This is a genomic window from Pectobacterium parvum, assembly GCF_020971565.1.
In the GTDB taxonomy this organism is placed as follows: domain Bacteria; phylum Pseudomonadota; class Gammaproteobacteria; order Enterobacterales; family Enterobacteriaceae; genus Pectobacterium; species Pectobacterium polare.
Window position 1 is genome coordinate 1,211,103 of the sequence record NZ_CP087392.1, and the last position, 230,686, is coordinate 1,441,788.

At 51.5% G+C, this 230,686-nt stretch carries 194 protein-coding genes, 9 tRNA genes, 3 rRNA genes, 6 pseudogenes and 1 riboswitch (2 of these 213 only partly in view); of the genes and pseudogenes, 120 read left to right on the forward strand and 92 right to left on the reverse strand.

What is annotated here, in order from left to right; translation table 11 throughout:
- The 10 genes and pseudogenes from LOZ86_RS05400 to LOZ86_RS05440 form a co-directional block, all read left to right on the forward strand.
- Window positions 1-60 carry the 3' end of a LysR family transcriptional regulator gene (locus LOZ86_RS05400; RefSeq protein WP_039484941.1) on the forward strand. 840 nt of this gene lie to the left of the window's left edge, so the window shows 60 of its 900 coding nt (coding positions 841-900); the start codon falls outside the window, past its left edge; its stop codon occupies window positions 58-60.
- A 291-nt stretch (window positions 61-351) separates the two neighbouring features.
- Complete coding sequence (manD, locus tag LOZ86_RS05405; protein ID WP_039283781.1) at window positions 352-1,566, forward strand: D-mannonate dehydratase ManD; 1,215 nt, start codon at window positions 352-354, stop codon at window positions 1,564-1,566.
- A 44-nt stretch (window positions 1,567-1,610) separates the two neighbouring features.
- On the forward strand, window positions 1,611-2,630 hold the full coding sequence (locus LOZ86_RS05410; RefSeq protein ID WP_039484939.1) for a Zn-dependent oxidoreductase: 1,020 nt from the start codon (window positions 1,611-1,613) through the stop codon (window positions 2,628-2,630).
- Window positions 2,631-2,895: 265 nt separating this feature from the next.
- On the forward strand, window positions 2,896-4,266 hold the full coding sequence (locus LOZ86_RS05415; protein WP_039484935.1) for an MFS transporter: 1,371 nt from the start codon (window positions 2,896-2,898) through the stop codon (window positions 4,264-4,266).
- A 104-nt stretch (window positions 4,267-4,370) separates the two neighbouring features.
- The gene (locus LOZ86_RS05420; RefSeq protein ID WP_161546847.1) at window positions 4,371-5,837 is read left to right on the forward strand and encodes a mannitol dehydrogenase family protein; all 1,467 of its coding nucleotides are present in this window, start codon (window positions 4,371-4,373) and stop codon (window positions 5,835-5,837) included.
- A 197-nt stretch (window positions 5,838-6,034) separates the two neighbouring features.
- A complete protein-coding gene (locus LOZ86_RS05425; RefSeq protein WP_014914316.1) occupies window positions 6,035-6,721 on the forward strand; it encodes a GntR family transcriptional regulator in 687 nt (228 codons plus the stop codon).
- Between the two features lie 258 nt (window positions 6,722-6,979).
- A complete protein-coding gene (locus LOZ86_RS05430; protein WP_039484929.1) occupies window positions 6,980-7,831 on the forward strand; it encodes a hypothetical protein in 852 nt (283 codons plus the stop codon).
- A gap of 60 nt (window positions 7,832-7,891) precedes the next feature.
- Complete coding sequence (locus LOZ86_RS21485; RefSeq protein WP_072037839.1) at window positions 7,892-8,215, forward strand: IS1-like element transposase; 324 nt, start codon at window positions 7,892-7,894, stop codon at window positions 8,213-8,215.
- Window positions 8,216-8,258: 43 nt separating this feature from the next.
- Window positions 8,259-8,513: pseudogene (locus tag LOZ86_RS21490) on the forward strand (IS1 family transposase).
- 691 nt (window positions 8,514-9,204) lie between these two features.
- The gene (locus tag LOZ86_RS05440) at window positions 9,205-9,474 is read left to right on the forward strand and encodes a hypothetical protein (protein WP_039484926.1); all 270 of its coding nucleotides are present in this window, start codon (window positions 9,205-9,207) and stop codon (window positions 9,472-9,474) included.
- 197 nt (window positions 9,475-9,671) lie between these two features.
- Here the strand turns inward: LOZ86_RS05440 and LOZ86_RS05445 are convergent, their stop codons facing one another.
- The 6 genes from LOZ86_RS05445 to LOZ86_RS05470 form a co-directional block, all read right to left on the reverse strand.
- On the reverse strand, window positions 9,672-10,976 hold the full coding sequence (locus LOZ86_RS05445; RefSeq protein WP_039513170.1) for a phospholipase D-like domain-containing protein: 1,305 nt from the start codon (window positions 10,974-10,976) through the stop codon (window positions 9,672-9,674).
- Complete coding sequence (locus tag LOZ86_RS05450; protein ID WP_039472087.1) at window positions 10,969-11,652, reverse strand: MotA/TolQ/ExbB proton channel family protein; 684 nt, start codon at window positions 11,650-11,652, stop codon at window positions 10,969-10,971. The genes LOZ86_RS05445 and LOZ86_RS05450 overlap by 8 nt, the downstream gene beginning before the upstream one ends.
- Before the next feature lie 85 nt (window positions 11,653-11,737).
- Window positions 11,738-13,978, reverse strand: a complete 2,241-nt coding sequence (locus tag LOZ86_RS05455) for a TonB-dependent receptor family protein (protein WP_039513167.1) — start codon at window positions 13,976-13,978, stop codon at window positions 11,738-11,740.
- An 89-nt stretch (window positions 13,979-14,067) separates the two neighbouring features.
- On the reverse strand, window positions 14,068-14,808 hold the full coding sequence (locus tag LOZ86_RS05460) for an energy transducer TonB (protein WP_230242947.1): 741 nt from the start codon (window positions 14,806-14,808) through the stop codon (window positions 14,068-14,070).
- 1 nt (window position 14,809) lies between these two features.
- On the reverse strand, window positions 14,810-15,214 hold the full coding sequence (locus LOZ86_RS05465) for an ExbD/TolR family protein (protein WP_039513164.1): 405 nt from the start codon (window positions 15,212-15,214) through the stop codon (window positions 14,810-14,812).
- A 309-nt stretch (window positions 15,215-15,523) separates the two neighbouring features.
- Window positions 15,524-16,717, reverse strand: a complete 1,194-nt coding sequence (locus LOZ86_RS05470; RefSeq protein WP_039507691.1) for a multidrug efflux MFS transporter — start codon at window positions 16,715-16,717, stop codon at window positions 15,524-15,526.
- A 421-nt stretch (window positions 16,718-17,138) separates the two neighbouring features.
- Here LOZ86_RS05470 and azuC point away from each other — a divergent pair, with 421 nt between their 5' ends.
- On the forward strand, window positions 17,139-17,195 hold the full coding sequence (gene azuC / locus LOZ86_RS21495; RefSeq protein ID WP_125176151.1) for a stress response protein AzuC: 57 nt from the start codon (window positions 17,139-17,141) through the stop codon (window positions 17,193-17,195).
- A gap of 123 nt (window positions 17,196-17,318) precedes the next feature.
- On the opposite strand, the gene LOZ86_RS05475 is transcribed toward azuC, so the two are convergent.
- The 3 genes from LOZ86_RS05475 to LOZ86_RS05485 form a co-directional block, all read right to left on the reverse strand.
- A complete protein-coding gene (locus LOZ86_RS05475; protein WP_230242948.1) occupies window positions 17,319-19,184 on the reverse strand; it encodes an Svx/AvrXca family virulence/avirulence protein in 1,866 nt (621 codons plus the stop codon).
- A 305-nt stretch (window positions 19,185-19,489) separates the two neighbouring features.
- Window positions 19,490-20,806, reverse strand: coding sequence for a purine-cytosine permease family protein (locus LOZ86_RS05480; RefSeq protein WP_039513161.1), 1,317 nt, complete (start codon window positions 20,804-20,806; stop codon window positions 19,490-19,492).
- A gap of 14 nt (window positions 20,807-20,820) precedes the next feature.
- Complete coding sequence (locus LOZ86_RS05485; protein WP_039513159.1) at window positions 20,821-21,510, reverse strand: helix-turn-helix transcriptional regulator; 690 nt, start codon at window positions 21,508-21,510, stop codon at window positions 20,821-20,823.
- A gap of 539 nt (window positions 21,511-22,049) precedes the next feature.
- Between LOZ86_RS05485 and LOZ86_RS05490 the strand changes: the two genes are divergently transcribed.
- From LOZ86_RS05490 to LOZ86_RS05510, 5 genes are all read left to right on the forward strand, one after another.
- Window positions 22,050-22,943, forward strand: coding sequence for a LysR family transcriptional regulator (locus LOZ86_RS05490; RefSeq protein WP_039513156.1), 894 nt, complete (start codon window positions 22,050-22,052; stop codon window positions 22,941-22,943).
- 88 nt (window positions 22,944-23,031) lie between these two features.
- The gene (locus LOZ86_RS05495) at window positions 23,032-24,192 is read left to right on the forward strand and encodes a pyridoxal phosphate-dependent aminotransferase (RefSeq protein WP_039513153.1); all 1,161 of its coding nucleotides are present in this window, start codon (window positions 23,032-23,034) and stop codon (window positions 24,190-24,192) included.
- Entirely contained in the window at window positions 24,189-25,115 is a 927-nt protein-coding gene (locus LOZ86_RS05500; RefSeq protein WP_039513151.1) for an AEC family transporter, read from the forward strand. The genes LOZ86_RS05495 and LOZ86_RS05500 overlap by 4 nt, the downstream gene beginning before the upstream one ends.
- A 208-nt stretch (window positions 25,116-25,323) precedes the next feature.
- Complete coding sequence (gene fhuE, locus LOZ86_RS05505) at window positions 25,324-27,567, forward strand: ferric-rhodotorulic acid/ferric-coprogen receptor FhuE (protein ID WP_230242949.1); 2,244 nt, start codon at window positions 25,324-25,326, stop codon at window positions 27,565-27,567.
- A 156-nt stretch (window positions 27,568-27,723) separates the two neighbouring features.
- Entirely contained in the window at window positions 27,724-28,473 is a 750-nt protein-coding gene (locus LOZ86_RS05510) for an AAA family ATPase (RefSeq protein ID WP_039484895.1), read from the forward strand.
- Between the two features lie 49 nt (window positions 28,474-28,522).
- Here the strand turns inward: LOZ86_RS05510 and LOZ86_RS05515 are convergent, their stop codons facing one another.
- Window positions 28,523-29,506, reverse strand: a complete 984-nt coding sequence (locus LOZ86_RS05515; protein WP_039484893.1) for an MBL fold metallo-hydrolase — start codon at window positions 29,504-29,506, stop codon at window positions 28,523-28,525.
- 203 nt (window positions 29,507-29,709) lie between these two features.
- Here LOZ86_RS05515 and queE point away from each other — a divergent pair, with 203 nt between their 5' ends.
- Entirely contained in the window at window positions 29,710-30,381 is a 672-nt protein-coding gene (gene queE, locus LOZ86_RS05520; protein WP_039484891.1) for a 7-carboxy-7-deazaguanine synthase QueE, read from the forward strand.
- An 84-nt stretch (window positions 30,382-30,465) separates the two neighbouring features.
- Here the strand turns inward: queE and queD are convergent, their stop codons facing one another.
- Together queD and LOZ86_RS05530 are read right to left on the reverse strand one after the other, a co-directional pair.
- Complete coding sequence (gene queD, locus LOZ86_RS05525; protein WP_010309068.1) at window positions 30,466-30,828, reverse strand: 6-carboxytetrahydropterin synthase QueD; 363 nt, start codon at window positions 30,826-30,828, stop codon at window positions 30,466-30,468.
- Window positions 30,829-30,910: 82 nt separating this feature from the next.
- Complete coding sequence (locus LOZ86_RS05530; RefSeq protein ID WP_230242950.1) at window positions 30,911-32,245, reverse strand: glycoside hydrolase family 28 protein; 1,335 nt, start codon at window positions 32,243-32,245, stop codon at window positions 30,911-30,913.
- Window positions 32,246-32,830: 585 nt separating this feature from the next.
- On the opposite strand from LOZ86_RS05530, the gene LOZ86_RS05535 reads away from it, so the two are divergent.
- A complete protein-coding gene (locus tag LOZ86_RS05535) occupies window positions 32,831-34,123 on the forward strand; it encodes an ABC transporter substrate-binding protein (protein WP_039484885.1) in 1,293 nt (430 codons plus the stop codon).
- A 48-nt stretch (window positions 34,124-34,171) separates the two neighbouring features.
- Here the strand turns inward: LOZ86_RS05535 and LOZ86_RS05540 are convergent, their stop codons facing one another.
- Entirely contained in the window at window positions 34,172-35,851 is a 1,680-nt protein-coding gene (locus tag LOZ86_RS05540; protein WP_039484881.1) for a hypothetical protein, read from the reverse strand.
- Window positions 35,852-36,003: 152 nt separating this feature from the next.
- Entirely contained in the window at window positions 36,004-36,744 is a 741-nt protein-coding gene (locus LOZ86_RS05545) for an EAL domain-containing protein (RefSeq protein ID WP_039484879.1), read from the reverse strand.
- 542 nt (window positions 36,745-37,286) lie between these two features.
- Here LOZ86_RS05545 and LOZ86_RS05550 point away from each other — a divergent pair.
- The 10 genes from LOZ86_RS05550 to LOZ86_RS05595 all read left to right on the forward strand — a co-directional run bounded on the left by LOZ86_RS05550 (window position 37,287) and on the right by LOZ86_RS05595 (window position 51,140).
- On the forward strand, window positions 37,287-39,011 hold the full coding sequence (locus LOZ86_RS05550; RefSeq protein WP_039484877.1) for a PilZ domain-containing protein: 1,725 nt from the start codon (window positions 37,287-37,289) through the stop codon (window positions 39,009-39,011).
- Window positions 39,012-39,300: 289 nt separating this feature from the next.
- Complete coding sequence (gene cysJ / locus LOZ86_RS05555; RefSeq protein ID WP_230242951.1) at window positions 39,301-41,130, forward strand: NADPH-dependent assimilatory sulfite reductase flavoprotein subunit; 1,830 nt, start codon at window positions 39,301-39,303, stop codon at window positions 41,128-41,130.
- Window positions 41,130-42,863, forward strand: a complete 1,734-nt coding sequence (gene cysI / locus LOZ86_RS05560) for an assimilatory sulfite reductase (NADPH) hemoprotein subunit (protein WP_230242956.1) — start codon at window positions 41,130-41,132, stop codon at window positions 42,861-42,863. Before cysJ ends, cysI begins: the two co-directional genes overlap by 1 nt.
- Before the next feature lie 12 nt (window positions 42,864-42,875).
- A complete protein-coding gene (locus tag LOZ86_RS05565) occupies window positions 42,876-43,610 on the forward strand; it encodes a phosphoadenylyl-sulfate reductase (protein WP_039513146.1) in 735 nt (244 codons plus the stop codon).
- Window positions 43,611-43,798: 188 nt separating this feature from the next.
- Window positions 43,799-46,021, forward strand: coding sequence for a KAP family P-loop NTPase fold protein (locus LOZ86_RS05570; RefSeq protein ID WP_039484866.1), 2,223 nt, complete (start codon window positions 43,799-43,801; stop codon window positions 46,019-46,021).
- Between the two features lie 246 nt (window positions 46,022-46,267).
- Window positions 46,268-47,710 (forward strand): siroheme synthase CysG, encoded by a 1,443-nt coding sequence (gene cysG, locus LOZ86_RS05575; protein ID WP_039484864.1) that lies wholly within the window; start codon window positions 46,268-46,270, stop codon window positions 47,708-47,710.
- A 9-nt stretch (window positions 47,711-47,719) separates the two neighbouring features.
- On the forward strand, window positions 47,720-48,628 hold the full coding sequence (gene cysD / locus LOZ86_RS05580; protein WP_039484862.1) for a sulfate adenylyltransferase subunit CysD: 909 nt from the start codon (window positions 47,720-47,722) through the stop codon (window positions 48,626-48,628).
- A 74-nt stretch (window positions 48,629-48,702) separates the two neighbouring features.
- Window positions 48,703-50,130: a sulfate adenylyltransferase subunit CysN gene (gene cysN / locus LOZ86_RS05585; RefSeq protein ID WP_039485096.1), complete on the forward strand. Its 1,428-nt coding sequence runs from the start codon at window positions 48,703-48,705 to the stop codon at window positions 50,128-50,130.
- On the forward strand, window positions 50,069-50,749 hold the full coding sequence (gene cysC, locus LOZ86_RS05590) for an adenylyl-sulfate kinase (protein ID WP_181892586.1): 681 nt from the start codon (window positions 50,069-50,071) through the stop codon (window positions 50,747-50,749). Before cysN ends, cysC begins: the two co-directional genes overlap by 62 nt.
- Before the next feature lie 55 nt (window positions 50,750-50,804).
- Entirely contained in the window at window positions 50,805-51,140 is a 336-nt protein-coding gene (locus LOZ86_RS05595) for a DUF3561 family protein (RefSeq protein WP_029368162.1), read from the forward strand.
- A 60-nt stretch (window positions 51,141-51,200) separates the two neighbouring features.
- On the opposite strand, the gene LOZ86_RS05600 is transcribed toward LOZ86_RS05595, so the two are convergent.
- From LOZ86_RS05600 to LOZ86_RS05610, 3 genes are all read right to left on the reverse strand, one after another.
- Window positions 51,201-51,923 carry an amino acid ABC transporter ATP-binding protein gene (locus tag LOZ86_RS05600; RefSeq protein ID WP_039513144.1) on the reverse strand — a complete coding sequence of 241 codons (723 nt, stop codon included), beginning with the start codon at window positions 51,921-51,923 and terminating at the stop codon, window positions 51,201-51,203.
- Window positions 51,910-52,674: an amino acid ABC transporter permease gene (locus LOZ86_RS05605; protein ID WP_039484855.1), complete on the reverse strand. Its 765-nt coding sequence runs from the start codon at window positions 52,672-52,674 to the stop codon at window positions 51,910-51,912. The genes LOZ86_RS05600 and LOZ86_RS05605 overlap by 14 nt, the downstream gene beginning before the upstream one ends.
- 132 nt (window positions 52,675-52,806) lie before the next feature.
- Window positions 52,807-53,577 (reverse strand): basic amino acid ABC transporter substrate-binding protein, encoded by a 771-nt coding sequence (locus tag LOZ86_RS05610; protein WP_039484853.1) that lies wholly within the window; start codon window positions 53,575-53,577, stop codon window positions 52,807-52,809.
- Between the two features lie 331 nt (window positions 53,578-53,908).
- Between LOZ86_RS05610 and ftsB the strand changes: the two genes are divergently transcribed.
- From ftsB to rpoS, 7 genes are all read left to right on the forward strand, one after another.
- Window positions 53,909-54,244, forward strand: a complete 336-nt coding sequence (gene ftsB / locus LOZ86_RS05615; RefSeq protein WP_039484850.1) for a cell division protein FtsB — start codon at window positions 53,909-53,911, stop codon at window positions 54,242-54,244.
- Window positions 54,245-54,247: 3 nt separating this feature from the next.
- Window positions 54,248-54,961, forward strand: a complete 714-nt coding sequence (ispD, locus tag LOZ86_RS05620; RefSeq protein ID WP_039513141.1) for a 2-C-methyl-D-erythritol 4-phosphate cytidylyltransferase — start codon at window positions 54,248-54,250, stop codon at window positions 54,959-54,961.
- Window positions 54,962-55,014: 53 nt separating this feature from the next.
- On the forward strand, window positions 55,015-55,512 hold the full coding sequence (gene ispF, locus LOZ86_RS05625; protein WP_005973491.1) for a 2-C-methyl-D-erythritol 2,4-cyclodiphosphate synthase: 498 nt from the start codon (window positions 55,015-55,017) through the stop codon (window positions 55,510-55,512).
- 118 nt (window positions 55,513-55,630) lie between these two features.
- On the forward strand, window positions 55,631-56,677 hold the full coding sequence (gene truD, locus LOZ86_RS05630) for a tRNA pseudouridine(13) synthase TruD (protein ID WP_039484844.1): 1,047 nt from the start codon (window positions 55,631-55,633) through the stop codon (window positions 56,675-56,677).
- A gap of 140 nt (window positions 56,678-56,817) precedes the next feature.
- Entirely contained in the window at window positions 56,818-57,444 is a 627-nt protein-coding gene (locus LOZ86_RS05635; RefSeq protein WP_230242958.1) for a protein-L-isoaspartate(D-aspartate) O-methyltransferase, read from the forward strand.
- A gap of 481 nt (window positions 57,445-57,925) precedes the next feature.
- Window positions 57,926-58,948 carry a murein hydrolase activator NlpD gene (gene nlpD / locus LOZ86_RS05640; protein WP_039484839.1) on the forward strand — a complete coding sequence of 341 codons (1,023 nt, stop codon included), beginning with the start codon at window positions 57,926-57,928 and terminating at the stop codon, window positions 58,946-58,948.
- 53 nt (window positions 58,949-59,001) lie between these two features.
- Window positions 59,002-59,994: an RNA polymerase sigma factor RpoS gene (gene rpoS / locus LOZ86_RS05645; RefSeq protein WP_039484837.1), complete on the forward strand. Its 993-nt coding sequence runs from the start codon at window positions 59,002-59,004 to the stop codon at window positions 59,992-59,994.
- A 119-nt stretch (window positions 59,995-60,113) separates the two neighbouring features.
- Here rpoS and proS read toward each other — a convergent pair whose 3' ends face one another.
- From proS to metN, 6 genes are all read right to left on the reverse strand, one after another.
- Complete coding sequence (gene proS / locus LOZ86_RS05650; RefSeq protein ID WP_039484835.1) at window positions 60,114-61,832, reverse strand: proline--tRNA ligase; 1,719 nt, start codon at window positions 61,830-61,832, stop codon at window positions 60,114-60,116.
- Window positions 61,833-61,977: 145 nt separating this feature from the next.
- Entirely contained in the window at window positions 61,978-62,694 is a 717-nt protein-coding gene (gene tsaA / locus LOZ86_RS05655) for a tRNA (N6-threonylcarbamoyladenosine(37)-N6)-methyltransferase TrmO (RefSeq protein WP_039484833.1), read from the reverse strand.
- Window positions 62,691-63,101 (reverse strand): Rcs stress response system protein RcsF, encoded by a 411-nt coding sequence (gene rcsF, locus LOZ86_RS05660; protein ID WP_039484830.1) that lies wholly within the window; start codon window positions 63,099-63,101, stop codon window positions 62,691-62,693. The genes tsaA and rcsF overlap by 4 nt, the downstream gene beginning before the upstream one ends.
- A gap of 118 nt (window positions 63,102-63,219) precedes the next feature.
- Window positions 63,220-64,035: a MetQ/NlpA family lipoprotein gene (locus LOZ86_RS05665; protein ID WP_039484827.1), complete on the reverse strand. Its 816-nt coding sequence runs from the start codon at window positions 64,033-64,035 to the stop codon at window positions 63,220-63,222.
- A 64-nt stretch (window positions 64,036-64,099) separates the two neighbouring features.
- A complete protein-coding gene (locus LOZ86_RS05670) occupies window positions 64,100-64,753 on the reverse strand; it encodes a methionine ABC transporter permease MetI (RefSeq protein ID WP_230242959.1) in 654 nt (217 codons plus the stop codon).
- Window positions 64,746-65,777, reverse strand: a complete 1,032-nt coding sequence (gene metN / locus LOZ86_RS05675) for a methionine ABC transporter ATP-binding protein MetN (RefSeq protein ID WP_039484822.1) — start codon at window positions 65,775-65,777, stop codon at window positions 64,746-64,748. Before metN ends, LOZ86_RS05670 begins: the two co-directional genes overlap by 8 nt.
- A gap of 180 nt (window positions 65,778-65,957) precedes the next feature.
- Here metN and gmhB point away from each other — a divergent pair, with 180 nt between their 5' ends.
- The 7 genes from gmhB (at window position 65,958) to LOZ86_RS05710 (ending at window position 73,259) form a co-directional block, all read left to right on the forward strand.
- On the forward strand, window positions 65,958-66,521 hold the full coding sequence (gene gmhB / locus LOZ86_RS05680) for a D-glycero-beta-D-manno-heptose 1,7-bisphosphate 7-phosphatase (protein WP_039484819.1): 564 nt from the start codon (window positions 65,958-65,960) through the stop codon (window positions 66,519-66,521).
- Window positions 66,522-66,905: 384 nt separating this feature from the next.
- Window positions 66,906-68,447, forward strand: a 16S ribosomal RNA gene (locus tag LOZ86_RS05685).
- A gap of 141 nt (window positions 68,448-68,588) precedes the next feature.
- Window positions 68,589-68,664 (forward strand) — tRNA-Glu (locus LOZ86_RS05690).
- A gap of 232 nt (window positions 68,665-68,896) precedes the next feature.
- Window positions 68,897-71,806 (forward strand): 23S ribosomal RNA (locus LOZ86_RS05695).
- 124 nt (window positions 71,807-71,930) lie between these two features.
- Window positions 71,931-72,046, forward strand: a 5S ribosomal RNA gene (rrf, locus tag LOZ86_RS05700).
- Together the 16S, 23S and 5S rRNA genes with 2 tRNA genes alongside form the textbook arrangement of a ribosomal RNA operon.
- A gap of 52 nt (window positions 72,047-72,098) precedes the next feature.
- Window positions 72,099-72,175, forward strand: a tRNA-Asp gene (locus LOZ86_RS05705).
- Between the two features lie 295 nt (window positions 72,176-72,470).
- Window positions 72,471-73,259: an endonuclease/exonuclease/phosphatase family protein gene (locus LOZ86_RS05710; protein WP_039486509.1), complete on the forward strand. Its 789-nt coding sequence runs from the start codon at window positions 72,471-72,473 to the stop codon at window positions 73,257-73,259.
- Window positions 73,260-73,327: 68 nt separating this feature from the next.
- Here the strand turns inward: LOZ86_RS05710 and mltD are convergent, their stop codons facing one another.
- Together mltD and gloB are read right to left on the reverse strand one after the other, a co-directional pair.
- On the reverse strand, window positions 73,328-74,701 hold the full coding sequence (gene mltD, locus LOZ86_RS05715; protein ID WP_230242960.1) for a murein transglycosylase D: 1,374 nt from the start codon (window positions 74,699-74,701) through the stop codon (window positions 73,328-73,330).
- 70 nt (window positions 74,702-74,771) lie between these two features.
- Entirely contained in the window at window positions 74,772-75,527 is a 756-nt protein-coding gene (gene gloB / locus LOZ86_RS05720) for a hydroxyacylglutathione hydrolase (RefSeq protein WP_039486513.1), read from the reverse strand.
- Window positions 75,528-75,570: 43 nt separating this feature from the next.
- Here gloB and LOZ86_RS05725 point away from each other — a divergent pair, with 43 nt between their 5' ends.
- Window positions 75,571-76,281, forward strand: a complete 711-nt coding sequence (locus tag LOZ86_RS05725; protein ID WP_039486516.1) for a class I SAM-dependent methyltransferase — start codon at window positions 75,571-75,573, stop codon at window positions 76,279-76,281.
- 19 nt (window positions 76,282-76,300) lie between these two features.
- Here LOZ86_RS05725 and rnhA read toward each other — a convergent pair.
- A pseudogene (gene rnhA / locus LOZ86_RS05730) lies at window positions 76,301-76,868 on the reverse strand (ribonuclease HI).
- Between rnhA and dnaQ the strand changes: the two are divergent.
- On the forward strand, window positions 76,822-77,559 hold the full coding sequence (gene dnaQ, locus LOZ86_RS05735) for a DNA polymerase III subunit epsilon (protein ID WP_039486522.1): 738 nt from the start codon (window positions 76,822-76,824) through the stop codon (window positions 77,557-77,559). The pseudogene rnhA and the gene dnaQ overlap by 47 nt on opposite strands.
- A 172-nt stretch (window positions 77,560-77,731) precedes the next feature.
- Window positions 77,732-77,808, forward strand: a tRNA-Asp gene (locus tag LOZ86_RS05740).
- A 132-nt stretch (window positions 77,809-77,940) separates the two neighbouring features.
- On the opposite strand, the gene nrdF is transcribed toward LOZ86_RS05740, so the two are convergent.
- The 7 genes from nrdF to LOZ86_RS05775 all read right to left on the reverse strand — a co-directional run bounded on the left by nrdF (window position 77,941) and on the right by LOZ86_RS05775 (window position 84,575).
- Complete coding sequence (gene nrdF / locus LOZ86_RS05745) at window positions 77,941-78,903, reverse strand: class 1b ribonucleoside-diphosphate reductase subunit beta (RefSeq protein ID WP_039486524.1); 963 nt, start codon at window positions 78,901-78,903, stop codon at window positions 77,941-77,943.
- 24 nt (window positions 78,904-78,927) lie between these two features.
- Complete coding sequence (nrdE, locus tag LOZ86_RS05750) at window positions 78,928-81,009, reverse strand: class 1b ribonucleoside-diphosphate reductase subunit alpha (RefSeq protein ID WP_230243150.1); 2,082 nt, start codon at window positions 81,007-81,009, stop codon at window positions 78,928-78,930.
- Window positions 81,010-81,071: 62 nt separating this feature from the next.
- Entirely contained in the window at window positions 81,072-81,479 is a 408-nt protein-coding gene (gene nrdI, locus LOZ86_RS05755) for a class Ib ribonucleoside-diphosphate reductase assembly flavoprotein NrdI (RefSeq protein WP_039486529.1), read from the reverse strand.
- A gap of 9 nt (window positions 81,480-81,488) precedes the next feature.
- On the reverse strand, window positions 81,489-81,728 hold the full coding sequence (gene nrdH, locus LOZ86_RS05760; RefSeq protein ID WP_014916295.1) for a glutaredoxin-like protein NrdH: 240 nt from the start codon (window positions 81,726-81,728) through the stop codon (window positions 81,489-81,491).
- A gap of 690 nt (window positions 81,729-82,418) precedes the next feature.
- Window positions 82,419-83,213, reverse strand: coding sequence for an adenosylmethionine decarboxylase (gene speD, locus LOZ86_RS05765; protein ID WP_039486532.1), 795 nt, complete (start codon window positions 83,211-83,213; stop codon window positions 82,419-82,421).
- Between the two features lie 45 nt (window positions 83,214-83,258).
- The gene (gene speE, locus LOZ86_RS05770; protein WP_039486534.1) at window positions 83,259-84,122 is read right to left on the reverse strand and encodes a polyamine aminopropyltransferase; all 864 of its coding nucleotides are present in this window, start codon (window positions 84,120-84,122) and stop codon (window positions 83,259-83,261) included.
- Between the two features lie 105 nt (window positions 84,123-84,227).
- Window positions 84,228-84,575, reverse strand: coding sequence for a YacC family pilotin-like protein (locus tag LOZ86_RS05775; RefSeq protein ID WP_011094845.1), 348 nt, complete (start codon window positions 84,573-84,575; stop codon window positions 84,228-84,230).
- 419 nt (window positions 84,576-84,994) lie between these two features.
- Between LOZ86_RS05775 and LOZ86_RS05780 the strand changes: the two genes are divergently transcribed.
- Both LOZ86_RS05780 and LOZ86_RS05785 read left to right on the forward strand, forming a co-directional pair.
- On the forward strand, window positions 84,995-86,617 hold the full coding sequence (locus LOZ86_RS05780) for an ABC transporter permease (RefSeq protein ID WP_039486539.1): 1,623 nt from the start codon (window positions 84,995-84,997) through the stop codon (window positions 86,615-86,617).
- Window positions 86,618-86,621: 4 nt separating this feature from the next.
- Complete coding sequence (locus LOZ86_RS05785) at window positions 86,622-87,707, forward strand: ABC transporter ATP-binding protein (RefSeq protein WP_039486543.1); 1,086 nt, start codon at window positions 86,622-86,624, stop codon at window positions 87,705-87,707.
- On the opposite strand, the gene LOZ86_RS05790 is transcribed toward LOZ86_RS05785, so the two are convergent.
- Window positions 87,708-88,139: a GNAT family N-acetyltransferase gene (locus tag LOZ86_RS05790; protein WP_039486546.1), complete on the reverse strand. Its 432-nt coding sequence runs from the start codon at window positions 88,137-88,139 to the stop codon at window positions 87,708-87,710.
- 152 nt (window positions 88,140-88,291) lie between these two features.
- Between LOZ86_RS05790 and hpt the strand changes: the two genes are divergently transcribed.
- Window positions 88,292-88,825 (forward strand): hypoxanthine phosphoribosyltransferase, encoded by a 534-nt coding sequence (gene hpt, locus LOZ86_RS05795; RefSeq protein WP_011094841.1) that lies wholly within the window; start codon window positions 88,292-88,294, stop codon window positions 88,823-88,825.
- A gap of 59 nt (window positions 88,826-88,884) precedes the next feature.
- Here the strand turns inward: hpt and can are convergent, their stop codons facing one another.
- Window positions 88,885-89,526, reverse strand: coding sequence for a carbonate dehydratase (can, locus tag LOZ86_RS05800; protein ID WP_039486548.1), 642 nt, complete (start codon window positions 89,524-89,526; stop codon window positions 88,885-88,887).
- 137 nt (window positions 89,527-89,663) lie between these two features.
- Between can and LOZ86_RS05805 the strand changes: the two genes are divergently transcribed.
- A complete protein-coding gene (locus LOZ86_RS05805; RefSeq protein ID WP_039486551.1) occupies window positions 89,664-90,602 on the forward strand; it encodes an ABC transporter ATP-binding protein in 939 nt (312 codons plus the stop codon).
- On the forward strand, window positions 90,599-91,369 hold the full coding sequence (locus tag LOZ86_RS05810) for an ABC transporter permease (protein ID WP_039486554.1): 771 nt from the start codon (window positions 90,599-90,601) through the stop codon (window positions 91,367-91,369). Before LOZ86_RS05805 ends, LOZ86_RS05810 begins: the two co-directional genes overlap by 4 nt.
- 60 nt (window positions 91,370-91,429) lie before the next feature.
- Here LOZ86_RS05810 and panD read toward each other — a convergent pair whose 3' ends face one another.
- The 9 genes from panD to thpR all read right to left on the reverse strand — a co-directional run bounded on the left by panD (window position 91,430) and on the right by thpR (window position 98,776).
- Window positions 91,430-91,810, reverse strand: a complete 381-nt coding sequence (panD, locus tag LOZ86_RS05815) for an aspartate 1-decarboxylase (protein ID WP_039486661.1) — start codon at window positions 91,808-91,810, stop codon at window positions 91,430-91,432.
- 17 nt (window positions 91,811-91,827) lie between these two features.
- Window positions 91,828-92,682, reverse strand: coding sequence for a pantoate--beta-alanine ligase (panC, locus tag LOZ86_RS05820; RefSeq protein ID WP_039486556.1), 855 nt, complete (start codon window positions 92,680-92,682; stop codon window positions 91,828-91,830).
- 45 nt (window positions 92,683-92,727) lie between these two features.
- The gene (gene panB, locus LOZ86_RS05825; protein WP_039486560.1) at window positions 92,728-93,525 is read right to left on the reverse strand and encodes a 3-methyl-2-oxobutanoate hydroxymethyltransferase; all 798 of its coding nucleotides are present in this window, start codon (window positions 93,523-93,525) and stop codon (window positions 92,728-92,730) included.
- A gap of 106 nt (window positions 93,526-93,631) precedes the next feature.
- Window positions 93,632-94,162 carry a 2-amino-4-hydroxy-6-hydroxymethyldihydropteridine diphosphokinase gene (folK, locus tag LOZ86_RS05830; RefSeq protein ID WP_039486562.1) on the reverse strand — a complete coding sequence of 177 codons (531 nt, stop codon included), beginning with the start codon at window positions 94,160-94,162 and terminating at the stop codon, window positions 93,632-93,634.
- A complete protein-coding gene (gene pcnB, locus LOZ86_RS05835; RefSeq protein WP_230243151.1) occupies window positions 94,159-95,571 on the reverse strand; it encodes a polynucleotide adenylyltransferase PcnB in 1,413 nt (470 codons plus the stop codon). Before pcnB ends, folK begins: the two co-directional genes overlap by 4 nt.
- Window positions 95,572-95,710: 139 nt before the next feature.
- The gene (gene gluQRS / locus LOZ86_RS05840) at window positions 95,711-96,643 is read right to left on the reverse strand and encodes a tRNA glutamyl-Q(34) synthetase GluQRS (protein WP_039486568.1); all 933 of its coding nucleotides are present in this window, start codon (window positions 96,641-96,643) and stop codon (window positions 95,711-95,713) included.
- A 127-nt stretch (window positions 96,644-96,770) separates the two neighbouring features.
- Window positions 96,771-97,226 carry an RNA polymerase-binding protein DksA gene (gene dksA, locus LOZ86_RS05845; protein ID WP_005969032.1) on the reverse strand — a complete coding sequence of 152 codons (456 nt, stop codon included), beginning with the start codon at window positions 97,224-97,226 and terminating at the stop codon, window positions 96,771-96,773.
- A gap of 302 nt (window positions 97,227-97,528) precedes the next feature.
- On the reverse strand, window positions 97,529-98,233 hold the full coding sequence (sfsA, locus tag LOZ86_RS05850; RefSeq protein ID WP_039486571.1) for a DNA/RNA nuclease SfsA: 705 nt from the start codon (window positions 98,231-98,233) through the stop codon (window positions 97,529-97,531).
- A gap of 12 nt (window positions 98,234-98,245) precedes the next feature.
- Window positions 98,246-98,776 (reverse strand): RNA 2',3'-cyclic phosphodiesterase, encoded by a 531-nt coding sequence (gene thpR, locus LOZ86_RS05855; protein ID WP_039514119.1) that lies wholly within the window; start codon window positions 98,774-98,776, stop codon window positions 98,246-98,248.
- Between the two features lie 92 nt (window positions 98,777-98,868).
- Between thpR and hrpB the strand changes: the two genes are divergently transcribed.
- From hrpB to fhuB, 5 genes are all read left to right on the forward strand, one after another.
- A complete protein-coding gene (gene hrpB / locus LOZ86_RS05860) occupies window positions 98,869-101,313 on the forward strand; it encodes an ATP-dependent helicase HrpB (protein WP_161546583.1) in 2,445 nt (814 codons plus the stop codon).
- Window positions 101,314-101,415: 102 nt separating this feature from the next.
- Complete coding sequence (mrcB, locus tag LOZ86_RS05865; RefSeq protein WP_039486577.1) at window positions 101,416-103,896, forward strand: bifunctional glycosyl transferase/transpeptidase; 2,481 nt, start codon at window positions 101,416-101,418, stop codon at window positions 103,894-103,896.
- 592 nt (window positions 103,897-104,488) lie between these two features.
- On the forward strand, window positions 104,489-105,286 hold the full coding sequence (gene fhuC / locus LOZ86_RS05870; protein WP_039486665.1) for a Fe3+-hydroxamate ABC transporter ATP-binding protein FhuC: 798 nt from the start codon (window positions 104,489-104,491) through the stop codon (window positions 105,284-105,286).
- Window positions 105,287-105,302: 16 nt separating this feature from the next.
- The gene (fhuD, locus tag LOZ86_RS05875) at window positions 105,303-106,229 is read left to right on the forward strand and encodes a Fe(3+)-hydroxamate ABC transporter substrate-binding protein FhuD (protein ID WP_039486579.1); all 927 of its coding nucleotides are present in this window, start codon (window positions 105,303-105,305) and stop codon (window positions 106,227-106,229) included.
- Window positions 106,222-108,252 carry a Fe(3+)-hydroxamate ABC transporter permease FhuB gene (fhuB, locus tag LOZ86_RS05880; RefSeq protein WP_052012088.1) on the forward strand — a complete coding sequence of 677 codons (2,031 nt, stop codon included), beginning with the start codon at window positions 106,222-106,224 and terminating at the stop codon, window positions 108,250-108,252. Before fhuD ends, fhuB begins: the two co-directional genes overlap by 8 nt.
- 42 nt (window positions 108,253-108,294) lie before the next feature.
- On the opposite strand, the gene LOZ86_RS05885 is transcribed toward fhuB, so the two are convergent.
- Window positions 108,295-108,885 (reverse strand): LysE family translocator, encoded by a 591-nt coding sequence (locus tag LOZ86_RS05885; protein WP_039486580.1) that lies wholly within the window; start codon window positions 108,883-108,885, stop codon window positions 108,295-108,297.
- Between the two features lie 135 nt (window positions 108,886-109,020).
- Between LOZ86_RS05885 and LOZ86_RS05890 the strand changes: the two genes are divergently transcribed.
- A complete protein-coding gene (locus tag LOZ86_RS05890) occupies window positions 109,021-110,481 on the forward strand; it encodes an aminotransferase-like domain-containing protein (RefSeq protein ID WP_039486582.1) in 1,461 nt (486 codons plus the stop codon).
- Window positions 110,482-110,527: 46 nt separating this feature from the next.
- On the opposite strand, the gene hemL is transcribed toward LOZ86_RS05890, so the two are convergent.
- Complete coding sequence (gene hemL, locus LOZ86_RS05895) at window positions 110,528-111,808, reverse strand: glutamate-1-semialdehyde 2,1-aminomutase (RefSeq protein WP_039486584.1); 1,281 nt, start codon at window positions 111,806-111,808, stop codon at window positions 110,528-110,530.
- A 267-nt stretch (window positions 111,809-112,075) separates the two neighbouring features.
- Here hemL and erpA point away from each other — a divergent pair, with 267 nt between their 5' ends.
- Window positions 112,076-112,423, forward strand: a complete 348-nt coding sequence (gene erpA / locus LOZ86_RS05900; protein WP_005969047.1) for an iron-sulfur cluster insertion protein ErpA — start codon at window positions 112,076-112,078, stop codon at window positions 112,421-112,423.
- Window positions 112,424-112,810: 387 nt separating this feature from the next.
- Here the strand turns inward: erpA and LOZ86_RS05905 are convergent, their stop codons facing one another.
- From LOZ86_RS05905 to mtnN, 3 genes are all read right to left on the reverse strand, one after another.
- Window positions 112,811-113,089 carry a hypothetical protein gene (locus LOZ86_RS05905; protein WP_039486586.1) on the reverse strand — a complete coding sequence of 93 codons (279 nt, stop codon included), beginning with the start codon at window positions 113,087-113,089 and terminating at the stop codon, window positions 112,811-112,813.
- A gap of 232 nt (window positions 113,090-113,321) precedes the next feature.
- A complete protein-coding gene (gene btuF / locus LOZ86_RS05910; RefSeq protein ID WP_039486588.1) occupies window positions 113,322-114,152 on the reverse strand; it encodes a vitamin B12 ABC transporter substrate-binding protein BtuF in 831 nt (276 codons plus the stop codon).
- Between the two features lie 2 nt (window positions 114,153-114,154).
- Window positions 114,155-114,853 carry a 5'-methylthioadenosine/S-adenosylhomocysteine nucleosidase gene (gene mtnN, locus LOZ86_RS05915; protein ID WP_039486590.1) on the reverse strand — a complete coding sequence of 233 codons (699 nt, stop codon included), beginning with the start codon at window positions 114,851-114,853 and terminating at the stop codon, window positions 114,155-114,157.
- Window positions 114,854-115,099: 246 nt separating this feature from the next.
- On the opposite strand from mtnN, the gene dgt reads away from it, so the two are divergent.
- From dgt to LOZ86_RS05950, 7 genes are all read left to right on the forward strand, one after another.
- The gene (dgt, locus tag LOZ86_RS05920) at window positions 115,100-116,611 is read left to right on the forward strand and encodes a dGTPase (protein WP_230242962.1); all 1,512 of its coding nucleotides are present in this window, start codon (window positions 115,100-115,102) and stop codon (window positions 116,609-116,611) included.
- A gap of 189 nt (window positions 116,612-116,800) precedes the next feature.
- Complete coding sequence (gene degP, locus LOZ86_RS05925; protein WP_039486594.1) at window positions 116,801-118,249, forward strand: serine endoprotease DegP; 1,449 nt, start codon at window positions 116,801-116,803, stop codon at window positions 118,247-118,249.
- Between the two features lie 232 nt (window positions 118,250-118,481).
- Window positions 118,482-119,639, forward strand: coding sequence for a CdaR family transcriptional regulator (locus tag LOZ86_RS05930; RefSeq protein WP_010280713.1), 1,158 nt, complete (start codon window positions 118,482-118,484; stop codon window positions 119,637-119,639).
- A gap of 396 nt (window positions 119,640-120,035) precedes the next feature.
- Window positions 120,036-121,040, forward strand: a complete 1,005-nt coding sequence (locus tag LOZ86_RS05935) for a sulfate ABC transporter substrate-binding protein (protein ID WP_370828898.1) — start codon at window positions 120,036-120,038, stop codon at window positions 121,038-121,040.
- Window positions 121,041-121,193: 153 nt separating this feature from the next.
- Window positions 121,194-122,006: a sulfate ABC transporter permease subunit CysT gene (gene cysT, locus LOZ86_RS05940; RefSeq protein WP_039486599.1), complete on the forward strand. Its 813-nt coding sequence runs from the start codon at window positions 121,194-121,196 to the stop codon at window positions 122,004-122,006.
- 12 nt (window positions 122,007-122,018) lie between these two features.
- Window positions 122,019-122,900, forward strand: a complete 882-nt coding sequence (gene cysW, locus LOZ86_RS05945; RefSeq protein WP_039486602.1) for a sulfate ABC transporter permease subunit CysW — start codon at window positions 122,019-122,021, stop codon at window positions 122,898-122,900.
- Window positions 122,890-123,882, forward strand: a complete 993-nt coding sequence (locus tag LOZ86_RS05950; protein ID WP_010299494.1) for a sulfate/molybdate ABC transporter ATP-binding protein — start codon at window positions 122,890-122,892, stop codon at window positions 123,880-123,882. Before cysW ends, LOZ86_RS05950 begins: the two co-directional genes overlap by 11 nt.
- A gap of 80 nt (window positions 123,883-123,962) precedes the next feature.
- Here the strand turns inward: LOZ86_RS05950 and LOZ86_RS05955 are convergent, their stop codons facing one another.
- The 3 genes from LOZ86_RS05955 to LOZ86_RS05965 all read right to left on the reverse strand — a co-directional run bounded on the left by LOZ86_RS05955 (window position 123,963) and on the right by LOZ86_RS05965 (window position 126,461).
- On the reverse strand, window positions 123,963-124,397 hold the full coding sequence (locus LOZ86_RS05955) for a DoxX family protein (RefSeq protein WP_039486604.1): 435 nt from the start codon (window positions 124,395-124,397) through the stop codon (window positions 123,963-123,965).
- A gap of 348 nt (window positions 124,398-124,745) precedes the next feature.
- Complete coding sequence (locus LOZ86_RS05960; protein WP_039514117.1) at window positions 124,746-125,327, reverse strand: TetR/AcrR family transcriptional regulator; 582 nt, start codon at window positions 125,325-125,327, stop codon at window positions 124,746-124,748.
- A gap of 84 nt (window positions 125,328-125,411) precedes the next feature.
- A complete protein-coding gene (locus tag LOZ86_RS05965; protein ID WP_039514116.1) occupies window positions 125,412-126,461 on the reverse strand; it encodes an aldo/keto reductase in 1,050 nt (349 codons plus the stop codon).
- Between the two features lie 186 nt (window positions 126,462-126,647).
- On the opposite strand from LOZ86_RS05965, the gene LOZ86_RS05970 reads away from it, so the two are divergent.
- The gene (locus LOZ86_RS05970; protein ID WP_230242964.1) at window positions 126,648-127,754 is read left to right on the forward strand and encodes an NADH:flavin oxidoreductase; all 1,107 of its coding nucleotides are present in this window, start codon (window positions 126,648-126,650) and stop codon (window positions 127,752-127,754) included.
- Window positions 127,755-127,905: 151 nt separating this feature from the next.
- On the opposite strand, the gene LOZ86_RS05975 is transcribed toward LOZ86_RS05970, so the two are convergent.
- The 4 genes from LOZ86_RS05975 to LOZ86_RS05990 all read right to left on the reverse strand — a co-directional run bounded on the left by LOZ86_RS05975 (window position 127,906) and on the right by LOZ86_RS05990 (window position 128,330).
- Window positions 127,906-127,981, reverse strand: a tRNA-Lys gene (locus LOZ86_RS05975).
- 7 nt (window positions 127,982-127,988) lie between these two features.
- Window positions 127,989-128,064, reverse strand: a tRNA-Val gene (locus LOZ86_RS05980).
- A gap of 55 nt (window positions 128,065-128,119) precedes the next feature.
- Window positions 128,120-128,195: transfer RNA gene (locus LOZ86_RS05985), tRNA-Val, on the reverse strand.
- A 59-nt stretch (window positions 128,196-128,254) separates the two neighbouring features.
- A tRNA-Val gene (locus tag LOZ86_RS05990) sits at window positions 128,255-128,330 on the reverse strand.
- Window positions 128,331-128,621: 291 nt separating this feature from the next.
- Between LOZ86_RS05990 and gltX the strand changes: the two genes are divergently transcribed.
- Window positions 128,622-130,037 (forward strand): glutamate--tRNA ligase, encoded by a 1,416-nt coding sequence (gene gltX, locus LOZ86_RS05995; protein ID WP_039514193.1) that lies wholly within the window; start codon window positions 128,622-128,624, stop codon window positions 130,035-130,037.
- A gap of 73 nt (window positions 130,038-130,110) precedes the next feature.
- Here gltX and LOZ86_RS06000 read toward each other — a convergent pair whose 3' ends face one another.
- Entirely contained in the window at window positions 130,111-130,980 is an 870-nt protein-coding gene (locus tag LOZ86_RS06000; protein WP_225969838.1) for an alpha/beta hydrolase, read from the reverse strand.
- A gap of 265 nt (window positions 130,981-131,245) precedes the next feature.
- Between LOZ86_RS06000 and LOZ86_RS06005 the strand changes: the two genes are divergently transcribed.
- A tRNA-Ala gene (locus LOZ86_RS06005) sits at window positions 131,246-131,321 on the forward strand.
- Between the two features lie 47 nt (window positions 131,322-131,368).
- Window positions 131,369-131,444, forward strand: a tRNA-Ala gene (locus tag LOZ86_RS06010).
- A gap of 190 nt (window positions 131,445-131,634) precedes the next feature.
- On the opposite strand, the gene ung is transcribed toward LOZ86_RS06010, so the two are convergent.
- Entirely contained in the window at window positions 131,635-132,321 is a 687-nt protein-coding gene (ung, locus tag LOZ86_RS06015) for a uracil-DNA glycosylase (protein ID WP_039486620.1), read from the reverse strand.
- Between the two features lie 425 nt (window positions 132,322-132,746).
- Between ung and grcA the strand changes: the two genes are divergently transcribed.
- Window positions 132,747-133,130: an autonomous glycyl radical cofactor GrcA gene (grcA, locus tag LOZ86_RS06020; protein WP_005973551.1), complete on the forward strand. Its 384-nt coding sequence runs from the start codon at window positions 132,747-132,749 to the stop codon at window positions 133,128-133,130.
- A gap of 84 nt (window positions 133,131-133,214) precedes the next feature.
- Here the strand turns inward: grcA and srmB are convergent.
- A pseudogene (srmB, locus tag LOZ86_RS06025) lies at window positions 133,215-134,540 on the reverse strand (ATP-dependent RNA helicase SrmB).
- 134 nt (window positions 134,541-134,674) lie between these two features.
- Between srmB and trmN the strand changes: the two are divergent.
- Window positions 134,675-135,421 carry a tRNA(1)(Val) (adenine(37)-N(6))-methyltransferase TrmN gene (gene trmN, locus LOZ86_RS06030; protein ID WP_039486625.1) on the forward strand — a complete coding sequence of 249 codons (747 nt, stop codon included), beginning with the start codon at window positions 134,675-134,677 and terminating at the stop codon, window positions 135,419-135,421.
- A gap of 56 nt (window positions 135,422-135,477) precedes the next feature.
- Here the strand turns inward: trmN and nadB are convergent, their stop codons facing one another.
- Window positions 135,478-137,079: an L-aspartate oxidase gene (nadB, locus tag LOZ86_RS06035; RefSeq protein ID WP_230242965.1), complete on the reverse strand. Its 1,602-nt coding sequence runs from the start codon at window positions 137,077-137,079 to the stop codon at window positions 135,478-135,480.
- 386 nt (window positions 137,080-137,465) lie between these two features.
- On the opposite strand from nadB, the gene rpoE reads away from it, so the two are divergent.
- From rpoE to rseC, 4 genes are read left to right on the forward strand one after another with little or no spacing between them, the layout of a single operon-like run.
- Window positions 137,466-138,041, forward strand: coding sequence for an RNA polymerase sigma factor RpoE (gene rpoE, locus LOZ86_RS06040; protein ID WP_005973561.1), 576 nt, complete (start codon window positions 137,466-137,468; stop codon window positions 138,039-138,041).
- Window positions 138,042-138,100: 59 nt separating this feature from the next.
- Window positions 138,101-138,748 (forward strand): anti-sigma-E factor RseA, encoded by a 648-nt coding sequence (rseA, locus tag LOZ86_RS06045; RefSeq protein WP_039486631.1) that lies wholly within the window; start codon window positions 138,101-138,103, stop codon window positions 138,746-138,748.
- Window positions 138,748-139,710, forward strand: a complete 963-nt coding sequence (rseB, locus tag LOZ86_RS06050; protein ID WP_039486634.1) for a sigma-E factor regulatory protein RseB — start codon at window positions 138,748-138,750, stop codon at window positions 139,708-139,710. Before rseA ends, rseB begins: the two co-directional genes overlap by 1 nt.
- Window positions 139,707-140,159, forward strand: a complete 453-nt coding sequence (gene rseC / locus LOZ86_RS06055; RefSeq protein ID WP_039486637.1) for a SoxR-reducing system protein RseC — start codon at window positions 139,707-139,709, stop codon at window positions 140,157-140,159. The genes rseB and rseC overlap by 4 nt, the downstream gene beginning before the upstream one ends.
- 92 nt (window positions 140,160-140,251) lie before the next feature.
- On the opposite strand, the gene LOZ86_RS06060 is transcribed toward rseC, so the two are convergent.
- A complete protein-coding gene (locus LOZ86_RS06060; RefSeq protein WP_039486638.1) occupies window positions 140,252-140,464 on the reverse strand; it encodes a hypothetical protein in 213 nt (70 codons plus the stop codon).
- Between LOZ86_RS06060 and lepA the strand changes: the two genes are divergently transcribed.
- From lepA to acpS, 7 genes are all read left to right on the forward strand, one after another.
- Window positions 140,456-142,255 carry a translation elongation factor 4 gene (lepA, locus tag LOZ86_RS06065; RefSeq protein ID WP_039486639.1) on the forward strand — a complete coding sequence of 600 codons (1,800 nt, stop codon included), beginning with the start codon at window positions 140,456-140,458 and terminating at the stop codon, window positions 142,253-142,255. The genes LOZ86_RS06060 and lepA overlap by 9 nt on opposite strands.
- A gap of 16 nt (window positions 142,256-142,271) precedes the next feature.
- Window positions 142,272-143,237: a signal peptidase I gene (gene lepB, locus LOZ86_RS06070; protein WP_230242966.1), complete on the forward strand. Its 966-nt coding sequence runs from the start codon at window positions 142,272-142,274 to the stop codon at window positions 143,235-143,237.
- A 300-nt stretch (window positions 143,238-143,537) separates the two neighbouring features.
- Window positions 143,538-144,218: a ribonuclease III gene (rnc, locus tag LOZ86_RS06075; protein WP_039486643.1), complete on the forward strand. Its 681-nt coding sequence runs from the start codon at window positions 143,538-143,540 to the stop codon at window positions 144,216-144,218.
- Window positions 144,215-145,120 carry a GTPase Era gene (gene era, locus LOZ86_RS06080; protein ID WP_012822898.1) on the forward strand — a complete coding sequence of 302 codons (906 nt, stop codon included), beginning with the start codon at window positions 144,215-144,217 and terminating at the stop codon, window positions 145,118-145,120. Before rnc ends, era begins: the two co-directional genes overlap by 4 nt.
- An 11-nt stretch (window positions 145,121-145,131) precedes the next feature.
- Entirely contained in the window at window positions 145,132-145,869 is a 738-nt protein-coding gene (recO, locus tag LOZ86_RS06085) for a DNA repair protein RecO (protein ID WP_039486645.1), read from the forward strand.
- A gap of 80 nt (window positions 145,870-145,949) precedes the next feature.
- Entirely contained in the window at window positions 145,950-146,681 is a 732-nt protein-coding gene (pdxJ, locus tag LOZ86_RS06090) for a pyridoxine 5'-phosphate synthase (RefSeq protein ID WP_039486647.1), read from the forward strand.
- Window positions 146,681-147,061, forward strand: coding sequence for a holo-ACP synthase (gene acpS, locus LOZ86_RS06095; RefSeq protein ID WP_039486649.1), 381 nt, complete (start codon window positions 146,681-146,683; stop codon window positions 147,059-147,061). The genes pdxJ and acpS overlap by 1 nt, the downstream gene beginning before the upstream one ends.
- Window positions 147,062-147,079: 18 nt before the next feature.
- On the opposite strand, the gene LOZ86_RS06100 is transcribed toward acpS, so the two are convergent.
- Entirely contained in the window at window positions 147,080-147,340 is a 261-nt protein-coding gene (locus tag LOZ86_RS06100; RefSeq protein WP_072012422.1) for a YfhL family 4Fe-4S dicluster ferredoxin, read from the reverse strand.
- 469 nt (window positions 147,341-147,809) lie between these two features.
- Between LOZ86_RS06100 and pdeH the strand changes: the two genes are divergently transcribed.
- Complete coding sequence (pdeH, locus tag LOZ86_RS06105; RefSeq protein ID WP_146754376.1) at window positions 147,810-148,601, forward strand: cyclic-guanylate-specific phosphodiesterase; 792 nt, start codon at window positions 147,810-147,812, stop codon at window positions 148,599-148,601.
- A 785-nt stretch (window positions 148,602-149,386) separates the two neighbouring features.
- The gene (locus tag LOZ86_RS06110; RefSeq protein WP_039486653.1) at window positions 149,387-150,901 is read left to right on the forward strand and encodes a sensor domain-containing protein; all 1,515 of its coding nucleotides are present in this window, start codon (window positions 149,387-149,389) and stop codon (window positions 150,899-150,901) included.
- Window positions 150,902-150,942: 41 nt separating this feature from the next.
- Here the strand turns inward: LOZ86_RS06110 and LOZ86_RS06115 are convergent, their stop codons facing one another.
- The 3 genes from LOZ86_RS06115 to LOZ86_RS06125 all read right to left on the reverse strand — a co-directional run bounded on the left by LOZ86_RS06115 (window position 150,943) and on the right by LOZ86_RS06125 (window position 156,043).
- Complete coding sequence (locus LOZ86_RS06115) at window positions 150,943-152,304, reverse strand: HlyD family type I secretion periplasmic adaptor subunit (protein ID WP_039514188.1); 1,362 nt, start codon at window positions 152,302-152,304, stop codon at window positions 150,943-150,945.
- Complete coding sequence (locus tag LOZ86_RS06120; protein WP_039486655.1) at window positions 152,291-154,612, reverse strand: type I secretion system permease/ATPase; 2,322 nt, start codon at window positions 154,610-154,612, stop codon at window positions 152,291-152,293. The genes LOZ86_RS06115 and LOZ86_RS06120 overlap by 14 nt, the downstream gene beginning before the upstream one ends.
- A gap of 78 nt (window positions 154,613-154,690) precedes the next feature.
- Window positions 154,691-156,043 (reverse strand): TolC family outer membrane protein, encoded by a 1,353-nt coding sequence (locus tag LOZ86_RS06125; protein WP_039514186.1) that lies wholly within the window; start codon window positions 156,041-156,043, stop codon window positions 154,691-154,693.
- A gap of 390 nt (window positions 156,044-156,433) precedes the next feature.
- Here LOZ86_RS06125 and LOZ86_RS06130 point away from each other — a divergent pair, with 390 nt between their 5' ends.
- Together LOZ86_RS06130 and LOZ86_RS06135 are read left to right on the forward strand one after the other, a co-directional pair.
- The gene (locus tag LOZ86_RS06130) at window positions 156,434-166,045 is read left to right on the forward strand and encodes an Ig-like domain-containing protein (RefSeq protein WP_230243152.1); all 9,612 of its coding nucleotides are present in this window, start codon (window positions 156,434-156,436) and stop codon (window positions 166,043-166,045) included.
- A gap of 59 nt (window positions 166,046-166,104) precedes the next feature.
- Window positions 166,105-166,449, forward strand: a complete 345-nt coding sequence (locus LOZ86_RS06135; protein WP_014916239.1) for a hypothetical protein — start codon at window positions 166,105-166,107, stop codon at window positions 166,447-166,449.
- 185 nt (window positions 166,450-166,634) lie between these two features.
- Here the strand turns inward: LOZ86_RS06135 and lapD are convergent, their stop codons facing one another.
- On the reverse strand, window positions 166,635-168,587 hold the full coding sequence (lapD, locus tag LOZ86_RS06140) for a cyclic di-GMP receptor LapD (RefSeq protein WP_039487579.1): 1,953 nt from the start codon (window positions 168,585-168,587) through the stop codon (window positions 166,635-166,637).
- A gap of 9 nt (window positions 168,588-168,596) precedes the next feature.
- Complete coding sequence (lapG, locus tag LOZ86_RS06145; protein WP_039487577.1) at window positions 168,597-169,286, reverse strand: cysteine protease LapG; 690 nt, start codon at window positions 169,284-169,286, stop codon at window positions 168,597-168,599.
- Between the two features lie 154 nt (window positions 169,287-169,440).
- Between lapG and murQ the strand changes: the two genes are divergently transcribed.
- The 3 genes from murQ (at window position 169,441) to tadA (ending at window position 171,637) form a co-directional block, all read left to right on the forward strand.
- On the forward strand, window positions 169,441-170,367 hold the full coding sequence (murQ, locus tag LOZ86_RS06150; RefSeq protein ID WP_230242967.1) for an N-acetylmuramic acid 6-phosphate etherase: 927 nt from the start codon (window positions 169,441-169,443) through the stop codon (window positions 170,365-170,367).
- A 31-nt stretch (window positions 170,368-170,398) separates the two neighbouring features.
- Complete coding sequence (yfhb, locus tag LOZ86_RS06155; RefSeq protein ID WP_039280576.1) at window positions 170,399-171,037, forward strand: phosphatidylglycerophosphatase C; 639 nt, start codon at window positions 170,399-170,401, stop codon at window positions 171,035-171,037.
- Between the two features lie 114 nt (window positions 171,038-171,151).
- On the forward strand, window positions 171,152-171,637 hold the full coding sequence (tadA, locus tag LOZ86_RS06160) for a tRNA adenosine(34) deaminase TadA (RefSeq protein WP_039487582.1): 486 nt from the start codon (window positions 171,152-171,154) through the stop codon (window positions 171,635-171,637).
- Window positions 171,638-171,677: 40 nt separating this feature from the next.
- Here the strand turns inward: tadA and mltF are convergent, their stop codons facing one another.
- Window positions 171,678-173,186, reverse strand: a complete 1,509-nt coding sequence (mltF, locus tag LOZ86_RS06165) for a membrane-bound lytic murein transglycosylase MltF (RefSeq protein ID WP_039514180.1) — start codon at window positions 173,184-173,186, stop codon at window positions 171,678-171,680.
- Window positions 173,187-173,402: 216 nt separating this feature from the next.
- On the opposite strand from mltF, the gene purL reads away from it, so the two are divergent.
- The 5 genes from purL (at window position 173,403) to glnB (ending at window position 182,081) form a co-directional block, all read left to right on the forward strand.
- Window positions 173,403-177,290, forward strand: a complete 3,888-nt coding sequence (gene purL / locus LOZ86_RS06170) for a phosphoribosylformylglycinamidine synthase (protein WP_039487571.1) — start codon at window positions 173,403-173,405, stop codon at window positions 177,288-177,290.
- 704 nt (window positions 177,291-177,994) lie between these two features.
- A complete protein-coding gene (locus tag LOZ86_RS06175; RefSeq protein ID WP_039487569.1) occupies window positions 177,995-179,431 on the forward strand; it encodes a sensor histidine kinase in 1,437 nt (478 codons plus the stop codon).
- Window positions 179,432-179,449: 18 nt separating this feature from the next.
- Complete coding sequence (gene qseG / locus LOZ86_RS06180) at window positions 179,450-180,301, forward strand: two-component system QseEF-associated lipoprotein QseG (RefSeq protein WP_039487561.1); 852 nt, start codon at window positions 179,450-179,452, stop codon at window positions 180,299-180,301.
- On the forward strand, window positions 180,298-181,635 hold the full coding sequence (gene glrR, locus LOZ86_RS06185) for a two-component system response regulator GlrR (RefSeq protein ID WP_039487560.1): 1,338 nt from the start codon (window positions 180,298-180,300) through the stop codon (window positions 181,633-181,635). The genes qseG and glrR overlap by 4 nt, the downstream gene beginning before the upstream one ends.
- A 107-nt stretch (window positions 181,636-181,742) precedes the next feature.
- The gene (gene glnB, locus LOZ86_RS06190; protein ID WP_005970202.1) at window positions 181,743-182,081 is read left to right on the forward strand and encodes a nitrogen regulatory protein P-II; all 339 of its coding nucleotides are present in this window, start codon (window positions 181,743-181,745) and stop codon (window positions 182,079-182,081) included.
- Between the two features lie 77 nt (window positions 182,082-182,158).
- Here glnB and pemA read toward each other — a convergent pair whose 3' ends face one another.
- From pemA to hmpA, 3 genes are all read right to left on the reverse strand, one after another.
- On the reverse strand, window positions 182,159-183,265 hold the full coding sequence (pemA, locus tag LOZ86_RS06195; protein ID WP_039487559.1) for a pectinesterase PemA: 1,107 nt from the start codon (window positions 183,263-183,265) through the stop codon (window positions 182,159-182,161).
- A gap of 86 nt (window positions 183,266-183,351) precedes the next feature.
- Window positions 183,352-185,010: a pectin acetylesterase PaeY gene (gene paeY / locus LOZ86_RS06200; protein ID WP_039487558.1), complete on the reverse strand. Its 1,659-nt coding sequence runs from the start codon at window positions 185,008-185,010 to the stop codon at window positions 183,352-183,354.
- A gap of 358 nt (window positions 185,011-185,368) precedes the next feature.
- A complete protein-coding gene (gene hmpA, locus LOZ86_RS06205) occupies window positions 185,369-186,559 on the reverse strand; it encodes an NO-inducible flavohemoprotein (RefSeq protein ID WP_039487556.1) in 1,191 nt (396 codons plus the stop codon).
- A 360-nt stretch (window positions 186,560-186,919) separates the two neighbouring features.
- On the opposite strand from hmpA, the gene glyA reads away from it, so the two are divergent.
- From glyA to LOZ86_RS06245, 8 genes and pseudogenes are all read left to right on the forward strand, one after another.
- On the forward strand, window positions 186,920-188,173 hold the full coding sequence (gene glyA, locus LOZ86_RS06210; RefSeq protein WP_014916229.1) for a serine hydroxymethyltransferase: 1,254 nt from the start codon (window positions 186,920-186,922) through the stop codon (window positions 188,171-188,173).
- Window positions 188,174-188,486: 313 nt separating this feature from the next.
- Window positions 188,487-189,647, forward strand: coding sequence for a 3-phenylpropionate MFS transporter (locus tag LOZ86_RS06215; protein ID WP_039487555.1), 1,161 nt, complete (start codon window positions 188,487-188,489; stop codon window positions 189,645-189,647).
- A gap of 43 nt (window positions 189,648-189,690) precedes the next feature.
- A complete protein-coding gene (locus LOZ86_RS06220) occupies window positions 189,691-190,350 on the forward strand; it encodes a DUF1007 family protein (protein WP_039487553.1) in 660 nt (219 codons plus the stop codon).
- Complete coding sequence (locus tag LOZ86_RS06225; protein ID WP_039487552.1) at window positions 190,341-191,444, forward strand: nickel/cobalt transporter; 1,104 nt, start codon at window positions 190,341-190,343, stop codon at window positions 191,442-191,444. Before LOZ86_RS06220 ends, LOZ86_RS06225 begins: the two co-directional genes overlap by 10 nt.
- 118 nt (window positions 191,445-191,562) lie before the next feature.
- Entirely contained in the window at window positions 191,563-192,690 is a 1,128-nt protein-coding gene (locus LOZ86_RS06230; RefSeq protein ID WP_039487551.1) for an ABC transporter substrate-binding protein, read from the forward strand.
- A gap of 565 nt (window positions 192,691-193,255) precedes the next feature.
- Window positions 193,256-193,636 (forward strand): transposase domain-containing protein, encoded by a 381-nt coding sequence (locus LOZ86_RS06235; RefSeq protein WP_230242968.1) that lies wholly within the window; start codon window positions 193,256-193,258, stop codon window positions 193,634-193,636.
- 11 nt (window positions 193,637-193,647) lie between these two features.
- A pseudogene (locus LOZ86_RS06240) lies at window positions 193,648-194,583 on the forward strand (IS4 family transposase).
- Window positions 194,584-194,682: 99 nt separating this feature from the next.
- Window positions 194,683-196,344, forward strand: coding sequence for a methyl-accepting chemotaxis protein (locus LOZ86_RS06245; RefSeq protein WP_230242969.1), 1,662 nt, complete (start codon window positions 194,683-194,685; stop codon window positions 196,342-196,344).
- A 322-nt stretch (window positions 196,345-196,666) separates the two neighbouring features.
- Here the strand turns inward: LOZ86_RS06245 and speG are convergent, their stop codons facing one another.
- Window positions 196,667-197,242 carry a spermidine N1-acetyltransferase gene (speG, locus tag LOZ86_RS06250; protein WP_039487547.1) on the reverse strand — a complete coding sequence of 192 codons (576 nt, stop codon included), beginning with the start codon at window positions 197,240-197,242 and terminating at the stop codon, window positions 196,667-196,669.
- Between the two features lie 331 nt (window positions 197,243-197,573).
- On the opposite strand from speG, the pseudogene LOZ86_RS06255 reads away from it, so the two are divergent.
- Window positions 197,574-198,782, forward strand: a pseudogene (locus LOZ86_RS06255) (IS256 family transposase).
- Window positions 198,783-198,815: 33 nt separating this feature from the next.
- Here the strand turns inward: LOZ86_RS06255 and LOZ86_RS06260 are convergent.
- The 3 genes and pseudogenes from LOZ86_RS06260 to purM form a co-directional block, all read right to left on the reverse strand.
- A pseudogene (locus LOZ86_RS06260) lies at window positions 198,816-200,074 on the reverse strand (IS4 family transposase).
- A 130-nt stretch (window positions 200,075-200,204) separates the two neighbouring features.
- Window positions 200,205-200,843 (reverse strand): phosphoribosylglycinamide formyltransferase, encoded by a 639-nt coding sequence (gene purN, locus LOZ86_RS06265; RefSeq protein ID WP_039482905.1) that lies wholly within the window; start codon window positions 200,841-200,843, stop codon window positions 200,205-200,207.
- On the reverse strand, window positions 200,843-201,880 hold the full coding sequence (purM, locus tag LOZ86_RS06270; protein WP_230242970.1) for a phosphoribosylformylglycinamidine cyclo-ligase: 1,038 nt from the start codon (window positions 201,878-201,880) through the stop codon (window positions 200,843-200,845). Before purM ends, purN begins: the two co-directional genes overlap by 1 nt.
- 320 nt (window positions 201,881-202,200) lie before the next feature.
- Between purM and upp the strand changes: the two genes are divergently transcribed.
- The 3 genes from upp (at window position 202,201) to hda (ending at window position 205,141) form a co-directional block, all read left to right on the forward strand.
- Entirely contained in the window at window positions 202,201-202,827 is a 627-nt protein-coding gene (gene upp / locus LOZ86_RS06275; protein ID WP_010307474.1) for a uracil phosphoribosyltransferase, read from the forward strand.
- A 216-nt stretch (window positions 202,828-203,043) separates the two neighbouring features.
- The gene (gene uraA / locus LOZ86_RS06280) at window positions 203,044-204,333 is read left to right on the forward strand and encodes a uracil permease (protein WP_111779021.1); all 1,290 of its coding nucleotides are present in this window, start codon (window positions 203,044-203,046) and stop codon (window positions 204,331-204,333) included.
- A gap of 100 nt (window positions 204,334-204,433) precedes the next feature.
- Window positions 204,434-205,141 (forward strand): DnaA inactivator Hda, encoded by a 708-nt coding sequence (gene hda, locus LOZ86_RS06285; protein ID WP_039482933.1) that lies wholly within the window; start codon window positions 204,434-204,436, stop codon window positions 205,139-205,141.
- Between the two features lie 50 nt (window positions 205,142-205,191).
- Here the strand turns inward: hda and arsC are convergent, their stop codons facing one another.
- A complete protein-coding gene (gene arsC, locus LOZ86_RS06290) occupies window positions 205,192-205,569 on the reverse strand; it encodes an arsenate reductase (glutaredoxin) (protein ID WP_039512393.1) in 378 nt (125 codons plus the stop codon).
- Between the two features lie 14 nt (window positions 205,570-205,583).
- Window positions 205,584-207,047, reverse strand: coding sequence for a beta-barrel assembly-enhancing protease (gene bepA / locus LOZ86_RS06295; RefSeq protein WP_039482895.1), 1,464 nt, complete (start codon window positions 207,045-207,047; stop codon window positions 205,584-205,586).
- Between the two features lie 62 nt (window positions 207,048-207,109).
- Between bepA and LOZ86_RS21335 the strand changes: the two genes are divergently transcribed.
- Complete coding sequence (locus LOZ86_RS21335) at window positions 207,110-207,235, forward strand: hypothetical protein (protein ID WP_262273734.1); 126 nt, start codon at window positions 207,110-207,112, stop codon at window positions 207,233-207,235.
- Here LOZ86_RS21335 and bcp read toward each other — a convergent pair.
- Both bcp and LOZ86_RS06305 read right to left on the reverse strand, forming a co-directional pair.
- Window positions 207,217-207,684 (reverse strand): thioredoxin-dependent thiol peroxidase, encoded by a 468-nt coding sequence (gene bcp / locus LOZ86_RS06300; protein ID WP_039356343.1) that lies wholly within the window; start codon window positions 207,682-207,684, stop codon window positions 207,217-207,219. The two genes, LOZ86_RS21335 and bcp, sit on opposite strands and share 19 nt — an antisense overlap.
- A 75-nt stretch (window positions 207,685-207,759) precedes the next feature.
- Window positions 207,760-208,311, reverse strand: a complete 552-nt coding sequence (locus LOZ86_RS06305; RefSeq protein ID WP_181892561.1) for a glycine cleavage system transcriptional repressor — start codon at window positions 208,309-208,311, stop codon at window positions 207,760-207,762.
- A 230-nt stretch (window positions 208,312-208,541) separates the two neighbouring features.
- Here LOZ86_RS06305 and LOZ86_RS06310 point away from each other — a divergent pair, with 230 nt between their 5' ends.
- The 7 genes from LOZ86_RS06310 (at window position 208,542) to LOZ86_RS06340 (ending at window position 215,534) form a co-directional block, all read left to right on the forward strand.
- Complete coding sequence (locus LOZ86_RS06310; RefSeq protein WP_039482891.1) at window positions 208,542-209,354, forward strand: AraC family transcriptional regulator; 813 nt, start codon at window positions 208,542-208,544, stop codon at window positions 209,352-209,354.
- Between the two features lie 76 nt (window positions 209,355-209,430).
- Window positions 209,431-209,793 carry a cupin domain-containing protein gene (locus tag LOZ86_RS06315; RefSeq protein ID WP_039482888.1) on the forward strand — a complete coding sequence of 121 codons (363 nt, stop codon included), beginning with the start codon at window positions 209,431-209,433 and terminating at the stop codon, window positions 209,791-209,793.
- Between the two features lie 214 nt (window positions 209,794-210,007).
- Entirely contained in the window at window positions 210,008-210,886 is an 879-nt protein-coding gene (gene dapA, locus LOZ86_RS06320; protein WP_039482886.1) for a 4-hydroxy-tetrahydrodipicolinate synthase, read from the forward strand.
- Window positions 210,887-210,902: 16 nt separating this feature from the next.
- Window positions 210,903-211,940 carry an outer membrane protein assembly factor BamC gene (gene bamC / locus LOZ86_RS06325; protein ID WP_039482884.1) on the forward strand — a complete coding sequence of 346 codons (1,038 nt, stop codon included), beginning with the start codon at window positions 210,903-210,905 and terminating at the stop codon, window positions 211,938-211,940.
- A 143-nt stretch (window positions 211,941-212,083) separates the two neighbouring features.
- The gene (gene purC / locus LOZ86_RS06330) at window positions 212,084-212,797 is read left to right on the forward strand and encodes a phosphoribosylaminoimidazolesuccinocarboxamide synthase (RefSeq protein WP_010301568.1); all 714 of its coding nucleotides are present in this window, start codon (window positions 212,084-212,086) and stop codon (window positions 212,795-212,797) included.
- Between the two features lie 218 nt (window positions 212,798-213,015).
- Window positions 213,016-213,468, forward strand: coding sequence for a DUF441 domain-containing protein (locus LOZ86_RS06335; RefSeq protein WP_039482881.1), 453 nt, complete (start codon window positions 213,016-213,018; stop codon window positions 213,466-213,468).
- Window positions 213,469-213,485: 17 nt separating this feature from the next.
- A complete protein-coding gene (locus LOZ86_RS06340) occupies window positions 213,486-215,534 on the forward strand; it encodes a tRNA(Met) cytidine acetyltransferase TmcA (RefSeq protein ID WP_052012040.1) in 2,049 nt (682 codons plus the stop codon).
- Between the two features lie 27 nt (window positions 215,535-215,561).
- On the opposite strand, the gene LOZ86_RS06345 is transcribed toward LOZ86_RS06340, so the two are convergent.
- Together LOZ86_RS06345 and LOZ86_RS06350 are read right to left on the reverse strand one after the other, a co-directional pair.
- On the reverse strand, window positions 215,562-215,849 hold the full coding sequence (locus LOZ86_RS06345; RefSeq protein WP_039482878.1) for a hypothetical protein: 288 nt from the start codon (window positions 215,847-215,849) through the stop codon (window positions 215,562-215,564).
- Window position 215,850: 1 nt separating this feature from the next.
- Window positions 215,851-216,282, reverse strand: a complete 432-nt coding sequence (locus tag LOZ86_RS06350; protein ID WP_039482876.1) for a hypothetical protein — start codon at window positions 216,280-216,282, stop codon at window positions 215,851-215,853.
- 1,448 nt (window positions 216,283-217,730) lie between these two features.
- On the opposite strand from LOZ86_RS06350, the gene LOZ86_RS06355 reads away from it, so the two are divergent.
- Window positions 217,731-218,342, forward strand: a complete 612-nt coding sequence (locus tag LOZ86_RS06355; protein WP_039482874.1) for a response regulator transcription factor — start codon at window positions 217,731-217,733, stop codon at window positions 218,340-218,342.
- Between the two features lie 735 nt (window positions 218,343-219,077).
- Here LOZ86_RS06355 and LOZ86_RS06360 read toward each other — a convergent pair.
- Window positions 219,078-219,347 (reverse strand): hypothetical protein, encoded by a 270-nt coding sequence (locus tag LOZ86_RS06360; RefSeq protein ID WP_230242971.1) that lies wholly within the window; start codon window positions 219,345-219,347, stop codon window positions 219,078-219,080.
- A 140-nt stretch (window positions 219,348-219,487) separates the two neighbouring features.
- Between LOZ86_RS06360 and LOZ86_RS06365 the strand changes: the two genes are divergently transcribed.
- The 3 genes from LOZ86_RS06365 to LOZ86_RS06375 all read left to right on the forward strand — a co-directional run bounded on the left by LOZ86_RS06365 (window position 219,488) and on the right by LOZ86_RS06375 (window position 222,537).
- Window positions 219,488-219,715, forward strand: a complete 228-nt coding sequence (locus LOZ86_RS06365; protein WP_039482870.1) for a DUF1272 domain-containing protein — start codon at window positions 219,488-219,490, stop codon at window positions 219,713-219,715.
- A gap of 165 nt (window positions 219,716-219,880) precedes the next feature.
- Window positions 219,881-220,498 (forward strand): esterase, encoded by a 618-nt coding sequence (gene ypfH, locus LOZ86_RS06370; RefSeq protein ID WP_039482868.1) that lies wholly within the window; start codon window positions 219,881-219,883, stop codon window positions 220,496-220,498.
- Between the two features lie 368 nt (window positions 220,499-220,866).
- Window positions 220,867-222,537, forward strand: a complete 1,671-nt coding sequence (locus tag LOZ86_RS06375) for a methyl-accepting chemotaxis protein (RefSeq protein WP_161546578.1) — start codon at window positions 220,867-220,869, stop codon at window positions 222,535-222,537.
- Between the two features lie 107 nt (window positions 222,538-222,644).
- Here the strand turns inward: LOZ86_RS06375 and LOZ86_RS06380 are convergent, their stop codons facing one another.
- Genes LOZ86_RS06380 through LOZ86_RS06395 form a run of 4 tightly spaced genes read right to left on the reverse strand, consistent with a single transcriptional unit; the run spans window position 222,645 to window position 225,019 of the window.
- Window positions 222,645-222,839: a YpfN family protein gene (locus tag LOZ86_RS06380; RefSeq protein WP_039482863.1), complete on the reverse strand. Its 195-nt coding sequence runs from the start codon at window positions 222,837-222,839 to the stop codon at window positions 222,645-222,647.
- Window positions 222,840-222,841: 2 nt separating this feature from the next.
- On the reverse strand, window positions 222,842-223,516 hold the full coding sequence (locus LOZ86_RS06385; protein ID WP_039482862.1) for a M15 family metallopeptidase: 675 nt from the start codon (window positions 223,514-223,516) through the stop codon (window positions 222,842-222,844).
- A complete protein-coding gene (gene dapE, locus LOZ86_RS06390) occupies window positions 223,513-224,640 on the reverse strand; it encodes a succinyl-diaminopimelate desuccinylase (protein ID WP_039482860.1) in 1,128 nt (375 codons plus the stop codon). Before dapE ends, LOZ86_RS06385 begins: the two co-directional genes overlap by 4 nt.
- 1 nt (window position 224,641) lies before the next feature.
- Window positions 224,642-225,019, reverse strand: coding sequence for an ArsC family reductase (locus tag LOZ86_RS06395; RefSeq protein WP_039482858.1), 378 nt, complete (start codon window positions 225,017-225,019; stop codon window positions 224,642-224,644).
- A 233-nt stretch (window positions 225,020-225,252) separates the two neighbouring features.
- On the opposite strand from LOZ86_RS06395, the gene ypfM reads away from it, so the two are divergent.
- Window positions 225,253-225,312 (forward strand): protein YpfM, encoded by a 60-nt coding sequence (gene ypfM / locus LOZ86_RS21500; RefSeq protein ID WP_137739554.1) that lies wholly within the window; start codon window positions 225,253-225,255, stop codon window positions 225,310-225,312.
- Between the two features lie 164 nt (window positions 225,313-225,476).
- Here the strand turns inward: ypfM and LOZ86_RS06400 are convergent, their stop codons facing one another.
- The gene (locus LOZ86_RS06400) at window positions 225,477-226,187 is read right to left on the reverse strand and encodes an aspartate/glutamate racemase family protein (RefSeq protein ID WP_039482856.1); all 711 of its coding nucleotides are present in this window, start codon (window positions 226,185-226,187) and stop codon (window positions 225,477-225,479) included.
- A gap of 217 nt (window positions 226,188-226,404) precedes the next feature.
- Here LOZ86_RS06400 and cspE point away from each other — a divergent pair, with 217 nt between their 5' ends.
- Window positions 226,405-226,614 (forward strand): transcription antiterminator/RNA stability regulator CspE, encoded by a 210-nt coding sequence (gene cspE, locus LOZ86_RS06405; RefSeq protein ID WP_005976270.1) that lies wholly within the window; start codon window positions 226,405-226,407, stop codon window positions 226,612-226,614.
- A gap of 98 nt (window positions 226,615-226,712) precedes the next feature.
- On the opposite strand, the gene crcB is transcribed toward cspE, so the two are convergent.
- Entirely contained in the window at window positions 226,713-227,096 is a 384-nt protein-coding gene (gene crcB, locus LOZ86_RS06410; RefSeq protein WP_039482854.1) for a fluoride efflux transporter CrcB, read from the reverse strand.
- Window positions 227,097-227,181: 85 nt separating this feature from the next.
- Window positions 227,182-227,286: riboswitch (Fluoride riboswitch) on the reverse strand.
- A gap of 262 nt (window positions 227,287-227,548) precedes the next feature.
- Here crcB and tatA point away from each other — a divergent pair.
- Window positions 227,549-227,746, forward strand: coding sequence for a Sec-independent protein translocase subunit TatA (gene tatA / locus LOZ86_RS06415; RefSeq protein ID WP_039482851.1), 198 nt, complete (start codon window positions 227,549-227,551; stop codon window positions 227,744-227,746).
- A gap of 82 nt (window positions 227,747-227,828) precedes the next feature.
- On the opposite strand, the gene lipA is transcribed toward tatA, so the two are convergent.
- From lipA to dacA, 4 genes are all read right to left on the reverse strand, one after another.
- Window positions 227,829-228,794, reverse strand: coding sequence for a lipoyl synthase (gene lipA, locus LOZ86_RS06420; RefSeq protein WP_039482849.1), 966 nt, complete (start codon window positions 228,792-228,794; stop codon window positions 227,829-227,831).
- A 227-nt stretch (window positions 228,795-229,021) separates the two neighbouring features.
- Window positions 229,022-229,705, reverse strand: coding sequence for a lipoyl(octanoyl) transferase LipB (gene lipB, locus LOZ86_RS06425; RefSeq protein WP_181892562.1), 684 nt, complete (start codon window positions 229,703-229,705; stop codon window positions 229,022-229,024).
- A 147-nt stretch (window positions 229,706-229,852) separates the two neighbouring features.
- Window positions 229,853-230,116, reverse strand: coding sequence for a DUF493 family protein YbeD (ybeD, locus tag LOZ86_RS06430; protein ID WP_005976281.1), 264 nt, complete (start codon window positions 230,114-230,116; stop codon window positions 229,853-229,855).
- Between the two features lie 134 nt (window positions 230,117-230,250).
- On the reverse strand, window positions 230,251-230,686 hold the 3' portion of the coding sequence (gene dacA, locus LOZ86_RS06435; protein ID WP_039482846.1) for a D-alanyl-D-alanine carboxypeptidase DacA. Its footprint extends 776 nt past the window's final position; the window shows 436 of its 1,212 coding nt (coding positions 777-1,212); the start codon falls outside the window, past its right edge — the gene reads right to left on this strand; its stop codon occupies window positions 230,251-230,253.

The window sequence follows — 230,686 nt, forward strand, 5'->3', positions numbered from 1 at the left end:
ATTCCCATGGTGCGGCTGTTTCTGGATTTCCTGCAAGACTACAGCGATTCCGTCCGGTAGGGCATTTCCCTTGTTTGGAAGGTGCGGATATCCAGCGCGTGTACCGTAACGGAGAACGTGCTCCGTGTGCGTCCAATCCCTGATGCATTGACCGGACAAGCTGCCGTCTGCCTTTTATCTCCCTACGTTTTATCCCCTCAACACACCTCGGTTTCTCTTCCTGACCTTCATGGGTTTTAGATAAATGTTGCAAATGTGAATAAATGTGAGGTGATTCAAATTATCTCGATTAATATACTTGTATGGTAGTCAGCATAAACGAATGGCTACATGCACAGAAGGATAAGTAACGTGAAGATTGTCAGCGCTGAAGTGTTTGTCACCTGTCCGGGGCGAAACTTTGTCACCCTGAAAATTACGACAGATAGCGGATTAACCGGCCTCGGCGATGCGACGCTCAACGGGCGTGAGCTGCCGGTCGCTTCTTACCTCAAAGATCATGTGTGTCCGCAGCTGATTGGCCGCGATGCGCACCAGATCGAAGATATTTGGCAGTATTTCTACAAAGGCGCGTACTGGCGTCGTGGCCCGGTGACGATGTCTGCCATTTCGGCAGTCGACACCGCGCTGTGGGACATCAAGGCCAAAGCCGCCAACATGCCGCTCTACCAACTGCTGGGCGGCGCATCGCGCACGGGCGTGATGGTGTATTGCCACACCACGGGTCACTCGATTGATGAAGTGCTGGATGATTACGCCAAGCATCGCGATGAGGGCTTCAAGGCGATTCGCGTACAGTGCGGCGTGCCGGGTATGAAAACCACCTACGGCATGGCGAAAGGCAAAGGGCTGGCGTATGAGCCAGCAACGAAAGGTAACTTGCCAGAAGAGCAACTGTGGTCGACGGAAAAATACCTCGATTTCACGCCTAAGCTGTTTGAAGCGGTGCGCGATAAGTTTGGCTTCAACGAGCACATGCTGCACGACATGCACCACCGCCTGACGCCGATTGAAGCGGCGCGCTTTGGTAAAAGTATTGAAGACTATCGTCTGTTCTGGATGGAAGACCCAACGCCTGCGGAAAATCAGGAGTGCTTCCGTTTAATCCGTCAGCACACGGTTACGCCGATTGCGGTGGGTGAAGTCTTTAACAGCATCTGGGATTGCAAACAGCTGATCGAAGAACAGCTCATCGACTACATCCGCACCACGATTACCCACGCGGGCGGGATTACTGGCATGCGCCGCATCGCCGACTTTGCCTCGCTCTATCAGGTGCGCACTGGTTCACACGGGCCGTCGGACTTGTCGCCTATATGCATGGCGGCGGCGCTGCACTTTGACCTCTGGGTACCAAACTTCGGCGTACAGGAATACATGGGTTACTCGGAGCAAATGCTGGAAGTATTCCCGCATAACTGGACATTCGATAACGGCTACATGCACCCAGGCGAAAAACCGGGGTTAGGCATCGAGTTTGATGAAAAGCTGGCGGCCAAATACCCCTATGACCCTGCTTATCTCCCGGTTGCCCGTCTGGAAGACGGCACATTGTGGAATTGGTAAGGGTGGAACGGGTAAGTGCGGAATAGGTAATCAGAGGCCAAAATATGAAAAGCATTGTGATACAGCAGCCGAATGCGCTGGTGATTGAAGAACGTCCTATTCCGCAGCCAGCGGCAGGTGAAGTTCGGGTGAAGGTCAAGCTGGCCGGTATCTGTGGCTCAGATAGCCACATCTACCGCGGGCATAACCCTTTTGCCAAATACCCGCGTGTGATCGGGCATGAATTCTTCGGCGTGATTGAGGCGGTGGGTGAGGGCGTGGAGGCATCCCGTCTGGGCGAACGCGTCTCGGTCGACCCGGTAGTGAGCTGCGGCCACTGCTACCCTTGCTCAATCGGCAAGCCGAACGTCTGTACCTCGCTGGTGGTGCTGGGTGTGCATCGTGACGGCGGGTTCAGCGAGTACGCTGCCGTACCGGCGAAGAACGCGCACATCATCCCAGATGAGATCCCTGATGAGTTCGCCGTGATGGTCGAGCCCTTCACGATTTCCGCCAACGTGACCGCACAGGTGAAGCCGACGGAGCAGGATGTCGCCCTGATTTATGGTGCGGGCCCGATGGGATTGACCTCGGTTCAGGTACTGAAAGGCGTGTTCAACGTGAAGGAAGTCATCGTCGTCGATCGCATTCCTGAACGTCTGGATATGGCATTACGTAGCGGAGCGGACAGGGTTATCAACAACGCCTCGCTGTCATTAAAAGACGAGCTGGACGCGCTGAATATCAAGCCTACGCTGATTGTTGATGCCGCCTGCCATCCGTCTATTTTGCAGGAAGCGATTACGATTGCTTCTCCTGCGGCACGCATCGCCATCATGGGCTTTTCCAGTGAACCTTGTCAGGTCAGCCAACAGGGAATCACCAGCAAAGAGATCTCCATTTTCTCATCGCGCTTGAATGCCAACAAATTCCCTATCGTGATTGAGTGGCTAAAAGCGAAACGTATCGATCCAGCCAAACTGATTACCCATCGGTTTGATTATCAGCAGGTGGTACAGGCGATTGAGGTCTTTGAAAAAGATCAAAAACGCTGCTGTAAAGTCCTGCTGACGTTTAATGATTGAAGTAAGTGATTCGGGTGAGTGAACGTAGCTAACGTACATGAAACTTGAAGTATGACGAGTATAAATATTTTCATTAGCAATAGGGGATATATAAAAGGAAAAACTATATCGACTACATAATAATATAATGATTCCTTTGAAGTAATTATTTCTCTCTTAATCACTCCAGCCCATCAATAACAGGCTGGAGTGGATTGCGACACCATGATGAACGGTAATTTTACTTACTGTGCTCTACCATAATTACAAATCGTCGAGAGTATATATGAATACGCAAATCGCATCTGGACAAGATAAGCCTGTAAGAAGTACCTCTGATTTAGTCAAGGCGGCGGTGTCCGGCTGGCTGGGCACCGCATTAGAATTCATGGATTTCCAACTGTATTCGCTCGGTGCGGCATTGGTCTTCCATGAAATATTCTTCCCTGAACAATCGGCGGCAATGGCGCTGATTCTGGCAATGGGAACTTACGGTGCAGGCTATGTCGCACGTATCGTCGGTGCCTTTATTTTCGGCCGTATGGGGGACTCCATCGGCAGAAAGCGCGTGCTCTTTATCACCATTACCATGATGGGGATCTGTACCACGTTAATTGGCGTGCTACCAACCTACGCACAGATTGGTATTTTCGCGCCCATCTTGCTGGTGACCTTGCGTATTGTGCAGGGGTTAGGTGCGGGCGCCGAGATTTCCGGTGCTGGTACCATGCTGGCTGAATACGCGCCGAAAGGGAAACGCGGGATTATTTCCTCACTGGTTGCAATGGGCACCAACTGTGGCACGCTCAGTGCTACGGCTATCTGGGCCGTCATGTTTTTTGCCCTCTCAAGAGAAGAATTACTGGCGTGGGGCTGGCGTGTACCGTTCCTGGCCAGCGTAGTCGTGATGATCTTCGCGATCTGGCTGCGTATGAACCTGAAAGAAAGCCCGGTTTTTGAAAAAGTCAGTAATGATGTCTCTGGTACTGAAGAGCCGTCACCTGCTCTGGTAGTTGAGCAAAGCGAGCAAAAATCAGTACTGTCCATGTTCAAAAGCAAGGCGTTTTGGCTGGCAACAGGATTACGCTTTGGACAGGCGGGAAATTCAGGGTTAATTCAGACCTTCCTCGCGGGATATTTAGTCCAAACGCTCTTGTTCAATAAATCTATTCCGACCGATGCATTGATGATCAGCTCCATTATTGGTTTTATCACGATTCCATTATTAGGATGGCTCTCGGATAAAATTGGTCGCCGCGTACCGTATATTATTCTGAATATCTCGGCGATATTGTTAGCCTACCCAATGCTCTCTCTTATCGTTGATAAAGAGAATAGCGTTAACGTAATTGTCGTCAGCATTATCATTATTCATAACTTCGCGGTACTGGGATTATTTGCGCTGGAAAATATCACGATGGCGGAAATATTCGGTGGACGTAGCCGCTTTACGCAAATGGCGATTGCCAAAGAAACTGGTGGCCTGGTTGCCGTTGGTTTTGGTCCGGTGTTAGCGGGTATTTTCTGCAACATGACCGGTTCCTGGTGGCCGATTGTCGTAATGATGATTGTTTATTCTGTGATCGGTTTATTTGCGGCTATCTGTATGCCAGAAGTGAAAGACCGTGACTTGGATGAATTAGACGACGCGGTATAACGTTCAGATTGTCATTGTGCGAGTTGCAGATGAGTTGACCTGTCTGCAACTCGAATTATTTAGGGCGTAGACGTATTTTTTTGAATCACCTATCAGGGATAACGATGAGTATCAGTGAATTTTCTACTCTTAAACCGCAGGTTGTGGTGCCGCGTTACGACCGACGCCTGCTAAAAACACGTATTGCGCATATTGGCTTTGGTGCATTCCACCGGGCGCATCAGGCGGTCTGTGCCGATAAGCTGGCGGCGGAGCACGGTAGCGACTGGGGCTATTGCGAAATTAACCTGATCGGCGGCGAGCAGCAGATTGAAGCCATTCGCCAGCAGGATTTGCTGTGGTCGGTTTCCGAAATGGCGGACAGCGGCTGGAATAGCCGGGTCATCGGCGTAGCAACCAGCGCGCTGCACGCGGAAGTCGAAGGCATCGACGCGGTGCTGGAAGCGCTAAGCGCGCCGGATATCTCCATCGTGTCGATTACCGTCACGGAGAAAGGCTATTGCCACCATCCGGCGACGGGGCAGTTAAATAGTGAACATCCGCTGATTTGCCACGATCTGGGGTTACCCGCAGAACCACGCTCCCTGCCCGGTGTGATTCTGGCTGCCATCAAACGCAGACGGGAACGCCAGCTACCGGCATTCAGCGTGATGTCCTGCGACAATATGCCAGAAAACGGGCACGTCACGCGCAACGTGATCGTGCAACTGGCCGAGCGGCAGGATATCGAACTGGCGCGCTGGATTGAACAGCACGTCACCTTTCCGTCCACGATGGTGGACAGGATTGTTCCGGCTATCACCGAGGAAACGCTGGAGACGATTCAGGGACTGCTGGGCGTAGTCGATCCCGCGGGGATCGCCTGTGAACCGTTCTTTCAATGGGTGGTTGAAGATAACTTCGTCAACGGCCGTCCCGCGTGGGAAAAAGCCGGCGCGGAGCTGGTACAAGATGTCCTGCCGTTTGAGGAAATGAAGCTGCGTATGCTGAACGGCAGCCACTCGTTTCTGGCGTATCTGGGCTATCTGGCTGGCTATCAGCATATCAGCGAGTGCATGCAGGACAGCGACCTGGTCGCGGCGGCACATCATCTGATGCTGTGTGAACAGGCTCCGACGTTGCGTACACAGGGTGTCGATCTCGCGGCCTATGCGGATGCACTGCTGGATCGCTATCGCAACCGTGCGTTAAAACACCGCACCTGGCAGATTGCGATGGACGGTTCGCAAAAACTGCCACAGCGGATGCTGGACTCGATCCGCTGGCATCTGGCACGCGGCAGCCGTTTTGATGCGCTGGCGCTCGGCGTGGCAGGATGGATGCGCTATGTGGGTGGCGTGGATGAGCAAGGAAAACCGATTGAAATTAGCGATCCGCTGAAAGATCTGATCGCTGAAACGGTGCAACGCAGCCCAGAAGGTGAAAGCCGAGTCGCGGCGCTGCTGGCGCTGACGGCGATTTTTGGTGAGGACTTGCCGAAGAACCCTGTCTTTGTCGATGCGGTGACGCAGCATTATCTGACGTTGCTAGCGAAGGGCGTGAAGGAAACATTGCAGGATACCAACTGGTAAGACGAAAGCGCGACGGCGGCGGCCGTCGCGTAACTGCATTCGATAGCTGTGAATCATAAAGCAGCACAGGATGAGGCGAGTGTCGACGATGCCTTGCCCTGTGTCCCCGAACTCACCACGACAGGCGTTGTAACACTGACACTCACCGCGCTAAGCGTGTATCATAAGCGGTAAATTTCTCGGGTAAGCACAGCGGCATGGACACCTCTTTTCAGATCAACAACAACGAACCAGTCAACCAGCAAATTTATCGCGTACTGCGCAAAGACATTGTGGAATGCAATATTCCGCCGGGTAAACTGTTGTCTGAAAAAGAAATTTCTGTGCGTTTTGACGTTTCCCGCCAGCCGGTCAGAGAGGCTTTTATCAAGCTGGCAGAGGCCGGACTGGTGCAGATCATGCCGCAGCGCGGCACGTTTGTGATGAAGATCTCCGAGCAGCGCGTAGCGGATGCTCGCTTTATCCGTCAGGCTCTGGAATGCGCCATTGCGCGCCGAGCGGCAGAAATGGTGACGGAAGAACAACTGCTGACGCTGGAGCACAATTTACGCCGTCAGGAACTGGCCGCGCAGAATGATCAGGTACGCGAGTTTCTCAGCCTTGACGACAGCTTCCACCAGCTTCTGACGCAGATTGCCAACTGTCCGCTGGCGTGGGAAACCATCGAATCGATTAAAGCGACGATGGACCGCGTACGTTTTCTCAGCCTGAGCCAGGTTTCACCACCGCCCAGCCTGATTCAACAGCACTACCTGATTTTTAGCGCCCTGAAAGCGCGCGATCCTGATGCTGCCGAAAAAGCGATTCGTGAGCATTTGCAGGAAATGATCTATTCGATCACGCCGATTGCGCAACAGAATAGCGACTGGTTCGAGCACGCCTGAGTAGCTATCGCGTTGAATAATCTGGTGGGAAGCACTCGCTGAAGTCCATTTTCCTCAGCGAATGGATGAGGCTGCCCTATTTTCTGGCTGCTATCACAGCATGGTGTTTACGTGCCCATGCTGTGATGGTTTGCTCACTCAGCTCGCCCTCGCAGAGTAAGTTAAAATAGAGATATATAAATTATGGATGTTTTTTGAAAGAATGCATCACATTTTTATGTGACTATCGAACGCCTATTATTAAATAGGATATTAAAAATGTTAAATGAAGTATCAAATAGTAAAACCAATGCACCGATATCATTGTGTCAAGATAGTCAATTAGTATCAACAGAAGGGGGGCGGATTGTTAATAAACTAGATTATATCAGTAATCTACCTATTGAAATAAAAGAAAAAATCGCATTCAAACTTAATGTTACGGATTATAATAATTTACGTAATTCATCTGAGTTGATGAAGACGAGTTTGAAGTCTATTGGTTTTATTTGTAATAAATTAAATGGGAAAGAATGTATTGGAGATCTAAGAGATCTGTATTCGTCAATTTTCCGTAAACAAATAGATGAACTCATTAAAAATGATATGTCAGATGATTTATCACTAGCTATACAAGGACTTGAAATGTCTGAAGGTGTTTATCCTTTTGAATTAAAAACACAATGCTATAAAAATAATAAGAAGTATGGTGATTTATTAATGCGTTTCAAAATGAAGGTATCCGGTAATAATTGCAATAATAAACCAGGAATGCGTCTTCTTCGTAAGGATTCAGGAGAGGTAGGCGTGGAGTTACTATCACTGGAATTTAAGACTTTTGATATTAATAAGGATATTCTAGATGTTATATTTAAATCGTTTGACACCATGTTCAAAGAAATTAGCACCAGTGATCGACTTTTTGTTGCAGCTAGCGCTTATACCTTAATGAAAGGACTAATTGATAAAACTCAAGAAATGAAAGGACTAATTGATAAAACTCCAAATAACATTGAGATAGCCGATGTTTCTGCGTGTAAGTCGAAATATCCAGAATTAATTGTAATGGGGAGAATTACTGTTGATTACTTCGCTGAATCAGTCAGTGCATTAAGAACCACTTCCAAATGAAGGTCATGTATTCAATTCGTTGATGCCCCTGTAAAATGAGCGATTTCAGGTGTGGAATTGATGGCTCAGGTTGACGTGAAATGTCCTTTTTGTGAATGTACCGACGCAGTTAAAAAGCATGGTATGGGTAATGCTGGATACCAGCGCTCTCGTTATCAGTCATGCTGCCGTACTTTCCAGCTCGACTATGCGTATTGCGCCTGCCAGCACGGCATGAAAGAACAAATTGTTGATCTTGCTATGAACAATGCCTGCATTCGTGATACTGATAGGGCGTTACATATCAGCATTAATGCTGTTGTGCGCACCTTAAAAAACTCGCGCGCGATGTGTAACCACACTTTCGCTGGACAATCTCTAGATTTAGCTTATCTGCGAAGTTGATGAAATGTGATCATTTGTTTGCAACAAAAAGCAGCAACGCTGGTTGTGGTATGCGTGGGAACCTAGCCTCAAACGAATTATTTCCCATGCTTTTGGGGGGGCGGAACAAAAAGACGTTGCACCAAACTACTAGGTTTGCTTTCAGGCTTCAGCGTAGCTTTCTGGTGTACAGATAACTGAAATGTTGCCGGATAAAAAATACATAACTGGTAAGCTTTACACGCAGCAGATTGAGCGCGAAAATCTGAATCTTCGCAATCGGTTAAAACGACTGAATCGCAAAACTCTTGGGTACTAAAAATCAGTGGAAATACATGACAACATAATCGGTACATTCATCGAGCGTGAACATTATCTACAATAACCTTATATACACATTGAATACATGACCATTTTTTGAAAGAGTGTATTATATTTTTATGTAACTATTGGATATCTATTTATTAAATAGGAAAAATAAATGTTACATAACATATCAAATAGCAAAAATAATACACCAATATGATTTAATCAAGGTAGCCAACCAACATCAGTAGAAGGGCAGTCGGGTTTTGCTAATAAACTATTTCATATCAGTAACTTACCTGTAGAAATAAAAGAAAAAATTGCATTCGAACTTAATACTACAGATTATAATAATTTTCGTAATTCATCTGAAACGATGAGGACAGATTTGAAATCTATTTAATTTATATGTGATAAACTAGTAGAAAATAATTTTTCTGGAAAAATAATGGAAAGATATTTCCCAATGTTTAAACATGTAAAGGGATTTCTTTATAAGGATATATCGGATAGTTTATCAAAAGCTATACAACATCTTAAAACGTGTGAATATACACCTTTTTGTAATTTCATTGAGGTAGGAACGAAATACTACGAATATGATAGTGTTTCTGACAATGTGTTAATGCGTTGCAGAGATGAAATCTGCAGAAACATGTATGATAAAAAGCCATTAACATCGATGAGTTATGGGGGGGGACAACATGACAGCACTGGGTATTTATAATCCTCATCTTGATAAAGATACATTGGATATTATCTTTAAATCGTTTGATACCATATTCAAAGAAACTCGTACTAATGATCGACTTCTTTTAGCGTCTACTGCTTATATTCTTATGAACTATTTAATTGTTAAGACCCCAAATGACATTAAGGTAAGCGATATTGCTGCGTGTACATCAAAATATCCAGAGTTAATTGAAACTGGGATTGTGGTTGTTAATTTTTGGCGCCAGAATTCAGTGAATTAATAACCACTCCAAAAAGGAGTGTTCATTAATAAATAGTGATCACTCCTGAGGGCTAAAATGGTAGACATTAGTTAGTGTATAAGCGATGAACTCAGGGAGAAAATGGTTCCTCTAAATCACCGCAGAAATCCGGCAACCAGCAGTGCTAACAACGTGTGCTTCATGCTATTCCCCATCACATGTCATTCTGGTGGTGGCTACGGTGCGTTGACCGTGCCGCCTGTCGTGGACGAAGTGATACCACCCGGATCGGGCCGCGGGTAATCATAATCAATGCGCAGAGGATGCGCGTACTCGCTGTTCCACAGTTGTGTATAGAGCATGTCTACTCGCTGCGCCATCGCTGGGTTCTGAATCACCATCTCCAGATTGCGCGAGTTATCCAGATAGCCGCCGCTCCAGTTGCTGGTGCCGATCCAGGCTTTCTTGCCGTCGATGGTCATGATCTTACTGTGGATCACGCGGGCAAAAGGAATGAAGCTGCTGCTGGCTTGGGGGATCGACACCGTTTTTATCTGGATATTGGGCAGCATTGCCAGACTTTTCAGGTAGGCGATGTTCGGCATTTTGGTGCTCCATTCGGACACCATCAGCTCGATTTGTACGCCGCGTGCGGCGGCGGTGCGAATCGCGTTATCAATAACCGCGTAGTACGGGCGTGTTTTATCCGGACCGTAGGAGAGTGGGACGTAATCCATCACCTGAATGCGAACCTGCTGTTGGGCTTCGGCCAGCAAACGAGGGAGTTCTTCTTCGGAATCTATCACGCCAGCGGGATTGAACGCTTTGGGGCTGGCAACCAGATAGTTGCCCGAACGATCAGCGGGTTGCGTTGCTGCGGGCAGCGGCGCAACGGTTTCGCCGTGTGTCAGTCGCGCTTGTGCCTGCCAGTCTTGTTCGAAAATAGCGCTAATTTGATTAACCACGCGAGGATCGTCGATTAATAACCCCGTTTCGTGAATGTGCTCCAGCGCCCGCCAGTCAAGGTTTTGGCTGCCCATGTAGGCCTGCTTGCCATCAACCAGCAGGTATTTGGCATGCACAATACCGCCGCTCAGGCGTTCAAAGGGAATCACGCGCAGCTCCAGATTCGGAATCGTTTTGAGCTGTTCCAGCGTGTCCTGCGTGGAAATCTTTAGCCCTTTTTCTTCAAGCAGCAGGCGGATTCGTACGCCGCGTTCTCCGGCTGCACGCAGATGTTGTAAGACGTTATCGAAGCGTGTTCCAGCCTGATTAGCGACATAGAATTGGCCCAGTTCAATGGTGTGCTGTGCTTTATCAAACAGCGATATCCACACCGCGTCGCTGGGGCGTAAATCGGGGGCGGTCAGCGTGGTTTCCACCGGGGCGTCATACACTAATTCATAGCCGGGAATACTATAGCCGCTAGTGTCGGCATGAGCTGACGCACTCACAATAAACAATACGCCTCCTGTCAGTAGTGTGTTGATGCAATGCTTCCAGCGCTGCCCCGGATGGATGAAACCACAACGATTAAGCATAGCGCTTCTCCGCTATCGCTTTGTCTGTCATGGCATTGTCCGTAACGGCACTGTGCGTCACAGCAGAGCCCGCTTTCTGTTGACGAGTATGCGGCATTCCGGCGCGAATCAGCAGGACTTTCAGCATTTCGCTGATGTGTTCCATTCGGCTTTGCAGGAAATTATTCCCCAGCAGGCAAACCAGCGCGATGGCGATGCCCAGCCCGGTGGCGTACAGCGCGGTTCCCATGCCGGCGGAAACCTGACTTGGGTCGGAGATTCCCGCAGCGGACAGGGCTTTGAAGGTTTCGATGATCCCCATGATGGTGCCTAGCAGCCCCAGTAACGGTGCTGCGGTGACGACGGTTTCCAGAACCCACAATCCGCGCGACAGCTGCGGCTTACTTTGCAGATACTGTGCGTCGATCAGGTCGTTAAGCGCATCGCGGTTTTCTGCCTGATGCGACTGTGCCAGAACTGGCGTGACGACGGCGATAGGCAGGCTGGGGCGCTGAGTCAGTGCGTCCGGCAGATCGTGAATATGGCGAATATCTGCCGTCAGGGCGCGTTCCAGACGTTTGGCCTGCCGATGCGTATAGGAAAAATAGAGACTGCGTTCGATGATGATCATCAGGGCGATCACCAGTGAGGCGTACATGACGTAGAAAATAATCTCGTGCAGCATATCGGCGTTCATGGCCTGATCCTTTTGTTGCCTTGTTAAGCATTGTTTGTGATGAGCGCCAGCACGGGAAACCGCGCTGGCGTATTACGTTATTGGATTAGAACGTGGCTTCCAGTGAGGCGCTGAAGGTGCGTTCTTCCCCGACGTTGTAAAACGGTGTGCCAGCCGATACGCCGTTATACGATCGTGAGTTGAAGCTCACTGAGCGCGCGGAGTCGAGATACTCTTTGTCGAACAGGTTGTTGACGCCAAAGCGTAAGGTGGCGCTTTTCACGATCTTCTTATCCACTGGCAGATAGACACCGGCGCTGAGATCGAAAACGGTACGTCCGCCGATCTTCTCGTCATTGGTCATGTCACCGTAGAACGATCCGACGTAGCGGCTATTCACACCGGCGTAGTAGAGGCCGTCGTCATAGCCCAGCCCGAGGTTGAGCATATTTTTCGGCGCGTTGGCGACCTGCTTGCCCGTGGTGGGGAGCTGGCTGCCGCCGGTGGCGAGATTGTTTTTCTGTGTGGTATCGGTATAGGTATAAGCCGCGAAGTAGTTGAAGTTATGAGGCAGTTTGCCGCTCCACTCCAGTTCCAGCCCTTTGTTTTCCACTTTCCCAGCGTTGATCATTTCGTAATCGCCGGCGGCGTTACGGCTGGAGATCTGGCGATCGGTAAAGCGGATAAAGAACAGCGAGGCGCTCAGCAGCATGTTCTCATCCTGGAAGCGCCAGCCGAGTTCCTGATTCCAGCTCAGCTCAGGCTTGGTATTGATGGAATCGCCAACGTTATACAAGACGTAGTTGGGCGGGGTACGCATGTTGCGCGTGATGTTATAGAACACCTGATTTTCGGTATTGATGCGGTAAGCCGCGTTAAAGCTAGGCAGGAACTCGTGGTATTTCTTGTTCTTTTTCTCTGCGACGTTATACAAGCTGCCGAGGTTAGTCCCGTCACGCTCTACGTGCTGATAGGCCAGACCGCCGGTGAACGTCCATTCTGGGGAGAAGAACCAGGTGTCCTGAATCCAGATTTTATGTGCTGGCGTGACGGTAAACTGGTTACGGCCTTGAACCACGTTCCCGTTCGCGTCGGTGACCTGATTCGCATCACCGGGTTTTCCGGAGATGTTAACCGGAGTGCCGTCGCTCTTAATCGGAATGAACGGCTGCGTTTGACGCTGGCGGGCACGCTCGAACCAGTAGCCGATATCCAGACTATGCTCGTCGCTAATATCCCATTTCAGCTTGGTGGTGATACCCGGTCGCCAGGTTTCCGTCCACGACGGGCGATAATAAGTGTTGGAGGTCAGGTTGCTGAGATCGTAGTTGCCTGCACGGTCCGACGTTGCGGATAACACGCTGGCGCTTCCGCTGCCAAAACTGCCACCGTTCGTCGAGAAATAGTAGGGCTGTAACGTCAGCGCCAGATTATCGCGCAGCTGCAACTTCTGGGTGAACGTGACATTCAGCGTTTCAAAGTTATTGCGGTTGAGTTTGTAGTATTGGGAAATCTGTCCACGGCTGTTGTAAAGCGGGGTCGTGGCGTAATCCATCTTACGCCCGTTTTGCTCGAACTGTTGTTTGCTCAGCGTCGAATAGTTGATGGTATCTTGCTGATTGTATTTCACAATCAGGCTGCTGCTGTGGCCATTTTCATGTTCATACAGGCCGTTCCACTCGACTTTATCGGCGCGGGAATAGCCTGCACCGCGCCATTTGTCGGAATCGGTATACGAATAAGAAAGCCAACTGCTGAAGCCGTTGTGTTTGCCGGTTTCCAGACGTGCAAAGGTCTTGCTGAGGTTGTTGCTGCCGAACGTCTGCTTAACGAAGCCGCCAAATTCTTTCGCCGGACGGTGGGAAACCAGCCCGATGTTGCCGCCGCTGGCACCGATGTGCGGGCCATCCATTTCTGATGAACCTTGGGTAACGAAGATCTGCTCCAGGTTTTCCGGGTCGCCCATGCCGTTCGGATACACGGCGTAGTCGCCGGAATCATTGACGGGAATGCCGTCTGATGACAGGCCGACCTGATCCGCACTCATGCCGCGCATGGTATAGCTGACGCCGCTTAAGCCGCTGGAATCGTTACTGCTGACGTTCAGGCCCGCAGTGTATTTTAGTTTATCAATGGCGTTGCCTGCGGCGGGCATCTTATCCAGCGCGTCTTTTGTCACGGTCGAGCGCGATTTGGCGCTGTCTTCCTGAACCATTAATCCTGCGCCGAGCGGTTGTCCCTGTACGTTGATCGTGCCGACATCTGTCGCTTCCTCCGCCAGCGCGGAGCCTGCCAGTAATGCGCCGACGACGGACAAACATACCCCAGAAAATTTGAACGGTTTCATTTAATATCCTAGTTTTATCATTAGGTTATCTGCCAACATGCTGTTGACGTTATTTTTGCTGATTCACTCTCTTGCTCAGGTGCGAAACGCTACTGCGCCTGATAATCGAACGTGGCTAAAAAGCGTTTTGTGCTTTGTCCTGCAAAGGCATCGGCGGGGAAGGCCCGAACCTGTTTGATGCTCTGTAAGCTGGCTTGCGCTGCTCGGTTAAGCAGCATGCTGCGTGCTTTGTTGCTGATGCCTGAATCGATAACTCGTCCTGTGCGATCGACTTCCAGCCAGACTTCAACGCGACCTTCGGGACGCTCAAGCGATGCCTGTCGCCCGGTCGGGTAGCGTTTGGTTTGTTCAAGCTGCGCGCGCAGCGCCTGCGCATAGCTGTTTTCCAGCGTGGCGACATTCACCGACGGTGCGGAAGGGGCTGCCGGTGTTGGGCGCTTGGCCGGGGCTTCCGGGCGTGGCGTAGTCGGCTTGGCGGGTGTGGGCGTCGGTTTAGGTTTGGTTTCCGCCTTGGGCTTAACCTCGGGTTTAGGCTTCGGCTTCACTTCCGGCTTAGGGGGAGTAACCGGCGGTGCTTCTATAATCGGATCGGGTTCATTAACCGGAATCGGCTCCGGTTCAGGTTGTGGCACAGGTTCCGGTTCTGGCTCAGAGAGCGGTTCGGGCTGGGGAATCGGCTCCGGTTCAGCCAGCGTGATCGCCATGACCGTTTCGTCGTAGTGCTGCTGAACTTTCAGCGGCGGCTGTTGGCTGGCGAAGAACAGGCAGGTGGCAAACACCGGCAGCGGCAACCAACTGATGGCGTGGCGTGAGCGATAGAGCTGATACATGTCACAATTTCCGGGTAGCGATAGAAATGGACGAGAACCCACCCTGACGCAGGGTATCCATGACGGCTACCAGACGCTCAACCTCGACGCTTTTATCGCTGTTGATAATGATGGTGGTTTGCTGGTCTTGCTGCTGCTGTTGCAGCGTCGTCACGAGATCGCTCAGTGCCATCGGCTGTCCGTCCAGCTCAAGATGATCCTGTGCGCCAAGCGTGATGATCGCTTTTTTCTGCGGCTTAAGTTGTTGTGCGCTGGCTGCGGCGGGGAGCTGCGTTTTCAGACCTAGCGCGGGAATGACGTTCATGCTGATCAGTACAAAGAAGACCAGTAGGAACATCATCACATCGATCATGGGAACCAAATCGATGTGGGCTTTTTGCTTCTTTGGTTCGTTCCAGTTTCTCATTACTCACTTCCCTACAGGCGCGAATGTCTGCATTTCTGAACAGGGCAATTCGCGTGGCGCCGAAACAAAGCAGCCAATATAGGTAGGGTTTGTTTAATTTTTTTTACATTTATGTGATTAATTTTTCATTTGGATACGCATTGGTGGTAATTTTTTGTCAAAAAATAAGTTTTTTTGATGTTTTTACATCATTTATAACAAAGGGGGGAATACCCTGAGAAAGGGGAGGGCACATGTGGTGGGCGCTAACTGAGAAAAATGAATGGCCAGTTGAATCACTGGCCGGAGAATTGTCTTTTAGCTGGAGCGTTATCCTTTTCCGCGCGGTTTTCTGAAGGCGAAAAAGAGTTGGATTGTGTTGCACAGCACCAGACAGGCGGTGATGACGAATACCCAGCGGAAGCCCATCAGGGCGGAGACGCCGGAACCCACCAGCGGCCCGAGGACATTGCCCAGATACATGAATGACTGGTTATAGCCGAAGATACGGCCCGTCACCTGCTGACTGCTGTATTTGACCAGCAGTGCCTGCACGGTTGGCATCAGTGCGCCATCGGCAAAGCCCAGCAGAAAGCGCAGTATGCCGAGCTGTGTAGGGCTTTGTACCATCGCCATGACCAGGAACAGCAGTACGCTGATCGCCAGTGCGGCGATCAGGACGCGATGTGCGCCGATTCGGTCACCTAAACGGCCAAGTCGCGGTGCGGATAACAGGGCGGACACGCCGGGAATGGCCGCAATCACGCCGCTTATAAAGGCAATGTTGTCCGTGCCGGGAGCCAGATCGCGGATGAACAGCGTCAGGATCGGGCTGATGGAGCCGTTCGCCATCTGGATCATCATCGTCGTAATGAACAGGCAGATGATGAGCGCCGGATACGGCAGCGAAGCGAAGACGGCTTTTCCGCTGAGTCGATTCTCTTTGGTGACCTTAACCACGCTCTCTTTGATCGCGAAAAGCGTGATCAGGAAGCTGATAAACAACAGGCCACCGGTGATGAAAAAGACGATGCGTAGCCCGATATAGTCGGCCATAAAGCCGCCGAATAAGGGGCCGAGAATAACGCCAGCAATCTGCCCGGTCGATAGCATACCTAGTGCCCAGCCGCTTTTTTCACGCGGAACCTGTGAGGCAATCAGCGCCATCGCGTTGGGAATGTACCCGGAGGTCAGCCCCATGAGTGACCGCAGGATGAACAGTTGCCATACGTTGGTCGCCAGCCCCTGCAATGACATCACGATCGCCATGCCGAGTGCTGCGCGCAGCAGCATGAGCTTTCGCCCTTTACGATCGGCGAGGCTTCCCCACAGTGGTGCAACGGCGGCTGAGATGAGAAAAGACGAACTGAAGATCAAACCGGACCACAGACTCAGCGACTCGTGCGAGTGAACGCCAAGCTGCTCAATGTACAGCGGCAAGAAGGGTAATATCTGGCTCATGGCCAGCCCGGTGAAAAAACATCCCAGCCAGGCAGAGAAGAGGTTAAGTTTCCAGGTTTCCATGGGGGTAGGAATGGGCCTTCATCAGCGAATAACCAATGGCGAAACCGTGGTGACTGCGCGTGAAAAAGTGTGCTAGCCGACAGTGCATGGCGCTCAATTAATAACGGACAGTGACTAAAATTTCGTCTTTCATCATGAGCATAGCATAGCCAGCGGCGTATTGGTCACTGATGGTAATGATTCGCAACAAAAGAAAATCAGCGTGGGTATAGGGTGGATTGGGGGAGAGGGGCGGCGAATTTTATTGTGTGACTTACGTCACAAAAAATGTGCTTTTGCTCAACAAGAGTGTACAATTCATCACCATAAAGCGGGGCACCGCCATTAAGACAAGTCATCGCTAAAAAGTCATTCCATCGCTTAGTTAAACAATAAGTTAAGTAAAACCAAGGTGAAAAAAGTGCGTAACTTCTTTAAAAAAATGCTGGCGGCTTACCTGAATACCTATAAAGACGTGCCGCCCGGCGCACTGTTCTAAAAGTCTGTGCTATGCATCGTATGAAACAGGCCGCCAATAGGGCGGCCTGTTTATTTATGGAGCCGACTTATTTTGAGAATCAACATAACGTGGTTCTGAGTCGGTTCCCTTTCTGTCGTGATATTACTTCGTGCTATAGACCGGAACGGCCGTCACTTCTGGCACGGCATCGGTCAGGTAAGCACCGGCTTCGCTGCTTCTGACTTCATTCTCATCAATAAAGCCATAGAACACGCCCTGCGACGCGGAAGCGCCGCGAATTTCCGCATCTCCACGCATTTGCGCATTGCCTGACAGCACAATACCGCGCTCAAACGCACCCGGCCCCATGAAGACCGTATGCAGTCGCGCGTTATCGCGTACCACGGTATTACCCTGTAGCACCGTCAGGCCGCCGACAACGGCGCGACCTTCCACCGTTCCGCTCAGAATCGTTGCACGATCTTCAATTCTGGCGTTATCTCTCACCGTCCCGCCGATGACGCGAGCATAAGGCCCGACGTACGCGGTAGGGGCAACATTGGCTGAGTTGGATACCCAGCCGCCGCCGTTTGCGTGACGAGAACCGTTAGCGGTTGGATTCGGCGCACCAGGCTGGCTGCCTTCCGGCCAGACGCCAGTGAAATCAGCCATCCACGGGTAGCGGTAAAGGGAGTAGTAAGCTTGATCCCACTTGATCTTCTGCATTTGCGACGGTGTGCCCATGACCACCATGTAAATGCCGCGATCGTCTTGACGAATAGTGAAGTTTTTCACTGTGGCGGATGCGCCGCGCTGCAATTCACTGTAGCGAGAAACGCCGTCTGCACCGACAGCGACAATACCCCAGCGCCAGTCAGAATTCGGCTGTGGCATGGTTGCCGGATCGTTTTTCAGCCCAGGTAAGCGGGTAATGGCCGATTTACTCTGCACCATGCCACGGAATTTAACGGTGATTTTCGTCGCACCGCTTTCTGGGATAAGTTTGACGATGTTGTAGCCTAACTGCTGCGGAGCCTGATCGAACGGCACGGAGAAGCGGCGAAGGCTGGCGCTGGCACCGACAACGGGCTCAAGCGCAGTGGTTCTCAGCAAGCGGTCAGCGTTATTCTGGTTGGGTTGGACCGCACCATAGCTGCCGTAGGTTGAGCGGTAAAAACGGCCACGGTCGAAACCGTCTGGATCGACGTAATCCCAGTTGACGTTGTGCATCGCCCAGTCGCCGAAGACATCGTTGAATTCAGACTGGCTCCAGCCCATGTTGGTGCGCAGAATAGACAGCGGATCGGCGGTAGACTGACCGCTTTCGCCCCATTTCGGCGCTTTTGCCCACATATCGTTGATGGCACCATAGCCAAAGCGGTTTTTCAGGTATTCCATAAACTGCCAGTTGCAGTAGCGGTTACGTGTTGAACCCAGATAAATATGCGAGTAGTTGACCTGCATTTCCGAGCAGTGTGCCGACGTACCGCGGAATTCATCCATCTGGTGCGTCATCCAGTTCGCGTGGGATTCCCAAATCCAGCCAACGTAGTTATCGCCCGAACTCTGGAAGCCGCCGGTTTGCCCTTGCAGCGCATGGGTAAATTCGTGCGCCAGCCCCCAGTTATCCTTGAGTGACGCAGGGCCGATCCACATTCCCATGCTGCCACCACCTGCAATACCCCCGCTGAGCCCAAAGGTAGGATCGATGTGAATATTGGCTTTATATTTCACGGTCTGTTTGCAATAAGGCTCGGGGAACTGAATTTGTTTAATAAACTTATCCCAAATTTGTTCCAGTTTCTGCCCTGCGGCAACCGCATCATTGCGGTTAACGTCGTTATTATTCCAGCGGAAGGCAAAGTGCTCAGTCTGGTATTTCACGGAAGGCATATCGGTGATGGAATTATCCACCTGCCAGTTGCCCGCGACACAAGCCTCAGCGGCGTTTGCCGTATTGACCATCAATGCGCCGCTTAAAACGAGTAGACAGTTTAGTGGCGTGAGAAGTGTTTTTATTGTTGGCATAAATCCTTTTCCTAGCATGAATATTGCTAATCAGCCTTATTATTTCACGAGGGTGAATCCTCGTAGATAGATAAGACCCATCCCAAGGCCATCATGGCCTATATCCGTCATACTTCAAGTTACCTGTACGTTGGCTTTACTCGCTCACCTCAGTCACTTACTGATGTAAGTTCCCGAGGATTCACTGCGTCGCCGCCTGCATGTAACTCGAATTATTTAGGATCTATTTTGCTTAAGTAAAAAATACCGGCCTCTGTAAGAAGAGGCCGATTGGATTATAGATTAATTTTATCTTGTTACCTATTTCATTTTAATTTTTGGTTATGTTCTAGTTTCCTAAAATAAGCATGGTTATTGATGTAATGCTGTATTATCAAATAAAGCAGGCTGGCGGCCAGTAACGAATTAAATGCCGGCACGCCCCACTCAAAGGCTAATCCGACGATGGCACCGACAGTGCTGGCAATAATAGCCGGCCAGCCAATCAGCGGCGTTTGTGCGCTGTCGGGTAATTGGCCTTCGGCACGGCTGGTTTCGAGCAATGTCTTGTGGGTGCGCAAAATATAATAATCAACCAGCATCACCCCGATAATCGGTGGGAACAGCACGCCTAATAGTGTCAGGAAATCAATAAAGCGGTCCAGAATACCCGCTACCGAAAGCAGTGTGCCGATGAGTCCAATGACCAGTGTGATTGAGACATAGCGTAGTTTCTTCCCCGTGACGCCTTCTATCGCATTGGCGATTCCCAAAGAGGAGGAATAAAGATTGATATCGTTCACCCTCAGTGTTGAAAATATCACGGCAATCAGCCCGATGCCGCCCGCCGCCTGAGACATGATCGTCACAACGTCTGCGGTATTGAGCGCACGGGCAATAATGATGGCGAGACCATTCACCATAAATTCCCCGACGATAATCGACAGCATCGTCATCCAGAAAACGTGTTTTCCTTTTTGGGAATAGCGCGTCATATCGGGCGTAATCAAACTGGCGACAATACAGCCGCCTACGACCATCGTCGCGCCAGCGCTAATGGAAATGGCTTCCCCGTTAGGTGCGGAGGCGATCAGTTCAGCAATATTGTGGCCGGAGAGCGTCATGATCGAGATATAGCCGACGACGATGACAAACATCGGCACAGCGATTTTGGCCGTAAAGCGTAATGCCCTGAAACCAAAGGCAACCAGCAGCGTCAACGCAATGCCGGACAGCGCAGCAGACCAGCCAAAACCGAGCTTATCCGCCATCGCAAAGTTCAGCGCTTTGGCGAATACGGCGTTCTGGACGCCGAACCAGCCGATGAGGCTAACGGCGATCACCAGCCCAATCAGGACGGAACCAATACGGCCAAAGCCGCACCAGCGTGCAAGCAGGCTGCCCGACATGCCTTCTTTCATTCCCGCATAGCCCAGCCCCACGGTCACCACGCCAAAAATGGCGCTGCCAATGAAGATGGCGAGAAATGCCTGGCCCAGCGTCATTGAATGGCCGAGCACCGCACCTAACATAAACTGGTCTAGCGCGGTTAACATGCCGATGTGCACTAATGCCACATTTAAAAAAGGCAGCCGGACACTCAGCGGAACGCGGCTGACCGGGTAGTCATCTATTTTTTCCATATGGATATATGCGCTTATATAAACTGAATGCCTTTCGTGATGAGTGAGTGGGGAATATAACCATCCACGCCAAGATTCCGACAAAATGCTTCGAACTGAGGTAGAGAGTGCGTGTCGGTTTTTTGGTACATGTTATAGACTCTGTTTTCTATTGTTTTCGGCGAGACATTCATTTTTCGGGCAATTTCTTTATTTGAAAAGCGCTGCAATAGCAGAAATATAATGTCGAGCTCTGCCGGTGTAAAAACATCGGTAGCGATTTCCGTTTGTAATACGGTGGGTTTTTGCTGATTGATATAGATCAAGGGAGAGCGAGAATCTAACTGTCTGGCACTCCACATGGTTCCAATACAGATCTTGTTTCTATCAAAAATAGGAATCTTTTCGCTAACACAAGGTGTGAGTGTTTTTTTGCCATACCAGTAATGTGTTTCGATCACCGTCACTCGTTTCTCACTATTCTCCGTCAGTCTATCGTGCTCTTTTAAATCATCGGAGAGTTCTGCCCAACTGGCAGGGAATTCATCATCAAAGCGACCTTCGATATCAAATCTCTCTGGTGTGCTGGTATAAAAATAGGCCGCCTTGTTCATGTAAATATGCCGCGATGATAAATCTTTAATACCCCATGGCTCGCTTAAACACTCCATCATAGTAATCAAATTATGAATGTAGTCAGTCGTGTTTTCCGCTGCTGGTGACATACAGCCCTCCTTGAGGGGTATTAATTAAATGAATGTTTATATTATTCTTGGTTAATATTTTATTGATCATAATTACCTTGCTAATTTATTGAGTTGCAAAATATTCGCTTGTCATTATTGTTTTTTTCAGGCAAGGGTGTTTTTCACCTTTTATGGTTTTCTATTCTTGTGCTATAATTTTACGCCACGACGTTTTACGATAATTATATGTCGATAGCGTCACAAAATTAAGCAAATATTCGCCGCACCAGGGAAATAATACCGAATCCTGTAAGGGATGGTATTTGGTCTTACATCAAAAAATAAAAAATACATTATTTACACGTTACTCACTGACTCTTCAGCGTTTTTATATCGTTAATTCCTCTGTGTCCCCGTCAAGGCGCAGAGCCTCGCCCGGTTTATGTCAGCGAAACGTATCACTGTTTCGCTGGCGTATCTCTCCCGTTCATCTCCTCCGCCTATGTATGTTGCAACCTCTGCAAAAAGGCGACATTGTTACTGCTTACCCTGTTTGCCTCTGTCGGAGAGCCGCTCGGATGTCGTTAAAAGCCTTACGCACATTGGTCGCGATTGCTCAGTATGGATCGTTTGCCCGCGCGGCTGAAGCCGTATGCCTGACGCAATCTGCCGTCAGTCTACATGTCCGCAGCCTGGAAGAAGACTTCAAGGTGTCGCTTTTCGATCGCTCACGTCGCATCCCAGTACTCACCGAAGCCGGACATCGTGCGGTGGAGCAGGCGCGGGATATCCTTGCGCAGTATGACGGCATTGCCGCCGAGTTAGGCGAGGGTGGGGAACTGGCCGGACGCCTGCGAATTGGCGCGATCCAGACCGCGCTGGCTGGCGTTTTACCCGCCGCGCTGGCCGCATTGCGTCGCGCTCATCCACGCCTGCGTGTTCTGGTGAATTCGGGGATGTCGGCGGAGCTGGCAATTCGTATTGATGCTGGCGAACTGGACGCCGCGGTGACCACCGAGCCGGTAAAACCCTACCCAACTGGTCTGGTGAGCACGCCGCTGTATCAGGAAGGATTCTGGATCGTTGCCCCACCGGCGCTGGCGTCTCTGGATGCCAGACAGCTCCTGCAAGATCGTCCTTTTATTCGTTTCGATCGTCGTGCCTGGGCTGGGCGAACTATCGATCGCGAGCTGCGCCGCCAGCGTCTGCGGGTACAAACCGATATGGAGCTGGACAGTCAGGACGCGATTATTCAGATGGTCGCCAGTGGGCTTGGCGTAGCGGTGATTCCATTGTCCGAGCGGGAGAAGAACCGTTTGGATAATCTGGTCTGTATCCCCTTCGGTGAGCCTCAGCAGCAGCGTCGTGTTGTGCTGCTGGAGCGCGAAGACCGCCCGGCAACGCGACTTGCTGCGGCGCTGGCGGAAGCGATTCGAACACAGTCTAGTGACGATGTCATCCATGAGAAATAATTGAGTTAACGTCGATTTAATCTCGTTTTTTTCTCATCAGAAGTCCCGCTATGGTAGTGCCTGTTTCGTCACTTTCAGGTACTAACTCATGGTGTCCACTTCGCAGTCTATTTCCCCTCCACTATCACCGATTTTGCAAATGGCTCGGCGAGCCGCAGCGCGACGAGCCGAAGGGCATGATGTTATCAATCTGACATTAGGTGAGCCTGATTTCAGCGCGCCTGAGCATGTGATTAGTGCGGCGCACGAGGCACTCGCACAGCCGTTGACCTACTCACCGGCGAATGGTCTACCGCGCTTGCGTCAGGCGATTCGGACGCGGTTGCAACAGGATCGTGGGCTAACGTATGGCGATGATCAGATTGCCGTTGGGTGTGGTGCAAAGCAGATTATCTTCAATGCGTTCCTCGCCACGCTACGGCCAGGGGATGAGGTCATCATTCCTGCACCCTATTGGGCAAGCTACCCCGACATGGTGCGGATGTTTGGTGGCGTGCCGATTATCCTGCCAACGGAAACGCGGAACGGGTTTCGGCTGGAACCGTCATCCCTTGCGGCAGCGCTGAGTGATCGTACACGCTGGCTGGTACTTAATGCGCCGGGAAATCCGTCGGGTGCCACCTATGAGCCAGCGACGTTGCTGGCCTTCGCGGAAATTCTTCGTCAGCATCCTCTGGTGCGTGTGCTCTCGGACGATATCTATGCGCACATCCGCTTTGGTTCGGAGCCTTATGCCACGCTGGCGGCGGTGGCAGAGGATATGAGAGAGCGTACGCTAGTAGTTGATGGCGTTTCCAAAGCGTATGCCATGACGGGTTGGCGCGTGGGGTGGGGCTGCGGTTCGGCGGAACTGGTTCGGGCGATTACATCGATACAATCGCAGAACTGTACGCAGACCAGCACGCTCAGCCAATTGGCGGCTATCGCTGCGTTGGAAGGGCCGCAGGATGGGCTGGCAGAACGAGCGGTAATCTATCGGCAGCGGCGCGACGCGGCGTTGACGGAGTTACGCCGTAGCCCACGTGTCGACGTGATGACGCCCGATGGGGCGTTTTACCTGTTGCCGAAAATTCACGGTGTGCGTGACGATAATGCGCTGGCATTGCGTCTGCTTGATGCGGGCGTCGCGACGGTTCCGGGAAGCGCATTTGGTGTTCCGGGTCACCTGCGTGTGTCTTTCGCTACCGATTTGGCGGTTTTGGTCGAAGGGTGCAGACGGATTGTCACCGCGCTGGAGGCAAGCGAATGATCGTCTCGCTCCTGCTGGCGCTGTTGCCTATCGCGCTACTGATCGTGTTGGGATCGTGGTTACGTCAGCGCGCTTTTCTGACGGCGGCATTTTGGCCACAGGCTGAAAGGCTGGGTTATTACCTTCTGCTTCCCGCACTATTTCTGCATGGGCTGGCGACAGCGCGTCTGGATGGCGTGCCGGTAGCGGCGATGATCCTGACGCTGGTGTGCTCGACGCTGGCTGTCGCTGTCGGACTAGTCGCAGTACGCCGCTTCTTTCCCGTTGATGATGCGGCGTTTACCTCGATATTTCAGGGCGGCGTCCGTTTTAATAACTACGTTGGCGTGTCTGCCGCTGCCGTGCTATTTGGTGCACACGGTGTGGCGCTTGCTGCCGTCGCGAACGCGGCGATTGTGCCGACGGTCAATATTCTCTGTGTCTTGATTTTCGCCCGCTACGGCAATACCGGGACGCCGTCATTCAAGAATATCGTGCGGCTGCTGGCGCTAAACCCGCTGGTGGTGGCCTGTGCCATCGGTATTACTTTGCAGATTACCGGGTTAGGGTTGCCGCCGGGGATTGAACCAGTAATGAAATCATTGGGACAGGCGTCGCTGCCGCTCGGGCTGCTGTGCGTGGGCGCGGCGCTGGATTTCTCTGCCGCGCGTAGCTGGCTGCGCCCTGTAGTGATTGCATCATGCGCGAAATTTATTGCGATGCCGCTGGTGACGATCGTCGCCTGCCACCTCTTTGGTTTGTCTGGCCCAGCGGCGATTGCCGCACTGCTGTTTCAGGCGCTGCCGACGGCATCGTCGTCTTACATTATGGCTCGTCAGCTGGGTGGCGATGCGCCATTGATGGCGGGCATCATTGCGGTTCAGACACTGGTGGCGGGCATTGCGCTGCCGATTGCCGTCCTTGGGCTGAGTGGACTGTTATAAATTCCTCGAATGTTCTTTTTGTAACAATGCCTTGTTAACAATATGGTGATTTGTTCTTTTCTATCTATTTGTATTTTAAATGAATTAATCCTTGCGTTGAAATGACAATAATAATGCGTATAGTTATCATTTACTTTTCTGTGCAAATGTTGACAAGAAACGCCTCAGCATCTCGCCAAAATCACCATCAGTTAACCGAGGATATACCATGTCTTTTAGAGTTACTCGCGCCGAAAAAACGCGCGTTTGTGATTCTTCGCTGGCCGGAGTAAAACCATTCGGAGTCTCTCTTCTCGCCCTGTTGATCTCAGCCTCTTTCCTACCTGCTCAGGCCGCTGCCGAAGAAAACCCGGCTTCAGGTGATACGCTCGTCGTTAGCGCTAATGCCAATGCCAGCGCGGAAGCCAGCGATCCGCAGGATTACAGCGTGAAAGTGACTAACGCCGGAACGAAGATGACGCTGACACCGCGTGATATCCCACAGTCGGTGAGCGTCATCAGCCAGCAGCGTATCGAAGATCAGGGCTTGCAGACGATTGGTGAGGTGATGGCGAACACGACGGGTGTGTCTTCTAAAATTATCGACTCCGAACGTGTGACGTATTTCGCGCGTGGCTTCCGCATCACTAACTACCTGTTCGACGATATTCCAACGGTGGTGAATGAAATTTGGGATTTTGGTGATTCAGGCTCAGACACGGCGATTTACGATCGTATTGAGGTGGTGCGTGGGGCGACTGGGTTAATGACCGGAACGGGCAACCCTTCTGCCGCGGTAAACATGGTGCGTAAGCATGCGGACAGCCGCGAGTTCAAAGGCTCGGTATCCGGCAGCTACGGGTCGTGGGATAAACAGCGGATGGTGACCGATCTGTCCGCGCCGCTGACGGAGTCCGGTAATGTGCGTGGGCGCGTCATTGCGGGCTATCAGGATAACGACACCTGGCTCGACCGTTACCACAGCCGCAAAAAATTCGTCTACGGCGTGATTGATGCCGATGTGACCGATTCGACGACGCTCTCCCTCGGTTATGATTATCAGGAAGCCAATACCGATAGCCCAACGTGGGGCGGATTGCCGACGTGGTTCACTGACGGCAGCCGTACGCATTTCGGACGTAGTTTTAACTCCGCACCGAACTGGAGCTACTCCGATAAAACATCGAGAAAAGTCTTTGCCGATCTGACTCAACGTTTTGATAACGGCTGGCAGGTGCGTATGAACGGGACGCATGGTGAAACCAACTTCGATTCCAAACTGATGTATGCCAATGGTTTCCCAGATAAAGATACCGGAATATTGGTTGATCCGTTCGGCGGTAATGTCGGTGCTTACGGTGGATGGAATAAAGGCACTCGTAAAGTTGATGCGATTGACACTTACGCCTCAGGCCCGTTCGAGCTACTGGGACGCCAGCATGAGTTGGTGATAGGTGGCAGCTACAGTCGACAACGCAGTCAGTTCTATAATACGCAAGCCACGATCAGCCCGACAGATATGGGCAATTACTACAATTGGAATGGCAACATTGCCGATCCTACATGGGGATCTTGGGTTAATGGGACTTTTGTGGGGGGAGTTTGGGCGGATTATGAACACTCAACCACGCGCCAAAAATCGCTCTATACCTCAGCCCGTTTCTCTCTGGCTGATCCGCTGCACCTGATTACTGGTGCGCGTTATACCGACTGGAGCATCATTGGTTCGACGGGGGATACCAGCAATAATCGCGTCACGCCTTATGTGGGTCTGGTGTATGACATCGACGATACCTGGTCGGCGTACGCCAGCTATACCGATATCTTCCAACCGCAAACGTATAAAGATAGTAATAAAAAATATCTGTCTCCAACGACGGGTAAAAACTACGAAACGGGTGTTAAAGGAGACTGGTATAACAGTCGCCTGACAGCATCGGTATCCGTTTTCCGCATTGAGCAGGATAACGTAGGGCAATCAACGGGAATCGCGATTCCTGGCGGTGGCGGAGAATTTGCCTATCGTTCAGTTGATGGTGTCGTCAGCAAAGGGATCGAATTTGAAGTGAACGGCGCCGTGACGGATAACTGGCAAATGACGTTTGGTGGTTCGCGCTATGTCGTTGACGATCAAGATGGTCAATCGGTTAACCCAGAGCAGCCGCGCACGTCGTTCAAGCTGTTTACCCGCTACCAGTTGCCAACGCTGCCGGAGTTAACCGTTGGCGGCGGCGTGAACTGGCAAAATGGTATCTGGCAGGAAGGCTCCGGACCGCAGAACACCACGCTGCGCGCCGAGCAGGGCAGCTATGCGTTGGTTAACCTGTTTGGCCGCTATCAGGTGACCAAACAGCTGGCGGTACAGGCGAATGTCAATAATCTATTCGATAAAGAGTACAGCGACTATCTTGCGCCTTATGCCGTGTATGGCGCGCCGCGCAGCGTCTCGATGACCGTCAACTATGCGTTCTAATCCAGCACGCTGATATTGATGTGAGTGGCTGATCCGACAATGTGAGGCAACACTGTCGGGAATCAGCATAGCGCCCGTATCTCAGCGATACGGGCGTTTTTTCTTTTACCGCTATGCTAGGATATTTTTTCTCATTACCCGTCAGGAAGACTGAGAATGATCTCAACGCAATACGTCAGCCGAATCGCGCTAGCACATGAAAAGGTGAACTCATTTGAGGTTTATCCGTTTTCTATTCCGTCGATTTGCTCGTTGGATAAGCTGGATCTGCACCCGAAAGTCACTTTTTTTATCGGTGAAAACGGATCAGGAAAATCCACTCTGCTAGAAGCCATTGCTGTTTCGATGGGGTTCAACCCGGAAGGCGGCACCCGTAATTTCAACTTCGGTACCCGTATCTCGCATTCCAGACTGTCGCATTTCCTGCGGGTGGCTAAAGGGATTAAGAAACCTAAAAACGGCTTCTTCTTACGCGCTGAGAGCTTTTTCAATGTCGCGACGGAAATTGAGCGGCTGGATAGCGAACCCAGTTTTGGTCCGCCCGTGATTAACTCCTACGGCGGTCATTCGCTGCATGAACAATCCCACGGCGAATCCTTCATGGCGCTACTGCTCAATCGGTTTGGTAAAGAGGGGATTTACCTGCTCGACGAACCGGAAGCTGCACTGTCACCCAGCAAACAGCTGGCTGCGCTTGCCCGGATGCACGATCTTATCCGGGAAGGATCGCAGTTTGTTATCGCAACCCACTCTCCGATCCTGATGGCGTATCCCGATGCCACTATCTTTCAGTTCGGTGAAGACGGAATACAGCAGGTTGCGTATGAGGAAACGGAGCACTACCAGATTACGCGCGCTTTCCTGAACAACCCTGAGCGCATGCTGCGCGAGCTGATGGCGGAATAGGGACTAAGGAGTGGGGGCGGCCCCCACTCCTTGAGTGACGGTAAGGAGATTATTGCGACAACCCTGCCACACTGTAATTCACCGGAAGCCAGCGATAACCATTGGTGGTGCCGTTGCGTTCCAGACGCGTACCGACGTGGCCGATGCCGGGGAAGGGCAGGTGAGCGCCTGCAACCCAATAACCCTGGCTGGCGGCGTCGGACAGCACTTTATTACGGGATTCCGTCGCCTGATCCATATTTGAGTCAAAGCTGATGGTGGTGGCTGGTAAACTCATTTGCACGGCTTCCGCATGAATGATGTCTCCCCACGCCAGCAGTTTTTTACCTTCGCTCTCGATCAGAAAAGATGTGTGTCCCGGCGTATGTCCCGGACTCGGAATCGCGGTGATGCCGGGTAACAATGCGGCTTGCTGAGCTGGGAACGTTTTCAGCTTGTTCTCTTTGCGAATAGCATCAAAGGTACTTTGCACGCGCTGGAACGCGGATTTTCTGTTCTCTGGTGCGTTCTTCAGATTATCCGGGCTGAGCCAGAAGTCGGTTTCTGGCTGGCTGACATACACGGTGGCATTCGGGTAGCTGAGTTTCTTGTCCTGCACCAGACCGCCAAAATGGTCACCGTGCAGGTGAGTCATCAATACGGTATCGACCTGTTCCGGTTTGTAGCCCGCCGCAATCAGATTCGGCAGCACTTTTCCGACCGTAGGGTTGCTCTGTTTACCGTTGCCCGTATCTATCAGAATCAGGTGTTTCCCGGTATTGACCAGATAGGCGTTGATAGAGGTTTCCACCTGCGGCGTCAGTGACTTCTCTGCCAGCAGTTCGGTGATTTTTTCCGGCGGGGTGCGTTGTAATAGCTTATCCATCGGCATGGTATTGGTGCCGTCAGACAGCGCGGTAATTTCAAACTGGCCCAGCACCATGCGGTAATAACCCGGCTGAGTTTTAATCTGAGCGATATCCTGCGCCTGAACAAATGCAGGCACAAAGGCGCTCGAGATGAGTAATAGGGCGAGAGGTTTCAATAACTTCATTGATTCTTATCCTTGTTAATAATGAAACATATGAAAGCAGGTGAAGTTGTAACAACAGATTGATTATTGACGCACGGGCCAAATTACTCAACTGTCCTGACGTTGACGTGTTCCCGCCAGATTTGCCACGGCGTTTCCGCCATCCTGCAACGCGAATGATTTAGGGTATAATGCATTTTTAAGTGAGAGAGACAGTGAAAACCATGCAGTACCCGATTAATGAAATGTTCCAGACGTTACAGGGCGAAGGCTATTTTACCGGTGTGCCGGCGGTGTTTGTGCGCCTGCAAGGCTGCCCGGTCGGCTGTAGCTGGTGCGATACCAAACATACCTGGGACAAGCTGGCAGAGCGGGAAACCTCATTGGATCAGGTGCTGGTAAAAACGGAAGAAAGCGATGCCTGGGGAGCGGCGAGCGCGGACGACATTCTGGCGCGGATGGCGCAGCAAGGCTACACGGCACGCCACATTGTGATCACCGGCGGTGAACCCTGTATCCACGATTTGGCACCGCTAACGCTACAGCTGGAAAAGCAGTGCTTCAGCTGCCAGATCGAAACCAGCGGCACTCATGAGGTGCGCTGTTCGCCAAAAACCTGGGTGACGGTATCGCCGAAGGTGAATATGCGTGGCGGTATGAAAGTGCTCGATCAGGCATTGCAACGAGCGGATGAAATAAAACATCCGGTGGCGCGTGAGCGTGACATTGAAGCGTTGGATGCATTACTGGCGCGGCTTGATGATGATAAGCCGCGTATTGTGGCGCTACAGCCGATCAGCCAGAAAGACGATGCGACCAAACTGTGTATCGAGACCTGCATTGCCCGCAACTGGCGGCTGTCTATGCAGACCCATAAATACCTGAATATCGCCTGATATTCATTTACTGATAATAGCGACTGAACGTCGCGGCGTGAGAGAGGGATGCTCACGCCAGACTACAGCACCCCCACTTCTTTATTACTCGCCTTTATAGACGCAGCCGGCGGTGCAGGTTTCTTTCACCATCACGGCGCTGAGCAGCGGTAATGTTGGCTTCAACTGGTGCCAGATCCAGTGCGCCAGCACTTCGCTGGTTGGGTTTTCCAGACCGGGGATCTCATTCAGATAGTGATGATCCAACCGTTCCCACGTAGGTTTGAACGCGGCTTTCAGCTCAGAGAAATCCATCACCCAGCCGGTATACGGATCCACTTCACCGGTAATTTCCAGTCTCACCATGAAAGAGTGCCCATGCAGCCGTCCGCATTTGTGGCCGTCTGGTACGTGGGGCAGATGATGCGCGGCTTCAAACTGAAAATCTTTAAATAGTGTAGTGACCATAGCGATGTTCCCGGTTTCGTTCTGAAAAAGGAGCTCTCAGAACATAGTATGCAAAAAACCGTCGCATACTACCCGAAAGTGCTTATTCTTCCAACTGCACGATCTCCGCATGATGCCAGCCGGAGGGCAACGGATCGGGACGGCGGATCGTCATGTGGCGGGTGGTCAGGTTCAGGACGCCACGGGCAAAGAGCGCGGGCATGCCGCCAGGGTAGTGCTCAACGCCGAATGCGCGTCCCGTTGTGGGATCGACCCGATACGCATTGTCCAACCCCAGACCCGTCGGACGTTCTGGATTACAGGGCGGACGCACATCGTACATGCCCTGTTCCGGTGAGTCGCTCTGCCGCTGTTCGAGATGCACGGCATGGAAATGAATATCCCGAATGTAGCCTGCGGGCGTGCTGTGCAGGTTAATCGCTCCCTCGCTGACACCGGCGATCTGAGAAAACTGTACCGCTTCGATCCGGCCCGGCTCGATGGCGGGATCGCGATAGCGTACGGAGATAAAGATCGGATCGGCCTTGCCCCAGTGGCACGGATGCGCGGCGACGCACTGGAATGTGATGTTGCTAAATTGCAGGCGTCGGAATGCGCCGCCATCGCGTGAGATCAGGCCGATCGCACGGTTGGTATCGTAAATGGCGCAGTTGCTGACGGAAATGTCTTCGATGTCGGCAAAGGTTTCGGTGCCGATCTTCAGGGCGCAGCTCTTGGATCGCAGCAGGCAATTGCTGATGACGACCTGCTGCACCTTACGTTGCAGATGGGGCGGCTTATTAGTGGTTTTGATGCACAGCGCATCGTCGGCGGCGCTCAGCGAGCAGTTGCTGATTTGCACCTGCTGGCAGCTGTCGAGATCCAGCGCGTCGGTATTTGCCATGCTCAGATCGTTATCAATCGTCAGACGTTCGACGATGATGTGGCGACAGCTGACCAGATGCACAGTCCACATCGGGGCATGTTCAATCGTAAAGTCACACAGACGGACGCGTTCGCAATCCTCAAAGACCACAATACGCGGGCGATGTTGTGCAGGCAGGCGATAGCCTTGATCGTCGGGTTCCGCAGAGAAATAGGCGTCGGCATTTCCCATGATCTTACCCTGACCGCAGATCGTGATATTGCGCTGTTGATAGGCATAAAGAAATGCCCGGTGCGACAGTTCGGCCATGCTGATCGTCGTGGCCTGCGCAAACTGTTCATAGTCACCGCTGACGATTAACTCAGCCCCTGCCTCCAATTGCAGACAAAAATTGGAAGGCAGCAGTAATCCCCCTAGCAGATAGCGCCCCGGTTCCACCGTCAGGGTGCCGCCGCCCTGTGCCGCAATCCGATCGATAGCCTGCTGAAAGAGGGCAGTATCCGGCGTGATGCCGTCGGCGGCGGGGGAGTATGACTGAATAGAGTGCTTCATCGCTGTATCCTATCTGATCGAGCCTGCTCCGATTGCAGCACGTTTGCTGGCCTTTGGCTGTGGCTGTCGTAGTGAAATCTGCGTAGGTTGGAGCGGGCTTCACAGCGCACGGCGCGCGGCGTCAGAGAATGTGAAAGGCATAACGAAGAGGGCGATGCGGCGCGTTATGCCGTGTGTGTTTCATCACACTTTTACGCCGTTTTTTCTCTTTTGCCGCGCACATGGCGTGGTTTTGTTGTTTTTGTGTTTCTTATTTGTGAATTAAATCTCTTTTTGGTGTGGTGCGTCAGTTAATGATGTGAGGCACCTCCCTGCCGCGTCACATAGGGCTCACACCGCGTGGTTGAAACGCCCACTAACGCGGTGCGGTCATCAGCATTTCTTCCGTCAGCCCCGCAAATCACACGTTTTCCGGCCGTGATGACTAGCGCGATAAAAAGGGTTCTGCCTATCTTGTCAGGGTCAGGGAGAGGTTGATTCCCAAGACAATAGGCGGTTGTGTACCCGACCTGCTTTCTCATCCATACGCCACACCAGTACGCCAGACACACGCACAAACACAATAATAATGTCGTTGGGGGAAAAATGAGATTACCTGGACTGATTGTCATCGCCTTCTCTGCGCTCTGTTCGTTCGCGCAGGCCGCTGAACCTGTGGAATTACGCCTCTCCTGGTGGGGAGGAAACAGCCGCCATCAAGCGACCTTGACGGCGCTGGAAGCGTTTCAGAAAAAGTATCCGAACATCAGCGTGAGACCAGAATATACCGGTTGGGACGGGCACCTATCCCGCCTGACAACGCAGATTGCCAGCGGTGAAGAACCGGATGTGCTTCAGGTAAACTGGAACTGGCTGCCGATTTTTTCCAAGACGGGCACCGGATTTTATGACCTGAATAAGCTGACCGATACGCTGAAATTACAGGATTTCCCCGAAGATGCGTTGAAACCCGCGACCATCGACGGCAAGGTGAACGCAATTTCCACCTCGCTGAATGCGCTGGTGATGTACTACAACACGGAAACCTGGAAGAAGGCCGGGCTGCCGTATCCTACCACCTGGGATGAGCTGTTCCAGGCGGGCAAGGTGTTTAAAGAGAAACTGGGTGATAATTATTTCCCTATCGCCTCGCCTGCGCAGGACAGCGGCGAAGGTGTGCTGGAGTTGATCAACTATTACATGACGCAGAAATACCAGATCGGCATGATCGATGAAAAGAACAAGCGCTTTAACTACAGCGAGGCGCAGTGGATCGAGGCGTTTCGCTTCTATAAACGTTTGATCGACGAACATGTGATGCCGTCTTCGAAGTATTACAACGCGTTTGGTAAAGTCGGCATGTATGAAACACGCCCCTGGATTAACGGGGAATACGGTGGGGCACACCTGTGGATTTCGGTCGTGAAGAAGTACGCCGATCCGCTGGCAGCACCGGGTAAGCTCGAATTAGGGCCTTACATCATGACGCCGGGATCGGATAACTCCGGGCAGTTCTTCAAACCGTCGATGTTGTTTGCCATCAGTAAGAATACCAAGCACCCAAAAGAAGCGGCGCTGTTGCTGAATTATCTGATGAACGATCCTGAAGGTGCGCTGCTGATGGGCATCGAGCGCGGCATTCCGCTCAGCCGTATCGCCAGACAAACGCTGGAGGAAAAGCAGAAGCTGGATACCAACGATCTGTCGGTTGCCGGGCTCTCGATGGCGCTAGAAAAACCAATGAAAACGCCCGTGTCCTCGTATCTTGAAGATCCGCAGCTGGCCAGCCTGATCCTGCAAACCATTGAACAGCTCGACTATGGCAAGAAGAGCGTGGAAGAATCGGCAAAAAACTTCAGCAGTTCAGGTGAGCGCATTCTGAAACGGGTGATTCGCTAGATCGTTACTGATTAAGATCGTTATTGATTAAGGTAGGGTGCCGGTGCGTTACGTGAGTTCAGCCAACTGCTGTTGCAGGCTATCGGCTAACGCGCGTGGACGCCCGGCATCAAACATCACATGCAGGCTCACCGGATAATCCCGGTGTTGCAGGCAGAAATCCTCCATCTCATGCCCAATCCCGTACAGCGCCTGAATATTGGTTTTGGCGATTTCCCGCAGCGTCCAGTTGTTCTCCACCTGTTTGCAGTAGTGCAGCGTAAAGAAGGCTTTCTGCGCGTGAACAAAGGCGCGGCAATACAGCGTCAGACCGCGCCATTCCTGCTGCCAGCGCACGCTAAGCGCTTCCGGCATCGTGTGTTCGCGGGAGAATTGCAGTGCGGCCTGCTGGCACTGTTCCGCCAACTGCCAGGCGGCATCTTTCTCTTTCGCAATGTGATAGAGATTCTGCGAAGCCAGCTCCGCATGCTGCGGATCGAACGTAATATCCTGACCGGAACCCGGCAGCCAGTGGTTACGGTTGAGCTGGCCGTACAGGCTCCAGATCGCCTGGCCAAAGCTGGTCGGCAGCAGGCTGTGACGATGGAAAACGTGGTGACGCGCATACAGCGACAGAGAAATGGCCTGATGAGCCTGATCCAGCAAGGCGAGCATCGCATGCAGCACGGTATCGTCCGGCTGCCATTGGTAGCGAGTCATTAGCCACTCGGCAAACAGCGTGCTTTCGTTTGCCGCTGCGGTCTGGTTAGTCAGCAGTCGGGAACAGGCAAACAGCGTGAATTCGCTCAGCGTGCCGATCACGCTGTGATTATCGACCCCTTCCCAACTGATGCGGCACAGGGCGCTGACTATTGCGGGATTTTTCTCCCGGCACCACAGCAGTCTCCCTTGAACTTCGGTGTAGCGCAGGAAGGGGAGATTGCCCCAGCCGACCTCTTCGCCAGCCAGATCCAGCTCAACCCAGACTTCACGCCCGCTGATATCCAGCAGCGCGGGGTTATTGGGGAACTCAGGCCAGAAGCGTTCCGGCGTGACTTTGATGGCGACAGAGACGGATTCCGGCAGCGTGCGAATGGCGTTCAGGACATTACCGATATCCTGATGGCTGGCGGGAAACGCACGCAATACCAGATGGCGCTGGTGATAGTGCATCACGCGTGCGACGGCGGAGAATAAGCGGTGATAGATTTGCTCGCTGTCGGCGTTGGTCGGCCAGTGCGTGGTAACGGGAACGACGCCGTTGATCGCATCGCCGGAAGGGGCGGAAAAGCGCAGCAGGCTATCGCTGTTGGAGATCGCCAGCAGCAGGCCGCTCAGACGCGGAATTTGCTGCATCAGCAGTTCGACTTTGGCGGCAAGGTAGTCGCACCAAAAATCGGTATCCATACGGAGGCTATGTGTGTCGTCCAGCAATTCCGGGTGATGAAGCAGTAGATCTGTGGGAAACGACAGCTCTTTACATTGCAGATACAGCGCCAGCCCCTGTTCACGGCAGTGCGCCGCGACCTGATTCAGATAAACACAGCGTGAACGCTGCTGGCTGCTGATGCGATCGTCAAAACGTGCGTTATTGTAGGCTTCCGGCGTCACCAGTTTGTCCAGCAAATCCGCTGCGCCCAGCACCAGCGTAGTAAAGCCGTGCTCACGGGCGTAATCGACGACCGAGATGACCTGCTGCCAGTGCCAAATATCCTGCGTATTGAGTTCCAGCGCGCGTCGTTGCCACATCGTTTTTCTCCCGTTGCCACTGGCGTGAGTATCGCATTGATGTGTTATCGCAGAGGATAAATTCCTGAGGCAAACGCCAGAAATGTGAGCCTGTTCGCTAATCGCGATCGTCTAAGGTGTTGTTGGCGAGGCAGAAAAATCGAAGATGCCAGCTAAAAGCCTTCCAGCAGCCTTAATTGGCTGAATGTGAGTGGGCGATAGAAGATATACCCTTGAATCCCAATAGGGTGATATTTATTTAACCGGTTTAAATCGGTCGCCTTCTCAACGCCTTCACAGATAATGTTTACGCCAAGAGGAATGAGTTTGTTCAATAAGACCTTTAGTTTTTGTGATTTTATCTCTTCTTTCCCGATGCCATCGATAATAGAGCGATCGATTTTTATGGTATCGAAGTCAAACAAGCTCAGGCTGTCTATTTGTAGATTTCCTGCGCCGAAGTCATCTAATGAAATCATAAAGCCATATTTCTTGGCCTGATTTAAAAACGGTATCCCATCTATTAGCTGCTGCCGAGTCGTTTTTTCACTGATCTCTATTTCTATATTCTGTGGGTTAACCTCATGCATGAGGCATTTTTGGTATAACGTTTCCAGATAGGCGGAATTATTAAAAAGTAAATGTGACAGGTTGAATGATATTGTCATGCTACTTTTGTTTTTTATTACCTGACAGACCACATCAAAAATAAAATCTGTCACTTTATCGATGGCTTTACACTCCTCAATTTTATCGATGGTCTGCTGAGTCGATATTAAAACGCCTTCTGAGTTATAAAACCTGGCGAGGGCTTCATAGCGGAATATTTTATTTTGAGGGAGATGGATAATAGGCTGAAACTCTGCTGTCAGCCTAAGAATTTTTCCATCGATATTCAATGTTGTTGTATTCATTTTACTGATTACTCACCCTCTCCATAGAAATAGGAATTCCATAGCGTTACTCGGCTGGATTCTACACAATAATTTGGAATATTTGGAAATTGTTTTAAATGATCAATTATTCATGTTTGATAGCTTTTGACTATTAACTAAAAAATAATGATCGTTTAAATCTATGTTGATATTGGTGTTTTATTCTATTAATTATTATTTAATTGATTTTTAATTCCATTGTTTTTTGTTTAATTGGTTTTTATTTTGTTTTTGTTTGAATTTTAATCGATTTGATGGGTGTGTGCGAGCGTTGTGACTTCATAGCATCCTTGTTAGGATGATAAACGATGTGAAGATCGTCGTTTCGTAATGGCACTGGGTGAAGAAAAACGCATAAATTAAATCTGGGAGAGGTTTTACTCAGTAATAATAGGTGTTTTTCTACCGTGTTAATTTTTGTGTAAAAATTTAATTTCGTGTAAATATTCGTTTCTATTAAAAGAGAAATCCTTTTTGGATTTTGGGGTATATCACTGTCGCGTTAATAGGTAGATCTTATCGTGGAACACTTTTCTCCTCCTCCCGCTAAAGTGATTAGCGCATTACTGCAACATCCCTATGTGATGTCTATCTATGCCAAGGATATGCTATATGCATTAAAGGCAGACGTTGCGGAATTGAATCCGGATAAAAACCGTATCGTGTTAGATGTGGAATACTCTGGCTCGGATATCGACAGATATCTTGCTGATGGTGGTTTGAATTTTGATCTGGAGGCGCTCAAAGGCACGGATAACATCGAACGAGAAACCTACAGTCTGTGTAATATTTCTACCCAATTATTCAAGACGGACAGTATGTTTTATCGTCTGGAGTGTTGCTTGCCAGAATCTGTTTTTGTCACTGAAAACAGGGGCGCGATTCGTATTCCCTTTATTCTTGGCATGCAGGCTCGTGCTCGCATTGAAGTTTATCTACACACGCTGAATGTGCCCGGAACGCTGCGTAATTTATCGACCGGTGGATGTCTGGTCGAAATCGATCTGGTTGAGAGTATTGCGATTGAAGTGGGTCAAGACATCCCTGGCATTACGCTTGAATTCCCTAACGGAGAAAGCTTTTATGCCGAGGGGAAAATTCGCCATATACGTCCCTTTGGGAATAATGGCTATGCGGCCGTTGGTATCCAATTTATCAATTTGTCCTCATCCCAGTCTGAGGCCTTGCTTCACTACACAAACGAGTCGGAAAGAGAGGCTGCATACCGAACCGGCATGACTGGCAGCATGGTGTATTCGTCTCCGTTGTTCATTCCGGGCACTAAGGAGAAAAATCTGTTGCTGCGAGAAAGCCAGGAGCGGGAGAAACGTACCCGTCAGACGCCGATGGAACGCGGCGTCATGGAGGTTGCCCACCGGCTTCAGATTGGGCTGATGTACATCAAAACGCGCAATCAACTGCCCGTTGAGATCTTTTATGACTGTGTCGATACCTTGCTGTATATGGTCAAAAAAGATCGAAAGGCTTTTCTGTATGCGCTGTCGTTCCTACGCGATGAGGCTGATTGGGTCAGGCATGCGGTGCAGGTTGCTGGCAGATTGGCCGACATGCTGTTAATTGCCGATCCACACGATCCCCATGTGCGTGAGGCGGTGTTAGGCGCATTACTCCACACGATGGGCAAGCCGCTGCTGGTTAACGCCCGTCTGCCGTCGCTCAAGGTCAATATGAATCCGGCGCAGAAAGCGATCCTGAGCGGTCATGTGGCGGAGCTGTGCGCGAAGTTACGTGAACTAGGCTGGGTGATGACCCCCACCTGTCGTGATGTGATTGAGAATGCTAACGAGCGTTTGGACGGCAGCGGCTATCCGCAAGGCAAACGCGCCGATCAATTATCGCCGTTAGTCCGATTGGTCTCTGTGATTAAGGCGATTAATAAGCTCAGGCATGCGCGTAATGGTGTTTCTCCCCGCACGCCATTGGCTGCCTATCGCAACATCTATGAGGCTAACGCGGCCTATGATAAGGCCGTGCTGGTCAAATACGTGCAGATTTATGGCCTCTACCCCATCGGCAGTCTGGCGAAATATTCGGGAGGCTTCCTCGGGTGGGTGATGGATATTGATAAAAAGGGTAAGCCTATCATGGTGCATCTCATCAAAAACCTGCGCTTTCCGGATACCAATATCAGCAGTGTCGTTTCTAATGGCGACTTGCAGCAGGTCGGTCAGCTCGAAAATATCGTTCATCCTGACGATTTCGGCATGAAGGTCCTGAAAATTTAGCGAGTATCGTCTACATAGAGGGCTGCACGGCAGCCCTTCTTCCTCACGACATCCTACCGACATTTCTCCCGCAATAGCCATGAAGCGCACGTGCTATCAGGCATAACACTTTAAGCAATAAGGACTATCAGAAAAACCATTTAGTCATTTTGGTTATTTAATATTTCCATCATTTCTTTAATTGTTAAGATGCAGATCGTTACCCTTATCCTCCACCCATCTTTTTATTGCCTATTTTTGTATTAGCGTCGTTGGCTAGCAGCACAGGCACAAGGAAACAGAAATCACAATGACTACTCCGGTTTCCCCCACTTCATTGCTTCCGCTGAGTGTGGAGCAATTAACGCGTTTACAGGCGGCAACCGGTGATTTCTCATCGACGCAGCTGGCCTGGCTATCCGGCTATTTCTGGGGTTTAGTTCAGCAGCCAGGGAATGTGCAGCCGGGGGCGATCGCCGCCACGGCAACGACAGCATCCGCAGTCACGGTGCCAGTACAAACGATTACGCTGATTTCCGCCTCACAAACCGGCAATGCACGTCGGGTGGCGGAACAGCTGCGTGACGATCTGCTGGCAGCTAAGCTGTCCGTCAATCTGGTCAATGCGGGTGATTACAAATTCAAGCAAATCGGGCAGGAAAAACTGCTGCTGATCGTGGCCTCGACGCAGGGGGAAGGGGAGCCGCCGGAAGAAGCCGTCGCGCTGCACAAGTTCCTGCTGTCCAAAAAAGCCCCAGAGATGAAAGACACCGCGTTTGCTGTGTTTGGTTTGGGTGATACCTCTTACGAATTCTTCAGCAAGGCGGGTAAGGATTTCGATAGCCGTCTGGCTGAGCTAGGCGCTGAACGCCTGCTGGATCGCGTGGATGCCGATGTCGATTATCAGGGGCTTGCTGAACAATGGCGACGCCAATTAGTTGATATTTTGCAGGCGCGGGTGCCGGTTCAGGGAACGGCGGTAGCACAGATTGCCGCTCAGGGCGCACTGGATGAAATTACCAGCAGCCCGTACAGCAAATCCTCACCGCTGCATGCCACGTTTGCCGTCAATCAGAAAGTGACCGGGCGTAACTCCGAAAAGGATGTTCGCCATATCGAGATCGATCTGGGCGATTCTGGTTTGCGCTACCAGCCGGGAGATGCGCTGGGCGTGTGGTTCGATAACGATCCCGCGCTGGTGCAGGAATTGCTGGAACTGCTGTGGCTGAAAGGCGATGAGTCCATCAGCGTTGACGGCAAGACGCTGCCATTATCGCAGGCGTTGAAAAGCCACTTCGAGCTGACGCAGAACACGGCACCGATTGTCGAGAAGTATGCGGCACTGTCGCGTAATGAAACGCTGCTATCGCTGCTGGCCGATAAGCCTGCGCTTCAACAGTTTGCACAGCGCACACCGCTGGTCGATATGGTGCGACAAGCGCCGACTGAACTGACGGCGGAGCAACTGCTGGGTCTGCTGCGTCCGCTGACGCCGCGTCTTTACTCTATTGCCTCCTCACAGGCGGAAGTCGAAAGCGAAGTGCACATCACCGTTGGCGTGGTGCGCTACGAATACGAAGGCCGCGAGCGCGCTGGTGGCGCTTCCAGCTATCTGGCCGACAGACTGAGTGAAGACGATGAAATCCGCGTCTTCATCGAACACAACGATAACTTCCGTCTGCCTGCGAATTCCGACGCGCCGGTCATCATGATTGGGCCGGGCACAGGAATTGCGCCATTCCGCGCGTTTATGCAGCAGCGTGATGCCGATGGGGCTGAAGGGAAAAACTGGCTGTTCTTCGGTAACCCGCACTTTACGGAAGATTTTCTGTATCAGGTTGAATGGCAGCGCTACGTCAAAGATGGCCTGCTGACCAACATCGATCTGGCCTGGTCACGCGATCAGGCGCATAAAGTTTACGTGCAGGACAAACTGCGGGAAAAAGGCGTGGAAGTCTGGCGCTGGATTCAGGACGGTGCACACTTGTACGTGTGTGGTGATGCCAACCGTATGGCAAAAGACGTCGAGCGAGCACTGCTGGATGTGATAGTTGAGCATGGCGGCATGGACAGTGAACAGGCCGATGAGTTTTTAAGCGATCTGCGCCTTGAGCGCCGTTATCAGCGAGATGTGTACTAATGAGTGAAAAATACGTTTTCAGTGAAAAACACCCCGGCCCCTTAGTGGTAGAAGGGAAACTCGCTGATGCCGAGCGCATGAAGACAGAAAGTAACTTTCTGCGCGGCACGATTGCTGAAGACCTGAACGATGGTCTGACCGGTGGCTTTAAGGGCGATAACTTTCTGCTGATCCGTTTCCACGGTATGTATCAGCAGGATGACCGCGATATTCGCGCCGAACGTGCCGAGCAGAAGCTGGAGCCGCGCCATGCGATGCTGCTGCGCTGCCGTCTGCCTGGTGGCGTGATGACGCCAGAACAGTGGTTGCGGATCGACAAATTTGCGACTGAAAATACGATCTACGGCAGCATTCGTATCACGAACCGCCAGACATTCCAGTATCACGGTATTCTCAAATCGAACGTGAAACCGGTACACCAGATGCTGAATAGCATCGGGCTGGATGCGCTGGCGACGGCGAATGATATGAACCGCAACGTGCTGTGTACGTCTAACCCGATCGAATCCGAATTGCATCAGCAGGCGTATGAGTGGGCGAAAAAGATTTCTGAGCATCTGCTGCCGCGCACGCGGGCCTATGCTGAGATCTGGATGGATCAGGAAAAAGTGGCAACGACGGATGAAGAGCCGATTTTAGGTTCAACGTATCTGCCGCGTAAATTCAAAACCACGGTCGTGATCCCGCCGCAGAATGATATCGATCTGCATGCGAACGATCTCAACTTCGTTGCGATTGCCGATAACGGCCGTCTGGTGGGCTTCAACGTGCTGGTGGGCGGTGGGCTTTCTATTGCGCACGGCGATAAAGAAACCTATCCGCGTACCGCCAGTGAATTGGGCTACATTTCCATTGAGCATACGCTGGCCATCGCGGAAGCGGTGGTGACCACGCAGCGCGATTGGGGTAACCGGACCAACCGTAAAAACGCGAAAACCAAATACACGCTGGAGCGTGTGGGTGTAGACAACTTCAAGCAGGAAGTGGAAGCGCGTGCCGGTGTGAAATTTGAAGCGGTGCGCCCTTATGAATTCACCGGACGTGGCGATCGCATCGGCTGGGTGAAAGGTATCGACAATAAATGGCATCTGACGCTGTTTATCGAAAACGGTCGTGTTCTGGATTATCCAGGCCGTCCGCTGAAAACCGGTCTGGCGGAAATCGCCAAGATCCACAAAGGGGATTTCCGGTTAACGGCGAACCAGAATTTGATCATCGCGGGCGTTCCTGCGCGTAGCAAAGCGAAGATTAATGCGCTGGCACGTGAGCACGGCCTGATTGATGACGGCGTCAGCGAGCAGCGTAAGAATTCGATGGCCTGTGTGTCATTCCCGACCTGTCCACTGGCAATGGCGGAAGCCGAGCGTTTCCTGCCGGAGTTCGTCACGAAAGTGGAAGGCATCATGCAGCAGCACGGCGTGGGCGATGAACATATCGTTCTGCGTGTGACGGGCTGTCCGAACGGCTGCGGCCGTGCGATGCTGGCAGAAATCGGCCTAGTGGGTAAAGCGATGGGGCGTTATAACGTGCACCTTGGCGGGAATCGCGAGGGGACGCGCATTCCCCGTATGTATCGCGAAAATATTAATGAAACCGAGATCCTCGCGGAAATCGATCGGCTTATCGGGCTGTGGGCGCAAGATCGCCAGCCGAATGAAGGCTTCGGTGATTTCGTGATTCGTACCAACATCATTAAACCGGTGCTGGATCCCGCTCGCGATTTTTATGACTGACAGGAGAGCCTGATGGCCGAATTTAATCTTGAGGCGCTCAACGCGTTACCGAAAGCGGAACAGACAGCTGAGTTGGCTACGGTGAACAGTCAGCTTGAATCGCTGTCTGCGCAGGAAAGAGTGAGCTGGGCGCTGGAGAATCTGCCGGGCGACTATGTGTTGTCGTCCAGCTTCGGCATTCAGGCGGCGGTCTCGCTGCATCTGGTGACGCAACAGCGGCCGGATATTCCGGTTATCCTCACGGATACGGGCTATCTGTTTCCTGAAACCTATCAGTTTATTGATGCGCTGACAGAGCAATTAACGCTGAATCTGCAAGTGTATCGCGCAACAGCGTCTCCGGCTTGGCAAGAGGCGCGCTACGGCAAGCTGTGGGAGCAGGGCGTGGAAGGCATTGAGCGCTACAACCTGCTGAATAAAGTCGAGCCGATGAATCGGGCGCTGAGCGAGTTAAAGGCGAAAACATGGTTTGCTGGCCTGCGTCGTGAGCAGTCCGGCAGCCGGGGCGAATTACCGGTGCTGGCGATTCAGCGCGGCGTCTTCAAATTCTTGCCGATTATCGACTGGGATAACCGAACGGTGTACCAGTACCTGAAAGAAAATGGCCTGAGCTACCACCCGCTGTGGGAGCAGGGCTATCTGTCCGTTGGCGATACGCACACCACCCGCAAATGGGAACCGGGCATGAGCGAAGAGGAAACCCGTTTCTTCGGCCTGAAACGCGAATGCGGACTGCACGAAGGGTAATTAATCAATTACCACCCGATCCTATTATTGGTGTAAAAAGGCTCATGCATTTCATGAGCTTTTTTATGCAATTTAATCAGGCATCTTGCATTACCTATCTTGCTGTATCGGAAAATTATAACACTGATTGGTTTGTCGCTTGCCAGCATACAATTGAAGGCTCTGGCTTACTTTACTAGGAACTGTGGATGAGTATGAATTCTGGCATAAACTCTGCCGCCATTAGTAGTGAAGACGATGATCGTTACGGTTTCGCCGCTGTGGCGAAGAGTCTGGCCCAGAGTATTACTGCTTTGGATAAGAATGTTAGCACTGTAATCGGTATCGAAGGGAAGTGGGGAACGGGCAAAACAAGTATGTTGAATTTACTGCTGAAGCAAATTCAAGCATGTACGAAAGACGGAACGCATGTGCTGCATATTGCCCCTTGGCTCAACGCTCCAGAACAAAGCCCCATAAGATCTCTGCTCTTGCCTGTGGCCGCTATTGTGGCAGAAGAGGATGAGCGAAGACAGCCACGAAATAGGAAATGGTTTCATTGCTCTAAAAAGAAAAAACAGTCAGAAAAGGCACTTAATATTCTTAATTACCTGCAACAGACGTCTGGAAGACTGGCCTCTATTGTTGATTTTGCAGGGAAATTTATTCCCAGTTTAGGTATCGTCGCGCAAGGAATGGAAACCTTTTCAGAATTAGATCTCTCAGTTCAAAGAAAAACTACTGCAACTCTTAGAGCTGAAATAGAGGAAAATATAAATAAGCTAGGCCTCAATTTTATTGTAATTATCGATGATCTAGATCGATTAGAGCCAGCACAGGCAGTTGAAGTGATTCGCCTAGTCAAGTCAGTGGCAGATTTCTCTTGTTTTCACTACGTGCTTTGTTATGACCGTCAGGTTCTTTCACATGCAGTAGAACAAGGGTTAGGAGTAATCGATGGTAATCAGTATCTACAGAAAATTGTGCAGATTTCATTTAGCCTTCCTAGGCCGGAGGCATTTGATCTTCGGAGAGAATTTGAATCTGAAGCACTTGCTTTATATAAATCTGTTAATGATGCATATCCAGACAAGGATACGCTCACTGATTTGAGCAGACTGATCGGCAGCTATGGAGCTGGCCTAACCACGCCTCGTGAAGTTTGTACCGTTATTAATGCACTGAAATTCTGCTACTCTGGACTGCGTGATTATGTCTATTTTCCAGACCTGTGTTTTCTTCAACTTATTCGAATAACCAATATTGGCCTTTATGACTGGATAGAGAATTATCTGACTAAACTCTCATTAGTTGTATCAGGAGAAGGCGGTATTAGACAAGAAGAAATTGATATGATGAATAAGCAATTGCAAGATCACATTATAAATTTCTCTGTGGTATCAGTTAGGCAATATTCTTTTATCAGTGAGTGGGTTGCAGGAATAAAATTCGATAACAAGAAAAATGGTTTCATTTTTTTTGAGAAATCAAGTGAGCGTGATTATTACGTGATTAGGAGAAATAAACGACTTGGGAGTGACACTCACTGGCGATATTATTTTTCTTTCTCCGCTCCACAAAATATTCTTCAGAAATATTTTATGGATGAGTTATTAGTAATGGCTTCTGAACCAAAGTTATACCCAGAACTGTCTCAAAAGCTTTTGAGTGGTATAAATAGTAAGAGCTTGTCTTCACGTACTTGGTTTGAACACATCCTTAGTCGATTTACTCCTTCACTTATCTCATCATTGACTTATGAACAATGTGAAGGATTTGTGTTGTTTTTTGTAGATGAGGGTGAGGATATTGTTAAACGTTATAAGGAACGTAATAGTTGGTTTTTAGAACAGAGTCTTGATATTGAGCTGGTGGTTGATGGTTTGATGATGCATATGATGAGTGTAAGACGTGATGCTGGTTTAGTTTCTATTAAAAATTTTTTTGTAACAGGAAAATCATTGTATTGGATTGTTCGCTATCTAGATCATCTATTGTGTATGAACAGCTTTTTTGATGTGCAAATAGATAAAAAAAATGCATGTGTTTTTTCTAATGAAGAGCTTCACGAGATTTGTGAGGTTATGGCTACTCGATTAAATTCTGATGAGGTAAAAAATAATCTATTGGACTGCAATAATTTTCTAGATTATCTGCAGGTGTGGATGAAAATTACATCACCAGAAACAGTCAGTACATGGATAAATAATATATTTATCACCGATGAGGGATTTGTAAATTTAATCTTAAATCTTGAATGTAGGGAGATGAGAGAGGGTAGGGGATATTTTAAAATTGATATTCAATCCATGAGCCAGTTCCTAGTCGAGGAGGACAGTATTATGAACAGGCTGGATGAAATTGAGTCTAAAGGACTCTATCCTCAAAAAATTAAGGAGATCCGAGAGGAAATCAGTAATAACCGATATTAAAATGTGTACTTTTCTTTCTATGTGGGTAATCGACAGCTGGCTTATGTGGCCAGCTTCGGTTTAGCAAATTCGGATCTCCAAATGAAGAACATAGAATGTACAAGGGTGGCTAACCCCCACCTAATATCAGTTGTAAACGTGGTGTTATTCCATTACGGAACTTGTCATTCCAATTCGGCATTTCATAAGTGTTCTGTCCGCACCGTATAGTCGCATTATCTACTTTTTTGCTTAGTTAAGGCGACTGTGAACTATCTCCCTTTATTTGCCGATCTTCGTCAGCGCTCGGTACTGGTTGTTGGCGGCGGCGAGGTTGCTACGCGCAAAATCGATCTGCTGCAACGCGCGGGTGCGGAGGTGAAAATTGTCGCGCAGGCGCTGGCGGAACCGCTGGCGGCGCAGCATCAGGCCGGGCAGGTTGAATGGCTGGCGCACTCTTTTACACCGGAACTGTTATCCGGCGTGTTTCTGGTGATTGCCGCTACGGATGACGCCGAGCTGAATGCCGCGGTATTTGAGGCGGCGAATCAGCGTCATTTGCTGGTGAACGTGGTGGACGATCAGCCAAAGTGCTCGTTTATTTTCCCCTCGATTGTCGATCGCTCTCCGCTGGTGGTAGCTATTTCCTCGGGTGGACAGGCTCCGGTGCTGGCGCGTCTGTTGCGTGAAAAGCTGGAATCATTACTGCCTGCCAGTTTGGGCACGATGGCGGACATCGCCGGAAGCTGGCGCGACAGAATTAAAACCCGACTGCATTCGATGCCGGCACGTCGTCGCTTTTGGGAGCGGCTGTTTGTCGGACGCTTTGCATCTCTGGTGTCTGCTGGGCAACTGGCACAGGCCGAAGACGAACTGCAACAGCAGCTGGCGCTTCAGCAAGAGGAACAGCAGCAGCCAGCGGCCGCACGCGGTGAAGTTGCACTGGTTGGCGCAGGCCCCGGCGATGCCGGACTGCTGACGCTGCGCGGATTGCAGGTGATGCAGCAGGCGGATGTGGTGTTGTATGACCATCTGGTCAGTGCTGACGTGCTGGATCTGGTGCGCCGCGATGCCGAACGCATCTGCGTGGGGAAACGCGCCAGCGCGCATTCGTTGCCGCAGGATGAGATTAATCAACTATTGGTGAAGCTGGCGCAGGAAGGGAAGCGGGTCGTGCGCCTGAAAGGCGGCGATCCCTTCATTTTCGGCCGCGGCGGTGAAGAGCTGCAAGCGGTGGCGCAGGCGGGTATCACATTTCAGGTCGTGCCCGGCGTGACGGCTGCGGCGGGCGTCACGGCGTATGCGGGGATCCCGTTAACGCACCGTGACTACGCGCAGAGCGTACTTTTTATTACCGGACACTGTCGCCCGGATGGCGACGAGTTGGACTGGTCAACGCTGGCGCGTGGCCGCCAGACGCTGGCGATTTATATGGGAACGATGAAGGCCGCCGAGATTTCGCAGCAGCTGATCGCGCATGGCCGCTCATCGCAGACGCCCGTTGCCGTGATCAGTCGCGGCACCCGACACGATCAGCAGGTACAAATCGGTACGCTGCAAGAGTTAGAACATTTGGCACGGCAAGCGCCGACACCGGCGCTGCTGGTAATTGGCGAGGTGGTGGATCTGCACCATCAGATTGCCTGGTTTGGTCAGACAACGCCGACGGTGCCGCAAGACAGCCGCCCAGCGGTAGTAAACTTGGCTTAAGGAAAGGGTATGGACGAGAAACGACTCACGCATTTACGGCAGCTTGAAGCCGAAAGCATTCACATCATCCGCGAAGTGGCGGCCGAGTTCAGTAACCCGGTGATGATGTATTCCATCGGCAAAGACTCTTCGGTGATGCTGCATCTGGCGCGCAAGGCGTTCTATCCGGGATCGCTGCCTTTCCCGCTGCTGCACGTTGATACCGGCTGGAAATTTCGTGAAATGTACGAATTCCGTGACAAGACGGCAAAGGCCTACGGCTGTGAACTGCTGGTGCACCGCAACCCGCAGGGTGAAGCGCTGGGGATTAACCCCTTTGTGCACGGCAGCGCCAAGCACACCGACATCATGAAAACGGAAGGGCTGAAGCAGGCGCTGGATAAATACGGTTTTGATGCCGCGTTTGGCGGGGCGCGCCGCGATGAAGAGAAATCGCGTGCTAAAGAGCGTATTTACTCCTTCCGCGACCGTTTCCACCGCTGGGATCCGAAGAACCAACGCCCAGAGCTGTGGCATAACTACAACGGCCAGATTAACAAAGGCGAGAGCATCCGCGTTTTCCCGCTCTCCAACTGGACCGAGCTGGATATCTGGCAATACATCTATCTGGAAAACATCGATATTGTTCCGCTGTATCTGGCCGCGCCGCGTCCAGTGGTGGAGCGTGACGGTATGCTGCTGATGGTGGATGACGATCGCATCGATCTGCAACCCGGTGAAGTGATCGAACAACGTATGGTGCGCTTCCGCACGCTGGGCTGCTGGCCGCTGACAGGCGCGGTGGCATCGCATGCGCAGACGCTGCCGGAAATCATCGAAGAGATGCTGGTTTCCACCACCAGTGAGCGTCAGGGAAGGGTAATTGACCGCGATCAGGCCGGTTCAATGGAGCTGAAAAAGCGTCAAGGGTATTTCTGAGGAATCGTCGAATGAGCCAAATTTCGTTAAAAGACACAGCGGCAGACAATGCGGCTGAGAAAGATGCAGTCGTTATCAACAATGCGATTGCACAACAGATCGCCGAGCAGGGCGGTGTGGAAGCGTATTTACACGCGCAGCAGGATAAAACGCTGCTGCGTTTCCTGACCTGCGGTAGCGTCGACGACGGAAAAAGTACGCTGATTGGCCGGTTGCTGCACGATACGCGCCAAATTTATGAAGATCAGCTCAGTACGCTGCACAATGACAGCAAGCGTATTGGAACGCAGGGCGAAAAGCTGGATCTAGCACTGTTGGTCGATGGGCTTCAGGCCGAGCGTGAACAGGGCATCACGATTGACGTGGCCTACCGCTATTTTTCCACGGAAAAACGCAAATTCATCATCGCCGATACGCCAGGACACGAGCAGTACACCCGCAACATGGCGACCGGCGCATCAACCTGCGAGCTGGCGATCCTGCTGATTGACGCTCGCAAAGGCGTATTGGATCAAACCCGTCGTCACAGCTTTATTGCGACCCTGCTGGGGATTCGCGATCTGGTGGTGGCGGTGAACAAAATGGACTTAGTGGATTATCAGCAAACGGTGTTTGAGCAGTTTAAGCAGGATTATCTGGATTTTGCTCAGCAGCTGCCTGCCGACCTGAATATCACCTTTGTACCGATTTCCGCGCTGGATGGCGACAATGTCGCAACGCCAAGTACGACGATGGGCTGGTATACCGGGCCGATGCTGCTGGACGTGCTGGAAACGGTCAATGTGGCACAGCGTACGCTGGAACAGCCGATGCGCTTCCCAGTGCAGTATGTGAACCGCCCGAATCTGGATTTCCGTGGCTACGCAGGAACGCTGGCATCTGGCATCATCCGCGTTGGGCAACGGGTTAAAGTGCTGCCGTCTGGCGTAGAATCCACCATCAGCCGTATTGTGACCTTTGATGGAGATTTACCGCAGGCGCAGGCAGGTGAAGCGATTACGTTGGTACTGGCGGATGAGGTAGATATTAGCCGCGGTGACCTGCTGGTCGACAGCAGCGAATCGCTGAAAGCAGTACAGCATGCGCTGGTGGATGTCGTTTGGATGGCGGAGCAGCCGCTGGTGCCGGGACAAAGCTACGACATCAAGATTGGCGGTAAGAAAACGCGCGCTCGGGTCGAGAATATTCAGTATCAGGTCGAGATCAATACGCTGACGCAGCGCGTAGCGGAGAACCTGCCGCTGAATGGTATCGGTTCGGTTGAATTGGTTTTTGATGAGCCGCTGGTGCTGGACAACTATCAGCACAATGCGGTGACGGGCGGGATGATCTTTATCGACCGTCTGAGCAACGTCACGGTCGGTGCTGGGCTAGTGCGGGAGCCTATCGAACAGGTGTATCAGGAACCGGGTGCGCACAGCGCGTTTGAGCTGGAACTGAATGCGCTGGTACGTCGCCACTTCCCACATTGGGGTGCGCGCGATCTGCTGGGAGGCAAATAACGTGTCTTTACGCGATGAACCGACTGACGATAACGTCGTCTGGCATGCGCACGATGTCACCCGAGAGTCGCGCGAGAAGTTGCATGGTCATCAGGGCGTCGTTATCTGGTTTACCGGGTTGTCTGGATCCGGTAAATCCACGCTGGCGGGGGCGCTGGAACAGGCGCTACATCAACGTAGCGTCAGCACCTACCTGCTGGATGGCGACAACGTGCGGCACGGGTTGTGCCGCGATTTAGGCTTCACCGACGACGATCGGCGCGAAAATATCCGTCGCGTGGGTGAAGTCGCCAAACTGATGGTGGACGCGGGTCTGGTGGTTCTGACTGCGTTTATCTCGCCGCACCGCGCCGAGCGTAAAATGGTGCAGGATTTACTGGGAGAAGGGCAGTTCATCGAAGTCTTCGTGGATACGCCGTTAGCAACCTGTGAAGCACGCGATCCTAAGGGGTTGTATAAAAAAGCCCGTGCGGGAGAGCTGCGTAATTTCACCGGGATCGACTCGGCATATGAAGCGCCGGAAGCGCCGGATAGTCATCTGGATGGCGAACAATTAGTAACACATTTGACAGACCAATTGTTAGATCTGCTGGGCAAGCGAGCTATTATCAAGCTCTGATATCCCGCTTTTTTCACCGCGCCAGTGGGTGATAAGGGGACGAATGGGAAAGATTATGCAAAATGCCACGCAGTTAACGATTAGCAAGACTCGGCCAGCGCAACAAGAAGAGGATGACGGCGTTTCCTACCTGTTTATGGGGGCGGTAACGGGGTTCTCTTTTTATTGGTTGGCCTTCACTATCCCTTTTTTGGTATACGGCTCCAATACCACGTTTTTCTTCATGCTCTACACCTGGCCGTTTTTTCTGGCGCTGATGCCGTTTTCAGTACTGGTTGGCGTCGGGTTTAGCTTTTTGCTGAGAGGCTATCTTTTTTATACGCTTTTTGCGACAGGGCTGACGGTGGTCTGCCTGTTCTGGTTGGTATTTTCTTTTCTGACGGGGTGGTAAAAGAAAAAGGCTGCCAGCGCGGAAGACGCTGACAGCCTGCGGTTTACCGTTTTAACGTATTTACAGTATTTTGCTCAGGAAAGCCTGCGTGCGCGGGTTACTCGGATGTGTAAAGATCGCCTCTGGCGTCCCCTCTTCCTGAATAATTCCCTGATCGATAAAGATCACTCTATCGGCCACTTCTCGGGCAAATGCCATTTCATGGGTCACTATGACCATCGTCATGCCTTCGTTCGCCAGCGTTTTCATGACAGCCAACACTTCACCAACTAGCTCCGGGTCCAGCGCGGATGTCGGTTCATCAAACAGCATGATCGCCGGTTCCATCGCTAACGCGCGGGCAATCGCGACACGCTGCTGCTGTCCACCGGATAGGCTGTTCGGCCAGGCATCGATTTTATCCAGCAGGCCGACCTTGCTGAGCAACGCTTTAGCCCGCTCAACGGCCTGCGCGCGGGATAATTTTTTCACATCCATCGGTGCCATAATTATGTTTTCCAACACCGTCATGTGCGGAAACAGATTAAAGCGCTGGAACACCATCCCCACGCTTTCGCGCACGCGATTGATATTGGTTTTCTGATCGTGAATGGCAAAACCGTTGACCGTAATCTCGCCTGCCGATAGCGTCTCCAGTGCGTTGATGCAGCGCAGAAAGGTACTCTTTCCTGAACCGGATGGGCCAATCAGGCAGAGCACTTCCTGAGGCGCGATGTCACAGGAAATACCGCGCAGGACATGCGTATCACCAAACTGTTTTTGCAGGTTTTTAACGTGAATCACTTTTGCCAAACCTCGTTTCCATGTGCCGCACCAGCAGCGAAAGCAGGAAAGTAATAACCCAATAAACGATAGAGATCGCCAAGTAGGGTTCCCAGTACGTGGCGTAAGCCCCTGACACCGTACGAGCGGCATAGGCGAGATCCGCCAATCCGATTGCTGAAGCCAACGATGAATCCTTCACAATCGCGATGGCGTTGTTGCCCAGTGGTGGCAGCATGCGGCGAAAAGCCTGCGGCAGAATGACTTTCCGCATGGTGCGGCCATAGCTCATTCCCAGAGAGCGCGACGCTTCCATCTGGCCGCGATCGATCGACTGAATGCCGGCGCGGAATATCTCGGAGACATAGGCACCTGCATTCAGCGTAATTGCCACGATGCAAGAGAGGAACGCGCCGTAATCTGAGCGCAGCGTACGGGCAAGATCGGCCGACATAATATTGCTGGTCACCAGTAGCCCGTCACGCGGATTGATGAACAGCGGCACTAGCGCGAAGTGCACCACCATGATTTGTACAAACAGCGGCGTGCCGCGGAAGGCGCTGATGTAGATGCGCACCGGCCATTGAACACCGTAGTACAGGATATATTTCCACGGCCCGTGCGGTGCCTGCGCTAAGCGGCCTAATCCGAGCGTTAATCCCCAGCAGGTGCCAAGAATGACACAAATAATGGTGCATTTGATGGTCATCCAGGTGCCTTCCATAAACAGCGGGGCATATTCCTGAATGATCTCCCAACGAAATCCCGTCAAGATCGTTTCCTTTTTTGAATAGGCTAACGTAATGATGATTCTAAATTAAACCGGACAGGCTAGCTGTCCGGTTGATGCGACCTCTCGCTGAGGCGATGGAGACCTGGAGAGGTGCGCAGTGTGTTGCAGGCGTTATTCTGCGGGTAAGGTCGGAACGTTGTTATCAAACCAGGTTTGATAGATCTTGGCGTAGGTGCCATCAGCAACGATTTTTTTCAGCCCAGAGTTAATCTTCTCACGCAGCTGATCGTTGCCTTTCGCGACGGCGATCCCGAAATACTGGCGTTCGAATTTGGCGTCGGAAACCAGATTGAACTGTTTGTCAGGGTGAGTCTTAATGTAAAACTTCACTACGCCCACGTCGCCAACCGCTGCGCCCACACCATCTTCATACAGCTCTTGTAACATTAACGGGGTGTTATCAAAGCGCTTAATCGATGTACTGTTTTTGCCTAATACATCGGAGACCACGATATCGGCGGTACTGGAGTTCACGACACCGACTTTGTGATCTTTCAGCGCAGCAATCGAGTCGATCGTCGAGCCTTTAGGCACCACAATGGACTGCTCGGCTGGGAAATACGGTGCGGAGAAATCGACCATTTGCTTACGTTTGTCGGTAATCGTGATACCGGAAATGATAATGTCGCGGTCGCCGGAGTTAAGGGTCGCGAAGATCCCTTCCCACGGCGTATTGATCAGCTTGATATTAAAATTCTCCGCCTTGGCGATCGCTTTAATAATATCAATATCAAAGCCTTCCAGCTCTTTCTTCGCATTTTCAAACTCAAAAGGGCGATAGGTTCCGCCAGAGCCAACAACGTAAGTGGGTTCTGCGGCGAAGGCGCTGGTGGGGAGTACGGTAGTGAAGAGCGCCCCAACGAATAACATTTTTTTGAACATGGTTTTCTCCTGGTTTAAATGTAAAATTTTCTTTTTTTATGCACTTTGTATGCATAAAAATACACAGATAGCATTAATGGTTCAACTGACGTTTTTCCTATGGACGGTTTTAGCCAGACGGACGCGATGCGCTTACGTCTTCTGACGAACAGAAAGTATAAGGGGATGAATGGATGAGGTGAGTGTGGCCTGAGAGCGCGTTTGGCATGCTCTTCTGCCCGAAATATCCCCATTTGGGTGCGCGGCAGGGTGAATATTGCCTCCCACTGCCGGACACAGTGGAGTCGAAACAAAAGTTATGGGATGATTAGGCTGTTTTTCAGGGGGCGGGATGGGAAAGCTTACGCTGTTATTATTGATATTGCTTGGCTGGCTTCAGTACTCACTGTGGCTGGGCAAGAATGGCATTCATGACTATGTTCGGGTAAATGATGATGTTGTTGTCCAGCAGGGGAATAATGCCAAATTAAAAGACCGTAACGAACAGCTGTTTGCTGAAATTGACGACCTCAATGGCGGACAGGAAGCGATTGAAGAGCGCGCTCGCAATGAACTGGGGATGATTAAACCCGGTGAAAGCTTCTATCGTCTGGTGCCAGAGTCGAACCACCGTAACGCAAATACGACGTCATCTAATAACGCTTCATCTAACAACACACAACGTTGACGCATGCAGACACCACGCCTTTCCCCGCCTGACATTGTTGCCGTTTTGCCCGCTGCGGGTAACGGCAGCCGGATGCAAAACGATCGTCCTAAGCAGTATCTGACGATTGGCAATAATTCGACCGGCCATAAAACCATTCTTGAACATACCATCGACGCGCTTTTACGCCATTCACGCGTGCAGCGTGTCGTCGTCGTTATCAGCCCTGATGACGTATTCTTTCATACTCTGGCGATTGCTAACGATCCTCGTATTTGTGCCGTGACGGGCGGGCAGCAGCGTGCAGATTCCGTGCTGGCTGGGCTGTCCGCCGTTGCCGATAGCGCATGGGCGTTAGTGCATGATGCGGCGCGTCCGTGTCTGCATCAGGACGATCTGACGCGCCTACTGGCGATTGTCGAGCAGAGTGACGTTGGTGGAATTCTGGCCGCGCCGGTTCGTGATACCATGAAGCGCAGCACGGACGGGTTTATCGATCGCACGGTAGAACGTAATGATTTATGGCATGCGCTGACGCCGCAGCTTTTTCCCGCGGCGCTGTTGAAACAGTGCCTGCAACGGGCGCTTCAGGATGGCGTTGCCGTCACAGATGAAGCCTCCGCGTTGGAATATTGTGGCTATCGCCCGCAAATTATCAGCGGACGTTCAGATAATATCAAAGTCACTCGTCCAGAGGATTTGGCATTAGCCGAATTCTATTTAACCAGTTTGCAGTAACCTCATTTTATTCGCTAAATTTATTCGTTAAATACAGATAAGGAGCACGCACGATGCGTATCGGTCACGGTTTTGATGTCCATAAGTTCGGTGGAGAAGGTCCGCTGGTGATCGGTGGTGTGCGAATTCCTTATACTCAAGGCCTGCTAGCGCATTCCGATGGGGATGTGGTGCTGCATGCCGTGACCGATGCCCTGTTGGGGGCCGCCGCGCTCGGTGACATTGGCAAGCTATTTCCTGATACCGATCCGGCTTTTAAGGGTGCGGACAGCCGTGGTCTGCTGCGTGAAGCCTGGCGTCGTATCAATGAAAAAGGCTACCAGTTAGGCAATCTGGACGTCACGATTATTGCGCAGGCACCGAAAATGGCACCACATATCCCGCAAATGCGCGTGAATCTGGCGGAAGATTTGCAGTGTCATATGGACGACGTCAATGTGAAAGCGACTACGACAGAACAGCTGGGCTTTACTGGTCGCGGTGAAGGCATTGCCTGCGAAGCCGTTGCTCTGCTGGTGAAAAAAGAAACAGGCGAAATTGTCGCGTGGTAAGGCGTTGTTTTATTAACAATTAATTATCAGTAGCGCCTCATTAATAATAGAAAACTAACGGTATAAAAAACACTGTCATGACGGTGTGTCATCCGGTCATACACGCTGTAGGATAATGATGGAAAATAGCGAACAACTCGTCTGGTTGCACGGTGAGCCACAGGCTACCGGCTCATTGAAATCCACTGCTGAAGATTTTCTGGTGGTGGAAGATCTGGGATTTCAGCCAGATGGTGACGGTGAACAAGTATTGGTGCGTGTACGCAAGCGCGGCTGTAATACGCAATTTGTGGCCGAGATGCTGGCGAAATTTGTTCGTCTACCGCTGCGTGCCGTCAGCTATGCGGGTTTGAAAGATCGGCATGCTGTCACCGAACAGTGGTTTTGCCTGCATATGCCGGGAAAAGAGACGCCTGATTTCTCCTCTCTGGAGCTTGAAGGCTGCGATGTGCTTGAGGTGATTCGCCATCGTCGCAAGCTGCGGATCGGTACGCTGCGGGGTAACCATTTTACTCTGGTGCTGCGTCAGGTCAGCGATCGAAACGAAGTTGATGTTCGTTTGGCGTTGATTGCCGCGAAAGGTGCACCTAATTATTTCGGCAGCCAGCGTTTCGGGCGCAACGGAAATAACCTTGAGCAGGCCCGTCTTTGGGCGAATAACGATATTCGGGTAAAAGAACGCAGTAAGCGGAGTTTTTATCTTTCCGCCAGCCGCAGTGCGATGTTTAATCAGGTTGCCAGCGCGCGGCTCGCGGGGCAGCAGGCGAAAACCGTCTTGTGCGGTGATGCATTGCAGCTAACAGGGCGCGGCAGTTGGTTTGTTGCTAAGTCTGACGAATTGGATGCTTTACAGACGCGCCTTGATGCGGGCGAACTCCAGATTACTGCGCCTCTGCCCGGAGATGGCGAACTGGGCACGCAGGATGACGCGCAGCTATTTGAAAAGCATGCTTTGGTCGGACAAGACGCACTGTGGTCTTTGGTTAAGCGTGAGAGGGTCGAACCTGCCCGGCGTGCGGTGCTGCTGTATCCACAGCAGATGCACTGGGAATGGCAGGACGATGCGACTGTGGAATTGAAGTTCTGGCTACCTGCGGGCAGTTTTGCGACCAGCGTGGTGCGTGAATTGCTGCATTCACAGCAAGATACCGATCTCGGTGCCTGATGTACTACGAGACGTTTTTTGCAGAAAATAGTTGAAGAGAATAATGCTGACAACCGTGCGATAGCGGCGGCTGGCTTACCCCTGTGCGGGAAAATTGCTGTATTGGTGACGAGGTTAACCGGAGCTGAGGTCGGCGGGGAATGGTAAACAAGCGTATAGAAACGTTGTTGGCACAGCTGCGCCAGCAGGGCATTCAGGACGAACGTCTACTGAGTGCGATAGAAGCCGTACCCAGAGAACGTTTCGTTGACGAGGCGTTCGAGCATAAAGCGTATGAAAATACCGCTCTGCCTATTGGTTCCGGTCAGACGATTTCGCAGCCTTATATGGTCGCGAAGATGACGGAATTGCTCAGCCTGACGCCTGTTTCTCGCGTGCTGGAAATTGGCACTGGTTCAGGTTATCAAACGGCGATTTTAGCGCATTTGGTTAGGCACGTTTGCTCAGTTGAGCGCATCAAAGGGCTGCAATGGCAGGCTAAACGTCGCTTAAAGCAGCTTGATCTGCATAATGTTTCTAACCGTCATGGCGATGGGTGGCAGGGCTGGGCGTCGCGCGGGCCGTTTGATGCCATCATCGTGACTGCTGCACCGCCGGAAATTCCTCGAGCGCTGATGGAACAGCTTGATGAAGGCGGTGTGATGGTATTGCCCGTCGGTGAACAGTCACAATACTTACAGGTTGTTCAACGCCATGCTGGCGAATTTATTATTCAAACGGTTGAAGCTGTTCGGTTTGTTCCGCTGGTCAAAGGGGAATTAGCCTGATACCGTGGCGTTGGTATGCACTTGTTGTTAAGTCTTTAAAATTTCAACACAACGGTTTTATAGTGCGAACTTGTTGATATTGTTAGCATCTAATCATCGTGGTGCCTTTCCCGTTTTGCTTATGCGCCAGCGATGGTGAAGTAGCGATCTTTCTCGTTCCAATTAACGAATAAATCACCGGATACCGGTACGCTACAATCACTTACGCTATGGCAGTTGAGCAACGGCCAGTTAAGCGAGAGCCGATGTGAGGCAGACATGTCCGAATTGAGTTCTGAGTATTACTGTTTTTTGAATGTTATATAGCCTAAATAATTCGAGTTGCAGGCAGGCGGCAAGCGCACGAATCCTCAGGAGCTTACATTAGTAAGTGACTGGGGTGAGTAAGAGAAGCCAACGTACGTGCAGCTTGAAGTATGACGGATATAGTTACTTTTTTGAACGCTATAGTTAGAGGGGAGTAAGGCGCATGGGAAGCCGAATGATGAATTTGCGTCATATTGCTGCTTGTACGGTGATTGTCTTAGGATTGGCGGGATGTACCAACAATAATTCCAAATCCGCACCGATCAGCAGCGTTGACGGAAATACGGGCAGCCGAGGGGGGATGTTATCTGCGCCACCATCACGCATTTCAACAGCGGGTGAAAGCGTTTCAACAACGACCGACGGCCGAATTGTTTACAACCGCAGCTACGGCAATATTCCGAAAGGCAGCTACAGCGGCGGTAATGCCTACACGGTTAAACGGGGCGATACCCTGTTTTATATCGCGTGGATTACCGGTAATGACTACCGGGATCTGGCGCAGCGCAACAATATTCCTGAGCCATACAGCCTGAATGTGGGGCAATCACTGAGCTTAGGAAACGTATCCGGTAACAACGCTTCGGGCGGTGGCCTGACGAGCGGTGGTGGAATGTTGGCAACAACGGATGCCACTCGAGGTGGTGTACCAACGCCGCCATCAAGTGCGCAAATACAAACTACATCGGTTGATTCTCAGTCAACTAATGCGTATTCTGGTAATCAGGGTAAACAGAATGTAGGTAAGATGTTACCTACGACAGGGGCACCAACAACCGCTCCTGTTTCCGCACCAGCGGCTGTTGCCAGCAGCAATACGGCTGCTGTCGGCAGTTGGCGTTGGCCTACCGATGGGAAAGTCATAGATAGTTTCTCCGCTTCCGAGGGGGGAAATAAAGGGATTGATATCGCCGGCTCACGTGGGCAACCGATCACCGCAACTGCCAGTGGGCGCGTGGTGTACGCGGGTAATGCGCTACGTGGTTACGGAAATCTGATAATCATCAAACATAATGATGACTACCTCAGTGCCTATGCCCATAACGATACGATGCTAGTCCGTGAGCAACAAGACGTCACGGCAGGGCAAAAAATTGCTACGATGGGCAGTACAGGCACCAGCTCAGTTCGCTTGCACTTTGAAATTCGTTACAAGGGGAAATCCGTAAACCCGCTGCGTTTTCTGCCGCAGCGATAAATCGGGCAGAGTATTTCGGTATTCTGCCAAGGGATCACGGGTAGGAGCCACTTATGAGCCAAAGTACGCTGAAAGTTAACGAGTTACATGAAGATACCGATTTCGACGAAAATGGACTTGACGTTTTTGACGATAAAGCGCTGGCAGAGGAAGATACCAATGATAGTGACTCGGCGGAAGACGAGCAGCTATCGCAAGGGGTCCCACAGCGTGTTCTAGACGCAACACAGCTCTATTTAGGAGAAATCGGCTATTCGCCGCTTTTAACTGCAGAAGAAGAAGTTTATTTTGCCCGGCGCGCGTTGCGTGGCGATGTCCCATCGCGCTGCCGGATGATCGAGAGTAACCTGCGGCTGGTGGTGAAAATTGCCCGCCGTTACAACAATCGTGGTCTAGCGCTGCTGGATCTGATTGAAGAGGGGAACCTCGGCCTGATCCGTGCGGTTGAAAAATTCGATCCAGAAAGAGGATTTCGTTTTTCAACCTACGCAACCTGGTGGATTCGACAAACGATAGAACGGGCGATCATGAATCAAACCCGTACCATCCGTTTGCCGATTCACATTGTCAAAGAACTCAACGTTTATTTGCGCACCGCGCGCGAATTGTCTCACAAACTGGATCACGAGCCGAGTGCGGAAGAAATCGCCGAACAGCTTGATAAGCCTGTTGATGACGTCAACCGCATGCTGCGCCTGAATGAACGTATTACTTCCGTCGATACCCCGCTAGGTGGTGATTCGGAAAAAGCGCTGCTGGATATTCTAGCAGACGAAAAAGATAACGGACCTGAAGGCACTACTCAGGATAACGATATGAAGCAGAATATCGTTAAATGGTTGTTTGAGCTTAATGCCAAGCAGCGCGAGGTGTTGGCGCGTCGTTTTGGCCTGCTAGGGTACGAGGCGGCTACGCTGGAGGATGTTGGTTGTGAAATTGGCTTAACGCGTGAACGTGTTCGTCAGATCCAGGTTGAAGGCTTACGCCGCCTGCGGGACATTTTGCAGGTTCAGGGGTTGAGCATTGAAGAACTGTTTCGTGAATAATTCATGACGAGTTACTGATGTCTTGAAATAAACGTCTTGAAATAAAAAATGGTGGGGAAACCCACCATTTTTTTATGCCTGTATTCGCCCTTTCGCGTGAAAGGGCGGTCCGACGGCGATTAGCGGACGATATTTGCCAGCAGGAAATCGATGATTTCGCTGGTTTTAATCATTTGTTTTTCACCGACCCGACGGTTCTTATATTCAATTTCTTCGCTATCCAGATTGCGATCGCCAATGACGATGGTGTGCGGCACACCAATCAACTCCATATCGGCGAACATCACGCCCGGACGCTCTTTACGGTCATCAAGCAGAACTTCAATGCCCTTAGCGCGCAGCTGCTGGTAGATTTCCTCAGCCACTTCCTTCACGCGGAAAGACTTGTGCATGTTCATTGGCAGAATAGCAACGTGGAAAGGTGCAATCGCGTCTGGCCAGATGATGCCGCGTTCGTCATTATTCTGCTCAATTGCTGCCGCGACAACGCGTGTCACACCAATACCGTAGCAGCCCATCGTCAGCGTCTGGTTGCGGCCGTCTTCACCTTGAACCGTCGCTTTCAGCGCTTCAGAATACTTGCTGCCAAGTTGGAAAATATGGCCGACTTCGATACCGCGTTTAATTTGCAGTGTGCCTTTGCCATCTGGACTGATGTCGCCTTCAACTACGTTACGGATGTCTGCAACCTGCGGCAGCGTAACGTCACGTTCCCAGTTGATGCCAAAATAGTGTTTGCCATCAATATTCGCGCCAGCGCTGAAATCGCTCATCGCTGCAACGGTACGATCGACAACAACCGGAATCGTCAGCTTGACTGGGCCAAGTGAACCTGGACCAGCGCCGATAGTTGCACGAATCTCTTCTTCCGTTGCGAACGTCAGCGGGCTGGCAACCTGAGCGATTTTCTCCGCTTTGATTTCATTCAGTTCGTGATCGCCACGAACCAGCAGCGCAACCAATTTATGGCCACTTTCTTCCGTCGCTTTAACCAGCAGCGTCTTCACGGTTTTTTCTACCGGCAGCTTAAACTGAGCAACCAGCTCGGCGATAGTCTTGGCATTTGGCGTATCAACCAGACGCAACTCTTCTGTCGCTTCCGCGCGGCCTAACTTCGGCGCGACAGCTTCTGCCAGTTCAATGTTTGCTGCGTAGTCGGATTCCGTTGAGAAAACGATATCGTCTTCGCCGCTGGTCGCCAGTACCTGAAACTCATGGGATGCGTTACCGCCGATAGAACCGGTATCCGCCTGAACGGCTCTGAAATCCAGATCCATACGGCTGAAAATCTGGCTGTAAGCGGCGTACATCGCGTCGTAAGTGGCCTGCAACGATTCCTGCGAGGTATGGAAAGAGTAGGCGTCTTTCATCAGGAATTCACGTGAGCGCATCACGCCAAAACGCGGGCGCACTTCATCGCGGAATTTGGTTTGAATCTGGAAGAAATTCAGCGGTAGCTGCTTATAAGAACTGACTTCATTACGAATCAGGTCTGTAATCACTTCTTCATGTGTTGGGCCGAGCACAAATGGACGCTCGCCACGATCGACAAAGCGCAGCAGTTCCGGACCATATTGTTCCCAACGTCCACTTTCCACCCATAAATCGGCAGGCTGAACAACGGGCATGGAAACTTCAATCGCGCCAGCGTTGTTCATCTCTTCGCGCACGATATTTTCAACTTTTCTCAAAACACGTAAACCGGTCGGCAACCAGGTGTAAAGGCCAGAGGCCAGTTTACGAATCATTCCTGCCCGGAGCATCAACTGATGGCTGATGACTTCTGCATCGGCTGGCGTCTCCTTGAGTGTGGAGAGCATGTATTGGCTAGTACGCATGGGGTTTTAGTTCCGTTAGAACGATAAATAGCATAGGGCTGCCGCGCAGCCGAAGGCACATAAAAAGTGGCTTAGTTTACCAGCGTGGGCGACGTGTCAAAAGAGAGCAGGGACAATTTTAGAATATATTGCTGCGGTTCGTGTATTAACACGTGTGCGACGGGTCGAGACTTAACACTTCGGTTTGTTCTTCGCATACACGCCAGCGCACATTGAATTCCAATAGTAAAACGGCGTATTCCCGCGTGGTACTTTCCCCTTTACGGTAGGCGGGGCGCGGATCCTGTGCCAATACCTGCGAGATAAAGCGTTTTAACTGGGGATATTTCTTTTGGTGTTCTGCGATCTGGCTTTCTGCAAGGGGGGAAAAAGTGACTGGCATCGCGGCATCGGGTGCCATTTGGGCAAAACCCGCTCGCGCCTGAGGATGGCTTTCTGCAAAGGGCAGGTAAGGTTTGATATCGACAACTGGTGTGCCATCGACCAGATCAAGACTGCCTAAGTCGAGCGTGATCGCATCGCCTTTTGTTCGGATCCCTTTTAATTCAACCAGCGACATGCCAACAGGATTGGGACGGAAGGTGGAACGCGTAGCGAAAACGCCCGTACGTGTGTTTCCTCCCAGACGCGGCGGTCGAACCGTCGGACGCCAGCCGCCGTCCATCGTTTGATGAAAGATGAACAATATCCAAATATGGCTGAAATCTTCCAGCCCCCGCACACAGTCTGCCTGATTGTACGGCGGTAATAGATGAAGCTCTCCGCCTCCGTCTTCAATCAGACCCGGCTGCCGCGGAATGGCAAACTTTTCTTTATACGGTGAGCGGATAATCCCGATCTGATTGAAAACAAATTGACTCATTGTGCAGAGACTTTCAGCGCAGTGCCTTGGCAAACTACCTGGCTGTAGCAACCCGCTACGCCGCTGACGGTTTGGCATTCATGCAGTAAAACTGCATTGGCTTTCATTGCGGTTGCGCGGTTTTGCATTCTTTTACGCGCATTTGCCGCGTTAGGAGGAGAGTCCTGAGCGCTGACCTGACATGAGGAGCCTGACACTTCGCCCATATCACGGAAAGGTTTACCGACTAATTCTTCTGCACTTTTATATAGCACGGCTGGCGTCGGGCGAGCCGCTGGCTTCGGTTTAGGCGCAGGTTCTACAGTTTTGGTTTCAATAGCGGGTTGAGGTGTCGGTGCCGGTGGCTTCTGAAATAAAGAACAGCCTGTCAGCGACATGGCCAACAATATAAAGGGAACAGCACGCATTAAGGATTCCTCTGCTTTTTCTCAAAGAGCGGGTATTGAAGCAAGCAATTGCACAAATAACAAGACGGGCCGTAGCCCGTCTTACAGATATCTTTTAATTAAACGCGTTAGGGTGGGATTACCAGCCTTTCACTGCGCCGCCATTAAAGATTTTATTTGCGGCATTATTCACTTCATCTGACTGATAAGCCTGAACGAATTTCTTCACGTTTTCAGCGTCTTTGTTGTCTTCGCGTGAAACCAGCAGGTTTACATACGGAGAGTCTTTCTCTTCAACAAACAGGCCATCTTTAGTTGGCGTGAGGTTAATCTGGCTAGCGTAAGTGGTGTTGATTACAGCCAGCGCGATTTGCGCGTCATCTAAAGAACGTGGCAGCTGTGGTGCTTCCAGCTCAACCAGTTTGATGTTTTTTGGGTTTTCAGTGACATCCAGTACGGTTGGCAGCAGACCAACGTTGTCTTTCAGTTTAATCAACCCGACTTTTTGCAGCAGCAGCAGAGAACGGCCCAGGTTGGTCGGGTCGTTTGGTAGCGCAACTTGAGCACCATCTTGCAGCTCATTCAGCGATTTGATTTTTTTGGAGTAACCTGCGATTGGGTAAACAAAGCTGTTGCCGACAGAAACCAGTTTATAACCACGATCTTTGATCTGCTGATCCAGATAAGGTTTGTGCTGGAAGGCATTCAGGTCGATGTCGCCTTTGCTCAGGGCTTCATTTGGCAAAACGTAGTCGTTGAATGTGACCAATTCAACGTCCAGGCCGTATTTGTCTTTCGCCACTTTTTGCGCGATTTCCGCCACTTGCTGTTCTGCGCCAACAATAACGCCGACTTTAATATGATTAGGATTCTTTTCTTCCTGACCACATCCCGCTAGCGCCAGAGCACCAATAAGTGCGCCAATGGTCGCAATAGATTTCAGTTTAATCGCCATATCCTTACCCCTAATTAATTATTCTCTTGGCAGATGCCTGTATGGCAAATGCGTATTGTGATGACTACTTGTGTGTGACAGCTTTTACTGCCCTGTCGCCGCAGAATTGAATCAGGTAAACCAAAACAACCAGTAATATTAATACCGTATTCATGACCGTCGCGTTATAACCAATATAACCATACTGATAACCAATTTGACCTAAGCCGCCTGCGCCCACGGCTCCACCCAGAGCAGAATAGCCTACGAGCGTAATTAGCGTGATGGTTGCGGCATTAATGAGTCCCGGTAATGCTTCCGGCAGTAATATCTTTCTGATGATTTGCATCGGCGTCGCACCCATTGCACGAGCGGCTTCGATCAGGCCAGTAGGAATTTCAAGCAGCGCATTTTCCACCATGCGGGCAATAAATGGTGCAGCCCCCACGGTGAGAGGGACGATAGCCGCTTGTAGACCAATCGAGGTTCCGACAATGATGCGGGTAAAAGGAATCATCCACACCAGCAGAATAATGAACGGAATCGAGCGGAAAATGTTTACCAGTGCAGAAACGGTTCGGTAGATCTTTGGATTGGCGATGATTTGCCCCGGACGCGTGGTATACAACAAAACGCCCACGGGTAAGCCAAGCACAAAGCCAAAGAAACCAGAAACGAACGTCATCGCGACGGTTTCCCATACTCCCTTAGCCATTAACCACATCATTGCTTCAGACATAACCCAGAACCTCAATTGTAACGTGACTTTCCTGCAGGAATTGGATTGCGGCTTGGATATCCGCATCGTTGCCGTGCATTTCTGCTAGCATGATGCCGAACTTAACGCCACCGGCATAATCCATCTGGGCGCTGATAATGTTGTTGTTGACGTTAAAGTGTCGAGCAACCTCGGACAGCAGCGGGGCATCCACCGATTTACCCGTAAATTCCATCCGTAATAATGGCGTGGTATCCGGGCTAGAGTCGGGGGACAGACGGGCGAGGTAATCGTCTGGGATGTCCAGGTGTAATGTTGACTGAATGAATTTCTGCGCCAGCGGCGTTTTCGGGTGTGAGAAGACTTCGCTTACGGTGTCCTGCTCGATGAGTCGTCCGTCGCTGATCACCGCAACCTGATCGCAAATGCGTTTCACCACGTCCATCTCATGGGTAATAAGAAGGATGGTGAGGCCCAAGCGGCGATTGATGTCTTTCAGTAACTCAAGAATTGAACGGGTTGTTGCAGGATCCAACGCGCTGGTTGCTTCGTCACACAGCAGAACTTTAGGATTGCTAGCCAGCGCACGGGCAATGGCGACGCGCTGCTTTTGTCCGCCGGACAAATTGGCTGGGTAGACATCATGCTTATCTGCTAGTCCAACCAACTCCAACAACTCATTGACTCGTTTGGTTATGTCGGCTTTCGGCGTGTTATCCAATTCCAGCGGTAGTGAAATGTTGCCAAAAACGGTGCGCGAAGCGAGCAGGTTGAAATGTTGGAAAATCATGCCGATTTGACGGCGTGCTCGCGTCAACTGGCTATCTGACAGTTGAGTCAGTTCTTGGCCATCGACCAGCACTTTCCCTTCTGTCGGACGTTCCAATAAATTGACGCAACGGATCAATGTACTTTTACCTGCGCCCGATGCGCCGATAACGCCATAAATTTGCCCGGTGGGAACATGAAGGCTGACATCAGCAAGCGCGGTAATTGTCCGCCCGTTTTGCTGGAAAACCTTAGTAATATTAGAAAGTTCAATCATATGTTTTTTATCGTGAGTGCCTATGGCTGGATAAATCAGTTTCTGAATTAACAGAATATTGAATGGATGTTAGGGCGTCTAGACGTCTAAGTCAATCGGGATTGTCATGGCTCTACATTCTCCCTAGGTGTGAAAACATGCGATACTACTGCGTAATTTAGGCATTCAGGAGCAAAGTCAGTGGCACAAAGCGTTCCAGCAATTTTTCTTGATCGTGACGGTACGATCAATGTCGATCACGGTTATGTTCATGACATTGACCATTTTCAATTTATTGATGGCGTCATTGATGCCATGCGTGAGTTGAAAAGCATGGGGTTCGCGCTGGTTGTGGTGACGAATCAGTCCGGCATCGCCCGCGGTAAGTTTACAGAAGATCAGTTTATGCAACTGACGGAGTGGATGGACTGGTCGCTTGCCGATCGTGGTGTTGATCTAGATGGCATCTATTTTTGTCCGCATCACCCTGAATCTGGGGAAGGTGAGTATCACCAGAGTTGTGATTGCCGTAAGCCTGAACCGGGCATGCTGCTTTCCGCACAGCGTGAGCTGAACATTGATATGGCAGCTTCTTATATGGTGGGAGACAAATTAGAGGATATCCAGGCTGCAATTGGTGCTGGTATAGGAAAGAAACTGCTGGTTCGTACCGGTAAACCCGTCACTGAGCAAGGCGAGGCACTGGCCGATGGTGTGCTGGAAAGCCTCTCAGACCTGCCAAAATGGATAAAAACGCACAGTTAACAAGCGGAACGAATGAAAGATGCGCAAACAGAAAAAACTTTACGATATTTGCTTGCGCTTCTGAATCGGATCCCTATAATGCGCCTCCATCGACACGGCGCTGTGAGCACACAACTGGGTCGATAAAGAAAGAGAAAACGCTTTAAAATAAGTGTTGACTCTGAAGGTGGGAAGCGTAATATACGCCACCTCGCGAAGTGGTTAAGGCCACAACGCACTGCTCTTTAACAATTTAATCAGACAATCTGTGTGGGCACTCACAAGACCGTATCTTAACGATATAAAAAGTCTTGAAGAGTGAACAACAGTGAAATTCATTACGAATGAACAGTTACTAATTCTTTGAGCATCGCTTCTCGAGTAGAAGCAAATCAAACAAATCTTAAATTGAAGAGTTTGATCATGGCTCAGATTGAACGCTGGCGGCAGGCCTAACACATGCAAGTCGAGCGGTAGCACAGGAGAGCTTGCTCTCTGGGTGACGAGCGGCGGACGGGTGAGTAATGTCTGGGAAACTGCCTGATGGAGGGGGATAACTACTGGAAACGGTAGCTAATACCGCATAACCTCGCAAGAGCAAAGAGGGGGACCTTCGGGCCTCTCGCCATCAGATGTGCCCAGATGGGATTAGCTAGTAGGTGAGGTAATGGCTCACCTAGGCGACGATCCCTAGCTGGTCTGAGAGGATGACCAGCCACACTGGAACTGAGACACGGTCCAGACTCCTACGGGAGGCAGCAGTGGGGAATATTGCACAATGGGCGCAAGCCTGATGCAGCCATGCCGCGTGTGTGAAGAAGGCCTTCGGGTTGTAAAGCACTTTCAGCGGGGAGGAAGGCGGTAAGGTTAATAACCTTATCGATTGACGTTACCCGCAGAAGAAGCACCGGCTAACTCCGTGCCAGCAGCCGCGGTAATACGGAGGGTGCAAGCGTTAATCGGAATGACTGGGCGTAAAGCGCACGCAGGCGGTCTGTTAAGTTGGATGTGAAATCCCCGGGCTTAACCTGGGAACTGCATTCAAAACTGACAGGCTAGAGTCTTGTAGAGGGGGGTAGAATTCCAGGTGTAGCGGTGAAATGCGTAGAGATCTGGAGGAATACCGGTGGCGAAGGCGGCCCCCTGGACAAAGACTGACGCTCAGGTGCGAAAGCGTGGGGAGCAAACAGGATTAGATACCCTGGTAGTCCACGCTGTAAACGATGTCGACTTGGAGGTTGTGCCCTTGAGGCGTGGCTTCCGGAGCTAACGCGTTAAGTCGACCGCCTGGGGAGTACGGCCGCAAGGTTAAAACTCAAATGAATTGACGGGGGCCCGCACAAGCGGTGGAGCATGTGGTTTAATTCGATGCAACGCGAAGAACCTTACCTACTCTTGACATCCAGAGAATTTGCTAGAGATAGCTTAGTGCCTTCGGGAACTCTGAGACAGGTGCTGCATGGCTGTCGTCAGCTCGTGTTGTGAAATGTTGGGTTAAGTCCCGCAACGAGCGCAACCCTTATCCTTTGTTGCCAGCGATTCGGTCGGGAACTCAAAGGAGACTGCCGGTGATAAACCGGAGGAAGGTGGGGATGACGTCAAGTCATCATGGCCCTTACGAGTAGGGCTACACACGTGCTACAATGGCGTATACAAAGAGAAGCGACCTCGCGAGAGTAAGCGGACCTCATAAAGTACGTCGTAGTCCGGATTGGAGTCTGCAACTCGACTCCATGAAGTCGGAATCGCTAGTAATCGTAGATCAGAATGCTACGGTGAATACGTTCCCGGGCCTTGTACACACCGCCCGTCACACCATGGGAGTGGGTTGCAAAAGAAGTAGGTAGCTTAACCTTCGGGAGGGCGCTTACCACTTTGTGATTCATGACTGGGGTGAAGTCGTAACAAGGTAACCGTAGGGGAACCTGCGGTTGGATCACCTCCTTACCAAAAAAGATGTGTGTTAAGTGAAGTGCTCACACAGATTGTCTGATGAAAATACTGAGCAAGCGCACCTGTTGATGTCATGAGTGTAGACTCATACTGACGCGAAAGTGCCGGGTTTATGATCCGGTACGGATTTTTCGTGTCACCATCGTCTAGAGGCCTAGGACACTGCCCTTTCACGGCTGTAACAGGGGTTCGAATCCCCTTGGGGACGCCAATCCGATAATGAGTGAAAGACATTATCACGAATATCTTAAAGATGATTCTTCGGAGTCATGTTTACGATATTGCTCTTTAACAATCTGGAACAAGCTGAAAATTGAAACATGACAGCTGAACATGCATTGATGCCTACGGGTATGAATGGCGTGTCAGTGTGTCAATGAGTCTCTCAAATAATCGCAGCACGACAGTGACTTTGATTAATCAAAGACACCTTCGGGTTGTGAGGTTAAGCGACTAAGCGTACACGGTGGATGCCTAGGCAGTCAGAGGCGATGAAGGGCGTGCTAATCTGCGATAAGCGTCGGTAAGCTGATATGAAGCGTTATACCCGACGATACCCGAATGGGGAAACCCAGTGTGTTTCGACACACTATCATTACGTGAATACATAGCGTAATGAGGCGAACCGGGGGAACTGAAACATCTCAGTACCCCGAGGAAAAGAAATCAACCGAGATTCCCCTAGTAGCGGCGAGCGAACGGGGAGGAGCCCAGAACCTGAATCAGTTTGTGTGTTAGTGGAAGCGTCTGGAAAGTCGCACAGTAAAGGGTGATAGTCCCGTACACAAAAATGCACAGATTGTGAGTTCGATGAGTAGGGCGGGACACGTGACATCCTGTCTGAATATGTGGGGACCATCCTCCAAGGCTAAATACTCCTGACTGACCGATAGTGAACCAGTACCGTGAGGGAAAGGCGAAAAGAACCCCGGCGAGGGGAGTGAAATAGAACCTGAAACCGTGTACGTACAAGCAGTGGGAGCCTTGATTAATCAGGGTGACTGCGTACCTTTTGTATAATGGGTCAGCGACTTATATTCTGTAGCAAGGTTAACCGTATAGGGGAGCCGTAGGGAAACCGAGTCTTAACTGGGCGTTAAGTTGCAGGGTATAGACCCGAAACCCGGTGATCTAGCCATGGGCAGGTTGAAGGTTGGGTAACACTAACTGGAGGACCGAACCGACTAATGTTGAAAAATTAGCGGATGACTTGTGGCTGGGGGTGAAAGGCCAATCAAACCGGGAGATAGCTGGTTCTCCCCGAAAGCTATTTAGGTAGCGCCTCGTGAATTCATCTTCGGGGGTAGAGCACTGTTTCGGCTAGGGGGTCATCCCGACTTACCAACCCGATGCAAACTACGAATACCGAAGAATGTTATCACGGGAGACACACGGCGGGTGCTAACGTTCGTCGTGAAGAGGGAAACAACCCAGACCGCCAGCTAAGGTCCCAAAGTCATGGTTAAGTGGGAAACGATGTGGGAAGGCACAGACAGCCAGGATGTTGGCTTAGAAGCAGCCATCATTTAAAGAAAGCGTAATAGCTCACTGGTCGAGTCGGCCTGCGCGGAAGATGTAACGGGGCTAAACCATGCACCGAAGCTGCGGCAGCGACACTTAGGTGTTGTTGGGTAGGGGAGCGTTCTGTAAGCCGTCGAAGGTGGCCTGTGAGGGCTGCTGGAGGTATCAGAAGTGCGAATGCTGACATAAGTAACGATAATGCGGGTGAAAAACCCGCACGCCGGAAGACCAAGGGTTCCTGTCCAACGTTAATCGGGGCAGGGTGAGTCGACCCCTAAGGCGAGGCTGAAAAGCGTAGTCGATGGGAAACAGGTTAATATTCCTGTACTTGGTGTTACTGCGAAGGGGGGACGGAGAAAGCTAGGTTATCCGGGCGACGGTTGTCCCGGTTTAAGCGTGAAGGTGGATGACTTTGGTAAATCCGGGTCATCATTAACACTGAGGCGTGATGACGAGTCACTACGGTGATGAAGTAACCGATGCTACGCTTCCAGGAAAAGCCTCTAAGCTCCAGGTAACATTAAATCGTACCCCAAACCGACACAGGTGGTCAGGTAGAGAATACTCAGGCGCTTGAGAGAACTCGGGTGAAGGAACTAGGCAAAATGGTGCCGTAACTTCGGGAGAAGGCACGCTGATGGTAGGTGAAGTGACTTGCTCACGGAGCTGAAATCAGTCGAAGATACCAGCTGGCTGCAACTGTTTAATAAAAACACAGCACTGTGCAAACACGAAAGTGGACGTATACGGTGTGACGCCTGCCCGGTGCCGGAAGGTTAATTGATGGGGTCAGCCGCAAGGCGAAGCTCTTGATCGAAGCCCCGGTAAACGGCGGCCGTAACTATAACGGTCCTAAGGTAGCGAAATTCCTTGTCGGGTAAGTTCCGACCTGCACGAATGGCGTAATGATGGCCAGGCTGTCTCCACCCGAGACTCAGTGAAATTGAACTCGCTGTGAAGATGCAGTGTACCCGCGGCAAGACGGAAAGACCCCGTGAACCTTTACTATAGCTTGACACTGAACCTTGAGCCTTGATGTGTAGGATAGGTGGGAGGCTTTGAAGCGTGGACGCCAGTCTGCGTGGAGCCAACCTTGAAATACCACCCTTTAATGTTTGATGTTCTAACGTAGGCCCGTAATCCGGGTTGCGGACAGTGTCTGGTGGGTAGTTTGACTGGGGCGGTCTCCTCCCAAAGCGTAACGGAGGAGCACGAAGGTTAGCTAATCCTGGTCGGACATCAGGAGGTTAGTGCAAAGGCATAAGCTAGCTTGACTGCGAGAGTGACAGCTCGAGCAGGTGCGAAAGCAGGTCTTAGTGATCCGGTGGTTCTGAATGGAAGGGCCATCGCTCAACGGATAAAAGGTACTCCGGGGATAACAGGCTGATACCGCCCAAGAGTTCATATCGACGGCGGTGTTTGGCACCTCGATGTCGGCTCATCACATCCTGGGGCTGAAGTAGGTCCCAAGGGTATGGCTGTTCGCCATTTAAAGTGGTACGCGAGCTGGGTTTAGAACGTCGTGAGACAGTTCGGTCCCTATCTGCCGTGGGCGTTGGAAGATTGAGAGGGGTTGCTCCTAGTACGAGAGGACCGGAGTGAACGCACCACTGGTGTTCGGGTTGTGATGCCAATTGCATTGCCCGGTAGCTAAGTGCGGAAGAGATAACCGCTGAAAGCATCTAAGCGGGAAACTTGCCTCGAGATGAGTCTTCCCTGGGCACTAGATGCCCCTGAAGGGCCGTTGAAGACGACGACGTAGATAGGCTGGGTGTGTAAGCGTAGCGATACGTTGAGCTAACCAGTACTAATGACCCGAGAGGCTTAACCTTACAACACCGAAGGTGTTTTGAGACGACTCAAAGAGATTTTGATAATCAGCTTGTTCAAAGATTGGTTCTGATGGTTGTGCACACTGAAAAGTGAGGTATAACGGTTGGAATGAAACAGAATTTGCCTGGCGGCGATAGCGCGGTGGTCCCACCTGACCCCATGCCGAACTCAGAAGTGAAACGCCGTAGCGCCGATGGTAGTGTGGGGTCTCCCCATGTGAGAGTAGGGAACTGCCAGGCATCAAATTAAGCAGTAAGCCGGAGCAATCTGGTGGTTGTAGAGAAATTCGGTGGAGCGGTAGTTCAGTTGGTTAGAATACCTGCCTGTCACGCAGGGGGTCGCGGGTTCGAGCCCCGTCCGTTCCGCCACTTATTATGCAAAAAGCCCTAAGCTAACGCTTAGGGCTTTTTGCATATTTGAATATTAGAATTTTTTAGATGAATCCGTCTCTTCTTTCTCTTCTTTCTCTTCTTCTTTGTTTTTGCCGATCATTTCATTTTTTCCTATCCTATCCTATCCTATCCTATCCTATCCTATCCTATCCTATCCTATCCTATCCTATCGCCGAGCGTACATTGCAAGTCTGCGATAAAATTCTTATAACAGAAGAGTGCTCTTTTTTGATAGGGTATTTAGAGTATTGAAACTGATAGTGGATTAGGCGTGCGGAAAAGAACCTATGCAATGAGGTATGTTGCTGGTCAACCAGCTGAACGTATCTTTCCTCCCGGAGAAATGCATTATCCGAGGCAAGTGCTACCGACAGGGTCATTGTTGCTGGAGGGGGATGTTTTACGCGTAATGGTGTGGAATATTTTTAAGCAGCAACGAATGAACTGGCTTTCCGTGTTGCAAAATTTCGGTAAAGGTACCCAGCTAGTCCTGTTGCAGGAAGCACAAAGTACGCCAGAGCTCATCCGTTTTGCAACCACCAACTATCTCTCAGCCGATCAGGTCCCCGCCATTATCCTCCCGCAACATCCATCTGGAGTGATGACGCTATCAGCAGCCCAGCCTGTATACTGTTGCCCCTTACGTGAAAGGGAGCCTTTACTGCGTTTGGCTAAGTCCTCTTTGGTGACGGTCTATGCGCTTCAGAATGGCCAGAGGCTGATGGTTATCAATATCCATGCGGTTAACTTTAGTTTTGGTGTTGAGGTTTATACCAAGCAGCTGGCTGCGATTGGGGGACAACTCGTACATCATCAGGGGCCAGCTATCATGGCTGGAGATTTCAATGCATGGAGTCAGCAGCGTATCAACGCACTTAATCGGTTTGCGGTAAGGATGGGGTTGCAGGAGGTACATTTCGTTGATGACCAACGGCGTAAGGCGTTTGGTCGACCGCTCGATTTCGTCTTTTACCGTGAGCTGACCGTTAACCAGTCTTCTGTATTGGTGACTCAGGCCTCAGACCATAACCCACTACTCGTTGAATTTAGCCTGAGTTAATCGCTATAAAAAAACAGCCCTCTACATCTGTAGGAGGGCTGTTTCTCGTTACTGATTCTGATATGACGTTAAGAATCAGGTTTTATGTTGCTGCTAACATAAAGCGTCAGACGATCGCCTGGCTGGATGTTGGCATTTTTGTTGATAACCGTATTCCAGCGCATCACATCAGCAATATTTACGCCGTGGCGTTTAGCAATGCTTGCCAGCGAATCACCCTTCCGAACTTGATAGGTGATAGAGCTGCCATTGCCTGACGCTTTGGCAACTTGCAACGTTTGACCAACCTTGAGCGCACCAGCGCTACGCAGATTGTTCCAACTCTGCAAATCTTTCGTGCTGACATTAAGCCGTGCCGCAATGGCTGATAAGGTATCACCTGAGCGTACCTTATACTGCTGTGATGCTGGCGTTGGCTGCGTTTCCGCTAAGCGTGTCGGTTGAATCGCTGCGATGTCACCATCAGCCAGTGAATCTTTCAACTGCTCAACGTGAGCTTTAGGAACCATGATGTAATGTGGCCCATTCGGTGCGGTAACATTACGTTTATAGCCCGAGTTATAGCTCTTTAGCTTATTCAACGACAGTCCAGCCATCTCAGCCGCTTGTGTTAATTCTATCTGCTGACCCAGTTCAACCTTTGCTAATGCGCGGCTTTCATTGGGCTGCGGTAGACTTACGCCATACTTCTTGCTGTTTTTAAGAATATCGCTCAAGGCCAGCATTTTGGGGACATAGATTGACGTTTCACGCGGTAACGCCAGTGCCCAGAAGCTGGTTGATTTCCCTTTCGCTTTATTCGCCTTCATCGCCTGCATGACGCGGCCTTCACCACTGTTATATGCAGCAACGGTCAATAACCAGTCGCCATCAAACATTGTGTTAAGCCGTTGCATCATATCCAGCGCAGCCGTTGTAGACGCGATCACATCGCGACGTCCGTCGTACCACTGGTTCTGTTTCAAACCATAATTACGTCCTGTGCCAGGGATAATCTGCCATAGCCCAGCGGCATTGGCGGATGATGTGGCACTTGGATCAAAAGCGCTCTCCACTCTGGGTAGCAGTACCAGTTCCATCGGCATTTTACGTTGCTTAATCTGCTCGACTATCCAGTACATGTACGGCTCTGCCCGTAATGTTACATCGTGGAGATAGCTCTTATTCTTCAAATAACGCATTTTTTGTTCGCGGATCCGGGCGTTTTCCGGAACCTCCATCTTCAGCTCGTCGCCAATGAAGTTCCACAGATCTCGCTGCGTGAGGCTATCGTCATCTAGCCATCGCGCAGAGGCCTCTCGACCATCTGTGTACTTTCCTGCTTCACTTTGACTTGCCGAAGACAAACTCTGTGCATGCTGTTTGGGTTGCGAGGTGTCATGTGGTGAGACCTGACAACCCGCCAGCAAGACTGAGGCGATAATCATCGCTTTAGCCTTCATATGTTGGTCAATAGTTGCTTAAAAGACGAGCAAGGATACTTTGGTTAGAGGAATAGCACAACCTAAACCTTCAAAAGCAGTCTTTCTTGCTACGTAGCATCTCAAAAACTTGCCAATTCTCTATATTTTCAGGTTCTTTTGATAATTTCCTTTTTAAATCAATTTCATGGCAGCGAAGAAATAGGTTAATTTTCCTCTCCAGACCCAGCAATGTAGGCAAGCTAGACTGTGATTTTTCTCGTATCTGACTGATTTTATGGAGATAAGATTCAATTTCTGGATCTTCAGGCCAAATAGTATTAGAAAATTTTAAGTTTGAGAGGGTATATTCATGAGCGCAACACACTACTGTATCATCAGGAAACTTTGCTATTTTCTGAATTGATTCATACATTTGTCGCGGTGTGCCTTCAAAAATACGACCGCATCCCGCTGAAAATAGGGTGTCGCCACAGAACAAAAATGGCGCACTGTAGTAAGCAATATGACCAGATGTGTGTCCTGGCACCTCAATTACAGAAAATTCCGAATTTAACAAAGAGACGGTATTTCCTTCATCTACCAGGTAGGTTGCGCCGCACTTTGCGGTTTCTTTTGGGCCAAAAACAGGCAGATTGGGGTAATGCTTGAGGAGTTCACTGACGCCTCCGACATGATCATTGTGGTGGTGAGTGAGCAAAATTGCTTCGGGGAAAAGTGAGTGTTGATCGAGCGTATTAAGCACCGGAGTTGCCTCACTGGGATCGACGATCACACAGCGGTTTTCTTTATTGCTTAATAACCAAATGTAGTTGTCCTGAAGTGCAGGGATACTGATAAGATTCATTCATCACCTCTTTTTGCTAGTAGCCTGAGGACGAGAACAGAAGATGAAATCGGCACAAATCCCTCAGACCATTGTTGCACCTGATTCATGGGATGATATCACCTGTGGGCAATTTTATCGCGAGTCGCTTGAACAGGCCTTGCTGCCATGGTGGCCAAAACTCTTTGGTTTTCATCTTATCAAGGTAGGGGCGCTGAGCGCGGAAATCCACATAACAGAGTGCGCGATTTCGCATCAGGTTAATGTTGCTCCACACGGTGATAATCTTCAGGTTATTGCAGATGCTCATCAATTACCTTTCTCTGAAAAGTCGATCGATGCTTGCCTGCTCGCTCAAACGCTGTCTTATTCATCGGACCCGCATCGTATTCTGCGGGAGGTTGATCGCGTCTTGATCGACGATGGTTGGCTAATATTGAGCACGTTTAATCCGATCAGTCTGGTTGGCCTTGGCAAACTGATCCCCAAACTCAATAAGAAACACCCTTATTGCAGCCGTATGTTTACTCAAATGCGTATTACGGACTGGCTGGGGCTATTGAACTATGAGGTTATCCATCAGACCCATTTTCACGTTACGCCATGGCGAAGAAACAAAGGGAAGTTGAATAAACATATCCCGATGCTGGGATGCCTGACGCTGATTATTGCCCGAAAGCGCACAATTCCACTGACATTTACCCCAATGCGAGCGAGGTTGCGTAAAGCATCAGTGCGCCGCACGGTGGGCGCAACAAAGATATATCGGAGATGAGGCGAAGGCCTACGGTGATTTACTCAGCCTGATAGCCGGTGTCTTCAAGCGTTGGTGCACTTGCGGCAGCGCGCGCGAGTTCATCACAGCGCTCGTTTTCCGGATGCCCAGCATGCCCTTTTACCCATTCCCAGCGCACGGAGTGGTGTTGAATCGCGGCATCCAGCTTTTGCCAGAGATCGACGTTTTTGACCGGTTTTTTGTCGGCAGTTTTCCAACCACGCTTTTTCCAGTTATGAATCCAGCTGGTTATCCCCTGACGAACATATTGGCTGTCAGTGCAGAGCACCACATCGCACGCGGTAGTCAGCGTTTCAAGCGCTGCAATCGCAGCCATCAGCTCCATTCTGTTGTTCGTCGTAAGACGATAGCCTGCACTTAATGCTTTTTCGTGCTGTTTGTAGCGCAGCAGGGCGCCATAGCCGCCGGGGCCGGGATTACCGAGGCAAGATCCGTCGGTGAAAATTTCTACCTGTTTGCGCATCTCTGGTAGACTCTCCCTTATGGTAAAAACGGCAAGTCTGACATAAAACGAAAACGATGAGCACTGAAATTACGCGACAAATCGTCCTGGATACAGAAACCACCGGTATGAATAAGCTGGGGGTTCACTACGAAGGGCATAAAATTATCGAGATCGGTGCGGTCGAAGTGATTAACCGGCGCCTGACTGGTCGTCATTTTCATGTCTATATCAAACCCGATCGTTTAGTGGATCCAGAAGCCTATAACATACATGGTATCAGTGATGAGTTTCTGGCTGATAAACCGACGTATGCGGATGTCGTGGATGACTTCCTCGATTTTATCCGTGGCGCGGAATTAGTCATTCATAACGCGACGTTTGACATCGGCTTTATGGATTACGAATTCCGCTTGCTGAATCGGGATATACCCAAGACTGAGACGTTCTGTAAGATCACTGATAGCCTGTTTATGGCGCGGAAGATCTTTCCCGGCAAGCGTAACAGTTTGGATGCCCTCTGCGATCGCTACCTGATAGATAACAGCAAGCGTACGCTGCACGGCGCATTGCTCGATGCCGAGATTTTGGCAGAAGTTTATCTGGCGATGACTGGCGGTCAAACTTCTCTGACTTTTTCGATGGAAGGTGAAGCGCAGCAGAAGAGCGATAATACCGAAACGATCCAGAGAATCGTCCGTCCTCAATCGGCGTTAAAGGTGCTTTACGCTGATGAAACAGAGCTGCTGGCGCATGAACAACGTCTGGATTTAATTGCTAAAAAAGGCGGTAGTTGCCTGTGGCGGGCAGAATAGCACCGCCATAATATTCGCCCTTAGCGTAGCAAAATGAATAGGCTGATTACGTGATGGGCGAGAGAATAATCAGTAAGATGAAATTATAAGCAAACAGAAACGGTTAGTTATAAAAAGCATTGACGTAATACTGCCGCCATCTTAGTATTCAACCCGCTCAGTGAGCACGAGTGGAGCGGTAGTTCAGTTGGTTAGAATACCTGCCTGTCACGCAGGGGGTCGCGGGTTCGAGCCCCGTCCGTTCCGCCACTTATATGAAGGCCCTGAATCAGCAATGATTCAGGGCTTTTTCATTTTCTGGGTTGTAAAAAATGCTGTAAAAAGTGCGGTGGAAAAGAGCTGTAGAAAAAGGCGGCCACCCAGAGAGCGATGGCCGTTTTTTTAGAAGTCCCAATCTTCGTCTTCGGTGTTGACGGCTTTACCGATCACATAAGATGAACCGGAGCCAGAGAAGAAGTCGTGGTTCTCATCCGCGTTTGGCGATAGCGCCGAGAGAATCGCGGGATTCACATCCGTCATGCTGGCAGGGAACAGCGCTTCATAGCCCAGATTCATCAGCGCTTTGTTTGCGTTGTAGTGGAGGAATTTCTTCACGTCTTCCGTCCAGCCTACACCGTCATAGAGCTCCTGCGTATACAACACCTCATTGTCGTACAAATCCTGTAGCAGATCGTAGGCGAAATTTTTCACCTGTTGCTGACGAGCGGAATCGACCTTCGCTAACCCTCGCTGGAATTTATAGCCAATATAGTAGCCGTGTACCGCTTCGTCGCGGATGATAAGCCGGATCAAATCCGCCGTATTGGTCAGTTTGGCGCGGCTTGACCAGTACATCGGCAGGTAAAACCCTGAGTAGAACAGGAACGACTCCAGAAACACGCTGGCGACTTTCTTCATCAGCGGATCGTCACTGCGATAGTACGACAGAATAATGTCGGACTTCTTCTGTAGCGCCGTATTCTCTTCGCTCCAGCGATACGCATCATCGACTTCGCTGGTTAGACACAGCGTCGAGAAAATAGAGCTGTACGAACGAGCATGCACCGCTTCCATAAAGCTGATGTTAGACAACACGGCTTCTTCATGTGGCGTCACTGCATCGGGCATGAGCGTTGGCGCACCCAGCGTATTTTGGATGGTATCTAACAGCGTCAGGCCGGTGAACACGCGGATCGTCAACTGACGCTCGCGGGCATTCAGCGTACTCCACGACGGAATATCGTTAGAAAGCGGCACCTTTTCCGGCAACCAGAAGTTAGACGTCAGCCGGTTCCAGACTTCCAAATCTTTGTCGTCTTCAATTTTGTTCCAGTTAATCGCCTGGACGCGAGTGAGTGCGGTCATGCTTCGATTTCCTTCCGCGATGGCTTAGAGCGCACAGGACACACAGCCCTGAACTTCGGTGCCTTCCAGCGCCATCTGCCGTATGCGAATGTAATAAATAGTCTTAATGCCTTTGGTCCAGGCGTAGATCTGCGCTTTATTGATGTCACGCGTGGTGGCGGTATCGCGGAAGAACAGCGTCAGCGACAGCCCCTGATCGACGTGCTGCGTGGCAGCGGCATAGGTGTCGATAATCTTCTGCGGCCCGATTTCATAGGCATCCTGGTAATACTCCAGATTGTCATTGTTCATGTAAGGGGCAGGGTAGTAGACGCGACCAATCTTGCCCTCTTTACGAATTTCGATACGTGACACAATTGGGTGGATGCTGGACGTCGAGTGGTTGATATATGAAATCGAACCGGTCGGCGGAACCGCCTGCAGGTTCTGGTTGTAAATGCCGTGCGCAATAACCGATTCGCGCAGTGCCGCCCAGTCCTGCTGAGTGGGAATGTGGATGCTAGCCTGTTCAAACAGCTCACGTGCGCGTGCTGTTGTGGGTTCCCAGATTTGCTCGATGTACTTATCAAAATACTCGCCCGTAGCGTATGTTGAGAGTTCAAAGCCTGAGAAGCGCTGGTTCCGCTCTATTGCTAACGCATTCGATGCCCGAATTGCGTGGAAAGCGACGGTGTAGAAATAGATATTGGTGAAATCGACGGCTTCTTCTGTACCGTAAAAAATCCGCTCTTTCGCCAGATAGCCGTGCAGGTTCATCTGACCTAAACCAATTGCATGCGATTGGTCGTTGCCTTTTTCGATAGATGGCACGGAGCTGATGTGGCTCATATCGGAAACGGCGGTCAGTGCGCGGATCGCCATTTCAACCGTCTGGCCGAAATCGGGCGAGGCCATGGCGTTGGCGATATTCATCGAACCGAGATTACAGGAGATGTCTTTACCAATGTGGCTGTAGCCAAGATCGTCGTCGTACAGGCTGGCCTCATTGACCTGCAAAATCTCAGAGCACAGGTTACTCATGTTGATGCGGCCGTGAATCGGGTTCGCGCGATTCACCGTATCCTCAAACATCATGTAGGGATAACCAGACTCGAACTGGATTTCAGCGAGAATCTGGAAGAATTCGCGCGCTTTGATTTGGGACTTACGGATGCGCTTGTCGTTTACCATCTCATGGTATTTTTCGGTGACGCTAATTTCCGACAGCGGCACGCCATAAACCTGCTCGACGTCATAGGGCGAGAACAGGTACATCACCTGATTATTCTTCGCCAACTGGAACGTGATATCGGGGATGACCACGCCTAAAGACAGCGTCTTGATGCGGATTTTCTCATCGGCATTTTCCCGCTTGGTATCCAGAAAACGCAGAATATCTGGGTGGTGCGCATTGAGGTACACCGCCCCCGCGCCCTGACGCGCGCCAAGCTGGTTGGCGTAGGAGAACGCATCCTCCAGCATTTTCATGATAGGGATGATGCCGGACGACTGGTTTTCGATACGTTTGATCGGCGCACCGGTCTCGCGGATGTTGCTGAGCATGAAGGCCACGCCGCCGCCGCGTTTTGAGAGCTGAAGCGCGGAGTTAATCGCGCGGCCAATCGACTCCATATTGTCTTCAATGCGCAACAGGAAGCAGGAGACCAGCTCACCGCGCTGCTTTTTACCGCAGTTGAGGAATGTGGGAGTGGCGGGCTGGAAGCGTCCGCTGATGATCTCATCGACCAGTGCACTAGCGAGTGCGGTATCCCCTTTGGCGAGGGTCAGCGCCACAAGGCAAACGCGATCTTCGTAGCGTTCCAGATAGCGTTTGCCGTCAAAGGTTTTCAGCGTATAGCCAGTGTAGTATTTGAACGCACCCAGAAAGGTTTGAAAGCGGAACTTGTGAGCGTAAGCCTGCTGGAAAAGGCTTTTAATGAAATCAAAGTGATACTGATCCAGCACGTCTGCTTCGTAGTAGCCTTCTTCCACCAGGTAACGCAGTTTTTCTTCCAGATTGTGGAAGAACACGGTGTTCTGGTTCACATGCTGTAGGAAATAACGGCGTGCCGCGAGCTTATCCATCTCGAACTGGATATTCCCCTCTGCGTCGTAGAGGTTAAGCATCGCGTTCAGCGCATGGTAGTCGAGCGAGTGGGCGTCCGCTTCGGCCTTGGTTGCCTTTGCACTCACGTGGTCTGTTGTTGCCAAAATTCAGTTACTCCCTTACGCACATTTGCAACGTCTTCTGCCGTGCCGAGCAATTCAAAGCGGTACAGGTAAGGCACCTGACATTTCTGCGCAATGATGCCGCCAGCGATGCAGTACGCTGCACCGAAATTAGTATTTCCTGCGGCAATCACGCCGCGCAGATAAGCGCGATTGTGTGGATCGTTGAGAAATATGATGACCTGACGCGGCACAGCCCCTTTCGTGCTGCCTCCGCCGTAGCTGGGGACAACCAGAATATAGGGGCGATCAACTTTCAATGCAGGCTGTTCTGTCGCTATCGGGATTCTCAGGGCTGGCAGGCCAACCCTGGAAATGAAGCGATGCGTGTTTTCCGACTGGCTGGAGAAATAGACCAGCGGGTTCATATTGCCCCCTTACTGCAATTGCAGGGCGGCGTTCAGAGTACTGATTTTATCTGGGCGGAAGCCGCTCCAATGATCGTCGGCCGTCATCACGACGGGTACCTGTTGATAGCCCAACGCTCTTACCTGCTGTAACGCCTGTTCATCTTCAGTTAAGTCCACCAGTTGATAGTTAATTCCTTGCTTGTCCAGCGCACGGCATGTGGCGTTGCATTGAACACAATCTGGCTTGGTGAAAATAGTAATACGCATGATTCGTATTTACCCTTTGGCGTGAAAGAAGTATGTTGGAGCGGCTATCTTCAGGGCATTTGCACCCGAACCGATCCACTGTGTAGCGACCCGTTACGCGAGTGCCACACAAAGAATACTATATGTAGGTATTTTAAATTTCAACCACACAAGATATATGATTTTTGGTTGACCTTATACCAATTGACGCAAACCCAGATGCAGCAAGGCTGGGAGAGAATGCAAGCAGAAAATGCAGAAAGAAATAAATGTGACGCGCATCATTTTTGACGAAATAGTGTGCGAAAAAACGAAAGATATATGAACTCACTACACCTCAACCCTCCTCAGGCGCAGTACCTTATACATAAATACAGGGAGTCATCATGTGCTTTGTCCTTATCCGGCGTAAAAATTATGCAGCGGTGGGCATGAACACCGAGTGAGCGGCATGGAGGCCGCGAAAGCCAGTGCCGCGTCGGGAACGCGTCACTGGCGGCTCGAAGAGTGGTCATGAACACCGATGGCTCCGCGTAGCGGCATAATTTAGCCGGAAGCCTGGGTTCGCAGGGCGGCGGCGATTGAGCGACCCTGCGTCGGGCGCGTGCTACGGGGTAGCATGAAAATGATGACATCATCGCGCACGAAACCGTCTCTTAGTTGGCATAGAAATGTGACTAAGAGACAGCCCTGTGAAGTGAGATGTATCAATTAGATAATGGGCAGGTTTCTGCCGTAATAGATTTCCTGCATTTCGTGATACAGCAGATCGGTGATTCTTTTCCGTTCAGCAGCGCTGAGCTCTTCAGGGCTGACGTTGAACAGATAGTGTTTCAGGTCGAAGTCTTTCAATAACATCTTGGTATGGAAGATATTTTCCTGATACACGTTCACGTCCATCATGTGATAGAGCGCTTTCATATCCTCGGACATGAAATTCTGAACAGAATTGATCTGATGATCGATGAAATGTTTTATGCCGTTGACATCACGGGTAAATCCCCGCACGCGATAGTCGATGGTCACAATATCGGATTCAAGCTGGTGGATGAGGTAGTTCAGCGCCTTCAGCGGTGAAATTACGCCACAGGTAGACACTTCGATATCTGCGCGGAAGGTACAAAGCCCACCTTCTGGGTGGCTTTCTGGGTAGGTATGAACACAGATATGGCTTTTATCCAGATGCGCAACAACAGAATGAGGCAACGGCCCCGGATGTTCCGAGGTATCCACGTCGCGTGGATCGATGGGCTCTTCGCTGACCAGAATGGTCACGCTGGCACCTTGTGGGTCGTAATCCTGACGCGCGATGTTAAGGACGTTGGCACCGATAATTGAGCAGGTTTCAGTGAGGATTTCTGTTAAACGGTTAGCGTTATATTGTTCGTCGATATAGGCGATATAACCATCGCGATCGTCGGCCGTTTTGGTGTAACAGATATCGTAGATACAAAAACTCAGGCTTTTCGTCAGGTTGTTAAAGCCGTGTAGTTTCAGCTTGTGCAATTTAAGTCACCCCCTTGTGGTGGTGTGATTACCCTAAGTGATGGATTATTGCGCATTCTGTAGCGCGCTCAGCAGGTACTGTGGCAGGGCAAAACTGCCGATGTGAACATCAGGCGTGTAATAGCGACAGGCGATAGCGGATTGCGCAAAACGCTGGCGCAGCGCGGAGGCGTCTATCTGGCGCAGCGCAGGGCTATTGCTGGCCCAGGCGAACGTCATAATGCCGCCGTAATAAGTCGGGATCGCCGCCTGATAAAAGCTGACATCCTTGAAATAGTGGCTGAGTTTTTTATGGCTGCCGACAGCTTCATCCTGTTGCAGGAAGCACACGCCATTCTGCGCGACGAAAATCCCGCCTTCGTTCAGGCAACGGGCGCAGCCCTGATAGAAATCGGAGGTGAACAGGCTTTCGCCGGGGCCGATAGGGTCGGTGCAATCGGAAATAATGACGTCAAATTTTTCGCTGCACTGCCTGACGAAGTTAACGCCGTCATCAATCACCAGATTAAAACGCGGGTCGTCATAGCTACCGGCGCTGTGATTAGGTAGATACTGACGACAAAACTCCACCACGCCTGCATCGATTTCTACCATCGTGATATGTTCGACGCCGCGGTGTCGGCTGACTTCCCGCAGCATGCCGCCATCGCCGCCACCGATAATCAGTACGCGTTTGGCGCTGCCGTGTGACAGAAGGGGAACGTGGGTGAGCATTTCGTGATAGATGAATTCATCGCGCTCTGTGGTTTGCACCACGCCGTCAAGCGCCATCACGCGACCTAATGCGTCGTTTTCAAAGATGATGAGATCTTGATGATCGGTCTTCTCGTGATACAGCACGCGATCAACCGAAAAGTACTGGCCAAAGTTGGCATGTAGGGTTTCATACCAAATTTCTTTCTGAGACATGTTAGGGCTTCCTCCGCGATAACAGCCATGAAAATTGGCGCGCCATCATAGCCGACTCTTTTACCGCTTGCACGGTCAAATTTCAGTCAGCGCGGAGGAGGGGAATTATTGTGCGTAGGAGAGCAGGCCCAGTGAGTTACGTGCCAGAGACTGGCATTTCTTCGGCGTCGGGATAGCGATTTTACTCAGGTCGCGATAGCTGTCTTCACCCATCGCCGTCATATCGTAAGCGTTGTAATTGCTGAGATCCCAGCGATTTTGCTGAGCAAAGGCGACCAGTGTCCGACGAATCTGTTCATTCGGCAGATCTTGATAGCCACAGTGGTTTTTCAGATAAACAAAGATCGCGGTCAGATCGGCCAGATCTTCCGCTTCAAATTCATTCAGCGCCTTGCTGGCGGAAGAGAAGCTCATCAGGCTTAGCAGGAGCAGAGCCAGCGCAGAGTTTTTCATGGTTGAACCTGTTCCAAATGTTGTCAGATGACGTTATCACAGATATCCCATGCGGTTCCAAGTTTTCTTACGGGAAACATCTGATATCCCCGTCATTCTTCAAGCTGCATGTGCGTTGGCTTTCCTCGCTCACCCCAGTCACTTACTTATGTAAGCTCCTGGGGATTCGCTGTGTCGCCGCCTGCCTGCAACTCGAATTATTTAGGGGATTGCGATAAAAAGTGAGTGGCGAAAAGGCGGAAAACCAATAATCGCAATCTATTGAAATAGTTAGTTTTTATTCTAGAGGCGGTCGGTGATGGAAATCGCCTCGGGTTAATCGCAGGATTAAAGCCCATTTATCGCTGTTTGATACGATGACGCCGCCGTCAGCCTCTGTTATTAATAACAGCGATCTCATCTAATACAGTTTTTATTCTATGATCTCCGGTGTCTGGCGCGTCAGTAGTTGGTTGTTGGCGGGACTGTTGCTGCTTCCTTTAGCAACGATTTTTTATCAGGCTTTTTTTGCCGATGGGATGGGATTTACCCAACTGTGGCAAATCGGGTTACCCACCTACCTGATACATTCTGCGGTCATCGTGATTGGCACGCTGTTCTTCAGTTTGCTGTTTGGGTTGCCTTCCGCCTGGTTTATCGCCATGTACCGTTTTCCCGGTCATCGCGTACTGCAATGGGCGCTTTGCCTGCCGCTCGCGATGCCTGCATTCCTGCTCGCCTACCTTTATACCGATGTGGTACGGCATCTGTCCCAGTTGTTGCAGGAAGGTGGGTGGCAGATAGCCTCATCGTGGAGTGAATCCCACGTTGCTGGGCTACCCGTTTCGCTGGGCTGCATAAGTCTGGTGCTGGCGCTGGTGCTCTATCCCTATATTTACCTGTTGGTGCGCGAAGCGCTGGTGAAACAACCCGCGAGCCTTATCCATTCAGCGCGTTTACTGAATCAGACGCGCGCTCAGGTATTCCGCCGCTTATGTTTACCTATTGCACTGCCCGCGATTGCCTGCGGTAGCGCGCTAGTGGTGGTCGAAACGCTGGGCGATTATGGCGCGGCGTCTTATCTTGATACCCCAACCATGACAACACAGGTGCTGGATATCTGGCAGAAGCAGGGCGATCTCGGTGCGGCAGCACGCCTTGGCGTATTGATTTTGCCTGCGATCTTTCTCTTGATGTTTTTGGTTAATTTCTGGCGTCGGAAGCAGAAAATTTATCAAGCTCAAGCAAATGCTGCTCGGGTGGTTCCGCCTGTGTTGAACGGGTGGCGCAGCAAGGTGGTTCGCAGTTATTGCTGGGGAATCGTTTGTCTGTCGTTCATCTTGCCGGTGCTGTATCTACTCTTTCTGGCGATCCGGCACATGATGTCGGTGTGGGATATGGCGTTCCTCCACGCGGTGATGAATAGCCTGTTGGCGTCCGCCATCGCGACCGTTGTCATTACACTAATGGCGCTGTCGTTTATTTTCTATACGCGCACGGCCGGGATATTTGCTAATCAGACGCCAGTTCGGCTCGTCAGCCTGAGTTTTGCCTTGCCCGGCGCGGTACTGGCTGTCGGACTGTTTACCTTGCTGTCGCTGGTGGACAGCGGAATTAATCTATTTGCCAACGCGGCGGGGTTACCTCCAACGGAGGCTTTGCTGGCGGGATCGCTGTTTATTCTCATCCTCGCCTATAGCGTTAAATTTGGGCGTCTGATGCTGGACAGCCTTGAGCGCAGTATGGAAGCCATTCCGCGTTCGCTGGACAGCGCGAGCCTTGTACTGGGCGCTTCCCCCCTCAGCCGCTGGTCACGTGTGCATATCCCGCTGCTACGCCGCAGCCTGTTCATTGGGGCGTTGTTGATTTTTACGGAAAGTATGAAAGAGCTGAATGTGTCGCTGCTGCTGCGTCCTTTCGGGGTTGATACGTTGGCAACGTATGTTTTCCGCTTTACGGCGAGTGAGCAAGTAGCGTCATTTGACTTTCCTGCATTGGTGCTGGTGGCGGTGGGGCTAATCCCTGTTTTCTGGCTGAATCGCGCACTGAATATAAAAGGATAATGACATGGCTGCGTCGATAGATATTCTGAGCGTTCAGGCGGTAAGTTGTACGCTACAGCAGTCTCCCGTGTTGGAGAATATCTCCTTTGCCGTGCGCGATGATGAGACGATTTGCCTGCTGGGCAGGAATGGCTGCGGTAAAACGGCACTATTACAGGTGATCGCAGGCCTGCTGCCGATTACTCAGGGCAAGGTTTTGCTGGAGGGTGAGCCTGTCAGCTCACCGCAAGAATACGTCTTGCCTGAGCTGCGTCAGGTTGGCCTGATTTTTCAGGACTATGCGCTCTTTCCGCATCTGACGGTGGAAGGCAATATTGCGTTTGGTTTATATGGCAGCCCGGAAAGCGAGGTGAAGCCAATCTGTGCCGAGATGTTGACGCTCTTACAGCTGGATGATGTTGCAGCGCGCTATCCACACGAGCTATCGAATGAACAGCAACAGCGTTTGGCGATTGCCCGCGCGTTAGCCTGTGAACCGAAACTACTGTTGCTGGATGAACCCTTCCCAGGGCTGGACAGCCAGACTCGCTACCGCTTGATCACCGAATTACGGCAGGTTCTCAAACAGCGCCATGTCGCGGCGGTTTTTGCCACGCACAGCCGAGAGGAGGCTTTTGCCTGCGCCGACCATCTGATTCTGCTGGATGAAGGGAAAATTATGCAGCAGGGCTATCCCTCCGAGCTGTACCATCGGCCGAATAGCCGCTTTGTCGCTGATTTTATGGGGAATACAAACTATTTGCCTGTGAAAATTATGAGCGACCATCAATGGCAAAGCCCATTGGGCGATCATCAGGCGACACATCCGCTCAATCAGCCGATGGATTCACAATGCGACTGGATGGTACGTCCGGCTGACGTGGCGTTGGCACTGGATCCCGATGGCCCGGCGTCGATCGAAGATAGGCTATTTATGGGCACATCAAACTTGTATCGGGTGAAGATGGGAGAGCTGATGCTGCTGGTGCAGACTGGCAACTGGTTTGAGCCAGGACAGCAGGTGCGTTTAAGCATTAAGACGGATCCTCCGGTCTTGTATCCTGCTTTACCCGCCGCCAGCGGTCCGGCTGACGGCCCTGAAAAGCAATGATTACGCCTCGTGCAGATCTGCCGCTGGCATGAGCCAGGTGCTATTGTGCTTTTCAAACCCTAACTTCGGGTAGTAATCCACCGCCAGCGGCGCGGCCAGCAAAATAATTTTGCAGCCTTTTTCAAGCTGTTGAGCGGTTTGTTGAATCAGCTTCTTACCTATTCCCGCATGCTGATAGTCCTCTGACACCGCGAGATCGGACAGATAACAGCAAAAATGAAAATCCGTCACGCTGCGCGCGATCCCAACCAACGTCTCCCCTTGCCACGCGGAAACCAGCAGGTTGGCGTGCTTAAGCATACCTGCAATTGCTGTTTCATCATCCAGCGGGCGGCGCGGCCCCAATGAAGTTTTCGCCAACAGCTCAATGAACTGCTGGCTGGAAAGCGGGGCATTCACTTTGTAGCAAACATCCACTGGTGGTGTACTCATGGTGTCTCCTTCATGGTGTGGTTTCTGATATACTTCGCGCGCTTGGGCATTGCCCAGACTGATTCAAACGTCAGCATTGGCGCATCATCGATAATGAATTTGTCATTTTGCCGATGGTGCTGAATACCTTACTTCAAAGAGTTATCAGTATGATGAAACATACCGTGGAAGTCATGATTTCTGAGCAGGAAGTGATGGCGCGGGTTACCGAACTGGGGCAACAGATTAGCGAACACTACCGTGATAGCGGCAGCGATATGGTATTGGTGGGGCTATTGCGTGGATCGTTTATCTTTATGGCCGATTTATGCCGGGCGATCGATGTCCCTCACGAAGTGGATTTCATGACGGCATCCAGCTATGGCAGCGGTATGAACAGTACGCGCGACGTTAAGATCCTGAAAGATCTGGATGAGGATATTCGCGGCAAAGATGTACTGATCGTTGAAGATATTATCGACTCGGGCAATACGCTGAGCAGGGTGCGGGAAATTCTGCAACTGCGTGAGCCGAAATCACTGGCTATCTGTACGCTGCTGGATAAACCAGAGCGCCGTGAAGTGGCGGTGAAAGTCGAGTGGGTTGGGTTCTCGATCCCTGATGAGTTTGTTGTGGGTTACGGCATCGACTATGCCCAGCACTATCGCCATTTACCTTACGTCGGCAAGGTTGTTCCACAGGAATAGCGTACCAGATAAGGCTGATGCCGTGAGCGACGCCCAGCTAGTGGGCGTCAGGCAGCGAATCAAGACAGGGTAGAAATCGCGCGGCGATAACGCTGTTCCAGCGTCTCTCGGTTGGTCGCGGTCACTTCCAGATCGCGCAGACGGCCATCCTGAATACCATAAACCCAACCGTGGATCGTAACTTTCTGCCCACGCTTCCAGGCGGACTGCATGATGGTGGAGTGGCCGAGGTTGTAAACCTGCTCGACAACGTTGATTTCACAGAGCGTATTCAGCCGCTGTTCGGGAGGCAATTCCCCCAGCAGCGAACTATGCTTGTACCACAAATCACGGATATGCAGCAGCCAGTTGTTAATCAAACCCAATTCTGGGTTTTCCACCGCAGCCTGAACACCGCCGCAGCCGTAGTGGCCGCAGATAATGACATGTTCGACTTCGAGAACTTCGACGGCATATTGCACGACAGACAGGCAATTGAGGTCGGTGTGAATAACCAGATTGGCGACGTTGCGGTGAACAAACAGTTCACCAGGCTCAAGGCTGGTCAGACTTTCCGCAGGTACGCGACTGTCCGAGCATCCAATCCATAGAAAACGGGGACGTTGTGCCTGCGCCAGACGTTCAAAATAGCCAGGATCCTCTTCCACCATCGTTTTAGACCAAAGCTGGTTGTTCGCGATGAGCGTTTCAATTTCTTTCATGAAAGTAAATGACCTGTAACAAACAAGGGGCAGTGAGGAGTAATATAAGGCAACATGCGTCGTTTGAAAAACGATAGTTTATCTCCGTCATACTTCAAATCTGTAGAATTCACTGATAATAAGGTAATCCATTTCTTATGACATATGCACTGGAACTGGCGCAACTAACCAAAACCTATTCGGGAGGCGTCCAGGCGCTACGGGGGATCGACCTGAACGTGGAAGCGGGGGATTTCTATGCGCTTCTGGGGCCAAATGGCGCGGGAAAATCGACCACGATAGGGATTATCAGCTCGCTGGTGAATAAAACGGCCGGTAAAGTTCGCGTCTTCGGCTATGACCTTGAGCTGGACAAAGTGAATGCGAAACGCCAACTGGGGTTGGTCCCGCAGGAATTTAACTTCAATCCCTTTGAAACGGTATTACAGATTGTGGTTAATCAGGCCGGCTATTATGGCGTGAAACGTCAGGATGCGTTGCAGCGTGCTGAAAAATACCTGAAACAGCTCGATCTGTGGGAGAAACGCAACGAAAAAGCGATGATGTTGTCCGGCGGGATGAAGCGTCGCCTGATGATTGCGCGTGCGTTAATGCATGAGCCTAAGCTGCTGATTCTTGATGAACCGACCGCGGGTGTGGATATCGAATTACGTCGTTCCATGTGGGGTTTTTTGAAGGAGCTGAACGCGCAGGGCACCACGATTATCCTAACGACGCACTATCTGGAAGAAGCGGAAATGCTGTGCCGCAACATCGGGATCATCCAGCGGGGAGAGCTGGTGGAGAATACCTCGATGAAGCAGCTGCTTGCTCAGCTGAAGTCCGAAACGTTTATTTTTGATTTGCCGGCGAAAAGCCCGCTGCCACAGCTTGAAGGCTATGCGTTCCGCCTGACGGATACGTCAACGCTGGAAGTGGATGTGATGCGCGAGCAAGGTCTGAACGCGTTATTCAGCCAGCTAAGTGCACAGGGGATAACGATATTAAGTATGCGTAATAAAGCGAACCGGTTGGAAGAGCTGTTTGTCACCTTGGTTAATGGGGACGGGGCGAACGGTAAGGGAGAAAAGGAATGATGCATTTGTATTGGGTAGCACTGCAGAGTATCTGGGTGAAAGAAGTCACCCGATTTGGGCGTATCTGGATTCAGACGCTGGTGCCGCCAGTGATCACCATGACGCTGTACTTTATTATTTTCGGCAACCTGATCGGCTCACGTATTGGTGACATGCATGGTTTCACCTACATGCAGTTTATCGTGCCGGGCCTGATCATGATGGCAGTCATTACCAACGCTTATGCCAACGTGGCCTCTTCCTTTTTCAGCGCCAAGTTTCAACGCAATATTGAAGAACTGCTGGTCGCGCCGGTGCCAACTCACGTGATCATCGCGGGTTATATTGGCGGCGGGATCGCGCGTGGCGTATGCGTCGGGGTATTGGTGACCGCGGTATCGCTGTTCTTTGTCCCGCTGCATGTTCATGCCTGGTGGATCATTGTTCTGACGCTCTTGCTGACGGCGACGTTGTTCTCGCTGGCGGGGTTATTGAATGCGGTCTTTGCGAAAACTTTTGATGATATCAGCCTGATTCCGACGTTTGTGTTAACGCCGCTGACCTATCTGGGTGGGGTGTTTTACTCACTGACGCTGCTGCCGCCGTTCTGGCAGGCCGTTTCCAAGCTGAATCCAGTGGTGTACATGATCAGCGGCTTTCGCTACGGCTTCCTTGGCATTCAGGATGTACCGTTGCTGTTCACCATGTCGGTGCTGATTGCCTTTATCGTGGTGTTTTATCTGCTGGTCTGGTGGCTGATTGAGCGCGGACGCGGGCTGCGGACGTAGTGTGTCAATTCTGTAAATGAGAAGGCGGTGGTAACACCGCCTTTTGCTTATCTAAAGCGATCAAGCAACCTGAACCGGAATCGCTTTTGCCTGACGTTGCAGCTCGTTATCGCCAGAGAAATAGGCTACCTTCGGGCTGTGGCTTCTGGCCTGCTCGTCGGACATCTGCACATAGGAGCAGATAATCAGTTTGTCGCCCACGCTGGCACGGCGAGCGGCAGCACCGTTCACAGAGATAATGCGTGAGCCTCTTTCGCCCGAAATAGCGTAGGTAGAGAAACGCTGACCGTTATCAACGTTGTAGATATCAATCGCTTCGTATTCCAGAATGCCGGCGGCATCCATAAAATCCTGATCGATGGCGCAAGAGCCTTCATAATGCAAGTCAGCCTGAGTTACTTTGACCCGGTGCAGCTTGCCTTGCAGCATGGTACGTATCATCGCTTTGTTACCTCGGTTCATACAGTCAAATCGACCTGGTGGTTATCAATCAATCTGGCCTTGCCTAACCAGGCAGCCATCAAAATCACAGCACGCGTGCTGGCTGCGCTCAACGGTTGCAGCGTATCAGCATCGCGGATAAACAGTTCATCAGGCGTAAAGCCCGCTTCACGCAGCTTGTCTGCCGCCTGTTCCAGCAAGGTGTCTATCTGGCGATCGCCGTTGTCCAACTGTGTCGCCATGTCCATCATCACCTGATAAACATACGGTGCCCGCTGGCGTTCTTCTGCACTGAGATACCCATTACGTGAACTCAATGCCAAACCGTCTTTTGCACGTACGATTGGGACACCAATAATATCAATGTCATAACCCATATCGCGAACGAGCTGCCGAATCAGCGCTAGCTGCTGGTAATCTTTCTCGCCGAAGCAGGCGACATCCGGCTGTACCAGATTGAACAACTTGCTGACGATGGTCGCAACGCCTCGGAAATGGCCGGGACGGCTGGCACCTTCCAACAGGGAAGACAGGCCGGGCACATCAACAAACGTTTGCGACTCCAGTCCATTGGGGTATATCACATCCGGGCTCGGTGCGAAAACCAGATCGGCACCGCGGCGATTTAATTTCTCGCAGTCTTCCTGCAACGTCCGAGGGTAGCGGGCTAAATCATCTGGCCGCTCAAACTGCATAGGATTGACAAAAACGCTGACAATAACGATATCGGCACGCGCTCTGGCTTCATCGACCAGCGTCATGTGCCCGTCATGCAAATTACCCATGGTGGGAACTAAAGCAATGCGTTTCCCTTCCTGACGCCAGCGACGAACCTCGCGGCGCAGCAGCAGAGGGGTTTCGATTATTAACACACTCGTACTCCTAAAAAATAGCCCGATTAACGGAATGCTCGTTTTTTAATGAAATGAATGTTCTTCGGCCGGGTAAATACCCTGTTCGACTTCTTCTGCATACAAACGCACTGCCGCGCGGATATCACCACCGCTTGGCGCCAGAAAGTTCTTGGCAAACTTAGGCGTGTTGTCGCCAGTAATGCCGAAGGCATCATGCATAACCAGAATCTGCCCGTCGGTCACGTTGCCGGCGCCAATACCGATTACCGGAATCGACAGGGCGTCTGTTACGCGCTTGGCTAGGGCGACAGGCACGCATTCCAGCACGAGTAGCTGCGCACCCGCTTCTTCAAGCGCAAGGGCATCGGCCAGTAACTGATTGGCATCGCTTTCGCTCCGGCCCTGAATTTTATAGCCGCCGAAGATATTAACGGACTGCGGCGTCAGACCCAGATGACCACAAACCGGCACGGCGCGTTCGGTCAGCATTTTTACCGTCGGAGCAAGCCAGCTTCCGCCTTCCAGCTTCACCATATTTGCGCCAGCGCGCATCAGTTCTGCTGCCTGGCTGAATGTTTGTTCCGGCGTGGCATAGGTCATAAAAGGCATATCGGAGAGAACCAGTGCCAGCGGTGCGCCACGGCGGACACACTGCGTGTGGTAAACGATATCGTGTGTGGTCACGGGCAATGTGGAATCGTGACCCTGTACGGTCATTCCCAGTGAGTCACCCACCAGCATCACGCGGATGCCTTGCTCGAAAAATAGGCGAGAGAAACTGGCGTCGTAAGCGGTAATCGTAGCGAATTTTCGCTGCTCTTGTTTCCATTGGCGCAAGTGGGAGATAGTCGTCGGTTTCATGACGGTCTTCCTATGTCAATAGGGCGAAGAATTGAGGGGGACATTCTAATGTAAGCCGACGTGTAGCGATATACCCGTCGCGCTTCAAGTTACAGATGGGGGATTATTAGTGACCGAATGTTCCGGTCGGCTTCTTGTCATCCCACTGCGTATTATCCCATAAGGCCAGACCGTTGCGATCGACATGGGTTAACCGCTGGGCGAGGGTTTCGCCGTCGGGGAATGCCAGTTCAGGGGCGATTTCTGCGAGCGGGTATAGCATGAATTCACGATTTTTCATGTCGTAATGCGGCACGGTCAGTCGTTCAGTCTGGATGACGATATCGCCAAACAGCAGAATGTCCAGATCTAACGTGCGTGGGCCCCAGCGATGTTCCTTGCGTTCGCGACCTTGTTCCAGCTCGATGGCTTGTGTGTGATCCAGCAGCGATTCGGCCGCTAATGCGGTTTCCAGTTCAACAACGGCGTTGAGGTAGTCTGGCTGATCCTGCGGGCCAAGCGGACGGCTACGATAAAACGAGGAACAGCAAACGACGCGAGTATGTGGAATCGCGTCCAGCGCAGATAATGCTGCACGCACCTGTTGCAAAGGCTGGGCAAGATTGCTGCCCAGCGCCAGATACACACGTATCGTCATGCTTGATTTCCGCGTGCCGCTGTTGGTTTACGCGGTCGACGAGGACGGGAACGACGATGTGGCGTTGGGCCGTCATCCAGCGATTTCAGCATGTTTTGCTGACGAGGCGGTGCGGCAACCTGGAATTCTCCCCACCACTGGGCTAAGCGCAGCAGCTCCTGATGGTTTTCGATTTCGGCACGCAGGCAAAGCAGGTCATATGCGGCACGGAATTTAGGGTGTTCCATCAGCTTATAAGCGCGTTTACCCTGACGACGAGACAGACGCATTTGCAACTGCCAGATATCACGGACTAAAGACGTAATGCGCTTAGGAATTGCCAGAGAACGGCACTGCTCATCCAGTATATCGTTCATCGCCAGCGAGAAGGCATCGAGGTAGGCCAGTCCGCTTTCCTGAGCCAATTTTTGTGCATGTTCAATCAGCGGATACCACAGCATGGCGGAGAACAAAAATGCTGGATTCACCCGCATGTCGTTTTGCAGACGCTGATCGGTGTTTTTCAGCACCTGTGCAACCATGCGCTCCAGTGTGGAATCGCCGTTGGGTGTGAAGTAGCGACTCAGCAGCGGGAAAAGCGGCTGGAACAGCTGATATTCACACAACATTTTATAGGTTGGATAGCCATAGCCTGACTGAAGCAGCTTCAGCGACTCTTCAAACATGCGTGCCGCAGGAATATCGTGCAGCAATGAGGCCAAACGAGGAATCGGCTCGGCGGTTTCTGGGCTGACCGTCATGTTCAGCTTGGCAGCGAAACGGACGGCGCGCAGCATACGCACCGGGTCTTCACGGTAGCGCGTTTCAGGATCGCCAATCATACGGATGACGCCCTGACGCAGATCGTTCAGGCCATCGGTATAGTCACGTACGCTGAAATCAGCAATGCTGTAGTAGAGGCTGTTGATCGAGAAATCGCGGCGCTGGGCGTCTTCTTCAACGGAACCAAAAATATTGTCGCGTAACAGCATGCCGCTTTGGGCCTGCTGAGAGGAATTTTTGACTTCTTGCTGTTCCTGGTGCTGTTCGTGGTGACCACGGAACGTAGCAACTTCAATCACCTCTGGCCCGAACATGATAGGGGCAAGACGGAAACGACGCCCGACCAAACGACAGTTGCGGAATAGCTTGCGCACCTGATCGGGTGTGGCGTTAGTGGTGATATCAAAATCTTTCGGCTTTTTGCCCAGTAGCAGGTCGCGTACGCCGCCGCCAACCAGATAAGCCTCGTAGCCCGCTTTGTTCAGGCGATAAAGTACTTTCAGCGCGTTATCGCTGATATCGCTGCGTGAAATAGTATGTTGGTCACGCGGAATCACCGTCAGATGCTGGCGCGGTTCCTCTGATTCGACCATTTCGTTCTCACGATTCAGTACCTTACGACAAAAATTAGCAACTCGGGAAAAGATAATACACCTCGATAGTGATGGATAAATCAACGGCACAGCAAAAAATTTCTGGGAAACGTTTTTGACGTCGACCCAGCGACGGCCTGCAAGTGTGACGGCTAAAGAGAGTGCGTCACTAAAAATAGCGGCTAATCATAGCTCACCAATGCCCCTTTGAGAATGCCGATATGATCGCGGACGGGTTTATTGCCGCCTGTAACGGGACAACATCAAGGGACCAGTGCGCGACAGACCAGGCCAGAAGTGCGGAAAGCGTCATATCCTGACCGTTCTCCGGCAGTGGTTGGTTCAAGAATTGCAGTGCAGCCAGCAGCACGGGACGCGGATCGCTATTTGGCAGTGCTGGTGCATGATTCTGCTTGGAAAGCTTATTTCCCTCGCTATTCAGCACCAGCGGCAGATGAACGTAGGTAGGGATCGCATAGTCCAACTGCTGATAGAGCGAAATTTGCCGCACTGTCGGTTCGATCAGATCGGCACCGCGCACGATCTCCGTAATCTCCTGATCGTTATCGTCGATCACGACGGCCAGATTATAGGCAAACAGCCCGTCGCGGCGGTGGATAATAAAATCTTCCTGCGCGAGTGCCGTGTCGGCATAAAGCTCGCCACGCAATTTATCGTGAAAGTGAAATACCGGCGTTGTCTGACGTAGGCGTAGCGCGGCGTTATCGGAGGGCAGATTACGCGTCCGACAATAGCCGTCATAGTGCCCACCTAGCTGCTGAATACGGCTACGCGTACAGGTGCAGTAGTAGCTCATGCCCTGCTGTTGAAGCTGCTGAAGAATCTCTCGGTAACGCGCATGCCGCTGTGACTGGTAAATCACCTCGCCGTCCCAATACAGGCCGTAATGGTCTAATTGTGCAAGGATACGGGAGGCTGCGCCGGGAATTTCCCGTGGTGGATCGATGTCTTCAATGCGTACCAGCCAGCGCCCTTGTTGAGAACGAGCTTGCAGATAACTACCCAGTGCGGCGATCAGTGAGCCAAAATGCAGGTCACCAGAAGGAGAGGGGGCAAAACGCCCGACATAACGATGCGTTTCGGTGAAAGCAGTTGTTCCAGACATAAGAAGTTGGTGCTATCTCGTCAGCGTTTTATCCAGACAGAAGATAGAGTGATGAACATCATTCATCAGCGGTAGCGTACTAGAGCCGGCCCCTGCGATGGGCAGGAGCCGATTCTGGACAGGAAAATTAGCCTGCCATTTGCTTTTCGCGTATCTCTGCCAGCGTTTTGCAGTCGATACACAGATCGGCGGTCGGACGTGCTTCCAGACGGCGGATGCCAATCTCGACGCCACAGGATTCACAGAATCCGAAATCCTCATCTTCGATTTTCACCAAGGTTTTGGCGATTTTCTTGATCAGCTTGCGCTCACGGTCACGGTTACGCAGTTCGAGACTGAACTCTTCTTCCTGCGCTGCGCGATCCACGGGATCGGGGAAATTAGCGGCTTCATCGCGCATGTGCGATACCGTACGATCCACTTCATCCATGAGTTGGTTGCGCCATGCTTCAAGAATACGCTTGAAATGAGCCAGCTGAGCGTCGTTCATATACTCTTCGCCCGGCTTCTCTTGGTACGGCTCTACTCCGGCAATTGCGAGAATGCTCAGAGAAGATGTCTTACGGTTTTGCCCTTCTTGCATGTTGCTTCTCCTACATAACACGACACGCATAATACCCTTTTATGCAGTGAAATTGCGGCGTTGTTGGCCATAACTTCAGCTATCTGGGTATATCGGCCCCCAAAGGGGGGAAAAAACAGGCCGCTATAAATAGCAGATGAAGATGGGGTTGGCAATGCTTCCTGACACCGGCCTGATAAAGTGTCAGGAACAATCTGCTGGCACAAGCATAAGTATTAAATGCTAAACAGTACCTTAATAGTTCCATAAGAATAAATGATTCCTTTCATCTCCGAGTTGGCATGTTATGCAATGCTTTTACTTCATCCCAACAACGGTAACTTATGCGTCAATTTAATACCGCCAGGGCATGATGTGGAGCCGTAACATAAAATTTCAACCCCTGCCTGTTGTGCTTCGATAAACAATTCCGCATAGCGTGAATCAATATGCCGGGCGGTAGAAACCTGCTGGATGCCTGAATGGAGTACGGCGAAAAAAAGGACGGCACGTTTTCCATTGGAAACCATCTGTTGCAGCTCACGCAGATGCTTTTGTCCTCTGAGTGTCACCGCATCGGGAAAGTAACCACATTCATGTTGCAATAATGTGACGGATTTCACCTCAATATAGCAGTCAATCCTGTCCGGCGCCTGTAAAAGCAGGTCGACTCGGCTATTTTCCGTACCGTATTTTACTTCCGTTTTTATGTCTGGGTAGCCCGCCAACTCTTCTATGCGATTTTCTAATAAGGCTTCGTACAATAATGTGTTGGCACGCAGAGTATTGACACAAATCCAGTGATTTTGTTGTGTTTCAGTCAGTTCCCAGCTCTGGGCGTACTTGCGCTTAGGGTTATCCGATGTGGAGTACCAGACGGTGTCGCCGGGGGTTGCACAGCCCGTCATCGCACCAGTATTGGCACAGTGCAGCGTGAGCGCCTCGCCTTCCGGGGTGACGACATCGGCCAAAAAACGTTTGTAACGTTTAATCAACCGGGCAGGCTGTAAACGTGGGGTATAGTTCATGAGAATCCTGTTCTATTTAATAAATGACCAGCTTTCCAACTGTTGATAGCGGGTTTTGCCATTGTTGAAAAGTGATTCGTAAAGCGAAAAGTGCGTCATGTCGACCTGCCAGCTAAAGGTGGCGGGGGGAATTGCGACGGGGCGAGTCGCGCCGCGCAATAGCGTAATGTGCGGGTGAAACGGCAATGCCGTTTGATAGCAGCCGTTGCGCGCGGCCTGAGAGCGCAGCAGTTCCGCCAATTGTAGCAGCCCGCGCGGTGCACGACGGCAGCCCAGCCAGACCACACCGGGACGCGGCCAGTGCCCAGCGTCATTCAGCGTAAGGGAAAAGGCGGGCTGGTGGATGCGGCCTGCCAGCGTCTGCAAAACCTGCGCTTTTTGCTCGCTAACATCGCCTAAAAACGCCAGCGTCAGATGAAGATTAGCCGCCGCGACCGGCCGACCCGCTTCCAGAGGGAAGTGTTCGGCGCGCCAGCGAATAATCTCTTGCTGTGTGGCTTCCGGCAGTGATAAGGCAAAAAACAGGCGGCGGGTGGCTGACATGGCGATCTCTCTGTTCTGATTCCATCAGATGCTACATTCATCCAGATGCTACAATGCTCGCCGCTTAAAGTTAACCTTATACGGAGATGTCTGTGATTTTACCGCCCGTCAGCGCCGTGCTGGATGATGTGATAACGGCGCTACATAACGCGCCTCAGGTGCTGCTCAATGCCCCAACGGGTGCGGGGAAATCGACCTGGCTGCCGTTGCAGTTGCTGCAACAGGGCAACCTGAACGGGCGCATCATCATGCTGGAGCCACGCCGTCTGGCGGCAAAGAGCGTGGCTTGGAGGCTGGCGCAGCAGCTAGGTGAAGAGCCGGGGAAAACCATAGGCTATCGCATGCGGTCGGAAAGCTGCGTGAGTGACGCAACGAGGCTGGAAGTCGTCACCGAAGGCATGCTGACCCGTTTGCTGCAACAGGATGCGGAACTGCAAGGTGTGGCGCTAATCATCCTTGATGAATTTCACGAGCGCAGCGTGCAGGCCGATTTAGCATTGGCGCTGTTGCTCGATGTGCAACAAGGGCTGCGTGAAGACTTAAAGTTGCTGATTATGTCCGCGACGCTCGACAATGTGCGGCTGGCGGCGCTGTTGCCGGAAGCCGTCTGCGTGGTTTCCGAAGGCCGTAGCTATCCGGTAGAGCGGTGTTATGCGCCGTTGAACAGTCAGGAGCGTTTGGAAGAAGGCGTTGCGCGACAGGTGCGACGCCTTCTCAGCGAAGAAGCGGGTTCACTGCTGCTGTTTTTGCCCGGCGTCGCGGAGATTCGCCGTGTGCAGGCGCTGCTGGAAAATAGCGTGTCGAGCGAGACAGATCTTTGTCCTTTATATGGGGCATTGACGCTGGCGGAGCAGCAAAAGGCGATTCTGCCCGCGGAGCCGGGTCGTCGTAAGGTGGTGTTAGCCACCAATATTGCAGAAACCAGTCTGACGATTGAAGGCATCCGGCTGGTGATGGATAGCGGCCTTGAACGCGTAGCCAGCTTTGATGTGAAAAGCGGCGTCACTCGACTGGCGACGCAGCGAATCAGTCAGGCATCGATGGTGCAGCGCGCCGGACGTGCCGGACGTTTAAGCCCCGGTATATGCTGGCATCTGTGCTCTCGTGAGCAGGCAGAACGCGTGGCGGCGCAAAGTGAAGCCGAGATACTGAATAGCGATTTCAGCAGTATCTGGCTGGATTTATTACAGTGGGGCTGCACTGATGTGACGCAGTTAACCTGGCTGGATACCCCGCCAGCTCCTGCGCTTTATTCCGCACGCCAGCTGCTGCGCCAGCTTGGTATTACCGATAAACAAGATCGGCTGACTGTCGAGGGTCGGAAAATAGCCGCGTTAGGCTGCGATGCCCGACTGGCGACGATGCTGTATGCCGCGTCACTGCAAGGTTCAGGTGCATTAGCCACTGCCGGATGTCTGGCCGCGATACTCGAAGAGCCACCACGCAGCGGGTCGATCAATCTGGCTGACTGGCTGCATCACCCATTGCCACACTGGCTGCGGCGGGCAAAACAGCTAACGCGTCGTTTATCGACGGCGTCAGGGCGCATTGACGGTAGCTACGCCGACTGGCTGCTGGCACAGGCTTTCCCCGACCGCATCGCCCGGCGGCGTAGTCAGGATGGACGCTACCAGCTTGCTAACGGCAGCGGTGCGATGATGTCGGCTGATGAGGCGTTGTCAGGTACTGAATGGCTTCTGGCACCTGCGCTATTACAAAATAACCAGAGTGCCGACGCGCGGATTCTATTGGCGTTGCCGCTGGATATTGAGCGGCTGGAACGACAACTACCCGGATTAATAAGTGAACATAACGTGGTGCACTGGGACGAAGAAAAGGGTACTCTGCGCGCCAGCCAGCGCGACCAGATAGGCAGCCTGACTCTGCGAACGCGCCCGCTGAATAAGCCTTCCGACGAGGCATTGCAGCAGGCGCTGCTATCTTGGATTCGTGAGCAGGGGATTGATGCATTAAACTGGGACGCTGCGGCGTTGCAGTTACGCGCCCGGCTACAGTGCGCTCACCAGTGGTTGCCTGAGCTTGACTGGCCGCGAGTGGATGAAGAAACGCTGCTGGCAACGCTGGAAATCTGGCTACAGCCGTCACTTGTCGGTGTGCGTGATTTACGGGCGCTGCACCAGATCAATTTGAGCGATGCGCTGCTGCGATTGCTGGACTGGTCGCTGCGCCAGCGGCTGGATAGCGCGCTGCCCACACACTACACGGCACCCGGCGGCAGTCGTTTGCCTATCGCCTATTATGACGATAAGCCTCCAGTGCTGTCAGTGCGAATGCAGGAAATGTTCGGTGAGCAGCAGAGCCCGCTGCTGGCAGAAGGGCGTGTAGCGCTGGTATTGGAACTTTTATCACCCGCACAACGTCCACTACAGATTACGCGGGATTTAGCGGCATTCTGGCAAGGCACGTACCGCGAGGTGCAAAAAGAGATGAAGGGGCGTTACCCCAAGCATGTCTGGCCGGACGATCCGGCGAATACGGCTCCGACGAGACGTACCAAGAAATATCAGAATCACTAATTTCAGACGTTTCCGCTTTCCCAAACAAGGGGCTGGAAACAGAGTAGGCGGCTTGAGCGCAGAGCAGATAGCCGTGAACAACCTGATGGAGAAGTTATTGTAATGTCTCGGGATGACCGCGAACCTATCGGACGCAAAGGGAAAGCGCCAAAACGTAAGCCTGAGCGCAAGCAGGCCATACGACGTCGCAGGGATGACGACTATGATGATGAAGATTATGACGATTATCAGGACGACTATGACGACGATGATGATGACGACGGCGATGACACCATGACGCGTAAATCGCAAAGAAGACGGCGCTGGTTAGGGCTGGCGATCAAGCTGTTCCTGATCTTTGCCGTGGCGATGGCGATCTATGGCGTGTACCTCGACAGCCAGATCCGCAGCCGTATTGAAGGCAAAGTCTGGCAGTTGCCTGCCGCCGTCTATGGCCGCATGGTCAACCTTGAGCCGGGCATGGCCTACAGCCAGAAAGAGATGATCAGCCTGCTGGAAGGCATGCAATACCGTCAGGTGAGCCGCATTACCCGCCCAGGTGAATTCAGCGTGCGTGGCAACAGTATCGATATGCTGCGCCGTCCGTTTGATTTCCCCGATGGTAAAGAAGGGCAGATTCAGGCGCGTCTGACGTTTGCCAACGATCGTCTGTCGCAGATCCAGAATCTGGACAACCAGCGTAACTTCGGCTTTTTCCGTCTCGATCCGAAGCTGATCACCATGATGCAGTCGCCGAATGGCGAACAGCGTTTGTTCGTGCCGCGTGCTGGTTTCCCCGATCTGCTGGTTGATACGCTGGTCGCGACCGAAGACCGCCACTTTTATGAACACGATGGCATCAGCCTGTATTCCATTGGTCGTGCGTTCTTAGCGAATATCACGGCGGGGCGCGCGGTTCAGGGCGGCAGTACGCTGACGCAGCAGTTGGTTAAGAATCTGTTCCTGACTAACGAGCGTTCGCTGTGGCGTAAAGCTAACGAAGCCTATATGGCGCTGATCATGGATTATCGCTACAGCAAGGATCGTATCCTTGAGCTGTATCTGAACGAGGTGTATCTCGGTCAGAGCGGTAACGATCAGATCCGCGGCTTCCCGCTTGCCAGCCTGTATTACTTTGGCCGCCCGGTGAATGAACTGAGCCTCGATCAGCAGGCGCTGCTGGTGGGGATGGTGAAAGGAGCGTCGCTGTATAACCCATGGCGTAACCCGCAGATTACGTTGGAACGACGCAATCTAGTGCTGCGTTTGTTGCAGAATCAGCAGATTATTGATGCCGATCTCTACAACATGCTGAGTGCGCGTCCGCTGGGCGTACAGCCGAAAGGCGGCGTCATCAGTCCTCAGCCGGCGTTTATGCAACTGGTGCGTCAAGAACTGCAACAGCGGCTTGGCGACAAGGTTAACGATCTCTCCGGCGTGAAGATCTTTACCACGCTCGATCCGGTCTCGCAGGATGCGGCAGAAAAAGCGGTAGAAGTCGGGATTCCGGCACTGCGTGCAGGCCGTAACGTCAGCGATCTGGAAGCGGCGATGGTGATTGTCGATCGTTTCAGCGGCGAAGTCCGCGCGATGGTCGGTGGTGCTCAAACGCAGTACGCTGGGTTTAACCGTGCGCTACAGGCGCGTCGTCCTGTCGGGTCGCTGGCGAAGCCGCCGACCTACCTGACCGCGCTGAGCCAACCGGACACCTATCGCCTGAATACCTTTTTGGCGGATGAGCCGCTGTCGATCAAACAGTCTAACGGACAGCTATGGCAGCCGAAGAACTACGATCGCCAGTTCCGTGGCCGCGTCATGCTGGTCGATGCGCTGGCGAACTCGCTGAACGTGCCGACCGTCAATCTGGGGATGGCCGTAGGGCTGAATCAGATCACGGAAACGTTGAAGCGTTTAGGGATCCCAGAAAACGTGATTCAGCCTGTACCCGCGATGCTGCTGGGTGCGATCAGTCTGACGCCGATGGAAGTGGCGCAGGAATACCAGACGATCGCCAGCGGCGGCAATCGTGCACCGCTTTCCTCACTGCGTTCAGTGATTGCGGAAGATGGCACGGTGCTGTATCAGAGTTTCCCGCAGGCGGAGCGCGCGGTTCCGGCACAGGCGGCTTATCTGACGCTGTATGGCATGCAGCAGGTTGTCGAACGCGGTACGTCGCGTTCGCTGGCGGTGAAATTCCCGAATTATCATCTGGCAGCGAAAACGGGTACCACCAATGACCTGCGTGACAGCTGGTTTGCTGGGATCGACGGTAAAGAAGTGGCGATTAGCTGGGTAGGACGCGATAACAACGGCCCGGCCAAGTTGACTGGGGCGAACGGTGCGCTGACGATTTATCGTCGCTATCTGGAAAACCAAACGCCGCTGCCGTTAATGCTGACGCCGCCGGAAGGTATTACGACCATGACGGTGGATGCCAGCGGTAACTTTATCTGCAACGGCAGCAGCGCCGGACGCGTATTGCCAGTCTGGACGGATAATCCGCAGGCGCTGTGTCAGGCTAGCCAGCCGCAGCCTTCAGCGCAGCAGGACCAGCAAAACGGAGAAGGCGTCGCTGACTGGATTAAAGAAATGTTTGGTCAGTAGTAAGTTCTTATCACTGCCCCTGTTAACCTGCTGTCATACATAAATACAGAGAAAGCACGGGTTTGCCGTTATCCGGCGTAAAAAATTATGCTGAGGAGATAGCAGGCTTAGGATGAGCCGCATGGACGCGGCGAAAGCTTGCGCCACGTCAGGAACGTGTCGCAAGCGGTCCTCTAAGCCTGATACCGACGAAGGCACCGCTTTAGCGGCATAATTCCCGCCAAAAGCCGGGGTTCATAGGGGGCTGGCGTAGCCCCCTATGTTGGGCGCGTGCTACAAGGTAGCATGAAAATAACGGTATTATCGCGCACGAAACCGCCTTAATAGTGGCATAAATGTACCTAATAGGCTGAATCTGTGGGCATTTTTTTTCTCTACTATTTTTGGCTGAGCACCACGCCCTGCCTGATACCGCTTTTCCTGCCACGTCACTCTGGTGCTGACGGGTAAAAGTCTTGCGATTGGTATTCCGTTGCGCCTATCATGCTGCCTTATATCGTAATCATTATCGTTCTCTTTTAGATCGATGATTACGGGAATAGTGAATTCTGCTCACCCCTTTCCTTCGGTGACATTACAAACCAAAAACGCTATGCAAAATCAAACTGTACTGCCTGATACCACTTTCAGACTGGACGATGTCAGTTTTTCCGTTGCTGGACGCACGTTGTTACACCCTTTATCTATTACGTTCCCTGTGGGGAAAGTGTGCGGTCTGATTGGACACAACGGCTCGGGCAAATCGACATTGCTGAAAATTCTGGGTCGTCACCAGCCCGCTAGCGGCGGTACTGCACTGCTGGGCGAACAGGCGACTGGAAGCTGGGACAGCAAATTGTTCGCCCGTCAGGTCGCCTATTTACCGCAGCAGCTTCCTGCTGCCGAAGGGATGACCGTGCGTGAGCTGGTTGCCGTAGGGCGTTATCCGTGGCACGGCGCATTAGGTCGTTTCGGCAGCGCCGATCGGGAAAAGGTCGAGGAAGCCATCACGCTGGTGGGGTTGAAACCGTTTGCTAACCGTCTGGTAGATAGCCTGTCTGGCGGTGAACGGCAGCGAGCCTGGCTGGCGATGACGGTGGCACAGGATAGCCGCTGCTTGTTGTTGGATGAACCGACCTCTGCGCTGGACATTGCGCATCAGGTTGAGGTTCTGGCGCTGATTCAGCGCATGAGCCGCGAGCGCGGCATCACCGTCATTGCGGTGTTGCATGATATCAACATGGCTGCGCGCTATTGCGATCATCTGGTGGCGTTGCGCGGTGGCAAAATGATTGCGCAGGGTGAGCCTGTTGCGCTGATGCAAGGGGACGTGCTGGAAAATATCTACGGCATTCCCATGGGCATTCTGCCTCATCCGGCGGGTGGCGCGCCGGTCAGCTTCGTTTGTTAACTCGGTTTTCCTGCTCATGATGCCTGAACGTTTTTCTTCTCCATCCTCTCCCGATCCGCTACGCCGTCGTTTGCTGACGGCGCTGCTGCTGTCACCGCTGGTTTACTCGGCGGCGAGCAGGGGAGCGACTGCTACATTTCCCGATTTAAACCGCATTGTGGCGCTGGAGTGGTTGCCTGTTGAACTGCTTCTGGCGTTGGGCATCACGCCCTTCGCGATTGCAGATAAGCATAACTACAATCTGTGGGTGAAAGAGCCCGCGTTGCCTGAATCGGTGATTGATGTGGGTCTGCGTACCGAGCCTAATCTGGAATTGCTGACGCAGATTCGCCCGTCGCTGATTCTTTACTCTGAAGGTTACGGCCCTTCGGTCGCAAAAATGTCCCGTATTTCTCCGCTGCTGGGCTTTGGCTTCAGCAACGAACAGGGAAAACCGCTGACGTCGGCACAGGCCTCGGTGATGAAACTGGCCGATGCGCTCAATATGAAAGCGGCCGGTGAGCAGCATCTGACGGAGCTAGCGCAGTTTCTCCAGCAGGAAAAAATCACGCTTCAACCGTACACCCAACGGCCTCTGTTGCTCATCACGCTGGTCGATAGCCGCCATGTGCTGGTGATTGGCAAGAACAGCCTTTTTCAGGAAGTGATGGATCATGTCGGGATAGAAAATGCCTGGCGTGGTGAAACCAGCTTCTGGGGCAGTACGATTGTGGGCATTGAGAGTCTGGCAGACGTCGGCGATGCCAACGTGCTCTGTTTCGAGCATGGCGATAGCGCCATCAGCGCGCAGCTTGATAAGAACCCGCTCTGGCAGGCGATGCCGTTTGTGCGTAACCAGCGTTTGCAACGCGTGCCTGCCGTCTGGCTGTATGGCGGAACGCTCTCGGCGATGCGCTTCTGCCACGTATTGAATCAGGCTCTGGAGGCGAGAAAACATGCCTAATCCTCTGTCTGTCGGTGCCTCGCATGCGCACAAGCACGTTGTTCATCCGCTGGTGCTGCCAGTGGTACTGATTGGTTTTCTGCTGATCGTGATTCTGGGGATGGGCAGCTACAATTTGCAGCAGCAATTACCAGTATCACAGTGGCTTGAAGGGCTGACTCAGCCTGCCTTGAATAATATGCAGCAGTTGCTGTTTCACTACAGCCTGTTACCGCGCATGGTGCTGGCGCTGCTGATTGGTGCGGGGCTGGGGCTGTGCGGCGTGCTGTTCCAGCAGGTCTTGCGTAATCCGCTGGCCGAGCCGTCAACGCTGGGGATCGCTACGGGCGCACAGCTCGGGATCACGGTGATCACACTGTGGGCACTGCCCGGTGGCGCATGGCTCCAGCAGGTCGCGGCTATGGCTGGGGCGCTCGTGGTTGGCGCGTTGGTCTTTGGCGTAGCCTGGGGTAAACGTTTATCGCCCGTGACGCTGATACTGGCGGGGCTGGTGCTGAGTTTCTACTGTAGCGCGGTCAATCAGTTGCTAGTGCTTTTCCATCATGAGCAGCTTCAGGGCTTGTTCCTGTGGAGCAGCGGCGTGCTGAACCAGCAGGACTGGAGCAATGTGCAGTTTGTTCTCCCGCGTCTTCTGGTGTGTTTCTGTCTGGCGCTACTGTTGATTCGTCCGCTAACGCTGCTGGGGCTGGATGATGGCGTTGCGCGTAATCTGGGGCTTGGGCTGTCGCTGGCACGTCTGAGTGCGCTTGGGCTGGGGATTTTCCTGTGTGCTCAACTGGTCAATGCGGCAGGCATTATCGGTTTCATCGGTCTGTTCGCGCCGCTGTTGGCGAAAATGCTGGGGGCACGGCGGTTACTTCACCGCCTTTTATTAGCGCCGCTGCTGGGGGCGCTGCTGCTTGGTGTTACCGATCAGGGCGTTATCTGGCTGAGTCGCGTGTGGCTTGACGTCCCTACGGGCGCGGCGACGGCGCTGATTGGCGCGCCGCTGCTACTGTGGCTGTTGCCGCGTCTGCGTAATAGCGGTCAACCCGCGATGGTCGACAGCAGCAGTACGCCGACGGCTGAACGTCGCCTGTGGGGAACGTGGCTGGTTCTCGGCATTATGCTGCTGGGAATGGTGGTGATTACGGCGCTGATGTTAGGGAAAGATGCCGACGGCTGGCAGTGGGGCGGCGGTGATGTGTTAACGCAGTTGCTCTCATGGCGCTGGCCTCGGGTGCTGGCGGCGCTAACCGCTGGGGTGATGCTGGCGGTGGCGGGAACACTAATACAGAAGCTGACGGGTAACCCGATGGGGAGCCCGGAAGTGCTGGGGATTAGCTCTGGCGCATCGTTTGGCGTCATTATTTTGCTGTTCTTCATTCCCGGCAATGCGTTCGTGTGGCTGCTTCCGGCTGGCAGCGCGGGCGCGGCGTTGACGCTGTTGGTCATGGTGATAATTGCCGGACGCGGTGGGTTCTCCACGCAGCGTATGCTGCTGGCAGGGATCGCACTGAGTATGGCGTTCACCACCGTCATTGCGCTGCTGTTGGCCAGTGGCGATCCGCGTATGGGAACGGTGCTGACCTGGCTGTCGGGATCAACCTATGCGGTCGAACCGACTGACGCGATACGTACGGCGGTGATTGCCGTGCTGCTGCTGTTGATTGTCCCGCTATGCCAGCGCTGGCTGCGTATTCTACCGCTTGGCACCACCACGGCCAGAGCGCTTGGCGTGGCTGTCACACCAGTTCGTCTGCTGGTGTTGCTGCTGGCATCGGTACTGACCGCGATGGCAACCCTGATGGTCGGCCCGATGAGCTTTGTGGGCTTAATGGCTCCGCATATGGCGCGGATGCTGGGCTTTAGCCGCGTGTTGCCGCAAATCGCCTGCTCTGCATTAATTGGCGGCGCGCTGATGGTCATTGCAGACTGGTTTGGCCGGATGATTCTCTTTCCGGCGCAAATCCCGGCGGGGTTGCTCGCGACGTTTATCGGTGCGCCTTACTTTGTTTATCTATTGCGTAAACAGGTGAAATAGCGCGAGCCTCGGCGGAGAGGGAAGCCCGCCGAGATCGTGTGATTAGCTAGGGACGTTAATCGCTTCGACCAGCATCCAGAAGGTGGTGAGCACCAGAGAAAGCGCCATGATGCCGTTGAAGGCTTTCAGTTTCCACGGTTCCTGAAGGTGTTTGCCGATGCGATCGCCGAGCATGGCCCAAACCAGAATGCAGGGCAGATTGAGCGCCATAAAGGCGACCATCGTGGTAAAAATACCGTTGCTGGCGGTATACAGCAGCGCGATGTTGCTGGACATCAGCCAGGCTTTCGGGTTCACCGCCTGAAATAGCGTCCCTTGCAGTACGGTCATCGGCTGTACTCGCCCTTGTAATTCCGGTGCCGATGAGCGCACGATTTTCCACGATAGCCACAGCAGATAAACGCACCCCAGCACGGTAAGGGGGAGGCGAATCACGCTCAGCCAGCTCAGTAAAAGCTCCAATGCCACCCCCATCAGTGCCGTTTGTAGCGCACAGCCAATTAAAATACCCATCAGCATCGGTAACGTACGGCGCAGGCCAAAATTGACGCCTGACGTCGCCAGCAGCAGATTATTGGGCCCCGGCGTGATGGACATGACGGTGACGTAGCTGAAAAAAGAAGGGTCGAGCATGGTGTGATCCTGATGATGGGGGAGAGCACTATGGTAGGCAGAAAAAATAAATGGTTACAGATACACAAAATGATTATTGTTATGGGTACAAAATGCATTAATCGTTAACTGTACTCATTGGCTGGCGAGGGAACTGTGTCCATTATCGACTCACAAGAAAGTACGCTCTATCAACAGCTCGCGGAAACCTTCGCCACGGCTATTCATCAAGGAACATTAGCGCCGGGAAGCCGCCTGCCTTCTATTCGTCGCGTCGCTGGATCGCATCAGGTCAGTGTGAATACGGTGCTGAATGCCTGGCGTATTCTCGAAGATCGCGGGTTGATCGAAGCACGCCCGCAATCTGGCTACTTTGTACGAGGGCGTCTGCCGTCGCTGACGGAGAGCAAGCCCCACCGTGCGCAGGTGATTGTGCCGGGCAGTGAGCAACTGGATCTGATTGATACCGTGTTTGCTGCTCAGACGCACCCGGATTACATCAACATTTCTCTGGCGTGCCCACAGCATGCCGATTTCTATCCGACCGAAAAGATCAGCCGCATTGCCGCTTCTTTGCTACGGCGACAGCCTGATCTGATTGGCCGCTATGCGCTGCCGCCGGGCAGCGAACGGTTACGGCGCGAAGTCGCACGGCGGGCGATGGATTTGGGTATGACATTGACCCGCGAGGACATCACGATCACCCACGGCTGTATGGAAGCGCTACAGCTGGCGCTGCGCACGGTCACGCAGCCGGGCGACTGTGTGGGGCTGGAAACGCCAACCTATTTTTATCTCTTTCCTCTGCTTGCCAGTCTGGGACTGAAAACGGTGGAGATTCCCACCGATCCGCAACGTGGTCTTGCGCTGGATGCGTTGGAATTGCTGCTGTCAGAGCAGCGATTACAGGCGATTATCGCTATGCCTAACGCGCAGAACCCGCTGGGATGCAGCATGACGCTAGCAGATAAAAAGCGGCTGGCAAAGCTGGTGAACGATTATCAGGTTCCACTTATTGAAGATGGGTTATACAGCGAACTTCAGTTTACCTGGCCGCTGTCGCCGACGGTGAAAGCCTTCGACCGCGACGGTTGGGTGATTTACTGCTCCAGCTTCACAAAAACGCTGGCGCCCGATTTCCGCATCGGCTGGATGGCGTCAGGCCGTTTCCGTGCCAAGGTGGCGCGGCTGAAAGCGGTATCGTCAATGGCGGAATCGGCGCTGCTATCGGAAACGCTGGCGCAGTTTCTGGAGTCCGGCGGTTACGATCATCATCTGCGTACGCTGCGCCGCCGCTATGCCGTGCAGATGGATGAGGCGCGTGGGCTGATTGCCCGGCATTTTCCGCAGGGGACGCGCGCGACGCAGCCGCAGGGCGGTTTTGTCTTCTGGCTGGAGTTACCGGGCGGCGTGGATGGCGTTGAGCTATTCCATCGCCTGCTGCAAGAGAAAATTTGCGTCACGCCCGGTGAGCTTTACACGCTAAGCGGTCGCTGCAAGCACGCGCTTCGGCTATCGTGCTGCTACCCCTTTGATGAACGCTACACGTATGCGCTTAAGCGCGCAGGGGCGCTGGCGTGTGAGATGAGCGGTATCGAGCCGGGTAGCGAAGGTTAACCGTTTGATACACGGCGCCACTTGCTGACGCCGTCGAGATACGCTTTTACAGCCGTGAGAAGCAGAGCTGTGCGGCTTCGATGGTGCGATCGATGTCCTGTGGCGTGTGTGCCAACGACATAAAGCCCGCTTCAAACGCGGACGGCGCGAGGTAAATCCCTTCTTCCAGCATCATGTGGAAGAACCGCTTAAAGCGCTCGACGTCGCACTTCATCACATCCTGATAGCAGGTGACGCTCTCGGCATCCGTGAAGAACAGACCGAACATGCCGCCCGCCTGATTCACCACCAGCGGAATGTTTTCGGCTTTCGCGGCAGCTAACAGGCCGTCAGCCAGCTGATTGGTCAACTCGGTGAGTTTTTGATGTACGCCGGGCTTGGCGACTTCCGTCAAACAGGCAAAGCCTGCGGCCATGGCAATCGGGTTGCCGGACAGCGTTCCCGCCTGATAAACCGGGCCGGTCGGTGCCAGCGCCTGCATGACGTCACGCTTGCCGCCGAATGCGCCGACTGGCATGCCGCCGCCGATGATTTTCCCCAAGCAGGTCAGATCCGGTACCACGCCGTAGTGCGACTGTGCACCCGCCAGTGCAACACGGAAGCCAGTCATCACTTCATCGATAATGAACAGGGCACCAAACTCGTCACACAGGGCACGCAGGCCAGGAAGGAAATCTGGCAGCGGTGGAATGCAGTTCATATTGCCCGCTACCGGTTCGACAATGATCGCGGCGATCTCGTCAGGATATTGTTCAAACGCGGCACGAACGGATGACAGATCGTTATAGACGCAGGTCAGCGTGTGGCGGGCGAAATCGGCTGGAACGCCGGGGGAATTAGGCTGGCCCAGCGTCAGTGCGCCGGAACCGGCTTTCACCAGCAGGCAGTCTGCGTGGCCGTGGTAGCAGCCTTCAAATTTGATGATTTTATCGCGGCCCGTGTAGCCACGCGCCAGACGGATCGCGCTCATGGTGGCTTCTGTACCAGAGTTGACCATCCGCACCATATCCATACTCGGCACCAGCGAGGTGACCAGACGCGCCATCTGCACTTCCATTTCTGTCGGTGCGCCAAAGCTCAGACCGCGTTCTGCTGCCGCGATCACCGCCTCACGGATTGCCGGATGATTGTGACCCAGCACCATCGGGCCCCACGATCCCACGTAATCAATGTACGCTTGCTCGTCAGCGTCATAGAGATAAGCGCCATCAGCCCGTTCGATGAACAGCGGAGTACCGCCGACGCCGTTAAAAGCACGAACGGGTGAGTTCACTCCGCCGGGAATAAGTTGCTGTGCCGCAGCATACAGGCTTTCAGATTTGTTCATTACGCGGTCCTGACTGGTCTTGATCGTAAAATGTAGGGGTATTCTAATGAACTGACCGCCGTTATGAAATCGCTGTGCGGGTTTTCACTTGAAAACGCGCCACACCATACCCACAGAGAGTACTGGCTGTGTGGTGGATGAGGCGGCATAATGCGGCGATTATTTCAACAGCCGCTGTCAAATCTTGAACGTTTTCGCATACTGCCGGATAATAAGCGTATGAATATGGGTCTATCACCTGATAAGCCCTGAGTTGGGAGTAAAAATATGAGCGATGATATAGCAGCACTGCCTCTGCAATTTACCGATGCGGCGGCAAGCAAGGTGAAAAACCTGATTGCTGATGAAGAAAACCCAGAGCTGAAACTGCGTGTGTACATCACGGGCGGCGGCTGTAGCGGTTTCCAGTATGGTTTTACCTTTGATGATCAAATCAACGACGGCGATATGACCATTGAGAAACAAGGTGTGGCGCTGGTGGTTGATCCGATGAGCCTGCAATATCTGGTTGGCGGTGCGGTGGATTATACCGAAGGGCTGGAAGGTTCTCGCTTTATCGTGACGAATCCGAATGCGAAATCCACCTGCGGCTGTGGTTCCTCTTTCAGCGTCTGATCCTGCATTGCGGTTATTGACCGACTGAAAATAAAAACCGAGTCTTGGCAACAAGACACGGTTTTTTTATATGCCCGTCATACTTCAAGATGCTTGTGCGTTGGCTGCCCTCACTCACCCCAGTCACTTACCTGAGTAAGCTCCTGGGGATTGATGAGTTTCATAAATGAAGCTCACCCTTCGGGCCAGCGCTAGCGCTGTTCAAATCGGTTTTAACCGATTTGTCGTGCAGTTACCGCGTTACAAGGCCATAAATGAGCCTTGCCCTAAAGGGTCAATGCATAGCATTGTTCAAAACGCTAACTCGAATTATTTAGGGCACAGTAAACAAGCAATTTGTCACAAGAAGCGTTAATTGAAAGAATACGCTTCGTGTTTTTACTAGAATTACCATTCGACCGTAATCAAACGTATTTCCGTACCCTGTGCAGTTTTTGCCGCAGAGGTCGAAAATTTTGCCTGATCGACCTGAATACGTGACTCAGTAATTTTAGGCTGTGGTACAGAGGCTACGTTACAATTCATTTGATATTGACCAGATTGAGGCGTTACGCCGCATGCTGCTTGTATCGTCAGTTGAGCGTTAATTTGCCCGCCCTGACTCACTGCATACGCCGTGCTACAGGTCGCCATAAGTAAGCCCGCGTAAAGCAACGCATTTTTCATAGTTAAAGCTACCTGGTGTCAAAGGAACCGATGTCGGTTCAAAATTTTCTCATTTCGTCTTTGCTTTGGCTTTTTCGCCAGATGGTAATCAAAAACATGAATGCTGTTTATGATTCCACCGTTACGTTCAGATTATCGACAACTATTGGCGAAATAAAAGTCGGTTAGTGTTACAACTTGTATACTAATGAAGCTATTGTTAGCGGAATGGTTTCACGGTGTTAATTAACAATCACTTGGCTGACGAAAACGTGGGTCTTAGCTCTGCTAATTGAGAACAAATTTGCTGGGCTGCCAATAGTAAACGCGGGCCGCTGCGGCTAAACCAGTCTTCATTGACGGTAATGACCGGAACCGCTAATTGCGGCTGCCAAAACGCCTGCACACTGGAAATCCTATCTGGCGCACCGCCGACAATAATGGCCTGCGGCTGGCGTCTTAACACCTGTTCACGACTGACCTGCGGCCAAGGCACCGAGCTGTCGCTAAAGACATTTTCGGCACCGCACAGTGAAACGATCTGGCTTTGCAGCGTCGCTTTCGACGAGGTAAACAGCGGCTGAGTGCCAAATTGAATGAATACCCGCAATGGCGCGGTATTATGCGTCTCGCCAGCGTGCTGGAGTTCGCCTATTTCCTGCTGAAAATCTTTTGCTGCGCGTTCGGCTTGCTCAGGATGACGGCTATAGGTTGCCAACTGCCGTAGTGATGCCGGGATATCGTCTAATGTCTTCGCATCCAGATAAACGATAGGAATCGAGAAGTTGGCGAGCTGTTCCAGCGGACGCTGCGGGTTGCCCTCGCGCCACGCCAGAATCAGATCGGGCTTGAGGGCGAGGATCCGCTCTAGGTTGATTCCCTGCCAGGAGGCAACCTGCTCCAGCTTTTTGGCTTCTAGCGGGTAATCTGACCAGGCGCTAACCGCAATCAGCTGTTCACCCATGCCTGCCGCATAGGCCATTTCCGTCGCGTGGGGGGCGAGACTGATCACACGCTGCGGAATAGCATAAGCGGCAGAGCAGAGCAGCAGCCCGGTCAGCCAGCAGAGGAACCTGACTGTCACGATTAGCGTGCGGCCAGCTTGGCCAGAATCGCTTCTACCATCCGCGTTGATTGCTGTGCTGCAACATTCAGAAACTCATCAAAACTCAGGTGTGAGGCTTTATCGGCCACATCAGAAATCGCGCGTACCACCACAAACGGGACGGCGAACTGGTGGCAGACATGGGCGATCGCGGTGGCTTCCATTTCTACGGCAATCGCCTTCGGGAAGGTGGTGCGGATACGAGCTAACGGCTCTGCGCCGTTAATGAAGGCATCACCGCTGACAACCAGACCGCGCACGGCATTCAGCTGTAACTCGGCAATGACTTCCTGCGCCAGTGTGATGAGTTTTTCATCGGCAAGGAAAGCGGCAGGGCAGCCTGCCATCTGGCCGGGCTCATAGCCAAACGCCGTGACGTCAGCATCGTGGTAGCGCACTTCATCGGAAACGACGATATCACCGACGTTTAATGTAGGTGCCAGTCCGCCAGCGGAACCGGTGTTAATGACCACGTCTGGCTTGCTGTATTCCAGCAGCAGCGTGGTGCCCAGTGCGGCGGAGACTTTGCCGATACCGGATTTCAGCAGTGCAACATCCACACCGTTGATTTGTCCGGTGTAAATTTCGCAACCCGCACGCTGGAAGGTCTGACGGTTTTCAATCCGATCGCGCAGCAGCGTTACTTCTTGTTCCATCGCGCCGATAATACCGACTTTCATAAGGTTCCCCGCAAATTCTGTTATAAATGGAAGGCGTATACCTAATGCTGGTCACTGAAGTCCCATTTTAGGGGAAACACAGGGGGAGGTTCCCGCAGGGATGCCTCATCCCTGTGGTCGCACCGTGTATCTCGATCGTTAAATGACCAGCATTAGGTGTATATCGCGGATATTAGTCTATCATGGCTAGCGGGATGAGATGGAGTGTCCATCATTGTGCTGTAGCGGGATGACATGGAGAACCATATGTCTGGTATCGATTTCGCCAAAAAAATGAGCTTTCAGCGCCATTTCAGCCGGCCTAAAACGGCTGAGGATGAATATACGATTGTGCGCCAGTTTGAGAGCGATCGGGGTCGTATTATTAACTCCGCCGCCATCCGCCGCTTACAGCAAAAAACTCAGGTCTTTCCGCTAGAACGTAATGCGGCCGTCCGCTCCCGCTTGACCCACTCAATGGAAGTTCAGCAGGTTGGTCGCTATATCGCCAAAGAGATTTTGCACCGCCTGCAAGTCGACGGGCGGCTGGCGTCACTGGGGCTGGATGACAGAGAAACGCCGTTTGAAAGCCTGGTTGAAATGGCGTGTCTGATGCATGACATCGGCAATCCGCCGTTTGGACATTTTGGCGAATCTGCGATTAATCAATGGTTCAGAAAATTGCTGGATAGCCACTATTTGGACAGTGAATCCCCGGAACGCGTCGATGACTGCAAAGTGCCTACGCTGCGGATGCAGCAGGATGGACTGGACGATCTGCGCGGGCAAATCCGGCAGGATCTGAGCCATTTTGAAGGCAACGCACAGGCGATCCGTCTGGTGCATACGTTGCTGAAGCTCAACCTGACCTACGGGCAGGTGGCCTGCATTCTGAAATATACCCGACCCGCGTATTGGAACGGCGAGCTTCCGGCTGATTACCATTATTTGATGAAGAAACCGGGCTACTATCTGGCAGAGGAAGCGTTTGTTGCCACACTGCGTGAAGAGCTGGATTTGGGCGAATTTCATCGTCATCCGCTGAGCTACATTATGGAAGCGGCTGACGATGTGTCTTACTGCATTGCGGATCTTGAGGATGCTGTTGAGAAAGATATCCTCACGATCGACGAACTTTACGATCGTCTGCGCGAAAATTGGGGCGCAGGCGCAGAGAAAGACATCTTTGCTAAAACGATTGAACGCGCTTACAAAGAACGCGAACGCTTTCAATGGCGTAGCCATGACGATCAGTTCTTCATGAATCTCCGCGTTTACACCGTGGGGCAGATGGTGCCGCATGCTGCACTGCGTTTTATCGATAACCTGCCGGAAGTCTATGCCGGTTCGTTTAATCAGGCATTGCTTGAGGACGACAGCCCGCAGAACCGCCTGTTAGGTATTTTCAAACGTGTCGCCTTAAAGCACGTTTTTAACCATCATGAAGTTGAACAGCTTGAGCTACAGGGTGACCGCGTGATTCGCGGCCTGCTGGATATTTATAGCCCGCTGCTCGAGATGCCCTATCAGGATTTCAGTCAGCTTGTCCGCGACGATACGCACAAGCGCTATCCGATTGAAACGCGGCTTTACCACAAGCTATCCAGCAAGCACTGTCTGGCCTATTGTGAAGCGGTTGTCGCGTTGGAAGGATTACCGGAAACCGAGCGCGTCATCCGTGAATATTATTATCGGGCGCGTCTGATTCAGGATTACATTAGCGGTATGACCGATTTGTACGCCTACGACGAATACCGCAAGCTGATGGCCGCGGATTAGCGATGAACAGGCCGCAATGGAAATCGCGACTTTTGTAAAGCCGTTCAATATTTCCTTACGCTTCACGATCTTCCCCTTGGGAACCTTGTTGGTCCATATTTATCTCATACAGCACGACCACTGAGTGTACCCAGTGTCGGGTACACGGGCCGTAAGACTCGCGTGTTGATTACTATGAGATAACCTCCTATGAAAAGAAAATCACTGGTTCTGAGTGCGTTGGCGTTAAGTCTGGCGATGGCAATGGGCTCCACCACGGCGAATGCCGCTGAGTCAGCGGCGTCTGTCGTGTCATCGGGTCAATTACCCAGCCTGGCCCCTATGCTGGAAAACGTCATGCCTTCCGTGGTGAGCATCTATGTGGAAGGGCATACCACCCATGCGGGTAATGCGGGAAAAGAAGGTATCCCACCGCAGCTTCAGCCGTTTTTTGGTGAAAACTCGCCTTTCTGTCAGGAAGGATCGCCGTTCCAGTCATCGCCAATGTGTCAGGGAGACGGTGACGACGACGGTCAGCCACCGCAGCAGGAAAATTTCCAGGCGCTGGGCGCGGGCGTCGTGATTAATGCAGAAAAAGGCTATGTGGTGACCAACAGTCATGTGGTGGACAACGCCGATAAGATTCAGGTTCGACTCAGCGATGGCCGCAAGTATGACGGCAAAGTGTTAGGCAAAGACCCGCGTTCGGATATCGCGCTGGTGCAGTTGAAAGACTCTAAAAATCTGACGGCGATTAAGGTCGCAGATTCTGACCAACTGCGGGTCGGTGATTACACGGTAGCGATTGGCAACCCATATGGTCTGGGCGAAACGGCGACATCGGGCATTGTGTCCGCGCTGGGGCGTAGTGGGTTGAATATTGAAAACTACGAGAACTTTATTCAGACCGATGCGGCCATCAACCGGGGGAATTCCGGTGGTGCGCTGGTGAATCTGAATGGGGAATTGGTTGGGCTGAATACCGCGATTCTTGCTCCAGATGGCGGCAACATCGGGATTGGTTTCGCTATCCCCAGCAATATGGTGAAAAGCGTCGTAGCACAGATTATCGAATTTGGCGAAGTGAAGCGCGGCGAGCTGGGTATCACTGGGACGGAGTTGAACTCCGAACTGGCGCAGGCGATGAAAGTTGATGCCCAGCGCGGTGCTTTTGTGAGCCAGGTGCGGCCGAAGTCGGCGGCAGATGAAGCGGGCATCAAGGCGGGCGATGTGATCGTCACGCTGAATGGTAAGGCGGTCAGCAGCTTCTCTGCATTGCGTGCGCAGGTTGGATCGCTGCCGGTGGGCAGTAAAGTGGCGCTGGGACTGCTGCGTGAGGGCAAACCGCTGACGGTTGAGGTGACGCTGCAACAGAGCAATCAGGCTCAGGTGGCTTCCGGTAATCTCTACTCTGGCATTGAAGGTGCCGAGCTGAGTAATACTCAGGTGGACGACAAAAAAGGCGTCAAGGTGGATAACGTTAAACCCGGTTCCGCGGCGGCTAAAGTTGGCTTGAAGAAGGACGACATTATTCTGGGGGTTAACCAACAGCCGGTACAGAATATTGGTGAGTTGCGTAAAATTCTGGACAGTAAACCGGCTGTATTGGCCTTGAACGTTCGCCGCGGTGACAGCACGATTTATCTGCTGGCTCAGTAATCGATCTGTTTAGCGCGTAAGTTAATAATTATCTTTTAAGACAATTTGTTACGTTACTTATCTGGCCAGGTACTCAGGTGCCCGGCCACTTCTCGCTTCTCCATGAAAGTGCTTTTGTGAGTTCTTCCACAGATTTAATCTAATTCCCGTTTCTTTGTTAATTTGCACAATGTGTGGCGCATCAAGTGGCGGTATGCTGGTGCAATTGTCAATGTTCCTCTCAGAGGTAAAAATGGCGTCGTATCATCTCAATGCCAAGATGGCACAGGATATTGTCGCGCGGACCATGCAGATCATTGATAGCAATATCAACGTGATGGATGCTCGCGGTAAGATTATCGGCAGTGGCGATCAGGAACGATTGGGGGAACTGCACGAAGGCGCGCTGCTGGCACTTTCGCAGGGGCGAGTCGTCGATATTGATGATGCCGTAGCGCGTCACCTGCATGGCGTGCGTCCGGGCATCAATTTACCTTTGCGCATCGACGGTGAAATCGTTGGCGTCATCGGCCTGACGGGGAATCCCAGCCAGCTACGGCAATACGGCGAGCTTGTCTGCATGACGGCGGAAATGATGCTGGAACAGGCGAGGCTGCTGCATATGCTGGCGCAGGATAGCCGTCTGCGTGAAGAGCTGGTACTGAACCTGATTCGCACCGACGATCTGTCTCCCGCCCTCATGGAGTGGGCGCAGCGTTTAGGCATCGACCTGAATAAACCCCGCGTTGCAGCGGTGATCGAAGTGGACAGCGGGCAGCTCGGTGTCGACTCCGCTATGGCAGAGTTACAGCAGTTGCAGACGTTGCTGACCACGCCGGAACGCGACAACCTCATCGCTATCGTTTCTCTGACGGAAATGGTGGTGCTAAAACCGGCGCTGAACAGCCACGGGCGCTGGGATGCAGAGGAACACCGGCGTCGCGTAGATACGCTGATGTCGCGTATGGCGGAAAGCAGTCGGTTGCGGGTGCGGTTGGCGCTCGGGAACTATTTTTCTGGCCCCGGCAGTATCGCGCGCTCCTACCGAACGGCACGAACGACCATGAGCGTAGGTAAGCAGCGTATGCCCGCCCAGCGCTGTTATTACTATCAGGATTTGATGTTGCCCGTGCTGCTGGACAGCCTGCGCGGCGGCTGGCAGGCAAACGAGCTGGTGCGCCCGCTTTCTAAGCTTAAAGCAATGGACGGCAATGGTCTGTTGCGTCGGACGCTGGGGGCTTGGTTCCGTAACAACGTCCAGCCCGGTGCGACGGCGAAAGCGCTGTTTATCCACCGTAATACGCTGGAATATCGCCTTAATCGTATTTCTGAATTGACGGGATTAGATCTGGGGAATTTCGATGACCGTCTGCTGCTGTACGTGGCTTTGCAGCTGGATGAAGAAGAGTAGGGCAGAAAGATACGTCGTTTCACGTCCACCGTTATTCAAGCAGACCTTCCTCCGTATTCACCTGATGCCGCATGGCATCAGGGTTACCTCATATTCAGTCGTAAAATATTTCCACGGCAACAAAATTGCTTAGACTGAAAACTATTACATAATCATTAACAATATAACGCGATAGCATAAATTATCGCGAAACAATATTTTTGCCCCTTCCTTATATCCACTATTGTCACTTCCATGTTGTCAGCCTGATAGACCCATCCTATTTCAAGCGGCATGTACGCGGTTCAAATCAATAACGTTTTGTCCGGAAAATCGAATTATTTAAGTTATTAATCAGTCACATCCGTCATGATTTTATCTGATACTTTCGAGCATTAGGGAGTGATAAGAATGTCAATACGTCGTCTGGGGTTATCTGTTGCTACGGCAGCACTGTTGTTTTCCGGTGTGGCCTCGGCGGCTACCGAATTATTAAACGTGTCTTACGATCCGACGCGTGAACTCTATCAGCAATACAATGCGGCGTTTATTAAGCATTGGAAAGCTACCACGGGTGAAGATCTCTCTATCAAAAACTCGCACGGTGGTTCTGGAAAACAGGCTCGCTCGGTGATTGACGGTTTGCAGGCCGACGTGGTGACGCTGGCGCTGGCCGGTGACATTGATGCATTAAACCTGAATCAACCGTTGATCGATCCTAAATGGCAGGCACGTCTGCCTGACAACAGCACCCCTTACACCTCCACCATCGTTTTTCTGGTGCGCAAAGGTAATCCAAAGCAAATCAAAGACTGGAACGATCTGGTTAAGCCGGGCGTTGAAGTGATCACGCCAAACCCGAAAACCTCTGGTGGTGCGCGTTGGAACTTCCTAGCGGCGTGGGCCTATGCCAAAGCGCAACCGGGCGGCAATGATGAAACTGCACTGAAATTTGTCACTGAACTGTATCGCCATGCGCCAGTACTGGATACCGGCGCGCGTGGAGCAACTATCAGCTTTGTGCAACGCCAGCTAGGCGATGTGCTGCTGGCATGGGAAAACGAAGCGTACCTGTCTCTGCAAGAGCAGGGCGGCGATCAGCTTGAGATCGTGACACCATCTCTGTCGATTCTGGCTGAACCGCCGGTTGCCGTTGTCGACAAAGTCGTTGAGCGTAAGGGAACGCAGAAACAGGCTGAAGCCTATCTGCAATACCTCTACAGCGATGAAGCGCAGCGCATCATCGGTAAAAATTTCTACCGTCCACGTAATGCCAAGATCGCTGAAGAGTTTAAAGATCAGTTTGCACCGGTGAATCTGGTGACGATTGATAAGGATTTCGGCGGCTGGAAAGCGGCACAGGACAAATTCTTTAACGACGGCGGTGTGTTCGACGCCATCTTTAAAGAGATTAATAAGTAAGTTTTTAATGTCTGACGGATTAAGGCCGCTATCACCATAGCGGCTTTTTTCAGGTTAAGAAGGCAGAGGATCTGCCGCCTTAATTCTGTCAGGTAGCGCGCGTCGGCAAGCAGTTGTTGGCTGGGTAGTGAGTATGAAAATTAAAGGCACGGTATGTCACAACGTTCTTCCTCAGTGATCCCCGGTTTCGGGCTAACGTTAGGGTTTAGCCTGAGCTATTTAGGATTAATAGTCCTCATTCCGTTGGCGGGGATGTTTTTGTATGCCAGCCAACTAACGTTTGGTCAGTTTTGGGATCTGATCACCAGCCGTCAGGTGCTTTTCTCCCTGCGGCTTTCGTTTGGTACGGCGCTGGCGGCGGCGTTTATTAACGGTATCCTCGGGACGCTGCTGGCCTGGGTGCTCGTGCGGTATACCTTTCCCGGCCGTAAAGTGATCGATGCCATGATCGATATGCCCTTCGCGCTGCCAACCGCCGTGGCGGGGATTGCGCTGACGGCGTTGTATGCGCCGAATGGCCTGATTGGCTCGCTGTTTCCGTTCAAAATTGCCTACACCAGTATTGGTATCACGCTGGCGCTCATTTTCGTCACGCTGCCTTTCGTGGTCAGAACGCTGCAACCGGTGCTGGCTGATATTCCCAAAGAAGTGGAAGAAGCTGCCGCCTGCCTTGGCGCGCGTCCGCTTCAGGTTTTCCGCCATGTTTTGCTTCCTGCGCTGTTACCAGCGTGGCTGACGGGCTTTGCGCTGGCCTTTGCTCGCGGCGTTGGAGAATACGGTTCTGTGGTGTTTATCGCGGGGAATATTCCGTTTAAAACCGAAATTCTGCCGCTGCTGATCGTCTCTAAGCTCGATCAGTATGACTACAAGGGAGCAACCGGGATCGGCGTATTCATGCTGCTGGTTTCTTTCATTATGCTGCTGCTGATTAACGTGTTGCAGCGCCGCATTCAACCGAAACTGTAAGGGCCGGTCTTCATGGAACAGGTTATTTCCGCTCAGGCCAACGCGGCTAAAAGAAAAAAACAGCCCGCCGCCTATTACATTCTGGTTTCACTCGCGTGGGTCGTCTTTTTCCTGATTCTGGTGCTGCCGTTGATGATGGTGGTGACTCAGGGGCTGGATAAAGGCATCGGTGCATTTTGGGATGCGATTACCGAACCGGATGCGATCTCTGCGCTTAAGCTGACACTACTCGCGACCGTCATTTCTGTGCCGTTAAATGTGGTGTTCGGGCTGGCAACAGCGTGGTGTGTGACGAAATTCGAGTTTCGTGGCAAGAGCTTTCTGCTGGCGCTGATCGATTTGCCGTTCTCCGTTTCGCCCGTGGTTGCAGGGCTGGTGTACGTGCTGCTGTTTGGGGCACAAAGCTCGCTCCATCCTTTTCTGCTCGAACACGATCTGCAAATCGTTTACGCCGTGCCGGGCATCGTACTGGCGACAATTTTCGTCACGCTGCCTTATGTTGCCCGTGAGCTGATTCCGCTGATGGAAGAGCAGGGCTCGCAGGAAGAAGAAGCGGCGCGACTGCTGGGGGCGAACGGCTGGCAAATGTTCTGGCACATCACACTGCCAAATGTGAAGTGGGCGCTGATTTACGGCGTGGTGCTGTGTACCGCGCGTGCGATGGGGGAATTTGGCGCCGTTTCCGTCATTTCCGGTCATATCCGCGGCCTGACGAACACACTGCCGTTGCATATCGAAATTCTTTATAACGAGTACAACATCGTTGCCGCTTTCAGCGTGGCGATTCTGCTGCTGCTAATGTCGCTAGTGGTGTTGCTGCTGCGCCAGTGGAGTGAAGGTCGATTGACGAAGCAAATACAGAAACAACAGGAGTTGGCCAAAAATGAGCATTGAGATTCGTAATATTAATAAACAATTTGGCCAGTTCCGGGCGCTGAACGAGATTAATTTGTCGATCCACAGCGGTGAGCTGGTGGCGCTGCTGGGGCCATCGGGCTGTGGTAAGACGACGCTGCTGCGTATTATCGCCGGGCTGGAACAGCCGGATAGCGGCAGCATTATCTTCCACGGCCAGGATGTGTCCGTTCACGATGTGCGTAAACGCAACGTGGGGTTTGTATTCCAGCACTATGCGCTGTTCCGTCACATGACGGTGTTCGATAACGTGGCGTTTGGGTTGCGGATGAAGCCGAAAAATATCCGCCCGTCGAAGAGTGACATCGAAAAGAAAGTACATGAATTGCTGAATTTGGTGCAGTTGGACTGGCTGGGGGATCGTTACCCTGAACAGCTTTCCGGCGGCCAGCGCCAGCGTATTGCACTGGCGCGTGCGCTGATTGTCGAGCCGAGCATCCTGCTGCTGGATGAACCCTTTGGCGCACTGGATGCCAAGGTACGTAAAGAGCTGCGCCGCTGGCTGTCTCAGTTGCATGAAGATATCGATCTGACGTCGGTATTTGTGACGCACGATCAGGAAGAAGCGATGGAAGTCGCCGACCGCATCGTGCTGATGAACAAAGGCGTGATTGAACAAATCGGCACGCCGGCGGAAGTGTATAACAACCCAGCTAGCGAATTTGTTTACCATTTTCTTGGCGACAGTAACCGGCTGAAAGTGGCGCAAACGGAAGAGACGATTCTGTTCCGTCCTCATGAAGTGTCGTTATCCGTTCAGGCGCAGGAAGGTTATCAGGCGGTGACAGTTCGAGATATTCGTCCACTCGGTGCCTTAACGCGCTTGTCGTTGAAGCTGGGTGAGCAGTCGGAGTTGATTGAAGCGGAAGTCGCAAAAGATGATGCAAGCCTGCACGGGCTACAGAAAGGCGATGTGATTCAGTTCAAACCCAAGCGTTATAGCCACGATTGGGAAATCTGATCGGCAGAGCATCGAAATAAAAAACCCGCGAATCCGCGGGTTTTTTGCTTTTGTCGTCAATACTAGCCGGGTGGCAAGGATTAGCGATAAGCGGGGTTAGAGGCAACAGAATAGCGGCCGCTACCGACCAGCATGATGATAATGCCAGCGAAGAAATAGAGTGCTTCCAATTCCAGCGCCCAGGCACCCACGTTAGTCAGCGTGAAGAATTTACCTGTGCCAACCATCAGCGTAGCCACAACCAGCGTCAATGCGGCAATCAGGCCGGAAACGCGGGTAAATACGCCCAGAATAATCAGAATCGGGGCAACAACCTCACCGATATAAACACCATAAGCGATAAAACCTGGCAAACCTACGCCTTGCAGTATTTGTACGATCCAACCTACACCGTGCTCAATTTTTGCTACGCCATGAAACAGCAGCAGAATACCCACGGTTAAACGCAGTAAAAGTTTACCTGCATCAGGATGATCGGTTAAACGCGTGAACCACTGATTCAACTGAGCAATCATAATAGACAACCTCATAAGTGAACAAAAAATGCTTATTGGTAATGTTTGTTGGCAATGCTTTGTATAGGGCGGCAGTGTCGTTGATTTAGGGGTTGAATAGAAAAGCAATAAATTTGATGTTTTCTGTCAAAAAATTACGTGAACGTCGTAAACGCAGATAAGCATAGCACCGCAATTGCGGCGGTCTAATGATGGATGGGAATAATGCAATAACAAGATGTTATGAAAAAGGAACGTAGTCTGAATGGCTGAAGGTCAGAGGAATGGATTGCATAAAGAGAATCGTGTTAGAGGGGATGCAGTGTGGAACCTATCTTGGATGCGACAGGTTCCTTTTTCATAATCGGTTTATGCGTCGCCAAGCAGTGCCTTTTTGGCGGCATTGAGAAAGTCGTCCGACAAGGCATCGCCCGCCGTTGCGCGTGCTAACGTTAGCGCGCCGGATAACAGCGCGAATTGCGCCAGAGCATGCAGTCGGCGCTGTTCTTTATCTTCTATCGTCGATAGCGACTCCAGCCTGTCCAGCATGGCTCTGACACCGCTGAGATAAACTTCACGTACCGGTTTGTCTTCACTTTCTCTGGCTATGTCGCTGGCTAACGCAGTGAGCGCACAGCCATCCTTAGCATCGTCACGATGGGCGGGGGAAAGATAGTGTTCCACCATCGTTTGCAGGTTATGTTGATCTGCGCGCTGACTTATTTTTTGCCAGCGGGAATTGGAACCCTCAAGTGCTTTTCGGCTGGCGATGGCAGCGAGTTCATCTTTAGAAGCAAAATGACCATAAAAGCCACCGTGAGTTAATCCGGCTGCGGCCATCAAGTCGTTCACGCTGACGCCGTTCAGGCCCCGTTCACGAAAGAGCTGTGAAGAAACCTGAATGATTTCCTCTCGGTTACGCTCCATCTGCTGTTTTGATACACGGGCCATTCTGTTCTCCTCTTTCTGTCAGGCATCATCTTAGGGTATGAAAAAGTCAGACTCAATAGATGATGCCTTTCATCAATATCCGGATCAGGCCCGTGGCGGCCACGGTGTAATAATATGAGCGCTGTCGCCTCCCTGAGCCCGAGGCAATGAACCCGCGATTTGATCGTGCGGCGTTCCCAGCGAAATAGCACTGACGTCGTCCAGTCGGGCGACCTGATCGTCGCTGAGTGCCACATTTAATGCGAGCAGCGTATCATCCAACTGTGCCAGCGTGCGGGAGCCTAGAATAGGGATCAGGCTGGTGCTAGCGCGGGCTGATTTATGCCGCAGCCAGGCGATGGCAATTTGTATTGGCATGACGTTTAAGTCGTTTGCCACGCGGAATACCTCGTCCAGCAAGGTTGTGTCTTGCTCGGTGTGTACGAGTCTTCCGCCAAAACCGATCAGACGACCTTCTTTACTTTTGCGGTATTTGCCCGTCAGCAGGCCGCCACCCAGCGGAGACCAAAGCGTTGCTGCCAGCCCCATTGCTTCAGCCATCGGCAGTAGCTCTCGTTCTGCGGTGCGCTGCACCAGACTGTATTCCACCTGAATACCGGCAATTCGCGACCAGCCGCGCAGTTCCGCGATGGTGTCCGCTCTGGCAATGCGCCAGGCGGGGAAATTAGAGAAGCCTGCGTACTGGATTTTTCCTGATCGAATGAGATCGTCGAAAGCGCGAACAATCTCTTCCAGTGGGGTTAATTGGTCATCAAAGTGCGCCCACAGTACATCGATACGATCGGTGTTTAGCCGTTTTAGGCTGTTTTCGACTGATGAGATCATGTTCTTGCGGCTATTGCCGGTTTGGGAAATTCCGGCATCCGGCATGGCACTTAAGGTGTACTTCGTCGCAACGACAAAATGGTCGCGATCTGCGGCAATGAATTCTCCGACCATTTGCTCAGATTGGCCTAACTGGTAAGCATCCGCTGTATCGATGAAGTTGCCGCCCGTGTTGGCATAACGATCAAATACCTGTTTAGCCTGTTCTTTTTCAGAACCATAGCCCCAACCGGTGCCAAAATTTCCTGTTCCGAGAGCAAGTTCGGAAACGCGTAAGCCCGTATTACGTCCAAAAGTCGTGTATTTCATGCTGCTACCTTTATTTTTAGATGTTGTGTGACATTTATTATATATGTCATATATCATCTATATTGCAAGTGGAGCGGTATTATTTTTACGGGATGTCGAGTTAACTGGGGTTGCTTAACCGCATGAATTGAGTTTCTAATCGATATTCAACGCCGCGATAGCGTTAAACCATAAAAGGAAATATTTATGTCTGATGATGTTCTGTTTAGTCCCTTCACGTTGAAAGGGTTAACCCTTCCTAACCGCATTGTTATGGCACCGATGACGCGAGGTATGGCTGAAAACGGCATTCCTGGCACCGCGCAGGCGGAATATTATCGCCGCCGTGCCGAAGGGGGAGTTGGGCTGATTCTGACAGAGGGAACGGTAGTCGATCGTCCCGCTTCGCGTAATATGCCAGGAATCCCGCTCTTTCACGGCGAAGCCGCGTTGACCGGTTGGGACGCGGTGGCGAAAGCGGTTCATGCCGCTGGTGGTCGTATTGGGCCGCAAATTTGGCATACGGGTTCAACCCACGGACGTGGCTGGGAGCCAGATGCGCCCGTTGAAAGCCCATCGGGACTGGTTGGCCCAGACGAGCCTCGCGGTGTTGTGATGACGGAAGAAGATATCGCGGATACCGTGGCGGCTTTCGCCCGTGCGGCGGCGGATGCGAAACGACTGGGATTCGACACGCTGGAACTGCACGGTGCACATGGCTACCTGATCGACCAATTCTTCTGGCCGGGGACGAATAAGCGTGAAGATGCCTTTGGTGGCGCAACGATCCGCGAACGCTCTCGCTTTGCCGCAGATATTATCCGTGCTGTCCGGACCGCTGTTGGTGAGGATTTCCCGCTGATCCTGCGTGTGAGTCAGTGGAAGCAGCAGGACTACAGCGCACGGCTGGCGAGTTCCCCACAGGAGATGACGGACTGGTTAGCGCCGCTGGTTGAGGCGGGTGTGGATATTCTTCACTGTTCCCAGCGTCGTTTCTGGGAGCCTGAGTTACCGGAGGTTGATGGGGCGGAAGGGCTGAACTTCGCCGGTTGGGCGAAAAAACTGACAGGTGCGGCGACCATCAGCGTTGGCTCGGTGGGGCTGACCTCGGATTTCTTTGCCGCGTTTGGTGGTGAAGGTTCTGGCACGGCGGCATTGGACAATCTGCACGCTCGGATGGAGCGAGAGGAGTTTGACCTGATCGCGGTAGGCCGAGTCCTGCTTTCTGATGCGCAATGGGTACAAAAAGTGCGTTCTGGGCAGACTGATAAATTACGCGGTTTTGACGCTGCGGATTTAGCCGTACTGGCGTGATATTTAGGTGCCGTAGCTGAGTAAGGCTGCGGTACTTCATTGAATATTGCGAAGGTTAATGCGGAAAAATTGAGTAGAATTTTATCTACACGACAAGTGCAATATATAGTGTTCTTGGGATTTACTTCAGGTGGGGATCACTTTGCGGAGGTGGTGGGTCGTGCAGGATTCGAACCTGCGACCAATTGATTAAAAGTCAACTGCTCTACCGACTGAGCTAACGACCCGCAGAAGTGGTGGGTGATGACGGGATCGAACCGCCGACCCCCTCCTTGTAAGGGAGGTGCTCTCCCAGCTGAGCTAATCACCCACTTCTGAACTACATTTACTTCAACTTCTAATAAGAAGACCAGCTGGTATGAGATTGGTGGGTGATGACGGGATCGAACCGCCGACCCCCTCCTTGTAAGGGAGGTGCTCTCCCAGCTGAGCTAATCACCCAATCTCAAATCTTCTTACTCTACACAGCGAGACACTTTTTACTGAAACTTCGTAAAGAGTGGTGGGTGATGACGGGATCGAACCGCCGACCCCCTCCTTGTAAGGGAGGTGCTCTCCCAGCTGAGCTAATCACCCTCGCTGTGTGGAGTCGCATTATAGGGATCCTTGAATGTGAGTCAACGCTTTTTAAAACTAAAATGATTGTTCGTTGCAAAATTAGTCAAGGCGTCGTATTTATCGCCGTTGGTGCTGCATCCTTGCGCAATTCAGCCTGTTATCTTGCTATCGCTAGCAGAATAAAAGCCTGTGCGGCATGTTACGGCGTTGAGGAATCGAAGCAGAGTGATAGAATGTTGCCCACTTTTGTTCTCTGAGCTTATGTCGGTCTATGCCGACAGCCGTTGCGTAATAAGGCTGTAATCCCAAATGAAAATCAAAACCCGTTTCGCCCCTAGCCCTACTGGCTATCTTCACGTCGGCGGCGCTCGTACCGCACTGTACTCTTGGCTGTTTGCCCGTCATCATGACGGCGAGTTCGTGCTGCGTATTGAAGATACCGATCTGGAGCGTTCAACTCAGGACGCGATTGATGCCATTATGGATGGTATGAACTGGCTGAGCCTGAACTGGGATGAAGGCCCTTACTACCAGACTAAACGTTTTGACCGTTATAACGCAGTTATCGATCAGATGCTGGAAAACGGTACAGCCTATAAGTGCTACTGTTCAAAAGAGCGTCTGGAAGCGCTGCGTGAGCAGCAGATGGAAAATGGCGATAAGCCACGTTACGACGGCTGTTGCCGTGGCTCTCATGCGCATCATGCTGATAATGAGCCGCACGTCGTGCGTTTCCTCAACCCGCAGGAAGGATCGGTCATCTTCAATGACCGTATTCGCGGGCCGATCGAATTCAGTAATCAGGAGCTCGATGATCTGATTATTCGCCGTACTGACGGTTCACCGACCTACAATTTCTGTGTCGTTATCGATGACTGGGATATGGAAATCACGCACGTTATCCGTGGTGAAGACCATATCAACAACACTCCGCGCCAGATCAACATCCTGAAAGCACTGGGCGCCCCGGTGCCGGAATATGCGCATGTGTCGATGATTCTGGGCGACGACGGTAAGAAATTGTCCAAACGTCACGGCGCTGTGGGTGTAATGCAATACCGCGATGACGGCTATCTGCCTGAAGCACTGCTGAACTATCTGGTGCGTTTAGGCTGGTCGTCTGGCGATCAGGAAATCTTCTCTATGGATGAGATGAAATCGCTGTTCTCGCTGGATGCCGTTAACAAATCGGCGAGTGCTTTCAATACCGAGAAGCTGCAATGGTTGAACCATCACTATATTAACCATTTACCCGCAGAATACGTGGCGACGCATCTGTCATGGCATATCGAGCAGGCAGGGATCGATACCCGCACTGGGCCGCAGTTGAGCGAACTGGTTGGCTTGCTGGGCGAGCGTTGCAAGACGCTGAAAGAAATGGCGGACTCTTGCCGTTATTTCTATGAAGATTTTGCTGAGTTTGATGCCGATGCAGCGAAGAAACACCTGCGTCCGGTTGCCCGTCAGCCGCTTGAACTGGTACGTGAAAAACTGGCCGCGATTACCAGTTGGACGCCAGAGAACATCCATCATGCCATTCAGGGCACGGCGGACGAACTGGGTCAGGGCATGGGCAAAGTCGGTATGCCGCTGCGCGTTGCGGTAACCGGTGCGGGTCAGTCTCCTGGCGTTGACGTGACGGTGCATGCGATTGGTCAACAGCGTTCGCTGGCGCGTATTGATAAAGCGCTGACGTTCATCGCCGAGCGCGAAGCGCAGCAGTAATCGTTATCGTGTGATGTTATAAAAGACGAGCCCCGGTCATAAACCGGGGTTTTTTTATGGCGTGCTATGGGGATTATTGACCAGCGATAGCGACCGCTTTGCCGATGGCATCGGGGATCACGTCGCCGTGCCCTTTACCGGGGAACAGGATAAAGTCGGCTTTTGTGCCTTGTTCGTTGAGCTGTGCGACCAGCGCTGTTGCTCTTTCCACCATTTTTCTTTGGCTGAGACGCTCTGCCCGTTTTTCATCAACGGGTTTACCTGCCTGCGTTTTGGCTGGCTCATCTTCATTTGCCCCTGCCGTGACGGTAATTGATGGTGGCGGTGTAGCGAGCAGCGGCGTTCTTGCCGGAATCACAATGCCATTTCCCCACCAGATAGACGGGCTTGCGGCAACATAACGCTGGAAAGATTCGGTGTGGTTAAAAAGCGTATAGAGCGTAAACAGACCACCGAAAGAGTGCCCGGCCAGCGTTTGTTTTTGCTTATTTACGGCGTAGTTCGCTTCAACCCAAGGCTTTACCGTGGATTGCAGGAATTGATAAAACGCCTCAGCTTCTCCGCCTGCGGCAAAATCTGGATCAGTGAGCGTTGTCGGCGGCGTGTAGTCACGCGTTCTGGCGGGAACATCGTAAGGCTTATCGATCGGATAACCGACGGCGACAATCAGCGGTGCCGTACCATTTTTTGCATTATAGCGGTTTACGGCAACGGGAAACTGAGCGTTGCCATCCAGCATGTACAGAACCGGATACCCACCTTCAGGCGCGGGTTGGCGGGGAAGTGCAATAAAAAGCCGATAGGCATGCTGTGCATCGCTTTTCATCTCAATTTGCCTGATCTCAAATTGAGCTTTTGCTTGTTCGGTCATATCAGGAATAGTGGGTTGTGCTCGAACAGGCAACAGGCCAGAGGCAGATACCATCAGAGAAAATACAATCATAGGAACATAGCGCATGTGATGGGGCTTATATAGGAGGCAGAAGCGTAACGTGAAGTGATGATAATAAATCGCGTTATCGTTAGCAGCTTTTTATTGTGCTTATGATGAGATGACATCGAAATTGCCGCCTGTTTTTTCTTACCTTTGGCGTCTTTTTCAGCGGTTGATCGGATAACCGGATTTAGCCGTTGACACTGCGAATCGGGTTTCATATTATGCGACGCGTTCGCACAGTACTTGCTTTCACAGTGATGCTGTAAGATACGGGGCTATAGCTCAGCTGGGAGAGCGCTTGCATGGCATGCAAGAGGTCAGCGGTTCGATCCCGCTTAGCTCCACCAAACACTCCCTCTGTTTGGTTGATTATCACGAACATTCCACACGTTGTGGGGCTATAGCTCAGCTGGGAGAGCGCTTGCATGGCATGCAAGAGGTCAGCGGTTCGATCCCGCTTAGCTCCACCAAATCATCGCATTACTTCTTATTTCATTACGTCTTTTCAATTTTTTCATATCCAATCAACGTTTTTCGTTTGCTCAATACTTTCGTCAGCGATTCCTTATAAACCCTCTCTTGTAACTCATTCTTTGTAAAAGATTTTTGTAAATGACTGTTGGCTGCCTTCGTTTTTGAAGACAACCAAACCGTTATCGCTTAAGCCTCTTCCGGAAGCCTTGGCGTCCAGTCTATTGGCGACAGTCCTTGCTGTTCCAGAAGCTGATTAGCCTGCGAAAAATGCTTACAGCCCAAGAAACCACGGTGTGCGGACAGTGGGGAAGGATGCGGCGATTTCAGAATATGGTGGCGCTGCTGGTCAATGATGTTGCCTTTTTTCTGTGCATGCGAGCCCCACAGGAGAAATACCAGACCTTCCCGCTGTTCATTCAATGCCGCGATGACGCGGTCAGTAAACGTTTCCCAGCCTAAATTAGCATGCGAGTGCGCCTGTCCGGCTTCAACGGTTAATACCGTGTTGAGCAGTAAAACGCCTTGCTCCGCCCAGCTTTGCAGAAAACCGTGCCGTGGAATTTCAAATCCTGGGATGTTGCTCGCCAATTCTTTATAAATATTACCCAGAGAAGGCGGAGCGGGTACGCCAGGGCGCACAGAAAATGACAGCCCGTGTGCCTGATTTGGGCCGTGATAGGGATCTTGTCCCAGAATGACGACTTTGACCTGATGCAGTTCAGTAAAGCGGAACGCGTTGAAAACATCTTTCTGCGGAGGATAGATAGTCTTACCCGCTGCACGTTCTTTCCCAACGAATTCAAGGGTATTAATGAAGTAAGGCTGCTGCTTTTCTTGTGCCAGCACGTCATGCCAGGTGAGAGAGGTCGCCATCATGCACTCTTTTTTTACAGGTTGAATGGTGTTTCGGGTAGCTTACCGATCTATCGTGCCGAGGTAAAACCGTAACCGTTGTTGTCGTAATGAAAACGCCTTTTTTTGAAAAAAAATTGAAAATTTACAAAAATATTTGCAATTAGGTGTCTTGGTAAAATTGATATAAAACAATAAATTGCCTTCGTGTGGTTAAGTGACAGGGTTTTAAAATTGATTTAAGTCAAGGATGTCCCGTTATCAGGCTGGTATATAAGAGAGTAGATACAAACAGTTTTATACGATCGTTACGAAATCTGGCAGTTTTTTACCGATAGCGGTTTTAACTCGGTCAGGTTTTAACTAAGACCGTTTTTAACTAAGTCAGTTTTTAACTACGTTCGTTTTTAACTAAGACAATAACACGCCGTTTTACGGAGGCAATTATGGTTACTGGTATTCAAATCACCAAGGCTAACGACAGCGCGCTGATCAATTCTTTCTGGTTGCTGGATGAAGAAAAATCACAGGCGCGTTGCGTGTGTGCTAAATCGGGTTATAGCGAAGATCAAATCGTTCCAGTGAGCGATCTGGGTCAGATCGAGTATCGTGAAATTCCGCTGGAAATCAAACCTGAAGTGCGTGTGGAAGGTGGTCAACACCTGAACGTGAACGTTCTGCGCCGTGAGACGCTGGAAGATGCCGTTAAGCATCCGGAAAACTATCCGCAGCTGACCATCCGCGTATCTGGCTACGCTGTGCGTTTCAACTCATTGACGCCAGAACAGCAGCGCGATGTTATCGCTCGTACTTTTACCGCAAGCCTGTAAGTTGTTACTCAAGCCTTAACAAAACAAGCCTTAACAAAAAGGGAGCCGAAGCTCCCTTTTTTATGTCTCTATTTTATAGAAATTTTATTTGGCAGAGGGTTCGTCAGTTTTCTGCGTTGGTTGACGACGCTTACCCACATTTTTAGCATCGCGCTGGCGAACTTTTACCTTCACCTTTTCTTTTTCCTTATCTTTCTTCTCTTGCCGCTTAGCTAGCACTTTTTTCGACGGTTTCCCCGTCGTTTTAGCGCTTGGTGCTTTAGTCTCTGGGCGGAGTTCTTCAATGACGCGCGGTTTTAGCGGTTCATTCAAGTAGCGGCTGATTTTTCCCAGCAGCAGATGGTCGTGTGCTTCGACGAAAGAGATAGCACAGCCTTTACGACCAGCGCGACCAGTACGGCCAATACGGTGAAGATAGGTGTCCGATGTGCGCGGCAAATCGAAGTTAAATACGTGGCTCACATCGTTAATATCAATACCGCGTGCCGCGATATCCGTTGCTACCAGTACGTTGACACGCCCGTCGCTGAGGCGTTTGATCGCCTCATTACGTTTGGCTTGCACCATTTCGCCTTCGAGATAGCAGGAGTTAATGCCTGCTTCACGCAGCCAGGCAACCAGCTCATGCACACGCTCACGCTTACGTACAAAGACGATAGAACGCGTCACGTCCGGCTGTTTTAACTGGTGGCAGAGTAGTGCCGTTTTGTGTTTGAGATCGTCGGCGCGGTAATACCATTGCAGAATTTTTTTACGTTACCGACGCGATGGGTCGGATTCGATTTCAACAGGTTCGTTGAGCAGGCGCTCGGCGAAATCTTTGATCGCGTCCCCTTCGAGCGTCGCAGAAAACAGCAGCGTTTGCTTGCGCCAGCGGGTTTCTCCGGCGATATGTTCAATATCCTGAGCGAAGCCCATGTCCAGCATTCTGTCTGCTTCATCCAGAATCAGCGTTTCTACCGCGCGGCAATCGAAGTTTTCTTCTTTAATATATTGCAGCAGACGGCCCGTCGTCGCGACGACGATATCCTGATTTTCACTGAAGACTTCCGCGTGGTTCATATAGGCCACGCCGCCGGTGATCGTGGCGATATCCAGGTGCGTATGCGCTGCAAACGCCCGCGCCTGATCGGCCACCTGCATGGCGAGTTCACGGGTTGGCGTGAGGATCAGAATACGAGGTGGACCCGATTTTTTACGAGGGAAATCGATAAGATGCTGCAAAACCGGCAGCAGATAGGCGGCGGTTTTACCTGTTCCTGTTGGCGCGGAGCCCAGTACGTCGCGGCCTTCCATCGCCGGAGGGATCGCCTCAGCCTGAATCACGGTTGGGCGCTCGTAGCCCATGTCGCGCAGGGCGTCTAACAGGCTTTCATCAAGATCAAGCTCGGAAAAATTGGTTACAGTCATGGTCTACCTCTATTTGGGGCGCCGATTATAGACGGATTGGCCGATTTCTTCACCTGTTTAAGCAGACATCGGCACTTTTCCTGTACTGATGTTTCACCTATGCTACTGCGGTTTGCGTTTGGAATCTTATTTTCATGAGTCATCAGGCTGATAATAAACTGACATTGCGTCGTGATGGATTTACCTTCAAGCAATTCTTTGTGGCGCACGATCGCTGTGCCATGAAGGTGGGGACCGATGGCATTTTGCTGGGGGCCTGGACGCCAATGTCCTCAGCCACGCGGATTCTGGATATCGGCAGCGGTACTGGTCTCCTTGCGCTGATGCTAGCGCAACGTTCTGAACCACACGTTCAGATTGATGCCGTCGAGCTGGATAGCGCCGCCAGCGATCAGGCGAAAGAAAACATTGCCGCCTCGCCATGGGCTGACAGAATAACGATGTACGCTGAAGATATCGTCGGTTTTGCTGAGACGCGAAGCGCCACCTATTCGTTGATTATCAGTAACCCGCCTTATTTCCCGCCGGGGATCGCGTGCGGGTCAGTTCAGCGCGATCAGGCTCGCTATACCACGTTGTTAACTCATGAAGCGCTGTTGCGCTGTGCTCATCAACTGCTGATGCCAGAAGGGCTTTTCTGCGTGGTGCTGCCTGTTCTGGTTGCAGATAGCTTTATTCCGCTGGCGCAGCAGCACAATTGGCACGTTCACCAGCAGCTTCGCGTATCGGAACAGGAAGAGAAACCTGCGCATCGCGTTTTGCTGGCGCTCTCTCGTCAGGAAAGAGAATGTCTGAATTCCTCATTGGCCATTCGTGATGCAGAAAGGCGTTACTCGACGGATTTCCAGCAGATGACAAAAGATTTTTATCTCTTTATGTAGATGGCAGACGCTTTGTTGCTGCGTCTGCCTTTTCTGAGTGAACTATTTTTTATGAACTACGGCACCAGAATAGTTGGCGTTGGGGCGTCGAACTGCTCTGGATAGTCCAGAGTGTAATGTAGCCCGCGGCTTTCTTTTCTTTCCAGCGCACAGCGGACGATGAGTTCGGCGACCTGCACCAGATTACGCAGTTCCAGCAAGTTGTTGGAAATACGGAAGTGAGCGTAGTACTCATTGATTTCCTGCTGAAGCAGTTGGATGCGGCGCTGTGCCCGCTCCAGTCGTTTCGTCGTCCGCACGATCCCAACGTAGTCCCACATAAACAGGCGCAGCTCGTGCCAGTTATGCTGGATCACCACTTGTTCGTCGGAGTTGTCGACCTGGCTTTCATCCCAATCCGGTAACTTTTTCACCGCTTTGATTTGCGGTAAGCGCTGCAAAATATCCTCAGCGGCTGACCAGCCGTAAACCAGACACTCGAGTAATGAGTTGGACGCCATACGATTTGCGCCGTGTAATCCGGTATAGCTGACTTCGCCAATCGCATACAGGCCGTCAAGGTCGGTGCGACCATGCTGATCGACCATCACGCCACCGCAGGTGTAGTGTGCCGCAGGGACGAGGGGGATCGGCTCACGCGTCAGATCGATGCCGAGAGACTGTAGCTTTTCATCGATAGTGGGGAAGTGCTGTTTGATGAACGCTTCGGGCTTGTGGCTGATATCCAGATACATGCAGTCTGCGCCAAGCCGTTTCATCTCATGGTCAATCGCCCGGGCGACCACGTCGCGCGGTGCCAGTTCGCCTCTAACATCGAAATCGGGCATAAAGCGGGTGCCATCAGGACGTTTAAGGTACGCGCCTTCACCGCGCAGCGCTTCCGTTAGCAGGAAGTTTCGCGCCTGCGGGTGGAACAGGCAGGTCGGGTGAAACTGATTGAACTCCAGATTTGCCACGCGGCAACCCGCACGCCAGGCCATGGCGATGCCATCACCAGAGGAAATATCGGGATTCGTGGTGTATTGATACACTTTAGATGCGCCGCCGGTCGCCAGAACCACCGTTTTCGCCCGGCAAGATTCTACGCGTTCCCGCTCACGGTTCCATATATAAGCACCGACAATGCGGCGTGTGCCGGGCAGACCCAGCTTATTCGAGGTAATCAAATCGACGGCGTTACAGCGTTCCATAATCCGAATATTCGGATGAGATAGCGCTTTCTGCACCAGCGTGTTTTCCACTTCTTTTCCCGTTGCATCCGCCGCATGCAGAATTCGACGATGGCTGTGCCCGCCTTCGCGCGTGAGATGGTAACGCTCTTCGCCGCTGGTGCTGGTTTCGGTATCGAACAGCACGCCTTGTTCGATCAGCCATTGCACGCAGTGTTTGGCATTGCTGGCGATAAACTCAACGGCTTCCCGTTCACACAGGCCATCGCCAGCGATCAGGGTATCTTCGATATGGGAGTCAATGGTGTCCGTTTCATCGAAAACGGCGGCGATGCCGCCCTGAGCATAAAACGTTGCGCCTTCGTTGAGTGGGCCTTTGCTTAATACCGTCACGTTGGCTTGTGAAGCCAAACGCAGCGCCAGTGAAAGCCCGGCAGCACCGCTGCCAATGATTAAAACATCACAGACGTATTCAGTGGTCGTTTGCATGGTCGTGTCGTGGGTGCAAAAAGAAGAGGAAATCCGATGGTAGCACCCAATGGTTGATTGCTGTATTGGTTTTTAGCCGCCTATCTACACTATAAATAAGCAAAGGGAGGGGGATGCTGAATCGTGCGCATACCCCAGATTTATCGTATCATCCTCTGAGAAGCGTAGAGCCTCAGATGAAGACCATTTTTGATGAAGACTGTGATGAAGAGAATGTGTGATGATACGCATCGCAAAGACGAGTAACAGCGCTAAGCAAAAGAAAAATGATGACTCGGAACTTTATTGGATGTCTTGGTTCTAATTAGGAGCTTGCTCTAAATGACTTATATAGCTGGCAGTACTATTTTACGCGTGGAGAACGGTTTGAGTAGAGATTACCTCGGATGAGCGAGCAACTGGCAGATCAGGTTCTGGTCGAGCGAGTCCAAAAAGGCGATCAAAAATCGTTTAACTTGTTGGTCGTTCGTTATCAGCATAAGGTAGCGAGCCTGGTATCGCGGTATGTTCCCCAAGGGGACGTGCCGGACGTGGTACAGGAATCGTTTATTAAAGCCTATCGCGCGTTAGAGTCATTCCGCGGCGATAGCGCGTTCTATACGTGGCTGTATCGTATCGCCGTGAATACGGCCAAGAATTATCTGGTAGCTCAGGGACGCCGCCCGCCTTCCAGCGACATTGATGCCAATGACGCGGAAAACTATGAAAATGCGGGTGCACTGAAAGAAATATCGAACCCTGAGAATTTAATGTTGTCAGAGGAATTACGAAGCATCGTTTTCCGAACTATTGAGTCTTTACCGGAAGATTTACGTTTAGCGATTACGCTGCGTGAGTTGGACGGTTTAAGCTACGAAGAGATCGCCGTGATTATGGATTGTCCCGTCGGCACTGTTCGTTCTCGTATTTTCCGGGCGCGGGAAGCGATTGATAATAAAGTACAACCGCTTATTCAGCGCTAGCGAGCGTTTTCAGCTATCCGCATGACTAATGATGGATTTGACAAGGTAAGGGTGTCGGTATGCAGAAAGAGAAACTTTCCGCTTTAATGGATGGCGAAGCAGTAGATTCCGAACTGTTAGGCGCACTGTCACGGGATGACGCGTTGCAGCAAAGTTGGCAAAGTTATCATCTGATTCGTGATGTGATGCGTGGTGATGTGAGTGAAAACGTGATTCACCTGGACATCGCTTCTCGTGTTGCCGCTGCAATCGAAAAAGAACCTGTTCGTCTGGTTCCACAAGCGCAGCCTGAATCTCAGCCACAACCTGTCGAGTGGACGAAGATGCCTTTCTGGCACAAAATCCGCCCGTGGGGCAGTCAACTGACGCAAGTCGGTGTGGCCGCCTGCGTCTCTTTAGCGGTGATTGTCGGCGTACAAAATTACCAGCAGGGTAATGCTTCCGAACATGTTGTGGAATCCGGCGTGTTCAGCACCTTACCCGCGATGGGCACCGCCTCTCCAGTGAGCCTCGGCGTGCCGTCAGAAAATGTTGCCCCTAACAGCGGTCAACAAAAATCCGATATGCAGCGCAATCGCCTTAACGCCATTTTGCAGGACTACGAATTACAGCGCCGGTTGCATGCCGAGCACGCTCTGCCGCAGGACGATCAGCAAGCGGCAATTCAGGTTCCCGGTACTCAATCATTAGGAACACAGCCCCGGTAATGAAGAGTGTTTGGTCCGCCGCCTGTTTTCTGATTGGCAGTCTGTTTTATTCTACTTTCGCCTCGGCTCAGAATGTTGAGCCGGGCGCGTCGCTGCAACAGATGAATAGCGCTATTCGTTCCCTGAATTACGAAATTTCCTTTATTAACATTACCCTGCAAGGGTTCGAGTCAGTACGGTATCGTCATGCTGTGGTCAACAACCGTGCTTTAGCGCAGTTGCTGTTTATGGACGGGCCGCGACGCGAGATCGTGCAACGTGGTAATGAAGTTAGCTATTTCGATCCTGGTTTTGAACCGTTCACGCTCACCAGCGATCATATCGTTGACTCTCTCCCTTCTCTGGTCTTCGCTGATTTCCAGAAGCTATCGCCCTATTATGATTTTGTTCCTGCTGATGGACGGGTTCGCATTGCCGATCGTCTGGCATCAGGTATTCGGGTTATCTCACGCGATGGCACACGTTATAGCTATACTGTGTGGATTGATGCGGACTCGAAACTTCCACTGCGCATTGATTTACAGGATCGCAATGGCGACAAACGGTTGGAGCAATTCTTAACGACATCACTGATTGTTGACGATGATGTAGTGAGCGTGATGCGTCCGCTGGAAGGAATAAAACTTCCTCCTGCGCTACCTGCGCCTGCTGCGGAAAAAGGTGATTTTACCTGGGTGCCGGAATGGCTGCCTGCCGGGATGAAAGAGCTTTCACACAACAAAAAAGTATTGCCAGGTTCGTCCATTCCGATTGAAACACGCCTGTATAGCGATGGTTTATTCAGCTTTTCGATTAACATTAGCCCGTCTTCTGATGTGAGCGAGGAACAGTCTGTGCTCACGGGGCGACGCTCTATTCACACTGTCATGAAAGGCAACCGAGAGATTACCGTCGTCGGTGATATTCCGCCTTCTACGGCTAAACGTGTGGCTGACAGCATTATTTTGAAGGCGCAACCGTGATTAAAGAGTGGGCAACGGTAGTGTCATGGCAGGATGGAATTGCGGAGCTGCGGTGTGAGCCAAGTGCGGGCTGTGGCACCTGCAAATCCCGCTCGTCGTGTGGAACCGGTTTATTAAGTCAGCTTGGGCTCTCTGCCGAAAATACGCTGTACGTTCCTTACGATCGGCCTTTGGAAATCGGACAAAAAGTTGAACTGGGTATTTCTGAAGGGCGGTTACTGTTTTCCGCCGCGCTGGTTTATGTTGTCCCGCTGTTTGGGTTGCTGTTCGGGGCAGCGATATGCCAAACGCTGTTCGGTACCGATCTGGCCGCGGTTATTGGCGCGTTGTTAGGCGGTGGCGTGGCGTTTATCGGTGTGAAGCGCTGGGCGAAGCAGCTAGGTAAAAATAAACGTTATGAACCTGTTATCCTGCAAATCGCACTGCCGGGTACTCTCTTACAAAATTGACCTGTTCACTCGATCGTAAGCGGCGCGCGGTGCGGAAACATTGCTTACTCGCTTGTTATCTTTCGACACGATATTTGCCACGTAATGACACTTTACTTCCTGCTTTCCTCTGGTTGTTCTGCTATTCCAAATAAAACCGTCATAATCAAGGGGAATGCACCGGACATGACTAGGTTTTCACGCCTCTCGCATGTAGAATGCTGCGATTCAGGTGGAATAACATCGCTGCTTTTTTCACCTATGCGCATGCCCATCGGCAAGAATTTCAGGAATATCAAGGTAGAAAAATTTTTATAATGAAGCATATACGAAATTTCTCCATTATTGCCCATATCGACCACGGTAAATCGACGTTATCTGACCGTATTATCCAGATTTGCGGCGGTTTAACCGAGCGTGAGATGGCTGCGCAGGTTCTGGATTCCATGGATCTGGAACGCGAACGCGGAATAACGATTAAAGCGCAAAGCGTCACGCTGGATTATAAAGCGCAGGACGGCCAAACCTACCAGTTAAACTTCATCGATACGCCTGGGCATGTCGACTTCTCTTATGAAGTTTCCCGTTCGCTCGCCGCCTGTGAAGGCGCGCTGCTTGTCGTTGACGCTGGGCAGGGTGTTGAAGCTCAAACGCTGGCTAACTGCTATACCGCGCTGGATATGAATCTGGAAGTGGTGCCGGTTCTGAATAAGATCGACCTGCCTGCTGCCGATCCAGATCGCGTTGCTCAGGAAATTGAAGATATTGTCGGCATTGATGCTACCGATGCCGTGCGCTGCTCCGCGAAAACTGGGGTGGGCGTGACGGATATTCTGGATCGTCTGGTACGTGATATTCCGCCGCCGGAAGGCAGCCCTGACGCGCCGCTGCAGGCGCTGATTATCGATTCCTGGTTTGATAACTATTTAGGCGTTGTGTCGCTGGTGCGTATCAAAAACGGCATGATGCGCAAAGGCGATAAAATTAAGGTGATGAGTACGGGTCAGGTTTATAACGCTGACCGTCTCGGTATTTTTACGCCGAAGCAGATCGACCGTGATGTATTGAACTGCGGCGAAGTAGGTTGGTTGGTGTGCGCCATCAAAGATATTTTGGGTGCGCCAGTAGGGGATACCCTGACGTTGGCGCGTCAGCCAGCTGAAAAAGCGTTGCCGGGCTTCAAGAAAGTCAAACCGCAGGTCTACGCTGGCCTGTTCCCGATTAGCTCCGACGACTATGAAGCATTCCGTGATGCGTTAGGCAAGCTGAGCCTCAATGATGCCTCGCTGTTCTATGAACCAGAAAGCTCTACTGCGCTGGGCTTTGGTTTCCGTTGTGGCTTCCTGGGTCTGCTGCACATGGAAATCATTCAGGAGCGTCTGGAGCGTGAATACGATCTGGAACTGATCACCACGGCACCGACGGTAGTGTATGAAGTAGAAACGACGGCGAAAGAAACCATTTATGTCGATAGCCCGTCTAAACTGCCGCCGCTGAATAACATTCAGGAACTGCGCGAACCGATTGCCGAGTGCCACATGCTCATGCCTCAGGAATATTTGGGCAACGTGATTACGCTTTGTATTGAGAAGCGCGGCGTGCAGACGAACATGGTGTACCACGGTAATCAGGTTGCGTTGACGTATGAGATTCCGATGGCCGAAGTGGTACTCGATTTCTTTGACCGCCTGAAATCAACCTCTCGTGGTTATGCATCGCTGGATTACGGCTTCAAACGTTTCCAGACATCAGACATGGTGCGCGTTGATGTATTAATCAACAACGAGCGTGTCGATGCATTGGCTCTGATTACTCACCGCGATAATTCACAATATCGTGGCCGTGAATTTGTCGAAAAGATGAAAGAACTGATTCCGCGCCAGCAGTTTGATATCGCGATTCAGGCCGCAATTGGTAACCACATTATTGCGCGCTCTACGGTTAAGCAATTGCGTAAAAACGTACTGGCCAAGTGTTATGGTGGCGACGTCAGCCGTAAGAAGAAACTGTTGCAGAAACAGAAAGACGGTAAGAAACGTATGAAGCAGGTCGGTAACGTCGAACTGCCGCAAGAGGCGTTTCTGGCAATTCTGCACGTCGGCAAAGACAATAAATAAATTCTGAGGAGTTGGCATGGCCAATATGTTTGCCGTAATTCTGGCATTGGTGACGCTGGTCACCGGGATTGTCTGGTGTTTAGAACGTTTCGTCTGGGCGCCTGCTCGCCGGAAGAAATTTGCTGCCATGAGCGGCGCCGATCTGGCTGATGGTGCAGTTTCATCGAAAGCCATTGAACAACCAGGCTGGATTGAAACAATCGCATCCGTCTTCCCGGTCGTGGCTTTGGTATTGGTTGTGCGCTCCTTCATTTATGAGCCGTTTCAAATTCCATCCGGTTCGATGATGCCGACGCTGTTGATCGGTGATTTTATTCTGGTGGAGAAATTTGCCTACGGCATTAAAGAACCCTTCACGCAAAAAACGCTGATCGAAACCGGCCACCCGAAGCGTGGCGACGTGGTGGTATTTAAATACCCGTCCGATCCTAAAGTGGACTTCATCAAGCGTGTGGTTGGTGTACCGGGCGATCGCGTGAGCTATAACCCGATAACCAAACAGGTGACGATTCGTCCATCTTGTCAGGGACAGCAGGCGTGTGATACCGCACTGGCAGTCACATACAGTAATGTTCAGCCTAGCGATTTTGTTCAGACCTTCAATCAGCCTGGACTGGAGTCGCGCAGCGGTTTTTATGAGGTGCCTGCCAATGACAATAGCGTGGACGGGACCCGTATGGGCGCGCGCAAAGAGTCATTAGGTAATGTGACGCACAATATTCTGTTAGTGCCGGGTCAGCAGGATCAGCTCGGTGGTTATTATCAGCAATCGCAGCAGCAGCTTGCGACATGGGTTGTCCCTGCTGGGCACTACTTCATGATGGGTGATAACCGTGACAACAGTCTGGATAGTCGCTATTGGGGCTTTGTACCGGAGAGAAATCTGGTCGGTAAAGCCACTGCTATCTGGATGAGCTTTGAGAAGCAGGAAGGTGAATGGCCTACCGGCGTACGTTTGAGTCGCATCGGCGGTATCCATTAACCAAAGTAAGCATTAATCAAAGTAAGCAAAATAAGATACAGGCAGCATTCTGATGCTGTCCGTTGTAGAATATTTTCAGTAACGCTCTTTTTGAAAGAACATGCCCTAAATAGTACGAGTTGCAGGACAACACGTTAGCGTTTGAACCACGCTAACGCACAGGCAACGCGAAGTATGACGGGCAGAAAGGCAGGCTCCCTTACGGGAGCCAATGCAAACGAAACAGTTTTGACCGAATTAGTAAGCAGGGCTGTTCCGTATGCTGCTGTTTTTGACGCATCGTTGATCTATTGGTAACACATGAATCCCATTCTGATAAATCGTTTACAAAGAAAGCTGGGCTATACTTTTCAGCAGTACGAGCTTTTGTTACAGGCGTTGACGCACCGTAGCGCCAGCAGCAAACATAATGAAAGACTCGAATTCCTGGGTGACTCCATCCTGAGTTTTGTGATCGCTAATGCGCTGTATCATCGTTTCCCCAAGGTTGATGAAGGGGACATGAGTCGGATGCGAGCGACGCTGGTGCGAGGAAACACGCTGGCGGAAATCGCGCGTGAATTCGAACTGGGAGAGTGCTTACGCCTCGGTCCCGGTGAATTAAAGAGCGGTGGTTTCCGTCGTGAATCGATCCTGGCGGATACGGTCGAAGCGCTGATTGGCGGCATTTTCCTCGACAGCGACATTCAGACTATCGAACGTTTGATCCTAAACTGGTATCAGACGCGTCTGGATGAAATCAGTCCTGGCGATAAGCAAAAAGATCCGAAAACGCGGTTGCAGGAATTTCTGCAAGGGCGTCACTTACCTCTGCCGGCCTATCTGGTGGTGCAGGTTCGTGGGGAAGCACACGATCAGGAGTTTACTATCCACTGTCAGGTGAGCGGCTTTAGTGAGTCGGTCATTGGTACAGGATCGAGCCGTCGTAAAGCCGAACAGGCTGCGGCTGAACAAGCGTTGAAAAAACTGGAGCTTGAATGAGCGAAGTACAGACACACTGCGGTTTTGTCGCGATTGTTGGTCGACCAAACGTCGGTAAATCGACGTTACTGAATCAATTACTGGGGCAGAAGATTTCTATTACGTCACGTAAGCCCCAGACGACACGTCACCGCATCATGGGTATTCACACTGAAGGGCCTTATCAGGCTATTTATGTGGATACGCCGGGATTGCACATTGAAGAAAAACGGGCGATTAACCGCCTGATGAACCGTGCTGCCAGCAGTTCAATTGGTGATGTTGAGCTGATCATTTTCGTTGTTGAAGGGACACACTGGAACGACGACGACGATATGGTATTGAATAAGCTGCGCGATCAGAAACTCCCTGTGCTATTGGCGATCAATAAAGTCGATAACGTCACGGATAAAACTAAGCTGCTGCCGCATATCCAGTTCCTCAGCCAACAGATGGACTTCCTTGATGTTGTTCCAATCTCGGCTGAGAAGGGCACGAATGTCGATACGATTGCCAGCATTGTGCGTAAACACTTACCGCAGGCAACGCACCATTTCCCAGAAGATTACATCACCGATCGCTCACAGCGTTTTATGGCATCGGAAATTATCCGTGAAAAGCTGATGCGCTTCCTGGGTGAAGAATTGCCGTATTCCGTGACGGTTGAAATCGAGCGTTTCGTGACGAACGAGCGTGGCGGTTATGACATCAACGGCCTGATTCTGGTTGAGCGTGAAGGTCAGAAGAAGATGGTCATTGGCAACAAAGGTGCCAAAATTAAAACCATTGGTATCGAGTCTCGTCAGGATATGGAAGAGATGTTCGAAGCCAAGGTGCACCTTGAGCTGTGGGTTAAAGTGAAATCCGGTTGGGCAGATGACGAACGTGCCCTGCGCAGCTTGGGTTATAGCGAAGACCTGTAAGGTTCACGCCGATGGAAGGCTGGCAGCGCGCATTTGTCTTACATGGGCGACCTTATAGTGAAACCAGTTTATTGCTGGATCTGTTTAGTGAAAGCGATGGTCGAGTTCGCGTGCTTGCCAAAGGCGCGCGAGCCCGACGCTCTAGCCTGAAAGGCTGTTTACAGCCTTTCACTCCGCTGCTGGTACGCTGGAGTGGCCGGGGAGAAGTGAAAACATTACGCAGCGCTGAGCCTGTCTCGCTCGCGCTACCACTGACTGGCTCAATGCTTTATAGCGGTTTATACGTTAACGAACTGCTGTCTCGCGTGTTGGAACATGAAACCAATTACTCCGCTCTTTTCTTCGATTATCTCCATTGTTTACAATATCTTGCTGCACAAGATGCCTATCCCGAGCCAGCATTAAGACGCTTCGAATTAGCGTTGTTAAGCTATCTGGGATACGGCGTTGATTTCCTGCATTGTGCTGGTAGCGGTGAACCCGTGGCCGATACCATGACTTATCAGTATCGAGAGGAAAGGGGATTTATTGCCAGTCTGGTTGTTGATAATAAAAGCTTTACCGGGCATGAGTTACGCTCGCTGGCGTCGCGTGAATTTCCAGATGTCGGCACATTGAAGGCGGCAAAGCGTTTCACCCGTATCGCGTTAAAGCCTTATCTGGGGGGAAAACCGCTGAAAAGTCGTGAACTATTCCGCCAGTTCGTTCCTGCTGCTAATTTGTCCAAATCCGCATCTTCTGATAAATAATCCCGCCTCCTCAGTACCCTGACGCTGTGACATCGGTGTAAACTGCCACGTATCGTGCATGACTTTACCGAGGATTTATCATGGCTGAACTGCTGCTTGGCGTTAACATCGATCACATTGCAACGCTGCGTAATGCGCGTGGAACGGCGTATCCCGATCCCGTTCAGGCGGCTTTTGTCGCTGAGCAGGCGGGGGCTGATGGCATCACCGTACATTTGCGTGAAGATCGTCGCCATATCACGGATCGTGATGTGCGGATCCTGAGAGAGACGCTCCAAACCCGTATGAATCTGGAAATGGCTGTCACGGAAGAGATGCTGGACATCGCCTGTGAGGTGAAGCCGCATTTTTGCTGTTTGGTACCGGAAAAACGCCAGGAAGTGACAACCGAAGGCGGGCTGGATGTCGCGGGGCAGCAGGAAAAGATCGATAACGCAGTAGCCAGACTTAGTCAGGCTAATATCTTGGTTTCACTCTTCATTGATGCGGATAAGCGGCAAATCGATGCCGCCGTGGCCAGCGGTGCACCCTATATCGAGATCCATACCGGGGCGTATGCCGATGCGCCAGATGACGAAGCACGCCAACATGAGTTCGAGCGCATTCGTGATGCGGCGACTTATGCGGCGGCGAAGGGGATTAAAGTTAATGCCGGCCATGGTCTGACATACCACAACGTTCTGCCGATTGCTGCCTTGCCAGAAATGCATGAATTGAATATTGGGCATGCGATTATCGGGCGTGCAGTGATGTCCGGTCTGAAGGATGCTGTTGCCGAAATGAAGAGTCTGATGCGAGAAGCACGCCGCTGATGGCAATTCTTGGGCTCGGAACGGATATTGTCGAAATCGCCCGTATTGACGCGGTGATTGAGCGTTCAGGCGAGCGATTGGCTCGCCGCATTCTGACGGATGCTGAGTGGGCGCATTATCAGCAGCATCAGCAGCCTGTTCGTTTCCTCGCCAAGCGCTTTGCCGTGAAAGAAGCGGCCGCAAAAGCCTTTGGTACCGGAATCCGTAACGGGCTCGCGTTCAACCAGTTTGAGGTTTTTAATGACGAACTGGGTAAACCTTGCCTGCGGTTTTTTGCTAAAGCGGCAGAGCTGGCTGAACAGATGGGCGTCAGACACGCCCATGTGACGCTGGCTGACGAAAGACGCTATGCCTGTGCGACAGTGATTATCGAAAGCTGATCGTTCGTAAAAGGATGCTTAAATCCTGTCGGCATGGTGCATGAGCACGTATTTTTCCCACAGCTGCTCATTGCCTTCAACATGGTTTGGATCTTTGACGATCGTATTGTCGATCGGACAGACTTTCTGACACGTCGGGGTGTCGTAGTGGCCAACGCACTCGGTACAGAGGGTGGTGTCAATTTCATAAATGTCCGTGCCCATGGAAATAGCCTGATTAGGACACTCGGGCTCACACATGTCACAGTTGATGCATTTATGGGTGATGAGTAACGCCATGATGTTCTTCTACCTTACAAACAGGGCGCAGATTATACCCGCTGATGCTCGTTTAAACACGCGTAACTGTCATTGATGGAGAATATACTGGTAAATCGGTTTCTCCTATCTTCGATGTACCTCTCTTCCGAGGCTGTTTACTGCGGGTTTCGCGTGTTTTCGGAGGCCTTCAGCATGCAACCTATTGGCAGCATAAATAGTGAGGTTACAGGGTAAAATTACCATCTGTTCGTTAAATTGGTTTTATACCTATCCTTTAAACTCTATGAATCAGCCAGTGCGACTGTGTTTCTTGGGTTTTAATTTATTGATTTACAATTTAAATAAATTTAGTTGTGATATTGAACCACTTATTTTTGTAATATCATGGACATTGATTTAATCGGTATTGCGATGACGTTTGCATCTGGAGAGTCGATGACGGTGCATGTCTGTATGATATAATTTTATAACTAATAGTGTCAGTTTAATGGCGGAACTCATAGTGCAGCAGGAAGGTCATTTTAATCAGGTTGGGGCAGGACTTTTCCAACAGGGAGACGCAGAGCCATTAGGCGCTGATTACTGGCACCAATGCCAACGGCGGTATACTTTTCAGCCCATTTACCGAACATCAGGTAAATTGATGGCTATTGAGTTACTGACTTCCGTTTTTTCTCCTACCCTGCCGCAAAAGTTCATCTCTCCTGAAAAATATTTCGCGAATATTGATGTTGAAACCCGCCTTCTAATTATTGTAGAACAACTGCAACTTTTATCTCAGTGGAGTTTTCGATTTACTCGTGACGATCTTTTTGCCTCCGTCAACATTGATGGAATGACGTTACTTGCGTTACAAAATAATCTGGAAGCTAAACGCCTGATTGCCGCAATGCCCTGGATTCGTTTTGAAATGGTCGAAAATCAGGGAGGGCTGCCAAAAGAAATTTTAACTAAGCTCCCTGAAGCACAAACACTGTGGCTGGATGATTTCGGCTGCGGCATGGCGAATTTTTCATCACTCATGCTGGCTCAGTATGATTGTATCAAAGTGGCGCGTGAGCTCTTCATTCTCCTGCAACAAAGTGGTGAAGGAAGAACCGTTTTCCCTGCGCTGATCGCTTTACTATCGCGTTTTTGCAATTATGTGGTCATTGAAGGAATCGAAACACAGGAAGAGTGGGCCATTGTTCAGGCATCACATGCTTATGCTGCTCAAGGATACTACCTCTCGCGCCCTCAGCCGTTTGAGAATTTTGAGACATTAAAGTTTGAACTTTAGGTGATAACTTGTTGTTTAGGCTATCATGTTGCACAGTAGAGTACGGTTGTATGCCCATCCATGCTGTTCCTTCATATTAATTCATTATATTTCCTAACATCTCATTTCTGTACAAAATTTAACCTTACTAACAGACTTCCTTTCTCTGCTAATTCTCGAGGTATAATGCTGTATTTTGTTTTATTTTTGTTGTTTAATTTTTTTTTATTTGTTATGAGAGTGTTTTGTTTCAACAAAACAACAGGGAGAAGGACAACGGATTTTGCATCAAATTATGGCATATATAATCAGACGCTTACGTTAATGATTTTATTTTTTTCTTTTAATTATTTGATTTTTAATGGTAAAAAAATATAATGTTTACTGTTAACGATCAAAAATCACTTTGTGATAGATTTTATTGATTAAAACAATGATACTTATTGGTATAATTGATTTGCTTACAAAAATTTGATGTTCAGAATATATCGCCATGTACCCTTAGGAATATTCTTTTATTCCATTAGAGAAGCTTATAACCCGAACAATTACTACTATTAAATTAAGATACTCTTTTGAATTTGTTGTTTTTATCTGCGCACAGCCATATGCGAGGGCTTTATGCTTACGTTGTTATGTTTCTAAACACTCCTGCTTCATGGAGCGTTTTTTCTTTCATCCTTTCTGCTCTCCGGAAGTGCACCCATCCTGAAAATTTACGGGGTAGGGGCTTGTTACTGGGATTTTTCGCATCAGCGTTGTGATTTGTACGATCAGGACCACTCGGGCCTGAGGAGAGTGTTATTGTGTATGAAATTATAATAACCCTACTGTTGTTATTGTTATTGTTTTCTTCTGTGAAAAATAGAAAAATTAAACAAAAGTTTAAAACTGAGCAGAAAAAACAAGACTTCCTCAACATGACTTTTTTTGCGATGGAATATAGCCCTGCCTCAATTATGATCGCAGATGAAAATTGTGAAATTATTTACGTCAATCGCCAGTTTATTACCATGTCTGGTTATATGCCGGATGAAGTTATTGGCAAAAAAACGAATATATTAAACTCCGGCATGACCAACGCCAGCGTCTATGAAGATCTGTGGGCTACCATAAATAAAGGTAATGTTTGGAGCGGTGAGTTCGTTAACCGGCGTAAAGATGGGCAATTGTATTGGGAAAAGGCCAATATCGTTAAAATATATAATAAGGCGAGTAACACGACTCAGTATGTCGGCATTAAACTAGATATTACAGAGCGGAAATCGCAGGAACATCATGATAATTCATACAATCGTGCGTTGGAGCTGTTATCAAGCGGCGCGCCTCTGAAGGATATCCTGGATGCGATAATTTTCAGCGTTGAGGAAAAAAACCCAGGTCGTATTGTTTGTTCTGTACTGCTCGTTGATAAAGAAAAGAAATGTTTGACGCTTGGATCGGCGCCGAGCTTGCCAGGTTTTTATAAAAATGCCATTCATAACGTGAAAATTGCCGATGGTGTGGCTTCTTTTGGTACAGCAGCCCATACCGGAAAACGCGTAATCGCTGATGATATTTCCGTGCATCCGCATTGGTCTTTATATAAAGGGCTCGCATTATATGCTGGGCTGCGCTCCTGCTGGTCTGAACCTATCATTGGTCAGAACAAAGAAATATTAGGTGTTTTAAGCGTTTACCACCGTAAAGTGTATGTCCCGACTGAAGAGGAAATTTTCTCTATCGAGAAATCTGCACAGCTGATTGCGATCGCCATAGAGCGATATCATGCCATTGATATGCTGCGGCGCAGCGAGGAACACTATCGGCAGCTGGCGCACTATGACTCATTAACGTCACTAGCTAATGGCCTGACGTTTGCTGAGCAGATGGAGCAGGCGATTCTATTATCGAAACAAACGGGTAGAAAGATCGCGCTGATGTTCCTGGATCTCGATAAATTTAAACAAATAAACGACTCGTTTGGGCATGCTGTTGGCGATTTGCTATTAAAAGAAGCGGCTGCACGTATGCGTGGTGCGGTTCGAGATTCAGATACGGTATATCGCCGTAGCGGTGATGAGTTTATTATTCTGCTTCAGGGTATTAAGGAAATTGATAATACACTCTATGTTGCAGATAAAATCCACAACGCACTGAACAAACCATTTGAGATCAATGGGAAAAAACTGGATATATCGTGCAGTATCGGTATTGCGCTGTATCCAGAACATGGCTCCGATTCTCTGACGCTGGCAATTAATGCCGATTCCGCCATGTACCAAGCTAAAGCCATGGGGCGTAGTCAGACTCAGATTTATCACAGCATGAACGAGCATTGATAAATGAAATAAAAAAGGCGCTCTGTCGAGCGCCTTTTTTATTATCTTTCTCGTAGTGCTTCTGCTTTTGCCCGGATAATCGGCTTTAACAAATAGCTGAGGATAGTTTTCTTACCCGTGATTATATCAACAGAGGCCACCATGCCTGGAATGATAAGAAGTGGTTTATCGGCTGAACCTAAATAATTCTTATCAGTCCGTAAGCGAATAATATAAAAGCTGTTCCCTTCTTTATCAGTGACGGTGTCCGGGCTGATTTGTTCCAACTGACCTTTTAGGCCACCATAGATGGTGTAGTCGTAGGCCGTCAATTTTATGATGGCATCCTGACCTGGGTGTAAAAACGCAATATCCTGAGGGCGAATTTTAGCTTCGACCAACAGCTTGTCATCCAGTGGAACAATTTCTACCAGATCGCTACCCGGTTGAATCACTCCCCCGATGGTATTCACCAGAACCTGCTGCACGATACCGCGAACAGGGGAGACGACCTGCGTTCGGTTTACCCGATCTTCGAGCGCTTTACCCGTGGCTGCAATTTTGTTTAGGCTGGTTTGTGCTTCACTAAGTTGAGATAACGCCTCGCTTTTGTAGCGACTACGCGTTTCCTCTATTTTATTTTCGCCCTCTTTAATCGCAGACTCCGCCCGCGGAATGGACAGTTTGATGGAATCAAGCTGGCCACGGGTTTCGACTTCAGCACGGCGCAAGCGTAAAACTTCCACTTTAGAAATTGCGCCTTCCGCGATCAGCGGCTCTGACATTTTAATTTCTTGCTGGAGCAGACCAAGGCTGTTGCGGAACTGAATCTCCTTGGCTGAGAAATCCCGCAGTTCCTGCTGGCGCTGGATCAACTGCTCTTCCAGACCGGATATCTCATTATGCAGTTGCTGGCGGCGGCTGTTATAAAGCTCTTTTTCTCCTGCTGCGATTTTAGGTGCTTGCGTCGTGATTTCTTCGGAAAGCACGAGCTCTTGACCGCTGACTTCGGCGTTCAGGCGTTCAATTCGCGACAGCAGCGCAAGCCGATCGGCTTCGGTTTCACCGACGTTGGAGGCAAAGCGAGTATCATCAAGGCGCAGCAAAGGATCGCCTGCATTGACGACTTGTCCCTCACGAATAAACACTTCCGTGATAATGCCGCCTTCCAGGTTTTGGATTTTTTGCAGCCGGGAAGAGGGGATGGCTTTACCATCGCCGCGAGTGACTTCATCGATATTCGCGAGCCCGGTCCACAGGATGAAAAACAGGAAAAAAGCACCGATAGCCCACAGCGTGAAGCGAATAGAACGTGGCGAATCCTCGGCCATTGCCCGGCTCACTTCTGGCATCGTTTGCAGGCTCTCTTCATCTCCGCCGACAAAATACCGTTTAATTCGTTTGATATATTTACCGAGACGCATTGATCTGCCCCTTCTTCAACGCATCCATCACGATTGCTTTCGGCCCATCAGCAATAATTTTACCTCTGTCGACAATCACTAAACGATCGACCAGCGCCAGCATGGAAACCCGATGGGTGACCAGCAAGAGCGTTTTCTCTGCAATCACAGGGGCCAGAGCTTGCTTTAGTCGGTCTTCGCTGGTGTTATCCATCGAACTGGTGGGTTCATCCAACACCAGAATCGGCGGATCGAGCAGCAGCGCTCTGGCTATCGCGACAGCCTGACGCTGCCCGCCGGAGAGTTGTTGACCACGTTCACCAACTTGAAGGTTATAGCCATCGGGATGCAGACGAGCAAACTCGTTCACCCCTGAAATTTCTGCGGCTCGCAACATGGCTTCGTCTTCAACATAGCGTGCGCCGCTAATCAGGTTATTGCGCAGCGAGCCACTAAATAGCTGAATATCCTGAGGGACATAGCCGATATTGTGGCGTAAATCGCTGACATCCAGCTGACGGGCATCGACGCCGTCGATCAGAATATTACCGGTATTAGGCTGATAGAGGTTTACGATCAGTTTTTGCAGCGAGCTTTTTCCCGAGCCGCTACGGCCAATGACGCCCACTTTTTCACCGGGCGAGATGGTCAGGCTGATGCCTTGCAGCGAACTGGTTTTTTGTTCTGGGTAATTAAACGTCACATCGCGAAATTCGATACCGCCCCGGATGCTCTCGCGCTTCAGCGGGCGTTCGTTATCGCTACGCTCCTGCGGTAACTGCATCATCTGTTCGGTGGTTTGCATCGTCAAACGCGCTTGCTGGTAACGGCTGACCAGCCCAGACAGCTGGCCCAACGGCATGAGCGCTCTGCCGTTCAGCATGTAACAGGCAATCAGCCCACCCATACTGAGTTTGCCGTTAATCAGCATATAGACGCCGACGACAATCATGGCAACGCCGGCAAATTGCTGGAACCACTGCGTCAGGTTTACCGCCAGTGAAGACAGTGCCTTGGCTCGCATTTCCAGCTTGCTCAGGCTGCCAATGGTCTGTTCCCACTGGTGCTGCCGTTCACTTTCCGCATTATTGACCTTAATCGCATCCAGACAGCTCAAGGTTTCGATCAGCGTAGCCTGCCGTTCACTGGCAAGGTGCATCGTTTTTTCAATGGTGGCGGACAGCGGTTTTTGCATCGCCCAGCTCGCCAGCAGGGCGATAGGGTAGGCCAGTATGGAAACCCAGACCAGCGGGCCGCCGATGATGCCGATAACCAGCAGCAGAAGCAGCGTAAAAGGAAAATCGATCAATGTCGTCAGCGTTAGTGAAGAAAGGAAATCTCTGAGCGACTGAAATTCATGAATATTCTGTGCAAAGCTACCAACCCGCGGTGGTCGGGCCTTCATCGACATGCCGGTAATGCGTTCAAATAACGTGGCAGAAATAATCAGGTCGGTTTTTTTGCCCGCCATATCGAGGCAAATGCCGCGCAGCGTTTTGAGTATCAAATCGAAAACAAAAGCGCCAGTCACGCCGATAGCCAGCACCCAGAGTGTCGCCGTTGCCTGATTGGGCACAACGCGGTCATAGACATTCATCACGAACAGCGGCGTGGCAAGCGCGATAATGTTCACCAGCAAACTGGCGAGGATGGCATCGAGATAGAGCGAACGCGAAAGCTTCAGCGTATCTTTGAACCAGGATTTTGTTCGGGGGATCAGCGACGGATTTTGCAGATCGAACTGATGACGAGGTTGGGCAAACATCACCAGACCGAGGTAATTCTGTTGCAGCGTATTGTGCTCAACGGAAATTTCCCCGCCTTCTGTTTCACTGGGCATCAGACGCGCGCTGCCATCAGCGTTCCAGCCTAGCAGAATCGCCGCACGTCCTTCCCGTAACAGCAACATCGCGGGGAGCGACATCTCGGAAATTTTATTCAGAGAACGTTTGAGGATGCGCCCTTGCAAACCCGCGCGTGCAGCGGCTCTTGGGAGCAATTTTACCGATAATCGCTGGTTGGCTAAGGGGAGCCCCGCGGTGAGTGTGGTACGACTGACGGATTTCCCCTGCAAGGTGCAGAGGATCAGCAAGCTATCCAATAAGGGATCGTCATGACGGCTGCGAGGGTCACTATTTTCATTAACGATAGGCTCATGAACGATCGACGGCTCATGGGCAATAGTCGATTCATGAACACTAGTCGATTCATGAACAACAGTCGATTCATGAACAACAGTCGACTCGTGAACAACAGGCTCTTGGACGATAGACTCCTGGTTAACTGATTTATCAGAACCCTTTGTCTCTTGTACTGAATGCAACTTCATTTAACTAAACGTTCCCTTACGCAACGTAATTCCCCGCATATAAAGCATAATTTATCGCCGTCTGACCAATGAAATATATTAATTAAGGCTCGGCAACTCTGCTTGGGTGGTGACGTTGGTCAAGCTGGTACCGGCATCAGGCGCTGGGATAGCCAAACGGTTTAATAGCTCTCCCATACGGGATGCGATCCGGTATTCGGTATAGAGGGCGGTGAAGCGAACCTCGACTAGGCGGCGCTGTGCGGTGAACAGCTCGTTCTCGCTATCCAGCAGGTCCAGCAACGTCCTTTCTCCCAGACCAAATTGCTTCTGATAGGCGGTACGCACTTTCATACTACGGTCGGCATATTCAGCGGCAATCGGCAACTGCTGACGCGAGTTATTTAACGCTGACCAGGCTAACTTGAGTTCTTCGCTCAGCAGGCGCAGTGCATTATTTCGGACATCCTGTGCTTCTTTTACCTGATAGGCTTTTGATTCCATGTTGGCTTTGCTACTACCGCCTTCATACAGGTTGTAGCGCATCCGCAGCATCGCCTGCCACTCATTATTTTGACCGCGCGTCCCGTCAACGTTGTTATCCATCGTGCGAGAGAGCTCAACATTGAGGCGTGGGTAAAACGTTGATTTTGACGTCTCATATTGCTGCTGAGTGGCTTCAATATCTGACTCAGCGGATTTCAGCGCTGGGCTGTTAGCCAGCATGATGCGCAGCGCGTCTTCCAGCGAGGCGGGGAGTTTGATCGCAGACGCATTGGGCATCACCAAATTCTCTGGTACTTTACCCACAATGCTCATGTAGTTGATTTTGGCATCGTCCAGATTGGTTTTTTCTGTCAGCACGTTGTTACGGGCCTGTGCAAGACGTGCTTCGGCCTGATCCAGGTCGGCCAATCGCCCAACGCCTTGTTCGCTGCGAAGCCTGATTTGATCGTAAATGCGCTCATGGCTTGCAAGGTTGGCTTCCGCCAGACGGACAAATTCCTGACGTTGCAGCACACTGAGATAGACCTGAACGGTATCTAACGCCGTCGCCTCACTGGTATTTAATACCTTATAGGCGCGTGAATTGACCGTAGCGCGTTGTCTGCCCACTTCGCTGGAGGTGGCGAAACCATCAAACACCGTCTGGCTTAGATTGATACTCGATTCCTGGCGGCTGAGCTCAACGCGCTTATTGGTGCTGGCGCGTGTTGAAGGGCTATCGGTCTCTTCGCGTCCAACGCCTGCACTTAGCGTGATGGAGGGGAGATATCCGCCTTTTGCCGCACGTAAATCATGTTCGGCAGAAAAACGACTATTAATAGAGGCGCTTACTTCAGGATGCGTATAAAGCGTGCTTTTTATTGCTTCCTGAATCGTCTCGGCATACGTCGTTGTGGAAAAAATGGTAATAAAAGGTAATAAAGCAAAATGGTATCTACGCATCATCAGCAGTTTTCCTTCACAAAAACTTTATTTGTGATTATTCCTATTAAAGTGCTTGAGTGTTATATAAACGCTTAACGAATTGACTTGGTTTTATTTCTTTTATATCAATATGTTAATTTCATTCCTGAAGTGCCTTAATGCGGTAAAAATAAGGCTTACTCTAAATGAGTAAAGTTCTGGAAAGAATATTCCGAATTTTTTATTATATCGGTCATTGAGTCAAGCGTTTGACGCATAACGACAGCACTATCGTAACGCTTTTTTTCATAAAATGTCAGGAAGACACACAGCAAATCAACCTTATCAGGATGATAGCAAAAATCTATAGCCGCAATATCGCCGCATTATAAAAATAATTATAGATATCAAGGAGAAAGTATTTTGAATGGTGTGATTGGTGTCATTAAGTTCGTTATTGGACAAGCATTTATCGTCGCGCTTGATGGAAGCCAGAGACTGCTAGTTGCTGGCGATCGGGTTTACAGCGGTGAAGAAGTGGTAACCGGCGCTAATGGCGCGGTTTCAATCACATTACCGGATGGCAAAACATTGGATTTGGGGCGTGATAGCCGCTGGAGCGATGTTAGCAACGCGTCCTCTCAGGCCAGTGCGGATGTCGCCGATGATGTCGCTGCTATACAAGATGCCATCGCTCAGGGCACCGACCCAACACAAGTATTAGAAGCGACTGCCGCAGGTAATGACGACACCGGAGAAGCGGGTGACGGCGGCGGTGGGCATTTCAATCCAACGGTAGTTCTGAATTTGACAGCCGAGGTCGTTACGACCCCGATTGGTTATGATACCGCGGGCCTATCGTTTACTGACCGGGCCTCGTCCGTTCTGGATGGCGTAGATTCATCCACGTTGCTGGCTGCGGCAACGGATACCACCGATACCACTCCGCCTTCTGTCACCATTGTCATAAACAGTGATGGCACAGTAAGTTTCGTCTTCACAAAACCGATTATTGGTTTTGACCTCAGTGATATCACCGTAACAAATGGCTCAATAACGAATCTGGTACAGGATCCTAACGATCCGACTCGCTGGACGGCGACATTGACGCCAGCCGCCAATTTTGAGGGAGAAGTCCGTCTCAGCATTCCTGACGGCAGCTACACCAATGCTGCGGGCATTCCTGGCACGGGTGGAAGTGAAGCGGTAACGGTCGATACTTTGCCCCCTGTTGCCTCAATTTCTATTGATAATGTCACCAACGATAACGTGATTAACGCCAGCGAATCGGGTCAGACGATTGCCGTGACCGGTCAGGTTGGTAATGAAGTGAAAGCGGGTGATGCGGTTACCGTTACCGTCGGTACCGAGACCTACCAGACCACGGTCAATACCGATGGCAAAACCTGGAGCGTCAACGTTCCGGGATCCGTGCTGGCAGCGAATGGTGATGTGAGTGCGGCAGTCACCACACGTGATACTGCGGGTAACGCCACCACCGCGAATACTAATCACACATACGGCGTGGATACGGTTGCGCCGGTCGCGTCGATTTCTATCGATAACGTCACGTCCGATAACGTGATCAATGCGACCGAATCCGGTCAGACGATTGCCGTCACCGGTCAGGTTGGCAATGAAGTCAAAGCGGGCGATGCAGTTACCGTCAAAGTCGGTACTGAAACCTACCAGACGACGGTGAATACCGATGGCAAGACCTGGAGCGTGAATGTTCCGGGATCTGTGCTGGCAGCCAATGGTGATGTGAGTGCGACGGTGACGACGCGCGATACGGCAGGTAACGTCACCACCGCCAATACCTCGCACACTTACGGCGTGGATACCGTTGCACCTGTGGCGTCGATCTCTATTGATAATGTCACCAACGATAACGTGATTAACGCCAGCGAATCGGGTCAGACCATTGCCGTGACCGGTCAGGTCGGTAATGAAGTCAAAGCGGGCGATGCCATCACCGTTACTGTTGGCACCGAGACCTATCAGACCACGGTAAACACCGACGGCAAGACCTGGAACGTGAACGTTCCGGGGGCGGTGCTGGCCGCGAATGGCGATGTGAGTGCCACGGTCACGACACGTGATACGGCAGGTAACGTCACTACTGCGAACACCAGCCACACTTACGGTGTGGACACCGTTGCGCCAACCGCATCGATTACTATCGATAACGTCACCGCTGACAATGTCATCAATGCGACCGAATCCGGTCAGACGATAGCGGTGACGGGGAAAGTTGGTAATGAAGTGAAAGCGGGTGATGCGGTTACGGTTACCGTCGGCACGGACACGTACCAGACCACCGTGAATACCGATGGCAAAACCTGGAGCGTCAATGTTCCCGGTTCGATTCTGGCAGCCAATAGCGATGTGAGTGCCACTGTCACCACCCGCGATACGGCAGGCAATGTCACTACTGCGAACACCAGTCACACTTACGGTGTCGATACGGTTGCGCCTGTGGCGTCGATCTCTATCGACAATGTCACCAGCGATAATGTGATTAATGCGACCGAGTCCGGTCAGACGATTGCGGTGACCGGTCAGGTCGGTAATGAAGTCAACGCGGGCGATGCGGTTACCGTTACCGTCGGCACAGAGACCTATCAGACGACGGTCAATGCGGATGGCAAAACCTGGAGCGTGAACGTTCCGGGATCTGTACTTGCTGTTAACGGTGATGTCTCTGCTTCAGTCACCACACGTGATACGGCAGGCAATGTCACCATCGCCAATACCAGCCACGCTTACGGTGTGGACACCGTTGCGCCAGTAGCGTCGATCTCTATTGATGATGTCACCAACGATAACGTGATTAACGCCAGCGAATCGGGTCAGACGATTGCCGTGACCGGTCAGGTTGGTAATGAAGTGAAAGCGGGTGATGCGGTTACCGTTACCGTCGGTACCGAGACCTACCAGACCACCGTCAATACCGATGGCAAGACCTGGAGTGTCAATGTTCCTGGATCCGTGCTGGCTACCAATGGTGATGTGAGTGCCACGGTCACGACACGCGATACCGCAGGCAATGTCACCACCGCCAATACCAGCCACGCTTACGGCGTCGATACGGTTGCGCCTGTGGCGTCGATCTCTATCGACAATGTCACCAGCGATAATGTGATTAATGCGACCGAGTCCGGCCAGACGATAGCCGTGACGGGTAAAGTCGATAACGACGTTAAAGCTGGCGATGCGGTTACGGTTACCGTCGGCACCGAGACGTACCAGACCACGGTGAATACCGATGGCAAGACCTGGAACGTCAACGTACCGGGGTCGGTGCTGGCAGCAAACGGTGATGTGAGTGCCACGGTCACGACACGTGATACGGCAGGCAATGTCACCACCGCGAATACCAGCCACACTTACGGCGTCGATACCGTCGCGCCGGTGGCGTCGATTGCTATTGATAATGTCACCAACGATAACGTGATTAACGCCAGCGAATCGGGTCAGACGATTGCCGTGACGGGTAAAGTCGATAACGACGTGAAAGCGGGCGATGCGGTTACCGTTACCGTCGGTACCGAGACCTACCAGACCACCGTCAATACCGATGGCAAGACCTGGAGTGTCAATGTTCCTGGATCCGTGCTGGCTACCAATGGTGATGTGAGTGCCACGGTCACGACACGCGATACCGCAGGCAATGTCACCACCGCCAATACCAGCCACGCTTACGGCGTCGATACGGTTGCGCCTGTGGCGTCGATTTCTATCGACAATGTCACCAGCGATAATGTGATTAATGCGACCGAGTCCGGCCAGACGATAGCCGTGACGGGTAAAGTCGATAACGACGTTAAAGCTGGCGATGCGGTTACGGTTACCGTCGGCACCGAGACGTACCAGACCACGGTGAATACCGATGGCAAGACCTGGAACGTCAACGTACCGGGGGCGGTGCTGGCAGCGAATGGCGATGTGAGTGCCACGGTCACGACACGTGATACGGCAGGTAACGTCACTACTGCGAACACCAGCCACACTTACGGTGTGGACACCGTTGCGCCAACCGCATCGATTACTATCGATAACGTCACCGCTGACAATGTCATCAATGCTACCGAATCCGGTCAGACGATAGCGGTGACGGGGAAAGTTGGTAATGAAGTGAAAGCGGGTGATGCGGTTACGGTTACCGTCGGCACGGACACGTACCAGACCACCGTGAATACCGATGGCAAAACCTGGAGCGTCAATGTTCCCGGTTCGATTCTGGCAGCCAATAGCGATGTGAGTGCCACTGTCACCACCCGCGATACGGCAGGCAATGTCACTACTGCGAACACCAGTCACACTTACGGTGTCGATACGGTTGCGCCTGTGGCGTCGATCTCTATCGACAATGTCACCAGCGATAATGTGATTAATGCGACCGAGTCCGGTCAGACGATTGCGGTGACCGGTCAGGTCGGTAATGAAGTCAACGCGGGCGATGCGGTTACCGTTACCGTCGGCACAGAGACCTATCAGACGACGGTCAATGCGGATGGCAAAACCTGGAGCGTGAACGTTCCGGGATCTGTACTTGCTGTTAACGGTGATGTCTCTGCTTCAGTCACCACACGTGATACGGCAGGCAATGTCACCATCGCCAATACCAGCCACGCTTACGGTGTGGACACCGTTGCGCCAGTAGCGTCGATCTCTATTGATGATGTCACCAACGATAACGTGATTAACGCCAGCGAATCGGGTCAGACGATTGCCGTGACCGGTCAGGTTGGTAATGAAGTGAAAGCGGGTGATGTGGTTACCGTTACCGTCGGTACCGAGACCTACCAGACCACCGTCAATACCGATGGCAAGACCTGGAGTGTCAATGTTCCTGGATCCGTGCTGGCTACCAATGGTGATGTGAGTGCCACTGTCACGACACGCGATACTGCGGGTAACGCCACCACCGCGAATACTAATCACACATACGGCGTGGATACGGTTGCGCCGGTCGCGTCGATCTCTATTGATAATGTCACCAACGATAACGTGATTAACGCCAGCGAATCGGGTCAGACGATTGCCGTGACCGGTCAGGTTGGTAATGAAGTGAAAGCGGGTGATGCGGTTACCGTTACCGTCGGTACCGAGACCTATCAGACGACGGTGAATACCGACGGTAAAACCTGGAGCGTGAATGTTCCGGGATCGGTGCTGGCAGCAAACGGTGATGTGAGCGCCACGGTCACCACGCGCGATACCGCAGGCAATGTCACGACTGCGAACACTAGTCACACTTACGGTGTCGATACCGTTGCACGTGTGGCGTCGATCTCTATTGATAATGTCACCAACGATAACGTGATTAACGCCAGCGAATCCGGTCAGACCATTGCGGTGACCGGTCAGGTCGGTAATGAAGTCAACGCGGGCGACGCCATTACCGTCAAAGTCGGTACCGAGACCTACCAGACCACCGTGAATACCGATGGCAAAACCTGGAGCGTCAATGTTCCGGGATCGGTGCTGGCCGCCAATGGCGATGTGAGCGCCACTGTCACGACACGCGATACTGCGGGTAACGCCACCACCGCGAATACTAATCACACATACGGCGTGGATACGGTTGCGCCGGTCGCGTCGATTTCTATCGATAACGTCACGTCCGATAACGTGATCAATGCGACCGAATCCGGACAGACGATTGCGGTCACCGGTCAGGTTGGCAACGAAGTGAAAGCGGGTGATGCCATCACCGTTACTGTTGGCACCGAGACCTATCAGACCACGGTAAACACCGATGGCAAAACCTGGAGCGTCAATGTTCCCGGTTCGATTCTGGCAGCCAATAGCGATGTGAGTGCCACTGTCACGACACGCGATCCAGCGGGCAATGTCACCACGGCCAATACCTCGCACACTTACGGCGTGGATACCGTTGCACCTGTGGCGTCGATCTCTATTGATAATGTCACCAACGATAACGTGATTAACGCCAGCGAATCGGGTCAGACGATTGCCGTGACCGGTCAGGTTGGTAATGAAGTGAAAGCGGGTGATGCGGTTACGGTTAAAGTCGGTACCGAAACGTACCAGACCACGGTGAATACCGACGGTAAAACTTGGAGCGTGAATGTTCCGGGAGCCGTGCTGGCAGCGAATGGTGATGTGAGTGCCACGGTGACCACACGCGATACCGCAGGGAACGTCACCACTGCCAATACCAATCACACTTATGGTGTGGATACCGTTGCGCCAGTGGCGTCGATCTCTATCGACAATGTCACCAGCGATAATGTGATTAATGCGGCCGAATCGGGTCAGACCATTGCGGTCACCGGTAAGGTGGGCAATGAAGTCAAAGCGGGCGATGCGGTTACCGTGAAAGTCGGCACGGAAACGTACCAGACGACGGTGAATACCGATGGCAAAACCTGGAGTGTCAATGTTCCCGGTTCGGTGCTGGCCGCGAATGGCGATGTGAGTGCGACGGTGACCACGCGCGATACCGCCGGCAATGTCACCACCGCTAATACCAGTCACACTTACGGTGTGGACACCGTCGCGCCGGTGGCGTCCATCTCTATTGATAATGTCACCAGCGATAACGTGATTAACGCCAGCGAATCCGGTCAGACGATTGCGGTCACTGGCAAGGTGGGCAATGAAGTCAAAGCGGGCGATAGCGTTACCGTCAAAGTCGGCACCGAAACCTACCAGACCACGGTGAATACCGATGGCAAAACCTGGAGCGTGAATGTTCCGGGTGCGGTGCTGGCAGCAAACGGTAATGTGAGTGCGACGGTCACTACTCGCGATCCAGCGGGCAATGTCACCACGGCCAATACCTCGCACACTTACGGCGTGGATACCGTTGCACCTGTGGCGTCGATTGCTATTGATAATGTCACCAACGATAACGTGATTAACGCGACCGAGTCCGGTCAGACCATTGCTGTCACTGGCAAGGTGGGCAATGAAGTCAAAGCGGGCGACGCGATCACTGTCAAAGTCGGTACGGAAACCTATCAGACGACGGTGAATACCGACGGTAAAACCTGGAGCGTGAATATTCCGGGATCCGTGCTGGCCGCGAATAGTGATGTGAGTGCGACAGTCACCACACGCGATCCAGCAGGCAATGTCACCACCGCGAATACCAGCCACACTTACGGTGTGGACACCGTTGCACCAGTAGCCTCGATTGCTATCGACAATGTCACGTCAGATAACGTGATTAACGCCAGCGAATCCGGCCAGACGATTGCGGTCACTGGCAAGGTGGGCAATGAAGTCAAAGCCGGTGATGCGGTTACCGTGAAAGTCGGTACCGAGACCTACCAGACGACGATCAATACTGACGGCAAGACCTGGAGCGTCAACGTTCCGGGGTCGGTGCTGGCGGCGAATGGCGATGTGAGTGCGACGGTCACGACGCGCGATACGGCAGGTAACGCCACCACCGCGAACACCAGCCACACTTACGGCGTGGATACAGTTGCACCGGTTGCGTCGATCTCTATCGACAATGTCACGTCCGATAACGTCATTAACGCTAATGAATCCAGACAAACGATCCCTGTTACCGGAAAAGTCGGTAATGAGGTTAGGGCGGGCGATAGCGTTACGGTAAAAATTGGCACCGAGACCTACCAGACCACCGTCAATACGGATGGTAAAACCTGGAGTGTGAATGTTCCCGGTGCGGTACTGGCGGCTAACAGTGACATTAGCGCCAGCGTGACCACGCGTGATACCGCCGGGAATGCCACTACGGCGAATACCCATCATGCATACAGCGTGGATACGACCGCACCAGAAATTGATATTACGAATTTCGCGGGTAACGATGGCTATGTCAGCCAGAGTGAGTCGAAAAACACTCAGGTCAGCGGCACCAGCAACGAGAAGAAGGTCGATCTGGTCTTTACCGATGTGAATGGTAAGTCGGTTACGCTGCATGACGTGCCCGTGACGAACGGAAAATGGCAGACGAATGTCGATCTGAGTACGTTAGCGGAAGGCAAGATTACTGCTGGGGCGACGGCAACCGATGCGGCAGGTAATCAAGCGCATGATAACAGTCAGGCTATCATGGATGTTACGCCGCCAGCCGCACACAACAACACGGTGTCTGGTACGGAAGACACGCCGTTGCACATTGGCTGGAGCGATCTGGGTGTATCGAGCGATACCACCAGCATCGTGATTTCGTCTCTGCCGCCTGCTGCCGCTGGCACGCTCTATTTTAATGATAACGGGAGTTGGAAAGCGGTCACCGCTGGACAATCCTTTACGGCTGGCACCACCGATCTACGCTTTACGCCAGCGAGTAATGTCTCTGGCGCCGCGCTGGGGGACATTGCTTACCGACCTGTCGATAGCGCAGGGAACACGGGCGATAAAGCCGCGCTGCACATTGGTATTACGCCAGTCGCCGATGCGCCAGTTGTGAGCCTGAGCACCTCCAGCGTGACCACGACGCAAGCTTCTGCGGAAGTCATTAAGGTGAATGGGGGAAGCGCGAACGGTGGCTTTGACGTGCAGAACGGAAAAATTGTCGCGGTGGGTAACGGCGTTCGCGTCTGGCTGACCGAGGGGGATTCGGTCCCTACCGTAGTCGGCAACGGGAAGGTGGCGTACTACAGTCAGGGCAATACCAGCGGGGATGGCAATTACAGCGATATCTTCGTTGTGCACTCCAACAGCGGCTATTTTTATCGTCAGAGCGACTGGGCGGCCGATCGTAAGGATCACCGCGATCTGGATTCATTCAACGGTAACCGCACCAATAACGGCAGCAACGCGCATTCTGACTACGTTTTCGTTATCAAGGAAACGGGCTATACCTATAACGCGACCTATAGCACCAACAACAATGCGAATACGTCGGTCAACACGCTGGATGGGCTGAAGGTTAATTATACCGATAGCAGTGGCAAGTCAGGCTCGTTTACGAGGCAGGTTAGCAACAATATTGAAGGCGTGATCTACAGCGATGGATCGACGTATACCCCCGGAACCAATAGCGCGACGGTGGAAAAAGTCCCCGGTCAGGCGGGAAAACAGACTTATACGCTCGATGTTTCCGCGGCATTGACCGACCGCGACGGTAGCGAAACGCTGTCAGGGATTAGGTTGACGGGGATCCCAACGGGAACGGTGCTGACCGACCAGATTAATAACGTGAAATATACCGTCGGTGCTGATGGTTCGTACCTGATTCAAAATGCGCACAACGCCCTGACGTTAGCCGGGAAAATCACGCTTGAGGTGCCGGCTGATGCGGGTAAATTGAATGTCGTGGCGCAGGCGACATCGACAGAAATGGGCAACCACGATACGGCGACCGGCTATTCGGCGGAAGGTGCTGAACAGTATGGGCTGAGTGTCGGTGCGGCGGGCAATGACACGATGTCCGGCACGTATAATGATGATGTGCTGTTTGGCGATGTCGTGTCGTTCCCTAATATCGACGGTAACGGCATTGCGGCTTTACAGAACTACATCGGCAAACAATTAGGCATGCAAACGGGCGTCCCGACGACGAAAGACATGCATAACTATATTGCTGCGCACAGTTCAGAGTTTGATCTGTCGTCGTCGAAAGGGGGGAATGACATACTCAATGGCGGCGCAGGGGATGATATCCTCTTCGGTCAGGGAGGAAATGACACCCTCTACGGTGGGGCGGGAAATGACCTGCTCTACGGCGGCAGCGGAGACGACATCCTGATTGGCGGCGCGGGGGGCGATACGCTCATCGGCGGGGCGGGTGCGGATACCTTTAAGTGGCAGGCTGGTGACATCGGCAACGATGTGATCAAAGACTTCAATGCCAAAGAAGGTGACCGGATTGATTTAAGCGATCTGGTTGGCGAACTGGAGGAAGGCACCGATATCAGCCGTTATATTCGCATCACCGATAATCATGGTTCACCGACGATTGAAGTGAGCACCGCGGGGAACTTTACGGCGGATAAAGGCGGAACGGTTGCAGTGTCGATTACGTTGGAACACTATAACGGTGCATTGCCGTCGCTTGAAAGTCTGGTCAGCAAGCCAGAACCGTCTAGCTGACGAAAAGGGGGAGCTTGCCCGGCTCCCTTTTTTATCAAAAACTTAAAAGGTCTCCGAACATGTTTTATATCCAGCGCGACAGTGATGGCCACCTGATGAAGGTAGAAAAGAGTCCTTTTCCTGAAATGAACGGCGAACTGTCCGATGATTCGCGTGAGGCGCAGGCCTGGTTCCGCAGTCATCAGGCAGCGATGTCCAGTCTCCAACAGCTGCGGCAAAGCGATCTGGAAATGGTGCGCGTGCTGGAGGATTTAATTCAGGTTTTGATTCAGAAAGGCGTGGTCAGCATTACCGATTTCCCTCAGGCGGCACAGCTGAAGTTGATCAACCGTGCGCAGGCGCGTGAAGCCCTGAATGGCGGATTGAACAAGCTGATTGGCGACGACGAAGAGACTATGTTTTGAAGAATAGTCAATGTGTTAAAGACTTACTGTTTTAACGGCTTGTGTTTTAAAGGCTAACTGTTTTAAAGACATAGCGCTTTGAAGAAGAAATCATCCCTTAACGTCCCGTTCAGCCGTTTCCGGCTTCTCAATACCGTAGTGAGAAGCCGGGGTCGTTAAACGCTGTTAGCCAAAATGATGTGGCATCAGATTCTGATCGCCGGCGCTGGTTCACCCAGCAACCGTCCCATCGCGCCCTGTAATCCCATCTCCTGAAGTACTTTCAGCTCACCTGCGGTTTCAACACGTTCGGCAATAAGCGGCAGGGCAATACTGTTGGTCGCGCGATACAGTGCTTCGATAAACATTTGCTTATCGTCTTCCTGATCGATATTGCGGATGTAGCTGCCGTCGACTTTCAGGTAAGCCAGCCCCCATTGCGACAGGTTGCCGATCATATTAAAGCGCCCGCCAAAGTGCTGTAGCCCCAGAGCACAGCCATGCTCATTCAGCAGCTTGATTAAGGCTTCCAGTTGGGCGCTGTCTGGCAATTGGTTCTCATCCAGCTCCAGAATCAGTCGTCTGGCGACATCAGGCTGATGCTTCAACGGGGCAAGCAGATCGGCAAGTAGATGAAGATTCAGAACCGTGGTGCCGGACAGGCTCAGTGCCAGATTACCGTCGTGCTGGCGGAGATAGTCCAGCACTTCACGCAGCATGGTTTGATCCAGACGGGTATCCCAGCCAAAGCGTTGGATCCACGGCAGGAAGCGGCCTGCCGCGATGCTGTTTCCTTGCTCATCCTGAATACGGGCTAACACCTTGTGATGCAGTACCTGACTGGGATCGTCACACGCGACGACCGGTTGCAGGAAAAGCTGCAAGCGTTCCTGTTCCAAAATGGGATCGAGCAGGTTAAACCACATATGGCGATCGGTTTCGACCTGTTCGGTACTGACGGACGGAATCTCATGAGGCGCGGTGGTATCGGTATTGCTTTCGGCCCGCGTGAGCGCCTGATCGCCTTGAATAAACAGGGACTGCGCGGTGTCGCCGGGGCGGAAAGGCACCATGCCGAATTGGGCGACAGGGGAGACGTCGGTTTCGCCTGTTAGATGCAAGGTTTCGATGTTGCGCGTCAGTTCGCCAATCAGCGCATAGGCTTCTTTATCGACCAACCCTGGGCAGAACAGCGCAAACTCCCCTCCGCGGATACGTGCCAGAAGGCTCTCCGCATTGGTATGCTGTTTTTGCATTTTGCGCAGTATATGCCCGACGGAAGCTAATAGTGCATCGGTGCGCTGGCCGCCCAGCCGTTGGTTCATCCCCGCCAGATCCTGAACGCGAATCATAATAAGGAAGCCTGGGGCGGTTTCTTCGTCGGCCAGTTTGTCGTTGAACTGCATGTCAAACGCGCGACGGTTATTCAATCCGGTTTGAGGATCCTGATAGGCGTCCTGACGTAAGCGCTCGCTCCGCTCTGCTTCCTCTTCAAACAGCGTTTTGAGCTTGCTAACCATCAGGTTCATCGCCTGCGCGACGCGGCGGAATTCTGGCGTATTGGGTAAATCTGGCTGGCTAAGGAACTCACGACGGGTAATTGCCAGCGACTGATCGACAATATAATCAAGCGGACGTAGCTGACGGCGCAGGAACAGCGCGCCGAGGAGCACGCCCAGAGTGCCGCAGCCGAGTAGCCACAGGAAAGAGGCCGTACTGCTGCGCCACAGTCGCGTCACCGCGAACATTGGATGGCTGACGACTTCAACTTTTGCCGCCTGTTCCCAGCCGCGCATCACGATGGCTTCGCCCGCGCCGGGTTGCAGGTCCACTAACTGAACAAACCAGCGTGGTACATCAGGGATATCTGGTGACGCGGTGCGTTCCAGCGTGACATTGCTGGTTTTTAAATCCCGCACGCGAATACTGGAAAAATAGCCGCTGTCGAAAATCGAGCTGACCATCAGCTCTACCATTGCCGGATCATCGATATTCGGCGTCAGGGAAAGGCCCAGCGCGGTAGCGGCATCCTGCGCGTGAGAGTGAAGCTGGTTATTGTACTGTTCACGCGAATTTTCCAGGCTGACGAAAAAACTCCCGCTGAAAATAATTAGCACAAACAGGCAGATGGCTATCAGTAATTGTTTGTATAGAGACATAGCCTACCCTTACTCCTCAATTGAAAACCCTTCGGCACGCATTTTGGTTAATACATCCTGCCAGCGTGAAAGTCGTTTACTGTCACTGACGCGTTTGTTGCTGCCGCTGGCACCCGGCAGCCAGAGACCACCGCCATTAAAGGCGTACACCGGAACTAAATCATTGCGCTCTGTCGCCGGTTGGATCTTGTCGGTCAGATTGTCCAACACCAGTGGAATCGAGGTTGGCGTGGGATAATAGGTCAGCACCATGTGCGCTTTATTCAGGCGCAGGGCTTTAACGTAGGTAATGCGTAATTTGTCCGCTGAGACGCCTAAATGGCGCAGCGTAAAATACTTGGCAAGCGCATAATCTTCGCAGTCCCCCGCACCTTTACGCAGTGCTTCAATCGGCGTAGCCCAGTAATCTTCCTGATTCCAGACGACAATATCATCGCGAAACAGCATACGGTCATTGAAAAATTGGTTCACGCTGCTCAGCAGCGCCTTTTCCTCTTTATTGCGGGAATTGACCAACAGCGTCTGCCATTCATCTATTCGGCGGCGAGCATCGGGCGTTGCCGGGCCATAAAGCTGCTCGGTTCGCTGATTAATGGTAATAAAATCCCAGTCCGCACGTAGGGAACCCGCCAGCAGAAACAGCAGACAGCTAATAAAGAAAAGCGTGTAACTGGAGAGCCTGAACCCGGAGAGTCGCACTGAGGTTTCTCTGTTTACCTTGCGAGATGCATGTGGAGGGTGAATTTGATGCAGAATAGCGTACTTTCATAGGTCTCAAAAGCAGTATAGTGGTGAAAATGGTTGTTTGTCATAGGCGTGTAGAAAGCGCTGGCACAAAGCATGGGGTAGCAGAATGCGTTCAGATGTGACGGATGGAGAGAACCTTAATTTAGGGAAGCTGGTTTCCGAAACTCGGAATCCGGCGACGATGGCGTTGGATCAGTTCTCTACGCTGGAGATGATGCACGCGTTTAATCAGGAAGATCGGAAAGTGCCTGAAGCCATTGCGCAGGTTTTACCTGCGATTGCCGAGGCTGTCGATCTGGCGACGGCCTCGTTGCAGGAGGGTGGTCGGCTAATCTATCTGGGAGCAGGAACTAGCGGTCGTTTGGGCGTACTGGATGCTTCGGAGTGTCCGCCAACGTTTGGCGTGCCACACGGGCTGGTTATCGGCCTGATTGCTGGTGGGCCGGGTGCACTGCTGAAGGCGGTTGAAGGTGCAGAAGACGATCCTACACTCGGTGAGGCTGACTTAAAAGCGCTGAACTTAACCGCTGCGGATATGGTTGTCGGCCTTGCGGCATCAGGCCGGACGCCGTATGTGATTGGTGCCTTGCGCTATGCGCGTGACGTTGGCTGCCGGACGGCGGCGATCTCCTGTAATCCGCATTCACCCATCGCGCAAGAAGCGCAGGTAGCGATTTCTCCGGTGGTTGGCCCGGAAGCATTAACGGGGTCGACGCGGTTGAAGTCAGGAACGGCGCAAAAACTCGTCCTGAATATGATTTCTACCGGCGCAATGGTTAAGCTGGGAAAGGTGTACCAGAATTTGATGGTCGATGTGAAGGCAACCAACGTGAAGCTGTTGGACCGGGCTTGCCGCATTGTGGTTGAAGCTACGGATGCCGAGCGGGAAAAGGCGCGGCAGGCGCTGGTACAGGCAGATAATGAAGTTAAGCCTGCGATTCTGATGCTTCTGGCTAATATTGATGTTGCAGCGGCGCGTGAGCGCCTGAAACAGCACAACGGTTATCTGCGTGAGGCGCTGATTGGTGGATAAGATTTTCTTGGTGTAAGTCGGGGGACACGTTTTGAGTGATAAGCGAGAGCAACGCATTGTTTTTTTTGATCTGGATGGCACGTTGCATCAGCAGGACATGTTTGGCAGCTTTTTGCGTTTTTTACTTCGTCGGTTGCCGTTAAATCTCGTTCTGGTTGTCCCGCTATTACCGATTATCGGGCTGGGGCTACTGATTCGTGGTCGCGCGACCCGGTGGCCGATGAGCTGGCTGCTGTGGGCGATTACGTTTGGGCGTGATGAAGACGAGTTGGTTCAACTGGAAAAGCAGTTTGTCGGCGCGTTTCGTCATGATGTCATTCCGTTTCCGCAGGTTCAGCAGCGGCTGAAAACCTATCTTGAAGACAGCGAAGCACAGGTCTGGCTGGTGACCGGATCGCCGCAGCGGCTGGTGGAACAGGTCTATCATGATTCGCCTTTTCTACCCGGCGTTCGCCTGATGGGAAGCCAGATTACACGCCGCTACGGCGGTTGGGTATTAACGTTGCGTTGTCTCGGACATGAAAAAGTGGCGCAGATGGAGCAGCGTCTTGGCGCGCCGCTCAAGCTCTACAGCGGTTACAGCGACAGCAAACAGGACAATCCACTACTCTATTTTTGCGAACATCGCTGGCGAGTCACCCCCGAAGGTAGCCTGCAACAGCTGGAATGATTTTTTCATTCCTTCATCTGATTTTTTCATCTCTTCATATAGGTATAATGCGCCGCCAAAATATGAATGTTCGAGTGAGGAAACGTGGTTAGCCTGCGTAACGATGAATACTGGATGCGTCATGCATTAACGCTGGCTCAGCGTGCTCAGGATGAAGGCGAAGTGCCGGTTGGTGCGGTGCTGGTGCTGGATAACGAAGCCATCGGCGAAGGGTGGAATCGGCCGATTGGGCATCACGATCCTACCGCGCACGCTGAGATCATGGCGTTGCGGCAGGGAGGGCTGGTGTTGCAAAACTATCGCCTGCTGGAGACGACGCTGTATGTCACGCTGGAGCCGTGCATCATGTGTGCGGGCGCGATGATACACAGCCGTATTGGCCGTTTGGTTTACGGTGCGTCAGATGAGAAAACGGGGGCCGCGGGGTCGCTGGTGGATATTCTGCGCCATCCCGGCATGAATCATCAGATCGTGATTGAACCCGGCATTCTGGCTGATGAATGCTCTGCAACGCTCAGCACGTTCTTTCGCCTACGTCGTGAACAGCATAAAGCCCGTCGTGCCGCAGAAAAAAGCGAGAAAAACGCCGCGCAGGAGTAGCGAGGCATTTTTCCTTCCATACGGATCTATTTCGGTTCTTTTATTCCGGTACCTTGCTGAGAGGCACGGCCGGATAGCCTTGTGCGATCTGGGTTTGTTGCTGCACTTTGGCTTCTTTTTCTATCAGATAACCTTCTAGGCTCACCATATAACGCCGAATGTTTTCCACGTAGTTATAGGCTTCATGTCCGCGCGCGTAGCCGTAGGTGGTTTGAGTGTAATAGCGCTTCTGGCTCAGCATCGGCAGGCGCATCTTCACATCGACCCAGCTGTCGGGGTTACCCTTCTGTTTTTCGGTCAATTTACGCGCATCAAGCAGATGGGCGTATCCCATATTGTAAGACGCCAGCGCAAACCAGATTTTTTCATCTTCCGGGATGGTGTCCGGCATTTTCTGCATCATGTGCGACATATATTGCGCACCGCCGCGAATACTTTGCTCTGGGTCGACTCGATCGGTGACGTTCAGGCTTTCTGCCGTGTTGCGTGTGAGCATCATCAGCCCGCGCACGCCGGTAGGAGAAGTCGCCAGCGGGTTCCAGTGTGACTCCTGATAGGAGATAGCGGCCAGCAGCTTCCAGTCGATATCGGTGGCGTATTTTTCAAACAGCGGGCGCAGATCCGGCAGCGTTTCATCAATCGCGCTCAGGAACGTGGTGGTATCGACATAGTCAAATTCGCCAACGTGACCGAGATACTTCTCCTCCAGACGCGCGAGCGTACCGTCTTCGACAATCTGGCTGAAGAAATCCAGCAGCGCGGCGGACAGGCTGTCATCGTGTGAACGGCGCATATACCAGGTAACCGGCTCTTCATCGCTGAGATCGAAGGCGACGGCAAGCTGCGGATGAATTCGCTGCATCAGACCGATGGTGACCGAATCACCCAGCGTATAGTCCAGTTTGCCGTCGGCAACCTGCTTCAGTAATTCCTGCGTGCTCTGATCGGAAGCCGATTCCCAGCTTAGCTGCGGGTATTTCTCTGCTTTTAGATCGCGCAGTGTCGCGGCGTGGGCGGAACCGGATGTGACGACGAGGCGGCCTTGCAGTTTATCCAGTGTTTTTGGGCGGGGTGAACCGAGGCGGTACACCATCTGTTGTGAAATGGAATAGTAGGTTGGGCCGGCACGAAAGCGTTCCAGACGCTCGTGGTTGTAGATCAGCCCGGCAGCCAGCAGGTCGGCATCGTCACCGCCCAGATCGTCAAACAACTCGTCAAGATTCTTGCGTGACGAGACCACCAGCTTGACGCCGAGGTAATCGGCGAACCGTTTTGCCAGTTCATAGTCCAGACCTGTCGGGGATCCGTTGCTCACGGCATAAGTCAGCGGTGAGTTGACTGTGCTGATACGCAACTCACCGCGTGAGAGGATCTGCCTGAGCTGTACATCCTGGCTACTGCGCCAGGGAATGCTAGGCCATAGCGCTAACGCCAGCAGTAACGTGATAATCCCGATGAAAAAATAATTTAATTTTAACGGCTTCAAATAGTTATCTCTCGGCGGCCATGTGGCCAGGCTGTCTGTAACGGCAGTTTTTTTATACGTCATTTCCCAGAGTGGGGGCATTTTGCTTAACAAACCGCCAGTGTGCAACTTTTATTGATTTGGTCACCGATTAATCACTCGTCGGACGCGAAGTGAAATTATCGCCACGCAAACGGTTTCGTCCGAGGGAAGGATTCTCTATAATATGCGCGTTTCCCCCCTGTTGTGCCCCATGGCTGTATCGCAGCCAGTGCATCGAAGACGAGAGAACTTTAGATTATGGAAATACTGCGTGGTTCACCTGCTTTATCGGCTTTTCGTATTAATAAATTGCTGGTCCGCTGCAAAGAGCACGTTTTGCCGGTCAGTGATATCTATGCTGAATACGTACATTTCGCCGATGTCAGCGCCCCGTTGAACAACGATGAACAGGCCAAACTGACACGTTTGCTGAAGTATGGTCCTTCTCTCGCGGAGCACGAACCGCAAGGCCATCTGTTACTGGTCACGCCGCGTCCCGGCACGATTTCACCGTGGTCTTCCAAAGCAACGGATATCGCCCATAACTGTGGATTAAGCAAAGTACTGCGCCTGGAGCGTGGTCTGGCTTTCTATATTCATGCGCCTACGCTGAGCGATGAACAGTGGCAGCAACTGGGGGCACTGCTGCATGACCGGATGATGGAAAGCGTATTTAGCGACCTGAAACAGGCCGAAGCGCTGTTCTCTCATCATCAACCTGCTCCTTTCAAGCGCATCGAAATTTTGCTGCAAGGGCGTCAGGCACTGGAAGAGGCGAACGTCCGTCTGGGACTGGCATTGGCAGAAGATGAAATTGACTATCTGCTGGAAGCCTTCACCAAACTGGGCCGTAACCCAACCGATATCGAACTGTATATGTTCGCACAGGCGAACTCTGAGCACTGCCGCCACAAGATTTTTAACGCTGATTGGGTGATCGATGGCGTCACTCAGCCGAAGTCACTGTTCAAAATGATCAAAAACACCTTTGAACACACCCCCGATCACGTTCTCTCTGCCTATAAAGATAACGCCGCCGTCATGGAAGGTTCCGCCGTCGGCCGTTTCTACACCGATCCCAACGGGCAATATACTTACCATCAGGAAGATGCACACATCCTGATGAAGGTTGAAACGCATAACCACCCAACCGCCATTTCACCGTGGCCGGGCGCAGCAACGGGATCCGGTGGTGAAATCCGTGACGAAGGCGCGACAGGCCGTGGCTCCAAGCCGAAAGCGGGTCTGGTGGGCTTCTCCGTTTCGAACCTGCGCATTCCTGGCTTTGTCCAGCCGTGGGAAGAGGAAGAGTTCGGCAAGCCAGAGCGTATTGTCAGCGCGCTGGATATCATGACCGAAGGCCCACTGGGCGGCGCGGCATTCAACAACGAATTCGGTCGTCCTGCACTGACGGGTTATTTCCGTACTTATGAAGAGCGCGTTGACAGCCACAATGGTACAGAGCTGCGCGGCTACCATAAACCAATCATGCTGGCGGGCGGCATTGGTAACATCCGCGCCGATCACGTCCAAAAAGGCGAAATTATCGTCGGTGCCAAACTGATTGTACTGGGCGGACCGTCCATGAATATCGGTTTGGGCGGCGGTGCAGCCTCTTCTATGGCATCGGGTCAGTCTGATGCGGATCTGGATTTTGCTTCTGTACAGCGTGATAACCCAGAAATGGAACGCCGCTGTCAGGAAGTGATCGACCGCTGCTGGCAATTGGGTGAAGCCAACCCGATCCTGTTTATTCACGATGTCGGCGCGGGTGGTCTGTCCAACGCGATGCCGGAACTGGTGAGTGACGGCGGTCGCGGTGGTCGCTTTGAACTGCGCGATATTCTGAACGACGAGCCGGGCATGAGCCCGCTGGAAGTCTGGTGTAACGAATCGCAGGAGCGCTACGTTCTGGCCGTTGCGCCAGAGCAACTGGCACTGTTTGATGAAATCTGCCGTCGTGAACGTGCGCCTTATGCGGTGATTGGCGAGGCGACGGAAGAACTGCATCTGACGATGAACGATCGTCACTTCAACAACCAGCCTATCGATCTCCCGCTGGATGTGCTGTTGGGCAAAACGCCGAAGATGCTGCGTGACGTTGAGCGCAAACAGGTAGAAGGCACGCCGTTACAGCGTGATGAAATCTATCTGGCAGAAGCGGTCGAGCGCGTGCTGCACTTGCCTGTTGTTGCCGAAAAAACCTTCCTGATCACCATTGGCGACCGCTCTGTTACCGGAATGGTAGCCCGCGACCAGATGGTCGGTCCGTGGCAGGTGCCGGTGGCTGACTGTGCGGTGACTACCGCCAGCCTTGATAGTTATTATGGCGAGGCAATGTCTATCGGTGAACGTGCGCCAGTCGCGCTGCGTAACTTCGCCGCTTCCGCGCGTTTGGCTGTGGGTGAGGCGCTGACGAACATTGCGGCCACGCATATCGGCCCGCTGACTCGCGTGAAGCTGTCTGCGAACTGGATGGCAGCAGCCGGGCATCCGGGCGAAGATGCCGGACTGTACGATGCGGTGAAAGCCGTGGGTGAAGAGCTGTGCCCTGCGCTGGGTCTGACGATTCCGGTGGGTAAAGACTCCATGTCGATGAAAACTCGCTGGCAGGAAGAGGGCGAAGATCGCGCGGTAACCTCGCCGATGTCGCTGGTGATCTCTGCGTTTGCCCGCGTGGAAGACGTGCGTAACACGGTAACGCCACAGCTGCGTACCGGACAGGATAATGCGTTGCTGCTGATCGATTTGGGTGCAGGTAATAAAGCACTGGGCGCTACAGCGCTGGCACAAGTTTATCGTCAGTTGGGTCGTAAGACGGCAGATGTGCATAGCCCAGAGCAACTGGCAGGCTTCTTTAACGCCATGCAGCAGCTGGTCGCGGACAAAGCGCTTCTGGCCTACCACGACCGTTCAGACGGTGGCCTGCTGGTTACGCTGGCAGAGATGGCGTTTGCTGGCCATTGCGGCGTGACTGTCGATATCGCGTCTCAGGGTGAGGATACGCTGGCGACGCTGTTTAACGAAGAGCTTGGCGCCGTCATTCAGATCCCTGCGGCACGTCGTGCGGAAGTGGAAGCGGTTCTGGCACTGCATGGTCTGGCAGATTGCGTGCATTACCTTGGTCATGCTGAAGAAGGCACGCGTTTCACCATCAATCAGGGTGCAGAAGCCGTCTATCAGGAAAGTCGTTCAACGCTGCGTCGCTGGTGGGCTGAAACCAGCTGGCAGATGCAGCGCCTGCGTGATAACCCGCAGTGTGCCGATCAGGAACACATCGCCAGACAGGATGATAACGATCCTGGCCTGAACGTGTCGCTGACCTTCGATCCGAAAGAAGATATTGCTGCACCTTATATCGCTAAGAATGTCCGTCCTAAAGTGGCAGTGCTGCGTGAGCAGGGTGTGAACTCTCATGTCGAAATGGCGGCGGCGTTCCACCGTGCGGGCTTTGATGCAATTGACATCCATATGAGTGACCTGCTGGCGAATCGCCGTAACTTGCAGGATTTCCAGGCGCTGGTTGCGTGTGGCGGCTTCTCTTATGGTGACGTGCTAGGCGCGGGTGAAGGCTGGGCTAAATCCATTCTGTTCAACTCTCGCGTTCGTGATGAATTCGCTGAATTCTTCCTGCGTCCTCAGACGCTGGCGTTAGGTGTCTGTAACGGCTGCCAGATGATGTCTAACCTGCGTGAGCTGATTCCGGGTGCCGATCTCTGGCCGCGTTTTGTTCGCAATAAATCCGATCGCTTTGAAGCGCGCTTCAGTCTGGTCGAAGTGGAGAAAAGCCCGTCGCTGTTCATGAATGACATGGCCGGATCGCGCATGCCGATTGCCGTTTCACACGGTGAAGGACAAGTCGAAGTCCGCGACGATGCGCATTTGGCGGCGATTGAAGAACACGGTCTGGTGGCGCTGCGTTATATCAACCACTACGGTCAGGTAACCGAGAACTATCCGGCTAACCCGAATGGCTCGCCAAACGGTATTACGGCAGTAACCAGCACCAGTGGTCGGGCAACCGTCATGATGCCGCACCCTGAGCGTGTGTTCCGTACCGTCAGTAACTCCTGGCACCCGGAAGAGTGGGGCGAGGATGGCCCGTGGATGCGTATGTTCCGCAATGCGCGTAGACAGCTGGGCTAAGTTAAGGTCAGTGAGAGAAAGGGGCTTCGGCCCCTTTTTTACGTCTATTTTCTCAGTTTGTCGTTTTTTTGCGACGGACAGGCTTTTTACTGTCTCTAATTGGTGACATTTAACTGTTTGATTTATATGAATGGTGTGATGGCATCATAAAGCTGTCTGTTTTTAGCGACATAAAGCGTCTCTTTTGCGCGTATTTTCGTTATTGGTATTTTGGGTTATTTGTTTTTTGGTTGGGTTTAAAATAAAAACCACTAATAATCATGATCTTAATTTATTTATTTTAAGATTGGCATCATAAGTGCATGTTGAGTGTAGTTGCTCATTCAACTGGTTATGATTGCGTTGCTAACTGGCAAACATTTTCGCTCATAACATCTGGAATGATGCCAAAAGAAAGGGTGCCTATCGTCCACCAGACCGATAATCGGGCGTGAAAACGAACGTTATCAAGCATCGGGCGACACGTTGAGTGAGGCACCGCCTATTCGGTTACGCGGCCAGAAGGAGTGATTCTTCTGGCCGCGTGACGTTTTAACCCGCCACGTCTTCCCAGAGAACCCCCTTGATTGTTTTTACGGCGTGATTTTTGCCGTCCTTACATTGGTATTCATGCCACATTGCGAAGCGTTGCGCATGTCGTAAGGGAAAACGTTGAACTTTTATAAGACTCAGTTAGCATCAGAGCGGATTCGATAGGTAACGAGATGATTTCTTTGAAACGATGGCGTTTATTCCCGCGTTCCCTGCGGCAATTAGTAATTATGGCGTTCTTGCTGGTGTTGCTGCCGCTGTTGGTGCTGGCCTATCAGGCTTATCAAAGCCTGAACATGCTGAGCGAACAGGCTGCGGATATTAACCGGACAACGCTGACGGATGCCCGCCGCAGCGAGGCAATGACCAGCGTCGCGCTGGCGATGGAGCGTAGCTATCGACAATACTGCGTATTGGACGATCAGACGCTGGCGACGCTCTATCAAAACCAGCGTAAACAGTATTTGCAAATGCTGGATTCTCACGCGCAGGTACTGCCCGATCCCCGTTATTACCAGACGCTACGTCAACTCCTGACTCAGCTCGGCGAAATACGCTGCCATAACAGCGGCCCGGAACAAACGGCATCCAGCCTGCTGGAAGGGTTCTCGCGCGCTAACGGACAAATGGTGCAGGTGACGCGTGACGTCGTTTTCTCCCGCGGGCAACAACTTCAGCAGGCTATTTCCGAACGAGGCCAGTTCTTTGGCTGGCAGGCGCTGCTCTTGTTTCTGGTCAGCGTGCTGCTGGTGGTTCTCTTTACTCGGATGATTATCGGCCCCGTTAATGGCGTCGAGCGAATGATTAACCGCCTTGGAGAAGGGCGCTCGTTGGGTAACACCAGCACCTTTAAAGGGCCGCGTGAGATTCGGACACTGGCGCAGCGCATTATCTGGCTGAGCGAGCGTCTATCCTGGCTCGAATCACAGCGACATGAGTTTTTACGGCATATCTCCCATGAACTGAAAACACCGCTGGCTAGCCTGCGTGAAGGCACCGAATTGCTGGCCGATGAAGTGGTCGGTCCGCTGACTACCGATCAGAAAGAGGTCGTCGCTATTCTTGATAGCAGCAGCCGCCACCTGCTACAGCTGATCGATCAACTGCTGGACTATAATCGTAAGCTGGCGGATACGCCGACCGAGCTGGAGCGAGTGGAAATCGAAGAAATCGTCGATATTGTCGTGGCCTCTCACAGCTTGCCTGCTCGTGCCAAAATGATTCATACCGATGTGACGCTAGCCGTTGATCACTGTTGGGCGGAGACGACGCTATTGATGCGAGTGATCGATAATCTCTATTCCAATGCGGTGCACTACGGTAAGGAATCCGGTAACATTTGGATTTATAGCCGTCAGATTGGCAATCGCGTTCAGATTGATGTCGCCAACAATGGTACGCCCATTCCTGATGCAGAGCGGAGCATGATTTTTGAGCCCTTTTATCAGGGCAGCCATCAGCGCCGTGGTGCAGTCAAGGGAAGCGGACTGGGGTTGAGCATCGCGCGTGATTGCATTCGTCGTATGCGTGGTGAGCTTAGCCTAATTACCGTGGACTATGCTGATGTGTGTTTCCGCATCGAGCTGCCCTTATTGTCTGATAACGAATAGTCCGAGAATGAATAGATAATGAATGTAGGATTTATGAAGGGATGGCTGGCGAGTAGAAGATTTTCCCGTCTGTTGAAAGTGGTGGCCATGTCGTCACCGCTCGTTTTGGCTGCGTGTAATAGCCATGTGAGCATCGGCTCGGCGTTGCTGGAGACGGAGGCGACACCGCCGAAAGAGCAGGTTGCCGATTTCCGTATCGCGCAATGCGAGCATCTGTGGCAGATAGACGATCGTGAATCCATGAACAACGCGCTGTACTGGTTGCGGGCGATGGACTGTGCCGGGCGTTTGACACAGTTCCAGGCCCGTGAGGAAGCCGGGCAGGTTGCGGGTGATAGTTGGGATAGCATATTTAAGCAGGGCATCCTGCTGGATAATGCCGGTATTACTCAGGCTGAACGCCGTCAGGTGCTGGAACAGATTAATTTATATCGTCTGGCTTTCCCGGCGGCACTGCGCCCGCTGATGCAAACCTGGCGTGACAGACAAACGTTGTTCTTGGCGCTGTCGGATGAACGTCTGCGCTATAAGCGTTTGCAGGAATCCAGCGACAAACAGCTAGATACCCTGCGTGTACAGCAAAGTCACCTGCAATATCAGTTAGAAACGACCACGCAGAAACTGGAAAATCTGACGGATATTGAGCGTCAACTGTCTTCTCGTAAGCAGCTATCGGGGGAAATGCCGGATAGCGACGGCGATCGTCGTGGTAGTTCTGGTGCGAATAGCGGTAGTGCAAATAAAGACGGTTCGCGCAATTCGGCAACGAAATCCAGAAATGAGCCAGTTGATGCGGATGACACCTATACGCCGCCGATGGAATCACATACGGACAACGCGACGACGAAGAAGGAGTCAACAAGACAATGACAGCCCGAAAAACGGCGAGTTTGTTGCTCGTGGATGATGACCCCAGCCTGCTGAAACTGTTGGGCATGCGTCTGACCAGCGAAGGATTTAGCGTGATGACGGCGGAGAGCGGCCAGGAGTCGCTGCGGCTATTAACGCGCGAGACGTTCGATCTGGTGATCAGCGATCTTCGTATGGATGAAATGGATGGCATGGCGTTGTTTGCCGAAATTCAGCGTTATCAGCCTGGGATGCCGGTGATCATTTTAACCGCTCACGGTTCCATTCCCGATGCGGTCGCGGCTACACAGCAGGGCGTGTTCAGCTTCCTGACAAAGCCCGTTGACCGTGATGCGCTCTACAAAGCGATAGACGAAGCGCTGGCATTATCCGCCCCGGCAGGTGATGAAAGCTGGCGTGAAACTATCGTGACGCGCAGCCCGATTATGCTGCGTCTGCTGGAGCAGGCCAGAATGGTCGCGCAGTCGGACGTCAGCGTGCTAATTAACGGTCAGAGCGGGACTGGGAAAGAGGTGCTGGCTCAGGCGATTCATGCGGCAAGCCCGCGTGCGAAGAAAGCCTTCATTGCGATTAACTGCGGTGCGCTGCCGGAACCATTGCTGGAATCGGAGCTGTTCGGCCATGCGAAAGGGGCCTTTACCGGTGCGGTTAGCAGCCGTGAAGGGCTTTTTCAGGCGGCGGAAGGCGGCACGCTGTTTTTAGATGAAATCGGCGATATGCCGCTGTCCTTACAGGTTAAGTTGCTGCGCGTTTTGCAGGAGCGAAAAGTCCGCCCGCTGGGTAGCAACCGCGATTTGGACATTGACGTGCGGATTATTTCCGCCACGCACCGTGATTTGCCGAAGGCGATGGAGAAGAACGAATTCCGCGAAGATCTCTATTATCGGCTCAACGTGGTGAATATGAAGCTGCCAGCATTGCATGAACGTGCCGAAGATATTCCAATGTTGGCAAACCATCTGCTGCGTGAATCTGCTAATCGTCACAAGCCTTTTGTGCGCACCTTTTCAACCGATGCAATGAAGCGCTTGATGACGGCAAGCTGGCCGGGTAACGTGCGTCAACTGGTGAATGTCATCGAACAGTGTGTGGCACTGACCAGCGCACCGGTGATCAGCGATGCATTGGTTGAACAGGCGCTGGAAGGTGAAAATACCGCGCTGCCAACGTTTGTTGAAGCACGTCATCAGTTTGAGCTTAATTACCTGCGAAAATTATTACAGATCGCAAAAGGTAACGTGACGCAGGCCGCGCGAATGGCCGGGCGTAACCGAACGGAATTTTATAAATTGTTGGGCCGCCACGAGCTGGATGCCAACGATTTTAAAGACTAGCGCTGAGAGAGCAGAGCAGGTGTAGATTGTCCGCTTGAGTTCTGACATGCTGTTCACTCGCTGATGCTCGGCTTTGGCCGCAACATAGATAACACAAAGGTTCCTCCATGAAGAAAATTGATGCGATTATTAAGCCGTTCAAACTGGACGATGTGCGTGAAGCGTTAGCTGAAGTGGGCATCACAGGGATGACGGTAACGGAAGTTAAAGGCTTTGGTCGTCAGAAAGGCCACACCGAGTTGTATCGTGGTGCAGAATACATGGTCGATTTTCTGCCAAAAGTAAAAATCGAAATTGTCGTGTCAGATGACATCGTCGATACCTGTGTGGAAACCATCACGCAGACCGCGCAGACGGGTAAAATCGGCGACGGTAAAATCTTCGTCTTTGATGTGGCGCGCGTTGTCCGTATTCGTACCGGTGAAGAAGACGAAGAAGCGATTTAATCGTTTTGCTTCCCCGCCAATACCGCTTAGAAGCCAGCCTTTATCAATCAGGCTGGCTTCGTCACATTTCTTCTACTCTACTTCCCGTTAGGCGCGGTAGGAACCCAACCTGCCAGCACCTTGCTTACGGTGTATTCTGCTGCTTCCGTGTTGCTTAACTGACGGCGCTGATCGTTTTTCTCTGCCCCTTTACCGCTGGATTTATACTCGAAAAAGCGTGAGTCCTGCGGATGGAACCAGATTGTATTACCTTGTTTATCTTTACCTGACATTTTGTCCCAGCCATAGATGTGGTCGTCCATACTGGTGTTCAGGAAGACGGTCTGACCGATGGCATTAGGATCGGCATAGCGACCATCGTCAAAAGTGGTCGTTGGGTGCCACGGGCGGCCCAGACCATAGCTTTTCGCGGGAACGCCTTTCTCTTTAATCACCCGGCTATTGATAATGACCAAACCATATTTTTGTTTAATATTGGTGCTGGGGGCGGTGAGGTAGCCCATCTGCTGATTTTTCACGTCGGTACGGTTACGCGCGACAATGTCACAATTGTCAAACAGCGCGGTACCATTACCAAAGATGAAATCAACGGTGCCGCTGATTCGGCATTTGGAGAAGAAACTGCGTCCCCCTTTCACATAGAGCGTGTCCTGATATCCCGTCAGGCTAACATCGTGGAACCAGACACGATCGCCTTTGTCATCAACCAGTAGCGCAACGGCCTGCGTATCTTTTATTTTGGTCGGATCGTCATTGGCTTTGGCCTGATTGGCAGGAAAATCGAAACCATTGCCGATGGTCAGCGAGCGGGCGCTGAAATCCGGCGCATTGATTCTCACGGTATAGCTGCCGGAGGTTCCCCATTTGCTGCCATCGGGTTTGAGCATCCCAGCGGCGGTGGTCGCGGTGATCACGGTACCATCACGGCTTTCGCCCTGTAGGTGAATGTTGGGACGCGTAATCGTCAGCCGCTCGTGGTACACGCCATTTTTCACATAGATAACAAATGGCGAGCTATCTGTCGGAGCGCTGGCGATGGCTTCAGCGATGGTTTTGTAAGCGTTGGTGCCCGTTGCATTCGCAGAAACCAGCGCATTGTAGTCGGCCGCTTGCGCGAGCGACCAAGGCGAGGAAATTAACATGGCTAAGGTCAGCGTTTTGCGAAGATGTGCAGTGTTTATCATATCCATAGTCCTTTAATGAGTGATATACGGACGCAGCGGTGTAACGCCGCGCGCGGTTCTGCCTTATTGTTTTGCCTGACTGATAACTACTTGTGCTTGCTGGTCGTTTTTTCCGCCAGCGACGCTAAAGCGGGTTCCTGCCGAATGGCGTCAGCGACAATCCCCGCCACGGCGATAGCGCCTTTTTTCTGAAAATGGGTGGTATCCGGTTTGCTTAGGCTACCGGCCTGATCGCGATAGTAAGGATATTGCTTAGGATCGATCACCAGCCAGTATTGTTTCCAATGGTCGCTGTTGCCCTGATTCGCCAGCGCGATAGTGGCGGGTTCAACGTCCAGTAAAATCACCTTGTTATCCGCTGCCGTATTCTTGATGGTCTGGCTGTAATCGCCGATGAAAGCATAACCATTTTCTGAATTTTGCTTGGTGAAGTGACTGTGTACCGCAGGCGTGCCATTTTTCCCGTCAGCCGTTTTTACTCGGGTGGTAGGGGTCAACAGAACTGGTGTGAGTTTGTGCTGGCGGGCGAAAGTGATGTAGCGCTCCAGCGATGTCTGGAATGACATATCGGCTTTCCCCTGAGGTGCCTGCTTTTTCCCTGCGGCATCGTTCGGGTAAGTACAGAGGTTAGCGACATCCGCTGGGCCACGTACCGCTTTTGCGCTGTTGCAGTTTTGATCGTTGTGTCCCATTTGGATAAACAGGAAATCGCCTTCTTTCATCAGCGGCTGCATTTGGCGGAACCAGCCTTCGTAAAAATAGTCGCGTGAGCTACGGCCTGCACGTGTGCCATTTACCACTTTTACGCCGCTGTTTTTACTGAACTGTTGTTCAAAAACCTGACCCCATCCCATGCGTGGGAAGCGCGCTTTTTCATAGGTTGCCGCGGTGGAGTCGCCGACCATGAAAATACGAGTTTGTGCTTTCTGGATCGCGTCCAGACTCTGGCGGGCAGAACGGTAATCCAGCGGTTCATAATCGCCTTTATTATTCAGGCCAACAATGGGATGGAATGCACTGTCGGTCAGTACCGTATGGCCGGAATAGCCGGTGTCGTTGTGATAATTGCGGTTATGGTTAATGACGTTGACGATTTTGGTGACCGCATCCTGCTGGGCCGCGGAGTAAGTCAGAGGATCGAAACGCTTGGGCGCGCTGACGCCTACCTGTTTTAGCGCGTCATTAAAGCCTGCATGAAAATCGGCGTAGGCTTTTTTCCATGCTGCGGCGTCCAGTTTCGGTGATGCCGTGTCGTCCGTTAGCTGCTGTGGACCAATGTAGCCTGCTGCTACTGCGATATCTGAGGTAATACGGTCAGTCAGTGGGTTGATATTGGCAATATTCTCTTTGCCGTCATGCAATGACGGGGCAACAGCGGACAGGCAGATTGCACGGGAAATATTATTCAGCAGGCAGTTATTGCCGCCAGATTCAATGGCTAAAAGGCGTAATGGTGGTGTGAGGCCAGAGATATCAAGGTTATATTTTCCTTGATCATCGGTCTGTGTCTGCCGCTTCTGGCCCTGCTGGTCTCTGATAATGATGGTGGCGGGCAGATGAATATCCCGTGCGGTGACATTACCGGATAAACCCGTTTTTTCACCCAGCGTTGAACTCGACAGTAAGTTAACGCTGTCCGGCGCGGCAGTCTGGTGTGCCGCGGCGGGCGTTTTAGCGTGTACCAGTGTGAAAGGGGCGGAAAGTATCAGCGCTAAAGCTACACTTTCTGAAAATCGTTTTGCCATGGTCAGACATATCCCTTGTTGGTTAGTCGAAAACGGTTAATGAACCCAGGCGTTATCAAAGGAAGGTCGCTGTTTTTTATCGCTCTTGTCACGGCCTTTAGCGAGAACGTCGGGCTTTTATTGTGCACCCAAGCCGATGCCTAAACGAGGTCTCTTTGATGAAACAACTATTCATTAAAAATGAAATGTTATTTTAATAAGGTCTTGTTTTTTGTGACCCACCTCTTTTTTAGCGGAGTGCTGCCGTATTGGCATATAGATTTGTGATCAATAAGGTGTTTTACAGACGGTGGTTTTCTGAAAAATGAAAAAAAGGCCGCAAAAGCGGCCTTTGGGTTTGATCCGTTATCAATGAGGGTTAGACAACTTTATGCGGACCAAAACATTCGTAATGCAGCTGCTCAGCGGGGGTGCCCATCGCCAACAACTGCTGTGCGATAAACTGCATGAAAACCACAGGGCCGCACAGGTAATAGTGCATATCCGGCGTGGTTAATTCATCTTTTAACGAGGCCAGCTGCATCAGCCCGCTGTGATGATAATCTTCGCCCGGACGATCGGCCTGCTGCGGTTCCCGATACCAGATGTGGTGCTGGAAGTGCGGCAGAGACTGTCCCGTTTTTCCGATTTCATCCGCAAACGCATGCGCTGTGCCATTTTCTGCTGCATGCAGCCATAGCACCTTCGCCTGATGCTCCTGCTGCTTGAGCGTATGCAACATACCTAACATTGGGGTTTGCCCCACGCCGCCAGAAATCAGGGCAACCGGTGTGGAAGCGGGGATATCAAGGAAGAAATCGCCGTGCGGAGCCGCCAGATGAATGATATCGCCTTCACGCGCGGTATCATGCAGATAGCCGGAAACGGTGCCCTGTGCTTCACGTTTCACCGCAATCCGGTAGGATTTTCCATTTGGTGCATGAGTCAGAGAGTATTGGCGAATCTCCTGATTGGCAAAACTGTCATGCTTGATGTAAACCGCTAGATATTGGCCCGGTTGAAAATCAGCGATAGGCTGTCCGTCGGTGGGTTCCAATGTGAAGCTGGTAATCACCGAGCTTTGCGGCTGCTTGTTCACAATACGGAAAGGTCGCACGCCGCTCCAGCCGCCGTTTTTCGCTTCGGTACTGCGGTAGATATCGCCTTCGCGCTGGATGAAGACATTCGCCAGCACGCCATAGGCTTTACCCCAGGCATCCAGTACTTCTTGCCCTGGGCTAAACAGTTCGTCCAGCGTTGCCAGTAAATGATTACCGACGATCTGATACTGATCGGCCTGAATGTTAAAGCTAGCATGCTTCTGGGCGATACGCTCAACCGCAGGCAGCAGCGCAGCCAGATTTTCAATATTCGTCGCATAAGCACAGATGGCATTGAACAATGCTTCCCGCTGATCGCCATTGCGCTGGTTGCTCATGTTAAAAATATCTTTGAGCTCAGGGTTATGCGTAAACATGCGATCGTAGAAGTGTGCGGTTAGTTTCGGGCCTGTTTCCGCCAGCAGAGGAATGGTTGATTTAACGATGGCGATAGTTTGGTTATCCAGCATGGTGACTCCTTATTTATTGGCATGACTTATAAGTTGTATTTTATATGCATCTTATTGGGTTTGTCCGCCGCTGTAAATTACCTTTTTGGTGGTAGGGGTTTTTGGGGGGGGCCAAAGGGAATAACATGAAGAAATAGCAGGTTGAGAATGAAGAAAAATCCGTTTACCACTTTGCAGCAGATAGTTGCTGAAGCCTTGTGCTGCCTGTAGCTAATCGTTTGCGTAAAAACCTCTGTCAAGACCTATCTTCATTAGGGAAAAACGGTTTACACTATACGCCATTCCCCAAAAGGGTAGCCCAATTTCCAAATGGGCCATTAATTCCCAGTATATTTATGTTAGCTGAGTCAGGAGATCCGGATGTTAAAGCGTGAAATGAACATTGCCGATTATGATGCCGACCTGTGGCAAGCAATGGAGCAAGAAGTGGTGCGTCAGGAAGAGCACATTGAACTGATTGCGTCAGAAAACTACACCAGCCCACGCGTTATGCAGGCTCAAGGGTCTCAGCTGACGAACAAGTATGCTGAAGGTTATCCGGGCAAGCGTTACTACGGCGGCTGTGAGTATGTTGACATCGTTGAGCAGTTGGCGATCGATCGTGCGAAAGCGCTGTTCGGTGCAGATTATGCCAACGTGCAGCCACACTCCGGCTCTCAGGCTAACTTTGCCGTTTACACCGCGCTGCTGCAGCCGGGCGACACCATTCTGGGTATGAACCTGGCGCACGGTGGTCACCTGACGCACGGTTCTCCGGTTAACCTGTCAGGTAAACTGTATAACGTCATTCCTTACGGCATCGACGAAAGCGGCAAGATTGATTACGACGAAATGGCTGAACTGGCGCGTACGCACAAGCCAAAAATGATCGTTGGTGGTTTCTCTGCTTACTCTGGCGTCGTTGACTGGGCGAAGATGCGCGAAATTGCTGACAGCATCGGTGCTTATCTGTTTGTTGATATGGCGCACGTTGCAGGCCTGATTGCCGCTGATGTTTACCCTAACCCGGTTCCTCATGCTCACATCGTGACCACCACCACGCACAAAACGCTGGCTGGCCCACGCGGTGGCCTGATTCTGGCGAAAGGCGGCGACGAAGAGCTGTACAAAAAACTGAACTCTGCGGTATTCCCTGGCGGTCAGGGCGGCCCGTTGATGCACGTTATCGCCGGTAAAGCCGTTGCGCTGAAAGAAGCGATGGAGCCTGAATTCAAGGTTTACCAGCAACAGGTTGCGAAAAACGCTAAAGCGATGGTTGAAGTCTTCCTGTCACGTGGTTTCAACGTGGTTTCTGGTGGAACCAGCAACCACCTGTTCCTGCTGGATCTGGTGAGCAAAAACCTGACTGGTAAAGAAGCTGATGCTGCGTTGGGCCGTGCAAACATCACCGTGAACAAAAACAGCGTGCCTAACGATCCGAAGAGCCCGTTTGTGACTTCCGGTATCCGTATCGGTACGCCAGCGGCAACCCGTCGTGGCTTTAAAGAAGCGGAAGTGCGTGAACTGGCTGGCTGGATCTGTGATGTGTTGGACAACATCAACGACGAAGCGACCATTGAGCGCGTGAAACAGAAAGTTCTGGAGATCTGCGCCCGCTTCCCGGTTTACGCATAATTCGGCATTTTCTCTGACATCACTGTCGGAACATGTCCTAAACGCCAGCCTGAGTGCTGGCGTTTTTTATGGCGAGCCATCCTTGGCCGCCACCCTTACGGGCCGTCGCAAGCGACGTTGAAAAACGTTCCCTACGTTTTTTTATGGCGTGCCATCTCTGGTCGCCACTCTGCGGGCCGATACTTCCGTTCACGTTTAATGGTGAATAACGCGTTGCGCCACCGCATGCACTCTGACACAGTAACCGGCAAAAAAGAGTAGCCAGCAAAAAAGTGCTGAAGCTAGGAGAGTTCGTCATCGAAAGGGAGGAATTATGGTTTTGCAATCGACGCGCTGGTTAGCGCTGAGCTATTTCACCTACTTTTTTTGCTATGGCGTTTTCCTGCCGTTTTGGGGCGGGTGGTTGAAAGGCGAGGGGCTGTCCGCTGAGTCAATCGGCATGCTGCTGGGCGCGGGGCTGGTGGCGCGCTTCGTCGGCAGCCTGGTCATCACGCCCAGCGTGAAAGATCCGTCCAAATTGATTACGGTGTTACGTGGGCTGGCGTTGCTGTCACTGGCGCTGGTCGTCGGTTTCTGGCTGGGTAATGCCTGGCTGTGGCTGATGATAGTGATGATCGGGTTTAACCTGTTTTTTGCACCGCTGGTGCCACTGACGGATGCATTAGCGGCGACGTGGCAGCGACAGGTCGTGATGGATTACGGCAAGGTGCGCGTCTGGGGTTCGATCGCGTTTGTTATCGCTTCTGCCGCAACGGGTGAATTGGTCGCTATCTGGGGACACCCCGCGATTCTGGCAATCCTCAGCGCGGGGCTGGTTGTGATGCTAGTAGGCATGCTGCTTCGCCCCAGCGTGATGCCGCAAGCGGCAACGTCGACAGCGCACTCGGTTAGCGTCACGCCGTGGAAACGATTGCTGACCGAACCTGCGGTATGGCGCTTCCTGCTTTGCGTGTCGCTGCTGCAAGGTGCACATGCGGCTTACTATGGTTTCAGCGTCATTTATTGGCAGGATTCGGGCTATTCCGCCTCGATTATCGGCTATCTCTGGTCATTAGGCGTGGTCGCTGAGATTGTCATTTTTACCTTCAGCCAACGGCTGTTCCGACGCTGGAGCGCCAGACAGCTTTTGCTGCTCTCTGCCATATGCGGCGTGGTGCGCTGGGGCTTGATGGGGGCGACGGTGGCTCTGCCGTGGCTGATAGTGATACAGATATTGCACTGTGGAACCTTCACCGTCTGCCATCTGGCTGCCATGCGTTTTATCGCGGCACGCAGCGATGGAGATGTATTGCGGTTACAGGCGGTGTATTCCGCGCTGGCAATGGGCGGGAGCATCGCGGTGATGACGATGGTGTCCGGTTTCCTGTTTGAACATCTACAGGGTGGTACGTTCTGGGTGATGGCGCTGTTGGCGGTTCCGGCTCTGTTTATCCGGCCTTCCGTCAGTCACCATGCTGCGGTCGGAAAGGCGTAAGTCATGGCGCACATTGTCAATATAACGTAGTGTGGTAAAAATAATGTTACATTATAACGCTTTGAAACGGTGGTGCGGACGGATAACGTTGCTGATAACAGGTCTGGCACTCGGCCAGCCCGTTTTCGCTCACCCACACAGTTTTATTGATATGCAGACGACAGTTGAGAGCCAGAACGACAACATCACCGGTTTACGTATGCTGTGGACGATGGATCCCATCACGTCTGCCGACCTGTTGTATGACGCTGGGAAAGCGAAGAAGGACTCTGAAGTCTGGAAAAAGCTGGCAGCGGAAGTGATGGCGAATGTATTAGGGCAGCATTATTTCACCGATATTTATCGTGATGGTCAGCCCGTGAAATATGCGCCGATGCCAACCGAATATCACCTTTCCCGCAAAGGCAATCAGGCGGTATTGGAGTTTGTGCTGCCGCTGGCACATCCACAGCCGCTGGCCGGCAAGTCTTTGCTGATTTCTACTTACGATCCCACCTATTTTGTCGATATGTCCTACCAGAACGATAAGGCCGTTACGCTGGCGCCTGCGCTGGCTTCACGTTGTAAAACCTCGCTCGTCACGCCGGAACCTAACGCTGAACTGCAATCCTATGCGCTGTCGCTGGATAAGAACGATGCGCCGGATGAAGACATGGAGCTGGGGAAACAGTTTGCACAGCGGGTGACGTTGCAATGTCAGTGAACCTCGGCTCACTGCCGCGTCAGCGTCCGTTGTTGAGTCGATTGCGCGATCTGTGGCCGCTGTGGCTGTTCTTGACGCTGCTGGCCTCAGCGCTGCATTACATCGTGGGGTACTGGCCGCAAATCGTGCTGCAAAGCGCGATCTGGCAGAAATCGCTGCATCAGCAGATGTCGCACCTGTTGCAGATGGTAGAACAGCAACCGCATCAGGCGGGGTTGAGTCTGATGATGTTCAGTCTGGTCTATGGCGTGCTTCATGCTGTCGGGCCGGGGCACGGTAAAGTCGTCATCATGACCTATCTGGCGACACACCCGTCGAAGCTGAAAAGCAGCCTGAAGTTGACGCTGGCCGCGTCGTTGGTTCAGGGGCTGATGGCGGTAGCGCTGGTAACCGTAGTATTAGGGATTTTGCAGTTATCCAGCCGAACACTGCATAGCAGCAGCTTCTGGATGGAAAAGGGAAGCTTTGTGCTGGTGGCGGGGCTGGGGCTGCTGCTCTGTTTCCGCGCGTTGAAACAGCTGTATATCGCCCTTGTACGGCAGCCTAAGCCCGCGATGATTTTACGTATGACGCCTTTGCACGTAACGACTTCTCACGTCACCCAGTTTAACGTACTAACTGATAGACGTATGGTGCTTCGTCCGGTGCCTGTGCTTTCCTCTTCTCCTCATCAACACGATGCCGACTGCGGCTGCGGGCACCGCCATCTCCCGAGCAATGAAGAACTTGAGCGCGATAGCAGCTTGCGTACGCGTCTGATGATTGTGCTGGCGATGGGCATGCGCCCGTGTTCAGGCGCTATTCTGGTGCTGCTTTTCTCTAAAGTGATCGGCGTGTATTGGTGGGGCGTCGCCTCTGCGCTGGTGATGGCAGCCGGAACGGCGATCACGATCTCGGCACTGGCCGTATTGGTTTTTTACTGCCGTCGCGTGGTTGAGCGCTTAGGTGCGAACCGCGCCTCGCCCGTGTGGCAGCGTGCGACGTTCTCTCTTCTGGCGTTTGCTGGCGGGCTGATTTTAGTTGGCTCCGGCGTCCTGCTTTACCTCAGTGCACAGCCCGCAATGATGGGCGGCATTCGGCCATTCTCCGGCTAATTTTACCTTTTATTAACGCCGCGCTAAAAACCCATTGCTTCGGATAATCACGGCAGGATATCATTTCAATAATGATAACTATTATCATTTATAACCATAATATCAGAAGGGAATAATAATGAAGAAATGGCTGTTTTCAGTCGTTGCTCTGTTGGGGCTGAGTGCGAGCGTTGTCGCTAGCGCTAACCCGATTGTTATTGAAGACGTTAGTGGCAGGAAAGTAGAAATCAAATCCGAAGTGAAGCGGATTATCCTCGGGGAAGGTCGACAGATTTATCTGCTGGCGGCCTTTGATACCGAGGCACCGTTCCAGCGCGTGGTTGGCTGGCGTGACGATCTGCCAAAAGCGGATTACGACGGCTATATGGCTTATGAAAAGCAATACCCGGAAATCAAAAAGCTGCCGACCTTTGGCGGAGCGAAAGACGGTACCTTCAACGTCGAGCAGGCATTGACGCTGAAGCCGGATTTGGTACTGATGAATCTGGAGTCAAAAGCGGCGACGGATGAAGGCAAACTGATCGAGAAACTCAGTTCACTGGGGATTCCAGTGGTGTTCATTGATTTCCGCGAGAAGCCGTTTGAGAACGCAGAAAAAAGTATTCACATCATGGGCCAGCTGGTTGGCAAACCACAGCGTGCGGAAGAGATTATTAAGTTCCGTCGTGAGCAGATCGAGCTCGTCACCGATCGGTTGAAGAACTATCAAGGGCCACGCCCGAAAGTGATGATCGACCGTGCAGGCGGCTATGATGAAGAGTGCTGCATGTCGTTTGGTGATGAGAACTTTGGTCGTATGGTTGAGGCCGCTGGCGGTGACAACATTGCCAAAAATATCATCCCCGGCACGTTTGGTACGCTGAACCCTGAACAGATTATCAGCTCTCGCCCGGATGTGGTGGTGGTGACAGGGGCTAACTGGAAAAACTACAACACAGCGAATGGCTGGGTTGGCGTCGGACCGGGAGCCGATCAGAAGGAAGCGCTGCAACGCCTGCAAAAGCTGATGGAACGCTCAGCATTCAAAACGCTGCCGGTAGCAACCGATGGTAACGCGCATGCAATCTGGCATCAGTTCTATGACAGCCCGTATCAGTTTGTGGCGATCCAGGTATTAGCAAAATGGATGCACCCGGAACTGTTTAAGGATATCGATCCTGATGCAACGTTCCGTACCTTCCACGAGAAGTTCCTGCCGCTGACATATCAGCCAGGCTACTGGGTTACGCTGCCAGCGAAGAAATAACGCTATATCCGTCATTCTTCAAGTTGCATGTGCGTTGACTGCGTTCAGTCACCCGAATCACTTACTTGAGTAAGCTCATCGGGACTCCCTCACTTGCCGCCTGCCTGAAACTCGAATTATTTAGGATATATCAGGTAGCAGGTCAGATAATAGAAAAGCACTGAACCTCATCGGTCAGTGCTTTTTTTTTGTGCTTTTTTCACCGATTTTATCGTCTATCAACCGCAGCGCTGGCGATGTTCATGTCACCACATTTTTTATCCTGCCGGAAAATAAAGTAAACGTTTTCTTTCCAGTTTTCCCCATTGCCGGATCGTTAGATGTTTATGACGATCGATTATCTCACTTTGATAGATTTTGACTATTGTTTTGAGATTATTAAGTGATTTTAATGATCAATGCTATCAAGCTGTCCGCTTCTGTGGCGATAATTGAACGTGGTAAAGGCATGTCTGATTTTTACGCAAAACGCCACGTAGGGAGTAATGCTGATCAGTTAAGGATCAGTTGAACGATCCAATAGCTGTGTAAGAATCCGGAAGTGTTCTTCATTTCCGGATTTTTTATGCGTATCTCTCAGGCCATCGACCTCGTTTCACGTTACGATTCGACCCGTAATCCTTTGACTTCTCTTGGCGACTTTCTTGACCCAGAACTTATTGCCCGTTGCCTTGCTGAGTCCGGCGTGGTCACCCTGCGTAAACGCCGTCTTCCTCTCGAAATGATGGTCTGGTGCGTTGTCGGCATGGCGCTTGAACGTAAGGAGCCGCTTCATCAGATTGTCAATCGGCTGGATATTATGCTGCCCGGTAACCGTCCCTTTGTTGCTCCCAGCGCGGTTATCCAGGCTGACAGCGGCTCGGAAGTGACGCCGTTCGACGGGTGTTCACGCACACCGCTCACTTGTGGCACAACGCTGTGGCGCATCCCCACTGGTGTGGATTGACGTTACTGGCGATGGATGGCGTCGTCTGGCGCACACAGGAAACACCTGAAAATGATACCGCCTTCCCGCGCCAGACTTACTGCGGCCAACCTGCACTTCCCTACCCGCAGGTCAAAATGGTCTGTCAGATGGAGCTGACCAGCCATCTGATAACCGCAGCAGCCTTCGGTACGATGAAAGACAGCGAATATACCCTTGAGCAACTGATAGACCAGACCGCAGATAATACGCTGACGCTGCTCGATAAAGGGTATTACTCATTAGGGTTGCTGAATGCTTATGGAAGCGTGCGGGAGAACACCGACACTGGATGATACCGCTTAAGAAAGGTACCCGTTACGAGGAGGTGGAAACTGGGAAAAGGCGATCATCTGGTACAGTTGAAAACTACGCCACAATCCCGCAAAAAATGGCCGGGACTGAGTACAGAAGTGACAGCCCGATTACTGACCTATAGCCGTAAAGGAAAAATCTATCAGTTACTGACTTCGATGACTGATGGCATGCGTTATCCGGGAGGTGAAATGGTTGAGCTTTACAGTCACCGTTGGGAAATCGAGTTGGGTTACCGTGAAATCAAACAGACAATGCAACTGAGCAGACTGACACTGAGAAGCAAAAAACCGGAACTTGTGGAGCAGGAGTTATGGGGTGTGCTGCTGGCGTATAATCTCGTGAGATATCAGATGATTAAAATGGCCAGTCAACTGAAAGGTTACTGGCCAAATCAGCTGAGCTTCTCAGAATCCTGCGGGCTGGTCATGAGGATGTTGATGACGCTTCAGGGTGCATCGCCGGGTCGTATCCCTGAACTACTGCGAGATCTGGAGAGTATGGGACAGATGGTGAAGCTGCCGATAAGAAGAGAAAGAACCTTCCCGAGAGTGGTGAAAGAAAGGCCTTATAAATATCGAAAAGCGAAGAAAAACAGCCAGTCAGTTGCTTAACTGACTGGCATTACCACGTAGGGAGGGAAATTCGGTTTATTTGACATACCGGAATCAGGAAAAAAATACGGTATAAAAATTCAAAAAAATGGAGCGGTTATGAATATCACGCAACGCCTGCTGTTGACGTTTTCGCTAATGTCGCTGGCGCTTATTTCATTAGTTATTGTTACTTTATCATTGTTATCAGGGTTCCAATCTCGTTTTGAATATGTTCAGGATAATGCGATTCCGAGCATTAAAGATTTAAATAGTTTGGTGGATAAAAGTAATTCGCTGGTGCTTTTTTTGTATCGTCATCAGACCACGGATGACGATCGCAAACTGCCCGCGATTGAGCAGGATATTAATAGAACCATCGAGGAAATAAAGACGCTCAATGAGTATTACTTGATCAATGATGCCTCCAGTGAGGAGGATCGCCAACTGACCCATACGGCGATTGATCTGACCAAAAAATTACAGGTATCGCTACCTGTTTTTCTTAACGCATCAAAGGCGAACCAAAACGAGATCGCGCTTGGCCTGTTGCAAGGAGCAAACGGACCTGGAGAAGCGGTACGTGAGTTACTCGCCAATTACCGTAAGCAATTCGATCTGAATGTTGAAATGGGCGATGAACTGCGTCAGCTGAATAAACGGATTTATGACCAAACGTGGTTTGGCCTGTTGTCTGGTACGTTATTGATCGTATTGTTGATCGGCTTTTTCGCGGTGAGAACTATTCTGGGCATTAGAAAAAGTTTGAATAACATGAGTCAAACGATGGAAAGCGTTAGCACCCATCTCGACCTGACGATTCAAGCGGACGATCGACGTAAGGATGAAGTGGGAAATACCGCCCGCGCCTTTAACAGCCTGATGCAGCGGGTATCCTCAGCGCTGGCTTCGGTGAGTGCTTCATCGCAATCGGTGAGTAGCGCGGCAACGCAGATTGCAGCGGGGAATGAAGATCTGTCATCCCGCACCGAGGAACAGGCGGCTTCGCTGGAACAAACGGCGGCCAGTATGACGGAAATCAGTGAGACGGTGCGCCAGAACGCGGAGAACACGCAACAGGCGAGCCTGCTGGCGGGGAATGCCAGCAAGATCTCCATCAATAGCGCGGATTCCGTCAACACGATGCTGAATACGATGGAACACATTCGCACCAGCTCAGGCAAGATCACCGACATCATTGCGCTCATTGAAGGTATTGCGTTTCAGACTAATATCCTCGCTCTGAATGCGGCGGTAGAAGCTGCGCGTGCCGGTGAGCAGGGGCGTGGTTTTGCGGTGGTAGCGGGAGAGGTACGTACGCTGGCACAGCGATCGTCTACAGCAGCGCGCGAAATCAAGGATCTGATTGATGCCTCAAACTCGCTGGTGTCGGCGGGCGTTGATCAAGCCAGCGATGTAGGGAAAAACATGTCGGCAATGAAGGATGCGATCCAGCAGGTGACGGATTTAGTCAATGAAATCGCGGTGGCGACCGAGGAACAAACCCAGGGTATCAGTCAGGTGCATCAGGCCGTTAACCAGATGGATGATGTGACCCAGCAAAACGCCTCATTGGTCGAAGAAGCGTCCGCAGCCTCGCAGTCATTGCAGGAACAGGCAAATACGTTGAGTCAGCTGGTGGGGCAGTTCATTGTGGGACAGGTTACCCCTCTGGCGCTGGCTTCCGCTTCTGTGCTACCTGGAATATCCGCGCCGCGTCTTTCTCCCGTAAGGAGAAAAGGTGCCGTTACTCAGGATGAAGCGGACTGGCAGCGTTTCTAACCTATCGTGCCGCGTGCTGCGCAGTAGGGCGGCACGCGGCTTACTCACAAGGTGTATCGGAGAAGAAATTCTGAAGGTGGGAGTGTTAGATATTAGCCGTCTTTTTACATTAGGTTGTGCAGATATTGCATAAGATAAACGGTACGCTGGAAATGATGGCTATACTGGTGCCGTTCTACGGTAAAGCTTGGCTCGGGCTTATAGGGAGGCCATTGCCGTGTTTTTATTATGCCTAACGTACTTTTTCAGCAAAGCAGGCAGGGAAATTCAGCCTGCTTGCATGTAGAAATAATTAATGGACAAAGTTTATTGGTTGGGGAATTTATTGACTGATAGCACTTCCCTGTGCTTTGCCGCCGATTCCCACCACTGTTTTGTGTTTTTCCAGATATCGGTTCTGAAAAATACACATGCGGATTGCATTGTGGTACTCGCCGTTGGCGAAAAATTCGTGAATCAGCTCGCCTTCGACCTCAAACCCCAGTTTGCTATAGATGTGGATCGCTTTCTTGTTTTCCTTATCCACAATCAAATACAGCTTGTAGAGGTTCAAAACCGAGAAGCCATAATCCATTGCCAGCTTGGCCGCCGCACTGGCGTAGCCGTGGCCTTGATAGGCAGGATCAATGATGATCTGAAATTCCGCGCGGCGGTGGATATGGTTAATCTCCACCAGCTCAACAAGGCCTACTTTGGTCTGCTCGTGTTCAATAATGAAGCGCCGCTCGCTTTGGTCATGAATATGCTTGTCGTACAGATCGCTGAGTTCGGCAAAAGCCTCGTAAGGCTCTTCAAACCAATAACGCATCACACTGGCATTGTTATCCAACTGATGAACAAAAGTGAGATCGTCTCTCTCCAGCGGTCGTAGCCGAACGAAATTGCTCGTACCGGACATAGTGAATCCTTAATTGATATAAAGGGACGTGACCCGTGGTTACCGAGGTCACGCTGGCATGAGTATGCCAACGCTAGTATAGCGGCGGAGCGTTCTGCGTAGAACGTTCAATAGACCTAGCGAATACTTAAAGCATAAAGAGGGGAGAAGAAATGATGATGACTAGCGAGTTAGTGTCAAAATAAAGAAGTGAATAAGCAATAAAAAGTAAGGCTCCGTAGGGGAGTAATGCCAGTCAGTTAAGCAACTGGCTGGTTTTTCGAGACTGTAATTAAAATTGTGTAATTGCCTGTTTTTGATATGTTCACTCCAGCAAAGGAGACAGGCAATTATGGACGAAAAGAAACTCAAAGCCCTCGCGGCTGAACTGGCTAAAGGTCTTAAAACCGAAGCCGACCTCAATCAGTTTTCCCGTATGCTGACGAAATTAACCGTCGAAACGGCGCTCAATGCGGAGCTGACTGACCACCTCGGGCATGAGAAAAACGCCCCCAAAACAGGTTCAAACACCCGTAATGGCTACTCGTCAAAAACGGTGTTGTGCGATGACGGCGAGATAGAACTGAACACGCCGCGTGACCGTGAAAATACCTTCGAACCGCAGCTGATTAAGAAGAACCAGACGCGCATTACGCAGATGGACAGCCAGATTTTATCCCTCTACGCCAAAGGAATGGCCACCCGCGAAATCGTCGCTACCTTCAAAGAAATGTACGACGCTGATGTGTCGCCCACGCTGATATCTAAGGTCACCGACGCGGTAAAAGAGCAGGTTACTGAGTGGCAAAACCGGCAACTGGATGCGCTGTATCCCATTGTTTATATGGACTGCATTGTCGTAAAAGTCCGTCAGAATGGCAGTGTGATAAACAAAGCTGTTTTCCCACCTTAGGTATTAATCTCGAAGGCCAGAAAGAATTACTGGGTATGTGGCTGGCCGAAAATGAAGGCGCAAAGTTTTGGCTGAACGTGCTGACGGAGCTGAAAAATAGGGGTCTTCAGGACATCCTGATTGCCTGTGTGGACGGGCTGAAGGGCTTCCCAGATGCGATAAACAGCGTCTACCCCCAGACCCATATCCAGCTGTGCATCATCCATATGGTGCGTAACAGCCTGAAATACGTATCCTGGGAAGGACTACAAAGCGGTCACCAGCGGGCTGAAGGCGGTTTATCGGTACTCGACCGAAGAGGCGGCACTGATGGCGCTGGATGCGTTCGCGAAAGTCTGGGACGATAAATACCCGCAAATCAGCAAAAGCTGGCGTGCGCACTGGGAAAACCTGAATACGTTCTTCAACTATCCACCGGATATCCGCAAGGCCATCTACACCACAAACGCTATCGAATCGCTGAACAGCGTAATCCGTCAGGCAATAAAGAAACGTAAAGTGTTCCCGACAGATGACTCGGTACGGAAAGTGATTTATCTGGCGATCAGGGATGCGTCGAAAAAATGGAGTATGCCGATCCAGAACTGGCGACTGGCGATGAGTCGTTTTATTATCGAGTTCGGTGACCGCCTGAGCGATCACCTTTAACGACTGGGCAGTTACACAGAATTACTGACAGGCTCATTTTTCAGCTTTTCGATATTTATAAGGTCTCTCTTTCACCACTCTCGGGAAGGCTCTTTCCCTTCTTATCGGCAGCTTCACCATCTGTCCCATACTTTCCATATCTCGCAGTAGTTCAGGGATACGACCCGGCGATGCGCCCTGAAGCGTCATCAACATTCTCATGACTAGCCCGCAGGATTCTGAGAAGCTCAGCTCAGCTGATTATACGCCAGCAGCACACCCCATAACTCCTGCTCCACAAGTTCCGGTTTTTTGCTTCTCAGTGTCAGTCTGCTCAGTTGCATTGTCTGCTTGATTTCACGGTAACCCAACTCGATTTCCCAACGGTGACTGTAAAGCTCAACCATTTCACCTCCCGGATAACGCATACCATCGGTCATCGAGGTCAGTAACTGATAGGTTTTGCCTTTACGGCTATAGGTCAGTAATCGGGCTGTCACTTCTGTACCCAGTCCCGGCCATTTTTTGCGGGATTGTGGCGTCGTTTTCAACTGTACCAGATGATCGCCTTTTCCCAGTTTCCGGACTTCCTCGTAACGGGTACCTTTCTTAAGCGGTATCATCCAGTGTCGGTGTTCTCCTGCACGCTTCCAGGCATTCAGCAACCCTAATGAGTAATACCCTTTATCGAGCAGCGTCAGCGTATTATCTGCGGTCTGATCTATCAGTTGCTCAGCCAGGGTATATTCGCTGTCTTTCATCGTACCGAAGGCTGCGGCGGTTATCAGATGGCTGGTCAGCTCCATCTGACAGACTATTTTGACCTGCGGGTAGGGGCCCGGTTGGCCGCAGTAAGTCTGGCGAGGGAAGGCAGCATCATTTTCAGGTGTTTCCTGTGTGCGCCAGACGACGCCATCCATCGCCAGTAACGTCAATCCTCACCAGTGGGGATGTGCCACCGCGTTGTGCCACAAGTGAGCAGTGTGTGCGAACACCCGTCGAACGGCGTCACTTCCGAGTCGCTGGCGGGCCTGGATAACCGCGCTGGGAGCAACAAAGGGACGGTTATCGGGCAGCATAATATCCAGCCGATTGACAATCTGATGAAGCGGCTCCTTACGTTCAAGCGCCATGCCGACAACGCACCAGACCATCATTTCGAGAGGAAGACGGCGTTTACGCAGGGTGACCACGCCGGACTCAGCAAGGCAACGGGCAATAAGTTCTGGGTCAAGAAAGTCGCCAAGAGAAGTCAAAGGATTACGGGTCGAATCGTAACGTGAAACGAGGTCGATGGCCTGAGAAATACGCATAAAAAAATCCGGAAATGAAGAACATTTCCGGATTCTTACACAGCTATTGGATCGTTCAACTGATCCTTAACTGATCAGCATTACTCCGCAGGGGATCCTTACTCTATGATGAAGCGATGAGCTGATAAAATTACTCGGCAGCATAACCCTGCGGCGGGATGCGAATGCTGTCCAGCCAGGCTTCATTATCCCGCATCACCAGTCTGCCGTTCAGGAACCAGTTGATGACCATCGGATAAATCGTGTGCTCGTGCGTTTTCACGCGCTCGCTCAGGCTTTCTTCCGTGTCGTCACTGAATACAGGCACTTTCGCTTGCAGAATCAGTGGGCCGCCGTCCAGTTCATCGGTGACGAAATGAACGGAAGTGCCATGTTCCCGATCGCCATTTTCCAGCGCCTTGCGGTGCGTATGCAGGCCGGGATACTTGGGCAGCAGAGAAGGGTGAATGTTCAGCATTTTGCCAGCAAACTGGGCAACAAATTCCGGGCTAAGAATCCGCATGTAGCCTGCTAAGATCATCAACGCGGGTTCATATTGCTCAATTTCGTTTGCCAGTGCGGCATCAAATGCCGCACGATCGGCAAAGTCTTCAGGGTTCAGGACGCAAGTAGGAATATTTGCATTCTGTGCGCGTTCTAGCCCGTAAGCCTCCGCATTATTACTGAATACGGCGACGATCTTTCCTTTAAGGCGTCTGTTCTTACAGGCGTCAATTAACGCCTGTAAGTTGCTTCCATTGCCTGAAATCAGCACAACGATGTTTTTCATCAGTTAATAACCACTGCGTCTCCGGCATCGGTTTGAGTAATGACGCCGATTTTCCATGCGTTTTCGCCGCTGCTGTTGAGTAATGCAACGGCCTCGTCTGCCTGTTCGGCCGGCAGTGCGATGATCATACCAACACCGCAGTTGAAAGTACGATACATTTCGTGGCGGCTGACATTACCGGCCTGTTGCAGCCAGTTGAAAACGGCAGGCCATTGCCAGCTGGATTCGTCGATCGTTGCCTGTATGCCTTCTGGCAACACGCGTGGGATATTTTCCCAGAAGCCGCCGCCAGTCAGGTGAGAAATGGCGTGGACATCGACTTTCTCAATCAGGGACAGTATGGATTTCACGTAGATTTTGGTCGGGGCCAGCAGGTGATCGGCCAGCGATTTGCCTTCCAGCTCGAACTGCTCTGGATCGGTCTTGCTGACCTCAAGCACTTTGCGTACCAGCGAATAACCGTTTGAGTGTGGGCCGCTGGAAGCGAGGGCAACCAGAACATCGCCGTTCTGCACTTTGCTGCCGTCAATAATTTCTGATTTTTCTACGACACCGACGCAGAAGCCGGCAACGTCGTAGTCTTCGCCGTGATACATACCCGGCATTTCGGCGGTTTCGCCACCGACCAGCGCACAGCCTGATTGCTTACAGCCTTCCGCGATACCAGTAATCACGCTGGCAGCGGTGTCAACATCCAGCTTGCCTGTAGCGTAATAGTCGAGGAAGAACAGTGGCTCAGCGCCCTGAACGACGAGATCGTTCACGCACATCGCAACCAAGTCGATGCCAATCGTATCGTGGCGTTTCAGGTCCATCGCCAGGCGCAGTTTGGTGCCGACTCCGTCAGTGCCGGAAACCAGAATCGGTTCGCGGTATTTTTGCGGTAAGGCGCACAAGGCACCGAAACCACCCAATCCACCCATAACTTCCTGGCGACGGGTCTGTTTCACTACACCTTTGATACGGTCTACCAATGCATTACCCGCATCGATATCCACGCCTGCGTCTTTATAGCTGAGAGAGGTTTTGTCGGTCACTGCTGAGTCCCCACGAAGGTTACGATTTGTATTCAGAAAACACGTTGTGGTAAAAATAGTGCGCGCTAATTCTAACAGTGTAGGCAATCGTTTGCGAGTGATGAGTCATCGGCAGGCTATTTTTCGTCAATGGCGACAATTTCTCTCCTCGGTTGATCTGGATCAGGCTTAATCATATGGCGCTAAGTAAAAAAGGCGGTATAATCCCGCGATTTTTTTACGACGGGCTCTCGTGCCCGCCGCCCTGCGGGCCGCCGCAAGCGGTGTTTAAAAACGCGCTTGGCGTTTTTGTCCGTCCACTAGCCGAGGGGGAGATAATGATGAAGATCGTCGAGGTGAAACACCCACTCGTCAAACACAAACTGGGTTTGATGCGTGAGAACGATATTAGTACCAAGCGTTTTCGTGAGCTGGCTTCCGAAGTGGGAAGTTTGCTGACTTACGAAGCGACGGCTGACCTGGCAACCGAAAAAGTCACCATTGATGGCTGGTGCGGTCCGGTTGAAGTCGATCAGATTAAAGGCAAGAAAATTACCGTTGTACCGATTCTGCGTGCAGGGTTGGGGATGATGGATGGCGTGCTGGAAAATGTGCCTAGCGCGCGTATCAGCGTTGTCGGCATCTACCGTGATGAAGAGACGCTGGAGCCTGTTCCTTATTTCCAGAAGCTGGTTTCCAATATAGAAGAGCGCATGGCGCTGGTTGTTGACCCTATGCTGGCAACCGGTGGTTCAATGATCGCGACGATCGACCTGCTGAAAAAAGCGGGTTGTCACAGCATTAAGGTGCTGGTGTTGGTCGCAGCGCCAGAAGGGATTGCCGCACTAGAAAAAGCCCACCCAGATGTCGAGCTTTACACGGCATCCATCGATAAAGGCCTTAACGAGCAGGGTTACATCATGCCGGGCCTGGGTGATGCGGGCGATAAAATATTTGGTACCAAATAACAGGTAAGCCGACTTGATAGTCGGCTTTTTTTTGGCGTAAACCTAAGTATTTCCTATGGTGCGCCACAGCCTGTGTTACGTCACACGCGGTTCTTTTATACATCAGCAGTCAATATGATCCTGCTTCACTACGGTGGGGCGGGATGCGTCTGGCTGTCATAAGAAGTGCGGGTCTACCTGCACACATAAATAGCAACACTACAGAGGATATTGAAGATGACTCGTCGCGCCATCGGGGTAAGTGAACGACCACCCTTGTTACAAACCATCCCGTTGAGTTTCCAGCATCTGTTCGCGATGTTTGGCGCTACCGTTCTGGTGCCCATTCTGTTCAAGATCAATCCGGCCACCGTACTGTTATTCAACGGTGTGGGTACGCTGCTTTATTTATTCATTTGTAAGGGCAAAATCCCGGCGTATTTGGGATCGAGCTTCGCGTTTATTTCCCCGGTTTTACTGCTGTTGCCGCTGGGGTATGAAGTCGCTCTGGGTGGTTTCATTATGTGCGGCGTGTTGTTCTGTCTGGTGGCGCTGATTGTTAAGAAAGCGGGCACTGGCTGGCTGAATGTGCTGTTTCCGCCTGCGGCGATGGGGGCGATTATCGCCGTTATCGGCCTTGAACTGGCGGGGGTTGCGGCAGGAATGGCCGGGTTACTGCCTGCCGATGGTGCCTCTGTCGATTCTACTGCCGTGACGATTTCACTGGCGACGCTGGCGATCACCATTCTGGGCTCGGTGCTGTTTCGCGGTTTTCTGGCGATCATTCCGATTCTGATCGGGGTACTGGCAGGCTATGCGCTGTCGTTCGTGCTGGGTGTGGTGGATTTGACCCCGATTCGTGAAGCACACTGGTTTGCGATGCCGACATTCTATACGCCACGTTTTGAGTGGTTTGCCATTCTGGCGATTCTGCCTGCGGCGCTGGTGGTGATTGCGGAACACGTTGGCCATCTGGTGGTGACGGCGAATATCGTGAAGAAAGATCTGATGCGTGAGCCGGGGCTGCACCGTTCCATGTTCGCCAACGGTATTTCTACTGTGCTGTCTGGTTTCTTCGGTTCCACGCCAAATACGACTTACGGAGAAAATATCGGCGTGCTGGCACTTACCAAAGTGTACAGTACCTGGGTGATCGGCGGTGCAGCGATCCTTGCGATTCTGCTCTCCTGCGTGGGCAAACTGGCGGCGGCGATTCAGGCTGTACCGGTTCCCGTCATGGGCGGCGTATCGCTGCTGCTGTATGGCGTGATCGGGGCGTCCGGTATTCGCGTGCTGATTGAATCCAAAGTGGATTACAACAAAGCGCAAAATCTGATCCTGACCTCCGTGATTCTGATCATCGGCGTCAGCGGCGCGAAAGTGCATCTGGGCTCGACCGAACTGAAAGGCATGGCGCTGGCGACGGTTGTCGGTATCGGCATGAGCCTAGTGTTTAAGGTCATCAGCCTGTTCCGCAAAGAGGAAGAGATCCTTGATGCGCCGGAAGAGAACGACGCGCGTTCATAACCGCGTCACTCCCCCCTGTTGAGGCCGTGCGTATCGTGTCCTCAACAGGGGCCGGTTTCTGTGATAAACTCGATCCGATTTCCTGCCCGTTTTGCTTGAGGTGATTCTGAACACGCCGGCACAGCTTTCATTGCCACTCTACTTACCCGATGACGAAACATTTGCCAGTTTCTATCCGGGTGAAAACGCGTCTCTTCTTGCCGCCGTCAATAATGCTTTGTATCAGGAGCATGGTAGCTACATCTATTTCTGGTCACGCGAAGGGGGCGGGCGCAGCCATCTGCTGCATGCTGCCTGCGCCGAATTGTCGCGTCAGGAACGTGCGGTGGGCTATGTGCCGTTAGATAAACGTGCCTACTTTGTGCCGGATGTGCTGGAAGGGATGGAGCAACTGGTTCTGGTGTGTATCGATAACATCGAATCTATCGCGGGCGATGAAGAGTGGGAAATGGCGGTGTTTAATCTATATAACCGCATTCAGGAAACAGGACGTGCTCGGCTGTTGATTACTGGCGATCGTCCGCCGCGTCAGCTGAATTTACGTCTGCCCGATCTGGCTTCTCGCCTCGATTGGGGACAAATCTACAAGCTGCAACCGTTGTCGGATGACGAAAAAGGGGAAGCGTTACAGCTGCGTGCCAGACTGCGCGGGTTCGAATTGCCGGAAGACGTCAGCCGTTTTCTGCTTAAGCGTCTGGATCGGGAAATGCGTACGTTATTTATGACGCTCGATCAGCTCGACCATGCTTCCATCACTGCACAGCGCAAGCTGACCATTCCTTTTGTGAAAGAGATCCTCGGGCTGTAGTCAACGATTGTTAATAACGATCGTCGTTGAGGATCGCTTACGGCTATCGTTTACAAGGACAGTATTTCTAGCACCTGTTCCGGCGGACGGCCAATACGTGCATGACCTTGTGCCACGACGATGGGGCGTTCGATGAGCTTCGGATTATCGATCATCGCCTGAATCAGCTGCGCTTCCGTTAGTGCTGCATCGGACAGCCCCAACTGCTGATAAATCTCTTCTTTGGTTCTCATCAATTCGCGCGCGCTAGTAAAGCCCAACTGCTTGATAAGCTGAGTCAGCGTTGCGGTATCGGGCGGCGTGTCGAGATAGAGCACGACGTCGGGCGTAATATTGTGTTCCTGTAGCAGCGCGAGCGTTTCACGGCTCTTGGAGCAGCGTGGATTGTGGTAAATCGTCACGGATGTTTGGGTTGAGGACGGTGTCATCGTCATGCTCCTTATCAGGATTTCTGGTACTGACGGAAGCGCTGCTGCAACTGGCGGAGCTGGTCGATGCGGGCGTCGTAACGCGCCTGTTCCAGACTCCCCAATTTAACCAGTGAACTCGCGTTGCTCAGTAACCGAATAGATTGATCGAGCTGACCGCTGAGGGCCAGACTCTCTGCTCGCGCGGCCAGTTCTTCTGCCCGCAGTCCTTGTGCTGCTGCGGCTTGTGCCAGCAGATCCCAGCCGTTTGAATCTTCAGGGTGTGCGTAGGTGTAGCGATACAGTATTTTGCTGGCGGCGGCAGGCTGTTTCCCTTCCACATAGGCATTCGCCAGATTAAGCTGAAGTACCGGGTTCGCCTGCATTCCCGGCACGTTTTGTAAGCGTGCGATAGCCTGTGTCGCGCGACTTTGTCCTATATCGATATCCGTCATCATATCCAGAAACCACGGATTTTCAGGCGCGCTGCTTAGCAGCGGTTGCAGCACATTACGCGCCTCATCGTACTTCTTCGCCTGATAAAGCTGGATTGCGCGGCCATATTTCGCAGCCAGCTGCTCCCGCACGTTGCCTTTTTCCCATTGCTCCAGCAGATCGTTGCTCAGCGGACGCTCCGGTGAGCCATACATACCAAAGGTGCGTATTTTGGCGAGCAGGAAATCCTGAGAAGATTGTACCGGCGTTGAGCGCATCTGGTTGGCGCGGTTGCGGGCATCGGACAGGCGGCTTTCCGGCAATGGGTGAGTCAGTAACATTTCCGGCGGTCTGGAGGCATAGCGAGATTGATCCGCCAGCTTCTGCAGGAAATTCGGCATAGCCTGCGGATCAAAGCCCGCGCGCTGTAACACTTGAATACCGATGCGATCTGCTTCCTGTTCATTCGACTGCGTGAACGTAATCATGCCCTGCTGTGCGCCCGCCAGTGTACCGCTGAGCGCCGCCATCCCTAACTGTGGATTGGCCATTGCCAGCAGAATAGAACCGAGCGCGCCGACCCAGGTGAGCGGGGCGCTACGCTGCTGTGATTCCATGCTGCGCGCCAGATGGCGCTGGGTAACGTGAGAGATTTCATGTGCCAGCACCGAGGCCAGCTCGCTTTCGCTATCGGCATAGCGGAACAATGCGGAATGCAGCACTACATTGCCGCCGAAGAAGGCGAAGGCGTTGATGTCATCATTGCGGATCAGATAAAAATGGAACGGTGTCCGCACCGAATCAGCCTGTTTGACCAATCTGTTGCCGAGCTGATTAATGTAATTGGATAACAGCGGATCGTTGATAAGCGGCGCACCAGCCCGCAGCTGGCGGACGTAAAAATCGCCCATCGCCAGTTCCTGATTGATACTGAGCGTACCGCCAGCGGTGGTGCCGATATCCGGCAGCCGATCCTGCGTATCGGCCTGAGCAGGAAGCAGGTTGCCAGCCAGTAATGCCCCAAACAGGACGGACATGACTGTTTTTCTTAACCGAATAGACATAACGGAAGATAACCTTATCAACAGCTAACGTGAAAACATTCTGCTGACTATCTTAGCCAGCGATGGCAGACAAAGAAATGCCCGAGCGGGAAAAACGTGGAGAAGAGAGAGAATGGCAGGAAAAACCGGCACGTATGACGGTGCCGGTGGACGAACTGAAAATCGCGAATCAGGCGCTTTTCAGATAATCGAGAACGATGTCATGGTGGTTGCTGGTTTTGAAGTCGTCAAACACCTTCTCCACCTTGCCATTTTCATCGATCAGGAAGCTGATGCGATGAATACCGTCATAGGTTTTCCCCATGAAGGTTTTTTCTCCCCAAACGCCAAACCCTTCTGAAACCTGATGATCCTCATCAGAAAGCAGCGTGAAATTTAAAACTTCTTTCTCGACAAAGCGGGACAGCTTTTCTGATTTGTCCGTGCTAATACCGAGAACTTCAACGCCATGTTTTTTCAAATCGTCCATATTATCGCGCAGGCCGCAAGCCTGAACGGTGCATCCTGGCGTCATCGCCTTAGGGTAGAAATACACCAACACTTTCTGTCCCTGGAAGTCGGTTAAATTTACTTGTTCGCCATCTTGGTCGGGCAAGCTAAATTTCGGTGCGATATCACCGGCTTTCAGTGTGTTCATCACGACTCTCCGTCTTGTTTCTCTTCATGCTGTGGATATACCCATGCTATTTGCAATAATAATGGCAACGTTATGCTAGTGGGTATAGTTAACGACGTTAATACTGCCTTGTGCGTGCAATTCTGTACATAGCTGATGAAAGGCTGGCTCAATAATTGAGCTATCAAGCGTGGTCGAGCTGTGTGCGGCAATCTGAATATACAGCTGCGGCGGCTTGTCACCCGCGGCGGGCTGGGTTTTTGAAACCAGCTCAGCAATGTTTAACTGGTGAGAATCGAACAAATCGGTAAAACGCTCGATGATGTGAGGGGAGTCGGCAACGTCAACCTTCACCCAGACGGTAGAAGGCGTTGGCTGGCTTGCCTGCGACTCTGTCCGCTTCATCACGATCAGCAAATCCATCTCTGCGCCTTTCAGCGGCAGGGTTGATTCAATCAGCGTTATCGCGTTCCAACTGCCGGACAGCAGCATAATGAAAGTGAACTCTTTGCCCAGCATAGCAAGACGGCTATCTTCGATGTTACAGCCACAGCTACTGACGTGGCGGGTAATCGCATTGACAATACCGGGGCGATCAACCCCCAGCGCGGTAATAACCAGATAGTGTTCTTGTGAGCTTGGCAACATCGTGCTTCCTGTCTTTTTTCCCATTAATCACATGGTAAACATAAAAAATTGCCTGGAGCAATTTTTAACGCCGCTTGCGGCGGCCCGAAGGGCGGCGGGCAGGGATAGCCCGCCGTAAAAAACTGGAGCAATTTTTAACGCCGCTTGCGGCGGCCCTGACAATATTTCGTGATTGTGGGCATTCCGCGCTAAGGTAAGCGTTGGTAACCAGAGATAAAGCGCCTTTCATCATGCGACGCCATCAAGTGAATAACGACTGGGTAAAACAGGCTCAGCATCCTGCCTCGTTCGAGCGAATTGAGGCTTTCTTCCGTGGGCATGGCTACGACCCTCATCGGCACGATACCTATGCAATTGGGCGGACGCTCTCCGGCGTGCAGCGCTTCCACTATCGCGGCAGCCTGTGCAATAGCGTGCCAGGGGGAACGCTGGTGCTTCATCCGGATGAGATTCATGATGGCGAAGCCGGTTCTGTCGACGGCTTTCAGTACCGCATGATTTACGTTGAGCCTGCGCTGATTCAAAAAATACTCGGCGGCAAACCCTTACCCTTCGTTAACGGCGGTATATCCAACGATCCGCGTTTGTTTGCTGCAACGGAGCCGTTGCTCAGAGCGATGGAAGAGGTTTTCGATGAGTTGGAAGAAGACGATGTGCTCTACGATCTGGCGCAGGCGCTGTCGGCCGTGGGTGGGCAGCGGTATCAGCGGCGTTTATTCGATTATCACGCTGCTGAGCGGGCGCGTGAATACATTCATGATGCCTTTGATAAAACGATTACGCTTGATGAACTGGCACAGGTGAGCGGTCGGGATCGCTGGAGCCTGACGCGTGATTTCCGCGCGCTCTTTGGTACGACGCCGTACCGCTACGTCACCATGCGCCGTCTCGAACACTGTCGGCGGCTCATGCTGCCCGGTGACAGTCTCGTCGATATTGCTGCCCGGACGGGTTTCGCAGATCAAAGCCATATGACGCGCCATTTCGTGAAGGCATTTGGCCTTTCCCCCGGTCACTGGCAGCGCATGTTTACTGCGTCTTAGCCTGCTTGCACAATCGTTCAATACAGTCGGTACTCTGCTTAGTTAGTCTGAGGGCGTCACTACAAGGAGAGACGATATGTATAAATCCATTAATTTTGCCCAAAAGTTAGCGTTATTCGACGACCGCTGGCAGCCGAAAGTGATCGCTGAGATGAATGACTATCAATTCAAAATCGTTAAGATTCAGGGCGATTTCATCTGGCATTCCCACCCCGAAACGGACGAAACGTTCATTGTGCTGGAAGGCCAATTGAGAATCGATTTTCGTGACGGTGATGTGCGCATCAATGCCGGAGAAATGTATGTCGTTCCGAGCGGAGTTGAACACAAGCCTTATGCAGAACACGAAGTAAAGCTGCTGCTCATTGAACCGAAAGGTGTTCTGAATACGGGACATGAAGGCGGCGGACGGACGGCTGAAAATGATATTTGGATTTGATCGGTTGAGTGAAAAACAACCTAAGACATCCCGCGAGTGACGCATAAGTCGCAGTAAACGGGCTGCTTTTGTACCAAAACATCAGAAGCATTTTTAATTTCGTTTACTGCGTCATAAAAAAACCTGCGTCAGGCACCTACAACGCCCTTGTCCGCTTGCTTTTGCATAGAAGTCAAAAGTACCATGAAGCACTTGTTTGTGGAGGGGATGGCCAATGTTTACGGGAAGTATTGTTGCGCTAGTTACGCCGATGGACGCCAAAGGCGCCGTCGATCGGGCGAGCTTGAAAAAACTGATTGATTATCATGTCGCTAGCGGTACATCGGCGATTGTCTCTGTCGGCACGACGGGGGAATCCGCCACGCTGAGCCACGACGAGCATGGCGATGTCGTGCTGCTGACGCTGGAACTGAGTGACGGACGTATTCCTGTCATCGCTGGAACCGGCGCGAATGCTACCGCTGAAGGCGTTTCACTGACCAAACGCTTTCATGGCACCGGTGTTGTTGGCTGCCTGACAGTCACACCGTACTACAATAAACCGACGCAGGAAGGCCTGTACCAGCACTTCAAAGCGATTGCCGAGCATACCGATCTGCCGCAAATCCTGTATAACGTACCTTCCCGCACTGGCTGCGACATGCTGCCGGAAACCGTTGCCCGTTTGTCCGAAGTGAAAAATATTGTCGCAATTAAAGAAGCGACGGGGAACTTAAGTCGGGTAAGCCAGATCCAAGAGCTGGTTAGTGAAGACTTCATTTTGCTGAGCGGCGATGACGCTAGCGGTCTGGACTTTATGCAACTCGGCGGTAACGGTGTGATTTCCGTAACGGCGAACATTGCTGCGCGTGAAATGGCGGAACTTTGCAGGCTGGCAGCGCAGGGCAATTTTGTTGAAGCGCGTCGTTTGAATCAGCGCCTGATGCCACTGCATCAGAAATTATTTGTTGAACCCAATCCTATTCCGGTGAAGTGGGCCTGTAAGGAATTGGGACTCATGGCGACCGATACGCTGCGCCTGCCGATGACACCGCTGACCGATTCCGGTCGTACGGTGATGGGGCAAGCACTTAAGCAAGCGGGTTTGCTGTAATCGTTAGGGAGATTTAATGAGTTATTCATTACAAAAGTCGATGGTGGCGAAAGTTGTTGGCCTATCACTTGTGATGTTGCTGGCGGCTTGTTCCAGCGATCAGCGCTATAAGCGTCAGGTCAGTGGCGATGAATCCTATCTGAAGGCATCAGCGCTGCACGCGCTGAATACGCCTGCCGGGATGATTTTACCGGTGCAGAACGGGGATTATGATATACCGCCAGTGACCCTGAATGGTGCGGTCGGCAAGGAACTGGATATTCGTCCTCCAGTGCAGCCATTGGCTTTGTTGAATGGTTCCCGTACCCAGATCTCAGGAGATACGGCAACGCTGTTGTTAGAAAACAGCGCGCAAAACAGCCAGCTCTGGTCTCAGGTTATCCGCGTGTTGCAAGACAAAGCGTTTACCATTGCCAGCCGTCAGGATGCCAGCCAAACGCTGACGACCGACTGGATCTCATGGCCGCGTGAAGATGAAGACGTCCCGTATCAAGGGCGTTATCAGATTTCCGTGCAGCAGCAGGGTTATCAGGTAGCACTGGTCGTGAAACTGCTCGGATTACAGCTGAACGGTCAGCCAGTGACGGCGGGCGATCAGGCTCAGCGCTACACCGGTTTGATGCTGAATGCGCTTAGCAATGGTCTGGACTCTCAGGCAACCGCTCGTGAAAATGCGCTGGCAAACCGAACTATTGGTTCGTTGGATGTGCAGAGCGGGGCGGATGACACTGGCCTACCGCTGCTGATTGTGCGCGGCCCGTATACCGTAGTGTGGGATCGTCTGCCTGTCGCGCTGGACAAAATCGGCATGAAGATTAACGATCGCAGCCGTCCGCAGGGTTCTGTCTCCGTGACGTATCGTGCTCCGAGCGGCGGAACCTGGGATGACCTGGGCGCGAAAAATCCTGAACTGCCTAACGGCGATTACAAATTGCAGGTCGGCGATTTAGATAACCGCAGCAGTCTGCAATTTATCGACTCCAAAGGGCATACGCTAACCCAGTCTCAGAATGATGCACTGGTGGCCGTATTCCAGGCGGCGTTCAGTAAATAACGCATAAACCAAGGGTCGGATTATCCGGCCCTTCTTCATTCGACAATCTCTACCCGAATTGACGGGCGCTATCAGCAACCGTTCGGGGAAGCGTTAAATATCGGGTCGTACTTGTTGACCCTCACTGTGTGGAGTAATTAAAGATGCAAAAGCTAGCTGAGCTGTATCGTGGAAAGGCGAAAACCGTCTACACCACCGAAGATCCCGATCTACTGGTGCTGGAGTTCCGCAATGATACATCAGCAGGAGACGGTGCACGCATTGAGCAGTTTGACCGTAAAGGGATGGTGAATAACAAGTTCAACCATTTCATCATGAGCAAACTGGAAGAAGCTGGAATCCCAACCCAAATGGTGAGCCTGCTGTCTGACAATGAAGTGCTGGTGAAAAAGCTGGAGATGGTGCCGGTCGAGTGTGTCGTGCGCAACCGCGCGGCGGGATCGCTGGTAAAACGTCTGGGCATCGAAGAAGGCATCGAGCTGAACCCGCCGTTGTTCGATCTGTTCCTGAAAAACGATGAGATGCATGACCCGATGGTGAACGAATCTTACTGCAAGACGTTCGGCTGGGTGAATGAAGAGAATCTGGCTCGCATGAAAGAGCTGAGCTACAAAGCGAACGATGTGCTGAGCAAACTGTTTGGCGACGCTGGGCTGATTCTGGTCGATTTCAAGCTGGAGTTCGGTTTGTTCAAAGGTGAAGTCGTGCTGGGTGATGAGTTCTCACCAGACGGTAGCCGCCTGTGGGACAAAGAAACGCTGAACAAAATGGATAAAGACCGTTTCCGTCAAAGCCTAGGTGGCTTGATTGAAGCGTATGAAGAAGTTGCGCACCGTATCGGCGTAAAATTAGACTAACTGCGCAATCGTTTACGTTCAGGCCGCCAGCCGGCGATAGGCTGGCGGCCTGAACGTTTTGCCGATTTTTCTCTCGAAAAGCTACCTGTCTATTCTCGTCTCTGCCGAATGATTTGCTCACTTAGCCCTTACTTCGATTCCTGCCCCTGACCCCGATTAATGCTATCATCGCGGTTTGCTTAACGCTCAATCCGACTACTTTCGACAGACTCGCATCCATGACCTATCTCGATCCAACATTGTTAATTCTGCTCGTCCTGGCGGGGCTGGGTATCATCAGTCACAACATGACCGTCACGCTGGCGATTTTGGTTCTGCTGGCGATACGTATCACGCCGTTAAACAGCTATTTCCCGTGGGTGGAAAAATACGGCCTGAGCATCGGTATCGTCATTCTGACGATTGGCGTGATGGCACCGATTGCCAGCGGAAAAATTACCGCCAGTGAAGTCATGCATTCCTTCCTGCACTGGAAATCTCTGCTGGCGATTCTCATTGGCGTTGCCGTGTCCTGGCTTGGCGGACGCGGCGTGTCGCTGATGAGCAACCAGCCTTCCGTGGTGGCGGGACTGCTGGTGGGCACGGTCATGGGCGTGGCGCTGTTTCGCGGCGTTCCTGTTGGGCCGCTGATCGCCGCAGGGTTGCTTTCCCTGCTGATTGGCAAGACCTGATTGAGCTGCTACGTGTGATGATGTTGCGTGATTTTCTCCACAGCCAACGCCAGCAGCAGCGCTATGGTGTCCGGCGACTGCTGGTGCTGAGTGGTGAAGCAGACTGGTGTGAAGAACAGGCGCTGGCGTTCAGCAGCCAATTGTCTGGCGACTGGCTGTGGATCGGCGAGTCCGCACCTGATTCCGTCACCTCGCTGCCCGCCAGCCGAGTACGGACGCTGCTGGGGCGAGAGTTTCTCCATGCGGTGTTTGATGCGCGCAAAGGCGTGGACGTCGAGGCGCTGGCGATGCTATCAGGCACGCTACAGGTCGGTAGCTGGCTGATCATGCTGGTGCCGTCGTGGCAGTCATGGCCGACGCTGCCGGATGAAGACAGCCTGCGTTGGAGCGAACAAGCACAGCCGATTGCTACCCCGCACTTTATCCAGCATTTTCAGCGCCAGCTGTTGGTCGATGAGGACGTCGTTCTCTGGCAGCAGGATCAGACATTCGTGATTCGTCCACTGGGCGAACGATCGGACTGGCAGCCTGCGAACGGTGAACCGACAGCACAACAGCAGCAGATTCTGCATGAGCTGAATGCCGCAGAATTTGGTGTGTTTGTTATTACCGCACCGCGCGGACGGGGGAAATCAGCGCTGGCGGGAATGCTGACGCAGCGGAGTCGTGGAGCCTGTTGGATCACCGCACCTTCCCGCTCGGCAGCGGATATTCTGCAACAGCACGCCCGGCCTGATGCGCAATTCTGGGCACCGGATGCGCTGCTGGCACATTGCCGCCTTCATGGCGCACCCAATGTCGACTGGTTGTTAATTGATGAAGCGGCGGCGATCCCGTCGTCCGTGCTTTCCGCGTTGTTGCCATATTTCCTGCGCATTCTGATGACCACGACGGTGCAAGGGTATGAAGGCACCGGACGGGGATTTCTACTGAAATTTTGTGCGACGCTGCCGCAGTGGCGGGCTTTTACGCTGGACGAGCCTCTGCGCTGGGCCGCGCCCGATCCACTGGAGCGGGTGTTGGATCGGGCGCTGTTATTTAACGAACCCGACGCGCTTCATTCCCCGCAGCAGCCCGATCGACCTATTCCCTTTTCGGCGCTGGAAAGTCGAATCGAACGTGCCGACGACTGGCTAGTACATCCTGAGCGTCTGGCATGGTGCTACGCGCTTTTGTGCAGCGCGCATTACCGTACTTCGCCGCTGGATTTGCGTCGCCTGATGGACGCGCCGGGCATGCATATTGCCAGCGCACAGGAGGCGGGCGAGATGTGTGGTGTGCTGTGGCTGGTGGAGGAAGGCGGACTGTCAGCTTCACTGGCTCATGAGGTGTGGGCAGGGCGACGACGCCCACGCGGTAATCTGGTGGCACAGTCGCTGGCGGCACACGCTGGGTTGTGGCATGCCCCAATGCTGCGTGCGCGTCGTGTGAGCCGGATTGCGGTGACATCGTCATGTCGCCGACAGGGGATTGGCCGGGCGCTCATTGCAGAGCAGACACGTGAGGCACAACATCAGGCGCTGGATTATCTGTCGGTTAGCTTCGGCTATCAGCCAGACCTGTGGGCGTTCTGGCAGTCGTGTGGGTTTCAACTGGTGCGCATTGGCAGCCATCTTGAGGCCAGCAGCGGCTGTTACAGTGCGATGGCGGTGCTGCCGCTGAGCGAAGCGGGGCATCAACTGGCACTGCAGGGGACGCAGCAATTGGCGCGTGACTGGTGTTGGTTACAGCGTTTGATTCCGCTGACCCTAGCGCTACCGCAGACAGAAAGCGTTGAGTTGAATGAAGACGACTGGCGTGAATTGGCTGGGTTTGCGTTTGCGCATCGACCGATGGAAGCCAGCTTTGCCGCGCTTTGCCGTCTGTTGATTCACTCCGCATTGCCGTTGCCTGCGCTACGCCTGCTGGCGGAAAAGCCAGACGAAAGCGAGCAGTTAGCCGTGATGTTAGGGCTGAGTGGTAGGAAAGCACTCTTAAAACGCTGGCGTGAAGAAACCACCAGCGCTCTACATCACTATAATCAAAAGGTTACTATCGCGATCATAAATGGATGTTACAATATTTAACTGTAGAATGATAAGTAGGGTTTTATTTTATTTTTTCCTTGAGTTAATAATATATAAAAATGCGATAATGAAGATACCAATATCTTTTAAAATCCAGAATGGTAGCGTATTAGAAAAAATTCTCTTCCCGAGTATCAAAAATGGAAGGTTGAGTGCTGCTTGAGAAAGAGAACCAAATGCAATTGCAATTAACCCAATTTTATACCACCCTGATAATGTATATACGTTTCTATTTAGTGCTCCTGTAAAAATAAAAAAAGAAATAATTATGTCGATCAGTGTTAGCGTTAAAAAACCCCACCATTCTATACTCATATTAGTTTCCTTCTTTTGGTGGATCAGTCGGTGAATTGTCAGATGAATTTTTGTGAGATAGATTTCCTTTTGTGACTTGCTTCAATTCGCTTGCAACGTCAAGAATATCTTTATTTTCTCGATAGCTGAAAAAATTAGCTAAAAAAGCGATAAGGCCGACACTTATTGCTCCAACGAGATAGCCTAATCCCATTGCAGTATCTACATCGCTGACGTTCATACGAAGGATCTTTGCAGCCATACCTACAAGTGCAAGAGTGGCTGTAATGCTTATGCAGCATATAATAACCCCTGCAATAAATGTCCCATATCTATATAATTTCTTGGGTTGCCAAAAAAAAGCAATGCTTAGCCCTCCAAATAAACCTGAAATAGCTGCTAATATTTCACTAATAATAAAGCTATAAGTATCTAATGTTACGGTGGAATCCATTTTTTATCCTTTTTTTATTTATTGGTTTAAATGAGATTTGACATGTGATTGATTCCATTTGGTAGTGTGTGTCTTATTCTCAATAAGTATTTTTATCTGATTTTTTTTGTTACTGGTGTTTTTCATTTTCATATTTATACAGTTATTTTCTGTTTTTTAAAATTAAAAGTGTTAATTTTTTTAAATAAAATCTTTACACTCCGTAATTTATAGGCTTAAAACTAATGTGTAAAAACCCTGACGGGAAGTTTTATTACAATAATATAGATTTCTATTTTTAATTTTTTATGAATTTTTTTACATATCTAGATGTGATATTTTTTTGATATATTTTTTGACGATTCTATCTAGTGAACATACTCTAAAATTTACTTTCTGATCGGAACGTGAATCTTAGTCAGGTTCAGCTTTGCCAATTTCTTATCAATCAGTGCATTACATACGTAAGATTATGTAAATGTTGTTACGTATTATCTTCTCTATAATGTGATTCTGATCATGTTTTCACTGCTATTTTATTGATTTATAAAAATAATTATGAATTGCTTTTTTATTTTTTGATAGTGGAGGTACGTTATGAGCATCAATTAATTTAGAGATAATAGATAAAAAAAACATCAGCCATTTGACTGACATTAGGAAATAAATAGGCCTAGGCTTTTTTTTAATGGATTTATTTGTAATAATGTTGTTGTTTTTAATATGGATAATTTGTTTTCTACAGGTTTTCTGATCCTAACAGACACTGATGCTATTCTTGCTTCTCATGCATACTTGCATAAAAAATCGTCGCCCTTGTGTTTAATAGCAGAAGGTCATCAATAGGATATTGGGTGTTGGCTCTGGTAAGCGACCAGCAACCACTGCGGCAGTATTGGCGGAATCCGTAACCGTGGTTGTCTCAAGCGATAGGAGGCGGGGATTACGGATAAAGGATCTTCCTCCCATCCTTTGCGCAATGTGTTAAAAACAGCCAGTGAAATTCATTATGTCCCATGACATCAATGTGAAAGAGGATGGTAGTAAAAAGTGTCAAATTGATATGGAATCATACAAATATCGTAATATTTCCGCAGTATATTTTGGTTTTTTTTAAAATATTGTGGATTGTTATCTGTTATGAGAACACTACCCAAAATTATCTTTCGATAGTGAAATGATCCTACATTCATATCTATCAGAAGATTATATAGCTGAGGGGCGTTTCCTAGTCCACATGGTTAAATTGGACCAATGGTTATATTTTTTAATATTTCCCTATAGATAGTGAAAATGAATTAGTGGGGGATTAAACGTACAAAGTATAATTTTTTTTTGTCGTTGTCTATATGCCGAATGTCATATGCTGAATGTCGTTTTATGATTTTCCATTATCGTTAATACTCTTTAAGGTAGTTAAGCTAAATGTGGATTTAATTCAATAGACATATGTTTGTCGGGAGAGATGTATGAATGTTATCGTTGACGATAAGTTATCAATATTTATTCAAGGTATGTCTTTTAGATTGAACAGGGTCATGCCTGAAATAAAAATGAAAGTTGCAGATGATCTGTATGGTATATGGAGAGCGATAGAAAGCATGCCGGATGCAGTTCTATTGCTTGATGGTGATGTTGACTCAAAGATTTTTGTGTCAACACTAGACGAACTTTCATTGGCTAACCCCAATAATCACATTGTTGTTATGATGAATAGTGTAAATAAGAAACAGTTAGAGTTGTACTTGGCACATCGCGCTGTGGCCATTGTTCCCAAAAATCTTCCTGCCGAAATGGTAATTCAAGTTCTGAAAATGGCTGCCGCAGGAATGGTTTGCTTTCCTGAGCGTACTTTTTTCAACAAAGATGATGATAAGTCTGATGTTAATAAGGTTGCTAATCTTAGCGATCGACAATTAGAAGTCTTGGAACTCATTGCTGCTGGGAAATCGAATAAACAGATTAGCCGCTCACTTAATATTAGCGCCGGTACAGTTAAGTCCCATCTCGAGTCAATATTTAGACGATTAAATGTTAATAATCGCACACAAGCCGCGATGATTTTTTCCAATAATGATTAGCATGTAATTTATTTTTTGTTGAAAGATATTATTTCACTACTTATGCCAGGGATGTCAAATGTGTGTTGATAGAGTTTTATGTCTGATTGAGTAATCTATTTAATTATTACAATTTGTGACTTTTTTCTTGCTTATAATTGTATGTAATTATCTTTGTGAGATTGAATTTCATACTGATATTCTTCATTTTTGAGGGGTCTATGTATAATGATACATTAATTTTACTACAGTGTTAATAGATGGAAGAGGAAGGAAGTTCTTAAAATTTTCCTAAAAAATCGTTCTACTTTGCGTTGAAATAAGTGGCGATCCTCTATTGGCAGATAAATAGAGATTTTTCTGTAATTGTGCAGATATCATGCAATAAATTTATTTTTCTTATTTTTCTTATTTTTCTTATTTTTCTTATTTTTCTTATTTTTATGGAAACTACATGCTTAAATTACAGATTTACAAAATTTTAAAATTAGTGTTGGTTGAATTTAACTTCAAGTGCAACGTTAAGTCACTATTCTTAATACCTCGATTACTGTCGATGGCTGTCTGAATCTAATGCATTTATGCGGCACAGCTGTTCAGCGCTATCCAGATAACCATGTCGGTGTTCGATAGACACGGCGAATATGGGGTGAATCATTGTGTCTCTAACAGTCGGAAAATCAGCGGAGTTTTCCCCTGTTTGTCAGAGTAATCGGCAATTAAGGTGAGATCGGTTTTCCGCTCGCCAGTCCAGAGCTAACATTCCACTCGCTTGCGCTGAGGTCCGGCGTCTGTCGCGTAGCTGCACAGAGGAATCCGGCCTGTTTTGTCGGGAGTAAAGGCAACGTCATAAGGCGGAATGGTCAAATCTGCCAGATTTTCTCCCGCGCTATCCAGCTCCTCCAGGATCTCTTCGTAAATCGCAGGACTCACGCCAAAATCCAATAAAGTCGCGGGATCGCCATGTTGTATGCCCCTCAACAGATCGCCCGCGAGCCGATACATTTCTTCTCTGTCATCTGCCATCTCTCACTTCCTTGCCTTGAACTAAACCGTCCCACTTTACATCACCAGCGACGGCCTGCGAATTTTTGCCGCACATTTGCTATTGCCAAGGTTTCTGGTAGAAAAGAATCTCATTACTTTTGCTGAGTCAGGATAAGCCGATGCTGGAATTACGCCCCAACTGTGAGCACTGCGATTGTGATTTGCCGCCGGATGCCGAAACGTACATCTGCTCCTACGAATGCACGTTCTGTCCTGACTGCGCAGATACCGTGTTTCATCACGCCTGCCCAAACTGCGGCGGAGAACTGGTTAAACGGCCGGTGCGTCCGGCACGCTGTCTGGCGAACGATCCGGCTTCAACAATCCGTATTATCAAACCGCACTGACAAGGCGAGGGCGGGATATTCCCTTTGTCGTTGCAAAAAATGGAACATCTCATTCAGTAATTCCCGATTTCTCCTGTTATTGCGCGGCGTATAGTGAGAGCTAACCGTACTTTATGACGAATATCGGCAGGTGACGCGTTCGGCGCATGCCTTCAGGAGAGAAACGTGAATCAAGATTATGTTGTTGTTCAGCAGCCTTCGGAGGCGAATCGGTTAATCCTGCTGTTTCATGGCGTGGGTGATACCGCCGCAGGCATGGCGCAGATTGGGCGCTATTTTGCCGCCGCCTTGCCGCAGGCGATGGTGATCAGCATTGCTGGACCGTTCAGCAGCGGCTATGGCGACGGGCGGCAGTGGTTCTCTGTTCAGGGAGTCACGGAAGAAAATCGTTTCTCTCGCATTGAGGCGAATCTGCCGCGTTTTATTGAGACGGTGCGCCACTGGCAAGAGCAAAGTGGTATGCGTGCTGAACAAACTGTGCTGGTGGGCTTCTCGCAGGGCAGCATTATGTCGCTGGAGGCGTTGAAATCTGAATCCTCGCTGGCTGGGCACATTATCGCGTTCAGCGGTCGCTTTGCCGTCTTGCCAGAAAAAGCCTTCGCCGATGTCGCGGTGCACCTGATTCACGGTGAAGCGGACGGTGTGATTGTGGTTGGCCATGCGCATGCTGCCGCTCAGCGCTTTCAGGAACTGGGGACGTCGTTTACGCTGGATGTTGCCCCCGCTGTCGGGCACGGCATTGATGAACGGATGTTGAAACAGGCCTTGTCTTACCTCAAATAAAAATCTATCCCGCTATACCCGTCATACTTCAAGCTGCTTGTGCGTTGGTTTTCCTTAAATGCTCGGTTCTTTATGGACTGGCTTTAAAGGACCAACGCCTTGCGCTGTTCAATCCGCTCACGTTTTATCATACTGCTCGAATTATTTTGTTATTCCATCAAATTATATTATTGCTCATTTCTTAATTTCTTTATTCAAAGTAGAGACTCTATTTTTAGGAATGAGAATTTATCCATATTAAAAAGAATATAATCCATATTTGAATGTTAAATAATATAGGCAATGTTTTTATTTGTGTTGAGTGATCAATATTTATCTTATTTTTTCAGATATAAATATTGCATCCTTATGGAAAAAGAGGGTGTGCCATGTTTAAACGAATTAAAGTCATTACCATCCTTGTTATCTTATTGTTTGTATTGGGGATATCTCAGTTTTTAACCGGTGCGCTATCCGTTCGTGCACTGATTAACGACAGAGAGGGATTCCTTGTTTCTCAACGCTCTAACCAGAATGTCGCTGCCTTTACTGATGCATGGATTATGATGAATCAGACGCGCATCGCTATCGGTTCTATTATACAAAACATGATGATGGGGAATGCGGATAAAGAGGCTATGCAGGCGCTTTTACAGCAAGCAAAATCGCAATTGGCCGCCTCAGAGAGTAGTTATAAACACTATTTGTCTCTGCCTAATACGCCCGGATTGGATGACGCGTTATCCAAAAAGCTTGAGGCGAGCTATACCGCTTACGACAAGCTACTGAATGATATTGTGGATTCGCTTTCCGGTGGGTTAGCGGGGGCGGCGATGAAATTGAGTAGCGGTGCGACGCCGCTTAACGTGGCTATGCAGGACGCCTATATTACGTGGCGAGCGGCACAAAACCAGCTGTCGGATGATGGGCTACAGGAAAACCACGCGGCATTTGAAACGATGCTGTGGCTTCTGGGTGCACTCTCTGTGGTCGTCGTGCTGGTGATTATCCTCAGTTGGATCGGGTTGCAGCGTATTCTTTTGCATCCGTTGCGTACGCTCATGCGGCATATCAGCGCGATTGCCGAGGGCAATCTGACACATCCTATTGATGTGACCGGGCGCAATGAGATGAGCCAGCTTGCGGCAGGGCTACATCATATGCAGCAGTCATTAATCCGCACCGTCAGTCTGGTGCGCGACAGCTCCCACTCCATCCATGCTGGGGCCAGTGAAATTTCGGTGGGCAGTAACGATCTGTCTTCGCGCACGGAGCAACAAGCTGCATCGCTACAGGAAACCGCGGCTAGCATGGAGCAACTGACCTCAACGGTGAAGCAGAACTCAGACAACGCGCGTCAGGCTACGCTGCTGGCAAAAAATGCGTCGGAAACGGCCAATAAAGGCGGCACTGTCGTCGATAATGTCGTGAAAACGATGAATGAGATTGCCGACAGTTCACAAAAAATCGCCCACATTACCAGCGTGATTGATAGCATCGCCTTCCAAACCAATATTTTGGCGCTGAATGCGGCGGTAGAAGCGGCGCGAGCTGGGGAGCAAGGGCGAGGTTTTGCCGTGGTGGCGGGTGAAGTGCGAACGCTGGCGCAGCGCAGTGCTCAGGCTGCCAAAGAGATCAAATCGCTGATTGATGATTCGGTTAGCCGTGCTAATACCGGCTCTTTGCAGGTGAAAGACGCGGGTGACACGATGAAAGAAATCGTCGGTGCGGTGAGCCGGGTAACGGATATCATGGGGGAAATCTCCTCGGCGTCCGATGAGCAAAGCCGGGGAATCGATCAGGTTGGGCAGGCGGTCAATGAAATGGATCGCGTCACTCAGCAAAACGCCTCGCTGGTGGAAGAGTCCGCGTCTGCCGCAGCGGCATTGGAAGAGCAGGCCAGATATTTACAGAATGCGGTGGCGGTGTTCAAGATTAATCAGGCAGCTGCGCAGGAACATCGTGCCGGGAGCGCGTCTTCACTTGCTGCATTACCGAAATCGCTGTTACCTAAACCTGCTCATACCGGGTCATCGAATGCAAATTGGGAAACGTTTTAGCTGACGTGAGTGTTTAATGGAAATGAGTGTTTAACGGAAGAGTAAGCATCCAAACCGCCTGCACGCGAGCTAAGCCTCGCGTGCAGGCGATTTGACGATGATAGGTATCAGGGTTTTTTCTTCGGCCAGTCGTCGTCTTCTTCATTGTCCCACTTGTCGTTGTTGTCACGGTGTGGGGGCAATTTCGGTTTGTTGAGCAGAAAACGCGTATGGTCAACGTTGCGCAATTCTTTGATGCCGTTAATCAGCATGCCTATCAGGACAATCAGAATTATCCACCAGTAATCAGCCAGCCATGTCATGGTTACGCCTCATCAACATTATGAATATAACGGGTAAACAGCTGCGGCAAGTTCTGGCAAAGCCAGTGGTAGCCTGCAATGTCTTCATCTTGCCAAGCGGCAAGAATGAGGTCGGGTGTCAGCTGTTCTTCCGCATACTGTGCTAGTGGATAATAGCTGATATGCCAGAGTTCGGCTGCGACACCGCCGAGATCGTGCGCATAAGGTCGATAAAAACCGTATTCATGCATGTGCGCACTCAGCCACGCGTTCAGTGCGGCAAAGTAACCGCCTTCTTCATATTCCCACGGCTCCAACTGGAGCGAACGGCCTGCGGGTAATAAATCGGGATCGTAGATATCGAGATCGCTGCCCCAATGGTGGCGGCTAGAGCCGGGCATGGCGGACCAACGCAGAATGGCTTCACAGCGCTCGCCTTCGTCCAGAGATAACACGTCCAGCGGCTGGCTGTTGGCATCCATGACGGGACGCTCGCCGCGAAATTTGCCATTCCAGATCTGACGCTGGCGCTCGAAATCACGAAACGTACTGGCGGGCAGTAGGTTAAATCCCGCCGTTTTTGCCGCCTGCTGTAGTGCCAGAAATGCGGTTACTGCCTCCGGTTGAAGACGATGACGACCGTCTAAAGCGACCAGATGCTGGTCGCTTTTACCGGTTAACGTAGCTGGCGTCATCATGCGATGAGCTGCTCCATAATGCGCTGGTACATGCGGCTCAGCAGCTGCAGGTCTGCCGCGCTGACGCATTCATCGACTTTGTGGATCGTGGCATTGACGGGGCCCAGTTCAACCACCTGCGCGCCCATGCGGGCGATGAAACGGCCATCGGAGGTGCCGCCAGTGGTCAGCAGCTCTGGCGTAACCTCGTTGTAATGTTTGACGGCATTCACCACGGCATCGACCAGTTCGCCGCGTGCGGTCAGGAATGGCTGGCCGGAGAGTGTCCAGTCGATGGTGTAATTAAGCTGGTGGCGATCCAGTAATTCAGCCACGCGTTGCTGGATTAACACATCCGTCAATTCGGTGCTGAAGCGGAAATTGAACTGCACAGACAGCTCGCCGGGGATGACGTTATTGCTGCCGGTGCCTGCCTGAATATTGGCGATTTGCATCGTGGTAGGCGGGAAGAAGGCGTTGCCCTGATCCCACTCGGTTGCGATCAGTTCATTAAGCGCCGGTGCTGCGCGGTGAACGGGATTGTCCGCCAAATGAGGATACGCAACGTGCCCTTGCACGCCATGTACGTGCAGATTCGCGGTGATAGAGCCACGACGGCCGTTTTTCACCACATCACCCACAACATGTGTACTGGACGGCTCACCGACCAGACAGTAGTCCAATCGCTCGTTGCGTACCATCAGCGCTTCAACCACTTTGACGGTGCCGTTGACGGCGCTGGCCTCTTCGTCCGAGGTAATCAGGAACGCCAGACGCCCTTGATGATTAGGGTGGGCGGCGACAAAGCGCTCGGCGGCAATCACCATCGCAGCCAGTGAACCTTTCATGTCCGCCGCGCCGCGACCGTACAGCATGCCGTCACGAATGATGGGTTCAAACGGTGGATGCTGCCAGTGGCTTTCATCGCCGCTGGGAACCACATCGGTATGTCCGGCGAAGGCCAGCGTTTTCCCTGTGCCGCGCCATGCCCAGAAATTCAGGGTATCGCCAAAATCCATCGCTTCGACGGTAAAGCCAATCGCCGCTAGGCGTTCAATCATGAGCGCCTGGCAACCCTCGTCATTCGGGCTGAGGGAAGGGCGTTTAATTAACTGTTGAGCGAGCTCTATGACTGGGCAAGACACGTTATTTGTTCTCCGCAATAAATTTCTGGTAGCTGTCGATACTAAAACCAAGCAGCGCGTGGCCGTCATCGGTCATCAGCAACGGCCGTTTAATCACCGCTGGCTGTTCCAACATCAGGTTTTTGGCGGCCTCTGCGCTGTCGCTGGTATCGCTGTTGATTTGTTCACGCTGTTCTTCACTGAGCTTACGCCAGGTCGTTCCGCGCGTGTTTAGCAGGGCCTGAAACCCCAGTTGGTCGATAAAACGCTGTAGCTGCTGTTCATCCAGACCGTCGGCATGGTAATCATGAAAGCGATACGTCACCTGTTGCTCTTCCAGCCAGCGACGCGCTTTCTTTATAGTGTCACAGTTTTTAATGCCGTATAGGGTCAGCGCCATAGGGATAAAATCCTTTCTACTTATTGGGTTGCATGACGATTGCTGTTCAGGACAGCACGGCCTGACTGAGCCTAATCGTGCGATAGCCCAGCATGCCGAAAAAAAGCGGGGAGATCTACTGTGAACTGTGTTGCAGAAATATGCAGTAGTACACATTTTATACTTTCATAACACTTTTACCTGATTAAAAAGTGTGCGTATAATGTGTCGCCGTTAATCACCAAGAGGTTCGCATGGTAGAAGTAGAAGTGAGTACTTGGAAAGATTTTATTGAAGCAATGTTACGCAAATAATAACGAGAAGTACCGATAGTCATTGCATACCAGGAATAAAATCATACGAATAAGCAGTATTGAGTCTCTCAATACTGCTTATTTTCTATGTTAAAAGAGGAAACCTGAGTAAATAAAAGAGGCTATTATTAGTTTGCGTATAAATTTTATTTTATCTATTTAATTCATGATGATGGTTGGTTAAGCGCAAATTTCGCTGCGGCAATCGCGTGGAGCCTGCTGGTATCAAAAAGAGGAACTTGCGCATCCTGGGCACTGATTAATAGCGGGATCTCTGTACAACCCAGAATGATGCCTTCTGCACCTTGCTGTTCAAGCTGCTGGATAATGTCCCGATAGATCTGCCGTGATGCGTCGTTAATGTTCCCCAGACACAGCTCGTCATAAATGATGCGATTAACGGCCTCTTTCCCCGCATGGTCAGGAACTATCACCTCCACGCCAAATCGTTCCTGAATGCGCTGGCGATAGAAATCCTGCTCCATTGTGTAGCGGGTTCCAAGCAAACCGACTTTCTTCAATCCGTGCTGTTTCAGGCTGGCACCGGTGGCATCGGCAATATGCAAAAGAGGAAGCTGACAGGCGCGTTCAACGTCATCGGCCACTTTATGCATCGTGTTGGTACAGATGACGATCGCCTCTGCTCCCGCCTGACGTAGTCCTACTGCGATATTGCTGAGTACAGCGGCTGACTGCGCCCAATCACCTTGTGACTGCAACCGTTCGATCTCGTGGAAATCGACGCTGTGCAGGATGATTTTGGCGGAGTGCAGACCACCAAGTTGGCTTTTCACATACTCGTTGATCATGCGGTAATACGGGATAGTGGATTCCCAACTCATACCCCCGATCAGACCCAGCGTTTTGCTTACCATGGTGCCTTCCTTCATATCGTAAAAAGTGATGAATCGACCAGAACTGAACTCTCCGCGTTCTGCATCGGGTTAAAATAGGACAGCGGAGTTACGTGGTATACATTTTTAGCGACTTTTATCACTTTTTATCCAACTTCAACTGGACAAAAGGCCAATCTATTGTTGTACTGTACCTGACACAGATTTTGTGTCTTTCATTCATGTAAAGGTAAGTTTGATGTCTAAGATTAAAGGTAGTGTTAAGTGGTTCAATGAGTCTAAAGGCTTCGGTTTCATCACTCCTGAAGATGGTAGCAAAGACGTGTTCGTACACTTCTCTGCCATCCAGAGCAATGGTTTCAAAACTCTGGCTGAAGGTCAGCGTGTAGAGTTCGAAATCACTGACGGTGCCAAAGGTCCTTCAGCTGCTAACGTTAACGCTATTTAATTATACCGATTTCGTGAAAAACCCGCCGATGGCGGGTTTTTTTTGCTTCATTTTCCACGTGCTATCAATTTCCACGAGATATTAATTTTCACGTGACATCAGTGTGTTGTCACCCACGTGACCAGAGCAAACGCCAGTGCGGTCATGAGCAACGAACCCGCCAGATTCAACAGTACGTGTAACCCCGCCGCCGCAAGCTGCCCACTTTGCAGGAACATGACGACTTCTGCGGAAAAGGTCGAAAACGTCGTTAAACCGCCGCACAGCCCAGTGGTAATCAATATTTTCCAGTCCTGATCGAGATGAGGATGGCGCAGGAAGAAAGCGAGTGCGCCGCCAATAACAAAAGCCCCAATTAAATTAGCAAGCAGAGTGCCCAGCGGCAGCGTTGGATACAGATTGTTAAACTTCACGCCAAGCTGCCAGCGCGCCACGCTACCGACTCCGCCGCCAATAAATACCGCAAGTAATGTACTCAACATAGAAACCTTTCTTTGGGCTGTTTTGCCTGAATTGTTTTTGCGATCTCGGAGAGTGTTGGTCAGGACGCTACGCCCTCTCTGCGAGGTGGACGTAGACATCATTAGCCGAGTGGCGGTTGTACCCTGTTTTTAAGGCTGTCAGCGTTTTGGCTGCGCGAGGGTAGGGAGGAATGTCATCTCCGCTTTAGTAAAGAAAGTTTACGCCGTCAGAAGGGATTTTTGTAGTGGTGCCGAGGCGAAAGTTGTAAAGCAATCTGAATGCGCGAGAAAGCGCTTTTGCCGCGTCTTACGTTTTTATAGATGCAATTTGCTATAGATGCAATTTGTTACAGATGCTAATTGTGTCGCGCTGCATAAGGTTTTAGATAGAGGACATAGAGTAAAAGAATTATTTTCAATAAAAATCGTTCTCGTTCGCTGGCGTCTCCAGCATCTAAATCAGGTAGGTTTGTATGGAAGGTATCAGTATTGCCAAGCTGTTGGTGATTGGCGCGTTAATCATTCTACTGTTTGGTACGAATAAACTTCGTAGCCTCGGCGGTGATTTAGGCGCGGCGATTAAAGGCTTCAAGAAGGCGATGAATGACGATCAGCCGGCAAAGACAGATGAAACGACAGCGCTGAATGATTCATCTCGTAAAGAACTCTGATCGCACCTCACACAGCAAAACGGACGGCAATAGCCGTCCGTTTTTTATTCCACACAAAAAATGTGTAAATATGTATGAGCGCTTATTTTACTTCGATGCCCTTTGCCTGTAGGTCGGCATGGTAGGACGAGCGCACAAATGGACCGCAGGCCGCGTGGGTAAAGCCCATCGCCATCGCTTCGGCCTTCATCTCATCAAATTCATCCGGACTGACGTAGCGCTGTACTGGCAGGTGATGGCGGCTCGGCTGTAAATATTGTCCCAGCGTCAGCATCGTCACACCGTGGCGACGCAGGTCACGCATCACTTCTACGATTTCAGCATTGGTTTCCCCCAATCCAACCATCAGGCCGGACTTGGTCGGGATATCTGGATGTGCGCTCTTGAAGTTTTCCAGCAGCTTCAGTGACCACTCATAGTTCGCACCAGGACGGACCTGACGGTAAACACGCGGTACGTTTTCCAGATTGTGGTTGAACACATCTGGCGGCGTGGAGGTCAGGATCTCTAACGCGCGATCCATACGGCCACGGAAGTCTGGCACCAATGTTTCGATGCGGATAGTCGGGTTTTTGCGGCGAATAGCGCTAATACAGTCTGCAAAGTGTTGTGCACCGCCGTCACGCAGATCATCACGGTCAACGGAGGTGATCACGACATAGCGTAAGCCCATGTCATGGATGGTCTGTGCCAGTTTCTCAGGCTCATTGGCATCCGGCGTAAGCGGGCGGCCGTGGGCAACGTCACAGAACGGGCAGCGACGCGTACAAATCGCGCCCAGAATCATGAAGGTGGCGGTGCCGTGGTTGAAACACTCTGCCAGATTCGGACAGGACGCTTCTTCGCAAACTGAGTGCAACCCGTTTTTGCGCATGGCTGCTTTGATTCCCTGAATACGGCTTGAATCCGCCGGAAGTTTAATCTTCATCCATTCAGGTTTGCGCAGAAGCTCTTGGCGTTCGGTGACGACGGTACGTACCGGGATTAGCGCCATCTTATCGGCATCGCGGTATTTAACGCCGCGTTCGATCTGAATCGGTTTACTCATGTTTGCGTAAGTTCCAGTTCTGAATCGTTTCTTTAAATTTGTAATTCAAATTCAAAGGATTATGTTTTTAGTTAAACTTTTTTTTAAAAAACTATAAAAATTATATCATCTTGCCTAACCACAATCAGCCTTTGCACGATCAAAATGAAGAAATTATGTGAATAAAATGTAATTTATCAAAAAACGATCGTCTAACTGACTGATTTTTATTAACAGGACAAAATGCATTAGCCAGGAAGCGGCTCACCCTGAACGTCCAGATTCCACGAAACAAATTCGGGTGCGGAATAGCCGACTAACTGCAAAAAGGTGTTCACCAGCACGGGGGCGGTGTCATCCAGCGTGACGCCCAGCACCAGATCGCTGAGTTGCGTCATCTCCATACCAGCGTAACCACACGGGTTGATACGTAGGAAAGGGGAGAGATCCATGGCAATATTGAGCGCCAGCCCGTGGAAAGAGCAGCCTTTGCGAATACGCAGTCCTAACGAACAGATTTTACGCTCGCCTACATAGACGCCGGGCGCATCAGGGCGCGCATGGGCTTCAATCTGAAAATGTGCCAGTGTGCCAATCACGGTGTTTTCGATGGCAGTGACTAGCTGACGAACGCCGAGCTTGCGACGCTTCAGGTCAATCAACACGTACATGACCTGCTGACCGGGGCCGTGGTAGGTCACCTGACCGCCTCTGTCGCTCTGAATCACGGGAATATCACCGGGCATGAGGACATGTTCGGCTTTGCCTGCCTGACCCTGCGTAAATACACGAGGATGCTGAACCAGCCAGATTTCATCTGGCGTTTTATCATCACGTCGGTCGGTGAAATTATGCATCGCCAGAGAGACGGGTTCATACGGCTGTACGTCAAATTGGCGTACGATGATCTTATCCTGTAGCAAGTGTGTCATCTTCAGGTTAAGGAAAGGTGGGGGGATTATAACGGCGGGAAGCCTCAGCGAACAGCACTTTGCAACATCACAAAACCCTGCCGCACTCGCCAGTTTTCCCGCTCGTTTTTATTACACAGAACTCTATGTCTTATAGAATCCTATGCCTTACAGAACCATGCGCACGATGTCGATATTGCCCAGTTCTTCGTACAGCGTTTCCACCTGCTCAATGTGTGTCGCAGTGATGGTGATGGAAACCGAGTGATAATTCCCTTTGCTGCTGGGTTTGATCTGCGGCGTGTAGTCGCCTGGCGCATGACGCTGTACCACTTCAACGACCAGATCGACCAACTCTGGTTTTGCCTCACCCATGACCTTGTAGGTAAAAACACAGGGGAATTCAAGCAGTTCGTTTAATTTGGTTTTCATTTGCGCTCCAGAGAGGGTAATACGCCGACATTAGCACTGACATCAGTACAGTATACTAAAAAATATAACTCCCGCGTTGTGCGGGAGTTATGGATGGTATCGATATGGGGGCATTTTGGCCCCACACAAGGGGATTAGCCGAACCAGTGATGGAACATCAGTTTGATGTAGTCGATCATGCGGCCAAAGATTCCGCCTTCTTTCACTTCGTTCATCACCACCAGCGGGCGCTGATCGATGGTTTTGCCATCCAGTTGGAAGTTGATGGAACCCACAACCTGGTTTTTGGCTAACGGTGCATGCAGTTCCGTGTTGTCCAGAACATAGCTGGCTTTCAGATCTTTCATACGGCCGCGTGGAATGGTCAGGTAGGCATCTTTCTCAACGCCCAACGCAACGCGGTCGCTGTCGCCAAACCAGACGGGCTCAGACGCGAATTCTTTGCCTGCTTTCAATGGTGCGACGGTTTCAAAGAAGCGGAAGCCCCAGGTCAGCAGTTTCTTACTTTCTGATTCGCGCCCTTTGGCGTTACGTCCACCCAGTACCGCAGAAATCAGGCGCATCTGGCCT

What these genes read in the sequence shown, in the direction of transcription:
- dapA (WP_039482886.1), top strand. Translation starts at nt 210,008, where the DNA reads ATGTTTACGGGAAGTATTGTTGCGCTAGTTACGCCGATGGACGCCAAA.
- LOZ86_RS05475 (WP_230242948.1), bottom strand. Translation starts at nt 19,184, where the DNA reads ATGCCAACAATAAAAACACTTCTCACGCCACTAAACTGTCTACTCGTT.
- LOZ86_RS05805 (WP_039486551.1), top strand. Translation starts at nt 89,664, where the DNA reads ATGACATATGCACTGGAACTGGCGCAACTAACCAAAACCTATTCGGGA.
- LOZ86_RS06365 (WP_039482870.1), top strand. Translation starts at nt 219,488, where the DNA reads ATGCTGGAATTACGCCCCAACTGTGAGCACTGCGATTGTGATTTGCCG.
- LOZ86_RS06215 (WP_039487555.1), top strand. Translation starts at nt 188,487, where the DNA reads ATGGTTTTGCAATCGACGCGCTGGTTAGCGCTGAGCTATTTCACCTAC.
- cysJ (WP_230242951.1), top strand. Translation starts at nt 39,301, where the DNA reads ATGACTACTCCGGTTTCCCCCACTTCATTGCTTCCGCTGAGTGTGGAG.
- hemL (WP_039486584.1), bottom strand. Translation starts at nt 111,808, where the DNA reads ATGAACAAATCTGAAAGCCTGTATGCTGCGGCACAGCAACTTATTCCC.
- LOZ86_RS06315 (WP_039482888.1), top strand. Translation starts at nt 209,431, where the DNA reads ATGTATAAATCCATTAATTTTGCCCAAAAGTTAGCGTTATTCGACGAC.
- LOZ86_RS06175 (WP_039487569.1), top strand. Translation starts at nt 177,995, where the DNA reads ATGATTTCTTTGAAACGATGGCGTTTATTCCCGCGTTCCCTGCGGCAA.
- LOZ86_RS06345 (WP_039482878.1), bottom strand. Translation starts at nt 215,849, where the DNA reads ATGAGTATAGAATGGTGGGGTTTTTTAACGCTAACACTGATCGACATA.
- LOZ86_RS06350 (WP_039482876.1), bottom strand. Translation starts at nt 216,282, where the DNA reads ATGGATTCCACCGTAACATTAGATACTTATAGCTTTATTATTAGTGAA.
- LOZ86_RS05410 (WP_039484939.1), top strand. Translation starts at nt 1,611, where the DNA reads ATGAAAAGCATTGTGATACAGCAGCCGAATGCGCTGGTGATTGAAGAA.
- uraA (WP_111779021.1), top strand. Translation starts at nt 203,044, where the DNA reads ATGACTCGTCGCGCCATCGGGGTAAGTGAACGACCACCCTTGTTACAA.
- ispF (WP_005973491.1), top strand. Translation starts at nt 55,015, where the DNA reads ATGCGTATCGGTCACGGTTTTGATGTCCATAAGTTCGGTGGAGAAGGT.
- LOZ86_RS06375 (WP_161546578.1), top strand. Translation starts at nt 220,867, where the DNA reads ATGTTTAAACGAATTAAAGTCATTACCATCCTTGTTATCTTATTGTTT.
- LOZ86_RS05540 (WP_039484881.1), bottom strand. Translation starts at nt 35,851, where the DNA reads ATGTGGCAACGACGCGCGCTGGAACTCAATACGCAGGATATTTGGCAC.
- queD (WP_010309068.1), bottom strand. Translation starts at nt 30,828, where the DNA reads ATGGTCACTACACTATTTAAAGATTTTCAGTTTGAAGCCGCGCATCAT.
- proS (WP_039484835.1), bottom strand. Translation starts at nt 61,832, where the DNA reads ATGCGTACTAGCCAATACATGCTCTCCACACTCAAGGAGACGCCAGCC.
- LOZ86_RS21485 (WP_072037839.1), top strand. Translation starts at nt 7,892, where the DNA reads ATGGCTCAGGTTGACGTGAAATGTCCTTTTTGTGAATGTACCGACGCA.
- degP (WP_039486594.1), top strand. Translation starts at nt 116,801, where the DNA reads ATGAAAAGAAAATCACTGGTTCTGAGTGCGTTGGCGTTAAGTCTGGCG.
- bamC (WP_039482884.1), top strand. Translation starts at nt 210,903, where the DNA reads ATGAGTTATTCATTACAAAAGTCGATGGTGGCGAAAGTTGTTGGCCTA.
- LOZ86_RS06385 (WP_039482862.1), bottom strand. Translation starts at nt 223,516, where the DNA reads ATGATGACGCCAGCTACGTTAACCGGTAAAAGCGACCAGCATCTGGTC.
- queE (WP_039484891.1), top strand. Translation starts at nt 29,710, where the DNA reads ATGCAGTACCCGATTAATGAAATGTTCCAGACGTTACAGGGCGAAGGC.
- LOZ86_RS06310 (WP_039482891.1), top strand. Translation starts at nt 208,542, where the DNA reads ATGCGACGCCATCAAGTGAATAACGACTGGGTAAAACAGGCTCAGCAT.
- tatA (WP_039482851.1), top strand. Translation starts at nt 227,549, where the DNA reads ATGGAAGGTATCAGTATTGCCAAGCTGTTGGTGATTGGCGCGTTAATC.
- LOZ86_RS05725 (WP_039486516.1), top strand. Translation starts at nt 75,571, where the DNA reads ATGAAATCGGCACAAATCCCTCAGACCATTGTTGCACCTGATTCATGG.
- lepA (WP_039486639.1), top strand. Translation starts at nt 140,456, where the DNA reads ATGAAGCATATACGAAATTTCTCCATTATTGCCCATATCGACCACGGT.
- LOZ86_RS06340 (WP_052012040.1), top strand. Translation starts at nt 213,486, where the DNA reads ATGATGTTGCGTGATTTTCTCCACAGCCAACGCCAGCAGCAGCGCTAT.
- recO (WP_039486645.1), top strand. Translation starts at nt 145,132, where the DNA reads ATGGAAGGCTGGCAGCGCGCATTTGTCTTACATGGGCGACCTTATAGT.
- LOZ86_RS06360 (WP_230242971.1), bottom strand. Translation starts at nt 219,347, where the DNA reads ATGGCAGATGACAGAGAAGAAATGTATCGGCTCGCGGGCGATCTGTTG.
- LOZ86_RS05465 (WP_039513164.1), bottom strand. Translation starts at nt 15,214, where the DNA reads ATGAGAAACTGGAACGAACCAAAGAAGCAAAAAGCCCACATCGATTTG.
- speE (WP_039486534.1), bottom strand. Translation starts at nt 84,122, where the DNA reads ATGTCTCAGAAAGAAATTTGGTATGAAACCCTACATGCCAACTTTGGC.
- LOZ86_RS05490 (WP_039513156.1), top strand. Translation starts at nt 22,050, where the DNA reads ATGTCGTTAAAAGCCTTACGCACATTGGTCGCGATTGCTCAGTATGGA.
- speG (WP_039487547.1), bottom strand. Translation starts at nt 197,242, where the DNA reads ATGTCCGGTACGAGCAATTTCGTTCGGCTACGACCGCTGGAGAGAGAC.
- nrdI (WP_039486529.1), bottom strand. Translation starts at nt 81,479, where the DNA reads ATGAACCCGCTGGTCTATTTCTCCAGCCAGTCGGAAAACACGCATCGC.
- LOZ86_RS06120 (WP_039486655.1), bottom strand. Translation starts at nt 154,612, where the DNA reads ATGAAGTTGCATTCAGTACAAGAGACAAAGGGTTCTGATAAATCAGTT.
- truD (WP_039484844.1), top strand. Translation starts at nt 55,631, where the DNA reads ATGGAAAATAGCGAACAACTCGTCTGGTTGCACGGTGAGCCACAGGCT.
- LOZ86_RS05500 (WP_039513151.1), top strand. Translation starts at nt 24,189, where the DNA reads ATGATCGTCTCGCTCCTGCTGGCGCTGTTGCCTATCGCGCTACTGATC.
- gltX (WP_039514193.1), top strand. Translation starts at nt 128,622, where the DNA reads ATGAAAATCAAAACCCGTTTCGCCCCTAGCCCTACTGGCTATCTTCAC.
- sfsA (WP_039486571.1), bottom strand. Translation starts at nt 98,233, where the DNA reads ATGAACTATACCCCACGTTTACAGCCTGCCCGGTTGATTAAACGTTAC.
- LOZ86_RS05970 (WP_230242964.1), top strand. Translation starts at nt 126,648, where the DNA reads ATGTCTGATGATGTTCTGTTTAGTCCCTTCACGTTGAAAGGGTTAACC.
- rseA (WP_039486631.1), top strand. Translation starts at nt 138,101, where the DNA reads ATGCAGAAAGAGAAACTTTCCGCTTTAATGGATGGCGAAGCAGTAGAT.
- purC (WP_010301568.1), top strand. Translation starts at nt 212,084, where the DNA reads ATGCAAAAGCTAGCTGAGCTGTATCGTGGAAAGGCGAAAACCGTCTAC.
- LOZ86_RS06380 (WP_039482863.1), bottom strand. Translation starts at nt 222,839, where the DNA reads ATGACATGGCTGGCTGATTACTGGTGGATAATTCTGATTGTCCTGATA.
- LOZ86_RS05470 (WP_039507691.1), bottom strand. Translation starts at nt 16,717, where the DNA reads ATGGAAACCTGGAAACTTAACCTCTTCTCTGCCTGGCTGGGATGTTTT.
- LOZ86_RS05960 (WP_039514117.1), bottom strand. Translation starts at nt 125,327, where the DNA reads ATGGCCCGTGTATCAAAACAGCAGATGGAGCGTAACCGAGAGGAAATC.
- LOZ86_RS05610 (WP_039484853.1), bottom strand. Translation starts at nt 53,577, where the DNA reads ATGTTCAAAAAAATGTTATTCGTTGGGGCGCTCTTCACTACCGTACTC.
- LOZ86_RS05665 (WP_039484827.1), bottom strand. Translation starts at nt 64,035, where the DNA reads ATGGCGATTAAACTGAAATCTATTGCGACCATTGGCGCACTTATTGGT.
- mrcB (WP_039486577.1), top strand. Translation starts at nt 101,416, where the DNA reads ATGTCTCGGGATGACCGCGAACCTATCGGACGCAAAGGGAAAGCGCCA.
- metN (WP_039484822.1), bottom strand. Translation starts at nt 65,777, where the DNA reads ATGATTGAACTTTCTAATATTACTAAGGTTTTCCAGCAAAACGGGCGG.
- dgt (WP_230242962.1), top strand. Translation starts at nt 115,100, where the DNA reads ATGTCTGGTATCGATTTCGCCAAAAAAATGAGCTTTCAGCGCCATTTC.
- LOZ86_RS06400 (WP_039482856.1), bottom strand. Translation starts at nt 226,187, where the DNA reads ATGGTAAGCAAAACGCTGGGTCTGATCGGGGGTATGAGTTGGGAATCC.
- LOZ86_RS05510 (WP_039484895.1), top strand. Translation starts at nt 27,724, where the DNA reads ATGATCTCAACGCAATACGTCAGCCGAATCGCGCTAGCACATGAAAAG.
- rnc (WP_039486643.1), top strand. Translation starts at nt 143,538, where the DNA reads ATGAATCCCATTCTGATAAATCGTTTACAAAGAAAGCTGGGCTATACT.
- purL (WP_039487571.1), top strand. Translation starts at nt 173,403, where the DNA reads ATGGAAATACTGCGTGGTTCACCTGCTTTATCGGCTTTTCGTATTAAT.
- LOZ86_RS06000 (WP_225969838.1), bottom strand. Translation starts at nt 130,980, where the DNA reads ATGATTGTATTTTCTCTGATGGTATCTGCCTCTGGCCTGTTGCCTGTT.
- dksA (WP_005969032.1), bottom strand. Translation starts at nt 97,226, where the DNA reads ATGCAAGAAGGGCAAAACCGTAAGACATCTTCTCTGAGCATTCTCGCA.
- nrdF (WP_039486524.1), bottom strand. Translation starts at nt 78,903, where the DNA reads ATGACCGCACTCACTCGCGTCCAGGCGATTAACTGGAACAAAATTGAA.
- panD (WP_039486661.1), bottom strand. Translation starts at nt 91,810, where the DNA reads ATGATACGTACCATGCTGCAAGGCAAGCTGCACCGGGTCAAAGTAACT.
- fhuB (WP_052012088.1), top strand. Translation starts at nt 106,222, where the DNA reads ATGCCTAATCCTCTGTCTGTCGGTGCCTCGCATGCGCACAAGCACGTT.
- glrR (WP_039487560.1), top strand. Translation starts at nt 180,298, where the DNA reads ATGACAGCCCGAAAAACGGCGAGTTTGTTGCTCGTGGATGATGACCCC.
- LOZ86_RS05530 (WP_230242950.1), bottom strand. Translation starts at nt 32,245, where the DNA reads ATGAAGCACTCTATTCAGTCATACTCCCCCGCCGCCGACGGCATCACG.
- nadB (WP_230242965.1), bottom strand. Translation starts at nt 137,079, where the DNA reads ATGCAAACGACCACTGAATACGTCTGTGATGTTTTAATCATTGGCAGC.
- LOZ86_RS21335 (WP_262273734.1), top strand. Translation starts at nt 207,110, where the DNA reads ATGGCAGACAAAGAAATGCCCGAGCGGGAAAAACGTGGAGAAGAGAGA.
- LOZ86_RS06060 (WP_039486638.1), bottom strand. Translation starts at nt 140,464, where the DNA reads ATGCTTCATTATAAAAATTTTTCTACCTTGATATTCCTGAAATTCTTG.
- LOZ86_RS05485 (WP_039513159.1), bottom strand. Translation starts at nt 21,510, where the DNA reads ATGTCACCAGCAGCGGAAAACACGACTGACTACATTCATAATTTGATT.
- LOZ86_RS05930 (WP_010280713.1), top strand. Translation starts at nt 118,482, where the DNA reads ATGGCGTCGTATCATCTCAATGCCAAGATGGCACAGGATATTGTCGCG.
- LOZ86_RS05810 (WP_039486554.1), top strand. Translation starts at nt 90,599, where the DNA reads ATGATGCATTTGTATTGGGTAGCACTGCAGAGTATCTGGGTGAAAGAA.
- cysD (WP_039484862.1), top strand. Translation starts at nt 47,720, where the DNA reads ATGGACGAGAAACGACTCACGCATTTACGGCAGCTTGAAGCCGAAAGC.
- lapD (WP_039487579.1), bottom strand. Translation starts at nt 168,587, where the DNA reads ATGTCTCTATACAAACAATTACTGATAGCCATCTGCCTGTTTGTGCTA.
- LOZ86_RS06225 (WP_039487552.1), top strand. Translation starts at nt 190,341, where the DNA reads ATGTCAGTGAACCTCGGCTCACTGCCGCGTCAGCGTCCGTTGTTGAGT.
- dnaQ (WP_039486522.1), top strand. Translation starts at nt 76,822, where the DNA reads ATGAGCACTGAAATTACGCGACAAATCGTCCTGGATACAGAAACCACC.
- gloB (WP_039486513.1), bottom strand. Translation starts at nt 75,527, where the DNA reads ATGAATCTTATCAGTATCCCTGCACTTCAGGACAACTACATTTGGTTA.
- lepB (WP_230242966.1), top strand. Translation starts at nt 142,272, where the DNA reads ATGGCCAATATGTTTGCCGTAATTCTGGCATTGGTGACGCTGGTCACC.
- acpS (WP_039486649.1), top strand. Translation starts at nt 146,681, where the DNA reads ATGGCAATTCTTGGGCTCGGAACGGATATTGTCGAAATCGCCCGTATT.
- rcsF (WP_039484830.1), bottom strand. Translation starts at nt 63,101, where the DNA reads ATGCGTGCTGTTCCCTTTATATTGTTGGCCATGTCGCTGACAGGCTGT.
- LOZ86_RS06355 (WP_039482874.1), top strand. Translation starts at nt 217,731, where the DNA reads ATGAATGTTATCGTTGACGATAAGTTATCAATATTTATTCAAGGTATG.
- thpR (WP_039514119.1), bottom strand. Translation starts at nt 98,776, where the DNA reads ATGTCAGCCACCCGCCGCCTGTTTTTTGCCTTATCACTGCCGGAAGCC.
- folK (WP_039486562.1), bottom strand. Translation starts at nt 94,162, where the DNA reads ATGACGATACGTGTGTATCTGGCGCTGGGCAGCAATCTTGCCCAGCCT.
- LOZ86_RS05790 (WP_039486546.1), bottom strand. Translation starts at nt 88,139, where the DNA reads ATGAGTACACCACCAGTGGATGTTTGCTACAAAGTGAATGCCCCGCTT.
- nlpD (WP_039484839.1), top strand. Translation starts at nt 57,926, where the DNA reads ATGATGAATTTGCGTCATATTGCTGCTTGTACGGTGATTGTCTTAGGA.
- LOZ86_RS05775 (WP_011094845.1), bottom strand. Translation starts at nt 84,575, where the DNA reads ATGAAAAACTCTGCGCTGGCTCTGCTCCTGCTAAGCCTGATGAGCTTC.
- LOZ86_RS05460 (WP_230242947.1), bottom strand. Translation starts at nt 14,808, where the DNA reads ATGTATCAGCTCTATCGCTCACGCCACGCCATCAGTTGGTTGCCGCTG.
- bepA (WP_039482895.1), bottom strand. Translation starts at nt 207,047, where the DNA reads ATGTCTATTCGGTTAAGAAAAACAGTCATGTCCGTCCTGTTTGGGGCA.
- rpoS (WP_039484837.1), top strand. Translation starts at nt 59,002, where the DNA reads ATGAGCCAAAGTACGCTGAAAGTTAACGAGTTACATGAAGATACCGAT.
- LOZ86_RS05595 (WP_029368162.1), top strand. Translation starts at nt 50,805, where the DNA reads ATGCAAAATGCCACGCAGTTAACGATTAGCAAGACTCGGCCAGCGCAA.
- rseB (WP_039486634.1), top strand. Translation starts at nt 138,748, where the DNA reads ATGAAGAGTGTTTGGTCCGCCGCCTGTTTTCTGATTGGCAGTCTGTTT.
- LOZ86_RS05955 (WP_039486604.1), bottom strand. Translation starts at nt 124,397, where the DNA reads ATGATTGCTCAGTTGAATCAGTGGTTCACGCGTTTAACCGATCATCCT.
- qseG (WP_039487561.1), top strand. Translation starts at nt 179,450, where the DNA reads ATGAATGTAGGATTTATGAAGGGATGGCTGGCGAGTAGAAGATTTTCC.
- cysT (WP_039486599.1), top strand. Translation starts at nt 121,194, where the DNA reads ATGTCACAACGTTCTTCCTCAGTGATCCCCGGTTTCGGGCTAACGTTA.
- LOZ86_RS05670 (WP_230242959.1), bottom strand. Translation starts at nt 64,753, where the DNA reads ATGTCTGAAGCAATGATGTGGTTAATGGCTAAGGGAGTATGGGAAACC.
- rpoE (WP_005973561.1), top strand. Translation starts at nt 137,466, where the DNA reads ATGAGCGAGCAACTGGCAGATCAGGTTCTGGTCGAGCGAGTCCAAAAA.
- trmN (WP_039486625.1), top strand. Translation starts at nt 134,675, where the DNA reads ATGAGTCATCAGGCTGATAATAAACTGACATTGCGTCGTGATGGATTT.
- glnB (WP_005970202.1), top strand. Translation starts at nt 181,743, where the DNA reads ATGAAGAAAATTGATGCGATTATTAAGCCGTTCAAACTGGACGATGTG.
- LOZ86_RS06230 (WP_039487551.1), top strand. Translation starts at nt 191,563, where the DNA reads ATGAAGAAATGGCTGTTTTCAGTCGTTGCTCTGTTGGGGCTGAGTGCG.
- LOZ86_RS05545 (WP_039484879.1), bottom strand. Translation starts at nt 36,744, where the DNA reads ATGAATACAACAACATTGAATATCGATGGAAAAATTCTTAGGCTGACA.
- upp (WP_010307474.1), top strand. Translation starts at nt 202,201, where the DNA reads ATGAAGATCGTCGAGGTGAAACACCCACTCGTCAAACACAAACTGGGT.
- LOZ86_RS06100 (WP_072012422.1), bottom strand. Translation starts at nt 147,340, where the DNA reads ATGGCGTTACTCATCACCCATAAATGCATCAACTGTGACATGTGTGAG.
- LOZ86_RS05415 (WP_039484935.1), top strand. Translation starts at nt 2,896, where the DNA reads ATGAATACGCAAATCGCATCTGGACAAGATAAGCCTGTAAGAAGTACC.
- LOZ86_RS06125 (WP_039514186.1), bottom strand. Translation starts at nt 156,043, where the DNA reads ATGATGCGTAGATACCATTTTGCTTTATTACCTTTTATTACCATTTTT.
- tsaA (WP_039484833.1), bottom strand. Translation starts at nt 62,694, where the DNA reads ATGAGTCAATTTGTTTTCAATCAGATCGGGATTATCCGCTCACCGTAT.
- LOZ86_RS05455 (WP_039513167.1), bottom strand. Translation starts at nt 13,978, where the DNA reads ATGAAACCGTTCAAATTTTCTGGGGTATGTTTGTCCGTCGTCGGCGCA.
- LOZ86_RS05420 (WP_161546847.1), top strand. Translation starts at nt 4,371, where the DNA reads ATGAGTATCAGTGAATTTTCTACTCTTAAACCGCAGGTTGTGGTGCCG.
- can (WP_039486548.1), bottom strand. Translation starts at nt 89,526, where the DNA reads ATGAAAGAAATTGAAACGCTCATCGCGAACAACCAGCTTTGGTCTAAA.
- era (WP_012822898.1), top strand. Translation starts at nt 144,215, where the DNA reads ATGAGCGAAGTACAGACACACTGCGGTTTTGTCGCGATTGTTGGTCGA.
- LOZ86_RS05535 (WP_039484885.1), top strand. Translation starts at nt 32,831, where the DNA reads ATGAGATTACCTGGACTGATTGTCATCGCCTTCTCTGCGCTCTGTTCG.
- ftsB (WP_039484850.1), top strand. Translation starts at nt 53,909, where the DNA reads ATGGGAAAGCTTACGCTGTTATTATTGATATTGCTTGGCTGGCTTCAG.
- bcp (WP_039356343.1), bottom strand. Translation starts at nt 207,684, where the DNA reads ATGAACACACTGAAAGCCGGTGATATCGCACCGAAATTTAGCTTGCCC.
- paeY (WP_039487558.1), bottom strand. Translation starts at nt 185,010, where the DNA reads ATGGCAAAACGATTTTCAGAAAGTGTAGCTTTAGCGCTGATACTTTCC.
- LOZ86_RS05565 (WP_039513146.1), top strand. Translation starts at nt 42,876, where the DNA reads ATGGCCGAATTTAATCTTGAGGCGCTCAACGCGTTACCGAAAGCGGAA.
- LOZ86_RS05480 (WP_039513161.1), bottom strand. Translation starts at nt 20,806, where the DNA reads ATGGAAAAAATAGATGACTACCCGGTCAGCCGCGTTCCGCTGAGTGTC.
- nrdH (WP_014916295.1), bottom strand. Translation starts at nt 81,728, where the DNA reads ATGCGTATTACTATTTTCACCAAGCCAGATTGTGTTCAATGCAACGCC.
- pdeH (WP_146754376.1), top strand. Translation starts at nt 147,810, where the DNA reads ATGGCGGAACTCATAGTGCAGCAGGAAGGTCATTTTAATCAGGTTGGG.
- LOZ86_RS05430 (WP_039484929.1), top strand. Translation starts at nt 6,980, where the DNA reads ATGTTAAATGAAGTATCAAATAGTAAAACCAATGCACCGATATCATTG.
- LOZ86_RS05950 (WP_010299494.1), top strand. Translation starts at nt 122,890, where the DNA reads ATGAGCATTGAGATTCGTAATATTAATAAACAATTTGGCCAGTTCCGG.
- crcB (WP_039482854.1), bottom strand. Translation starts at nt 227,096, where the DNA reads ATGTTGAGTACATTACTTGCGGTATTTATTGGCGGCGGAGTCGGTAGC.
- lipB (WP_181892562.1), bottom strand. Translation starts at nt 229,705, where the DNA reads ATGACACACTTGCTACAGGATAAGATCATCGTACGCCAATTTGACGTA.
- erpA (WP_005969047.1), top strand. Translation starts at nt 112,076, where the DNA reads ATGAGCGATGATATAGCAGCACTGCCTCTGCAATTTACCGATGCGGCG.
- murQ (WP_230242967.1), top strand. Translation starts at nt 169,441, where the DNA reads ATGCGTTCAGATGTGACGGATGGAGAGAACCTTAATTTAGGGAAGCTG.
- cysW (WP_039486602.1), top strand. Translation starts at nt 122,019, where the DNA reads ATGGAACAGGTTATTTCCGCTCAGGCCAACGCGGCTAAAAGAAAAAAA.
- hpt (WP_011094841.1), top strand. Translation starts at nt 88,292, where the DNA reads ATGAAACATACCGTGGAAGTCATGATTTCTGAGCAGGAAGTGATGGCG.
- LOZ86_RS06245 (WP_230242969.1), top strand. Translation starts at nt 194,683, where the DNA reads ATGAATATCACGCAACGCCTGCTGTTGACGTTTTCGCTAATGTCGCTG.
- fhuE (WP_230242949.1), top strand. Translation starts at nt 25,324, where the DNA reads ATGTCTTTTAGAGTTACTCGCGCCGAAAAAACGCGCGTTTGTGATTCT.
- hmpA (WP_039487556.1), bottom strand. Translation starts at nt 186,559, where the DNA reads ATGCTGGATAACCAAACTATCGCCATCGTTAAATCAACCATTCCTCTG.
- LOZ86_RS05425 (WP_014914316.1), top strand. Translation starts at nt 6,035, where the DNA reads ATGGACACCTCTTTTCAGATCAACAACAACGAACCAGTCAACCAGCAA.
- fhuC (WP_039486665.1), top strand. Translation starts at nt 104,489, where the DNA reads ATGCAAAATCAAACTGTACTGCCTGATACCACTTTCAGACTGGACGAT.
- fhuD (WP_039486579.1), top strand. Translation starts at nt 105,303, where the DNA reads ATGATGCCTGAACGTTTTTCTTCTCCATCCTCTCCCGATCCGCTACGC.
- LOZ86_RS06335 (WP_039482881.1), top strand. Translation starts at nt 213,016, where the DNA reads ATGACCTATCTCGATCCAACATTGTTAATTCTGCTCGTCCTGGCGGGG.
- LOZ86_RS05885 (WP_039486580.1), bottom strand. Translation starts at nt 108,885, where the DNA reads ATGCTCGACCCTTCTTTTTTCAGCTACGTCACCGTCATGTCCATCACG.
- LOZ86_RS05495 (WP_039513153.1), top strand. Translation starts at nt 23,032, where the DNA reads ATGGTGTCCACTTCGCAGTCTATTTCCCCTCCACTATCACCGATTTTG.
- tadA (WP_039487582.1), top strand. Translation starts at nt 171,152, where the DNA reads ATGCGTCATGCATTAACGCTGGCTCAGCGTGCTCAGGATGAAGGCGAA.
- mltD (WP_230242960.1), bottom strand. Translation starts at nt 74,701, where the DNA reads ATGAAGGCTAAAGCGATGATTATCGCCTCAGTCTTGCTGGCGGGTTGT.
- LOZ86_RS05905 (WP_039486586.1), bottom strand. Translation starts at nt 113,089, where the DNA reads ATGAAAAATGCGTTGCTTTACGCGGGCTTACTTATGGCGACCTGTAGC.
- LOZ86_RS05515 (WP_039484893.1), bottom strand. Translation starts at nt 29,506, where the DNA reads ATGAAGTTATTGAAACCTCTCGCCCTATTACTCATCTCGAGCGCCTTT.
- glyA (WP_014916229.1), top strand. Translation starts at nt 186,920, where the DNA reads ATGTTAAAGCGTGAAATGAACATTGCCGATTATGATGCCGACCTGTGG.
- LOZ86_RS06115 (WP_039514188.1), bottom strand. Translation starts at nt 152,304, where the DNA reads ATGCGTCTCGGTAAATATATCAAACGAATTAAACGGTATTTTGTCGGC.
- LOZ86_RS06135 (WP_014916239.1), top strand. Translation starts at nt 166,105, where the DNA reads ATGTTTTATATCCAGCGCGACAGTGATGGCCACCTGATGAAGGTAGAA.
- panB (WP_039486560.1), bottom strand. Translation starts at nt 93,525, where the DNA reads ATGAAACCGACGACTATCTCCCACTTGCGCCAATGGAAACAAGAGCAG.
- purN (WP_039482905.1), bottom strand. Translation starts at nt 200,843, where the DNA reads ATGAAAAACATCGTTGTGCTGATTTCAGGCAATGGAAGCAACTTACAG.
- LOZ86_RS05445 (WP_039513170.1), bottom strand. Translation starts at nt 10,976, where the DNA reads ATGCTTAATCGTTGTGGTTTCATCCATCCGGGGCAGCGCTGGAAGCAT.
- LOZ86_RS06220 (WP_039487553.1), top strand. Translation starts at nt 189,691, where the DNA reads ATGTTACATTATAACGCTTTGAAACGGTGGTGCGGACGGATAACGTTG.
- LOZ86_RS06235 (WP_230242968.1), top strand. Translation starts at nt 193,256, where the DNA reads ATGCGTATCTCTCAGGCCATCGACCTCGTTTCACGTTACGATTCGACC.
- ispD (WP_039513141.1), top strand. Translation starts at nt 54,248, where the DNA reads ATGCAGACACCACGCCTTTCCCCGCCTGACATTGTTGCCGTTTTGCCC.
- grcA (WP_005973551.1), top strand. Translation starts at nt 132,747, where the DNA reads ATGGTTACTGGTATTCAAATCACCAAGGCTAACGACAGCGCGCTGATC.
- LOZ86_RS05440 (WP_039484926.1), top strand. Translation starts at nt 9,205, where the DNA reads ATGACAGCACTGGGTATTTATAATCCTCATCTTGATAAAGATACATTG.
- mltF (WP_039514180.1), bottom strand. Translation starts at nt 173,186, where the DNA reads ATGACGTATAAAAAAACTGCCGTTACAGACAGCCTGGCCACATGGCCG.
- pdxJ (WP_039486647.1), top strand. Translation starts at nt 145,950, where the DNA reads ATGGCTGAACTGCTGCTTGGCGTTAACATCGATCACATTGCAACGCTG.
- LOZ86_RS06395 (WP_039482858.1), bottom strand. Translation starts at nt 225,019, where the DNA reads ATGGCGCTGACCCTATACGGCATTAAAAACTGTGACACTATAAAGAAA.
- arsC (WP_039512393.1), bottom strand. Translation starts at nt 205,569, where the DNA reads ATGACACCGTCCTCAACCCAAACATCCGTGACGATTTACCACAATCCA.
- cspE (WP_005976270.1), top strand. Translation starts at nt 226,405, where the DNA reads ATGTCTAAGATTAAAGGTAGTGTTAAGTGGTTCAATGAGTCTAAAGGC.
- gluQRS (WP_039486568.1), bottom strand. Translation starts at nt 96,643, where the DNA reads ATGTCTGGAACAACTGCTTTCACCGAAACGCATCGTTATGTCGGGCGT.
- mtnN (WP_039486590.1), bottom strand. Translation starts at nt 114,853, where the DNA reads ATGAAAGTCGGTATTATCGGCGCGATGGAACAAGAAGTAACGCTGCTG.
- cysC (WP_181892586.1), top strand. Translation starts at nt 50,069, where the DNA reads ATGCGCTGGTACGTCGCCACTTCCCACATTGGGGTGCGCGCGATCTGC.
- cysI (WP_230242956.1), top strand. Translation starts at nt 41,130, where the DNA reads ATGAGTGAAAAATACGTTTTCAGTGAAAAACACCCCGGCCCCTTAGTG.
- LOZ86_RS05965 (WP_039514116.1), bottom strand. Translation starts at nt 126,461, where the DNA reads ATGAAATACACGACTTTTGGACGTAATACGGGCTTACGCGTTTCCGAA.
- LOZ86_RS05780 (WP_039486539.1), top strand. Translation starts at nt 84,995, where the DNA reads ATGATCTCCGGTGTCTGGCGCGTCAGTAGTTGGTTGTTGGCGGGACTG.
- LOZ86_RS05450 (WP_039472087.1), bottom strand. Translation starts at nt 11,652, where the DNA reads ATGAACGCCGATATGCTGCACGAGATTATTTTCTACGTCATGTACGCC.
- ybeD (WP_005976281.1), bottom strand. Translation starts at nt 230,116, where the DNA reads ATGAAAACCAAATTAAACGAACTGCTTGAATTCCCCTGTGTTTTTACC.
- nrdE (WP_230243150.1), bottom strand. Translation starts at nt 81,009, where the DNA reads ATGCTTAACCTCTACGACGCAGAGGGGAATATCCAGTTCGAGATGGAT.
- ung (WP_039486620.1), bottom strand. Translation starts at nt 132,321, where the DNA reads ATGGCGACCTCTCTCACCTGGCATGACGTGCTGGCACAAGAAAAGCAG.
- LOZ86_RS05570 (WP_039484866.1), top strand. Translation starts at nt 43,799, where the DNA reads ATGAGTATGAATTCTGGCATAAACTCTGCCGCCATTAGTAGTGAAGAC.
- LOZ86_RS05785 (WP_039486543.1), top strand. Translation starts at nt 86,622, where the DNA reads ATGGCTGCGTCGATAGATATTCTGAGCGTTCAGGCGGTAAGTTGTACG.
- LOZ86_RS05635 (WP_230242958.1), top strand. Translation starts at nt 56,818, where the DNA reads ATGGTAAACAAGCGTATAGAAACGTTGTTGGCACAGCTGCGCCAGCAG.
- LOZ86_RS06305 (WP_181892561.1), bottom strand. Translation starts at nt 208,311, where the DNA reads ATGTTGCCAAGCTCACAAGAACACTATCTGGTTATTACCGCGCTGGGG.
- pemA (WP_039487559.1), bottom strand. Translation starts at nt 183,265, where the DNA reads ATGATAAACACTGCACATCTTCGCAAAACGCTGACCTTAGCCATGTTA.
- lipA (WP_039482849.1), bottom strand. Translation starts at nt 228,794, where the DNA reads ATGAGTAAACCGATTCAGATCGAACGCGGCGTTAAATACCGCGATGCC.